We start from the raw sequence: 224,333 nt of genomic DNA, 5'->3' as shown, positions 1-224,333 counted from the left end.
TGAGCGAGAAGCCGGCCATGTCCAGGGCCGCGGTGAAGGTGCCGGGGACGACGAGGACCGGCCGCAGGCCGCGGGCGGTGAGTTCGTCGCTCAGCAGCACGGCGATGGCGTTGAGCTCCAGCTCGGTGGTGGCGCCGAGGCCGTTGACGAGGGCGAGCACCTCGTCGGGGCCGTCGGGCAGCGCGTCGAGGAGGTCGTCCGTCATGCGCCGGACGAGGTCGCCGATCGCGGGCCGGGCGATGGTGCGGGTGCCGCGCTCGCCGTGGATGCCCACTCCGTAGTCGAGGGTTCCCTGCTCCAGCGCGAACGCGGGGCTCACCGTGGTGGGCGACGTCTGGGCGCGGGCCGCGACGGCGATGCTGCGGGACCGGGCCACGATCCGGCGGCCCAGATCGGCGAGCTCCTCCAGCGTCGCGCCCCGGTCGGCCGCCGCGCCCAGGAGCTTCTCGACGACGACCGTGGCGGCGGTGCCCCGGCGGCCGGTCGCGCTGTCCGCGCTGTCGGTGGCCAGGTCGTCGTCGACCAGCACGGTGGCGACGGGGATCCCGTCGTGGCGCAGGCGCTCCGCCGCGATCTGGAAGTTGATGACGTCGCCGGTGTAGTTCTTGACGATGTGCAGGACGCCGTCGCTCTTGGCGGCCGCCGCGCTCGCCTCGTAGATCTGCCGGTTGTGCGGGGAGGCGAAGATCTCGCCGGGACAGACGGCGTCCAGGCCGCCCCGCCCCAGGAGCCCGGTGTGCAGCGGCTCGTGCCCGGAGCCTCCGCCGGAGACCAGAGCGACCGTGCGGGCCGGGTCGGCGTCGCGCGCCCGCAGATAGAGCGGGCTGCTGTTCACCTCGATCAACCCGGAATGCACGAGGGCCAGCCCGCGGGCGGCGGTCAGCACGGCGTCGTTCTCCGGCAGGAAGTGGCTCATCGGGCTCTCCGTAGGTGTGCGGTGGTGCGGGGCGTACGCGAGCGGCCGGGGTGCGTACGACGGGCGTGGGACGTACAACGTACGACTGCTGCTGCCACCCGGCACTGCAGAGTTCCGGCCACGCCGGGCGGCGTGGCGCTCACCATGGCTGTCAGCCCCGCCCCAAGGTCGGCACTCAGGGATACCGGCACTCTGGGGTTCCGGTCGCCGGGCCCTTGTGCGAGGCTGACACCGTGCACCGGCACGGGCGGCGATCCGTGGCGGGCGCGCGGACTCTTCGTACGACAGCCCCATCTTTGCGAGGTCTTTACAGTTGCTGGACGCGCGACGCGAGGATCTCGGACGGATGCTGCGCGCCTGGCGGATGGCGCGGGACCCCGTGCTGCTGCCCGGCCCCGTGCCCTTCCGCGGCCACCGGAGATACCTCACCCAGCTCGACATGGCCCTGCTCCTCGGGGTCTCCGAACGCTGGTACCGCGCCTTGGAGCGCGGCGAGGACCGCAAGTACGCGCCCGAGATGATCGCCGGTGTCGCGCGCATCCTGGACCTCTCGCCCCGGCAGGCGACGGCTCTGTATCGCGGCACCGGCCACCAGCCGCCGCGTCGGCGAGCCGAGGGCGCGCGGCCGGACGCCGCGCTCCTCGATCTGATGCACCAGCAGCGGCGGGTGAGCTGGATCTGTGACCAGGCCTGGGACGTGGTCGCCGCCAACGCCGTGGCGGCGCGCCACTGCCCCTGGCTGGCCCGCGCCGATGCCAACGCCATGACGTGGGCGTTCTCTCCGGAGGCGCGGTATCAGCTGCGCGACTGGGACACGAAGTGGGCCGCCCCGCTGCTCGGGCGGCTGCGCCTCGACTGGCAGCGTTGGCCGGACAACGAGTGCCTGGACGAGGTGGTGCGGACCGTACGGCGCGAGCCGGGCGTCGCCGAGCTGTGGGAGCGCACGGCCGACGTCCGGGGTCCTGCGGACGACGCGGCACTTCCCATGTACTTCCCGCTGGTGGCGCCCGACCCGGTCGACGTGCGCGTCGCGGCCTACGGCCGGTTCGGCGACACGTCGCTGCGCTGGCTGGTCCTCACCCCGGTGGACCCGGCCGTCACGTTTCCCTGAATTCCGTGTGCGGGCTACGCCGCGCCCGGCGGCGGGCCCGCGACACCAGCAGCACGATGCCGAGGACCGCCCCCGCCCCGGCGTAGCCGACGACCATGTCCTGCTGGGCGGGAGACTCGCTGATGTGGGCGACGCCCTGCGCCGACACCCAGACGCGGTCGCCGGTGATGCTGCTCGTCCCCTCCCCCTCCTCGTCCCACTCGCCGTCCTCCGGGACTCCTCGGACGGCGCCGCGCACCGTGTGGCCCTGGGGGTCCTGCCACGCGAAGTGGTCCAGCTCGTTCCCTTCGGTGACCGTCGCCCAGTACCCGGAGAGGTAGGTGTCGGTGGCGACGAGCGCGTGGCGCAGCGGTACGGCGAAGGCCACCAGGACGGCCGCCCACACCACCACCGCGAGCACCCTGCGGATTCCGCTCCGGCTCCCCCGCCGCGTACGCCGACCACCGCTCACACCGTGTCTCCCGCCCCGTGTCCACCCGCAGCCCCCGCCGGGGTGTCACGATACGGCCGTCAGCCGGGCAGGCCGGCGAGCCAGTCGACCAGCAGCCGGTTGACCTCCTCGGGGCGTTCCTGCTGGAGCCAGTGGCCGCAGCCGTCGAGGATGTGCGAGGAGCGCAGGCCGGGCAGCGTCTCGGGGAAGGCCGCGATCGCGTCGGCGAGCCAGGTGGTCGAGGCGTCCAGTGCGCCGCCGATGAACAGGGACGGCTGGGTGAGCGGGGCGCCCGCGTAGCCGGGGGTGAGGTCCTCCCAGTCGCGGTCCATGTTCCGGTAGCGGTTGAGCGCGCCGGTCAGGCCGGTCCGCTCGAACTCCCCGGCGTAGACGTCGAGGTCGGGCCCGGTGAGCCAGCCGGGCAGCGGCCCGCCGGGGAACCGGTCCCGCAGCCGGCCGCCACGGGCCGCGAAGTGCGGGTCCGGCGCGCCGGGACCCGGCATGGTGTCGCCGGAGAACGCGGCGTAGAAGCCCGCGAGCCAGCCCCGGACGTCGGGTTCGATCTCGGCCTCGGCGCGGCCGGGCTCCTGGAAGTACGCGACGTAGAACTCCTCGTCACCGCCCATCCCCGCGAACACGTCGCTGGGGCGCGGGCCGCCCGGCGGCGTGTAGGGGACGCTCAGCAGGCCGACCGCGCGGAAGACGTCCGGCCTGACGAGCGCGGCGTGCGCGGCGACGGTCGCGCCCCAGTCGTGCCCGACGACCACCGCGGTCTCCTCGCCGAGCGCGCGCACCACGGAGACGCTGTCCTCGACGAGGTCGAGCATCCGGTACGCGGAGATCTCCGCGGGCCTCGACGAGCGGCCGTAGCCGCGCACGTCGACGGCGACCGCGCGGTACCCGGCCGCGGCGAGGGCCGGCAGCTGGTGGCGCCAGGAGTACCAGGACTCGGGGAAGCCGTGCACCAGCAGGACGAGGGGACCCGTGCCCTGTTCCACCAGGTGGATCCGGCCTGCCGGCGAGGGGACCAGCCGGTGGGCGCGGTCGGTGGCGGTCGGTGGCTGGGTCAGGGTCATGAATCCTCCTGGCGGCGTGGGCCCTTTGGGGGCTCCGGCGGCGGCTCCGGCCACGATCATGCGGGGCGGGCCGACCGCGGGACGAGGTTCGTTGCCGTTCCGGCAAATTTCCGGCACGGCGGTACGAGCTGCGGTACGGGCCCGAGCCACCTCCCCAGCGACTACGGAACAATCGAGTCCACGTAGCCGCCGTCGACCCGCACCGCGCCGCCCGTCGTCGCCGACGCCAGCGGTGAGCTGAGGTAGACGACCATGTGCGCGATCTCCTCCGGCTCGATGAGCCGCTGGATCAGCGACTGGGGGCGGTGCTCTGTCATGAACTTCCGCTGCGCCTCGTCCCAGGGCAGGGCCCGGTCCACCAGTTCGTAGACGAAGTCCTCGACGCCGCCCGTGTGCGTCGGCCCCGCGATCACGGAGTTGACGGTGACGCCCGAACCCGCCGCCTCCTTCGCGAAGCCCCGGGAGACCGCGAGCAGCGCGGTCTTCGACGTGCCGTAGTGGATCATCTCCGCGGGCGTGACGAGCGCCGAGTCGCTGGCGATGTTCTGGATCCGCCCCCAGGAACGGTCCTTCATCCCCGGCAGGTAGTGGCGGATCATCCGCACCGCCGTCAGGACGTTGACCTCGAAGTAGCGGCGCCATTCGGCGTCGGTGATGTCGAGGGCGGGCTCGGCGCCGAAGATCCCGAGGTTGTTGACGAGGATGTCGGTGTGCGGCACCGCTTCGAAGACCTGCCGGGCGCCGTCGTCGGTGGAGATGTCACCCGGCGCGGGGATGAACTCGGCGCCGCCGCACTCCCCCTTCAGCCGGTCGACGGCGGCGTCGACCGAACCGCGGGAGCGGCCGTTGACCGCGACGCGGGCGCCGGCGCGGGCCAGGCCCACGGCGATCGCGGCGCCGATGCCCTGGGTGGAGCCGGTGACGAGCGCGGTCTTGCCGGAGAGATCGACGAGCACGGTGCGTACCTCCTGGAACGGTTGCCGGACGGGGCGCTGCACCCCGATGTCCACTCCCCCGCCCCAGTCATACGTCAAGTCCGTTCCCTGCGCCGGGGGTTGACACGCCCGGTGGCCGGAATACGTTACATGCAATATGGAACATGCCGTCGAACAACCGGGGGCTCTGTGCCACACACCAGTGATCAACGTCCGCGCCCGTGCGATCTCCTGCTGTCACACGGCCATGTGGTCACCGTCGACGACCGCCGGGCGGTGTACGAACCGGGGTCGGTCGCCGTCACGGGTGGCCGTATCGCGGCCGTGGGGCCCGCCGCCGAGGTCGACGCGGCCTGGCGGGCGGAACGGACCGTGGACTGCCGGGGCCGGGCCGTGCTGCCGGGCTTCACCGACGGGCACACCCATCTGTTCCAGTCCCTCGCCCGCGGCCTGGGCGAGGGACTGCCCATCTGGCCGTGGCTGTGCGAGTTCATGTGGCCGTACTCCATCGCCCTGGGCCCGGACGACGCGCGGGTCGCGGCGACGCTCGGCGCGGTGGAGGCGCTGCGCTCGGGCATCACGACGGTCGTCGACAATCATTACGCGCCCACGGACGCCGAGACGGTCCTCGCCGTGGCCGACGCGGTCGAGTCGGCGGGCCTGCGGGGTGCGGTCGCCCGCGGCATGCTGGGCGACCGAACGGCCGTGGCGGCGGCGCGGCGCCTGCCCGAGGAATTGTTCCGCCACTCCACCGCCGAGGAACTGGAGCTCACCCGCGAGTGCCTGACGAGGCGTCCGGCCGGGTCGAGGGTGAGCGTGTGGCCCGCTCCGCTGAACCTCAGCTATGTGGACCAGAAGCTGGTCACCGGCTCGGTGGCGCTGGCCGAGGAGTTCAACACGCGCTGGCACACGCACTGTTGCGAGGGCGCGAAGGATCCGGCGAGCTACCGGGAGGCGTACGGCCTGCGCCCCGTGGAGTGGCTCGAACGGGCGGGGCTGCTCGACGAGCGGGCGACGCTCGCCCACGCCGTGTGGCTGGACGACGACGAGATCTCCTGGCTGGGTGCGCGCGGGGCGGGGGTCGCCCACAATCCGGCGTCCAACGCGTACCTCGCCTCGGGGGTCATGCGGCTGCGGGCTCTGCGGGAGGCGGGGGCCGTGGTGTCGCTCGGCACGGACGGGCCCGCCGCGGGGCACCGGCAGGACATGTTCGAGGTGATGAAGCAGGCCCTGTTCGGCCGGCGCCAGCACACCTCGGACCCGGCGGCACTGCGGGCCGAGGAAGCCCTGGAGCTGGCGACGCGCGAGGGCGGCAGGTACGCGGCGGTCGGCGCGGGGCCGATGGGCGTCGGCTCGGGGCCGATGCAGGTCGGCTCGGGGCCGATGGGCGTCGGCTCGGGGCCCGCGCACCTCAGCGCCGGGTCCACGCACGCCGGCGCCGGGTCCACGCACGCCGGCGCGGGGTCGCTGTGCGTCGGTGCGCCTGCGGATCTCGTCGTGGTCGGTCTCGACCGGCCGCATCTGCGTCCGCTGCACCGCGTCGTGGCGACGCTCGTCTACGCGGCGCGCGGCGCGGACGTCGACATGACCATCGTCGACGGGCGGGTCGTCTTCGAGGACGGCCGCTGCCCGCTGGTCGACGAGGAAGCGCTGCTCGCCGAGGCCCAGGAGCGCGCCGACCACTTGGTGGAGCGGGCGTCCTTCGGCGGCCTGCGAACCCCTTGGCTGCACTGAACTGCACTGAGCTGAGCTGAGCTGCACTGAGCTGCACTGAGCTGCGCTGAAGAGCCACTCCGTACGTCAGTCGACGCGTCTCCGGCTGCCCGTCCGCGGCCTCGTACGTGCGCCACAAGTCACGCCCCGTCGGGACGTCGGCTCACGCCCCATGGGCGGAGGGAGAACGCACATGCCGCACCGGAATCGAGCCCGAAACCGGGACCGTAACCGCGAAGCGCACCGGAAAGAGGTCCAGGCCCCGGCCGAAGGGGCCAAAGAGGCTCCGGACCCCGTCGAGGCCGTACCGTCCGTCTGGCGGCTCGGCGTCTACGGCCTGCAGCACGTCCTCGCCTTCTACGCCGGGGCCGTGGTCATGCCCCTGCTCGTCGCCGAGGGCATCGGCCTGTCGGGCGACGACATCGGCCTGCTCGTCAACGCCTCGCTCCTGACCTGCGGCATCGCCACCCTCCTGCAGTCCGTGGGGCTGCCGGGGATCGGCATCCGGCTGCCGGTCGTCCAGGGCACGTCGACGACCGCCGTCCCGTCGCTCGTCTCCGTGGGCCTCGCGGCGGGCGGTGCGCAGGCGGGGCTGCCGACGGTGTTCGGCGCGGTGATCGCCGCCGGGCTGGCGCTGTTCCTGATCGCGCCCGTCTTCAGCAGGCTGGTGCGGTTCTTCCCGCCGCTGGTCACCGGCACCATCGTCACGATCGTGGGCATCACCCTGCTCGCGGTGGCCGCGCGGCAGGTCGGCGGCGGCGATCCGTCGGCCCGTTCCTTCGGTTCGCCCTCGCACCTGGGCCTTGCCGCGGTCACGTTGGCCGCGATCCTGCTCTTCAACAAGCTCTCGCGGGGGTTCCTCGCCACCGTCGCCGTCCTCGCGGGACTCGTCATCGGTACGGTGGTCGCCGCGCTCGCGGGCCGTACGGACTTCTCCGGGATCGGGGACTCCGCCTGGCTGGGGGTGGCGGCGCCCCTGCACTACGGCGCGCCACGGCTCGACGCGGTCGCCGTGCTCTCCGTCTTCCTCGTGATGGTCATCATCGCGGTGGAGTCCATCGGACAGTTCTTCGCCGTCGGGCGGATCGTGGGCCGGGAGGTGTCGGGCCGGCACGTCACGCGCGCCCTGCGGGCCGACGGCCTGGCCACGGCAGCGGCCGGCGCCCTCAACTCCTTTCCCAGCACGGTCTATTCGCAGAACATCGGGCTGATCCAGCTCACCCGGGTGAAGTCGCGCTGGATCGTCGCGGCGAGCGGCGTGATCATGATGCTGCTCGGTCTGGTGCCGAAGGTGGGGGCCGTGGTGGCGTCGATGCCGACGTCCGTGCTCGGCGGGGCGACGATCGTGCTGTTCTCGACGATCGCGGTGGTCGGCGTGCAGATACTCGGCCAGGCGGACCTGACGGACCAGCGCAACACCATCCTCGTCGCGGCCAGTGTCGGCGTCGGTTTCCTGCCGACCGCGTTCCCGCAGTTCGCCGAGCAGATGCCGGGGCGCCAGCTGCATGCGCTCTTCGAGAGCGGCATCATCCTCGGCACCCTCACGGCGGTGCTGCTCAACCTCTTCTTCCACCATCTGAGGCTGCCGGGCCAGAAGAAGCCGCCGGGGCGGGAGGAGAGAGACGCGCGCTCCATTGACCGGTCGGAACATTACATGCAACATGAAGAACAGGTGGCCGGGTCCGGTACACCGGCCAAGGAGACGCCGTGACAAGGGAGTTGGGGATGTCCACGCAGAGGGCGGTGAATCCGGTGGCGGCGGGGAGCCTGCTGGCGGAGCGGGCGTACGAGGAGCTGAAGAGCGCCGTGCTCGCGGGCCGGCTGCGCCCCGGCGACGCCCTGTCGGTGCCCGCGCTTGCCGTGCAGATGGGCATCAGCCGCAGCCCCGTCCGCGAGGCCGTGCAGCGCCTCATCCACGACGGTCTCGCCACGCACGCCGCCCACCGGGGCGCCGTCGTCTCCACGGTCGACATCGAGGACGTGCGTCAACTCTACGTCGTGCGTGAGGTGATGGAGGGCCTGGCGGCGCGGCTGGCGACGGAGCGTCTCGACGCCGCCACGGTCGACGAGCTGCGCCGGCTCCTGGAGCGCCACGAGGCCGTCGTCGCCTCGGAGTTCGACGAGCAGGCGCACATCGAGATGGACATGGCGTACCACCGGCTGATCCGCGAGGCGGCGGGCAACGACCATCTGACCACCGCCCTCGACACCATCCAGGGCAAGGCACATCTGGCCCTCCACTCGCTGTGGCGCAGCCCGCAGGCGCCGCGGCTCGCGGTCGACGAGCACCGGCGCATCTTCGAGGCGATGACGGCGGGCGACCCGGACGCCGCCGAGCAGGCCGCCCGGGACCACATCAGGCGCCTGCGGACCCGCCTGTCCCAGGCCGTGACGGCGGACCCGGCGCAGGACACGGACCGCAGGGCGGTACGCCCCATCGCGTAGCCGCGCGGCCCATCAGCCGTACCAGGGAAGGGATGTGACTGCCCGTGGACACCGCCACCGGTGTGCGTCGCGGAGTCGGCGAGAGCGTCCGGCGCCCCGACGGCAGGCTGAAGGTCCGTGGCGACTTCGCCTACGCGTCCGACCTGCGCTGGGACGGCATGGTGTGGGGCGCGACCCTGCGCAGCCCGCACCCCCACGCCCGCATCCTGCGTCTGGACGCCACCCGGGCGAGGCGGCTGCCGGGCGTGGTGGCGGTGCTCACCCACGAGGACGTGCCGGGGCGGCGGCTGTACGGGATGAAGGTCGCCGACCAGCCGGTGCTCGCCGTGGACCGCGTGCGCTATCACGGCGAGCCGGTCGCCCTGGTGGCCGCCGACCATCCGGAGACGGCCCGCAGGGCGCTGCGCCTCATCGAGGTGGAGTACGCGGAGCTGCCCGCGCTCACCGACCCCCGGCAGGCGCTCGACGGCACGGGTCCGCCGGTGCACCAGCGGCGGGTGGACGGCGGGCAGGGCAACGTCGTACGCCACGTCCGCATCCGGCACGGGGACCTGTCCGCCGCGCGGGCGTCGGCGGACGTGGTGGTCTCGGGAACGTACGAGGTCGGAATGCAGGACCAGGCGTTCCTCGGCCCGGAGGCGGGGCTCGCGATACCGGGCGAGGACGGCGGCGTGGACGTGTACGTGTCCACGCAGTGGCTCCATGACGACCGGCACCAGGTGTGCGCGGCGCTCGGTCTGCCGCCCGAGAAGGTGCGGCTCACGCTGTCCGGCGTGGGCGGCGCCTTCGGTGGGCGCGAGGACGTGTCGGTGCAGATCCACGCGGCGCTCCTCGCGCTGCACACGGGCCGCCCGGTGAAGATGAGCTACCACCGCGAGGAGTCCTTCTTCGGTCACGTGCACCGTCATCCGGCGCGGATGTGGTTCGAGCACGGTGCCACGCGCGAGGGCAGGCTCGTGTTCGTCAGGGCGCGGCTGCTCTTCGACGGCGGGGCGTACACCTCCACGTCGCAGGTCGTCATCGCGAACGGCTCGTACTTCGCGGCGGGCGCCTACGACGTGCCGCACGTCGAGATCGACGGCTACTCCGTCTTCACCAACAACCCTCCCTGCGGGGCGATGCGGGGCTTCGGGGCCGTCCAGTCGTGCTACGGCGTGGAGTCCAACCTCGACAAGCTGGCGCGTGAACTGGGCATGCATCCGGTCGAGTTACGCGTACGCAACGCCATGAGGACCGGGACCGCACTGCCGACCGGGCAGGCGGTGGACGGTCCCGCGCCCGCCGCGGAACTCCTCGAAAGGCTCCGCGCCCGCCCCCTCCCGGCCGCCGCCGATGGCCCCTTCGGGCTCCCCGGCGGCCTCAACAACACCTCGCACGGCGAGGGCGTCAGGCGTGGTGTCGGATACGCGTTCGGGGTCAAGGCGATCGGCTTCTCCGGTGGCGTCGACGACCGCTCGGTGGCCCGCGTGCGGCTCTCCCTCGTGAACGGCGAACCCGTCGCCGAGGTCCACACGGCGGCGGCCGAGTGCGGGCAGGGCATCGTCACCGTCCAGGCGCAGATCGTCCGCACCGAGCTCGGCGTGGACCGGGTGGTGGTCCTCCCCGCGGACACCCGGGTCGGCGACGCGGGCTCGGCGTCCGCGTCGCGGATGACCTGGATGAGCGGGGGCGCGGTCCAGGGCGCGTGCGGGGAGCTGCGGGAACGGCTCGCCGGTCTCGGCGACCGTCCACTCCCGGAGCTCCTCGCCGAGGCCGGTCCGCTGGAAGCGGAGTACGAGTTCGCGCACCGCCGCACGTACCCCGTCGACCCCGAGCGCGGGCAGGGTGACGCGCACATCGCCTTCGCGTTCGCGGCGCACCGGGCGGTCGTCGACGTGGACACCGACCTCGGCCTGGTGAAGGTGGTGGAGCTGGCCACCGCGCAGGATGTCGGCAAAGCGATGAATCCCCTGGCGGTGGAGGGGCAGATCGAGGGTGGCAGCGCGCAGGGCCTCGGCCTCGCCCTCATGGAGGAGCTGCGGGTCTCCGACGGGCGGGTGCGCAATCCGTCCTTCACCGACTATCTGATCCCCACCATCGCGGACATGCCGCCCGTCCCCATCGATCTGCTCGAACTCCCGCACCCGGACGCGCCGTACGGCCTGAACGGCGTGGGCGAGCCGCCGACCCTGTCGTCGACACCGGCGATCGTCAACGCGCTGCGCGACGCGACGGGCCTGGCTCTGCCCAGGGTGCCGGTGCGCCCCGAGGACATCATCGGGCCCGAGCACGCCCACGCTTCCGAGCGCTCCCCCGACACGGAAGGGAGGTGAGGCGGGCCCTCCCCTGGGTCCCCGAACGGTCCACCACAGACACACGGTCGGCACCAGCCGGGAAGGAACGAGCACCTTGATCATCGACACCCACATGCACCCCACGAACATCGTGGACCAGGCGTGGCGGCACGACGGTTCCCCGTTCACGGGCGAGCGCACCATCGAGATGATGGACGGCCCGTACATGATCAACGGCAAGCCCCGCCGGATCGACTACGGCTGCATCATGCCGCCGCCCGGCAACAGCGTCTGGCAGGACGGGATGCGTACCGGCCGCGAAGGCATCCGTGACTACATGGCGTACATCACGGAACTGGTCCAGCGGTACCCGGACCGGTTCATCGGGAACTTCATGTACAACCCGCGCTTCGGTCCGGAGAACGGCGCGAAGGAGCTGGAGTTCCACGTCAAGGAGTACGGCTACAAGATGGTGAAGCTGCATGCCAACATGCATGCGTACCGTCCCGACCGGGCCCTGGACTGGCTCCGCCCCGTCCTGCGGGTCTGCGACGAGCTGGGGCTCGTCGTCCTGATCCACACCGGGGACGGGCCCTACTCCATTCCGACCCAGTTCTACCCGATCATCCGGGAGTTCAAGGACGTCAACTTCATCCTGGCGCACTTCGGGGTGCAGACGGGCGGGGTGTACTGCTTCGAGGCGCTGTACATGATCCTCGACTCGCCCAACGTGTACGGGGAGTCGGGCTGGCTGCTCCAGTCGCGGATCGTGGAGTTCGCCCAGCAGATGGAGCGCCACCAGCTGGTGTTCGGCACGGACTCGCCCCCGAACGAACCGGGCATGTGGGCGCGGGAGTTGGAGGTGCTGTGCGGTCCGCCGCCGCAGGGCATGCACCTGTCCGAGGAGGACCTGGAGGGCTACCTCGGGAACAACATGGCCAAGCTGCTCGGCCTGAAGCCCACTCCCCCGCCGCGCGACCAGGCGGAGGCGCAGCTGCGGCTGAAGGACACGTACGCCTCGCCGGCCACGGTGTCGGGGCCGTAACCGCACCCCCAGGGCCGCCCTCGGAACACCGGGGGCGGCCCGCTCTGCCCTCTGCCCGTCTGCACGGCGACGAGAAACGGACTTCCCCATGCGGCGCATCGGCCACCTCCTCCCCTCCACCTCACTCGGCGCCGAGCGCTGGGCGGCGCAGATCTGCGCGCCCCTCTCGGTGGAAGCCGTGCACCCCACAGCGCGGGCCGCGCTGCCGGAGCAGCTGTGCGGTCCGGCGATCGCGGGCGCTCAGGCGGCCGAACTGGCGCGCGGCGCGGCGCAGTTGGCGCAGGCGGGCGCGGACGCCGTCGTGTGGAACGGCGGCTCGTGCGGGCTGCACGGCCTGGCGCACGCCCGGGCCGTCGCCCGCACGATCGAGGCCACGGCGGGCGTGCCGGCCTCCACGGTCACGCTCGGCCAGCTCGACCTCCTGGCCCGCCACGCCCTGCCCTCGCTGGCGCTGGTCACCGCGGGCTCGCGGGAGGGCGCCGGGCGCGTCGCCGACACGTACGTCGCCGCGGGACTGCGCGTCACCTCGGTCACCGCGCTCGGTCTGGGGACGCCTCGGGAGGCGGCGGAGCTGCCGGTGGCGCGGTTGCGGCGGCTGCTGCTCGACGCCGGCACCGGCGACGCGCGGTGTCTGGTGGTGGCGGGCACGGAGCTGCCGGTGGCGCCGGTGGCGGCGCTCGTGGAGCGGGAGCTCGGCAAGCCGGTGTTCGACGGGGCGCGGGTCGCGGTGCACACGGGCCTGGAGCTCCTCGGCCTGCATGTCAACTCCCCTGCCTGGGGCGGGCTGTTCGCCTCCGGCGCCCACGCGGGAGTGTGCTGTGACACGCACTGACGGGGCATCCGCCGAGGCGGCCACATACACGAGTGCCCAGGATCTGCGCGCGTTCCTGCGCGCCCACGGCCCCGGGCAGGCCGACGACGTACTGACCGTGGAGCGGGAGATCGAGGGCGAGGACGTGGCCGCGCTGGTCATGGAGCTCGCCGGGCGGGGCCGGGCCGACCTCCTTGTGTGCCCGCGGGTCAAGGGGCTCGGCACGACGCTGATCACCAATGTCTTCGCCTCGCGGGACCGCATCGCCCGGCTGCTCGGCACCGACCGCGCGGGGCTGCACCACGCCTACCAGGCGGCCGCCGCGCGCCGCCGGGAGCCGCGCGTGGTCGCCGACGGACCGGTCCTGGAGGTGGTGGAGGAGGGCGACGCGGTGGACCTCGGCACGCTGCCGCTCATCCGGCACTTCGCCTCCGACCGCGCCCCCTACATCACCAACGGCATCATCACGGCGGAGGCACCGCCCGCCACGCCCGGCCGCGCGGGCAACCTCAGCTACCACCGCTCCATGGTCCACTCCCACACCGAACTCGCCACGAGCCTGCACTCGCGCGGCCATCTGTGGCAGCTCCTGAGGCTCGCCGAGGCGCGGGGCGAGGTGCTGCCGGTGGCGATGGTGATCGGCGCGCACCCGCTGTTCCTGCTCGCCGCGTCGGCCCGGGTCGGTCCCGACGTCGATGAACGCACCATCGCGGGCGGCCTGTTCGGAGCGCCCCTCGATGTCGTGCGGACCCCGCGCCGGGGCATCCGGGTGCCGGCCGGGGCCGAGATCGTCCTGGAGGGGTTCATCGATCCGGGGCGGCGGGCGGCGGAAGGGCCGTTCGGGGAGTTCTCCGGCTACTCCTCCGACCGCTCCACCAACAACGTCCTCACCGTGGAGACGGTCCTGCGCCGCCGTGACGCCCTCCTCCTCGACGTCGTCGGCGGCAACACGGCCGAGCACCTCAACCTCGCCAGGCTGCCCCGCGAGGCGGAGATGGCCGACCAGCTCCGCCGCCGCTTTCCCGAGGTCACCGCCCTGCACTACCCCACCTCCGGGACGCACTTCCACGCGTACGTCGCCCTGCGCCAGGCCCGCCCCGGCCAGGCGCGGCAGATCATGCTGGCGCTGCTCGGCTGGGACCCGTATCTGAAGACCGTCGTCGCGGTCGACGAGGACGTGGACGTCACCCGTGACGCGGACGTGCTGTGGGCGATGGCGGCCCATCTGCAGCCGCACCGCGACGTGTTCGTCGTGGACGGCCTGCCCGGCAGCCCCCTCGATCCGTCGTCGACCACGGACGGCACGACATCCCGCATGGCCCTGGACGCGACGCGGGGCGCGGACTTCCACGGCGTACGCATCCGCGTGGAGCCGCGGCGCATGGAGACCGCGCGGCGCCTGCTCGACGGGGAGGCGCCACGCGGCTGACCTCTCCGCGCCGGCTCACGGTGACTTCAGTACGTCGACCAGGACCCGCACATGTCCGCGCGGCAGGTCCTTGGTCGCCGTGAGCAGGGTCAGCCGCCCCGCGCGTGCGACGGCGCGCAGCCGGTCCAGCTCCGCCGCCCGGTCGTCGTCCGCCAGTTCCTGCCGGTAGCGCTCGGCGAACGCGTCGAACCGCTCGGGGTCGTGGTCGTACCAGCGACGCAGTTCGGCGGAGGGCGCCAGCTCCTTGTCCCACGTGTCGAGAGCGGCCCGCTCCTTGGAGACGCCCCGCGGCCACAGCCGGTCGACGAGGACCCGGGCCCCGTCGTCCCGCTCCGCGGTCTCGTAGATCCGCTTGACCTGTACGTCGAGGGGGCGGCTCGTCATCATGTCGACATTGTCCGTCCGCCGGGCGGGGACCGCGCGCGTGACCCGTTCGGGCGAGCAGCGCGGGCCGCGGCCCTCGCGCCCTGTTCCAGTGAGGCCATGAGGCGACGGATCAGCAGCATCGACCGGCGGTGGTTCGCGCGGGTGGCGTCCGCGCGGCTGCCCGGCGCGGACCAGGTGCTGCCGCCGCTCAGCGCGGCGGCCGACCACGGGCGGCTCTGGCTCGGTTCGGCGGCGGCCCTCGCGGCCGTCGGCGGCCCCGCGGCCCGGCGCGCCGCGCGGCGCGGAGCGGGCTCCCTCGCGCTGGCCTCGCTGACGACGAACGTGGTGGCGAAGTACGCGGTGCGCCGGCGCAGGCCCGGCCTCGACGCGGTGCCCGTGGTGCGGCGTCTTTCGAAGGCGCCGTGGACGTCGTCGTTCCCGTCCGGGCACTCCGCGTCGGCGGCGGCGTTCGCCGTGGGGGTGGCCCTGGAGGCGCCCCGGTACGGCGCGCTGATCGCGCCGGTCGCGGCGGCCGTGGCCTTCTCCAGGGTGTACGTGGGGGTCCACTATCCCGGCGACGTGCTCGCGGGCTGTGCGCTGGGGGCGGCGGCCGCCGCGGTCACCTGCTACTGGTGGCCGCCGCGCCCCTCGCCCGCGCGGCTGCGGCGGACCCGGGTGCGGGTGCCCGCCCTGCCGGAGGGCGAGGGTCTCGTCGTGGTCCTCAACTCCGGTTCCGGAAAGGGCGTGCCGGGGCGGCTGCCCGCGCGCGAGCACCTGGAGCTGCTGCTGCCGAAGGCCGAGATCGTGGCGTGCGACCCGGGGGACGACCTCCGCGAGGTGCTGGACAAGGCGGTGGCGCGGGCGACCGGGTCGGCCGGTGTGCTCGGCGTCTGCGGCGGCGACGGCACGGTGAACGCGGTCGCCCGGCGGGCCGCGGATGCCGGGCTCCCGCTTGCGGTGTTCCCCGGCGGCACCCTCAACCACTTCGCCCTCGACGTGGGTGTGCCCACCTTCGAGGACACCGCGCACGCCGTGCTGCGGGGCGAGGCCGTCCGCGTCGACCTGGCACGGGCGCGCGACGGCGAGGGCACGGACGTGACCGGCTTCGTCAACACCTTCAGCATCGGGCTCTATCCGGAACTGGTGGGCAGGCGCGAGAAGTTGGAGGGCCGCATCGGCAAGTGGCCCGCGGCGGCGTGGTCGGTCGTGGAGGTGCTGCGGACGGCGACACCGCTGCGGATCCGGCTCGACGGCCACGACCGTGTGCTGTGGCTGCTCTTCGCGGGCAACGGTCAGTACGTGCCGGACGGCCTCGCGCCCACGCACCGGCCCCGCATGGACGACGGTCTGCTCGACATCCGCACCGTCGACGCCGAGGCGCCGCTCGCCCGCACCCGCGTCGCCCTCTCCGCCCTGGGCGGCGCGCTGCGGCGCTCCCGGGTCTTCCGCGCCGAGCGGGTCGAACAGCTCGGGCTCAGCGGCCTGGAGGACGTGGCCACCCTGGCGTACGACGGCGAGACCGCACCCGCACCGGACGCCCTGCTCCTCGACAAGCGGCACGCCGCGCTGACGGTCTACAGCCCGGCCGCCCGCCTGGACGAGATCGCACAGCGGGCCCGCACCATGACACGGGCGGCCAACCGCCGTCCCCCGCGCCGCGATCCGGCCTGATCCCTGTCGCTCTCGCCCCTCGGCCAGGTACCGTACGGTCTCAGATGATCGATCATAGTTGATTTATGCCACCGGAGACCTCAGATGAACGCCGATGTACCGACCCGGATCCCTTCCGTCCCCGCCCCCGTGGCTCGCGTCCCCCTCAGCGAGCAGGTGCGCGACTTCGTCCTCGAAGGCCTGCTGAACGGCCGCTGGCAGCCCGGCGACCGGATCGTGGAGCGCCGCATCGGCATGGAGCTCGGCGTGAGCCAGACGCCCATCCGCGAGGCGCTGCGCGATCTGCAGGCCATGCAGCTGGTCGAGTCGATCCCCAACAAGGGCATGCGCGTCAAGGAGCTGACACCCGGACAGCTCACCGAGGTGTATCCGGTGCGGGCCGCCCTGGAGAAGCTCGCCGCCGAGCTGGCGGTGCACCGGATGGGCGGCGACGTGGCCGTACTGGAGCACCATCTGCGGCGGCTGCGGGAGTTGGCGGACGCGGCCGACATCGACGGGCAGATCCACCACGGCGTGGAGTTCCACCGCGAGATCGTTCGCGCCTCCGGCAATCAGGTGCTGCTGCGCAACTGGGAATCCCTCGCCATCGAGCTGTGGACCCGGCTCTCCCTGAAGTGGCTGCGCACCGAGCCGCACGAGAACGCGTGCGACCACGAGGCCATCGTCGAGGCCTTCCGTCGGCAGGATCCGTATGTGGGCCGGCTGGTGCAGCTGCACGTACTGAACTACGCGTCGGCGTCAGCCTCCCGCGATGCGAAATGATCGATCATCGCTCATTACTGACGAGTAAGCGTTGACCCCACGTATCTACGACTCCTAGATTCGGATGTACGGAAACGATTTTCCACATCCTGGAATTCGTGGGTACGTGAAAGGGGATCACCCGTGTCCCAGCTCGACCAACTTCCCGACCAGGACCCGACCGAGGTCGCCGAATGGCGCGAATCTCTGGACGCGGCCGCCCGGTTCGGCGGTCCCGGCCGCGCCGCGCACCTGCTGCGCCGGCTCGCCGAGCACGCCCTGCAGACCGGGATCGACCTCCCGCCCCTGCTCGAGACACCGTACGTCAACACCATCCCGACCGCCGCCGAGCCCGCCTTCCCCGGCGACGAGGCGATGGAGGCCCGGATCACGGCCTGGAACCGCTGGAACGCCGCCGCGATGGTCACTCGCGGCAACCAGCGCGGCGGGCTCGGCGGGCACATGGCCACCTTCGCCTCCGCCGCCTGGCTCTACGAAGTGGGCTTCCAGCACTTCTTCCGCGGCAAGGAAGCCGACCACTCCGGCGACCAGCTGTACGTCCAAGGGCACGCGTCGCCCGGCATCTACGCCCGCGCGTTCCTCGAAGGCCGCCTGACCGAGGGCCAGTTGGACCGCTTCCGGCAGGAGGCGGGCGGCGACGGACTGCCCTCCTACCCACACCCGCGGCGGCTGCCCTGGCTGTGGGAGTTCCCCACCGTGTCGATGGGCCTCGGCCCGCTCTCCGCGATCTATCAGGCGCGCTTCAACCGCTATCTGGAACACCGCGGCATCAAGGACACCTCCGGCTCGCACGTCTGGGCCTTCCTCGGCGACGGCGAGATGGACGAGCCCGAGGCGACCGCAGCCCTTGCGCTCGCCGCTCGCGAGGAGCTCGACAACCTCACCTTCGTCATCAACTGCAACCTGCAGCGCCTCGACGGTCCCGTGCGCGGCAACTTCAAGATCGTGCAGGAGCTGGAGCGGCAGTTCCGCGCCGCCGGCTGGAACGTCGTCAAGTCACTGTGGGGCTCGGCCTGGGACCGGCTCCTCGCCCTGGACACCGACGGGGCGCTCGTGCGACATCTGGGGCGGATCCCCGACGGCCAGTTCCAGACCTTCGCCGCCCGCGACGGCGCCTACATCCGCGAGCGCCTCCTCGGCGCCGACCCGGCGCTGCGCCCCCTGGCCGACCGGCTCACCGACGCACAGCTCGAAGAGATCATCGGGACGTCGCGCGGCGGTCACGAGCCGCGCAAGGTGTACGCCGCGTACCGCGCCGCCGTCGAGCACCGAGGGGCACCGACCGTCGTCCTCGTCCAGACCGTCAAGGGCTGGACGCTCGGCCCCGGCTTCGAGTCGCGCAACGCCAACCACCAGATGAAGAAGCTCTCGGGCAAGGAGTTCCGCGCCATGCGCGACCTGCTCGAACTCCCCATCCCCGACAGCGCGTTGACCGACGAGCTGGTGCCGTACGCGCATCCGGGCGAGGACTCCCCCGAGCTCGCCTACCTCCGTGAGCGGCGTGCCGCGCTCGGCGGCCCCGCCCCCTCCCGCACGGTCGTCGCCAAGCCGCTGCGGGTCACCGGCTCCGCCGTGGCAGACAAGGCCTTCGCCGCGCTGAAGAAGGGCTCGGGCACGCAGGAGATCGCCACCACCATGGCGTTCGTACGGCTGGTCAAGGAGCTGATGCGGGACAAGGAGACGGGCAGGCGCTGGGTGCCGATCGTGCCGGACGAGGCCCGTACGTTCGGCATGGAGTCGCTGTTCCCGTCGGCCGGGATCTACTCGCCGCTCGGCCAGACCTACGACCCGGTCGACCGCGACCAGCTCCTCTACTACAAGGAGGCGCGCGACGGCCAGATCCTCAACGAGGGCATCACGGAGGCCGGTTCGCTCGCGTCGCTGACCGCGGCGGCCACCTCGTACGCCACCCACGCCGAGCCGATGATCCCGTTCTACATCTTCTACTCGATGTTCGGCTGGCAGCGGACGGCCGATCAGTTCTGGGCGCTCGGCGACCAGTTGGGCCGCGGCTTCGTCATCGGCGCGACGGCGGGGCGGACCACGATGACCGGCGAGGGCCTGCAGCACGCCGACGGGCACTCGCACCTGATCGCCTCGACCAATCCGGCCGCGATCAGTTACGACCCCGCGTTCGCGTACGAGGTCGCAGTGATCGTCGAGGACGGCCTGCGCCGCATGTTCGGCCCCGACGCCGAGGACGTCTTCTACTACCTCACCGTCTACAACGAGACGAAGGTCCAGCCGCCGATGCCGCCCGGCGACGGCGTGGAGGAGGGCATCCGGCGCGGCCTGTACCGCTACAAGGAGGCCGCGTCCCCGGCCCCCGACGCCCCGCGACTGCAGCTCCTGGCGTCCGGCACGGCCATCCACTGGGCCCTGGAGGCCCAGCGACTCCTCGATGAGGACTGGGGTGTCGCGGCCGATGTGTGGTCGGCGCCGTCCTGGACCGAGCTGCGCCGCGACGCACTGGCCTGCGACGCCGCGAACCTCGCGGCCGCGTCCCACGAGACGGGGGCGGGCGGCCGTGTCCCGTACGTCACGCGGTCCCTGGCGGGCGCCCCCGGCCCGGTGGTGGCGGTGAGCGACTGGATGCGGGCCGTGCCCGACCAGATCCGGCCGTGGGTCGAGCAGGACTGGACGTCCATCGGCACGGACGGGTACGGCCTCTCCGACAGCCGCGAGAACGCCCGCCGCCACTTCGGCGTGGACGCCCAGTCGATCGCGGTCGCCGCCCTGGCCGCCCTCGCGCGCCGCGGCGACGTCAAACCGGAGACGGTGCGGGAGGCCGCCGCGCGCTACGGCCGGTAGGCGCCGGTCGGGCACGCCCTTGCGCCGGGAGCGTGCCGTTCACTTCAATGCGGCGTATGGCAGCCCGTCGAACGACCTCGCAGCAGCAGGTGGCCGCTGACTCCAACGGAACCCCTGACGGCGGACTGCCGCCGACCGCGTGGGCCGTGCTCGGGCTGCTCTCCTTCCCCGGGGAGCGGACCGGGTACGAGCTCAAGAAGTGGGCCGACGCCTCGCTCCGCTTCTTCTACTGGTCGCCCGCCATCAGTCAGATCTACGCCGAGCTGCGCCGCCTCGAAGCGCTCGGGTACGCCACGTCACGGCGCTCGGGGCCGGAGGCGCCCCGCACCAAGCGCGCGTACGCCATCACGGATGCGGGCCGCGCCGCGCTGGCCGCCTGGGCGGGCGGCGGCGAGGACGTGGGCCCGCCCGTCCTCAAGCATCCGCTGCTGCTGCGGATCTGGCTCGGGCACCTCACCGCCCCGGAGCAGTTGCGGGCACTGGTCGCCGGGCACATCGCGCGCACCGAGGACGAGCTGCGGGAGGTCAGGGCCGCGCTCGCGCGGGCGGACGGCGCGCCGGCGTGGTCCCACCCCCTGGTCGCGCTGCGGTGGAGCGAGCGGCGCCTGGAGTCGGAGGTGGAGCTGGCGGAGGCAATGCTCGACGACCTCGACAACCTCGGCGAGCTGGACGCGGAGACGGCCGCGCCGAACTGACCGCACCGAATCGACCGTGCCGAACCGACCGCGCGCCGACCGCGAAAGCGCGTCCGGTCAACGCGTGGAGGACTCGCCCACGCCCGGGTGAAGCGACTCGCCCCGGCGGCGCTCCCGGCGGTAGGACGGACGGGCCAGCCGTCCCCCGTCGTACGGAGCCGCGTACCCGTGAGCACCCGCGCCGTCCTTGTCGCCGCCCTGATCACCGGGCTCCTGCTCGGCATCTCGGGAACCAGAGCGGACAGCTCCACTCACTCGCGTCCACCCGGTTCCCACGCCGAGGCGGGCCATTAGGCTGCGACATTGCCGCACGGCTTCATCCGTCCTCGCCGCGCGGTCGCCGAGCCTCCGTCGACGGAAGCGAGTGGATCTTGAACTTCCTCACCATCGGTCATCGCGGGGTCATGGGTGTCGAACCCGAGAACACCCTCCGTTCGTTCGTCGCCGCGCAGGCGGCGGGCCTCGATCTCATCGAGCTCGATCTGCATCTGAGCAAGGACGGCGCCCTCGTCGTCATGCACGACGCCGACGTGGCCCGCACGACCGACGGCAAAGGGCCGATCGCCGAGAAGACCCTCGCCGAACTGCGCGAGCTCGACGCAGGACGCGGCGAGCGCGTCCCCGTCTTCGAAGAGGTCCTCGACGCGGTGAAGGCGCCGCTGCAGGCCGAGATCAAGGACGTCGCCGCCGCGCGCGCCCTCGCCGAGGTCATGCACCGCCGCGACCTGGTCTCCCGGGTGGAGGTGATCTCCTTCCACGACGAGGCGATCGCCGAGATCGCGCGCCTGGTCCCCGGGGTGCGCACCGCGCTCGTCGCCAGCCGCTACGGAACCGACGTCGTGCAGCGCGCCACCGCCGTCGGCGCCACCACGCTCGTCCTGAACATCCGGCGCCTGACCCTGGAGATCGTCGAGCACGCCAGGAAGGCCGACCTGCGGATCATCGGCTGGGTCGTGAACACGCAGGACGACCTGCGTCTCGTCCGGGCGCTGCAGCTGGACGGGGCGACCACCGACTACCCCGAGATCAAGCGGACCGGCCGCTTCACGGCCTAGCCGCGGCTCGGCGCGGCTCCGCGCGGACTCGGCCCCGGCCTCAGCCGATGTCCTTGACCAGCAGTTCGAACTGCAGGTCGTCGCGCTGCGGGATGCCGAAGCGCTCGTCGCCGTACGGGAAGGGCGTCATCTTTCCCGTACGGCGGTAGCCGCGCCGCTCGTACCAGGCGATGAGGTCCTCGCGGGCGGATATCACCGTCATGTGCATCTCGCGGACGCCCCACGTCTCGCGCGCCGTCCGCTCGGCCTCGGCGATGATCTCCTTGCCGAGTCCCGCGCCCTGCAGCGCCGGGCTCACCGCGAACATGCCGAAGTAGGCGTGGTCACCGCGGTGGGCGAGCTGGCAGCAGGCGACGAGGACGCCGTCCCGCTCGACGGCGAGCAGCCGGCTCGTGGGCGACTCGATGACCTCGACGACGCCCTGCGGGTCGGTGCGCTGCCCCTCCAGGAGGTCCGCCTCGGTGGTCCACCCGGCCCTGCTGGCGTCCCCTCGGTACGCCGACTCGATGAGCGCGACGAGCGCGTCGACGTCGGCGGTGTCGGCGTCGCGGTAGGTGAGTTCGCCGGAAGCGGGGCGCGGGGCGGTGTCCATGGAGCTGACTCTCCGAAACTCTTGGCGCGATATGGGGCGCCGTCGAGCCTAACGCCCGGCGGGGGCGGCTAGGGTGCGGCCGCATGGTGCACGTACTGAGCGGCAGGACGCTGCTGCGCCCCACGGATCCGGAGCGCTCCCGCGCCTTCTACGGCGAGGCGCTGGGACTCGCCGTTCACCGGGAGTTCGGCACCGGCCCCGAGCGCGGCACCGTCTACTTCCTCGGCGGCGGCTTCCTGGAGCTCTCCGGCCGCTCCGCCACCCCGCCCGCCCCCGGGATGCAGCTGTGGCTCCAGGTGGCCGATGTCGGGGCGGCACACGCGGAACTCGTGGAGCGCGGCGTCGAGGTGCTGCGCCCGCCTGTCCAGGAGCCGTGGGGGCTGATCGAGATGTGGATCGCGGACCCGGACGGCGTCCGGATCGTCCTCGTCGAGATCCCCCGCGACCATCCCCTGCGCTACCGCCCCGGGATCTGAGGCGGACCGTGCGTCCCCGCGGGCAGAACGGCGCACGCGTGTGAAGCACGTCACACGCGCAATCCATCCGGGATGCAGGGGTACATGGCCACGGGTACGGTCCGCAGAAGATCTTCCACAGCCCTGACAGGCCCGACGGCCCAGAACCCGACAGGCCCGACAGCCCTGAAGTCGATCTCCAATCAGCCCAGGAGAGACATCACATGGCAGCTCCCCGGATCCTCATCGTCGGCGGCGGATTCGCCGGCATGGAGTGCGCTCACAAGCTGGAGAAGAAGCTCTCGCCACACGAGGCGGAGCTGCGGCTGATCAGCCCGATGGACCACCAGCTCTATCTGCCTCTGCTGCCGCACGTCGCCTCCGGAGTCCTCACTCCACAGTCGGTCGCGGTGCCGCTGCGCCGGATGCTGCGGCGCACCAGGATCGTGCCCGGCGGCGCCATCGGCGTCGACCCCAAGGCCAAGGCCGTGGTCGTACGGAAGATCAACGGCGAGGAGGTCGTGGAGCGCTACGACTACCTGGTCCTGACCCCCGGCAGCGTCACGCGGCAGTTCGACATCCCCGGCGTCGACAAGCACGCGGTGGGCGTCAAGACGCTCGCGGAGGCCGCCTGGATCCGCGACCACGTCATCTCCCAGCTGGACCTGGCGGCGGCGAGCACGAGCCGCGAGGAGCGCGAGCAGCGGCTGCAGTTCGTGGTGGTCGGCGGCGGGTACGCGGGCGTGGAGACGGCCGCGTACCTCCAGCGGCTGACGTGTGCCGCCGTCAAGCGCTATCCGGGCCTCGACGTGTCGCAGATCAAGTGGCACGTGGTGGATGTCGCTCCGAAGCTGATGCCCGAGCTGGGCGAGCGGCTCGGCGACAAGGCGATGGAGATCCTCCAGCGCCGGGGCGTGAACGTCTCGCTCGGCGTTTCCGTGGCGAAGGCGACCGAGGACACCGTCACGCTCACCGACGACCGCGTCCTGCCGTGCCGCACGCTGATCTGGACCGCGGGCGTCGCGCCCAGTCCGCTCATCGCGACGCTGGGCGCCGAGACGAACCGGGGGCGGCTCGTCGTCCGGCCCGACCTGACGGTTCCCGGGCTCGACGGCGTCTTCGCGCTCGGCGACGCGGCGGCCGTGCCGGACGTGGTCAAGGGCGGCGACGCGATCTGCCCGCCGACCGCCCAGCACGCCATGCGCCAGGGCTGGGCCGCGGCGAAGAACGTCCTCGCGGCGCTGCGCGGCTTCCCGCTCGCCGACTACCGGCACAAGGACATGGGCCTGGTCGTCGACCTCGGCGGCATCCAGGCGGTGTCCAAGCCCATGGGCGTACAGCTGACGGGGCTGCCGGCCCAGGTCGTGGCGCGCGGCTACCACCTGGGCGCCCTGCGCACCGTGACCGCACGCTTCCGCACGGCCGCCAACTGGGGGCTCAACGCGCTCGCGGGCGACGACTACGTCCGCACCGGCTTCCAGGCCCAGCGCCCCGCCACGCTCAAGGACTTCGAGATGACCGACGCGTATCTGACACCGGAGGAGATCAGCAAGCGCGTGGCGGCCTGAGCCCCAGTCCACCGACTCTTGGCGGCTCGGCGCCCGGCGCCCGCGTCGCTCTCAGCCCCGGCGCACCCCGAGGCGGCCCTCCAGCTGGGCGAGCAGCTCCCCGAGGAGCCCGCTCAGTTGGCCCTGCCCGGCTCCGTCGAGGACGGACAGCACGACGGTCTCGTACGCGAGCTGTTCGGGCAGGATCGCGTCGACGAGGTCGCGCCCGGCCTCGGTCAGGCCGACGTGGGCGACCCGGCGGTCCCGCGCGTCGGCGCGCCGGTCGACCAGCTCCCTCTCCTGGAGCAGTTTGAGGCGCTTGGTGACGGCGGCGCCGGAGGAGAAGGTCTCGCGGGCCAGCTCGCCGGGCGTCAGCTCGTGCCCGGTGCGGCGCAACGCCCCGAGCAGGTCGAACTCGGCGCGGGTCAGGCCCGCGCGGCGCAGCGGGGCGTCCTCGGCCTGCTGGAGGAGGGCCGCGCAGCGGTTGATGCGGCCGATGACCTCCATGGGTCCGGTGTCGATGTCGGGCCGCACCGCTCGCCACTGCCGCACCACCGCGGCCACGGTGTCGCCACCGGGGCCGGCCACCGGGCCGTTCTCCGTCGTCATGCTCGTGCGCCCTCCCAGGCGTCGGCGGCTTCCTCGCGGGGCCGCGTCCCCTGACCGTTCTCACCGCGCTGACCAGTGGGTCGGCGGACCATCGCCGCGAGCGTACGGTGTCCGGCGCGCTCGGCGTCGAGCACCCGCTGTTCGGGCAGGGCGCGCTGCCACCATTCGCCGGCCGCGGCGTCGGCGGAGGCGCGCAGTTCGACGAGGGCGGCGGTGAGGCGGCGCCGCGCGGGTTCGACCGGACCCGCCCCGGCGAGCCCGGCCTCGGCCTGCTCCCTGGCCCGGTCGGTGGCCTCGATGGCCCGCTCTATGTGGTCGGCGGCGCGCCGGTTGGTGACGAGGACCGCGGCCGCGACGCCGAGCACGGCGCCGACGAGGGTGTCCACGACGCGGTCGATGATCAGTTCGCCGGGCTGCTGGAGGCGTGCGAACTCGGTGACGAGCAGCGCCATCGGCGTCACGCACACGCTGCCGAGCCAGTAGTTGCGGGTGATCAGCGCCTCCGCCCCGAAGGCGAGGACCAGGCAGCTGACGATGAGCTCGGCGTGGCCCAGGTGGGCGAACGGCGCGATGGCGGCGAAGGCGCACACCCCGACGAGGTTGCCGACCACGCGCTGCACGCCGCGGTTCCAGGTGAGGGTGAGATTGGCCTGGTAGAGGGAGGCCGCGGTGACCAGGGCCCAGTAGGGGCGGCCGATGCCGAGCGCGAGCGAGGCGTAGCCGGCGAGGGCGCAGCCGACGGCGGTGCGCAGCGCGATGGGCAGCAGCGGGGAGCCGGGGGCGAGCCGCCGCCACAGCGGAACCTTCGGAGCGGCGAGTTCGGCGTCGAGGCCGAGGAGTTCGTCCTCCTCCCCGGGGTGGACGCCGCCGGGGCGCGGCACGGCGCCCGTGCCGCGCAGCCCTGCCGCCCAGGAGCGCAGCGCGGCGGGGTCCGCCCCGGCGGGCGCGGCGAGGGCTTCCTCGGCGCGGACGACGAGCCGGGACAGGGCGCGCCGGGCCGCCGTGGTGCGGGCGCCGGTGGCGAGCAGTGACTGCCAGGCGGCGTGCACGGCGCCGGCCGCGGCGGCGCGGGCCCGCTCGGTGCCGGGCGCGTCGGCGTCGGCGCACGCGGCCTCGGCGTACGCGGCGGTGGCGTTCAGGGCGCGTGCGGTGGCGCGGCGCTCGGGTCCGTGCGGGCGGAGCAGGGCCGGTGCCATGCCGACGAGCCAGGCCAGGGCACCGCCGGTGAGGGTCAGCGCGAGGTGGCCGGGGACCTGGCCCATGGTCTGCGGCGCGAAGAGGCTCGCGGAGCTGATGAAGGTGAAGATCAGGTGCCCGGGCGGCCCGACGCGGGTGGCGTCGCAGAGCGTCTTCTGCGCGGCGGCGAGCAGCGCGCCGACCGCGACGAGGACCGCGGCGGAGCTGGTCAGCGAGGCTGTGACCAGGGCGACGGCGACGCTCGCGGTCATCCCCGCGACGACGCCGGCCAGGACCCGGGCGCGGGCGGCGTAGGGGAGGTTGTGGGCGTACAGGGCGCAGAAGGACCCGGCCATCGTGTACATCACCAGGTCGAGCCGCCCGAGGGCGAGCAGCGTCAGGTTCGGTGCCGCGTTGGCCACGACCACGCTGGTCGCGGGCTTGAACCAGATGTCGGACGGCTTGCCGGGGCGCAGCACACCGGCGAGCGGGAGCCGGCGGACGCGGGCAGGGCGGGGAGAGGGGTGCGGGGACGGGTTCAGGGACGGCGGCGTACTGCTCATACCCAAAAGGTTAGCAAGTGTTTTACCCGCAAACGATCTGGGTCGGGAGCGCCCCCGGGCCGCTCCCCCGCGCTCCCCTTGCACCCCTGTGCGCTCGCGTACGGCCCCGCGGACCCGGGCATCGACCCGACGACACCGTCTACAGGGGGAGGGTGCGGTGCACGGACCTGCACAGGCCGCCTGGCTGCTCGTCGCGCTGTGCGCGGCGACCGGGGCCTACTGTCTGCTGCGCATGCGCAGCCGGATCGAGGAACAGCGCCGCACGGCCGGCGGCGAGGCGCTCATGGGGTTCGGGATGGCGGTGATGGCGGTGCCCGCGGCCGTGGTCGCGCCGCCGCGCTGGGCGTGGCTGGTCTACGCCGCGGTGTTCGGCGCGGCCGCGCTGCACACCGCGCGGGCCGCCCGCACGAACCGCCACCACCTCCACCACCTGGTCGGCGCGTCCGCCATGGTCTACATGTCGGTGGCGATGGCCGCGGCACCCGGCGCGCACGCGGGGCACGGCGCCACCGGCGTCCCGCTGCTCACCGGCGCGCTCCTGCTCTACTTCGCCGGGTACGTCCTGTGGTCGGGCGCGCGCCTCGCACCCCGGGCGGTCGCCGCGACGGCGGGCGGTGCCGCGGTGCCGGGGTGGGCGGACCGCCCCGAGGTGGCGTCGGCGTGCCGGGTGTCGATGGGGATAGGGATGGTGGCGATGCTGCTCACGCTGTAGGCGCCGCCCGCGCCCCGGCGCGGTTCAGTGGTCGATCAGCCCCGCCAGCGCGGTGAGACTTTCGATGCGCCAGTCCACCGCGTCGGCGACGGCCGGGTCGTTCGCCCAGAAGTGCCCCCACGGGCCGCGCCGGATGTGGGCCGCGAGCAGCCCCGCCCGCTTGGCGGGGAACACGTCGTGCGCGGGGTGGTCGCCGACGTACAGGGTCTCCTGCGGTCCGGCCTGGGCCACTTCGAGCACCCTGGTGAAGAAGGCGGGATCCGGCTTGGCCACGCCCCAGTCGCCCGACGTGACGACGAGGTCGGCGGGCAGGTCGAGGTCGCGCAGGAGCTCGGCCGCGCGCGGCGTCCCGTTTCCGGCGACGACGACGCGGACGCCCAGCTTCTGGAGACCGCCGAGGGCGGGCCGCACGTCGGCGTAGAGGTCGGCCTCGCCCAGGTGCTCGCCCCGGCCCGCGGTCTCGCGGGCGTGGTAGGCGGAGGCGATGTCCATGTCCGGGCTGACGAACCGCAGCGCGTCGGCGCCGTCGCCGCCCTGCGCGACGGCGGCGCCGACGAGCGCGGAGAGGGTGTGGCGCGGCACCTGCAGCCAGTCCGCCCAGGCCGCCCAGTAGCGGTCGTCTTTGGTGAGGGTCTCCCCCACGTCGAACACGATGGTCTCGATCACCGTCCGCACACTAACGCCGTCCCGGCCCGTGGGCCGCGGTCGTCACTCGTACGTGAGATACGCCCGTGTCGGCCGTGGCGTGCGTCACTTGGGACGGCAGCCCATACCCTCGGGTAGCCCGACCCTCATAGGCTGGGCCGCATGATGGTCCCCGTCGCGCTGTTGCTGCTGGGCGCCCTGACCGCTGTCGTCGCCCCCCGGATGCTCGCGCGGGCCGACTGGCCGGAGCGCGAACCCGTGGTCGCGCTGTGGGCATGGCAGTGCGTCGTGGCGGGTGTCCTGCTCTGCTGCGCGCTCTCGATGACGCTGAGCGCCGCCGCCGCGTGGCAGGCCGTGCGCGGACACGTCTTCGCCCCCGCTCCGCACGGCGTGGTCGAGGCGTACGCCCTGCAGGCGCCCGGCCCTTGGGCCGCGGCGACCGCTGTGGCGCTGGCCTGCGGAGGCGTGTGGACGGCGGTCATGCTGACCCGGGAGATCGCCCGGGCGCGGGCCCGGCGGTCCGGCCGCCGGTCCGAACTGCTCGTACGGTCGCCTTTGTTGCCCGGCGAGGAGCCGGGGAGCAACCGTCTCGTGGTCCTGGAGGGTGAGCGCCCCGACGCCTGGTGGCTGCCCGGCCAGGCGCCTCAACTGGTCATCACCACCGCCGCGTTGCGGCGCCTGAAGGGCCGTCAGCTCGATGCCGTCCTCGCGCACGAGCAGGGGCACGCACAGGCCAGGCACGACTGGCTGCTGCACTGCTCGGGCGCGCTGGCCGTCGGGTTCCCGCAGGTGCGGGTCTTCGCGGCGTTCCGTGCGGAGATGCACCGCCTGGTGGAGCTCGCCGCCGACGACGTGGCGTCGCGCCGCTTCGGCCGGCTGACGATCGCCCTCGCCCTGGTCGAACTCAACGAGGACCGCGGCGTGTTCGGCCCCTGCCCGGCCCATCAGGCGCACGTCCCGCAGCGCGTGCACCGGCTGCTCGCGGCCCGCCCGCGCCTCACCGCGGGACGCAGGCTGCGCCTGACGGCGACGGCGGCGCTCGTGCCGGTGATCCCCGTCCTGGTCACGTTCGTGCCGGGCCTGCGCGCACTGGGGTAGGAAGCTATCCCGAAGCCTTCCTGGGGCCGACACGCGCCCGGCCCCGCCCCCGGGATGGCCTCCGCCCCGCCCCGTCGGCGAGGATCAACGCATGTACCCCGCGCCCCCCGACTCCCCGACCCGACCGCCCGGCTCCCGCGCCGCCGTCACCGCGGCGGCCCTCGCCGTGCCGTCGCTCCTGCTGCTCCTCCTCGTCGCACTGGAGTGGCGGCCCCTGCTCTCACTCGACGGCGACATCGCGCGCACCACGCACCGCTGGGCGGTGGACGATCCCACCACCACGCGGGTCAGCCGGATCCTCACCGACTGGGTGTGGGACCCATGGACGATGCGCGCGCTGACCGCGGTGGTGGTGATCTGGCTCGTGGTGCGCGGGGCGCGGTTGCTCGCGCTCTGGGTCGCCGGCGCCTGCCTGACCGGGTCGGTCGTGCAGCAGGGGCTCAAGGCGGCGGTCGACCGGCCGCGCCCGGTGTGGCCGGACCCGGTGGACTCCGCGCACTACGCGGCGTTCCCCTCGGGGCACGCGATGACGGCGGCGCTCGTCTGCGGACTGCTCCTGTGGCTGCTGCGCGTGCACGGCGCGGGCCCCGCCCTGTGGCGGACCGGCCTGGGTCTCGCCGCGATCTCCGTCGCCGGGGTGGGCCTGACCCGGATCTGGCTCGGCGTGCACTGGCCCTCGGACGTCGTGGGCGGTTGGCTGCTCGGGGCCCTGACAGTGGCGCTGACGGTGGCGACGTACGCGTACGGCCCCGGCAGGCACACCACGGAGAACACACACGACACGCACGACACGGACGGCACGGGCTGACCGCTCTCCCCCTCGACGACGCATCGGAGGACTCCGCACATGACGATCAAAGGCGTGCTCTTCGACTTCTCCGGGACGCTGTTCCGGATCGAGTCGGCCGATTCCTGGCTGGGGGCCGTGCTCGGCGAGCTCGAAGTGGCGTTGCCCGACGAGGAGTCGGGGCCTGCCGCCGAGGCGCTGGAGAGGGCGGGCGCGCTGCCCGGCGGGGCCCACCCCGTCGCCGTGCCCGGGCACCTCGCCGGCCTGTGGGCCGTCCGTGACCGGAGCGCGGAGCTGCACCGCGCCGCGTACACCGGCCTCGCCCGCGAGGTGCCGCTGCCCGATCAGCGGCTGTACGACGCGCTGTACGACCGGCACATGACGCCTCCCGCGTGGCAGCCCTACGCCGACGCCGCGGAGGTCCTCAGGGGGCTGCGGGAGCGGGGCATCCGTGTCGCGGTGGTCAGCAACATCGGCTGGGACCTGCGGCCCGTCTTCCGCGCCCACGGGCTCGATCCGTACGTCGACGCGTACGTCCTGTCGTACGAACACGAGATCCAGAAGCCCGACACGCGCCTCTTCGCGCTGGCCTGTGACGCGCTCGGGGTCGACCCGCGGGACACCCTCATGGTCGGTGACGACCGGGGAGCCGACGGGGGCGCGGCCGGCCTCGGGTGCGCGGTGCACTTCGTCGACCACCTTCCGGTGGACCGGCGCCCGGACGCCCTGCGCCCCGTGCTCGGCCTCGTCGGATGACGGACGGCCTGACGGGCGCACGCCTGTGGGCAGGCAACACTCCCCCGCGGTGCTGCCTGCCCCAGGCTCCAGCGACCCGTGCGAGGTCTCTGTCGAGACGCCGCCTCGGGACGCACTGAGTATATTGGCTCGGAGCCAGTCAACGCAGGAGTTACAGGATGTCCCCGCGTAGCCCATCGGTCAATGAAGAATTGCGCAGACGTTCCCGGGAGCGGCTGCTGCAGGCGACGGTGGAGCTGGTGGGCGAGCGGGGCTACGAGGCCACGACGCTCGGCCACATCGCGGACCGGGCGGGCGCCGCCCGTGGACTGGTGTCGTACTACTTCCCCGGCAAGCGCCAGCTGCTGCAGTCCGCGGTGCACCGGCTGATGCACCGCACGCTGGAGGCGGCGCTGGAGCGGGAGCCGCGCACCGAGGACGGGCGCGAGCGGATGGCGCGGGCCATCGACGCGATCCTGGGGCTGGCCGTCGACGAGCCGCTGCTCATGCGGACGCACATGGCGGGCATCCTGCAGGCGGAGGGCTTCGTGCAGTGCCCGGAGCAGCAGCGGCTCGCGGAGCTGCTGCGCGACACCGTCGTGCGGTACGGCTCGCCCGACGTGGACCGGGACTACCCGCTGCTGCGGGCGCTCCTGATGGGCGCGGTCTTCGCGCTGCTCATCCCGGGGGCGCCGATGCCGCTGGTGACGCTGCGGGCCGAGCTGTTCCAGCGGTACGAGCTGGACTGGGGGCTCGGAGTCCCGCCGGGCGGCGCACCACCCGACGGGACCTCGGCGAACCGGCCGATGGGGCCTCTGCCCTCGGTCCGGCCCGGCTAGTCGAAGTAGTCCGGCTGCGTCTGGACGTTGAGCTCGTGCAGGCGGACCCGCTGTGCGGGGTCGGTCCGCTTGTCGTTGATCTTCAGGACGTCGAGGCCCTTGGCCATGTCGTTGGAGTAGACGCGGCCGTTGTAGTAGTACGCCGACCAGGAACCGCCGGTCGTGATCTTGTCGGTGGTGAGCGGTCCGCGCTCGAAGTAGCCGATCTCCTTGGGCTTCCTGGAGTCGGTGAAGTCCCAGACGGAGACGCCGCCCTGGTACCAGGCCTGCACCATGAGGTCCTTGCCCCTGACCGGGATCAGCGAGCCGTTGTGGGCCACGCAGTTCTCGGTGTCCGCCTGGTGGCGGGGGATCTTGAAGTAGCTCTTGAAGACCAGCTTGCGCTTGTCGCCCTTGCCCCGGATGTCGTAGATGCCGTTGGCGCCGCGCTCGGGGCCGGTGGCCGCGTTGCAGGTGGCGCCGGAGCCGCCGCCGAGCTCGTCGGTGAAGACGACCTTGTCCGCCTTCTGGTTGAAGGTCGCCGAGTGCCAGAACGCGAAGTTGGTGTTGTCCTGGACCTGGTCGATGATCTTCGGGTTCTCCGGGTCCTCGATGGAGAAGAGGATGCCGTCGCCCATGCAGGCGCCCGCCGCGAGGTCCTCGGAGGGCAGCACGGTGATGTCGTGGCAGCCGCTGGTCTTGCGGACGCCCGGGTTGGTGGGCCCGCCCGGGTTGCCGCCGCCGTCGGGGCCCTCACCGGGGAAGAGCACGGGGAAGTTCACGACCGCCGCCCGCTCCGGGGCCTTGCGCGGCACCTTGATGACGGAGATGCCGTCGTGCGGCGGCTGGCAGTCGGGGAACGCGGCGTCCGGGGAGTACGAGGAGACGTACACGTAGACGTTCCTGCGCTCCGGCACCAGCGTGTGCGTGTGCGAGCCGCAGGCGGTCTCGACGGCGGAGACGTACTTGGGGTTCGCCTTGTCGCTGATGTCGAAGATCTTCATGCCCTCCCAGGAGGACTTCTCCGTCGCGGGCTGCGTGGTGCTGTTGCAGGAGTTGTCGCTGCGCGAGGAGTCCGTGGAGAGGAAGAGGAGGTCACCGGAGACGGAGACGTCGTTCTGCGAACCCGGGCACAGGACCTGAGACACCGTCCTGGGCGCCTTCGGGTTGCTGATGTCGAAGATCCGGAAGCCGTCGTAGTTACCGGCGAAGGCGTACTTGCCCTGGAACGCGAGGTCCGTGTTGTTGCCGGGCAGTGCGTCCTTGGGGATGTTGGCCAGGTGCTCGATGTTGTCCGAGTGGGCGATCTCGTCGGGCGCGGGTATCTCCCCGCGTTCGACGGCCTGTCTGGTCCGGTCGGCGTCGCTCTTGGAGACGCTCTTGGGTGCGGCGGGAGTGTCACCGGGATCGGGGACGGCTCCCGCGGGCGCCGCGGTCAGCAGCGCGGCCAGCAGTCCGGCTGCCGCCGTGCCGACTGCCAGCCGTCTGCGCCGGGTTCGGGGGTTGCTCAACAGGGTCACTGCGTCCTCCCTTGTCGCCGTTCACAGGGGAACGGGTCACGGACACCCGAAGTATCGTGCTCATCATGCACATATCAATAGGGGGCGGCAGGCTCTTAAATAGGGGGCAGCAGACTCTTCACCGGAGTTGCGAACGGACTTGCAAACGGATGTGTGAACAGCCAGGAGGCCGCTGTGCTCAACCGTCGTACGCCCGCCGTCACCGCGCTCGTGGCCGCCGCGGCCCTCGTCCTCGCGGGGTGTGACTCCGGCACGGGCGGCGGAGGCGGGTCCGACGCCGGGCGCGAGGCGTCACCGGGGCCTTCGGTGATCGCGCCGGGCAAGCCGGGCGAGACCGCGGCGACGATGTCCGCGAAGGACGCCGCGCGGCAGAGATCCGAGGACGACTCCCCCAACACGGCCGACTTCACCTACACGCAGATGATGATCGTGCACCACGGCCAGGCCCTGCGGATGACCGAACTGGCCCCGAAGCGGGCCGGTTCGAGCCGGATCAAGCGGCTCGCGTCGCGCATCGGCGCGGCCCAGCGCCCGGAGATCGACGCGATGAAGGGCTGGCTCAAGAAGCACGGCGGCCCGCGCGGGCACGCGGGGCACGATCACGCGACGATGCCGGGCATGGCCGGCGAGGCACAGCTGAAGCAGTTGCGCGCCGCGAGGGGCAAGGCGTTCGACCAGCTCTTCCTGAAGCTGATGATCACGCATCACAGCGGGGCGGTCACGATGGCCTCGGACGTGCTCTCCGAGGGCAACAACATCCAGGTCGAGGAGATGGCGAACGACGTCGTGGCACAGCAGTCGAGCGAGATCGGCAGGATGCGGGAGATGGGGTGACGACATCCGCGCCCCCGGCACTCCCCCTGGCCGGCCGAGGCTTGTGACGGCGCGTGCACGGACAGGCGCACACCCCTGACATCGCGCGGCTCCCGGTGCGATCCTGAAACCGTCCCGAGCGCGTCTCGCGGAAGGAGCACCACAGTGCTGCAGGTCGCCGTCGTCGGTTCCGGCCCCAGCGGGGTGTACGCCGCACAGTCCCTCGTCCAGCAGGACCGCGTGCCGGACGTGCGGGTCGACGTGCTCGACCGGCTCCCCTGCCCGTACGGCCTGGTGCGCTACGGGGTCGCGCCGGACCACGAGAAGATCAAGTCGCTGCAGAACAATCTGCGCACGGTCCTCGAACACGAGCGCGTCCGCTTTCTCGGCTCCCTGGAGATCGGCTCCGGCGCCCTCACCCCGGCCCGGCTGCTCGACCTCTACCACGCGGTGGTCTACTGCGTCGGCGCGGCGGCGGACCGCAGGCTCGGGGTGCCCGGCGAGGATCTCCCGGGCAGCTATTCGGCGACCGAGTTCGTCTCCTGGTACAGCGCGCATCCGGACGCGCTGACGGACGGATACGCGCAGGACGGGTTCGTGCGGGACGTGGAGTCAGCCGTCGTGATCGGCGTCGGCAACGTCGCGGTGGACGTGGCCCGCATGCTGGTCCGCGGCGCCGCCGAACTGCTCCCCACCGACATGCCGGACGCGCCGCTCGGAGTGCTCGCGGGCAGCGGGGTGCGCGAGGTGTCCATGGTGGGGCGGCGCGGGCCCTCGCAGGCCCGGTTCACCACCAAGGAGCTGCGGGAGCTCGGCTCGCTGCCGGACACCGAGGTCGTGGTGGATCCGGCGGAGCTGGCGCTGGACCCCGCGTACACCGACCCTTCCGGGCTGCCCGCCGCGAGCCGCCGCAACGTGGAGGTGCTGCGCGGCTGGGCCGAGCGCCCGGTGCGGGGCCTGGCCCGGCGGATCAGGCTGCGCTTCTTCCTGCGGCCTGTCTCCCTGACGGCGGGGGCGGCGGGCCGCGTCGCCCTGACCCGGTTCGAGCGCACGCTGCCGGACGGCCGGGGCGGGGTGACGGGCTCCGGGCAGTACGAGGACATCCCCGCGCAGTTGGTGCTCCGCTCGGTCGGCTACCGCGGAGTGCCCCTGGCAGGGCTGCCGTTCGACGCGGAGCGGGGCACGGTGCCGCACGCGGCGGGACGGGTGCTGCGCGACGGCGTGCCGTCGCCCGGCGAGTACGTGGCGGGGTGGATCAAACGCGGCCCGACCGGCGTGATCGGCACGAACCGTCCGTGTTCCAAGGAGACGGCCCAGTCCCTGCTGGACGACGCGCCCGCCCTCGCCAGGAGGCAGCTCCCGGAGGACCCCCTGACGGCGCTGCGGGCCGCGGGACTGTGTCCGGTCGAGTGGCCGGGCTGGCTGGCCATCGAACGCGCGGAGGCCCGCCTGGGCCACTCCCTCGGCCGGAGTGTGGTGAAGATCCCGGACTGGGAGGGGCTGCGGGAGGCGGCGCGGGAGGTGTCGGGGCCGCAGAGCTAGGGACGGCCCGCCACGTGGCGGTGCCCGACGGCACACCGGCGGCCCCCGCGGCCCGGGCGGTGACTGGAACCGGGCCGGTTCAGCTCTCTTCGCAGAGGCGGTCGGCCTGGCGGGCCGCCGCGGCCAGGACGCTGTCGAGCAGGCCGGGGAAGAGGGCGTCGAGGTCGTCGCGGCGCAGCACGTTCAGCTTGGCGGTGCCGCGGTAGATCTGCCGGATGACGCCGCTCTCGCGCAGCACCCGGAAGTGGTGCGTGCACGTGGACTTGGTGACGGGCAGCTCGAAGTAGGAACAGGAGAGTCCGGCCGCGCCCTCCTCCCGGGCCAGCGCCCGGACCACCCGCATCCGCATCGGATCGGCGAGGGCGTGCAGCACGGCTTCGAGGCGGATCTCATCGGGCTCGGGGTGGGCGAGCGTCCTGCTGCTCGCGCTGCCGGTCGCGGCGGCGGTCGTCATGGCGGCTCCACTTCGTCCTGTGCGCCCCGAGCGCTTGGTCCCCGGGTCCCTGGGCGCCATTGTACGAGAGTCATCGTAGTTTGACATCCGCCGTACTACGAGGTCTATCGTACGAGGAGCACATCAGCCCCGACGAATGGGAGCCCGCCGTGAGCGCGCTGTTCGAGCCCTACACCCTGCGATCGCTGACCATCCCGAACCGGGTCTGGATGCCCCCGATGTGCCAGTACTCGGCGGCGCCCGAGGGACCCGGGGCGGGAGTCCCGCAGGACTGGCACTTCGCGCACTACGCGGCCCGCGCCACCGGTGGCACCGGCCTGATCATCGTCGAGGCCACCGCGGTCAGCGCCGAGGGCCGCATCAGCCCGTACGACCTGGGCATCTGGAACGACACCCAGGCCGAGGCGTTCCGCCGCGTCACGGACTTCCTGCGGGGCCAGGGCACCGTCCCGGCGATCCAGCTCGCCCACGCGGGCCGCAAGGCGTCCACCGACCGGCCGTGGAAGGGCGGCGCCCCGGTCGGCGCGGACCAGTACGGCTGGCAGCCGGTCGCGCCCAGCGCGGTCGCCTTCGACGAGCGGCACCCCGTGCCGACGGAGCTCACCGTCGAGGAGATCCACGAGGTCGTGGAGCAGTTCGCCGACGCCGCGCGGCGCTCGCTCGCCGCGGGCTTCGACATCGCCGAGATCCACGGCGCCCACGGCTATCTGATCGGCGAGTTCCTCTCCCCGCACAGCAACAAGCGCACCGACGCGTACGGCGGCTCGTACGAGAACCGCACGCGCTTCGCGCTCGAGGTCGTCGACGCCGTACGGGCCGTGTGGCCCGAGGACAAGCCGCTGTTCTTCCGCATCTCCGCCACCGACTGGCTGGACGAGGCGGGCTGGACGGCGGACGACACGGTCCGCTTCGCCACCGACCTCAAGGAACACGGCATCGACCTGCTCGACGTCTCCACGGGCGGCAACGCCGCGGGCGTCAGGATCCCCGTCGGGCCCGGCTACCAAGTCCCGTTCGCCGCGCGGGTGAAGGCCGAGACGGAGCTGCCCGTCGCCGCGGTCGGCCTGATCACCGAAGTCGCACAGGCCGAGAAGATCCTGGCCAACGGCGAGGCGGACGCCGTCCTGCTCGGCCGCGAACTGCTGCGCGACCCCTCGTGGGCGCGGCGCGCGGCACGTGAACTCGGCGCCGAGGTGCACGTGCCGGACCAGTACCACCGCTCCGTCTGAGCTGGGCGCACACGGGCGTCTCGTGCGGGGGCTAGTGGCCCCCGCACGACGTCTCGGCGAGCGCCTCGAACTCGTCGTCGGTGGGCTTGTACTGCTGCTCGAAGTCGGCCAGGCGCTCGGTGATGTCGGAGAAGTGGGCCCGGAAGGCGAGCGCCCACTGGGTGTCGAGGAAGCGCTTGAGGGCGCCGTTCAGTTTGCGGCAGTCCGCCTCGTGGCCCTCGCGCAGGCCGATTCCGTAGAACTGCAGCTTCTTGACGGTGATGTTGCGGACCACCTTCACGTCGTTCTTGTACCGCGGGTCCTGCGCGAAGCCCTCAAGGATGATCTTGTCGGTCCAGACGGCGTCGAAGTTGCCCCGCGTGAGATCCCGCACGCACGTCTTGTAGCTGTTGCGCAGCTCGGCCACCACGTTCGGGCCCAGCGCGTCGCGCACGGACTTCTTCGCCTTGTCGTCCTGCTCGCTCTCGGGGTCGCCGGTGGACCCGCGCACGCTGCACACCCGCTTGCCGTCGACGTCCGCCAGCCTGTTGATGCCCCGTTCCTTCTCACGGACGAGCACGCCCTGGTAAGTCTTGAGGTAGGGGGCGGTGAAGTCGATCTTCTTGTCCCGCGGCTCGGTGATCGAGTACGTGGCCACCACCAGGTCCATGCTGCGCTCGCGCAGCACCTTCTCGCGGTTGCGGGACTGGACGTCCCAGTCGGCTGCCTTGAAGTCCAGATCACTGCCGAGGAACTGCACCAACTGCGCCTCGAAACCGGCGAAGTCGTCCTCCTCCTCGCTGCGCGTGCTGAAGCCGGGCTGCCCCTTCTTGACGGCGATGTTGAGCGTCTCCTTCTCGAAGAGGGACGCGTGGCCGCTTCCGGCAGAGCCGCCGGCGCGGGACGGCGACGCGGTGCCGGGCCCGTCGTCGGTGCCCCCGCCGCCACCGCCGCACGCGGCGACCAGGGTGGACAGGGAGAGAGCCAGCAGGCATGCGGTGGGCAGTCGGGGGCGCGGCACTCGACGGGACGACGGCGTTCTGCCGGACGTGGACACTGTGGCACTCTCCTTCGGCTACCGGCGGTACTCCGCCTTCTCCAGCGTCAGCTCGACCCGGCAGTGCGCGCCACCGGCCAGCTGGATGTCGACCGACACCTCGGGGCCGGGGTCGTCGAGCGTGAGGGTCGTGCTGAACGTCTCCTCCAGCTCGACGGGCGCCTTGGCCCCGATGTCCTTTCCCTGGAACCTCAGCTTGCCCATCCGCAGGCACGGCGATGCGCCCGCCGCGCCGTCCCGTGCCGTGAACGAGAGCCTCAACTCGTCGTTGCCGCCCGGTCGTGCCTCGACGTCGAGCCGCGCCGTCGCGCCCGCGGCCAGGGTGCCGCCCGTCAGGTGCGCGTCGCCCGTGACGTCGTCGGGCCGCGCCGCGAGGACCCACCACAGGACGCCCCCGATGACGGCCGCCGCGGTGAACGCCGCGAGGAAAGCCAGCAGATGCTGCGTGACCTCCTTGCGCTCGTCCCGGCGCGCGTAGAGCGTCATGGCGGACACATACGCGATGAATCCGCCGCCCGCGACCGTCAGGGCGGTCGCCGAGTCACCGATCACCGCGATGGCGACGAGGATGAGCATCAGCACGAGGTGGACGGTGAACAGCACCGTGAAGTAGCGCCTGCCCTCGGGGTCCGGCGCCGGGCCGCCGGCTCCGCCCGGGCCTTCCGTGCCGCCCGGGCCTTCCGTGCCGCCCGTGCCCTCCTGGGCCGACCCGCCGCCCGGCGGAACGGGCTTCGACTGCGCGACCAACTGGAACCCCTCCCCCGTGCGAGCGGTACATGCGGACGGCAAGGATGCCACAGAGAGTGACGCGAGAGGCATCAATAGACGCCAAGTCACGCATACTCGGAGGGAGTTGTAAGGACTAAGAGGGGCGACGATGTCGACAGATCGGCTTCCGGAGCACGAGCAGCGCATCCTCGACGAGATGGAAGCGGCTCTGCGGAACGACCGCCGGCTCAAGACCCGCATGTGGCTCCTGCGCGCCGGGCGCCGCGTACGCGCCGCCCTCACGCATACGCCGCGCCCGCTCACCGTGGCCTTCTTCGCCACCGTGTCCTGCACGCTCCTCGTCATCGGCATCCGCACGTCGGCCACCGGTGCGATCTGGGCCTTCGCCTTCCTGTGGCCGCTCACGCTGATCGGGTTCCTGCGGCTGCTGTGCCGGTGGACGGAGCCGTGAGGCGGGCCCGGTGAGAGGTTCAGCGGCGCAGCTTCACCCGGTCGAGGGCCGCGACTCCGAGGGCCGCCAGGGCGATCTGGATGAGCCACTCGCCCCAGTCCACGCCGTCGGTGTCGGCGACGCCGAGGCCCGCAGCCACGGCCGTGCCGATGAGCGCCGCGACGATGCCGACGGCGATCGTCCACAGCAGGCCGATGCGCTGCCGCCCGGGTATGACGAGCCTGCCCAGAATGCCGATGAGGGCGCCGATCAGAATCGCGCTGATGAGTCCTGAAATCTCCATCACTGCCCCTTGGTCGGATCCGTTCGTTACTGTGTTCGGACCCACCGAGTGCCCGTGGACGGGCCCCGCAATCCGGTTCCGGCGCGGGCGGGGGGACTCACGCCCCGGTCGGTTCGGGGCGTTCGGCGTTCACTCGGAGATCGTTCACTCGGAGATCGTTCACTCGGGGATCGCGGCCAGCGTGAAGGAGTGCCCGGCCGGGTCGGAGTAGGTGCGGGTGTCGCGCGGCCCGTTGTTGTCCTTCGTGTCCACGGGCCGCGCGCCGAGACCGACCGCCTCGCGCTCGGCCTCGTCCATGTCGTGCCGGGCCACCATGATCCTCAGGTGGGCCTGCTGCGAGTCCTCCGGACGGGGCCAGCTCGGCGGAATGTAGTCGCGCTCCCTGTGCACGGCCAGGCAGACGCCGTTCTCGTTGGTGACCTCTACGTAATCGGGGTCCTTGCTCAACTGCACCTCGGCGCCCAGCAGTCCGGCATAGAACTCGGCGAGCCTCTCGGGCTCCGAACAGTCCAGTACGAGCACGGTGTTCTTGTGGACGGTCATGGTGACCGGGTCCCCCGGGCCCTCCCGCCCAAACGGCCCCCGGTTTCCGGGCCTTGGCCCTGGGAACCCGCGCCGACATGGAGTGGTTGAGCATGCTGAGCATGGAGTGGCTGGAGAAGGCCGCCTGTACCGAAGAGGATCCGGAGCTGTTCTTTCCCGTCGGCACGGCGGGACCCGCCGCGCGGGACACCGCCGCCGCCAAGGAGGTCTGCGCGCAATGCGAGGTGAGGGTGCAGTGCCTGGCCTGGGCGCTCAAGGCCGGGGAGAGCGGTGTGTGGGGCGGGACGTGCGCGGAGGAACGGGCGGACCTGCGGAGAAAGGCGCAGTGGTCGCACGCGGTCCGGTCGGCGCGGTCTGCACGGTCCGACGGGTCGTCGCCCTCGTCCCGGTCCGACGGGTCGTCGCCCTCGTCCCGGCCTGACCGGTCGTCGCGCTCGTCCCGGCCTGACCGGTCGTCGCGCTCCGCTCGGTCGGCGCGGTCCGCGGCGACGTGACGGCGCTGCCGCAGGCCGCGCCCTGACGGGGACGCGGCCGCGGGGCTCGCCGTGGCCTCAGCCGCGCGTGCCGGGGCCGCCGCTGCCGAAGGCGCCGCTGCTCCCCCGGTTCCAGCGCCGGCGCCGCTGGTCGTCGCTCCGCTTGGAGGCGACGTTGCCCGACCCCTTCAACTGATGAGGGGTCAGCCTGCCGCCGTCGCGGGGGACTTCGTCGGGTTCGCGGTGCTCCACGACCGCCCCGACGGGGCCTTCGGCGGGCAGCCGTGGCTGCTCCTGCGGCTTCGGCGGACGCTGCTCCCTGCCGCGGACCCGGATCCCGAACCACACGGCCCAGATCAGCAGGACGGCGATCCCCAGTCCGGTGAGGAACGGCGCGAGTCCGCCCCCGGGCACGGCTGCCAGTTGTTCCACGCTGAGATACGTCATGGGCGCCGAGTACCCCCGCCGCCCGTCACCACCCGTCGGAAAGGGCCCGTCCGGATCCGCTCACCCCATCCACTCCGCCTCGTACTTCGCATACGTCCCGTCGTGCGTCGCGAGGTGCACGAACTGGTCGACGTACGCCTTGAACTCGTCGTCGCCGCGCGGCATCGCGTACGCCTTCTCGGCGAAGGTGAAGGGCTTGTCGGGGTGGAGGGAGCACAGTTCGGGGTGGATCTTCGACTGGTAGAGCGTCTCGCTCGCGTCCGTCATCATCACGTCCGCCCGGCCGTCGATGATCTCCTCGAAGATCGTGGTGTTCTCCGGGTGCAGCTTGATCGTGGCCCGCTTGATGTTCGCCCGGGCGAACTGCTCGTTCGTGCCGCCGGGGTTGACGACGACGGTCGTGCCCGGCCTGTCGATGTCCGCGAGCGCGCCCGCCCCGAACCTCTCCTTGTCGGCACAGCGCACGATCGGGGCCTTGCCGTCCTCGCGCGTGGGCTCGCTGAAGTAGACCTGGCGGGCGCGCGGCAGGGTGATCGAGACGCCGCCGACGCCGATGTCGCAACGCCTCGCCGCGACGTCCTTGGTCAAGTTCGCCCAAGTCGTGGCGGTGAACTTCGGCTTGGCCTCCAGGCTCTTCGCGAGGTCCCGCGCCATCTTGATGTCGATGCCGCTGTACGTTCCTTCGGCGGGGTCCAGCTTCGTGAAGGGGGCGTAGTCGCCGGTCGTACAGACGTTCAGGACGCCCTTCTTCGGCACGGTGTCCAAGAGGCTGCGCGCATGGTGGCCGTCCGGCCGGCGGCCCGCGTCGGGAGAGGCGGGCGCGGCGGCCGTGACGGCCAGCAGACAGACCAGTGCGGACAAGGTGGCAGCACGCTTCACAGGGAACTCCTCTGCGCGAAGGACGTACGACGGCGGCTCGAAGGGATCACCTTCGCAGACCCGTTCGCGCGGGTGAACCCCCTTCTCAGGGAGCGAGCGGGGTGAGCAGTGCCGGGGTCAGGTCCGGCGCCCCGCCGTCGTAGGCGTCCTCGTCGAACGGGTACAGCGGCCGCTCCACCCGGTGGTGGCCGAGGCGCGGCAGGTCCTGGTCGACGCCGCCCGGCGTGAGGGCGAGGAGCCAGTCGGCCGCCATGGCGTGGAGTTCGGGCTCCAGGTAGCCGATCTTCACGACCACGAGGTCGTACGTACGGGGGTCGATGCCGAGGCCGCCCTCCGCCGGGCCCATGAAGTCGGCGAGCGTGTGGAACGGCTTGCGGCGCTCGACGAGGATGACGGTGAGGCCGCCGCTGCGCACGGCCGCCATGTCGACACCGCGGTCGTACGCGCCGCCCTCCGCGCGGTCCTTCTGATCGGTGGCCCGCTGCAGCGCGACGACAGTGCCGGTGAGTTCGTACGGCCCGCCGTGATGCGGGTCGACCTTGCCGCCGACGCTCAGCGTGACCTCCGCGCCCACGCCCGCGTCGAAGCAGTGGGCGACGGCGACCGGGTCGGTGATGCCGGGGTGGACCGCGGTGACCCGGCCGCCGCGGATCGCGTCGTTCTCGAGCAGTTTGCCGAGCATGTACGCGAGGTCGCCCGCGCCGCCCGCCGTCGGGTTGTCGCCCGAGTCGCTGATCAGGAAGGGGCGCCGGGGTGAGGCCACCGCCTTCTCGACGCACTCCTCGGCGGTGCCCGTCGGGCCGACGAAGACGAAGTCGCGGCGCGCGTCCCAGTAGCGGCGGGCCAGTTTCCCGGCCTCGGCGGCGGCGAGTCCGGCGTCTTCGCCGGTGACGACGACGGCGGCCTGGCAGCGCGGTTCGTCGGCCCAGGCGTAGCCGACCCACAGCGCGGCGTCGAGGATGCCGGGCAGTCGCTCGATCTCGGCGAGGGAGGCGTAGAGGGACCTGGCGGGCTCCAGGCGGGTGCTGGTCTTCTCACCGGGCAGGAGGACCGGGACCTGGACCCAGGCGCGGTGCGGCCGGGTGCCGTCGATGAGGCAGCGCACGAGGTTGCGGGCCGCGCGTTCGCGGGTCTCCCAGGCGTCCTCGTGCGGGGCGAGGCGGTGGGCGGTGAGCAGGTCGACGGGCTCGGCGAAGCGGCGCGAGACGTTGCCGTGCAGGTCCATGGCGGCGGAGATCATCGGCCGTCCCGTGCCGTCCGGGGTGCCGACGGAGTCCAGGGCCGCGCGGACCGCTTCGCTGAGGTCGGCCTCGGCGTCGGTGAGGCCGACGACGCTCATCGCGCCGTGGATGTCGTACACGAGGCCGTCGAGCGGGCCCGCCGCGCGTAGGCGCGTGACCAGTTCGTCCTTCAGCGTCAGGTACGACTCGGCTTCCACCGGTCCGCCGGGCAGTGAGGTGGCGTGCAGCAGGGGCACCCATTCGACGGTGTCCGCGAGGTCGGAGTCCGCCCGGGTCCAGGTGTAGCGGTCGAGGAGCTCCTGGCCGCGGGTTCGGCGGAAGTCGTCGGTGGTGGAGCGGTGCGGGCAGAACGTGGACGACTCGATGCCGATGCCGCCGATGCCGATGCGCAGGCGGCGACGGTGCGCGGAGGGGGTCATGCGGGTGCGCTCTCTTCCTGGGGGGCGGGGGTCGCCGGGGTGGTCGGGAGGTGGTGGCGCAGGGCGGTGAGGCCGGCGCCGAGGAGGCCCGCGTCGACGCCCGTGACGGTCGTGGTGATCTCCAGGTCGGCCGTGGCGAGGGGCAGGCAGCGTTCGTAGAGCACCCCGCGCACGGCGGCGACCAGGGGTTCTGCCGTGGCGAGGACGCCGCCGAGGGCCACGGCCTGCGGGTTGAAGAAGTTGACGACGACGGACAGGACCGTGCCGATGTGCCGTCCCGCGCTGCGGACGAGGGTGGTGGCCTGCGGGTCGCCGTCCGCGACGAGCCGCAGCAGGCCTGCGGTGTCGGTCACTTCGACGCCCTGCCGGGCCAGTTCGCGGATCAGCGCCGCGCCGCTCGCGACGGTCTCCAGGCAGCCGATGTTGCCGCAACTGCACGGGCGGTCGCCCGCGGCGTCGACGCGGACGTGGCTGATGTCGCCCGCGCTGCCGTTGGCACCGTCGTGCGGGCGGCCCGCGGAGATGACACCGCTGCCGATGCCGCGTCCGGCCTTGACGACGACGAGGTGGTCGAGGCCGGGACGCGCGACGCGGTGCTCGCCGACCGCCATCATCGTGGCGTCGTTGTCGACGGTGACGGGGATGCCGAGCCGCTCGGCGAGGACGTCGCGCAGCGGGTAGCGGTGCCAGCCGGGCATGCGGGAGGGGCTGAGGACGAGGCCGGTGGCGGGCTGCACGGGGCCGGGGAAGGCCACGCCGAACGCGCGCACCGTCCGGCCTTCCTCCCGCTGGCGGGTGATCAGCGCCTCGGCCTGGCCGCAGAGCCAGTCCACCGCGGACTCCGGGCCCGCGGTGATGTCGTGCGGCAGGTCGACGGCGTCGGTGACGGTGCCGCCGAGGTCGACCGCGCCGAGCCGCGCGTGGTGGCTGCCGAGGTCCGCGGCGAGGGCCACGCCTCCGTGTGCGGCCACGCGCAGCAGCCGGGGCCTGCGGCCGCCGCGCGAGGCGCCCTCGCCGGACTCGCTGAGCACTCCGGCGTCGACGAGTTCCTGCACGCGCAGGGAGACCGTCGAGGGGGCGAGGCCCAGCTCGCGTACGAGGTCGGCCCGGGACGTGGCCGCTCCCGAGGAGACCAGGTGCACGATGTGCTGCGCCGAGCCGGGCTCGTCGCGTGGTCGTTCGGTCATGCCTGCCGCCCCCAGTTGTTTCGGAATCTTCGTTCGAGACCGACACGAACTCTAGGTTCGATCAAAGCAAGTTGGCCAGCCCCGCCGGGTTTTCCACTTCTTGCCGAATGAAGCTATTGACTTGGTTTTCGCGCCCGGCCTAGCGTTCGGGCGCCGCCCCGTCGTTCTCCGGCACGGGCCGGCCCCGTACCCCTTGGAGGCCCATCGCCATGCGCTCATTCAGGTCCGCCAGGTCCGCGGCGGCCGCGCTGCTCGTCCTCGCGGCGGCCCTCACCGGATGCACCCGCGAGGGCGGCCGCATCGACATGGGCCCCACCGGTGGCACGCCCGTCGAGGGCGGCACGGCGACCATGGCGCTGCCACCCGCCGCGACGCCCAACTGGATCTTCCCGATCGGCGCGCCGGGCTATGGCGCCTCGTACAACTACGGGATCAATTCGCTGCTGTTCACGCCGGTGTACGACGCCGTGCAGGACGAGGCGAAGGGCGAGCTGACCACGCACGGCCCCGGCACGCTGGGCCTCGCGCCGAAGTACGGCGACGGCAACAGGACCGTGACGGTGCCGCTGCGCAAGGGCGTCGAGTGGTCCGACGGGAAGCCGGTCACCGCCCGCGACCTGGAGTTCTGGTTCCACCTGGTGAAGGCCAACAAGGCGGAGTGGGGCAGCTATTCGGTCGGCACGATGCCGGACAACGTCAAGCGGTTCGAGACGCTCGACGCCCACACCGTGCGGCTGCACCTGACCCGTGCGTACAACCCGGACTGGTTCACGGCCAACCAGCTCACCCTGCTGCGGGCGCTCCCCCAGCACGCCTGGGACGCGAAGACCGACGGCGGGCGCATCGGCGACTGGGACCGCACGCCCGCCGGCGCCAAGGCGGTCTTCGCGCGTCTGACGAAGCACGCCAAAAGCCTCGGCTCGTACGGCTCCGACCCGCTCTGGAAGACGGTCAACGGCCCCTGGAAGCTGGCTGATTGGCGCGACAGCGGACAGGTCACCATCGTCCCGAACGAGAAGTACACCGGTCCCGAGTCGGAGCGCCCGCACCTGGACAAGGTGGTCTTCAAACCGTTCACGACGGCCGACTCCGAGTACAACGTGCTGCGTTCGGGCGGCGTCGACTACGGCTACATCCCGCCGTCGGTGCTGGCACAGAAGGAGAAGTTCCAGGACAAGGGCTACCGCGTCGATCCGTGGGAGGGCTGGGCGACGACGTACATCGTCTACAACTTCAACTCCACGCACGGCGGCCCGATGATGGACCAGCTCTACATCCGGCAGGCCATGCAGCACCTCGTCGACCAGGAGGCGATGAGCGACGTCATCTGGCAGGGCAGCGCCACGCCGACGCTCGGTCCTGTGCCGGTGACGCCGAAGAGCCAGTACCTGTCCCCCGAGATGGAGAAGAACAAGTACCCGTTCTCCGTCGACAAGGCCCGGCGGCTCCTCGAATCCCACGGCTGGCGGACCAAGGACGGCACGGCACGCTGCGTACGCCCCGGCACGGGAGCCGACCGGTGCGGCAAGGGCATCGAGAAGGACACTCCGCTCGAACTGACCCTGCTCTCCCAGTCGGGGTCGACCGAGACGACGAACATGATGCAGGAACTGAAGTCGTCCCTGTCCAAGGCGGGCATCGAACTGACCGTGCGCCAGCAGCCGTTGAACTCGGTGCTCGGCAACTCCGTCCCCTGCACGGCGAAGGACCCCGGCTGCGACTGGGACATGTCGTTCTTCGGGACGGCAGGCAGCTGGTACTACCCGCTCAACCCCAGCGGTGAGCAGCTCTTCTCGACGGGCGCGTCCGCCAACTTCGGCAACTACAGCGACAAGAAGGCCGACCGCATCCTGCGGGGCATGCAGTACTCCCCCGACATGAAGCCCGTGCACGAGTACGGCGAGTACCTCGCCGAGCAGCTGCCCGTCATGTGGATGCCCAATCCGGCGTACCAGGTCTCGGTGATCCGCAACGACCTGCGCGGGGTCGAGCAGAACCCGACCGTCACCTTCGCTCCCCAGCACTGGTACTACGTCAAGAAGAAGGGAGCCGAGAAGTGACCAGCTCCGCCGGCCCCACCGGCTTCACCGGATTCCTGGTCAAGCGCTTCCTCCAGGCGCTCGTCGTCCTCTTCCTGGTGTCGGTGATCGTCTTCGTGCTCCTGCACCTGCTGCCGGGCGGCCCCGCCCGCGCCATCCTCGGCCCGAAGGGCACGCCGCAGCAGATCGAGCACTTCAACCACCAGCAGGGGTACGACCGTTCGCTGCCCATGCAGTACGCGATGTACCTGAAGCGGCTGCTCACGGGTGATCTCGGCGAGTCCTTCAAGCTCAACTCGCCCGTCTTCGACCTGCTGAAGCAGCGCCTGCCGAAGACGCTGCTCCTGACCGTCCTGTCCACCGTGCTCGCCGTCGTCATCGCGGTCCCGCTCGGGCTGCTGCAGGCCGTACGGCGTGGCAAGGCGTCGGACTACGCCCTGACGGGCCTCGCCTTCCTGCTGTACGCGACGCCGGTGTTCTTCCTCGGCCTCATCATGATCATCCTGTTCGCACAGGTCATGCCCATCCTCCCGGCGGAGGCACCCCAGGGCGAGACGGTCGGTGAACTCCTCGGCGACGTCACCGGGTTGGTGCTTCCGGTGGTCACCATGGCGTTCGGCATCGTCGCGATGTTCAGCCGCTACATGCGCTCGGCGGTGCTCGACAACCTCACCGAGGAATACGTCCGTACGGCGATGGCCAAGGGCCAGTCGAGCCGCCGGATCATGGTCAGGCATGTCCTGCGCAACGCCCTGATCCCCCTCGCGACGCTCCTCGGCCTCTATTTGCCGACGCTGTTCAGCGGCGCCCTCGTCGTCGAGTCGATGTTCAACTACCCCGGCATGGGGCTGCTGTTCTGGAACGCCGCGCAGGGCTCCGACTTCCCCGTCCTGCTCGGCGTGACGCTCGTCGTCGGTGTCGCCACCGTCGTCGGCTCACTGCTCACCGATGTCCTGTACGCCGTCCTCGACCCCCGGATACGGAGCGTGGCATGACCACCACCGCTGCCCCCGCGACCGCGCCGGGCCACGAGGACGCCGAGCGGGCCACGCCCTCGCTTGCCCGCCGCACGCTGCGGGTCTTCACCGGCAACAAGCTCGCCCTGACGGGCGTGGTGGTGCTGGTCCTGCTGCTCGCCTTCAGCTACCTCGGCCCGTTGGTGTACGACACCGAGCAGGTGCACACCGACCTGTCGCAGGCGAACCTCCCGCCCGGCAGCCCCGGCCACCTCCTCGGCACCACCGACCTCGGCTACGACATGATCGGCCGCCTGATGGTCGCGGGGCAGACCTCACTGGAGATCGGCCTGGCGGCAGGCCTCCTCGCCACGCTCTTCGGCACCGTCTACGGCGCGGTCTCCGGCTACTTCGGCGGCTGGGTCGACGCCACGATGATGCGGATCACGGACGCGGCGCTCGCCATCCCCGCGATGTTCCTGCTCGTCGTGGTCGCCGCGATCGTCACCCCCGGCAAGGGCGTCCTCGTCATGATCATCGCGGCGGTGGCGTGGCTGTCCCCCGCCCGCCTGGTGCGCGGCGAGGCGCTGGCGCTGCGCGACCGCGAGTACGTGCAGGCCATGCGGGTGATGGGCGGGGGCGGCACACGCGCCGTCTTCAAGCACATCGTGCCGAACGCGATCGGCACGGTCATCGTCAACTGCACGTTCCAGATCGCCGACGCGATCCTCTACGTCAGCTACCTCGCGTTCCTCGGCCTGAGCATCCCGCCGCCCTCGGCGGACTGGGGATCGATGCTGTCGGCCGGCATCACCTACACCCAGAACGGCTACTGGTGGCTGATCTTCCCGCCGGGCATCGCGATCGTGCTGGTCGTCGCCGCGTTCAACTTCATCGGTGACGGACTGCGGGACGCGTTCGAAGTACGGCTGCGGAAGTAGAGGGAGAAACGGACATGACCGAGCCGCTGCTCACCATCGACGACCTGAGCGTCGACATCACCTCACGCGAACGCACCGTCCACGCCCTCGACGGCGTCTGTCTGACCCTCGCCCCCGGCGAGGCCCTGGGCATCGTCGGCGAGTCCGGCTGCGGCAAGACGATGACCGCGCTCAGCGTCCTCGGCCTGCTGCCGCCGGGCGGCGCGATCACCGGAGGCCGCGTCCTGTTCGACGGGCAGGACCTGGCCGCCGCCCCCGCGCCCGTCCTCCAGGACGTCCGCGGTGACAGCATCGGGATGGTCTTCCAGGACCCGCTGACCTCCCTCAACCCGACGATGACCATCGGCGCGCAGGTGGCGGAGCCACTGCTCCTGCACCGCCCCGGCATCGGCAGGAAAGAGGCCTGGGCGCGCGCCCAGGAGATGCTGCGCCTCGTCGGCATGCCGCAGCCCGCCGAGCGCATGAAGGCCTACCCGCACCAGCTGTCGGGCGGCATGCGGCAGCGGGTGGCGATCGCCATGGCGCTGGTCTGCGAACCGAAACTGCTGATCGCCGACGAGCCGACGACGGCCCTCGACGTGACGACGCAGCACCAGATCCTGGAGCTCGTCGACGAGCTGCGCACCCGCCTCGGCATGGCGATGATCCTGGTCACCCACGACTTGGGCGTGATCGCCAACCGTGTGGACCGGGTGGCGGTGATGTACGCGGGCCGGATCGCCGAACAGGCGGACGTACGCGACCTGTTCGCGCACCCGCGCCACCGCTATACCGAGGCGCTGTTCGCGGCTCTGCCCGAGCGGGCCGCCGACCGCGGCACCGAGCTGCACACGATCCCCGGCCTGCCCCCGAACCTGGCGGTGCGCCCCACGGGCTGCCGCTTCGCACCGCGCTGCACCTTCGCCACGGACGAGTGCCGGGCCGGTGAACCGCCGCTCACGGACGACGGCGTGCGCGGCGCGGCGCACCGGTTCGCGTGCTTCCACCCGGTGCCGGAGGAGGCCGCCTCCGAGGACGACGTCGTGACTCCGGCGGCCGTGCCCGCCACGACCGCCCCGGGTGCCGTGCTCCTCGAACTCGACGCACTGGTCAAGGAGTTCCCGCTGAAGGGCGGCGCGTTCTCGCGCAGCCGAGGGACGGTCAGCGCGGTCGGCGGGGTGTCCCTTTCGATCCGCAAGGGCGAGACGTACGGCATGGTCGGCGAGTCGGGCTGCGGGAAGACGACGCTCGGGCGGATCGTCGCGGGCCTCGACGATCCGACGGGCGGCGCGGTGCGCTTCGAGGGCGCCGATCCGGCGCGGATGTCGCGGGCGGAGCAGCGTGCGCACCGGCGCCGCGTCCAGCTGATGTTCCAGGACTCCACCGCGGCGATGGACCCGCGCATGCGGGTCGGCGAGATCCTGCGCGAACCGCTCGTCATCCAGGGCGTCGGCAACCGCACCGAACAGGAGAAGCTGGTCGCCGACCTCCTCGACGCCGTCGGCCTGCCGCGCGGCGCCGTGCACCGCTATCCGCACGAGTTCTCCGGAGGGCAGCGCCAACGCCTCGGCCTGGCACGGGCGTTGACCCTCTCACCCGATCTGGTGGTCGCCGACGAACCGGTGTCCGCGCTCGACGTGTCCGTGCAGGCGCAGATCCTCAACCTGATGCGGGAGCTGCAGCGCGAGCGCGGCCTGACCTATCTGTTCATCTCGCACGACCTGGCCGTCGTCCGCCATCTGGCGGACACCGTCGGCGTGATGTACCTCGGCAAGCTCGTGGAGTCGGGCCCGGCCGAGCAGGTGTACGCGCATCCGCTGCACCCCTACACGCGCGGTCTCCTGGACACGGTCAACCTGCCCGACCCCGAGGCCGCGTCCGGCGCGCGCCGCACACCTCTGGAGGGCGAGACCCCCTCCGCGGCGCGGCCCCCGTCCGGCTGCCGCTTCCGCACCCGCTGCCCCGTCGCCCAGGAGGTGTGCGCCACCACCGAACCGCAGGTCAGTACGCCGAACGGGGCGGGACACGAGGTGGCCTGCCACTTCCCGCTGGCGGCGCCTCGGCTAGCGTCGGCGGTATGAGACTCGCCGACGCCCTCGCCCAGCGCCCGGTCGTGCTCGACGGCGGCCTCTCCAACCAGCTGGAGGCCGCGGGGCACGACCTGAGCGACGCCCTGTGGTCCGCGCGGCTGCTCGCCGACGAGCCGGACGCCGTCGAGGCCGCCCATCGCGCGTACTACGAGGCGGGCGCCGAGGTCGCGATCACCGCGAGCTACCAGGCGACGTTCGAGGGGTTCGCGCGGCGCGGCATCGGCGCGGGGCGCACGCGCGAACTCATGGGCCTGAGCGTGGAGCTGGCCCGGCGCGCCGGGGCCGGGCTCGGACGTGAGGTGTGGGTGGCCGCGTCGGTGGGGCCCTATGGGGCGATGCTCGCCGACGGCTCCGAGTACCGGGGGCGGTACGGCCTCTCCGTGGACGCGCTGGAACGCTTCCACCGGCCGCGCCTCGAAACCCTCGCCGCGGCGGGACCCGACGTCCTCGCCCTGGAGACGGTCCCGGACGCCGACGAGGCGCGCGCCCTGCTGCGGGCGGTCCGCGGCCTCGGGGTACCTGCCTGGCTGTCGTACAGCGTCGCGGGCACGCACACGCGTGCGGGGCAGCCCCTGGACGAGGCCTTCGCCCTCGCCGCCGACGTGGACGAGGTGGTCGCGGTCGGCGTGAACTGCTGCGATCCGCGGGACGCCGACGCCGCGGTGGCGCTGGCCGCGCGGGTCACCGGGAAGCCGGTGGTCGTCTATCCGAACAGCGGCGAGACGTGGGACGCGGCGGCGAGGGCCTGGCGGGGCCCCGCACGGTTCGCGGCCGGGCAGGTCGCGCGGTGGCGGTCGGCGGGGGCGCGGCTGGTCGGCGGGTGCTGCCGGGTGGGGCCGGCGGCGATCACGGAGGTGGCCGGGGCGCTCGCGAGGCCGGGGCCACAGGGCTGAGGACACGGCGTTGACCTGCGGGAACGTGACGCCGGAGGGTGACTGTCAGTGGTCGGGTGCAGACTGACGCATACCTGAGACAACGACGTCGCGGAGGTGGCCACGATGGCCGATGTACTTCTGACCGTAGGCACACGCAAGGGCCTCTTCATCGGCCGCAGGCGGAATGGGGCCTGGGAGTTCGACGACAGCCCGTACTTCAACGCGCAGGCGGTGTACTCCATCGCCATCGACACCCGCGGCCCCGCTCCCCGGCTCCTCGTCGGCGGTGACAGCGCGCACTGGGGCCCCTCCGTCTTCCACTCCGACGACCTCGGACGCACCTGGACCGAGCCGGCGAAGCCCGCCGTGAAGTTTCCCAAGGACACCGGGGCTTCGCTGGAGCGGGTCTGGCAGCTGCACCCGTCGGCCGCCGAGCCGGACGTGGTGTTCGCGGGCACGGAGCCCGCCGCGCTGTACCGCTCGGAGGACCGCGGCGAGTCCTTCTCCCTCGTCCGTCCCCTGTGGGAGCACCCCACCCGCTCCAAGTGGGTGCCGGGCGGCGGCGGGGAGGGCCTGCACACCGTGCTGACCGACGCCCGCGACGCCGGCGCGGTGACGGTCGCGGTGTCGACCGCGGGGGTGTTCCGCACCCTGGACGGCGGCGCGAGCTGGGCCCCGTCGAACAAGGGCGTGTCCGCGGTGTTCCTGCCCGAGCCGGACCCGGAGTTCGGCCAGTGCGTGCACAAGGTCGCGCGGGACGCGGCCGACCCGGACCGGCTGTATCTGCAGAACCACTGGGGGGTGTACCGCAGCGACGACGCGGGCGCGCACTGGACGGACATCGGCGAGGGCCTCCCGTCCACCTTCGGCTTCGCGGTCGTCGCACACCCGCACCGCGGCGGCACGGCGTACGTCTTCCCGATCACCGCGGACAGCGACCGCGTCCCCGCCGACCACCGATGTCGCGTCTACCGCACGGCGGACGCGGGCAAGAGCTGGGAGCCGCTGAGCGCGGGCCTCCCCCAGGAGGACCACTACGGCACGGTGCTGCGCGACGCCATGTCCAGCGACGACTGCGACCCGGCGGGCATCTACTTCGGCAATCGCAATGGCGAGGTGTTCGCGTCGGCGGACGACGGCGACAGCTGGCAGCAGCTCGCCTCGCACCTGCCGGACGTGCTCTGTGTACGGGCCGCGGCCATCGGTTGATCGCCCCCGCCATTACGGCAGTAGGGTGACGCCGTGGCACCACGACCCTTGCATGAAATCGTCGAGTCCGGCTGGGCCAAGGCCCTGGAGCCGGTGGCCGAACGGATCGCCTCGATGGGGGACTTCCTGCGCGCGGAGATCGCCGCGGGACGCACCTATCTCCCTTCGGGGGCGAACGTCCTGCGCGCCTTCCAGCAGCCCTTCGACGACGTCCGCGTCCTGATCGTCGGCCAGGACCCCTATCCCACGCCCGGTCACGCGGTGGGCCTGTCGTTCTCGGTCGCCCCCGACGTGCGGCCGCTGCCGGGCAGCCTCATCAACATCTACCGCGAGATGAACAGCGACCTGGGCCTGCCCCCGCCGTCGAACGGCGACCTCACGCCCTGGACCCAGCAGGGCGTCCTGCTGCTCAACAGGGCGCTCACCACCGCCCCGCGCAAGCCCGCGGCCCACCGCGGCAAGGGCTGGGAAGAGGTCACCGAGCAGGCGATACGAGCACTGGCCGCGCGCGGGAAGCCGCTCGTGTCGATCCTGTGGGGGCGGGACGCGCGCAATCTGCGGCCGCTGCTCGGGCAGTTGCCCTCGGTGGAGTCCGCGCATCCGTCCCCGATGTCGGCGGACCGCGGTTTCTTCGGCTCGCGCCCCTTCAGCCGGGCCAACGACCTGCTGGTCCAGCAGGGGGCGCAGCCGGTGGACTGGCGCCTGCCATGACGGACGAGCGCACCGCCGAGCACACCGACGACTGCGTCCTCGGGGTGGATTCGGGCGGCTCCGGCCTGCGGGCCGCCCTGAGCATGCCGCGGGGCGGCCCGCGCCTCTCCGGTCCGGTGCGCTCCGCGGAACCCGTGCGCACCGGCCCGCGCGGCATCGACGCCGGGCACCTCATGGAGCAACTCCTGCCCATGGCGCGGGGTCTGCTGGAGCGGGCGGGCGGCGGGCGGATCACGGCCGTCGCCATCGGCGCGGCAGGCATGGCGAGCCTCGGCGACGACCTCCGCGCCGAACTGCCGTCGGCGCTCGCACAGACCCTTGGGGTACGCCGCACGGCGCTCGCCGCGGACGCCGTCACCGCGTACGCGGGCGCGCTCGGCGACCGACCCGGCGCGGTGGTCGCGGCGGGCACCGGCCTGGTCGCGATCGGCACGGACCTGATTACCTGGCACCGCGCCGACGGCTGGGGGCACCTGCTCGGCGACTGCGGCGGTGGCGCCTGGATCGGCCGCGCCGGACTAGAAGCGGCGATGCGGGCGCACGACGGCAGACGCGGCGGTTCTAAGGCGCTCCTCGCACGCGCCGAAGCGATGTTCGGCCCGCCCGCAGAGCTGCCGGCCCGGCTCTATCCCCGTACGGACCGGCCCGCGCTGCTCGCCTCCTTCGCGCCCGAGGTGGCCGGCTGCGCGGCGGACGACCCGGTGGCGGGCGGCATCCTGCGGGCCGCCGCCCGCCACATCGCCGAGGCGGCGGCCGCCGTCTGCCCCCGTCCCGAGGTGAACCCCGGGGCTCCTTCCGGGTCTGTCCCCGGGGCGGCTCCTGGGCCTGCCCCCGGGTCTGCTCCCGGAGGGAGCGAAGTCGCCCTCACCGGCGGCCTGTTCAAGCTGGGCGAGCCCTTGCTCGCACCCCTGCGCGACGAACTCGCGGACCAACTGCCGCACGCGCGGCACGTTCCCGCGGCCGGCGACCCGCTGGACGGGGCGCTGCGCATAGCGGCCGATATCGCCGAGGACCGGCTGCGGCTGCCGCACGACGCGCGCATGCTCTCCGTCCACAGCGAAGACGACAGTTGACCTCTACGTAATTCATCAGACAAAAACGGACTTATACCGCCCACCTGCACCCTCCCCGAACAGGGATGGCCCGCAAGCCAGTAGCATGCGGGCGCATGAGCTCCCCCACTGGGCCCGCATCCGGCCTGCCTGTACGAATGCCGCGCCCCCGTCAGCCGGGCCGGCACCGCCGTCCGGAGCCCGTCGCGGCTCCTGAGGGCGCGCCCGCACTTGTTCTCGCCGTGCCGGGCGCCCCCAGCACGTCCACGCGCAGCCTCGCCGAGGAAGTCGTGAGCATCGCCCGCTCCGAGCTGCCCGGTCTCGACGCCAGAATCGGTTACGTCGACGGTGAGGAAGACGCCACCGTCACCTCCTTCCCCGAGTTCCCCTCGCTGCAGTCCGTGCTCGCGCGCGCGGCTGCCGAGCGCGCCGCCCGCCTCGAGCGCGCGCGCGAGGCCGGTGCCGAGACGACAGAGGCGGACGGGCCCGTCGCGGTCGTCGTCCCGCTGCTCGCGGGCCCCGACAGCGCGCTGATGCGCCGTATCCGGCAGGCCGTCATGGACAGCCGTGCCGCCGCCGAGCTGACGGATGTGCTCGGCCCCCACCCGCTGCTCGCCGAGGCGCTGCACGTGCGGCTGTCGGAGGCCGGCCTCGCCCGCGCCGACCGCGCCCGCCTGTTCACCGTGGCGACCGCCGCGGACGGCATCGTCCTCGCCACGGTCGGCGGCGAGGAGGCCGTGCAGGCCGCCGGGATCACCGGCATGCTGCTCGCCGCGCGGCTCGCGGTGCCGGTGATGGCCGCCGCGCTCGACGAGGAGGGCGCCATCGCGGCGACCGCCGAGCAGCTGCGCGGCTCGGGCTCCGCCCAGCTGGCGCTCGCGCCGTATCTGATCGGCCCCGAGCTCGACGGTGCGCTGCTCGACGCGGCCGCGAAGGAGGCGGGCTGTTCCGTCGCCGAGCCGGTCGGCGCGTACCCGGCGATCGGCAAGCTGGCGCTCGCCAAGTACACGACGACGCTCGGCATCACGCCGCAGCAGCCTTCGGGCGCGCCCGTGCACTGAGCCGTTCCACTTGTACGCCGATGGGCCCGCCCCGATGTGGGGGCGGGCCCATCGGCGTACATCGGCGCACGCCGGCCGTGTACCGACGCGCGTCTGCCGTGCAGGGACCCGCCCCGGCCGTGTGTGGGCCCGCCTCAGCCGAAGACCACGCAGGAGGCGGCCGGCACCTCGACGGAGCCCGCCCGGCTCGGGATGCCCGTCTCCTGGTCGATGGTGAACCAGGTGACGTCTCCGGAGCGCTCGTTCGCCGCGTACAGGTGCCGTCCCGACGGGTCGACGGCGAGGTCGCGCGGCCAGTTCCCGCCGCACGGCACGGTCGCCGTCAGCCGCGGCGCGTCGCCCTCCTCGTCCAGCGCGATGACCGAGATGACGTCCGTGCCGCGCGTGGCGGTCCACAGGAACCGCCCGTCGGGCGCGACGACGACCTCCGAGGGGTAGGCGTCCCCTTCCGGGGTCTCCGCGAGGACGGGCAGCTCGCCGAGCGGCCCGAGGGTGCCGTCGGCGGCGTCCCAAGTGCAGACGGTGAGGGTGGGGCTGAGCTCGTTCAGGACGTACGCGCGGTCGCCGCGCGGGTGGAAGACGAGGTGCCGCGGGCCGGAGCCCGGGCGCAGCGCGACCTCGCGGTGCAGGGTGAGGCCGTCGTCCCCGAACGCGCAGACGCGCACGGAGTCCGTGCCGAGGTCGACACTGACCGCCCAGCGGCCGCTCGGGTCCGCGAGGACCTGGTGGGCGTGCGGGCCCTGCTGGCGCTGCGGGTGAGGACCTGAGCCGGTGTGCCGGAGTTCGCTCGACGCCGTGGCGGCGAGGGTTCCGTCGGCGCCCAGTGGCACGGCGGTGACGCTGCCGGAGCGGTAGTTGGCGGCGAGCACGTGCCCGTCGTAGAGGGCCAGGTGCGTGGGGGCCGAGCCGACCGGCACGGGCGGCCCCGCGAGCTCGGCCGTCTCCTTCCCGGTCCGGAAGGCGGCGAGGGCGCCGTCCGGGGTCTCGCTGACCGCGTAGAGGGTGCCGCCGGAGGGCGAGAGGGCCAGATACGACGGGTCGGCGACCGCGTCCGTGGCGCCGAGGACGGTCAGCGCGCCGGTGTCAGGGGCGACGGCCGCGGTGACGACACCCGGCCCCCCGGCGCCGGTGAAGGATCCGATGTACGCCCGCTCCGCCTGCCTGCCGACGACCACTGCCAGTTCCCCTCTCGCCGGGGCGCCGCATGCGAGGCGCCGCTCGTGCGGGCGACGCTAGCAGCCGGTCTGGACCAAGCGGTGACCGGAGGCCCTGCCGGGCCTCTCCAGGAACCTCGTCGGGAGCCTCAGCGAGGGCAGTCGCTCCAGGGCGCGGACCGCTCCCGCACGGCCCGCGCCCGTTGCCCGCGGGATTACCCCGCGGGCGGGCTGATCCACCGTGTATGTGCCCGATGCACATGCTCGATCCGGACGCGGGGCGTCGCGGCCTCGGCGGCTGGCGGTCTCGGCGGGCTGGCCCCGGGTCATGCGGGAGGCGATGGTGGGCAGGTGGATCACATGACTGACCTCGGCTTTTACGTCCGCCGATACGGGCCTCCGCCGCGCGAGGACCGGGCGGCCACGGTGCTCGTGCACGGGCTCGGACTCTCGGGGCGGTACTTCGTGCCGCTCGCGCGGCGGCTGGCCGCGGGCGGGGCGACCGTGCTGGTGCCCGACCTGCCGGGCAACGCCCGTTCGCGGGCCGCCGCGCGCCGCGCACCCGATGTCGGACAGCAGGCCGACGCGCTGGCCCGCCGGTACCGGCAGTTGTCCTCGGTGCCGGGCCCCTTCGTGGCCAACTCGGTCGGCTGCCAGGTCGCCGCCGCCCTGGCTGCCCGCCACCCCCACCTGGTGAACCACCTGGTGCTGATCGGTCCGGCGCTCGAACCGGGGGTCTCCGGCGTGCGCGAGTTCGGACGGCTCGTCGCGGATGCCCCCAGAGAGCCGCTGGGCCTGCTGTCCCTGGCCGCCTTCGACTATCTGGTGACCGGCCCGCTGCGCTGCGCCGCCTCTTTCCGCCACGCGCTGCGGGACGCGGCGGGGTCCTTCGAGGTGAACCTCTCCCGGGTGCGCGCGCCCACGCTCGTCGTACGGGGAGCGGGTGACACGATCGCCTCCGGCACATGGACCCGGCGCGTGGCGGGGCTGGTCGCCGACGGGCGTGCCGCGGACCTTCCCGGCGCGGCGCACGCGGCCCACTACAGCGCGCCGGACGCCATGGCCGCACTGATCGAAAAGTTCACGGCGGGAGAGGCCCAAGAGGCCGAAAAGACCAGAGTGTCCAGTGAGGCCAATAAGGCCAGTGAGGTCAGAGAGGCGGGAGAGCCCGGATGAAGTCCTCGGAGGAGTCCGACCACGCACCATCCGGGCACTCCGGGCACCCCGGGCGCTCCGAGCACGCCGGCCACTCCGAGCACTCCGGTCACTCCGGACGCCCGGAACGTCCCTCCCCCTGGCTGCGGCTGCTGCCCGGCATCTCCCCGAAACGCCGTGGCTTCGTCCTGGCCTGGTGGGGCTTCGCCCTCACCTTCGGCGGAATGCGTCTGCTCACCTGGCTCATCCACATCGACGTGGCCGGCATCGGTGACATGCAGGCCGGCGGAGTGCACATCCACCACTACGTGTGGGGGATCCTGCTGCTCGCGGTGGTGGGCGCGGCGGGCCTGGCCGAACGCTCGGCGCGGGCACGCGCGTGGATGGGACTCGCCTACGGGGTGGGGCTGGCCCTCGTCGTCGACGAGGCGGCGCTCCTGATCAGCCTGGAAGACGTGTACTGGGACACGGAGGGCGGGGTCAGCATCGCCCTGGCCATCGCCGTCATCGCCGTCGCCGGCAGCGTCCTCGCGGTCACGCGGGGGCGGCGCGCCTCGAAGAACGACCGGGACGACGACGACCTCTAGGCGGGGTCCACGTCGGCGTACAACATGTGGTGGTCGGAGTACGGAGTGGGTCGAACGTCGTGGTCGATCGGGGCGACGCCGCGCAGGAAGACGTAGTCGAACTTGAGGAGCCAGTCGGTGGTCGGCTCGCAGGTGGCTGCGGTCGAGGGACGGCACCGGGAGCCCGTGCCGTCGGCCAGGGCCCACATGCGGGCGAGTTCGGGCGCGTCCGGCACGGCGTTGAAGTCCCCGAGCGCGATGGCGCGGTCGTGCCGGGCGACGGCCCCGGCGAGTACGCCGACCTGTTCCGCCCTGACCTCTTCCTGCCGCCGCTGGGCGAGGTGCGTGTTGAAGACCCGGACGGGCCGGCCGCCCACGATCGTGGTGACAGCCATGTATCCGCGGTCTTCGGACCCGCCGTCCGGGTACTCCACGCGGACGGCGTCCGCCATCGGCGCCGCCGAGAGAAGTGCCTGGCCGAAGGCGCCCGGCCTCCACGGCACTCCCCCGCAGCGGCCCCAGTCCCGGAGAACCGTCCCGTACTCGACGTGGTAGGCCAGCCCGTAGAAGCGCTTCAGGTAGTCCCGGATCTGTTCGACGTCACGCGTACACGCTTCTTGCAGACCGATGACCTGGGGCGCGTACGTGGCGATCTCCGCGGCCCGGTCGACGTTGCTCTCCTCGCAGGGATTGCAGATGTTCCACGTCATGACCCGGTTCGGCACGATGTCCTTGACGGCGTGAACGGGCAGTGGCCTGCCGAAGGGAACACCCTTCGGCGCGCTGGGCCCGACGAACACCAGGCAGGCCACGCTCATCGCGGCCACGAGCAACCACGTGCCCTTTCCGAGCACCATCGCCTCCTCATCGCACATACGTAGGACATGTGGTCCGCACCCTACTTCTGGAGCCGCTCCTGACGTTCCTGCTGAAGTCCCTGGAGGAGGAGGGCGATCAGGCGTCGGGGGTCGTAGCGGGGGTCGTTGTCGCGTCCGACGCAGAGGTTGCCGATGCCGCGCATCAACTCGTAGGGCTGCGTGCCGGGCCTGATGTCACCGGATTCGACCGCCGCGTCGAGCAGTTGGGCGCAGACGGGCAGCAGACGGTCGAGGAAGTAGGCGTGCAGCGCGGCGAACCGGTCGCTGTCGGACTGCAACGCGTCGGCGAGTCCGTGCTTGGTGACCAGGAAGTCGACGAAGAGGTCGATCCATTGGCGCAGCGCGTCGAGCGGTGAGTCGGCACTGGCGAGCAGGTCCGGGCCGGCCTCGGCGCATGCCTCGATCTGGTGGCGGTAGACGGCGGTGACGAGATCCGCGCGGGTCGGGAAGTGGCGGTAGATCGTCGCCATCCCGACGCCCGCCCGGGCGGCGATCTGGCGGATGGGCGCGTCGACGCCCGAGGTGGCGAAGACCTCGGCGGCGGCGGTGAGCAACGTCTGCCGGTTGCGCTGGGCGTCGGCCCGCTTGCCGCGGGAGCGCGGTTCCCCGGTGCTGCGGGAGGGCCGCTCCCCGGCGGGGTGGTCAGCGCCGTGGTCGGCGCTGTGCTCGGCAGGTTGCTCGGCGGGCATCACGTTCTCCTTCGACAGCGATCGTTCGACACCGATGGTTCGAAACCCATGGCTCGACACCGGTTGACAAAACGGATCAGCGATCCGGATAGTAAATGGAGCAGCGTTCCGTTTCAGGTTAGCCGAAACGGACCGCTCCTCACCATCTTGCTCGTCCGTCGATCACCCGAGACGACGGACGCCAGATGCCACCGAAGGGGAACCCACGCCGTGAGCACATCCACGTCCACATCCACGTCCATGCCCACGCCCACCCCGGTCCTGTCCTTCAGCCCCGTCACCCTGTCCGTGCCCGGGCGCCCCGTGGACCTCCAAGTGCGCGTCTCCGCCCCCGCCATCGGGACAGGCACCGGAACCGGCCTCCCCGTCGTCCTCCTCTCCCACGGCCACGGCCCCTCCCACCACCTCTCCTCCCTCAACGGCTACGCGCCGCTCGCCGACTTCTGGGCGGCCCACGGATTCGTCGTCATCCAGCCCACCCACCTCACGTCCAGGACGCTGAGCCACCTGGTCGCCGACGCTCCGGGCGCACCCGACTTCTGGCGCTCCCGCGCCGAGGACATGACCCACATCCTCGACCGGCTCGACGTGATCGAGAACGCCGTACCGCAGCTCGCCGGGCGGATCGACCACGCCAAAGCCGCCGTCGCAGGACACTCACTCGGCGGCTTCACCGCCGCGCTCCTGCTCGGCGCGGGACTCACCGACCCCGACACGGGCAAGGTGGTACACCTCGCCGAGCCCCGGTTCAAGGCGGGCGTCCTGCTCGCGGCGCCCGGCGGGGGCGGCGACGCCTTCAACGGACCCATGGCCGAGCAGTGGCCGGTCATCGGGGCCGTCGACTTCTCCACGATGACCACACCCGCGCTGGTCGTCGCTGGCGACAAGGACGACCCCTCGCACTTCACGGACACGGGGCCGGACTGGCACGCCGAGCCCTACACCCTCTCCCCCGGCCCCAAGACCCTGCTGACCCTGTTCGGCGCGGAGCACGGACTCGGCGGAGTGGCCGGCTACGACGCGGCGGAGACCACCGACGAGAACCCCGAGCGAGTGGCCGCCCTCGCCCGGCTCACCGCGGCCTACCTCCACACCCGCCTCCACCCCGGAAGCGACGCCTGGCAGCCCGCGGTCGAGGCACTGACGACCGGCCCCGACCCGGTGGGACGCGTCGAGTCGAAGTAGTCCAAGTAGTCCCTGCGGTCCGCTACGCCGGTTCCTGCCTCTGCAGCGGCACGGCCATCGCCGCGAGCGCCCGCTCCAGGCCGTGCAGGTGGGTGAGGGCCGGGTGGTGGCCCGCGGCCTGCGCGAGGGGCGGCTGGGGCTCGCCGGCCCGGCGGGAGCCGGTCGGGGACGTCAGCGCCTCCACCGCCACTTCCACGCGCCAGCAAGCCGCCGAGAGACGGTCGTCGTGGGAGGCGACGGGGTCCGACGCCGCGGCGGCGAGCGAACGCACCTCCTGCGCGCAGGTGTCGAGCAGTGCCAGCACCTCGCGAGCCCGCGCCTTCCTCTCCCGGCTGAAGTGCAGCGGATGCACCAGCGGGGACACCGCGAGACGCACGCGGGCGAGCAGCACCTCCAGCTCGGCCACGCGCGGCCCGGGGTCCGCGTCCGGGGTTCCGGCGAGGCGGGCGGCGGTCTCGGCCGCGCAGGCGTGCACACAGTGCAGAGCGCGGCGGATCCACTCGTCGGTGACCGCGTGGGTGGTGACGGGCAGCACGAGCAGGACGGCGAGGACGGCTCCGAGCGCGCCGACTGCGGTCTCCGCGACGCGCAGCACCAGCAGCGACGCGTCGAGGACGCCGAGCAGCCCGTACAGCATGGAGGCCATCGCGGTCACGAAGAACATCATCCAGCTGTAGGAGACGGCCGCCGTGTAGAAGATCCCGAAGATGCTCACGGCCACGACCAGGGCGGTCGGCACAGCCGCTCCCTGCACCGGGAGGGCGACGGCGAAGCCGACCACGATGCCCAGGACGGTGCCGAGGACCCGGCGGAAGCCCCGCACCAGGGTCTCGCCGCGCGACACGGTGTTCACGAACACCCACCACGTGGCGCCCACCGCCCAGTACCAGCGCTGGTCGGACAGCGCCTGTCCGACCCCGAGCGCGAACGCCACGCCCGCGACGGCCTGCACGGCCTGCCGCGTGGTCACCCGGGCGAGGCCCCGGCCCTGCGACAGCGCGGGCACAGCTGCCGGCGCGCGGCCCCGCTCGTAGCACCACAGGCCGAACCGCACCGTCGAAGAGGCGCACAGGGAGAGCAGCACCGCCGCGTACAGCTCGGGGAGCTGGGAGGGGACCGTGTGCAGGAACTGGGCCGCGAAGAAGGTCATGAAGGCGAAGACCCCGAGAGAGTGACCGCGGGGTCCCCAGCGCCGTGCGTAGACGCCCGCTCCGACCACGGCGAGGAAGGCGGCGTCCCTCGCCAGGGGGTAGCCGTGCAGCCCGGCGGCCACGGCGAGGACGGGGAGACCCACCACGGGCAGCAGGGCGGTCGTCACCGCCTGGCCGCGCACGGTCGGGTCGGTCACGGTGAAGAGCGCGAGCAGCGCCGCGAGCCCTCCGACGATGGCCGCGGAGAGGGAGTGTCCGGCCAGACCGCACACAGCCACGGCCAGGGAGATGCCGACGACCGCGCGTGTGGCGCTGCGCAAGCGCAGCCGCCCCGGATCCGGAGCCACGAACACCCTCTTCAGCACAGCTTCCCGCCCCTCTCGGCAAACAGACACAAAGAAGGCGCCACGGAGTCCGCAGCGCCATCGACATGACCATCAGACCATCTTGTCGCCCCCCGGCTCAACCGGAGGCGCCATGAGTGGGCCAATGGCCCAGTCCGTATGCTCTCCGTCGCGCCAGGGACGGGCCAACGGGTCATCCCGCGGTGGGTGCGCCCGGTGCCTCCGGCCCCGCGTCGATGCGGTAGCCGACACCCGGCACGGTGGCGATGACCCAGGGCTCGCCGAGCCGCTTGCGCAGGGCCGAGACGGTGATGCGTACGGCGTTGGTGAACGGGTCGGCGTTGTCGTCCCACGCCCGCTCAAGAAGTGCTTCGGCGCTGACGACACCTCCTTCGGCGGCGACGAGGACTTCGAGCACGGCGAACTGCTTCCGGGTGAGCGCGACGTAGCGGCCGTCCCGGTACACCTCGCGGCGGAACGGGTCCAGGCGCAGGCCCGCGATCTCTCGCACGGGCGGCCTGCTGTGCGCGCGCCTGCGGTCGAGTGCTCTGAGCCTGAGCACGAGCTCTCGCAGGTCGAAGGGTTTGGTGAGGTAGTCGTCGGCGCCGAGTCCGAACCCGGTGGCCTTGTCGTCGAGCCGGTCGGCGGCGGTGAGCATGAGGATCGGCATGCCGCTGCCGGAGGCGACGATGCGCGTGGCGACCTCGTCGCCGGAGGGGCCGGGGATGTCCCGGTCGAGGACGGCGATGTCGTAGGTGTTGACGCTCAGCAGCTCCAGGGCGGTGCCGCCGTCACCCGCGATGTCGGCCGCGATCGCTTCGAGGCGGAGGCCGTCGCGGATGGCCTCCGCCATATAGGGCTCGTCCTCCACGATCAGTACACGCATGCCCCGAGGCTACGAGCCCGCGCATATCGTCGGCGTATCGAAAACCGCATACACGCCGGCAACGCCGTGCCGCCTTGACTGGCGGCATGAATCGAACCCTGCCCTCCGTACGCCGACCCGACCCGGGACCCGAGGACGCAGCGGTGACCCGACAGGGGACCGCGGACGCCCCGGTCACCTCCCGGCCCGGGCCGTGGAGGCGCGGCCCGGTCCTCACGGCGCTCGCACTGCTGCTCGGCCTGCTCATGCTGCTGCACACGCGGGTTCCCAACCGGGTCGGGAACCTCGGCAGCCTGCTGGAGACCTTCCTGCCGTGGTGCGGCCTGTTCGTCCCGGTGCTGCTGGCCGGGGCACTGTGGCGCCGCTCGGCCTCCGCCGCGGTCGCACTGCTGCTGCCGGTCACGGTGTGGCTGAGTCTCTTCGGCGGACTGCTCGGCGGCGCGACCCGGCCGGCCGGTGATCTCACCGTGGTCAGCCACAACGTCGGCGCCGACAACCCCGACCCGGCCGGCACCGCGCGCGACCTGGCCGCCTCCGGTGCGGACATGCTGGCGCTGCTCGAGATCACCCCGCAGGCGCGGGGCACGTACGAGAAGGAGCTGGCGTCGGCGTACCCGCACCACGCGGTGCGGGGCACGGTCGGGCTGTGGAGCAAGCTGCCGCTGACCGGCACCCGGCCCGTCGACACCGCGAGGGACTACGGACCGCTGGCGGAGACCAAGCCGGTCCAGAGCCGGCTGGCCGACACGCGGGCGCTGCGCACCACGGTGGCCACGGACCACGGGCCCCTCGCCGTGTACGTCGCCCACCTGGGGTCCGTCCGGTTCAATCCCCGGGACGGCTTCGGGACGGCCGACCGGGACCGGGGCGCGCGGGCGCTTGGCGAGGCCGTCGCCGCCGAGCGGAACGAGCGGGTCGTGCTGCTCGGCGATCTGAACGGCAGCACGGACGACCGCGCACTCGACGGCCTCACCGCGCGGTTGCGGTCGGTCCACGACGCGGCCGGGAGCGGCTTCGGCTTCAGCTGGCCCGCGAGGTTCCCGGTGGTGCGGATCGACCAGATCCTGGTCCGCGGCGTGGAGCCGGCGAGTTCGTGGGTGCTGCCTGCCACCGGCAGCGACCACCTGCCGGTCGCGGCCGGCATCAACTGGTGACCACTCGACCGGGGCGCCTGCGCGCGGGCCGGGAGAGCAGGAGCAGGCTGTGGGGCCCCATGGTGACCTCCCCGCCCGCCTTGTGTTCCACCTCGTCCGCGATGCCCTCGGGCTCGGTGGTGTCGATGCGGGTCGTCCAGCGTTCGCCGTACGTGGCGTCCGGCAGCCGGAAGAGGATCGGCTCCCGGTGGCTGTTCAGCAGGAGGAGGAAGGAGTCATCGACGACGGGTCTGCCCTGGGCGTCGGGCTCCGCGATGGCGTCGCCGTTGAGGAAGACGCCGACGGCGTGCGCGTCGGGCCACTGCCAGTCCTTGTCCGTCATCTCGCGTGCGTCGGGCCGCAGCCACACCAGGTCCGGCAGCGGTTGGTCCTCGTGTATGGCGGTGTCGCCGCGGAAGAAGCGGCGTCTGCGCAGCACGGGGTGGGCGAGGCGAAGGTGGATGGCGCGGCTGGTGAAGCCGATCAGGTCGCGCTGCGCGTCGGTGAGGTCCCAGTCGATCCAGGAGATCTCGCTGTCCTGGCAGTAGGCGTTGTTGTTGCCCCGCTGGGTGCGGCCGAGTTCGTCGCCGTGGGCGAGCATCGGTATGCCCTGCGAGAGCATGAGCGTGGCGAGGAAGTTGCGCTGCTGGCGCGCGCGGAGTTCGAGGACCGCCTCGTCGGTGGTGGGCCCCTCGACCCCGCAGTTCCACGAGCGGTTCACGCTCTCACCGTCCTGGTTGCCCTCCTGATTGGCCTCGTTGTGCTTTTCGTCGTACGACACGAGGTCGCGCAGGGTGAAGCCGTCGTGCGCGGTGACGAAGTTGACGCTGGCGCGCGGGCGGCGACGGTCGTGCTGGTAGAGGTCGGACGAGCCGGTCAGCCGGGAGGCGAACTCGGCGAGCGAGTGGTCGGCGCCGCGCCAGAAGTCCCGTACGGAGTCCCGGTACTTGCCGTTCCACTCCGACCAGAGGGGCGGGAAGTTGCCGACCTGGTAGCCGCCGTCGCCGACGTCCCAGGGCTCGGCGATGAGTTTGACGCGGCTGACCACGGGGTCCTGCTGGACCAGGTCGAAGAAGGCCGAAAGACGGTCCACGTCGTGGAACTGCCGTGCGAGCGTGGCCGCCAGGTCGAAACGGAACCCGTCGACGTGCATCTCGGTGACCCAGTACCGCAGGGAGTCCATGATGAGCTGCAGGACGTTGGGGTGGCGCATCAGCAGGCTGTTGCCGGTGCCGGTGGTGTCGAAGTAGTGCGCGGGATCGTCCTCCGCCAGGCGGTAGTACGACGCGTTGTCGATGCCGCGGAAGGCGAGCGTGGGGCCGTTCTCGTTGCCCTCCGCGGTGTGGTTGTAGACCACGTCCAGGATCACTTCGAGCCCGGCCCGGTGGAGCGCCTTGACCATGGACTTGAACTCGGTGACCTGCTCGCCGCGCGAGCCGTGCGCCGCGTAGGCGTTGTGCGGGGCGAAGAAGCCGATGGAGGTGTAGCCCCAGTAATTGGACAGGCCCCGGTCGCGCAGGAAGCCGTCCTGGACGTACTGGTGGACCGGCATGAGCTCGACCGCGGTCACGCCCAGGGACGTGAGGTGGTCGATGACCGGGTCGGTGGCGAGGCCCGCGTAGGTGCCGCGCAGTTCGGCGGGGACCTCGGGGTGGGTGCGGGTGAGGCCGCGCACGTGCGTCTCGTACACGACCGTCTCGGCGTACGGGCGTCGTGGCGGCCTGTCGTCCTCCCAGGCGAAGGACGGGTCGGTGACCACGGAGAGCGGGGTGTGCCCGGCGCTGTCGGCGGGGTCCGGCCCCTCGGGCGCGCGCTCGAAGAGGGCCGGGTGGTTGTCCGTCTGGCCCTCGATGGCCCTGGCGTAGGGGTCGAGGAGCAGCTTGGCGGGGTTGCAGCGGTGGCCCGCGGCCGGGTCCCAGGGGCCGTGAACCCGGTAGCCGTAGCGCCGGCCGGGGCCGACCCCCGGCAGGTAGCAGTGCCAGACGAAGCCGTCGACTTCGGTGAGGGTGATGTTCTGGTGGGTGCCGTCGTCGTCGACGAGGACGAGGTCGACCCGGTCGGCTATCTCGCTGAAGAGGGCGAAGTTGGTGCCTTCGCCGTCGTAGGTGGCTCCGAGGGGAAAAGGGGCGCCGGTCCAGGTGCGCACGCAACTGCCTCCGTACGGAAGGGGGGTCGGACGGGAGCGCGTGGCCGCGGCCGCTCACTCGGGCGGCCGCGGCCGGCGCGTCGCGTCTCCACGGATACGGCGTTCACGCGTGTCCGGCGTTCACACCGCGGGTTCCTTCTCCGCCATCCTTGTCCGGAATGCGTCCGGCCGCAGTCCGTGGCGCGGTTCGTGACGCGGTCCGTGACCGGGTCCGTGGGCGCTCGCGGCGGCCGGCGTGGCCACGGCGGCCGGGACCGGGGCCTCCGCTTCGTCCGGGTTCGCGAGGACGGCGTGGCGCACCTCGCGCGGCAGTTCCAGCGCCTCGCGCAGGCTGGGGGCGGGTGCCGCGGGGGCCAGCGGGGCGCGTTCGGGCGCCCGGGCGCGGCGGGAGAACCAGATGATCTTGCCGTTGGTCGCCGGGAAGCTGCCCCAGCCGTCGCTCATGGCGGCGATCTGTGTCAGACAGCCCTGCGGTCCGTAGTGCCGCTCGGGCAGGTCGCGGTTGTTGTCCGACACGGCGGTGATGAGGTGCTGACCGCTCCACCACATCTCCACGACGGTCCTCTTGTCGGCTCCGTACTCATCGATCTCACGGAGCAGCACTCCGGTGCAGTGGCAGACGGATTCGACGAGAACTTCCAGCCCCCAGTGCCGGAGATGCGCGGTCAGAATGCGCCTGACCTGGTCGATCCTCTCCGGGCTGACCTCGACATCGAGGTGGTAGTAGCAGGGGATCGCGGATTTCATTGCTCTTGGCTCCTCTCGGCGAAGCTTTTTCGCCCCGCCCCGGTCTGTCCGACCGAGCCCCGAACACGAAGCGTGAGCACTGATCGCTTCTGAGTCAGTCTCAGCGTGAGAGCACTACTCCATCCGCGCAACACGAGACGGAACCCGAGACGGACGCCAACCCGATAGTTGAATAGCCAACAGGACGCTTCGTGCTCACACGTGCACCATGAGTCAGAAGATTTGAAAGAAGGTGACCAGCGTGATGCTGCTGCCTGCCAGAGCCGAGGTCGCACGGCACCTGCGTCAGTACCGGTCGTGGGAGCGGCGGCTGCTCGCCCATCCCTCCGACCTCGCCGTGCGCATGCGCTTCGAGGACACGGCGTACACGCTGTGTGTGCTGATGGGTGAGTCCAAGGCGCGGGTGGCCGCTGACGCCGCCGAGCTCTTCCTGCGCCCGCGAGCCACGCGCAGGCCGAAGCCGCCCCCGGTTCCCCGGGGCCTGTGACGACGCGCGGCACCTGCGGGACAGGGACAGACCGACTGCACGCAAGCCCGGCGGAGGAGGGACCGATGACGTCAGCTCCACGGACGACCCCTGTCTCCGACGCCGTGCCCCTGTCCCCGTCCGTGCCGGTCCTGGACGTCCACCCGGTCGTCGACTGCGGCCGGCGCCCTGCGAAGGCGGTTCCCGGCGAGACCTTCCAGGTCACGGCGACCGTCTTCGGCGAGGGGCACGGAGCGGTCGGCGCCAATGTGGTGCTGCTCGGACCCGGCGGTCGCCGCGGGCCCTGGACGCCGATGCGGGAACTCTCCCCTGGCAGCGACCGGTGGGGCGCGGACGTCACTCCGGACGCCGAGGGGCACTGGACGTACCACGTGGAGGCCTGGGCGGATCCCGTGCGGGACTGGCGGCGCGCCGCCGAGATCAAGGTCCCGGCCGGTATCGACGCCGGGCTGATGCTCGAAGAGGGCGCGCTGCTGTACGAGCGTGCGGCGGCCGGAGTTCCGGCGGGGCAGGAACGGCGGGTGCTGCTGGCCGCGGCCGACGCGCTGCAGGACGAAGCGCGTTCCCCGGCCGCCCGCCTGGCGGCCGCGCTCGCCCCGGAGGTGGACGCGGTCCTCGCACGTCACCCCCTGCGTGAGCGGGTCTCCCGCTCGCACGACCTTCCCCTGCTGGTGGAGCGGGAGCGGGCTCTCTTCGGGTCCTGGTACGAGTTCTTCCCGCGCTCGGAGGGTGCCGTCCTGGAGGAAGGTGCACCGCCCGTCTCCGGGACGTTCCGTACCGCGGCCGAACGGCTGCCCGCCATCGCCGGGATGGGCTTCGACGTCGTCTATCTGCCGCCGATCCACCCCATCGGCTCCACCTTCCGCAAAGGCCCCGACAACTCCCTGTCCTCCGGCCCCGACGACGTCGGTGTGCCGTGGGCGATCGGTTCACCGGAGGGCGGTCACGACGCGGTCCACCCGGACCTCGGCACGCTCGACGACTTCGACGCGTTCGTGCGCCGGGCCGGCGAGCTCGGCCTCGAAGTCGCCCTGGACTTCGCCTTGCAGTGCTCGCCGGACCATCCGTGGGTGGAGAAGCACCCCGAGTGGTTCGCGCACCGCCCGGACGGCTCCATCGCGTACGCCGAGAATCCGCCGAAGAAGTACCAGGACATCTATCCGATCGCCTTCGACAAGGACATGCCGGGGCTGATCGCCGAGACCGTGCGGCTGCTGCGGTTCTGGATGGCCCACGGCGTCCGCGTCTTCCGCGTCGACAACCCGCACACCAAGCCCGTCGCCTTCTGGGAGCGGGTGCTCGCCGAGGTCAACGGCACCGACCCGGACGTCATCTTCCTCGCCGAGGCCTTCACCCGGCCCGCGATGATGCGGACGCTCGCGGCCATCGGCTTCCAGCAGTCGTACACCTACTTCACCTGGCGCAACGACAAGGCCGAACTCACCGAGTACCTCACCGAGTTGTCGCGCGAGACGGCGCACTTCCTGCGCCCGAACTTCTTCGTGAACACCCCGGACATCCTGCCGGGGTACCTCCAGGAGGGCGGGCGGCCCGCCTTCGAGGTGCGGGCTGCGCTGGCCGCCACGCTCGCGCCGAGCTGGGGCATGTACGCCGGGTACGAGCTGTGCGAGAACACCCCGGCGCGGCCGGACTGCGAGGACTACCTGCACTCGGAGAAGTACGAACTGCGCCCGCGCGACTGGGCGGCGGCCGACCGCGAGGGCCGCTCCATCGCGCCCCTGATCACGCAGCTCAACCGGATCAGGCGCGCGCACCCCGCCCTGCGGCAGCTCAGAAACCTGCGTTTCCACCAGGCCGACAACGACGCGGTGCTCGTCTACAGCAAGCGTGCGGGTCCAGACACCGTTCTGGTGGTCGTGAACCTCGACCCGCACCACACCCAGGAGGCCACGGTCACGCTGGACATGCCGCAACTCGGCCTCGAAGGGGACGGGTCCGTGCCGGTGCGCGACGAGCTCACCGGCGAGACCTACCACTGGGGCAGGGCCAACTACGTGCGCCTCGAACCGGGCCGCGCCCCCGCGCACATCCTCACGGTCCTGCGACCGTCCTCACCGTTGATCGGAGGGTCACCCACACCATGATCGTCAACGAGCCCGTCCAGGACACCTTCGAGGACACACCGGCCAAGGACCGCGACCCCGAATGGTTCAAACGCGCGGTCTTCTACGAAGTCCTCGTCCGCTCCTTCCAGGACAGCAACGGCGACGGCATCGGCGACCTCAAAGGCATCACCGCCAAACTCGACTACCTCCAATGGCTCGGCGTCGACTGCCTCTGGCTGCCACCGTTCTTCAAATCCCCCCTCCGCGACGGCGGCTACGACGTCTCCGACTACACCGCCGTCCTCCCCGAATTCGGCGACCTCGCCGACTTCGTGGAATTCGTCGACTCCGCACACCAACGCGGCATGCGCGTCATCATCGACTTCGTCATGAACCACACCAGCGACCAGCACCCGTGGTTCCAGGCCTCCCGAAACGACCCCGAAGGCCCCTACGGCGACTACTACGTCTGGGCCGACGACGACAAGCAGTACCAGGACGCCCGCATCATCTTCGTCGACACCGAAGCCTCCAACTGGACCTTCGACCCCGTCCGCAAGCAGTACTACTGGCACCGCTTCTTCTCCCACCAGCCCGACCTCAACTACGAGAACCCGGCGGTCCAAGAGGAGATCATCGCCGCCCTGCGGTTCTGGCTCGACCTCGGCATCGACGGCTACCGTCTCGACGCCGTCCCCTATCTGTACGCCGAAGAAGGCACCAACTGCGAGAACCTGCCCCAGTCGCACGACTTCCTCAAGCATGTACGGGCCCTGGTCGACACCCACTATCCCGACACCGTTCTCCTCGCCGAGGCGAATCAGTGGCCGGAAGACGTCGTCGACTATTTCGGGGACTTCCAGAACGGCGGCGACGAATGCCACATGGCATTCCACTTCCCCGTCATGCCCCGCATCTTCATGGCCGTACGCCGCGAATCCCGCTACCCCGTCTCCGAAATCCTCGCGAAGACCCCCGCCATCCCCTCCGGCTGCCAATGGGGCATCTTCCTGCGCAACCACGACGAGCTCACCCTCGAAATGGTCACCGACGAAGAACGCGACTACATGTACGCGGAATACGCCAAAGACCCGCGCATGCGCGCCAACATCGGCATCCGCCGGCGCCTCGCCCCCCTCCTGGACAACGACCGCAACCAGATCGAACTCTTCACCGCCCTGCTGCTCTCCCTGCCCGGATCGCCGATCCTCTACTACGGCGACGAGATCGGCATGGGCGACAACATCTGGCTCGGCGACCGCGACGCCGTCCGCACCCCCATGCAGTGGACCCCCGACCGCAACGCCGGCTTCTCCTCCTGCGACCCAGGACGCCTCTACCTCCCCACGATCATGGACCCCGTCTACGGCTACCAGGTCACCAACGTCGAAGCCTCCATGAGCAGCCCCTCCTCCCTGCTCCACTGGACCCGCCGCATGATCGAGATCCGCAAGCAGAATCTCGCCCTGGGCATCGGCTCGTACACCGAACTGCCCTCGTCCAATCCGGCGGTCCTCGCCTATCTGCGCGAGTACCAGGACGACCTCGTGCTGTGCGTGCACAACTTCTCGCGCTTCGCGCAGCCCACCGAACTCGATCTGCAGGCCTTCGACGGACGTCATCCCGTGGAGCTGATCGGCGGGGTGCGCTTCCCGGCCATCGGTGAGCTGCCCTACCTGCTGACACTGGCGGGCCACGGCTTCTACTGGTTCCGGCTGTGCAACGACCTCCACCCGCGCCGCCCGGCGGACCTCGCCGTGCGCCTTTGAAGGGACGTGTCGCATGCTCAAGACCGCAACGCAGTCGCGTGGCAGCAGCCTCAGCCCTCCGCTGCTGCTCACGTCGTTGGCCGGAGTGCTCCAGGAGTGGCTGCCCGAGCAGCGGTGGTTCGCGGGCAAGGGGCTGCCCGTCACGGACCTGGCCGTGGTGTCGATGACCGAACTCCACCCCGGCTGCCTGCACCTGCTGATCAGCTCCGGGCACGCCGGGTCGCGCGACGACTGCTACCAACTGCTCCTCGGCGTGCGCGAGGAGCTGCCGCCCCGCCTCCACCACGCCTTCGTCGGCCGCCCCAGCGAGGGTCCCCTCGCGGGGCTCACGGTGTACGACGCCCTTCACGATCCCCGGTCGGCCGCACTGCTCCTGGAACGTCTGCGCACCCCGGGATCGGCGGGGCCGCTGCGCTTCGAACGTGACGCGCAGACCGTGGTGCCCTCGGGGCTCACGCCCCGCATCCTGGACGGCGAGCAGTCCAATACCTCTTTGGTGTACGGCGATTCCTTCATCCTGAAGCTGTTCCGCCGTGTGCAGTACGGCGTCAATCCCGACCTGGAAGTTCCCTGGGCGCTGGCCCGCGAGGGGTGTGCGCGGGTGCCCGCGCCCGTGGCCTGGTTCTGGACCGACGAGCCGCGCAGGACGACCCTCGGGGTGCTCCAGCCGTTCCTGCGCGAGGCGACGGACGGCTGGACCCTGGCGCTCCAATCCCTCGCCGCAGGGCGGGACTTCACCGACGAGTCGTACGAACTGGGGCGTGCCACCGCCGAGGTGCATCTGGCGCTGGCCCAGATCTTCGCGCCCGGCCCCGAGGACCCGCACGGGGGCCGTCGCCTGGCCGCCGCGATGACGGCCCGCCTGGACACCACCGCGCGGCAGGTGCCGGCGCTCGTCCCGTACGTGTCACGGCTGCGGGGCGCGTACGACGCCGTCGCGGCGCGCGGCCTCGGCCGGCCGCCGCAGCGCATCCACGGGGACCTGCACCTCGGGCAGGTCCTGCGGGCCGGACAGCGGTGGTTCGTCATCGACTTCGAGGGTGAGCCGGCCCGCCCGATCGCCGAGCGCAGACGCGTGCAGGCCCCGGTCCGCGACATCGCGGGCATGCTGCGCTCCTTCGACTACGCGGCCCATGCCAGGCGGCCCTGGCAGCCCCGGTGGGCCCAGCGGTGCCGGGACGCCTACTGCGCTGGCTACGCGGCCGAGGCGGCGTGGGACCCCCGGGGGCAGGCCGAGCTCCTGCGGGCCTACGAGACGGACCGCGCGGTGTACGAGGCGCTGTACGAGGCCAGGCACCGGCCGGACTGGCTGCCCGTGCCCATGGCGGCGATCGCCCGCCTGGCGGAGGGCCGTTGACTCCCCCGCCGACGGGTCCGCGCCCGCGTCCGCCCGGCCCGCCCGTTCCGCCACCCACGCTCCGCACCTGCTCAGAGGAGATCTGACTCCGTGGCCATCACCGACACCTCCACCCCCGCCCCCGCCGTCACCCTCCGCACCCCGCCGCTCGACTTGGGGACCGTCACCGACGACGGCCGGACGCAGGACTGGCGCGTGTCCGATGCGCCGCTCGACGAGGAGAGCCGGGGCCGCCTCCTCGCGGGCACCCACCACGACCCGCACGCGGTGCTCGGCGCGCATCCGGTGCCCGGGGGCGTGGCGTTCACGGTGCTGCGCCCGTACGCCCAGGCGGTGACGGTCGTCGTCGACGGCCGGCCCGCGCGCCTGAACGACGTGGGAGACGGTCTCTTCTCGGGCGTTCTGCCGCTCGCGTCGATCCCCGCGTACGAACTGCGGGTGACGTACGACGGCCAGGACACCGAAATCCAGGACCCCTACCGCTTCCTGCCCGCGCTCGGCGAACTCGATCTGCACCTGATCGGCGAGGGACGGCACGAGGAGCTGTGGCGGGCGCTGGGGGCGCATCCGATGACCCACCAGGGCGTCGTCGGCACCCGGTTCACCGTGTGGGCGCCCAACGCCCGGGGGGTGCGGGTGTGCGGGGACTTCTGCCACTGGGACGGCGCGGCCTACCCGATGCGTTCGCTGGGGTCGACCGGAGTGTGGGAGCTGTTCCTCCCCGGCATCGGTGAGGGGGACCGCTACAAGTTCGACATCACGCGGCCCGACGGCACGCACACCATGCGCGCGGATCCGATGGCCCGCCTGGCGGAGACGCCTCCGGCGACCGCCTCCGTGGTGACCCGGTCGACCCATGTGTGGGCGGACGGGGAGTGGATGGCGCACCGGGCGGACCGTCCGGTGCATCAGGCGCCCTTCTCGGTGTACGAGGTGCATCTCCCGTCCTGGCGAGCGGGGCTGACGTACCGTCAGCTGGCGGGGGAACTCACGACCTATGTGGCCGACGCGGGCTTCACGCATGTGGAGTTCATGCCGGTGGCCGAGCATCCGTTCGGCGGGTCATGGGGGTACCAGGTCACCGGCCTGTACGCGCCGACGTCCCGCATGGGCACACCGGACGACTTCCGGCACCTGGTCGACACGCTGCACCAGGCGGGCATCGGCGTGATCGTGGACTGGGTGCCCGCGCACTTCCCCAAGGACGACTGGGCACTCGCCGAGTTCGACGGCCGGCCGCTGTACGAGCCGGGGGACTCCCGGCGCGCCGAACACCCGGACTGGGGCACGCTCACCTTCGACTACGGCCGCAAGGAAGTGCGCAACTTCCTGGTCGCCAACGCGGTCTACTGGTGCGAGGAGTTCCACATCGACGGGCTGCGCGTCGACGCGGTGGCCTCCATGCTCTACCTCGACTACTCCCGCGAGGACGGCCGGTGGGCGCCGAACGAACACGGCGGCCGGGAGAACCTCGACGCGGTGTCGTTCCTGCAGGAGATGAACGCGACGGTCTACCGCCGCTGCCCCGGGGTGGTCACCATCGCCGAGGAGTCGACCGCGTGGAACGGTGTCACACGGCCCACCGATCACGTCGGCCAGGACGGCTTCGGCGGGCTCGGCTTCGGCCTGAAGTGGAACATGGGCTGGATGCACGACTCCCTGGAGTACATCCAGCACGAGCCCGTGCACCGGCAGTACCACCACAACGAGCTGACCTTCGCGATGGTCTACGCGTACAGCGAGAACTACCTCCTGCCCATCTCGCACGACGAAGTCGTCCACGGCAAGCGGGCGCTGGTGTCCAAGATGCCGGGCGACTGGTGGCAGCAGCGCGCCAACCACCGCGCCTATCTGGCCTTCATGTGGGCCCACCCGGGCAAGCAACTCCTCTTCATGGGGCAGGAGTTCGCGCAGGGCGCCGAGTGGTCGCCGGAGCACGGCATGGACTGGGGGCTGCTGGACCCGTCGTATCCGGCGGAACCGGACCACGGCGGTGTGCTGCGGCTGGTGCGCGACCTCAACCACCGGTACCGGGCGACGCCCGCGCTGTGGGAGCAGGACACCGTGCCCGCCGGCTTCGCCTGGGTCGACGCGGATGCGGCCCACGACAACGTCGTGGCGTTCCTGCGCTTCGCCGCCGACGGGACGCCGCTCCTGGCGGTGAGCAACTTCTCGCCGGTGATCCGCCACGACTACGTGCTCGGGGTGCCCGAGACGGCGGGCGCCTGGCGGGAGACGCTCAACACCGACGCGGCCGGGTTCGGCGGCGGCGACGTGCGCAACGCGGGTCCGCTGCGAGCGGAGCACGAGCCCACCGGAGCCTTCCCGGCCCGCCTGCGCGTGACGCTGCCCCCACTGGCGACCCTGTGGCTGCAGCCCGAGTGACGGGCCCCTGAGCCGCGGGGAGGCCGAGGAGCGGCCGGAATCACCCCTGCATCGATGAACGTCGACATAGAAGCGTGTCAACATAGGACGCATGTCGAATGCGAAGACGGTGCCGCTGCTCGAGCCGGACGTCGAGCCCTGCTGCCCGCCCCTCACGGAGCGGCCCCTCACCGCGGAGGAGGCGGTGCGGACGGCCGCGATGTTCAAGGCCCTCGGCGATCCGGTCCGGCTGCGCCTGTTCTCCCTGGTCGCCTCGCACGAGGGCGGCGAGGCGTGCGTGTGCGACATCTCCGACGTCGGCGTCTCCCAGCCCACGGTGTCCCACCACCTGAAGAAGCTGAAGGAGGCGGGCCTGCTCACCTCCGAGCGCCGCGGGACGTGGGTGTACTACCGCGTCGAGCCGTCCGTCCTCACGGCGATGGGCCACATGCTGAGCCGGCCAACGGCCCGCGCTACCCGCGCTTCTCGGACCGGGAGGTGAACTTCCCGCGCCAGGACAGCGCCACGTACACCAGGCCGATCAGGACCGGCACCTCGATGAGGGGGCCGACGACTCCGGACAGGGCCTGGCCGCTGGTGACTCCGAAGGTGGCGATCGCCACGGCGATGGCGAGCTCGAAGTTGTTGCCGGCCGCCGTGAAGGCGAGGGTCGCCGTCCGGTCGTACGCCAGGCCGATGGCCTTGCCCAGCAGGAACGTGCCGAAGAACATCACGGCGAAGTAGACCAGCAGCGGCAGCGCGATCCGGGCCACGTCCAGCGGCTGCGAAGTGATCGTCTTCCCCTGCAGGGCGAAGAGGATGACGATCGTGAAGAGCAGCCCGTACAGCGCCCACGGGCCGATCCTGGGCAGGAAACGGGACTCGTACCGCTCCCGTCCCAGCTTCCTCTCCCCCACCCGCCGCGTGAGGAATCCGGCGAGCAGCGGGACGCCGAGGAAGATGACGACGTTCAGGGCGATCTCGCCCATGGAGATGTCGAGCTTCTCGCCGTCGCCGAGGCCGAGCCGGCCCGGGAGCAGGTCGAGGTAGAGCCAGCCCAGCAGGCCGAACGCGACGACCTGGAAGACCGAGTTGAGCGCGACGAGCACGGCGGCCGCCTCACGGTCGCCGCAGGCCAGGTCGTTCCAGATGATGACCATGGCGATGCAGCGGGCCAGGCCGACGATGATCAGGCCGGTGCGGTACTCGGGCAGGTCCGGCAGGAAGATCCAGGCGAGCGCGAACATGACGGCCGGGCCGACGAGCCAGTTGATCACCAGTGACGAGACCATCAGCCTGCGGTCGCCGGTGACGGCGTCGAGCTTGTCGTAGCGGACCTTGGCCAGGACCGGATACATCATGACCAGCAGGCCGAGGGCGATCGGCAGCGAGATGCCGCCGATCTCGACCTCGGCGAGGGTGTCGTTCAGGCCGGGGACGAGGCGGCCGAGACCGATCCCCACGGCCATCGCGGCGAGGATCCACACCGCGAGGTACCGGTCGAGCGTGGAGAGCCTGGCGACGATCGAGGCGTCCGTGCCGTCCCGGGGCGGCGACGTGGTTCCGGGGTCCGCCGCGGCCATCAGCAGGCCCGCTTGCGGTCGGTCGCGATCGTCGTCCGCGCGGTCTCGGCGAGCTCGCCGAACATCTCGGCCAGCGAGTCCAGGATCTGCGGGCGGAGCTTGTAGTACGTGAAGCGGCCGCACGGCTCGGTCTCCACGACGCCCGCCTCGCGCAGGACGCGGAGGTGGTTGGAGAGGTTCGTCTGCCGGGCGCCCGTCTCCGCCACGAGGTGGGTGGTGCAGAGCGTCTCGTGGGCGAGCAGGGTCACGATCTGAAGCCGGAGCGGGTCGGCGACGACCCGGATCAGTTCAGTGTTGGCTGACGTCATCATGGGCTGATACTTTCACATCAGCAGCCGCTGATGCCAGTGACCGCTGATGCCAGTGACCGCTGATGCCAGTGACCGCTGACGCCGGCGGGTGCTGACGTCACCAGCGGGAGCTGACGCCGACCAGAGAGACCTCGCGATGTCCGACAAGCCCTCCGTCCTGTTCGTGTGCGTCCACAACGCGGGCCGCTCCCAGATGGCCGCCGCCTGGCTGACCCACTTGGCGGGCGACCGCGTCGAGGTCCGCTCGGCGGGCTCCGCCCCCGGCAGCGAGGTGAACCCGGCCGCGGTCGAGGCGATGCGCGAGGTCGGCATCGACATCTCCGCCGAGACCCCGAAGCTGCTGACCGTGGACGCCGTCCAGGAGTCGGACGTCTGCGTGACGATGGGCTGCGGGGACACCTGCCCGGTCTTCCCCGGCAAGCGCTACCTCGACTGGCCGCTGGAGGACCCCGCAGGCCAGGGCGTTGCGGCGGTCCGCCCGATCCGGGACGAGATCAAGACCCTGGTCGAGGGCCTGATCGCCGAGATCGCCCCGGAGCGGACGGCCTGAGCTAGCCGTTCGGCAGGATGACCGCCCGGCCGTTGACGCGGCCCGCGTGCAGGTTCTCGTACGCCGTGGGGGCGTCGTCCAGTCCGTACGTCTCCACGTGGACGTCGATCAGCCCGGCCCTGGCCAGGTCCAGGACCTCGATCAGCTCGGCCCTGCTGCCCCAGTACGGGGAGCGGACGGCCACGTCGAAGGGGGTCGTGCCGAAGCCGACCGACGCGGCTCCGCCGCCGATGCCGACGATCGAGACGTCCGCCTCCACCGCGGCGCACGCGGTCGCCGTCGCGGCGGTGGGCGGCGCACCGACGAAGTCGAACACCGCCTGGGCGCCCAGGCCGCCGGTCAGCTCGCGCACCCTGCCCGCCGCCGCCCCGTCCGACAGGACGGCCTCGTGGGCGCCGACCTCGCGGGCCAGGCGCAGCTTCTCCTCGGTGACGTCGAGGGCGATCACCCGCGCCGGGGTCAGCGCACGCAGCAGCTGGATCGCCACGTACCCGAGACCGCCGGTGCCGATGACCACGGCCGTGCTGCCGGGCAGCAGCTTGGGCAGTGAGGTCTTGACGGCGTGGTACGGCGTCAGGCCCGCGTCGGTGAGCGGCACGGCGGTCACCGGGTCGAGACCGTCCAGCGGGACCAAGTGGCGCGGGTCGTCCACGATCATGTACTCGGCGATGGCGCCGGGCGCCCCGAGTCCGGGCGGGCGGATGCCCAGCTCCGCGGCGCGCGTGCAGTAGTTCTCCTTGCCCTGCGCGCACATCAGGCAGGTGCCGCAGCCCCACGGCCCGTACACGGCCACGGAGTCCCCGAGCGAGAGCCCGGTGACGCCCTCGCCCAGCGCGGCGACGGTGCCTGCGCCCTCGTGGCCGAGGGTGAGCGGCAGCGGGAAGCCGAGGGCCTCCGCGGGCCGGCTCATCACGGCGATGTCGGAGTGGCAGACGCCTGCGGCGGTGACCTTCAACAGCACCTGGCCGGGGCCCGGTTCGGGCCGCGGGACGGTGACAACCTCGGGGGCGGCGCCGACGCTGCGGTACTGGACGGCTTTCATCTCGGCTGACATTCCGGGGTACCTCTTCTTCTGTCTCTGCTTACTCGTACGGCCGCTCTGCTTACTCGTACGGCCGGGTCAGCGGGCCGCGTAGCCGCCGTCGACGAGGTGGTAGCTGCCGTTGATGAACGAGGCGCGGTCCGAGAGCAGGAACAGCGTGAGGTCCGCGACCTCGTCGGCGGTGCCGAGGCGGCCCTGCGGGTGCAGCGCGATCAGCTGCCTGCGCTGGGCCCCGTCGCCCTTGAGCAGCGGGGTGTCGATGAAGCCGGGGGCGACGGCGTTCACGCGCACGCCCCGTGCCGCGTACTCCACGGCGGCGCTCTTGGTCAGTCCGACCACCGCGTGCTTGGCGGCGGAGTACGCGGAGGAGCCCGCGAAGCCGTTCGTGCCGAGGATCGAGGACATGTTGACGACGGCCCCGCCGCCCGCGGCGACGAGCTGGGGCAGCTCGTACCGGAGGGAGTAGAAGACGCCGTTGAGGTTGGTGTCGATCACGCGCCGCCAGTCCTCGACCGTGTACTCGCCGGTCGAGGCGGAGGCTCCGGCGATCCCGGCGTTGTTGACGGCCAGTTGGAGACCGCCGAAGGTCTCGACGGTGAACTCGACGGCTTGGCGCACCGATTCGGGGTCGGTGACGTCGACGCGTACGGCGGCGGCGCGGCCGCCGGCCTCGGTGAGCGACCGGGCGACGTCCCGCGCGCCCTGTTCGTTGTGGTCCGCGACGACGACGGCCGCTCCTGCCGCGGCGAGGCGGCGGGCGACCTCGAGGCCGATGCCGGAGGCGGCGCCGGTGACGAGGGCGGTCTTTCCGGCGAACTCCGCCGTAGCGGTGACGCCGACTGTGCTGATGGTGCTGGTGCTCATGGTGGTGCCTGGTTTCACGTGGTGGTGGTTCGGGGTGCGGGTTCGTCGGCCAGGGCCGCGAACGCCGCGTCGATGAGCTGCGGCAGGGGGGTGCTCGCGCCGGGCGCGATCCAGAACCGTACGGCCGTGCCGAACGCCCCGACCGCGAGAGAGACGGCGAGTGCCGGGCGCAGATCGCGCTCGGCGTCCAGGCCGAGCCGGCGCGCGACGATCGCCACCGACTCGGTCTCGGCCTCGTCCCGCACCCGCAGGTAGGCGGAGAGCAGCGACGGCTCCTCGTGGAGCAGCCGGAGCAGGTCGCCCGAGCGGGGCGGGCGGTGCCAGGCGGTCGGTTCGTCGTCGAGCCAGCCGCGGAGGGCCCGGTAGTAGGCCGTGAGCGGGGTCTCTTCCGTGGGGCGGGCGGCGAGCGCCGCGTTGATCCGCGCGTAGTCGGCGCGCAGGGCGTCGACCACGGCGTCCTCCTTCCCGGCGAAGTAGCGGGAGAAGGTGCGGCGGGAGACGTCGGCGCGGTCGCTGATCGTCTCGACGGTGACCTGGTCGAGACCGTGGGCGAGGACCAGGTCCACGGCGGCGTTCGCCATGGTGGCCCGGCTCTCCTGGACCTTGCGGGTCCTGCGGCCCTGTGTGCTGCTCATGCTTTCGACTGTACTCCTCGAACTGTCCCAATGGGACACTTGGCCCGTCGGGACAGTTTGCGTCGCTCTCGGCGGGCTCGGCGGGCTCGGCCGGTTCGGCTGGCTCGGCGGGCTCGGCGGGCTCGGCGGGAGCCTTCACGCCCTCTGCCCGACTGCGGTCGCGCGTGCCATCGTGGTTCCGGGCCGTTGGTCCGGACCAGCGGCCCGGAAGGTCAGCTGCCGAGGAGGAGCGTGCGCATGCGCGGCACCACCGTCTTACCGGGTCAGGGCAACAACGGAGAGCCGGGCGAGGAGGGCATGCCGACGCATCGGCTGCAGGTGCCGATGCCCAACACCCTGCCCTTCGCCATCGGTACGTTCGACACCATCGGGCCCATGTCCCGCGCGCCCTTCCCGCACCGGCACACCTTCCACGAGATCGTCCACGTGACAGGCGGCAGCGGCGGACACGTGGTCGACCTGAGCCGCTTCACGCTGCGGCCGCCGAACCTGTGCTTCATCGCCCCCGGACAGGTCCACCACTGGGACGGCGTGGCCGGGCTCGAGGGCCAAGTCATCCTGTTCACCGACGACTTCCTCCTCGACCATCCGGCCGACCGGCACATCCTGAGGGGGCTCGCCCGGCGCTCCTGCCTCGATCTGACCGAGGAGGCGGCGGATTGGGCCGCCCGCCTGGTCGCCGAGCTGGACGGCGAGTACCGGTCGGGGGCCGAGGGGTTCCAGGGCGTTCTGCGGGCGCTGCTGCACATCCTGGTGGTGCGGGCGGCGCGGCTGCCCGCCCTGCGGACATCTCCGGCGGCGTCCGGACCGCTGCACGAGGGAGTGCCCCACGAGGGAGCGCCGCACTCCCGGCCGGGCTCGGTGGCCACGGATTTCGTGACGCTCCTCGCCGGCCCCGAGGGTGCCCTGCAGTCGGTGCGGTCGTGCGCGGCGCGGCTGGGTGTCTCGGTGAGCTACCTCAGCGAGGCGGTGAAGGCCTCCACCGGCCGCACGCCCGGCGAACTGATCCGGCAGACCCGGGTGCACGAGGCCAAACGCCTGCTGCTGCGCACCGACTTGTCGGTCCGTCAGGTGGCGGGGCGGGTCGGGTTCGGTGACCCGGCGTACTTCTGCCGCTTCTTCCGCCGCGAGACCGGCGCGAGCCCCGGGGACTTCCGGCGCGGCGGTGGCGATATTCACCACGACCACCGGCTCCAGTCCATCGTCGGGTCCTCCTCCCCCGCATAGCTTCATAGCCGATCCGGAACGCACCCATCCCTTACGGCTCAGGAGGAGCGAGCGATGGACAACGAGATCGGCATCCCCGACGGTGACGGCACCCCCGAAGCCGGCGCATCCGGCGGCACCGGTGTGAACGGCAGCAAGGGCCCGAGCCGCAAGACCGTCCTGCGGGCCGCCGCCGCGATGGGCATGAGTGTGCCCTTGACCCTCTGGGGAGCGCCCGCGCTGGCGCGGACCGCCGGCGAGCGGGGTGAGGCGGTCGAGCCGACGCCCACCTGCGACGACGGTGACGACCCGACCATCCCGCAGATGGAGGGGCCGTACTTCAAGCGCAACTCGCCGCAGCGCACCTCTCTGGTCCAGCCCGGCACCCCCGGCGTGCGCCTCACCGTCACCGGCTACGTCTTCGGACTGGCCTGCAAACCGATCCCCCGGGCGCTGCTGGACTTCTGGCAGGCAGACACCTACGGAGCGTACGACAACGTGGGATACCGCTTCCGTGGGCACCAGTTCACCGACGCCAACGGCGCGTTCAAGCTCTCCACGATCGTGCCGGGCCTCTACCCGGGGCGCACCCGCCACCTGCACGTCAAGGTGCAGGCCCCCGGGCGCCCGATCCTCACGACGCAGCTGTACTTCCCGGGTGAGCCGCGCAACAACACGGACACGATATTCGACCCCCGGCTGCTCATGAACGTCCGTACCGTCGGCAACGCGAAGGAGGCGGACTTCGACTTCGTCCTCAGTGTGCCGCAGTAGCGGCGCCGTACAACCTTTGGTGCGCACGGCAGGTCCAACTGACCGGTCAAGAACACCTGAGGAACAGAGGAAGACGTATGTCGCTCACCAGCCGCAGAGCCCGTGTCACCATGCCGCTGATCGCCGCCTCCCTGCTGGTGGGCGGCGGCCTCTCGGCCTGGGCACTGGGGCAGGGCACCGCCGCCCACGCGGCCGCGCGGGACGCCGGCCGCGTGGGCGGGGCCGTGCGGCCGACGGACGACTTCAACGGCGACGGCTACGCCGACCTGGTCGTCGGTGCCCCGGGCGGCACGGTCTCCGGCCAGGCGAAGGCCGGGTACGTGGTGGTGACGTACGGCTCCAAGGACGGCCTCGACCCCGCCCGCAAGAAGATAATCAGCCGCTCCACCAGTGGCGTGCCGGGCGCGGCCACCGCCAAGCAGGCCTTCGGCGACTCGTTCACCAAGGGCGATCTGGACCACGACGGCTTCACCGATCTCGTCGTCGGCAGCGCCGGCCGGGGCTCCGCGGCGGGCTCGGTGATCCTGTGGGGTTCCGCCTCTGGCCTCACCGGCGGCACGAAGGTCGCCACGTACGGCTTCAGGCCGCAGGCCGGGGACTTCGACGGTGACGGGACCACCGACCTCGCGCTGTTCGCCGGGGTGGGCTACTACGGCGACGACGCGACCCCCCAGGGTGCCCGCCTGTGGCAGGGCCCCCTCAAGCGCACCGGGACCCCCGCCGCGACGCTCGACTTCATGGACAAGTCGCAGTGGTGGAGTTACGAGGACGAAGAGCGCCCCGGCCCGTCGTGCGGTGAGCGGCCCGAGACCTGCGTGGACGGGCCGCAGTCCGTGAAGGGCCCGGTGGTCCCCCAGGCCGTCGGCGACATCAACGGCGACGGCCGCGCCGACATCGCCATGAACGACTATTACGGCGACGGCGAGTGGGGCAACAGCGTCCTGTACGGCACCGCCACCGGCTTCAAGCGGGGTGACGCGCCGGGTTCCAGCGGCGCCCTCGGCGTCGGCGACATCAACGGCGACCACTACGACGACCTGGTCGTCGGCGACAGCGACTACGAGAGCAGGGCCATGGTCGCCTACGGCTCGGCGGACGGCCTGAAGGACGGTGTGCAGAAGTTCGACCAGGACCTGCCGGGCGTTCCCGGGGCCGAGGAGAGCGGTGACGGCTTCGGCCGCTCGGTCGCCGTCGGCGACGTGACCGGCGACGGCTACGCAGATGTCGCGCTCGGGGTGGTCGGTGAGAACGTCCGGGACGTCGCCGACGCCGGCGCGGTCGTCCTCGTGCGCGGCAGCGCCGACGGCGTGACGGGCACGGGGGCCCAGGCCTTCCACCAGAACACGGCGGACGTGCCCGGGGTCGCCGAGAGGGGCGACTTCTTCGGGTCGGCCGTGTCGCTGCTCGACGTCACGGGTGACGGACACGGCGACCTCGCGGCGTCCTCCGTCGCGGAGAACGCCCAGGCCGGCGCGGTGTGGTCGCTGCGCGGCACGTCCAGCGGCCTGACGGCGAGGAAGTCCGTGGCCTTCGGCCCCAAGGACGTCGCGGCCCCGAACACCGCGGCGCTCTTCGGCAGTGGGCTGCGCTAGCCCCGCTCCTCGCCGGGCCGTGCCGGGCACGTGCCCCGGTCTGAGGCCTCCCCCCGTCGGAGGTCTCAGACCGGGCGGATCAGCTCCCACGTGTCGACGGCGTGGTCCAGGGTCATGCCGTGCCGTTCGTACAGGGTGAGCGCTCCGCTGTTGTTGTCGGTGTCCACGCCGAGGCCGATCCGGTCGCGGCCCAGTGCCGCGTAGTGCCCGAAGGCGTGGCGCAGGAGGTGGCTGCCGATGCCGCGCCCGCGGGCCTCGGCCAGGACGCCGAGGTTGCCTATCCACCCCATCGACGCGCGGTCGTTGTGGGTGCGCAGCACGGCTGCGTCACCGTGCCCCTCGACGTGGGCGACCCAGATCAGCGACCAGTCCACCCGCTCGGCGTCGATGTCGTCCAACCACTGTTCGTACGTGCGCGGTTGGTGGTCGAAGTGCTCCGCGAAGCACTTCTGGAGCAGGTCGTGGGCGCGCCTGCGGTCCTCTTCGGCCAGGCACGGCCGCAATGTCACTCCGGGCGGGGGCGCAGGCAACGGGTCGGTCTGGGGGTCGATGTGACGTGCCATCACGTTGTAACGGCGCACGGTCCGCCAGCCTCGTGCGCGCAGGGCCGCCGGGTCCGTGGTGGGCGCGGTGTTGAGGTGGAGGTGCACGACGGCTCGCGCCGCGCCGTTGGCCGCCGCCCGCTCCGCGGCGCGGTCCTCCAACAGGTCGAAGAGGTGCAGGGAGCCTTCGGGGCGGCCGGGCAGGACGTAGTGGTCGACGTCGATCCGCTCGCCGCCTGATTCGTCCCACAGCAGCGCGTACCCGACGAGCAGGTCACCGTCGTACAGCAGCCAGGAGTCCCGCTCCAGGTCCACCTCGGGGTGCTTCAAGTCGGCCTGCACCTCGGCCGGCTCGGTGTCGGCCCGGCCGATCTCCAGCAGGTCGACTTCATTGAGCAGCGCACACACGGCCGCCGTGTCACCGAGGGTCGCCGGGCGCACGGTCAGGCCCGGGGGCGGCGTGAGGGACGTCGTCATGGGTCCACTGTCCGGGGGCGGGGGGCCGGACCACAACGGATTTTTTCCGGGGGGGGGACGTCCATCTCGTACGAGTACCTGGCGACGCGTGTGCACTGTCCCCGGGGCTTGCCACTCCGTTCACACCAGTGCCGCTCAGTCCTCCTTGCTCTTTCCCTCGGCGATCCGCTTCTTGAGCCGCGCATCCTTTGCCAGTTCTGATGGCAGCTTCGTTCGAGGGCCGAGCTTGGTGGAAGCCAACTGCTCCACTGTCACCCGCGTGGTTCTCCCCGTCTCACGTCCTACTTCCTTGCCGTTCACCTTGCGGCGCTGCGCGGGCCGTAGATCCGCGCCGCGTAGATCCGCACCTTTCAGATCCGCACCTTTCAGATCCACCCCACGGAGATCCGCTCCACGCAAATCAGCCCCCCGGAGAGACGCATTGACGAATGTGGCCTCTACGAAGCTCCCACGGGCCATTTGAGCTTCTTGGAGCGTCGCGTTGGTCAGGTCGGCATGGAACAGCGTGGCCGAGCGCAGGTCGGCATCGTCCAAGTCCGCCGACGGCAGCTTCGCTCCGCTGAGGAAAACCTCGCTCATGTCCGCACCGCTCAGATCCGAAGACGCAAGATTCGCGCCACTCAAGTTGGCCCTGCTCAGACGCGGGCGGTCCACGTCCCCCTCGTCCGAGTCCGGGCCGTACCACCTGCGCAGGGCTATCTGCGGCAGGTACGCCTCGCGCAGATCCACTGCCGCTGCGCCGTCATGGTCGGGGTTCCGGCGTGCAAGGATTTCGAACGCCGAATGCACATCCGCTTCGGGCCGGCCCTTGTACCCCGCACTCTCCCGTCCGGACGAGCGTGCGTGCGTGCGGACATAGGCAGAGAGAACGTCGACGATGGCCGGTTGGTCCCGCGGTGAGTCCTGCATGATGCGCTGCAGGGCATAGACGCCCCCCAGTCGCACATCCGCCGATTCATTGCCGAGGTTGTTCACTGCGGCGGTATAGCGATTCGCGATTTGTTCCTCATGCGTCGCGCGTATGTCGGCCCGCATCTGCTGTGTGGTGACGACGACGGCCAGGACTGCCGCGATACCTGTGATCAAGCCACCTGCCACGCCACCTATGGTGGACCATTTGTTGTCCCCGGCAGGCGCCCCGGCATTGCTCGGCACGGGGTCTGCCGTTGATGTTCCGTCCGGCGGCCTGCACGGTTCGCTTCCCGGCCTGGATACAGAGGTGGACGGACTCCCGCTGTCCGGGTCCTGTGCCGGCGGCTCCGCACGTCGGGTGAGATTCGTCAAGGAACGGACAATGGAAGTCCGGAACCGCCGTACCCTCCCCCCTGGTTGCATGGCTCCCCCTGTCATGAGTCCATTTGACCCGGGCCTGCTGGGGCCACGCCAGGCCTTCACTCACATCCGTGGCGCTGGAGGGTGTCGCGGAGTCGCTGACGGCTCTTCGGAGACCCCGTCGCGGTGGCTCCGGATGAGGGCACCAACACGATCCTGCCGAACACCTCACCCGCGTCCATCGCGTGGTGGGCCCGCGCCGCCCGGTCCAGTGGGAGCACTTCGTGCACGACCGTGCGCAGCTCTCCGTGTGCGGCTTCGGTGAACTGAGACGATCGCACGGCCTGCCGGTCGGGGACGGGCACGGTGTCGGAACTGAAGGTGGTGAACGACAACGACTTGCGGAAGCCGTCCATCAGCCGCATGCCGAAGTCCGTCGGCGGCTGACCACCGACCACGCCGACAGCCACGTAGCGTCCGTTGGGGTTCAACTTGTCGATGAAGAGGGGGAGTTGTGGGCCATTGATCATGTCGATCACTGCGTCGAAGCCCGTCGGCGTATCCGGGCCTCCCTCGCCGGAGCGGTCGAGGACATGGGTCGCGCCCAGGTCCCGCAGGCGGGCGCCGCGTTTCGCCGACGAGGTGGTGACCGCCACCGCGCTCGCGCCGCGCCTGGCCGCGAGCTGGACCGCCGTGATCCCGATGCTGCCCGCCGCACCGCGCACGAGCACCGACTCGCCGGGCGTGAAACGGGCCCGGTCCAGGGCGAAGTGGGCGACTACACCAGAACCGCCGAGCGTCACCGCGTCGGTGCCGGTGAGGCCGTCCGGCAGGACGAGGACGTCCTCGACCGCGGCGACGGCCTGCTCGGCGTATCCGCCGGACAGGCCGGTGAACGCCCACACCCGACGCCCGATCCACGAGGCGTCCACGCCGTCCCCCACCGCGGTGACCGTTCCCGCGACCTCGCTGCCGAGGAGATGGCCCTCCCGGAAGCCGTGCGCGGCAAGCGTTCCCCGGCGGATCACGGCGTCCACGCCGCCCACCCCGACCGCCTCCGTGGCAATCCGCACCTGTCCCGGGGCGGGGACGGGCGCGGGCACATCGACGACCTCCAGGCCGTCGGGGTCGCCGAACGTCCTGATCACGACGGCTTTCATGACTACTCCTCGCGGTTGGTGGGGGGTTGGGTGGCAGGTGCGCGCGGCCCGGCAGGCCCGGCAGCACCGCCATCGGAACGTAACGGACGCCCCCGTCCGCTTGGCTAAAGTGAGAAGCGATGAGCCACCATTTGCCTCAGTCCGTGCGCTCCGACGCCCGCGACAACCGGATCCGCATCCTGGACGCCGCCCGCACGGTGTTCGGTGAGGAGGGGCTGGGCGCGCCCATGCGCGAGGTCGCCCGGCAGGCCGGTGTCGGCCCCGCCACGCTGTACCGGCACTTTCCGACCAAGCAGGCGCTGATCGTGGAGACCTTCGCCGAGCAGCGGCGGGAGTGCCATGCCGCCGTCCGCGACGCCCTCGCGGAGTCGGACGCGTGGTCCGGCTTCCGGAGCCTGGTCGAGCGGATCTGCGAACTCCACGCGCAGAGCCGGGGGTTCGCCGACGCCTTCATGGCGGCGTTCCCCGAGGCCATGGACTTCACCGCCGACCGGGAGCAGACGCTGCGCGCGGTCGGTGAACTGGCACGCCGCGCCCAGGAGGCCGGCCACCTGCGCCCCGGCTTCGTCCTCGACGACCTGGTCCTCATGCTCGCGGCCCACCGGGGCCTTCAGGACACCCCGCGCACGGCCCGACTCACGGCCTCCCGCCGCTTCGCCGCCTACATGATCGAGGCATTCCACACCGCCGCCCCAGAGACGGACTCCCCCACACCCCTACCACCGCCACCCCAACTACAGCTCACGCTCCCGCCCTCGCCCGGCGCGCCATAGATCCGTCCGTGAGATCGTCGTGATCGTGACCGAGTCCTGGACGATCGATGATGACGAACCTGTTCGTGTGTCGCCCGAGATGGTGTCGGGAGTCCTCCGGGAGAGGATTGACACCGGGCGGCTCGAGACGTGGCTGACCAGTTCGTCCGGGCGGTCGCTGGCCTTCGTCACGAATTCTGAGCGCGCGATGGTGATGCTGCTCGAAGAAGCCGGAGATCCCGGCGAGCATGCCGTGAGCCCGCAAGCCGAGGGATCGAGCGATGGGTTCGTCCTCTCCGACGGGCAGCACGACGAGTACCCGGACGAGGACACTGTCCCCGTCCGGGAGGCGTTCAGGCTCATCGAGCACATCGTCGGCACGGGGTCCTGGCCTTTGGACGCACGCCGGGTGGTCGATCGCTGAAGCCCCCCCACGGACCGGTACCGCGGGGCGGGGCGGCAGTGCGGTGCTCAGGCCAGTACTGCTCGTATCGTCTTGCCGCCCCGGTGGGTGCCCACCACCTCCAGGCGGTGGGCCAGTTGGCGGACCATTGCCAGGCCGCGGCCGCTCTCGCTGTCCGTGCTCTGCCGTTGGACCCGGGGGCGTTCGGGGCTGGTGTCGGTCACCTCGACGGTCACTCGGTCGCCGGAGACCTCCACGCTCAGGCGGCAGCCGCCGTCCGCGTGCCGCAGTGCGTTGGACACGAGCTCCGAGACGATCAGCGTGGCGTCGTCCACGCGCTCGGCGGCCACCTCCGTCTTGCGGCGGCGGGATCCTGAAAGGAACCCGGAGGTCAGGTGCCGCGCCCGGCCCGCCGACGCGGGCTCCTGCGGCAGCGCGTACACCACCCGTTCCTTGGACCGATGGGCGCGCTGGTGCGCACGCATGGCAGCTCACTCCCCTCCCCGAGAAAAACCGGCGTCCACCCGCGATCAACGTCGCCACCGGGGCCGCGACCCGTGGCGCGCGACCGGTCCTGCCCCACGGTGATGCCCCCGCCCGCTGATCCTCAATCCGCCCGCGATCGCTTCCCTTGCCACACATTGACCCTGACATCAGCTTCAAACCAGACTGAGCGGTCATCCGTCGGCACCGGCGTCGAAGGCGCGGTGTCCGCTCCGCCACGCCGGGAAGGCCGCCCATGAACGCGATTCCTCGCCCTCACAAGGACCTCAAGGACTTCAAGCACTTCAAGGACTATCAGGACGAGATCTACTTCGATGGGCTGCGTGGGGTCGTCCCCAAGTACCCGATGACCTTTGACGAGTTGGAAGCGCGGGCGCATGCCGCCATGCCGCCTTCGATCGTCTCGTACGTCGCCGGCGGCGCGGGTGACGAGCGTACGCAGAACGCCAACGTCACCGCCTTCGAGCGCTGGGGCCTGATACCGCGGATGTTCGTCGGAGCCGCGCAACGCGATCTGTCCGTCGAGCTGTTCGGCATGACACTTCCGTCTCCCCTGTTCATGGCGCCCGTCGGGGTTCTCGGGATCTGCGCGCAGGACGGGCACGGGGATCTCGCGACGGCGCGGGCGGCCGCGCGGACCGGCGTTCCGATGATCGCCTCCACGCTGTCCGAGGATCCGATGGAGGCGGTCGCGGGCGAGCTCGGCGAGACGCCCGGCTTCTTCCAGCTGTACACGCCGACCGACCGCGCACTCGCCGAGAGCCTGGTGCGCCGGGCGGAGAAGTCCGGCTTCAAGGGCATCGTCGTGACCATGGACACCTGGATCTCCGGGTGGCGCCCGCGCGACCTGAGCACCTCCAACTTCCCCCAGCTGCGCGGCCACTGCCTGGCCAACTACACGAGCGACCCGGTCTTCCGCGCCCAGCTGCCCGCCGACCCGGAGCAGGACGTGCAGTCGGCGGTGCTCAAGTGGGTGCAGCTCTTCGGCAACCCTCTGACCTGGGACGACCTGCCGTGGCTGCGCTCCCTCACGCCTCTGCCGCTGATCGTGAAGGGCCTGTGCCACCCGGAGGACGTGCGCCGCGCGAAGGACGGCGGCGTGGACGGCATCTACTGCTCCAACCACGGCGGCCGCCAGGCCAACGGCGGACTGCCCGCGCTCGACGTGCTGCCCGCGGTCGTCGAGGCCGCGGACGGGCTGCCCGTCCTCTTCGACTCGGGAGTGCGCAGCGGCGCGGACATCGTCAAGGCCGTCGCGCTCGGCGCCACCGCCGTCGGCGTGGGCCGCCCCTACGCGTACGGCCTCGGGATCGGCGGCGCGGACGGCGTCACGCACGTGCTGCGCTCACTGCTCGCCGAGGCCGACCTCCTCATGGCGGTCGACGGCTACCCGACGCTCGCCGATCTCACCCCGGAGGCGCTCCAGCGCGTGGAGTGACCCCTGCGGCGTGGCAATGGTGCGCTTGTGAGCACGGTGGCTCGGCGGCTCGGTGGACACTCGTACGTTTCTTGTGAGACATTGATGTCTCATTCGGAACTGAGGTGTTACTCCCCATGACCCCGCAACGTGACTCACGGCGCTGGGCCGTCCTCGCGATCCTCTCCGGCAGCCTCCTGCTGATCGCCATGGACACCACGATCCTGAACGTCGCCTTCCCGTCCCTGGTCACCGAGCTGCGGCCCAGCTCCGTGCAGCAGCTGTGGATCATCGACATCTACGCCCTCGTGCTCTCCGGACTCCTCGTGACCGCGGGCGCGCTCGGCGACCGGTGGGGCCGCAAAAGGCTGCTCCTGATCGGCTTCGGCGTCTTCGCCCTCGCCTCGCTGCTCGCCGTCTTCGCGACCGCCGCCTGGCAGGTCATCGCCGCCCGCGCACTGCTCGGCGCGGGTGGCGCGGCGATCATGCCGGCCACTCTGTCGATCTTGCGGCACGTCTTCACCGACGCCCGCGAGCGCGCCCTCGCCTACGCGGTGTGGTCGGCCGTCTTCGGCGGCGGCATGGCGCTCGGGCCGGTCGTCGGCGGTCTGCTGGTCGAGCACGACGGCTGGCAGTCCGCGTTCCTGATCAACATCCCCGTCGCGCTGGTCGTCATCGCGCTCGGCCTGTGGATCCTGCCCGAGTCCCGTCAGCCCCGCGAGGGCCGCTGGGACTGGTGGGGCGTCGGCCAGTCCGTCGTCGGCATGCTCGCCCTGGCAGGCGGCATCAAGCAGCTCGGCAAGGGCGGCCCCGCCGACCCGGTGGCCTGGGCGCTCCTCGTCGTCGCCGCGGTGACGCTCACCCTCTTCGTCCGTCGCCAGCTGCGCCTGGCGCATCCGCTGCTGCGGGTACGCCTCTTCGCGTCCCGCCCCTTCGCCATCGCCGCGGCCTCGATCTTCCTCGGCATGATCGCGCTGGGTTCGGCGCTGTTCCTGATCACGCAGTGGTTCCAGTACGGGCAGGGCTACACGCCCCTGGAAGCGGGCATCCGGCTGCTGCCGGCCCCGCTGGGCCTGGTCCTCACCTCGCTGGTCACCCCGGCGCTGATGCACCGGCTGCCGATCCGGCACGTCATGGGCGGCGGCCTGATGGTGATGGCGGCCGGGCTCGCCCTGCCGTGGCTGCTCCAGCTGTCGGGGCCGCTCGGTTACGGCGGGATCGCCGTCGCGCTCGCGGTGCTCGGCTGCGGCGTCGGCATCGCGACGACCGCCGCGTCGGTGACGCTGATGGCCGCCACCCCTGCCGAGGACGTCAGTGGTGCCGCGGCGGTCGAGGAGACCTGCTACGAACTCGGCGCCGCGATGGGCGTGGCCGTCCTCGGCAGCGTCGCCACCGCGCTGTACCGCGTGAACCTGCCCGAGCTTGGCCTTCCGGCGGGGACCACGGCGGCCGTGAGCGACTCGATCGGCGAGGCGGCGCGGGTCGCCCACGACCTCACGGGCCCGGCCGGCGCCACCTTGCTCACCCGGGCCGCCGACGCGTTCACCTCCGGGATGACGCCGACGTTCCTGATGGCGGCCGCGCTGCCGCTGGCCGCCGCGGCGCTCACCTGGGCGAAGATCCCCAAGGGCCTGCGCCCGACGGAGGACGCGCACTGACGCCCCATGCGCACTGACACCCCGTGCCCACTGACGCCCAACTGGCCACGTTCGTACCTCAGTTCCCCCTATCATCTGTTCGGCTCAATGTGTTCAGTGAGAGGACGACGGGGACTTGAGTTCCATACGGAAGCGCGGCGCGCGCAGGCGCCGCATGGCGATGGCCGTCGCGGGTGCCGCGGCGGCCGTCGTGGCGGGGGTCCAGCTGTCGCCCGCCGCGTTCGGCACCGGCGGCGACGACAAGCCTGCGGACGCGCGGCCGGCCGCCGAGAGGGACGACTTCGGCGTCTCCCGCACGGACGGGACCTCCTTCGAGAACGGCGTCATGTCCCTGAAGCCGCCACCCCCGGCGTCCTCCTCACGGCAGGCGGCCGCCGGGGCCCCGCACGGCACGGGCTGGAAGTCGGGCGGCGCGTCCAAGTACCTCGCCACCGGCTACACCATCAAGTTCTACGACAAGCGGGCCGCCGACTGGCTCGGCCCCTACGTGAAGAAGTCCGCCGCGGACCTCCGGCGGGTCACGACGCTGCCCGTGTCCGTCGACACGAGGCCGGTCGGCTGGGACTACGTCCGGCCGAGGGGCGAGATCGTCGTCGGCCTCCTGCGCCGGCCCTGCGTTCCCCCGGCCGACGGCGGCTCGTCGGGCTGGAAGGTGGTCCGGGACGGCTCGGGCAGCAAGAACCTGAGCTGCGGCTTCTACGCCTCGTCCCTCGCCGACACGGTGACCAGCGGGCACGCGTACATCGACGACGAGTTCTTCACCGCGGACGGCAGGCCCGCCCCGTCCATGGGCGCGACCTACCTGCGCAACCACATCAGCCACGAGCTCGGGCACACGATGGGCCTCGCGCACGCCAACCGCAGCGCGGCCCGCGGCGACTGCGTCAAGGGCACCGACTCCGGCCAGTTCCCGGTGATGTGCACGCCCACCAACGCGTACCAGGACAAGCGCGCGGGCACCTACGTCCAGCAGTACGACATGCAGGGCCTGCGCCACCTGGCCCGCGGCGGCGGCGCGGCGCTGCCCCCGCAGGGCAAGGTGACCGGCATCGGCCGCAAGTGCCTCGACGTCAAGGGCGGCAAGGCGGCCAACGGCACGCAGATCCAGCTCTACACCTGCAACAACGGCGTCGCGCAGTCGTGGATCCTGCAGAAGGACGGCACGTTCCGGGCGCTGGGCAAGTGCCTGGACAACTACCGCAACCAGAGCACCAACGGCAACAGGATCAGCCTCTCCGACTGCCACGGCGGCGCGTCGCAGCGCTGGTCGGTGAATGCCAGGGGACAGATCGTGCACGTCGCGTCCGGCAAGGTCCTCGACGTGCGGGGCGGTTCCACCGCCAACGGCACCAAGGTCCAGCTGCACGCGGCGAACACGTACAAGCGCCAGGTCTGGGTCACGCCGAAGTAGCCCGACCCGAGTAACCCTTAAGATCACTGCGCACTCGGCACAGCCGGGTGGGCACGATCGAGAGGGAACGAGAACAGTGCAGGTCATGGGGCGGGGCCTCGTCATGGCGGCCGTGGGAGCGGCGCTGGCGACGGTATTGGCGGGCTGCGGCTCGGACAGCGACGACGGCGGCGACGGCGCCGCCCGTGACAAGAACACGGCGGCGTCCGACGAGCGGAAGGACGCGCGCGCCGTGCTGCTCGCCGCGGCGAAGAAGGTCGGGGCGCAGTCCTCGTACCGGACGGTCCAGACCGGGCAGGGCGGCTCGGACCGGTCCGAGATGCTGTACCAGAAGAAGCCGGCCGCCACGGTCATCAAGGCCGAGGTCGGAAAGTCCGCGGCCAATCCGGACGGCGTCAGCCACATGATCTCCGTGGGCGGCACGACGTACATGAAGACGGACAGGGTGCCCGGCAAGAAGTGGTACAGCATGGACCTCGGCGGCGACGGCGGGGGCGCGCCGCGCGCGGCGGGCTACGTCTCCGAGTTCGCGGGCGCGCTCGCCGCGACGGACTCCACCCGGTGGGTCGCCGAGGAGAAGGCCGGTGGCCGTACCGCGGACCACTACCGCGGCAAGGTCGTCCTCGACGACCTCGCGAAGTACACCGGCCCCGCCCTCTCCGAGGACCTGCGCGACAGCTACGTCTCCATGGCGAAGAAGCAGGGCCTGACCTCGGTCGTCATCGACATGTGGGTCGGCAAGGACGACCTCGTCCTCAAGTCACGCGAGACCGGCACGGGCAAGAAGGGGCCCGAGGTGGTCAACGAGGAGTACTCGGACTTCGGCGCCGTCCCGCCGATCTCCGCGCCACCGGCCGGGTCGGTCGCCACCTGGGACGAGTTCATCGCGGCCCAGGCACAGCCGTAGCCGCGGGCCCAGCGGCTACAGTCACCAGCGATCAGCCCCGCTCACCTGGGAGAACCTCGGACCATGGCCGTCGACGAACTCGACACCCGCATCCTGCGGCTGCTCCTCGAACAGCCCCGCACCAGCCTGCGCGAGTACGCGCGCGTCCTCGGGATCGCCCGCGGCACCCTGCAGGCCAGGCTGGACCGCATGGAGCGGGACGGCGTGATCACCGGCACGGGCCCGTTCCTCTCCCCCGCGGCGCTCGGCCACCCCGTGCTCGCCTTCGTCCACATCGAGGTCACGCAGGGGTATCTGGACGAGGTCGGTGACGCGCTCGCCGCCGTGCCCGAGATCATCGAGGCGCACTCGATCACGGGCGGCGGCGACCTGCTGACCCGCGTCGCGGCCCGGGACAACGGGCACCTGGAGGACGTCATCCAGCAGCTGATCAACCTGCCGGGCGTGGTGCGCACCCGGACGGAGATGGCGCTGCGGGAGCGGGTGCCGCACCGCCTGCTCCCGCTGGTCGAATCGGTCGGCAGGTCGACCGCCGGACCGGGGTGACCTGGCCGTTTGGCATGCTGGAGGCCATGAGCACCTTCGGCAGGACCTCGGTCGTCTTCGACCTCGACGGCACTCTCGTGGACAGCGAGCCCAACTACTACGAAGCGTCGCGGGCCCTGCTCGCCGACTTCACGGGCCGGGAGTACACCTGGGCCGACAACGAGCAGTACGTCGGCATCAGCTCCGTGGAGACGCTCGCGCGGTGGCGGACGGAGTACGGCATCGAGGCCTCGGCGGCCGAACTGCTCGCCGACCTCGACCGCCGCTATCTGGAACTGGCGCGCGCCAATACGCCCGTCTACCCGGAGATGCGGAAGCTCGTCGAGCACCTGCATGAGGCGGGCGTGCCGATGGCGGTGGCGTCCGGGTCGTCGCGCGCGGCCATCGAGGCGATCCTGGCCGGCACGGGCCTGGACGCCCGGCTGACCACGGTCGTCTCCGCCGAGGAGGTCCCGCGCGGCAAGCCGGCGCCGGACGTGTTCCTCGCGGCGGCCGGGCTGCTGGGCGCGGACCCGGCCGACTGCGTGGTCTTCGAGGACGCGGCGCCGGGCGCACTGGCGGCGCGAGCGGCCGGGATGCGGTGTGTGGCGATACCGTACGTCGCGGCGCACGCCTCCGACGAGGCGTTCACATCGGCGGACCTGGTGTTCCGCGGCGGCCACGGCGAGTTCACGGCCCAGGCCGCGCTGGAGGTTCTGGCGCCCCGATAGGAGGGGCTCCCCTGAGGGCCGCGGGGCTGTGACATATGCGGCTCCGCCGCGCGGACGCGACAAGCCCCCACCGGCCCGCGGAGAACAACAAACCCCGAACCGCTCAAGCAGCCCCGGCCACCCGCTCAGGGGTGAGCAGCTCAGCCAGCCGCTCCGGCGGCAACAGCCCCTTCTCCAGGACCAGTTCGGCGACGCCCCGGCCCGTGGCGAGCGCTTCGCGCGCGATCTCCGTGGCGGCGGTGTAGCCGATGTACGGGTTGAGCGCGGTGACCAGTCCGATGGACGTCTCCACCGAGGCGCGCAGCACCTCGGTGTTGGCGGTGATGCCCTCCACGCACCGCTCGGCGAGCGTGAGGCAGGCCTGGCGGAGCGAGGTGATGCTCTTGGCGAGCGAGTGCAGGATGACCGGCTCGAAGGCGTTGAGCTGGAGCTGTCCGGCCTCCGCGGCCATGGTGATGGTGACGTCGTTGCCGATCACCTCGAAGGCGACCTGGTTGACGACCTCGGGGATGACGGGGTTGACCTTGCCGGGCATGATGCTCGAACCGGCCTGCACCGGCGGCAGGTTGATCTCGTTGAGGCCCGCGCGCGGGCCGGACGACAGGAGCCGCAGGTCGTTGCAGCTCTTGGAGAGCTTGACCGCGATCCGCTTCAGGACGCCGGACAGGTGCACGAAGGCGCCGCAGTCCTGTGTCGCCTCGACCAGGTTGGCGGCGGTCACCAGCGGCATGCCGGTGATCTCGGCGAGGTGGCGGCGGGCCGTCTCGGCGTAACCGGCGGGGGCGTTGAGGCCGGTGCCGATGGCGGTGGCGCCGAGGTTGATCTCGTGGATCAGCTCGACGGCCTCGGCGAGCCGCATGCGGTCCTCGTCGATCATCACGGCGTACGCGGAGAACTCCTGGCCGAGCGTCATCGGCACGGCGTCCTGGAGCTGTGTGCGCCCCATCTTCAGGACGTCACGGAACTCCAGGGCCTTCGCCGCGAACGCGTCCTGCACCACCGACATCGCGCGCAGCAGCCCGTGGACCGCGCTTACCGTCGCGACCTTCACGGCGGTCGGGTAGACGTCGTTGGTGGACTGGCTGAGGTTGACGTCCTCGTTGGGGTGCAGGTGTTCGTACGCGCCCTTGGGGTGCCCGAGGAGTTCGAGGGCGCGGTTGGCGACGACCTCGTTGGCGTTCATGTTGGTGGAGGTGCCCGCGCCGCCCTGGATGACGTCGACGACGAACTGGTCGTGCAGGTGCCCCGCGCGGATCTCCCGGCAGGCGGCGGCGATGGCGTCGGCCTTGGCCTTCGGGAGCAGCCCCAGCTCCTCGTTGGCGCGGGCGGCGGCCTCCTTGACGGCGGCCAGCGCGTCGATCAGCTGCGGGTACACGGAGATCGGGATGCCCGTGATGGGGAAGTTCTCCGTGGCGCGCAGGGAGTGGATGCCCCAGTAGGCGTCGGCGGGCACGTCCCGGTCACCGAGCAGGTCGTGCTCGCGGCGGAGGGCGGGGGCGGCGGTCATGATGGTTCTCTTCCGGGGCGAGGCGGCCCCGTCAGGGGCGCGGGGAACTGCGCGGCCGGCCACATGCGGCCCGCAGAATTGTCATCGGTCTGCCGAGGCGGGACGCCTCAGGCAGCCTGGTCGGCGACGTCCGCCGGCTCCGCGACGATGCGGCGCAGCTGAGCCGTCCGCTCGGCCGGGCCGGAGGCGGAGAGCAGCGCGGCGAGGAGCGCCGTACGGGCCTGCCCGGCACGCAGCGTGCCGGTCAGCACCGCTCCGGCCGCCGCGAGGTCGACCGCCCCGCCGTGGGTGTAGATCTCGGTGACGGGGCCGGCGGGGACGCGGGTGGTGAGGGCGACCACGACACCGCGCTTGATGGCGGCCGTGACGGCGGCGACGAACTCGGGGGTCGCGTTGCCCGCGCCGGTGGCGACGAGCACGATGCCCTCCGCGCCCGCCTCGACCGCCGTCTCCAGGAACAGCGGGTCGGCGTCGACGTGGTGCATGACCATGTCGATGCGCGGCAGGGACCCGGTCGGCAGGTCGGCGGGGATCGGCAGCGGCTCGGGGCGCGCCGGGCGGTGCAGGATCGAGACCTTGCCGAAGCCCACCTTGCCGACGGGCGGCGCGGACGGGTCGGCGAAGGCGTCGGCGGCGAGGGTCTGGGTCTTCACGGTGCCGCGGGCGGCGTGCACCTTGCCGTCGAAGACGACAAGGACGCCGAGGTCACGGACGGTCGCGGCGGTGAGCAGCGCGTCGTAGAGGTTGCCGGGTCCGTCGCCGTCCTCGGCGCCGAGCGGCTTCTGCGCCCCGGTGAAGACGACCGGGCGCGGGTCGTCGTGGTGGAGGTCGAGCAGGAAGGCGGACTCTTCCAGGGTGTCCGTGCCGTGGGTGACGACGATGCCGTCGACGCCGGGGTCGGCGAACACCTCGCGCACGGTGCGCAGGAGGGTGAGCTGCTGGGCGGAGGTCAGGCGCGGGCTGTTCACGTTGAACAGGTCGATGACCTCGGAGCGTATGCCGTGGGGTATCGCGGCCGTGGCGAGCACTTCGCGGCCGGGGGCGTCGGCGGCGAAGCCGGTCCCCTGCCAGCGGCTCGCGATGGTCCCGCCGGTGCTGATGACGACGATCCGGCGCGCCTGTGCTTCCACGTCCGCGTACCTCCCAGGGTGCTGAGGTCCTTCAGCCCCCGGGTGGTGGGCAGCCTCGGCGCAAGGATAGATCGAACAGCGCGCAATGTGTTTGCCGAATTCCGGCGCTTTCGCAATATGCGCAGTGGATAATTGCGTCATGGATGAGATCGACCGCAGCATTTTGCGCGAGTTGCAGAGCGATGGCCGTCTGACCAATCAGGAGCTGGCCGCGCGGGTCGGGCTCAGCGCGTCGCCGTGCCTGCGGCGGGTGCGCCAGCTGGAGCTGGACGGCGTGATCCAGGGCTATCGCGCCGTGGTGGACCCGGAGGCGGTGGGACGGGGTTTCGAGGTGCTCGTCTCCATCGAGGTGCGGCGCGACCGCGAGACGGTCGAGGCGTTCGAGGCGGCGCTCCAGGACATCCCGGACGTCATCGAGGCGTACCGCCTGTTCGGGAGCCCCGGCTGCCTGCTGCGCATCGCCGTCGCCGACCTGGCCGCGTACGAACGTCTCTGGATCGAGCGGCTGACGGCGCTCGCGGGGGTCACCGAGGTCAACTCGCAGATCATCATGAAGCGGATCAAGGAGCCGCAGGGTCTGCCGGTGAACACCTGAGCCGCGACCGGCCGAGCCCGAAGCCTCCGCTTTGGTACAGACCTATTGACGACTGGTCTGGTCCAGCCTAGGTTGACGCACCGCACGAACACGTCTCCCCTTCCCCCACCGCACCCAGGGAGCACAGCGTGATCGGTCGGACGTTACGCCTGCTGGGGTCCGCCCTGGCACTGGTCTGTGTCGCACAGCTGCCGGCCGCCGCCGCGGCCCCGGACCCGGCCGGACCTCGGTCCGACACCCGTGCCGATACCTGCGCGCTGAAGCCGAAGCCCGCGGGCAAGGTGCTCCAGGGGTACTGGGAGAACTGGGACGGCGCGGCCAACGGCGTGCACCCGCCGTTCGGCTGGACCCCGATCACCGACCCCCGCATCCGCCAGCACGGCTACAACGTCATCAACGCCGCCTTCCCCGTGATCCGCTCCGACGGCACCGTCCTGTGGGAGGACGGCATGGACGCAACCGTGAAGGTCGCGACGCCGGCGGAGATGTGCCAGGCGAAGGCGGACGGTGCCACGATCCTGATGTCCATCGGGGGCGCCACGGCCGGCATCGACCTGAGCTCGAGCACCGTCGCCGACCGGTTCGTCGAGACGATCGTGCCGATCCTGAAGAAGTACAACTTCGACGGCATCGACATCGACATCGAGACCGGCCTCGTGGGCAGCGGCAACATCAACCAGCTCTCGCCCTCGCAGGCCAACCTCGTCCGCATCATCGACGGCGTGCTCGCCCGGATGCCCGCGGGCTTCGGCCTGACGATGGCCCCGGAGACGGCGTACGTCACCGGGGGCAGCGTCGTGTACGGCTCGATCTGGGGCGCGTACCTGCCGATCATCAAGAAGTACGCGGACAACGGCCGCCTCTGGTGGCTCAACATGCAGTACTACAACGGCAGCATGTACGGCTGCTCCGGCGACTCCTACTCCGCGGGCACCGTCCAGGGCTTCACCGCCCAGACCGACTGCCTGAACAAGGGCCTGACCATCCAGGGCACCACCGTCAAGGTCCCCTACGACAAGCAGGTCCCTGGCCTCCCCGCCCAGCCGGGCGCCGGTGGCGGCTACATGTCCCCGAGCCTCGTCGCCCAGGCCTGGAACCACTACAACGGCGCCCTGAAGGGCCTGATGACCTGGTCGATCAACTGGGACGGGTCCAAGGGCTGGACCTTCGGGGACAACTTCAGCCGGCTCACCCGCGCTTGAAGACCGCCACCGACCGCGCCGGGACGGTGAAGGTTCCCGAACTCCGCTCGTGCACCGACGACTTGACGGTCCGGTCGGCGCCGGAGGCCTGTATCGGGTGCAGGGCGTACCGGACGCCCTCGGTCGCCGTCACGCGCTGCCGCTGCGCCTCCAGGCTCGCGTTGAACACGATCACGAGGTCGCCGAGCTTCATGGTGATGACGCCCGGCATCTCGGCGGTGGTGCCGGAGAGCGGGAAGGAGAGGGCCGACTGGACCTGTCCGGATGTGGCGAGGGAGAAGACGGGTTCCGTGGTGCGGATCTTCAGGAGGTCGCGGTACGCGGCCGACGTGCCGTCGATCTCCGCGCAGCCCGGCGTCAGCGTCGCCGCGGCGGACAACAGGGGCTTGGCGTAGGGCCACTTGGCCTTGTTGTCGGCGGCCGGGGGCAGACCGCGGCCGAAGCCGTTGCCCGCGCGGCAGTCCCAGTGGATCGCGTTGAACCAGTCGCCGCTGTCGAAGGAGTTCCGGTCCAGGGACTTGGACCGCAGCAGGTCCGTGCCGGCCTGGGAGAGCGCCGGACCCTGGGAGAGCGAGGCGGTGGCCATCGCGAGGACCTGCATGCGGGCGCGGGCGGCCGGTGACGTGCCCTCGGGGAGCTTGAAGGCGAGCGCGTCGTACAGCGATTCGTTGTCGTGCGCGTCGGCGTAGGAGAGGGCGTCGCCGGGGGCCGCCGCGTAACCCGCCGGGGAGCCGTTGTAGTCGACGTCGGCTCCCTTCACCCTGCGTCCGGAGGAATCCGTGAAGGTGAAGTCGGCGAGGTTGCCGGAGAGGCCGACCTTGATGAGGTCCTGGTAGTGCAGGAGGCGGGCCTTCTGCTCGGCCGGAGTGCCGTTCGCCTTCGAGGCGTTGGGGTCGGTGTACAGGCCGCTGGCGAAGCCCTGCACGCCCGGGTCGTCGTCGAAGGGGCCGCCGCCGCGCAGCGCGTCGCGCGAGCGGTCGGAGAACGTCGCGACGCCGGTGCCCGCCATGTTGTTCTGGGTGGCCTGGACGAAGCGGGCGTCGTTCGCGACCTCGCCGAAGTTCCAGCCCTCGCCGTACAGGACGATGCTCTTCCCGTCGACGCCGTCCTTCGCCACGGTCAGCGCGTCGAGGGCCTTGCGGACGGCGAGGATGTTGGCCTTGGGGTGGTGCCCCATCAGGTCGAAGCGGAAGCCGTCGACCTTGTACTCCCTGGCCCAGGTGACCATCGAGTCGACGACGAGCTTGCCCATCATGGCGTTCTCGGGTGCCGTGTTGGCACAGCAGGTGGAGGTGGCGACCGTGCCGTCGGCCTCCAGGCGCTGGTAGTAGCCGGGCACGATCTTGTCGAGGACGGACTTGTCGGCCTGGCCGCTCGCGACGGTGTGGTTGTAGACGACGTCCATGACCGTGCGCAGGCCGGAGCCGTTCAGGCCCTGCACCATCCTGCGGAACTCGACCGTGCGGCGCGTGCCGTCGGGGTCGCTCGCGTAGGACCCTTCCGGGACGGTGTAGTGCAGCGGGTCGTAGCCCCAGTTGTACGCGTCCTCGGCGGCGCTCTCGGTGACGCACTTCTGCTGCTCTTCGGAGTCGGGGGCGTGGGCGGGCAGGTCGCAGTCGGGCGTGGTCTGCTCGGCGGCGCGCTCGGGGACGGTGCCGATGTCGAAGGCGGGCAGCAGGTGGACGTAGGACGTGCCGGAGCGGGCGAGGCGGCGCAGGTGCCGCATGCCGTCGGACTTCTCGTCGGTGAACGCGAGGTACTTGCCGGGGTGGTCCGCGGTGCGGTCCTCGATGGAGAAGTCCCGGATGTGCAGCTCCTGGATCTGCGCGTCGCGCAGCGGGGTGGCCTTCGGCTTGCGGAGCGTGGACCAGCCCTTGGGTGCGAGCTTCGGGTCGCCGAGGTCGACGGCGAGGCTCCGCTCGGAGTCGCTGGTGAGGGCGGTCGAGTAGGGGTCGGTGACCTTGTTGGTGACGACCTTCTGGACGCTCGGCGCCCACACCTTGACGACGTACCGGTAGGCCTTGCCCGACCAGCTCCTCGGCCCGGTCGCCGACCAGACGCCGGAGGCGCCGTCGCGGTGCATGCGGACGGTGCGGCCGCCGATGTCGAGGGAGACCTGCTGCGCGGTCGGGGCCCAGACGGCGAGGGTGACGCGGCCGTGCGCGAACCGGGGGCCGAGGGCGGCCTTGGTGGCGGCCGCGCTGTAGAGGTCGTCGAGGACGCCCTGGGTCTGGACGCCGGTGGCGGCGCGCAGGGTGCCGTCGGCGGCGCGTCCGGTGGCGACGAGCTGGCCGGTGAGGGCCGCGCGGATCCGGTCGCGGTCGCGGGGGTCGACGGTGAAGGCGGCGTAGCCCTTGAGGTGCGGGTACTTGGCTTTCTGGGCGTCGGTGAGGCCGCCGTCGGCCGGGGTCAGGCGCAGTCGGTGCGCCTTGCCGGCGATGTCGCCGTCCTTGACGGTGAGGCCGCCGTGGGGTGCGTACAGGAGTTCGTGAACGGCGCCCGTGCCGGTGTCCCAGGCGAGGGTGGACCGGTCGATCCACTGGGCCCGCGACTTCGACAGGTCGAGGCCGTCGGCCGGCGCGGCCTCGGCGCCCCGCGCCGAAGGGGCGAGCGGCACGGCCGTGGCCGTCGCGGTGAGGGGCACGGTGGCGGCGAGCAGGGCGACCGCCACGGTGACGGCGGTGCGGCGCGGGGAGCCGGTCACGAGAGTCTCTCCTTGAGGGGTGGGAAGAAGGTGCGGCCGCCCGGCAGCGGGGACAAGGATGGGCCGGGCGGCCGGTCATGGGGGCTGCTCAGCAGCTCTTGGAGCCGGTGTGCAGCGCGAGGGCGGTGTTCGGTGCCACGGACGCGGTGAACCGGCCGGAGCCGTTGACGGCGACCTTCCTGCCGCTCTGCACGTCGCAGTACGTGCCGGCCGCCAGGGAGGTCTGGAAGGTGCGGTTGACGGTGGCGCCCTCGTGGTTGATGACCACGTACGCCTTGTCGCCGCGGCCGAAGGCGATGGCGTCGTTGCCGTTGTCCCACCAGTCGGTGACGGCGGCGCCGCGCGCGGTGTTGCGGAACTTGACCATGCTGCGGATCTCCGGCCAGGCGTGCTGGCACTTCCAGCCGTCGCTGTAACAGGCCTTCACGTGGCCGCCGTCGGGCGACCCGGCGTCGTTGCTGCTGAACTCGTAGCCGGAGTGGACGTCCGGGGAGCCATAGGGCCAGGCCAGCATGAAGACGTGCGCGAGGGTGTAGTCGGCGCCGTCCTTGTAGCTGAGGGTCTGGCCGTGGCGCTCGGTGTCGTGGTTGGTGACGAGGACCGCCGACTTGCCGCTCGGCATGTACCCCCAGCCCTCGCCGTAGTTCTTGAGGTAGGCGAGCTTCTCGTTGGTGAAGACCCGCTTCAGGTCCTTGGCGTAGCGGAACTCCTGGGCGTCGCCGGTGGCGGTGTACTCCCCCGGGTCGACGGCCTCGCCCGCGCCGTGCAGCGTCTCCTGCTTGAAGTAGACGCCGGGGTTGCTCAGCCGGGATTTGATGTTCTTCAGGTCGTCCACGGGGATGTGCTTGGCCGCGTCGATGCGGAAGCCGTCGACGCCGAGGGAGAGCAGGTCGTTCAGGTACGTGGCGATGCGGCCGCGCACGTACTCCTCGCCGGTGTCCAGGTCGGCCAGGCCGCCCAGTTCGCAGTGCTGGACGTTCCAGCGGTCCTGGTAGTTGCTGATGTCGGCCTTGCAGTCGTCCATGTCGTAGGCCGAGTACGTGCCGGGATAGTCGTACTTGGTGAAGCGGGAGCCCGCCGAGCCGGTGCCGGAGGCGTTGGTCATGTGGTTGATCACCGCGTCGGCGACGACCTTCACCCCGGCGGAGTGGCAGGTGTCGACCATGTGCTTGAAGTCGGTGCGGTCACCGAGCCGGGTGCCGATCTTGTAGCTGACCGGCTGGTAGGCGGCCCACCACGCCTCGCCCTGGAGGCGCTCCTGCGGCGGCGAGACCTGCACGTAGCCGTAGCCGTCCGGGCCGAGCCGGTCCGTGCAGGCCTTGGCGACCGACGTGAAGTCCCACTCGAAGAGGACGGCGGTGACGTCCTTGCCGCCGGGCGGGGCCGCCTGGGCCGCGGGGGCTCCCGCGACGACGCTGCCCGCGAGGCCCGCCGCCAGGGCGAGCGCGGTGGCGACGGGTCTGCGGCTCTTGATGGTCCGGCCGGTCATGGGTACCTCCTGCGCGTTGGGGGACCTTCAGCAAGTGCTTGCAGCAAGTCAGCACAAGTTGTTGCGGGTTGGACCGTATGGCGCCCCCAAGGCGGGGTCAACCCTCTGGACACACTCCGGTTGAACCCCGCACGACCAGCTCCGGCTGGAACACGAACTCCGTGCGCTGCACGGGGTTTCCGTCGATCTCCTCCAGGAGGGCACCCACCGCTGCGCTCGCCATGGCCTGCACCGGCTGCCGCACCGTGGTCAGCGGCGGGTCGGTGAAGGCGATGAGCTGGGAGTCGTCGAACCCGACCACGGAGACGTCGTCGGGCACCGCGAGACCGCGCTCACGCACCGTCCTGATGGCGCCGAGCGCCATCAGATCGCTGCCGCAGACCATCGCCGTGCACCCGAGGTCGAGGAGGGCGCCGGCCGCGGCCTGCCCGCCCTCGACGGTGAACAGGGTGCGCTGCACGAGCCGTTCGGCCTCCCCCTGTGCCAGGCCGAGCATGCTGTGCAGCGCCGCCGTGAACCCCTCCGCCTTGCGGCGCGAGGGGACGTACCGCGTCGGGCCGATGGCCAGGCCGATCCGCTCGTGCCCGAGGTCGACGAGGTGGCGTACGGCCATGCGCACCGCCGAGCGGTCGTCGGGCGAGACGAAGGAGACCGGGATGTCCTCGTTGTAGCCGTTGACGAGGACGAACGGCACGTTGCGGTGGGCCAGTTCGCGGTAGCGCGCGGTGTCGGCCGTCAGGTCGGCGTGCAGGCCCGACAGGAAGATGATGCCGCTGACCCCGCGGTCCTCCAGCTGCTCGACCAGCTCGTCCTCGGTGGCGCCGCCCGGCATCTGCGTGCAGAGCATCGGGGTGTAGCCGTGCCCGGCGAGCACCTGCTCGATGACCTGCGCGAAGGCGGGGAAGATCGGGTTGGTGAGCTCGGGGATGACCAGGCCGACGAGGCCGGCGCTGCGCCGCTTGAGCCGGGTGGGCCGTTCGTAGCCGAGGACGTCGAGGGCGGCGAGCACCCGGCGTCTGGTGCCGGTCGCGACCCCCGCCTTGCCGTTCAGGACGCGGCTCGCGGTGGCCTCGCTGACGCCGGCCTGGGCCGCGATGTCCAGAAGCCGCGGGGCGCCCCGGTGGGCGTCCCGCGGCGCGGAGGAAAGCGTCACACCGCCCACCAGACGGTGGTGTCGGCGGGCAGCCGCACGGCTCCGTCCGTGACCTCCGCCTCCTCGCTGGCGAGCAGGATCCGGCCGGGCGCCGGTATCCGCACGGGCTCGGCGGTGGTGTTCACGGTGCACACGAAGCCCTCGCGGGCGAAGGCGAGCACGCCTTCGGGGGCGTCGAGCCACTGGATCGCCCCGCCCGCGCCGAGCCCCGGCTCCGCCCGGCGCACGGCGAGCGCGCTGCGGTACAGCTCCAGGGTCGAGCCGGGGTCGCCGGTCTGTGCCTGCACGCTCAGCTCGCCCCACCCGGCGGGCTGGGGCAGCCAGCTGCCGCCGGGACCGAAGCCGTACGAGGAGCCCTCGATGGTCCACGGGATGGGCACCCGGCAGCCGTCCCGGAAGCCGTCCTGTCCGCTGGCACGGATGAACGACGGGTCCTGGCGCACCTCGTCGGGCAGGTCGGTGACGTCGGGCAGGCCGAGCTCCTCGCCCTGGTAGAGGTAGGCGGAGCCGGGCAGGGCCAGCATCAGCAGGGTCGCGGCGCGGGCGCGGCGCAGGCCGAGCTCGCGGTCGCCCGCGGTCCGCAGCTGGGTGCCGAGTCCCGGCGGGTTGGCGAGGCGCGTCGCGTGCCGGGTCACGTCGTGGTTGGAGAGCACCCAGGTGGCGGGCGCGCCCACGGGCCGCATCGCGGCCAGCGACACGTCGATGACCTCGCGCAGCTCGGCGGCGTCCCACGAGGTGCCCAGGTACTGGAAGTTGAAGGCCTGGTGCATCTCGTCGGGGCGCACGTAGTGGGCGGAGCGCTCGACGGTCGGGGTCCACGCCTCGGCGACGAGGATGCGTTCGCCCGCGTACTCCTCGAGGACCCTGCGCCAGCTGCGGTAGATCTCGTGCACGCCGTCCTGGTCGAAGAACGGCATGGCGTCGTTGCCGAGCAGCTTGAGCTGGTCGTGGCTGCCGATGTCGGGCAGGCCCGCCGCCTTGACCAGGCCGTGGGCGACGTCGACGCGGAAGCCGTCGACGCCCATGTCGAGCCAGAAGCGCAGGATCGAGCGGAACTCGTCCTGGACGGCGGGGTGTTCCCAGTTGAAGTCGGGCTGTTCGGGTGCGAAGAGGTGCAGGTACCACTCGCCGTCGGGGACCCGTGTCCAGGCGGGGCCGCCGAAGATGGACTCCCAGTCGTTGGGCGGGAGTTCGCCGTCGGCGCCCTTGCCGGGGCGGAAGTGGTAGCGCTCCCGGAGCGGGGAGCCGGGGCCCTCGTTCAGCGCGCGCCGGAACCAGTCGTGCCGGTCGGACGAGTGGTTCGGCACCAGGTCCACGATGACGCGCAGGCCGAGCCCGTGGGCGTCGCGGATGACCGCGTCGGCGTCCAGGAGGGTGCCGAAGACCGGGTCGATGGCGCGGTAGTCCGCGACGTCGTAGCCGGCGTCGGCCTGCGGCGATGCGTAGAAGGGGCTGAGCCAGACGGCGTCGACGCCGAGGTCCCTGAGGTACGGCAGCCGGCTGCGGATGCCCTCCAGGTCGCCCATGCCGTCACCGTTGCTGTCGGCGAAGCTGCGCGGATACACCTGGTAGATCACCGCGCCGCGCCACCAGTCCGTGCGCGTCTCGGTGGCGGGGGCGGCAGGGGCAGCGAGATGCTGGGTCATGTCTTCCCTGGGGATCGAGTGGGGTGGGGGCGGGACGTCGTGGAGCGGGACGCCTCAGGACTTCGTCGCGCCCGCCGTCAGGCCGGAGACCAGGTGGCGCTGGGCGAAGCCGAAGATGACCGCGGCGGGCACCGCGACGATCACGGCGGACGCCGTCAGCGAACCCCAGTCGCTGGTGTACTGGTTGACGAAGGTCTGCAGGCCGCCGGCGAGCGTGAGGTTCTCCTCGCCGGTCATGAAGGCGGAGGCGTAGGCGACCTCGGCCCAGCCGGTGATGAAGCTGTAGAACCCGGTGACGGCGAGGCCCGGCTTGGCCAGCGGCACGATGAGCCGCCAGAACGTGCCGAACGGATTGAGCCCGTCGACCCGCCCGGCCTCGTCGATCTCGACCGGGATGGTGTCGAAGTAGCCCTTCATCATCCAGGCGCAGAACGGCACGGCGATCGTCAGATAGGTGACGACGAGCCCGACGGGCTGGTTGAGCAGGCCGAGGCTCGCGAGCAGGTTGTACAGCGGCACGATGAGCACCGCGACCGGGAACATCTGCGTGATCAGGAGCATCCACATCAGCGGCCGCATGCCGGGGAACTTGAAGCGGCTCACCGCGTAACCGGTCGTGGCCGCGATGAAGACGCCGATCACCGTGGTCAGGCCCACCACGACGAGGGAGTTGAGGATCCAGTTCGGGAACTCGGTGTCGTTCAGGACGTGGTCGTAGTTGCCGAGGGTGAAGTCCTTCACCAGGTCGGTGGAGAAGGCCTCGCTCTCCGGCTTGAACGACGTGACCAGGAGCCACAGCGGCGGCAGGACCGCGATGGCGCTGGCCAGCAGCAGGGTCGCGTGCAGGGCGACCGACGCCAGCGGGCCGCGCTCGTCGCGCCCCCTGGGCTTGCGCTGCTTCACCTTCGGTTCGGTCGGCACGGTGGTCACCACACCTCTCCCTGCTTGCGGAGCGCGCGGCGGTAGGCCACCGCGATGATCGACAGAAGGGCGAGGATGAGCACGCCCCAGGCCGCGGAGCCCGCGAAGTCGCGGGGGCTGACGACGAACGAGAGCCGATAGGCGTACGTCACCAGGATCTCGGTGGAGTCTCCCGGGCCGCCCCTGGTCAGCAGGAAGATCACCGGGAACATGTTGAAGGTCCAGATGCCGCTGATCAGGATCACCGTGCTGGCCACGGAGCGCAGCCCCGGCAGGGTGATGTGCCGGAAGCGCTGCCAGGGGCCCGCGCCGTCCATCTCGGCCGCCTCGTAGAGCTCGCCCGGGATGGACTGCAGGCCGCCGAGCATGGCCACCAGCATGAACGGCACGCCGAGCCAGACGTTGACGGTGATCACCGAGAGCTTGGCCCAGGTCGGGTCGTTGAGCCACGGGACCGCGTCGATGCCGCCGCCCGCGAGGAGCTTGTTCAGCAGGCCCTTCTTCTCGTTGAAGAGGAGCCGCCAGGTGAAGACGGAGACGAAGGCCGGCACCGCCCACGGCAGGATGAGCGCCATCCGGTAGAGGGAGCGTCCCGCCAGCCTGCGGTTGAGCATCGTGGCGAGCGCGAGACCGAGCACGAAGGACAGCGCGACGCAGGACACGGTCCACACGACGGTCCAGGTGAGCCGGTCCCAGAAGACGCCGTCGGACAGGATCGCCTGGTAGTTGTCGAGGCCGACGGACTCGTAGGTGGCGGGGATGTCGTTGACGCCGATGTGCCGCTCGACGTTCGCCTCGTTGGCGTTGGTCGTCGACAGGTACACGCCCCGCACCAGCGGATAGCCGACGATCACGCCGATCACGATGACCACGGGGGCGACCATGGCCCACGCGTACCAGTAGGTGGCGAACGCCCTGCGCAGCCGTCCTGAATTCTTGGCGGGGCGGTGGCCGCGGCCGCGGATGCGCTGCGCATCCGCGGCCTTCACCACCGACCGGCCCGTCTCGACAGCCATGGGTCGGTCAGCCCTCCCTCTTACTCGTCGTCCTTGAGGAGTTACTTGTAGTCCTTGAGGAGCTTGCGGTAGGCGTCACCGATGCCCTTGGCGCCGTTCTCGGGCGAGGTCTTGCCGCTGAGCACCTTGCCCAGCTGCAGCCGGATCGGCTCGAAGAGCGCGTTGGCCTCCGGGATCCACGGCCGCTGCACGGACTTCTCCACGGCGGGCTTGAAGAACTGCACCATCTGGTTGTCCTTGACGGACTTCACGTCGTAGACGGAGGTGCGGGTCGGCAGCAGGCTGAGCTCCTCGGTGGTCTGCTGCTGCACCTTGGCGGAGCTCATGTACTTGATGAACTCGTACGACGCGTCGAGGTTCTCGGACCCGGCGTACGCGGCGAGGTTCCAGCCGCCCTGCGGGGCGCCCTGGCGCGCGCTGCCCGCCGGGGCCGGGGCGACGCCGAGGTTGCCCTTGTCGCCCTTGAACTCCTTGCCCTGCAAGGCGCCTTCGATGGACCAGGGGCCGTCGAGCGCCATCGCGACGTCGCCGTCCTTGAAGGCGTTGAGCTGGTTGTTGTAGCCGTCGCTCGCGTCGGTGACCGCCGCCTTGGAGTCGACGAGGTCCTTCATCACCGAGAAGGCCTTGGCGCCCTCGGGGTCGTCGACGGTGACCTTCTTGTTCTTGGTGTCCAGGAGGTCGCCGCCCTCTCCGTAGAGGTACGGGAGGTAGTAGTACGGGTCGTCGCCGCGGAGGTAGAGGCCGGTCTTGCCGGACTTGGACTTGATCTTCTTCGCGGCGGTCTTCACGTCGTCGAAGGACTTGGGCACGTCGACGCCGGCGGCCTTGAGCATCTTCTTGTTGTAGAAGAGCGCGAGGGTGTCGATGGTCTGCGGCGCGGCGTACGTCTTGCCCTTGAACTTCGTGCTCGCGGCGGCCTGCGGGAGGTAGTCGTCGGCCTTGTCGAGGGCGACGGTGTCGTCGAGCGGGGCGAGGTAGCCGAGGGAGGCGAAGTCCTGGGTCCAGGCGACCTCGGTGCGCATGACGTCCGGGGCGCCGGAGTTGCCGCCGGCGGCGTTCTTGAACTTGGCGTTGGCCTCGCCGAACGGCACGTTCACATAGTCGACCTCGACGTCGGGGTGCAGCTTCTCGAACCCCTTGGCGATCTTCTCGTACGCGCCCTTCTCGGCGTCGTTCGAGGTGTCCCAGAAGGTCACGGTGCCGGAGAGCTCGCCGGAACCCTTCTTGCCGCCGCTGCCCTCGTCGTCGCCCCCGCAGGCTGCCGCTGTCATGGCCAGGGCAGCAATCAGCCCGGTGGCCGCTATGCCACGCCGCATGTGAACTCCTTCAACTGATCCCGGAATCACGGGGAGACGAAGAGGTGCCTCCTGCTGGCCGCTCTCGACGCGGCGCCGGGTTGCCAGGAACGTAACAGCGTTGGAATGCGCCCGAAAGAGCTTGCGGCAAATTTCTGCAAGGACCGGTGATCGTTACGTCTGTGTGTCCTTACCGTTGCCGGTGCTGCGCTTGACAGCGTGCCGGGCGCGCTGAATACGCCTGCAAGGTTCTTGCAGGACAGCTCTTTCCGCAAGCTTTCACGGGCGGTGTGCAATCCCGTCGGCGACAGGTACAGTCCAGTGCCATGACCGCACGGCTTGTCGACATCGCAGCCCACGCGGGGGTCAGCGAAGCCACCGTGAGCCGCGTCCTCAACGGCAAGCCCGGAGTGGCCGTGGCCACCCGCGAGGCGGTGCTCGCCGCCCTCGACGTCCTCGGGTACGAGCGTCCGGTGCGGCTGCGCCGGCGCAGCGCGGGCCTCATCGGCCTCATCACTCCCGAGCTGGACAACCCGATCTTCCCCGCGTTCGCCCAGGTCATCGCGCAGGCCCTGACCCGGCAGGGCTACACGCCGGTGCTCGCGACGCAGACGCCCGGCGGCTCCACGGAGGACGAGCTCACCGAGATGCTGGTGGACCGCGGCGTCAGCGGCATCATCTTCGTCTCGGGGCTGCACGCCGACACCACCGCCGACATGGGGCGTTACGAGACGTTGCGCGCCCAGGACGTCCCCTTCGTCCTCGTCAACGGCTTCTCGCCGGACGTGAAGGCCCCCTTCGTCTCCACGGACGACCGCGCCGCCGTCCGGCTGGCCGTCACGCATCTGACGTCGCTCGGCCACACGCGGATCGGTCTCGCGGTCGGCCCCAAGCGGTTCGTCCCGGTGGTGCGCAAGATCGAGGGGTTCCAGCTGGGCCTGCTCGAACGCCTCGGCCTGGACCCCGACGAGTCGGCCGAGCTGATCCAGCACTCCCTCTACACCCTGGAGGGCGGGCAGGCCGCGGCCACCACCCTCATCAACCGCGGCTGCACGGCCGTCGTGTGCGCCAGCGACATGATGGCGCTCGGCGCCGTCCGGGCCGCCCGCGACCTGGGCCTGAGCGTGCCCCGGGACATCTCGGTGGTCGGCTTCGACGACTCCCCGCTCATAGCGTTCACCGATCCGCCGCTGACCACGATCCGACAGCCGGTGCAGGCGATGGGCCAGGCGGCGGTCCGCGCCCTGCTGGAGGAGATCGGCGGCACGCCCGCGCCGCACGGGGAGTTCGTCTTCATGCCGGAGCTGGTGGTGCGGGGCTCCACGGGGTCGGGGCGGCTCACGCCGCGATGAGCGGCTGCCACCACGAGCGGTGGCGGTCGTACCAGCGGGCCGTCTCGGCGAGCGCCGCGTCGAAGTCGGTGACCGGCCGGTAGCCCAGCTCGGTGCTGATCTTCGTGTGGTCGACGGCGTACCTGCGGTCGTGCCCCTTGCGGTCGGCGACATGGGTGATGCGCGTGGCGTCGGCGCCGCAGAGCGCGAGCAGCTTCCCGGTCAGCTCCAGGTTGGTGAGGGAGGTGCCGCCGCCGATGTTGTAGATCTCTCCCGCCCGTCCTCGCGTGCGGACCAGTTCGAGGCCGCGGACGTGGTCCGTCAGGTGCAGCCAGTCCCGCACTTGCAGCCCGTCGCCGTACACCGGGACGCTGCCGCCGTTCAGCAGGGAGGTCAGGAAGCGCGGGATGACTTTCTCCGGGTGCTGGTGCGTGCCGAAGTTGTTAGAGCAGCGGGTGACGCGCACGTCCAGGCCGTGGGTGCGGTGCTGGGCCAGGGCGATGAGGTCGGCGGCGGCCTTCGACGCCGCGTACGGGGAGTTGGGCCGCAGCGGGTCCTCCTCGGTGGCCGCGCCGCGCGGGATCGAGCCGTACACCTCGTCGGTGGAGACGTGGACGAAGGTGGTGACGCCGTGGCGGAGGGCGGCGTCGAGCAGGGTCTGGGTGCCGAGGACGTTGGTGCGGGTGAAGGCCGAGCCGTCCACGATCGAGCGGTCCACGTGCGACTCCGCCGCGAAGTGCACCACCTGGCCGTGGTGTGCGGCCAGCTCGCCGACCAGGCGGGCGTCGCAGACGTCGCCGCGCACGAAGGTGAGGCCGGGGTGGGCGCGGACCTCGTCGAGGCGGTGGAGGCTGCCCGCGTAGGTGAGGCTGTCCAGGACGGTCACCTCGACGCCGGGCGGCCCGGTGGGGCCGAGGAGCGTCCGGACGTACGCGGAACCGATGAAACCGGCGCCGCCGGTGACGAGGATGCGCCGGCCGCGGCGGCCCGTGGGGGCGGAGTGGTTCATGAGGTCAAGTGCACCTTGCTGTGGTCGCCGATGACGAGTCGGTGGGCCTGGGGCAGCCGGGGGGCCGGGGCCACGACCGCGCCGCGGCCGATGAGCGAGGACTCGATGCGGGACGCGCCCTCCACGTCCGCGCCGCGCAGCAGCACGGAGTGGGCGATGGCGCTGTCCTCGATCCGGCAGTCCTCGCCGATGGCGGTGTACGGGCCGATGCTGGAGTTGCTGATGACGGTGCCCGCGCCGATGACGGCCGGGCCGACGACGCGTGAGCCGCGCACGACGGCGCCCTCGGCGAGCCGGACCCGGCCGAGGACGGTGCTCTCCGGGTCGACCTTGCCGTCGAGGCGGCCCTCGATGCCGTCGAGCACCTGGCGGTTGACCTCCAGGAGGTCGTCGACGCTGCCGGTGTCGCGCCAGGGCCGGGTGGTGGTCTCCGCCCGCACCCGCAGGCCCCGGTCGAGCAGCCACTGCACGGCGTCGGTGATCTCCAGCTCGCCGCGCACGGAGGGTCTTATCGCCCGGACCGCTTCGTGGATGTCCGGGCCGAAGGCGTAGACGCCGATGAGTGCGAGGTCGCTGCGCGGCCGGTCGGGCTTCTCCGCGAGGCTCACCACGTCGCCGGCCGCGTCGAGTTCGGCGACGCCGAAGGCCGACGGGTCGGGGACGCGGGTGAGGAGGAGGCGGGCGGCGCCGGGCTGGGCTGCCGCGCGCTGGGTGAAGCCGGTGAGGTCGTCCTGGAGGTAGTTGTCGCCGAGGTAGAGCAGGAAGTCGTCGTCGCCGAGGAACTCCCGTGCGATCAGCACCGCGTGGGCGAGGCCGAGCGGCCGCTCCTGGTGGAGGTAGCTGACGCGCAGGCCGAAGGCGCCGCCGTCGCCGACGGCGGCGCGGACGTCGCCGCCGTGCCGGCCCACGACGATCCCGGCCTCCCGGATGCCCGCCGCGGCGATGGCCTCCAGGCCGTAGAAGAGCACGGGCTTGTTGGCGATGGGCAGCAGCTGCTTGGCGCCGGTGTCGGTGAAGGGGCGCAGCCTGCTGCCCGTTCCGCCGGCCAGGATCAGGGCCTTCAAGGAAGCCGTCCGCGGGGTGGGGCGGCCTGGGGATGCGTTCTCACGGGTCCCTCCTCGCTTGCGAGGCCTCGACTCAAGCAGAGCGCGGCACACCACCGCAAGAGCCAGCTGAAAGTTTCAGCAATCTCTTGCCAAGGGCGTGACGGCTTTGTTTGACTCGGTGCGCATCGCCGGTCCCGCCGCTCAACTTCGGTGCCGAACCGGGCAGTTCAGCGGCACCACACACACCGACTGGGGGCAGCAGTGACAGGTCACCGGCAGCGCGCCCGGCTCGACCGGGAGGCCCGGCACCTCGCGCCCGGCGCGTCGGAGGAGACCGCCGCCGGGCAGCGCGTCTTCGCCGAGGGGGCGGGCGCGCTCCTGACCGACCTCGACGGCAACCAGTACCTGGACTTCGCGGCCGGCACCCTCACGCAGTCGCTCGGCCACTGCCACCCGGAGGTCGTCGAGGCCCTCACCGCACAGGCCGGGCGGCTGTGGAACGTGCACGACGCCGCCACACCCGAGCGGGCCGACCTCCTCGACCTGCTCGCGCGGCTCCTGCCCGACCACCTGTCGACGTTCGCGTTCTTCTCCACCGGCGCCGAGGCCGTCGAGGCGGCCCTGCGCGTGGTGCAGGCGACCGCCCCCGCCGGGCGCAACCGGATCGGCGCGCTGCGCCACGGCTTCCACGGCAAGACGATGGGCGCCCGGATGCTCGTCCACTGGGACATCGGCCACCAGGCCTTCGCCGGGAACAGCGTCCTCGGCTACGCGCCCGACTGCTACCGCTGCCCGCTGGAGCTGACGTATCCGAGCTGTGAGCTGCGGTGCGCCTCGCTGGTGCGCAAGCACATCGCCGAGAAGCCGAACGTCGCCGCGCTGGTCTTCGAACCGGTGCAGGGCGCGGCGGGCGTCGTCGTGCCGCCGCCCGGCTACTGGGAGCGGATCGCCGAGGCCTGCCGGGCGAACGGCGTGCTGCTCGTCGCCGACGAGGTGCTGACCGGCGGCGGTCGCACGGGCGCCTTCCTGGCCTGCGAACTCCTCGGCATCGAACCGGATCTGGTGGTGCTCTCCAAAGGCATGGCGAACGGCTTCCCCTTCGCGGTGCTCGCCGGGCGCCCGGAGCTGCTGCGCTCCCCCGAGGCCGCCACGGCAGGTTCGTACGCGTCCACCTACGCGAGCAACCCGCTCGGCATCGCCGCGGCCCACGCTACGCTCCGCGTCATCGAGCGCGACGGCCTGGCCGAACGCGCTGCCGCGCTGGGCGAGTTGCTCAGTGACCGGCTCGCGGCCCTGCGTGCCCGGTTCGACCAGCTCGGTGACGTGCGCGGTGTCGGGCTCCTGTACGGCCTTGAGTTCGTCACCGACCGGGAGAGCCGCACCCCCGCGCCGGATCTGGCCCGCGCCGTCCACAACGCCGCCCTCGACCTCGGCCTGCGCACGGCTCTCGGCGGCCACATCATCCGGCTCGCCCCGCCGTTCACGCTCGACGAAGCACAACTCGACGAAGGCGTGGCGCTGTTGGAGCTGGCCGTCGAGCGGGCCCGCGAGCAGGTGGTGACGTGATCGTCGCGGAGAACCTCACCAAGGAGTTCCGTGTCGCCGAGCGCAGGCCGGGCCTGCTCGGCAGCCTCGCCACCCTCCTGACCCGCGAGTACCGCACCGTGCATGCCGTGGACGGCGTCTCCTTCGAGATCCCCGCCGGGTCGAAGACCGCGTACATCGGCGCCAATGGAGCGGGAAAGTCCACCACCATCAAGATGCTCACCGGCATCATGACGCCGACCTCGGGGCGCTGCCTGGTCGCCGGCGTCGAGCCCTACCGCGAGCGGCGGCAGAACGCCCGCTCCATCGGCGTCGTCTTCGGCCAGCGCAGCCAGCTGTGGTGGGACCTGTCGGTGCCGGACTCCTTCCGCATCCTGCGCCGCGTCTACGACATCCCGGACCCGGTCTACCACCGCAACCTCGCGCTCTACCGCGACCTGCTCGACATCGACGCCCTCGGCACCACACCCGTACGGCAGCTGAGCCTCGGCCAGCGGATGCGCGCCGAGATCGCGGCGAGCCTGCTGCACGACCCGGCGGTCGTCTTCTGGGACGAGCCGACCATCGGCCTCGACATGGTCCTCAAGGAGGCCGTGCGGGACCTCGTCAACCGCGCGCACCGGGAGCTCGGCACCACCGTGGTGCTCACCAGCCACGACATCGCCGACATCGCCGCGATCTGCGACAGCGCCCTGGTCGTCGACCACGGCCGGGTCGTCCACCAGGGCACCATCCAGGACCTGCTGCGCACGGCCGACCGGCGCTCGGTCGCCTTCGACCACCGGGGCGGCCTCCCGCCGCGCGACGCCCTCGACCGGATCGAGCGGGGCCTGCCCGGCGTGCGGGCGGCCGTCGGCGACGGCGGCCGGATCCGGGTCGACTATCCGGCGGACCTCTTCACCTCCCGGCAGGTGCTCGCCTTCCTCCTGGACCACTTCGACCTCACCGACTGCTACGCGCCGGAGCCGGACCTGGAGGAGGTGCTGCGGCAGATCTACGGCCGGGCGCCGCGGCCCTCGCCGGTCGGCGCCGACGGTGGCCGCCCATGAACACCGGCCTGCGGCGCTACGTCCCCTTCGCCACCGGCGGCCTCCAGTCGCTGCTCCAGTACCGCTCGATGTTCGTCGTCACGGGCGTCACCGCCGCCGCGGGCGCCGCGGTGACCGTCTTCCTGTGGCGCGCGGTGTACGCGGGCTCCCCGGACGGCGTGGGCCCCGGCGGCTTCACGCCGGCGAGCATCACCACGTATCTGCTGGTGGCACAGGTCCTTCAGGTCCTGCACGCCAACCGGGTCGACGACGAGGTGGCCGCCGAGGTCTACCGCGGGGACGTCGCGGTGATGCTGGTGCGGCCGGTCAGCTATCCGCTGGTGCGGCTCTTCGCGTGTCTGCCGGTGGTCGCGGCCAACGCCGTCCTGGTCGGCGTGCCGGTGCTGGTGCTCTTCTCCTTCCTGGTGCCGCTGGCCGCGCCCCGGCCCGGCGACGCCCTGCTGTTCGCCGTGTCGACCGCCCTGTCGGTGCTCATCGCGTTCTGCGTGAACCTGCTGACCGGCATGACCGGCTTCCTCACCACGAACACGTGGGGGGTGCGGATGGTGAAGCAGAGCGTCGTCGCCTTCTTCGCCGGGCAGCTGGTGCCGATCGCGCTGATGCCGGGGCCGCTCGCCGCCGTCGCGCACGCGCTGCCGTTCAGGGGCATGGTCGACGGTCCGCTCACGCTCCTCCTCGGACGGTACGAGGGGGTGGGCGGGGCCGTCTCCGTGCTCGCCCAGCAGGCGGGCTGGGTCGTCGGCCTCACCGTCCTGTGCGCCGTGCTGTGGCGGGCCGCGCTCGGCCGTCTGGAGGTGCTCGGCGGATGACGCGCACACGCCTCGGCACGGCCCTGTGGTACGTCCGGCTCTCCTGGTTCCTCGGCGGGGTCGGCCTGCACCGGCTGGCCGCCTACCGCCTCGACTTCGCGCTCGGCGCCGGGGCGTTCCTGGTGCGGGTCGGCATCCAGACGGCGGTGGTGGGCCTGGTCTTCCGGCAGGTGCCGGCGGTGGGCGGCTGGTCGTACCACGAGGTGCTGTTCCTGCTCGGCTTCTCCCTGCTGCCGCGCGGCCTCGACCACCTCTTCACCGACCAGCTGTGGGAGCTGGGCCGCAAGCTGGTGCAGCGCGGCGAGTTCTACCGCTATCTGATCCGCCCGGTGAACCCGCTCTTCTCGCTGCTCTCGGAGCGTTTCTTCCACCCCGACGCGGTCGGTGAGCTGGTGGTGGGCGCGGTCCTCGTGACGTACGCGGGTGCCTCGCTCGACCTGGAGCTCACGGCGGTCCAGTGGGCGCTCGCGCCGCTGCTCGTGCTCTGCGGGGCGCTGATCCACACGGCGGTGAAGCTGTTCTTCGCGTCCCTGTCGTTCTGGACGGTGACGAGCCTGCCCGCGATGTACGCGGCGAGCCAGGTGTCGGAGTTCGCCGCGTACCCAATCGACATCTACCACTCGTCGCTGCGGGCGCTGCTGACGTGGGTGCTGCCGTTCGCCTTCACCTCGTACGTCCCGTGCGTCTATCTGCTGTCCGGCGGGACGGGGCTGCTCGGGTGGCAGCCCGTGGTGACGGCCCTGTCGCTGCTGCTCGCCCTGGCCGTGTGGCGGCGCGGCGTCAACGCGTACGAGATGACGGGGAGTTGAGGTCATTGATCCGGGACGAGGAGCTGGAGGCGCTGCTGCGCACGGCACCCTGGATGTCCGAGGGCGGGCGGAAGGCCGACCGGTACGAGCGGGTCGACCACGCCGTGCTCGGCTCCGCCGCGCTGCTGCTCGTCGTGGCGGCGGTCGGCGGGCCCGCGGCGGGCCGGCGGTTCTTCGTGCCGGTGGCCGTCCACGGCGGCCTCCAGGAGGCCCACGCGAGCGAGGAGTTCCACCGGACCGCGGTGCTCAGGACACTGTCCGGCGGTCTGCTGCACACGGCGCGCGGCGGCACGGTGGAGTTCCGGAGCGCGGCCGGCGGGCCCGGGGCCTCGCGCGAGGTGCGGCGGCTCTCCTTCGAGCAGGGCTGGTCGTCCAACGCCCTGTCGCTGATGGAGGTCGGCGGCGTCGCGCACATCCACAAGACGTACCGCTGCCTCGACGAGAGCGTGCGGGAGCCCGACCTGCTGCGGCTGATGAACGGCACCGGGCGCACACCGGAGTGGGCGGGCGACTACGCGTACACCGACCCCGCGTCCGGGACCCGCCATCCGCTGGGCGTCGTCTACCGCTACGCGCCGGGCGAGGGCATCGACGTACCGCTGCGGCAGAACATCAGGGCGCTGTGGCCCGCGCTGCCCCGGCTCCTGGAGAAGGGTACGCCGGACGAGGCGGCGCGCCACCATCTCCGGCCGCTGGAGCGGCCGTTGCGGGAGGCGGGGCGTTTTCTGCGCGGCTTCCACGCGGATCTGGCGGAACGGCTCGGCGACGGCACACCGCAACCCGCCTATCCGGTGGGCGAACAACTGGCGCGGGCCGAGGACCGGCTCGCCGAGCTGCACGGCCGCACCACCGCCGACCCGGCGCTGCCCGCCCGGGCCGTGCGGGACGCGTTCCGTGCCCTGGACGGCGAAGTCGCGGCACTGCGGCGGGCGACGACCCGGCCGGGCGCGGCCTGGACGGGCGGCCCCTGCCACGGCGACCTGCACCTGTCGCATCTGCTGTGGCGCCCGCTCGCCCTGATCGACCTGTCGACGCCGAGCACGGCCCCGACCGCGCCGGGCTGGGCCGCGCAGTCACCGCTGGAGGACGTGGTCGCCCTGCGGCGGGGCCTGGAGTACTTCGCGGCGGACGAGGCGGCGTTCGAAGTGGCTGGGCGCCTTGGCGTCGACTCGCTGGAGGCCATGTTCGGTGCGCTGGACGGCGCGGCGGACCTTCCCGAGGACCGGCAAGGCACCCTGCGCCAGGTGTTCGCGGTGGCGGACAGCTGGCGGGACCGCGTGCAGGAGCTGCTCCTCGGGCCCGCCGCCGACGATCCGCTGCGGCGGCTGCTCTACCTGCGCAGGCTGCTCCACGAACTCGCCTACAACCACGCGCATGCGCGCCCCTACCACGCCGCGATCGACCTGCGCCACGCGCTGCGCCTGGGCAGCCCCAACCACGAGGACGTGAGGCCGTGACGACCCCGCACACCCCCCGTATGCACATCATCGAGACCTACTTCGAGTGCTGCGGCTTCGACCACACCTTCTTGCAGGGCGGCACCTCGGTGTACCTGTGGAACCTCTCCCGGGCCTTCGCCGCGCGCGGCCACCGCGTCTCCATCGTCACGCCCGCGCACGGCAGGCTCGACGACCTGCGCTCGCGCTACGACGTGGAGGACCTGCCGTACGAGGACACGTACACGCTCCCGCTCGTCCTGGACCCGCGGGTGTGGCAGGGCTTTCCCGCCGAGACGGCGCTCGGGCTGCGCACGACCGCGCACCGCATCCGGCTCGAAGGCGTCGACCTGTACTTCCTCTCCAACGACTACCTCGACCGACTGCCCGTCACCTTCTATCCGCCGTACTCCGCCAAGGGCCGGGACCTGGTCTTCTTCAAGCCGCTCGTCTTCCAGGCCGACAGCGTGCGGTTCCTGCGCCGCTGGTTCGGCGAGGAGCGGGCCGTGGTGCACGCGCACGAGCCGTACTACCACTACCTGCTGCCCGCGGCGCTCCGCGACGACCCGACGAAACTGGTCGTCAGCACCGTGCAGAGCAACATGCCCATCACTAAGAAGGTGTACGGGCCCGAGGTGCGGCGGCTCCTCGAACTCCTCGACGCCAAGGCCGTCTTGCCGGCGCCGGCGGAGCGGGACGAGCACGCGGCCCCCGCGGCCATCGTGCAGTACCAGCAGCTCACCCACCTCCACTACACCTACCCGCCCGACCACGTCGCCCTCTACGAACTCACCGCCGAGCACGCCGATCTGATCGACTTCCTCTCCCCCGGGCAGCTGGACTTCTACGCCTCGTTCCGCGACACCCCGTTCGCCGAGCTCTTCGAGCGGCTCCCGATGGCCGACGTCGTGCGGCGCAACGCCCACAAGATGTTCGTGGGCGGCTGCGCGATCTCCGACGAGTGGCTCGCGATGGACCCGGCCGGCGTCGACCGCGCGGCCGTCCTCGGCGGCCTCGGCCTCGACCCGGCCCTGCCCACCTTCTTCCACAACGCGCGCTACGCGGTCCACCACAAGGGCCAGGTGGAGCTGGTGCGGGCGGTGGACCGGGTCCTGAGCGAGGGACTGGCCGCCAACTTCGTGCTGCGCTGCATCGCCGGTGAGGGCATCGACGACCCCTTCTTCCACGAGGTGGCACGGCGGCACGCGGGCCGGCTGCACCTGGAGTGGGAGCGGGTCGACGAGCGCCGGGTGTTCGCGTACGCGGCGAGCTCGGACTTCTGCCTCTTCCCCTCCAAGTTTGAGATGGACACCTTCCTGATCGCCCAGGGCGAGGCGATGGCGTGCGGGGCCGCACCCATCGCCACGGCCCAGGAGGGCATGGCCCACTTCCGGCACGCCGAGGGGCCCGAGACGGGCACCGGCTTCGCCGTGAACCGGTCGTTCGCCGAGGACGACCCGCTGCTCACGGACGCGCTCGCCGACCGCATCCGGGACGCGGTTGCGCTGTGGTCCGACGACCCCGCCCGCTACCGGGAGCTGTCGGCGCGGGCGTCCGCCGTCGCGCGCGGCTTCACCTGGGAGCGCTGCGCGGACCTGCACCTGGCCGCCTTCGGCCGGCTGTGGAGGGGCGAACCCGCCGAGGTGCCCGACGAACTCGCCCTGCGGCACGGCTGGTTCGACGCCGTGCGGGGAGCGCCGGCCGAGGCGGTGCGGGAGGCGGCCGTCGCGCACGGCGCCGTGGAGGTCTACGAGCGCCACGCGCCCCTGGACGCCGACGCCGCGCTCCGCATCTTCGACACCGCCTGGCGGCGCGCCGACTTCGCCGCCTGCGAGCGGGTCCTGGAGCGGGCGCCGAGCGGTGCCGTGCGACGGGAGGACGTGGACCGGCTGCGCGGTCGCCTCGCCGTCGTCGCCGACGGGCGGATCCGCTACCGGCTCCCGCACGCGGAACGCGTCGAGCTGGTCACTCCCTCCGTCCCCGCCGACCCGTCCGACACCGCCGACGCCTCCAGCACCGGTGGGCAGGGCCGCGCCCTCCCCCGCGTACAGCTTCTGGAGCGCATCGCACCGGGCGAGTTCACGGGACCGGCACCCGACCGGCCGGGCGCCCGGCTGCTCCTGACGCTGTCCTCCGGGCGCGTCACCTGGGACGAGGTGCGTCATGGCTGACCGGAGCGTCGCGGACACGGTCCGCACGGTGCTGCTCGCGGGCGGCGAGGGCAGGCGCATGGGTCCGCTCGGCGCGGGGCGGCTCAAGCCGCTGGTGCCGTACGGCGGGGCCTGCCGCCTCATCGACTTCAGCCTCGCCAACGCCCGTGCCTCCGGCCTCGGCGAGGTGCTGCTGCTCTCCCAGTACGAGGAGCGGCAGCTGATGGACGACCTGCACCGGGTGTGGAACCAGGGGCCGGAGTTCCGGGTGCACTTCGGTCCGTACGACCGTGCGTACACGGCGGCCGGGACGCACCCGCCGGACGAACTGCCTCCGCGCACCTGGCCTTTGGAGCGGGGTACGGCCGACGCGCTGATCCGTAAGGGCGGGTACGTCTTCGAGGGCGACAGGGGTGGCCGGCACGACGCCGAGCACGTCCTCATCCTGCACGCCGATCACGTCTACCGCTTCGACTACCGGCCGCTGATCGCCGCCCACCGGGCGTCGGGGGCGGCGCTGACCCTCGCGTACCAGCGCATCGAGCCGCGCTGGGTGCACCTCTTCGGGATGGTCGAGTTCGATCCGCGGGGCAGGCTCACCGCGTTCGTCGAGAAGCCCGAAGTGCCCACCAGCGACCTGGTGTTCGCGGCGTTCTGCGTCTTCGACGCGAAGATCCTGCGCCGGTACCTGGAGCAGCTGGACGGCACCGACTGGCAGCACGACATCAGCAGGGACGTGATTCCGGCGATGCTCGCGGCCGGTGAGCACATCCGCGGCCACGAGGTGGCGGGGCACTGGGAGGACATCGGCACCGTCGAGCGCTACCACCGCGCGCATCTGGCCCTCGCCGCCTCCCCCACGACCGGGCTGCCCGTGGACCGGATGCCGTGGACCCTCGCCCCCGGCGTGCGGCGCGCCTGGGTGGCGGACGACTTCGGGGTGCGCTCGTCGGTCGTGGCGTCGGACCTCGTCAATGACGGCCGGGTGGCGGAGAGCGTTCTCTTTCCCGGCGTGCGGATCGGCGCGGGCGCGCGGGTGCGGCGCAGTGTGGTGCTGCCCGGCGCCCGGATCCCCGCGGGCGCCGACATCGACGGGGCGGTGTTCATGGAGGACGGGCGGATCCAGCAGGTGACGCCGCCCGTGCCGCAGGACCGGGCTCTGACGGAGACAGAAGGAGTACGCGCATGAGCGAGCCGCAGTACGACGTCCTGGTGGTCGGCGGTGCCGGAGTGGACACCATCGTGCGCGTCGAGGAACTCCGGCTGCCGCCCGGGGACTCGGTGTTCGTGCCGCCCGTGTACGACTACGTGGCGCACACCGGCAACGGGGTCGCGCTCGGCTGGCACGCCCTCGGGCTCGCCACCAAGTTCATCGACTTCCTCGGGGACGACGCGCAGGGACGCTCCGTCCTCGACGCGTACGCCGCGCGCGGCCTGGACTTCAGCCATGTGGTCTCGCCGCACGGCACCCCGCGTGGCGTCAACCTGGTCGATCCGCAGGGCCGCCGGTTCTCCTTCTACGACGGCCGCCACCCCGCCGGCCTGCGGCTGCCCCGCGACTTCTACCTGCCGTACCTGGAGCGCGCCCGGCACGTCCACCTCTCCATCACCGGCATCAACCGCGACATGTACGACGACATCCGCAGACTCGGCCTGACGTGTTCGACGGACCTGCACGACTGGGACGGGCACAACCCGCACCACCGCGGGTACGCGCTCGCCTCCGACCAGGTCTTCCTCAGCGCCGCCGCGATCCACGGCCGCGTCGACGAGGTGCTGCACTCGATCCTCGACGAGGGCAGGGCGCGCCTCGTCGTCGCCACGGACGGCGCGGACGGCTGCCACGTCCTGGTGCGCGGCGACGCGGCGGTGCGGCACTTTCCCGCGGTGCGGCCGGAGCGGCCCGTGGTCGACAGCAACGGCGCGGGGGACGCCTTCGTCACCGCCTTCCTGTACGCCCTCTTCGAAGGAAAGCCGGTGGAGGAGTGCGTGCTCGCCGGGTCCGTGTCGGGGGCGTTCGCCTGCGGGAGCGCGGGCACCCACACCGAGTTCATCGACCTGCCGGGGCTGCGCGCCGCATGTGCGCGCGCGAGGACGGACGGCGGAGCGAGAGCGAACGCCTGGGCCGCCCCGGCCGCCGAGTGAAGGGCACCCCTCACGTGCACATCATCAACTTCTCGTTCGAGTGCGGCGGTTTCGACAACCGGCTGATGCGGGGCGGGCTCTCGCCCCTGGTCTGGAACCTGTCCCGGGAGTACGCCGCACGCGGCCACCGCGTCTCGGTGATCACCCCGGCCCACGGGCACCTCGACCGGCTCCGCAAGACGTTCCCGATCGAGGAGCTCGACTATCGCGCGGACCACGTGGTGCCGCTCGTCCTCGACCCCAAGGTGTGGCCGGACCACCCCGCCGAGACCGCCGTCGAGCTGACCACGCGCGCGTACCGGCTGCGCCTCGACGGCGTGGACGTCTACTTCCTGTCCGACGCGTACCTGGACCTGCTGCCCGACCGGCTGTATCCGCCGCCGGGCATGGAGGGCGGGGACCTGGCGTACTTCAAGCCGCTGGTGTTCCAGGTGGACGGGCTGCGCTTCCTGGAGTCGGACGTGCTCGGCGGCGGGCCCGCGGTCGTCCACGGCTTCGAGCCGTACTACCACTACCTCCTGCCACCGGTGCTCGCCGCCGACCCGCTGCGCCGGACCGTGAGCACGGTCGCGGCCAACGCACCGGTCGGACAGCAGGTCCACCGGCCGCAGGTGGAGCGGCTGCTGGCGCTCTTCGGCGCGGCGGACGTGGACCTCGACGCGCTCGACGGTCCGCCGCCCCCGGAGGACAGTGCCGTCGCGACGATGGCGCGGGCCCTCGCGGGCACGCGGATGCACCAGGAGAGCCGGCCCGATCACGTCGGCGTCTTTCCGCTGGTGGCCGCCCACGCGGACCTCGTCGACTTCGTCTCACCCGGACAGCGCGCCTACTGCAGCACCTTCGAGGGCACCCCCTTCGAGGCGCTCTTCGCCACGCTGCCGGTGGCCCGCGAGCTCCGCGCGCACCCGCACAAGCTCCTGATGGGCGGCTGCGGTGTCGCGGACAGCTGGCTGGAGCGGGATCCGGCGGCGGTGGACCGTGCCGCGGTCCTGAAGGGCCTCGGCCTCGACCCCGCCCGCCCCGTCTTCTTCCACGCCGCGCGCTACGCGGTGCACCACAAGGGCCAGCTGGAGCTGGTGCGCGCGATGGAGGAGGTCCTCGCCGACGACCCGGAGATCAGCTTCGTCGTCCGCTGCTCGACGGGCGGCGGCGGTGAGCCGGCGCCGACGGCCGCGAACGCGTACTTCCAGAGTGTCGCCGACCGGCACCCCGGTCAGGTGTACCTGGACTGGCGGCTCGCCGACGAGGACACCCTCTTCGAGCAGGCCGCCTGCGCCGACTTCTGCGTCTACCCGTCCAAGTACGAGCTGGACGGCTTCCTCATCGCCCAGGCCGAGGCGATGGCCTGCGGGGCGGTACCCATCGCCACCGCCCAGCGGGTCACCGGCCACTTCGGGCACGCCCGGCCGCTGACCGACCCGGAGGCGACCGGCTTCTCCGTGCGCGGCTCGTTCCGTGACGACGACCCGCTGCTCGCGCGTGAACTGGCCGGACGCATACGGGAGGCCGCGGCGCTCTTCCGGGACGCCCCGGCCACGTATGCCCGCCTCTCGGCCAACTCCCGCGGCCTGGCCCGCCGGTTCACCTGGTCGCGGAGCGCGGAGCTGCGACTCGCGGCGTTCGCCACGGTGCTGCGCGGCGAACGGCTCGCCTTCCCCGCCGAGGAGGCCATCTCGTACGGATGGTTCGACGCGCTGGACGACGCGGACTTCGCGCGGTTCCGCGAGGAGATCGCGCGCGCGGCGGCCGAACGGGGCGACGCGACGGCGTACGCCCGCTGCGCCCCGCTGGACGGCCCCGCCCATGAGCGCCTTTTCGAAGCGGCCTGGGTCCGGGCGGACTTCGCGCGCTGCGCGGAACTCGCGTCTCTCGCCGGCCGCGCCGACTGGACGGCACGGCTGACTTCCCGCTGCCGCCTCACTCCGGCCCCCGCCGGTGACGGTGCCGGGTGGCGGGTTGAGTACGTCCACGCCGGGGCGGAGCGCGTGGAGGTGGTGGTGGAGTCACCGGGCACGGCGCGGACCGTCGGCGCCCTGGAGTCCCCCGCAGAGGCCGCCACCTCCGACGAGGCGGTGCCGACCGGAAGCGGCGCCGGTTTCCTGGCCCTGGAGCGCGGGGAGCGCGGCACCTTCCACGGAACCCTGACCGCGCCGCCGGTCGGGCACGAACTGGTCGCCATGGTGACCTTGCGCTCGGGGCGCATCGCGTGGGACGCGATGCCGGTCGACGGGGTGGCGGCGGGGCCGGTGGATGAGGCCACGGCGGAAGCCACGGCACGTGTCGTCGAGGTCCCTGTTTCGGTGCCGTACCGGGTCGTCGCCACCGATCTCGACGGCACGCTGCTGCGCGGTGACCTGTCCGTGTCGGACCGCACGCGGCGGGCTCTCGCGCTGGTCGCCGGTGCGGGCGCGCACCATCTGGTGGTCACCGGGCGGCCCGCCGCCGCCTGCCGGCAGTTCCTCACGGAGCTCGGGTACCGGGGCCTCGCGGTGTGCGGGCAGGGCGCCCAGTTGTACGACGCGGGTGCGGACCGGCTCCTCGACTCCGCGCAGCTGGACCTGGAGCTGGCCCGGTCGGTGGTCGCACGGGTCGAGGACGTGCTCGGCACGGTGGAGCTCGGGGTCGTCACCGCGCCGCCCGAGAGCCGCTTCAAAGTGACTCCGCGGTTCGGGGAGCGGGTCCGGCACGGGTGGGACGTGACGGCCGACCGGGAGCGGCTGTGGGCCGGCCCCATCGACAAGCTCGTCCTGCACCACCCCGAGGTGCCGGAGGACCAACTGGCCGCCGTCGCCCGCGGGTTGTGCGGCGACGAGGTGACCGTCGTCCACTCCGTGAAGGGCATGGTGGAGGTCCTGCCGCCCGGCATCACCAAGGGCACGGGGGTCGCGCGGGCGGCGCGACTCCTGGGGTTCACCGGTGCGGACACGGTCGCGTTCGGCGACATGCCCAACGACGTTCCCCTCCTCGCCTGGGCCGGCCACGGGGTGGCCGTCGCCAACGCGCACGCGGAGCTGCGCGCGATGGCCGACGAGATCGCGCCGAGCAACGACGAGGACGGCGTCGCCGCAGTCCTGGAACGCCTCTTCGCCCCGTCCGCCGCCGCAGCCCGAGCGCAGGCCCTGTCATGACGGACGCCCTGTCCGACCTCGCCCGCGCGCACGGAGTGGCCACCGCCTACACCACCGACCGTGGCCACCGCGTCGACGTCACCCCGGACACGCTCGTCGCCGTGCTCGCGGCGTGCGGCGTGGACGCGGGCACGGAGCGGGCGGCGCGGGCAGCGCTGGAGGCCCACCGGAGCGAGCGGGCGGCGCGGCTGCTGCCGCCGTGTGTGCTGGTGCGGGTGCCGGTAGGAGACGGATCCGGCGGGCGGGGCGCCTCGGATAGGCGGGCCGGCCGTCGCGGCGGACCGCAGGGCCCGGGTGGGACTGACACCACTCCACCACTCCGCCTCCCCGAACACACCCACGCCACCGTCCAGTTGGAGCACGGCGGCACCGTCCCCCTCTCCCCCGGCCTCCCGCCCGGCCACCACACCCTCCACGTCCGCACGCCCGACGGCCGTCAGGCCTGCGCGCCCCTGCTCGCCGTGCCCGAGCGCCTGCCCGCTCCGGCGCGCCGCACGTGGGGGTTCCTCGTGCAGCTCTACTCCGTGCTGTCGCGCCGGTCCTGGGGCATGGGCGACCTCGGTGATCTGGCGGAGCTCGCCTCCTGGTCGGGGCGGGAGCTGGGCGCGGGCTTCGCCCAGCTCGGGCCGTTGCACGCCGTGGAGCCGGGGGCGCTGCCCGACCCCTCCCCGTACCGGCCGAGTTCGCGCCGGTTCGCCGACCCGATGCACGTCCGCGTGGAGGCGGTGCCCGAGTACGCGTATCTCGACGCCTCGGCGCGCCCCGCCGTCGAGCGGCTCGTCGAGCGGGCCCGGCAGCTCAACGACGGGGTGCTCAGCGGGAGTTCGCTCATCGACCGGGAGGCCGTGCGCGATCTCAAGCGCCGGGCGCTGCGTGCCGTGCGCGACGTCCCGTTGTCGCCGGGGCGCGCCGCCGCCTTCGCCGCGTACACCGAGCGCGAGGGGCAGGGGCTCACCGATCACGCCACGTGGTGCGCGCTCGCCGATGTGCATGGCGGCGCCTGGCGTTCCTGGCCCGCCGAGCTGCGCGACCCCCGCTCCCCGGCCGTGGCGCGGGCCAGGGAGGAGCTCGCCGAGGCCGTCGACCACCACCGGTGGCTCGCGTGGATCACCGACGAGCAGCTGGCGGCCGCCCAGGCGGCGGCGGTCGGCGCGGGCATGCCGGTGGGGCTCGTCCACGACCTGGCGGTCGGCGTCGCACCGGAGGGCGCCGACGCGTGGGCCCTGCAACACTGCCTCGCCGCCGGCATGAGCGTGGGCGCGCCGCCGGACGACTTCAACCCGCGCGGCCAGGACTGGGGCCAGCCGCCCTGGCGTCCTGACGCCCTGGCCGCCGAGGGCTACCGGCCCTTCGCCGAGCTGCTGCGCGCGGGCCTGCGGCACGCCGGCGCCCTGCGGGTCGACCACGTGATGGGGCTTTCCCGGCTGTGGTGGGTGCCCGAGGGGCGCCCGCCGACGGAGGGCACGTACGTCGGGTACGACCGGGACGCCATGCTCGGCGTACTCGCCCTGGAGGCGTACCGCGCGGGTGCGGGCGTGATCGGCGAGGATCTCGGCACCGTCGAGGACGGCATGCGCGAGGAGCTCGCCGCGCGCGGCATGCTCGGCACCTCCGTGCAGCGCTTCGAGTACCTGGGCGGCTCCACGGGCCGGCACGGACCGCTGCCGCCCGGCCAGTGGCGCGCGGACTGTCTGGCCACGCTCACCACCCACGACCTGCCCACGACGGCGGCCTGGCTCTCCGGCGAGCACGTGGAGCTCCGGGCTCGGCTCGGGCTGCTGACCAGGCCGGAGGCGGAAGAGAAGGCCGCGGCCGCCGCCGAGCGCGACGGCTGGCTCGCCGAGCTGACCCGGCTCGGGCTGCTGCCCGACCCGGACGGCGAGGTCGCCGCCCTGCACCGGTTCCTGCGGCTCACACCGGCCCGGATGCTCGGCGTGTGGCTGCCGGACGCGACGGGTGACCGCCGCCCGCAGAACCTGCCGGGCACCGCGAGGGTGCACCCCAACTGGCGGCTGCCGGTGGCGGACGCGCGGGGGCGCCCGGTCCCGCTGGAAGAGCTGCCCCGGACCGCGCTCCTGCGGACCCTGGCGGACGTCTTCGCGGACCTGGAGAGGGAAGGCCCGCACGACCCCCACGACACCGCCCGCGCACCGGACGACACCACAGAGAACGCGAACGCGAACGAACCCGAGGAGAGACATGGCAGGCCAGGTTCTTGCTGAGGCCGAGGGGGTCCGCGAGGACCCCGGGGGCTTCGACCTGCTCGCACCGGACGGCACCGGCTACCGCGTCGACGTCACAGGCGGGGTCTTCTCCCCGGACAATCCGCTGCTCGCGGAGTACGTCGCGGGCCGCCGCGTGGTGGCCTTCATCGGCCCCACGGTGGACCGGCTCCACGGCGAGCGGCTGCGCGGATACCTCGAAGCCCGTCTGGAGCCCGGCAGTTGGAGCGTGCACACCATCGCCACCGGAGAGCGGAACAAGTCGCTCACGTCGGTCGAGGAGGTCTGCGCGACGGCCAAGGCGGCGGGCCTCGACCGGCACGGCGTGATGCTCGCGGTGGGCGGCGGCATCGTCGCGGACATCGTCGGCTTCGCCGCGTCCATGTACGCCCGCGGCATCCGCTACATCAAGGTCAACACCAGCCTGGTGGGCCAGGTGGACGTCGGCGTCGGGGTCAAGACCGGCGTCAACGCCCTGCACACCAAGAACATGTTCGGCGCCTACCACCCCGCCCACGCCTCCCTGAACGACCCCGCGCTCCTCGACACGCTGCCCGCGCGCGAGATCCGCTGCGGCCTCGCCGAGATCGTGAAGATGGCGGTGATCCTCGACGGCGAGCTGTTCCGGACCCTGGAGCGCCATCCGGACGCCTTCCTGCGCACCCGGCCCGGCGCGCGGGTGGACGAGACGGGGCCGGGCGGCACCGGGGCGGATGGCGGCGATGTGGAGACGTACATCATCCGTACCTCCATGCGGCTCATGATGGAGGAGCTGTGCCCGAACCTGCGCGAGCACGAGCTCGCCCGTCTCGTCGACTTCGGCCACACCTTCAGCCCGGTGATCGAGACGGCGGGCGGCCACCGGCTTGCCCACGGCGAGGCGGTGGCCGTCGACATGGCGCTCTCCGCGCACCTCGCGCGGCTGCTCGGGCTCACCGACGCGGAGACCTGCGAGCGCATCGTGGCCCTGCTCGAACGGATCGGGCTACCGGTGTACGACCCGGAGACCTGCACGCCCGAACTGATGACACAGGCCCTGCGCGCGTCCTGGCAGCGCCGGGGCCGCAAGCTGCACCTGGTCGTGCCGACGGCCCTCGGCAAGGCGACCTTCGTCGACGAGCTTGAGGACGTCCCGGCGGGCACACTGCGGGCCGCCCTGGACGCCCTCGCGGCACGGGCGACGCGGGCGACGCGGGAGGTGCGGCGCGATGGCTGAGGCCCGCACCCGCAACGTACGCGATCTGCTGACCGCCAAGGAGCACGACCACGGCGGCATCGGCACCATCCTCGCGCACCGCGTCTTCGCCCGCGAAGCGGGCGGCCCCGGCGCCGAGTTCATCGATCTGGCGGTCCTGCCGCCCGGCACCTCCATCGGACGGCACCGGCACGGCGCGGACCGCGAGACGTACATCGTGCTCGCCGGGAGCGGGCTGATGTTCCTGGACGGCAAGGAGTTCCGGGTGGGCGCGGGAGACGTCGTCGTCAACCGGCCCCACGGTGAGCACGGCCTGCGCAACGACAGCGCCGACACCGATCTGCATCTGCTGGTCTTCGAGGAGGAACTCCGTGACCACGACGGCGGCTGACCGCCCCTTCACCGTGGCCGACCGCCCCTTCACCGTGCTCGACGTGGGCGGAACCACGCTGCGGGTGGGGAGTTACTCGCCCGCCACTGGCCGGCTCTCGGGGGTGCGCCGGGTCCCGGTCGAGGGCATGGCGCTCCACCCGGACGACGGCGTGCCCGTGCTGCAGGAGCGAGTGGTGGAGCAGATCGTGCGCGAGGTCGACCGGCACGGGGCCGGTGCGGTGCCGCGCGCGGTCGGCGTCGCCTTCGCCGGTCCGGTCACGGCGGAAGGGCTGGTCGTGGCCGCCCCGACCGTGTGGGGGCGGCGCGGTGCACCGCTGCCTCTCGGCGCGCTGTTGAGCGAGCGGCTCGGCGCGCCCGTGACCGTCGTCAACGACCTCACGGCTGCGGCCTGGCGGTACGCAGCCACGGAGACCGAGCCGTTCTGTCTCCTCACCGTCAGCTCCGGCATCGGCAACAAGGTCTTCCTCGGCGGGGACGTGCTCGTCGACCCGGCGGGTCACGGCGGTGAACTCGGCCACTGGGTCTGCGATCCCGCGCCCGACGCGCCGCTGTGCGACTGCGGTGGCCGCGGCCACCTCGGCGCCGTCGCCTCCGGGCGCGGTGTGCTCGCGGCGGCCCGGCGCGCCGCGGTCGCCGACCCGGCGGGCTTCGCCGCGTCGCGCCTCGCCGCGCTCTGCGGGGGCCATCCCGACACGATCGGGAATCCGGCCGTCGCCAAGGCGGTCGGGGAGGGCGACCCGTTCGCCACGGAAGTGCTCCGGGGCACGCTCGTGCCGCTCGCCCAGGCGGTTACGGCCGTCTTCACCTCGATCGGCGTCCGCCGCTTCATCGTGATGGGCGGCTTCGCGCTGGGGGTCGGCGAGCGCTACCGGGCGTTGCTGGTCGAGGAGTTGGCGCGCCAGGGCTGCTTCGGCCTCCCGGCGGACCGCGTCGACGATCTGGTGTCCCTCGGCGCCCCCGACGACGACCACGGGCTGCTCGGCGTCGGCCGCCTCCTGTCGAGCCGGACCGCGGCCGCGGGCGGTCCGTGCGGGCAGGATGCCCGATGACGGCGCCCCTGGTCCCCGGCGGCGCCCGCACCCTCGTCGTCGGCAGCGGCTTCGTCGGCACCGGCATCGCCCGGCGGCTCGCGCGGGCCGGTGACACGGTGACCCTCGTCTCGCGCGGGCGTCCCGCCCGGCCCCCCGAGGAGTACGGGGCGCGCTGGTCCGCGCTCGACGCCACGGACGGCGCGGCCTGCGGCCGTCTCGTGTCACGGCTGCGGCCGGAGCGGATCGTCCTGGTGCACGGCCCCTCCGACGTCACCTGGTGCGAGGCACACCCCGAGGAGGCGGCCGCCGCACACGCCGCGGTGGCCACCAACTTCGCTGCGTTGCCCGGCACTTCGCGCCTCGTCATGATCTCGACGGACAACGTCTTCGACGGTCACGCGTGGCACAACACGGAGCGCACCCCGGTCTCGCCCGCCAACGCCTACGGACGCGCCAAGCGCCGCGCCGAGCAGCTGCTGCTCGCCCGGGCCGAGCGGGCCGTCTGCCTGCGGGTCAGCCTCGTCTACGGCCACGAGCCCGTGGACGCGGGCAAGTGGCTCAACTTCTTCGCCGCCTGCGCCCACCGGCTGACCGCCGGCGCGCCGGTCGAGGCGCCCGACGACCACTGGACCACGCCGGTCCACGTGGACGACGTGGCCGACACCGTGGCCACGCTCCTGACCGGCACGGACCCGCTCCCCCCTGTCCTGCACCTGGGCGGCCCCGACCGGATCACCCGCGCCGAGTGGGCCGCGGTCATCGCGGAGTCCCTGAACGCCCCGGCCGGTCTCGTAGTGCCGGTCCCGAAGGCCCGCAGCCGCTACGCGTCACGCCCCGAGAACGCCTGCCTGGTCAGCGAGTTGCTGCCGACCCTGCCGGCCACGCGCGCCGTCTCCGTACGCGGGGTACGGGACGGCGCGCGCGACCTGGCGTCCGCGTTCCTGTCCTAGGACCTGGGGCGGACGCCCCGCCTGCCCAGCGAGGCGTCGGGGTCCTTCGGGAGTCCCGGCGCCACGCTCGTGGCCCCCAGCAGCGCGCCGTCCGTCGCGCGCTGGGTGGCCAGGAGCTGCCGGGCCCGCCGCGCCTCGGGGATGCGGTGCCGGTCGCGCGGATCGACGGTGAACTCCGCCGTGCCGTCCTCGGCCGTCCCGCTCTTCACGGGGTCGAGCCGCAGCCAGTGCCCCTCGTCCGAGAGCGCGCCGTCCTTCAGAGTGATGCCTCCCCCGGGTGCGTACACCAGCTGGCGGCTGGCGACCCCCGTGCCTCCCGACGGCCAGGCGACGGTGTCCTCGTCCACCCAGCGGGCCTTGGCCGCGGCCAGATCGAGGCCGAGCGACCCGCCCACCGCGGGCGTCAGGTACGCGGGCTCGCCCGCCACCCGCCACACCTCATGGCCGTACAGCTTGATGTCGAGCGCCTCGTCGCCCGCGACGTCCTTCTCCTCCTTCTTGTGCAGCACATAGCTCAGGCTCTCCGCGCCGGACCGCAGCTCCACCTCGAAGACGGCGCCGAAGGCGTCGGTCCGCACCGGCCGCACGGGCACGTCCCAGTCCGACTGCCTGGCCGCGCCGTCCCACACGTGCAGCCCCCAGCCCGTGTAGTCGCCGTCGGGGCGGTGGTAGTGGATGACCGCCTTGCCGCCGCCCTGCGGCGGCTCGGTGACCGCGTCCCCGGGCCGCTGCTCGCGCTGCCCCGGCTCACCCTCCCTGATCCAGACCTCGCCGGTGCGGCTCAGGTCGACGGTGCGCTCGGGGCCTTCGGTCCTGCCGTCCCTCTCCACGGTGTACGGGACCGAGTCCGCGCCCTCGGCCGTCCTCACCCACGCGAAGGCCCCGAAGGCGTCGCGCCCGGCGAAGGCGGCCTCCCGGCCGTCCCTGGTCCTCAGCCGCCAGCCGTCGTAGTCACCGTCCGGCCGCTGATAGTGGACGACGGCGTAGGGCCGTTCGACGGTGGGCGGGGACGGCGGCGGGGTGCGGCCCGCGCTGCTGTCGGCGAGGGCGCTCGCGGTGCGCCCCGCACTGTCCACGGCCACCGCCTTGTAGCGCAGCCGGGTACCCGCCGGCACGTCGGGCCCGAGCTGCTGCGTGACCTTGTGGGGCGCGTGGTCGGCGGAACCGAGCACCTTCCAGGGGCCGTTGCCGACCTGCGCGGCGAAGACGACGCGGTTCAGCCCGCCGCCGTCGACGTCGGCGGAGAGTTCCACGGTGCCGGTGGCGCCCTCTTCGGGTGCGCGCAGCACGACAGTGGGACGCGAAGTCGGCGTGGGCAGCGGCGTGTTGGCCGTCAGCACCAGTGAGGAGAGCGGAGGGACCGTCACCGTGACCGTCCGGTCGGCGCCGCTGCGCACCGCGGCGCCGGCCGTCGACCCTCCGTACAGCCGCGTGAACTTGGTCCGCGCCGCGCCTGTCGGGATCTCGACGGTCTCGGACCGGGACGCGTTGTTGTGGGCGACGACGTACTCGACGCGCCGACGCGGGTCCGTGCGCGAGTACGCGTACACGCCGGGCCCCTCGGCCGGGCCCGCGAGGCGCTCGGTGAAGACGCCGTCGCGCAGCGCCGGGTGCTTCCTGCCGAGTTCGGAGAGGCGGGCGATGGCGCGGTACAGGGGGTGGCGGGTGTCGTACGCGTCCCGGGCGTGGGTGCGGTCCGTGCCGAGCTGGTCGTCTTCCAGGTACGCCCGCGCCCCGGTGGCGAACATCGGCTGGCGGGCGTCGTTGTCGCCGCCCTCGCCGGTGAAGCCCTGCTCGTCGCCCGCGTACACGACGGGGTTGCCGCGGCCGAGGAACAGCAGCTCGTGGGCGAGCCGGTCACGTCGCAGGAGTTCCTCCTCGCCCGCGCCGGGGTTGTCCTTGCGGAGGAAGCCGCCGATGCGTCCCATGTCGTGGCTGCCGAGGAAGGTGACCTGCTCGTAGGCGTTGGCGGTGCCGGTGGTGTAGCGGTAGTCCTGGGCGAGCACCTTCGACAGGTCGCGGGGCGCGCCGTCGCGCGAGGCGTAGTTGCGGGTGACGGCCTGGAGGGGGAAGTCGAGGGTGGAGTCGAGGCCGCCCTTCGTGACGTACGGGGCGGTGATGGCCGCGTCGGCGGAGTACGCCTCGGCGAAGATGAGGAAGTCCTTCTTGCCGCGCCCGGCCGCGTAGGCGTCGAGGGCACCGGCCCACCGGGTCCAGAACTCCATGTCGACGTTCTTGGCCGTGTCGACGCGGAAGCCGTCGACGCCGTAGTCCCGCACCCAGCGTTCATAGATGCGCTTCATGCCCTCGACGACCTCGGGCCGCTCGGTCCACAGGTCGTCGTTGCCCATGAAGTCGCCGTTCAGGCCGCTCTCCCCGGCGAAGGTCGACTCGCCGCGGTTGTGGTACATCGTCGGGTCGTTGAGCCACGCCGGGGTCTTCGCGTCACGCTCGGCGGCGTCCGTGCGCGGGGTGTAGGGGAAGCTGTCGGCGGTCACGGGGCGCGGTCCCGCGGTGTCGTCGAAGGGGCGTCCGTCGGTGTCCAGGTAGGGGTGGGCGCCCTTGGACCGGTAGCCGTACTCGTTCTCCGCGTAGTGGATGGTGTCGGCGGTGTGGTTGGTGAGGACGTCGAAGAACACCTTCATACCTTTGCCGTGGGCGCGGTCGATGAAGGCGGCCAGTTCCCTGTCGGTGCCGAAGTGCGGGTCGACACGGGTGAAGTCGGTGATGGCGTAGCCGTGGTAGTTGGCGACGTCGCGGCCGCCGCGCTGCTGCACCGGCTTGTTCTTGAAGACCGGGGTCAGCCAGATCGCGGTGGTGCCGAGGCCCTTGATGTAGTCGAGCCGTTCGGTGAGCCCCTTGAGGTCTCCGCCCGAGTAGAAGGCCGGGTCGGAGGGGTCGAAGCCGGTGGTGGCGCGGCCTCCGGTCAGTCCGCCGCGGTCGTTGCGCCGGTCGCCGTTGGCGAACCGGTCGGGCATCACGAGGTAGAACTGCTCGCGGGTCAGGTCGTGCCGGGTGGGCTCGGCGGCGAGCGCGGCGTCGGAGGGCGGCGGTGGCGCGGCCCCGGCCGCCGCCCGGTGCTGGGCGGAGGGCAGGAGCCCCGCGAGCAGTGCGGCGGACAGGACGGCGGCCGCTCTCAGGCGGCCGAAACGTGCGAGGCGGGACACGGTGCCTCACTCCTCGTTCTCTGGACGATGCATGCTTCTCCGGACACGGACGCAGGGGCGGCCCGGCGTGTGCGGACACACGCCGGGCTGCCCTTACGGGTATGACGGGTAATCAGTTCCCGGCGCCCACGCAGCTCTTGGCGCCTACATGGACGGCGACCGCGCTCTTGGCGGCGACGGTGGCCGTCAGCCTGCCGCTGTCGTCGACACTCACGGGCCTGCCGGACTGCACGTCGCAGTACTCTCCCGCGGGCAGCGATGTCTTGAAGTCCTCCTTCAGTTCGCCGTCGCCCGCGTTGATGGCGACGAAGGCCTTGTCTCCGCGGCCGAAGGCGATGGCGCTGCCGCCGTTGTCCCACCAGTCGGTGACCCCGGCGTCGCCCGCCGTGTTGCGGAACGCGACCATGCCCGCGATCTGCCGCTGTGCGTGCTGGCACACCCACGCGTCGCCCGAGCAGTCGGCCTTGCTGTTGCCGGGCGGGCCGTCGTCCTTGCCGGCGAACGCGTACCCGGAGTGGACGTCCGGGGACCCGTAGGGGAAGGCCAGCATGAACACGTGCGCCAGGGTGTAGGGGGCGCCCTGCTTGTAGGTGAGGACGTTCCCCTGTCGCTCGGTGTCGTGGTTGGCGACGAAGACGCCCGTCGACTCGGAGGGGAGTTTGCCGTCGGCGATGTTCTTCAGTCCGGCGAGGCTGCCGCCGTCGAAGGCTCCCTTCAAGGCGTACGCGTAATTGAATTCCTGTACGTCACCGGTGCCGATGTACTCGCCGGGCTGGACCTCCTCGCCGGGCCCCGGCAGCGTCTCCTGCTTCCAGTACACGTCCGGGTCGCTCAGCTGTGCCTTGATGGCCTTGAGGTCGTCCACGGGCATGTGCTTGGCCGCGTCGACGCGGAAGCCGTCCACCCCGAGGGAGAGTAGGTCGTTCAGGTACCCGGCGATGGTCTTGCGGACGTGCTCCTCGCCGGTGTCCAGGTCGGCGAGGCCACCGAGTTCACAGCTCTGGCTCTCCTCCCGCTTGGTGTAGTCCTGGATCTCCTTTTTGCAGTTGTCCAGGTCGGCGTCGCCGTAGGTGCCGGGGTAGTCGTACTTGCTGAACCGTGTGCCGCCGGAGCCGGTGCCCTCTGCGTTGGTCATGTGGTTGATGACCGTGTCGGCGACGACCTTGACGCCCGCGGCGTGGCAGGTGTCGACCATGTTCTTGAACGACGCGCGGTCGCCGAGCCGGGAGGCGATCTTGTAGCTGACCGGCTGGTAGGCGGTCCACCAGGACGGGCCGTCGAGACGCTCCTGTGGGGGTGAGGTCTGGACGTATCCGTAGCCGGCCGGGCCGAGGGTGTCCGTGCAGGCCTTGGCGACGGAGTCGAAGCTCCACTCGAACATCACCGCTGTGACGTCCTTCGTGGCGCCCCTGCCGGATGCCGCTTCGCTCGGCTGCTGGGCTCCGGCGGAGAGACTGCCCGCGGCGCCCGCGGCGAGTGCGGCACCCATGACGGCGATCCTGCGGGGTCTCGAAATACGGCCGTGCATCGAAAGCCTCCTACGTGGGGGGATGTGGCGGCCATGAAAGAGTTTCCGCTCGCTTGCAGAAACTTGTTGCAGACCGGACCCTAGGAGTCGCCTGTTGAAGGGTCAACCCCTCGCGCAGGACCGCCTGTTGTGCCGCCGCGGCCAGCTCCCGCCGGTCGGTGCCCCACAGCGGGGCGTGTGCCGTGACGCGCACGCCCAGGCGACGGGCGCTCGCGACGCGGCGCAGCGACGCGGTGAACTCCTCCGCACCGAGGAAGGCCGCGGCGGTGGTCGGCACACCGCTCTGGCGGTACTCGACCGTCACGGGGCGCACCGGGGCCCCCGCGTCGACCGCCGCCTGGAAGGCGGCCCGGCGGAAGCGGCCACCCTCCGCCGAGCACCAGGTGGTCGCCTGCGGAAAGACGAGCACCGAAGTGCCCGTCCGCAGCGCTTCCGCCAACTCGGCCACGACATACGGCAGTTCGCGCACGCCGCCGTCCCGGTCGATGAACCGCGTGCCCACCCGCCGGGCCAGCGCGCCGATCACCGGCCACTGGCCCACTTCACGCTTGGCGAGCACGTTCACCGGCTCGACGGCGAGCAGGGCGACGACGTCGAGCCAGGAGACGTGGTTGGCGACGACCAGGGTGCCCACGCCGCTTTCGCGTGAGCGCGGTCGTGGGCGCGGTCGGGAGCTCAGCCGTTCGCCACCCGCCACCTCGAGGTTCACCCCGAGCGCGCCGAGCACCGCGCGCGCCTCGGCCCGCAGAGTCGCGGGTTCGGCCAGCCGGTCACCACGGGCCACGGACCGGGTCAGGGCGTACGTCAGACCGGCGTACCGGCGGGCGAGTTCACCCAACGGCACGCGCGGGTCCGGGTCGGCGGCGCAGCTCGCCGGGCAGCCCCGGTCGACCGTCCACGGCGTCATCGCGCGTCCTCGCCGAGGAAGTAGCGGCGGTGGCGCGCGCTGAGCCGCTCCGTGTCGAGGAGGACGAAGAAGTCCGCGACGTCGAACTCCGGGTCGTGCGCGGGGGCGCCGCACACCCACGCGCCGAGCCGGAGGTAGCCGCGCAGCAGAGGTGGCAGGTCGGCGAGGGCAGGGCGTCCCGCCACAGGGCCCCCGGGAATCCAGGGGCGCCTGGGGTGCACGCGCAGCTCCTGCGGCGCCGCATGCTTGGCCGTGCCCAGCAGCCAGGCGCTGGACGCCGCCCGGCCACCGTCCGCCAGCGGCACGGAGGCGCAGCCCGCGAGGTACCGGTGCCCGGAGAGCAGGACATAGCGGGCCAGAGCCGACCACATCAGGTTGATCACGGCACCGGAGCGGTGGTCGGGGTGGACGCAGGAGCGGCCCGCCTCGACGGTGGACGACCGGAGCCCGCTCAGCGCGCGCAGGTCGAACTCACCGTCGGAGTAGGACCGTTCGGCCCGCCCCGGAGGCAGCAGCCGGTAGGTCCCGACGACCTCGCCGGTCGAGGTGTCCGTGACGATCAGATGGTCGGCGAGATCGTCGAAGGCGTCGATGTCGTGGCCGGGCAGGGGCGTGTCGAGGGCCGCGCCCAGCTCCTCCGCGAAGACGCGGTGGCGCAGTCGCTGGGCGGCCCTGATCTGTGCGGTGGTGTCCGCGACGGAGGTGACGTACGCGGGGGCGGCCGCAGGGACGACCGGCACTTTCGAGGCTGTCGAGGTGGGGACAGTGGACGGCGTGAGCGGTGTCGAGGGCATGACAGTTCCGTTTCTCGGTTCGATGGGGTCGAGACGAGGGGGACGACGGAGTCAGGGCGGAGTGGGAAGCCAGGGGGAACGGGAGCCGGCAGGGAACGGGGAGAGTCGGGCGGCGAGCGGCGCACAGCACCCGCCCCCCCCCAAGCAGCACGGTGACGTCACCGGCTGAACTGCGCGCTTCAGCCGTGCATCGACCCGCCGTCCGGCACGCGTCAGACTCGGGCAGGCCGTCCTGCCCGATCACGCAGCGGAGGCCCGATAGACACGGCCCCACCGCCTGAACTGCGGCTACGACAGCCACCGAGCGGGCCCCCGAGATCCCGGCCACCCCGCACGCCCCGCGCCGGCGTGCCATTGACCCGCCTCACCTTTGCCCGTACAAACGCGGCATGCCACCTCCCCTCCCCCTCGCGGGCATCACCGTCGTCAGCCTGGAGCAGGCCGTCGCCGCGCCCTTCGCCACCCGTCAGCTCGCCGATCTCGGGGCGCGGGTCATCAAGGTCGAGCGCCCCGGCGGCGGCGACTTCGCCCGCCGTTACGACACCACCGTGCACGGACAGGCCAGCTACTTCGTGTGGCTGAACCGGTCCAAGGAGTCGCTCACGCTCGACCTCAAGTCCGAGCACGGCCGGGAGATCCTGGAGGAGCTGCTCGCGGGCGCGGACGTGTTCGTGCAGAACCTCGCCCCGGGCGCCGCCGCCCGCATGGGCCTCGGCGCGGAAGAGCTGCAGGACCGCCACCCGACCCTGATCCCGTGCACCGTCAGCGGTTACGGCACGGACGGGCCCTGGGCGGACCGCAAGGCGTACGACCTGCTCGTGCAGTGCCAGACCGGGCTGCTCCAGCTGACCGGCACCCCGGACGAGGCCGCCCGCGTCGGCATCTCGGTCGCCGACATCGCGGGCGGGATGTACGCGTACAGCGGCATCCTGTCGGCACTGTTCACGCGGGCGACGACGGGGCGTGCGCCGACCGTCGAGGTGTCGCTCTTCGACGCGCTCGCCGAGTGGATGGGGCAGCCCGCCTACTACACGCGCTACGGCGGCACCCAGCCGCCCCGCGTCGGCGCCCGCCACGCGACGGTCGCGCCCTACGGCCCGTTCACCGCCGCCGACGGCAAGGACGTGCTGCTCTCCGTGCAGAACGAACGTGAATGGGCCGCTCTGTGCACCGAGTTCCTCGGGCGGCCCGAGCTGGCCGGCGATCCGCGCTTCGCCACCGGGTCCGACCGTGTGGCGCACCGCGAGGCGCTCGACGCGATCATCTCCGTACGCTTCTCCGAACTCGGCAGCGACGAGGCCATGAAGCTGCTCGACCGCGCGAGCATCGCCAACGCCGGGGTCAACTCGGTGCAGGAGTTCCTGGCCCACCCGGTTCTCACCGAGCGCGGCCGCTGGCAGGACATCAGGGTGCCGGGCACCTCCGAGCCCGTACAGGCCCTGCTGCCGCCGGCCGACCTCTCCGGGGTCACCCCGCGCATGGACCCGGTGCCCGCGGCGGGCGAGCACACCGACGCGATCCTCGCCGAGCTGGGCCGCGGCCCGGACGACATCGCACGGCTGCGCGCGGCGGGAGTCTGCCGGTGACTTCCCTGGACGCCCTCTCCCCCGCCGAGCAACTGGTCGTCACGACCGTCCGCGACTTCGTCGACCGCGAGGTCAGGCCCGTCGTACGGGAGTTGGAACACACCGACACCTATCCGGCGGCTCTCATCGACGGCATGAAGGAGCTCGGCATCTTCGGCCTCGCGGTCCCCGAGGAGTACGGCGGGACCCCCGTCTCCACCCCCTGCTACGTCCTGGTCACCGAGGAACTGGCGCGCGGCTGGATGAGCCTGGCGGGCGCGATGGGCGGCCACACGGTCGTCGCCAAGCTACTGCTGCTCTTCGGCACCCCGGAGCAGCGGCGCCGCTGGCTGCCGCGCATGGCGACCGGCGAGGTGCGCGCCACGATGGCGCTGACCGAACCGGGCGGCGGATCGGACCTCCAGGCGCTGCGCACGGTCGCGCGGCGTGACGACGACGGAGGGTATGTCATCGACGGCGCGAAGACGTGGATCACCAACTCCCGCCGCTCGCAGCTGATCGCGCTGCTCTGCAAGACCGACCCGGACGCCGAGCCCCGGCACCGGGGCATCTCCGTGCTGCTCGTCGAGCACGGCCCCGGCCTGACCGTCTCCCGCGACCTGCCGAAGCTCGGCTACAAGGGCGTGGAGAGCTGCGAGCTGTCCTTCCACGGCTACCGCGCCCCCGCGGACGCACTGCTCGGCGGCGTCGAGGGCGAAGGGTTCGGGCAGATGACGAAGGGGCTGGAGACGGGGCGGCTGCAGGTGGCGGCCCGCGCGCTGGGAGTGGCCCGCGCCGCGTTCGAGGACGCGCTGCGCTACGCCCAGGAGCGCGAGTCGTTCGGCGTGCCGATCTGGCGGCACCAGTCCATCGGCAACTACCTGGCCGACATGGCCACTTCGCTCACGGCGGCCCGTCAGCTCACGCTGCACGCGGCCCGCGAGGCCGACGCGGGGCGGCGCGTGGACATGGAGGCGGGCATGGCCAAGCTCTTCGCATCGGAAACGGCCGTGCGGATCACCCTGGACGCGGTCCGCATCCACGGCGGCCACGGCTACTCGACGGAGTTCGACGTCGAACGCTACTTCCGCGACGCGCCGTTGATGATCGTCGGTGAGGGCACCAACGAGATCCAGCGCAACGTGATAGCCCGTCAACTGGTGGCGCGCGGCGGCCTGGAGCCGTGAGCCGCCGCGCGGCGCACCCCGTGACCGTCAGCCGTCGACCGCGACGCCGAGCCCTTCGAGCACGACCGCGTTCGGCAGTCCGGCGAACACCTTGCCCGGTACGATGAGTTTGCCGCGCCGGCTGCCACTGCCCACCAGGACGTACGGCAGGTCGGCGACGGCGGCGTCGACCAGCAGCGGCCAGGCGGCGGGCAGCCCGATCGGTGTGATGCCGCCGTACTCCATGCCGGTCTCACCCGTGGCCGTCTCCATCGGTGCGAACGATGCCTTGCGTGCGCCGAGTTGGCGGCGCACGACGCCGTTCACGTCGACGCGCGTCCCGGACAGGACGACGCACGCCGCGAGCGTGGTCTCGCCGCCGCGCTTGCCCGCCACGACGACACAGTTGGCCGACTGGGCGAGGAGTTCGGGGCCGTAGTGCTCCAGGAAGGTGGCGGTGTCGGCCCAGCGCGGGTCGGTGTCGACATGGATCAGCTCGTCGGCCGGGACGGGGCCGCGCCAGTCGCGCACGGCGTCCGCCACGGGCGGTACGAGCAGGTCGAGGGCTTCGGGGGCGGGGCTGACGACGTCGAATTCACCGAGAGGAGCACGCATGGCGGCACGCTAACAGCCCCCGGAAGCGGCGGGCCGACGGCCCTCAGTAGGAGCCCGCGTGGGCCGGCGGCACCGACACCGACATCGTCATCTCCATGGGCTCGGCGCTCCGGTTGTGGTAGCCGTGCGGCACGTTGGCCTCGAAGGTGGCGGCCGTCCCCGCCGGTACGGCGTGCTCGGCGCCGTCGACGACGAGGGTCAGCTCACCCCGTGAGACGTGCAGCAGCTCGATGGTGCCCGGCGGGTGTGCGTCGGAGTCGTTGCCCTCGCCCGGCATCAGGTGCCAGGACCACAGTTCGAAGGGGCCGCGCGCCTCGGCACCCACGAGGAGCGTGGTGCTGCTGCCGGCGTCCGTGGACCACATGCGCACCGCCTGCTCCGGCGGCACGAGGCGGACGTGCGGACCCTGCTCGTAGTCGAGGAGTGTGGTGATGCTGACGCCCAGCGCGTCCGCGAGCTTCACCGTGATGCCGATGCTGGGGTTGGTCCTGGCCTGCTCGATCTGGATGATCATGCCGCGGCTGACGCCCGCGCGGGCCGCGAGGGCGTCGAGGGTGAAGCCCCTCTCGTTGCGCCACCGCTTGAGGTTGCGCGCGAGCGACTGGGTCAGCTGATCGAGATCCGACACATTCCCGTCCATGTTCTGCGTTCTGCCGTGCGGTGCATCCGACGAGCCCGGATGGTCCAGCACACTGTACTGCGCGGCCCGCGAGCGACCGGCTCTCCTCGGCGCCGGGGCGATGGCTCGGGCTCTCAGGCCTCCCCCAACTCGCCGAGCGCGATCAGCTGTTCCGGCGTGACCCCGTCGGGGATCGGCACCGGCGCGGGCGTGCGCAGCGGCGGCTGCCACCCCTGCTCCGCGTCCCAGGTCCGCACGACCCGCGCGGGCGCCCCCGCCACCACGGCGTGGTCCGGGACCTCGCCCCGGACGACCGCGCCCGCGGCCACCACCACATTGCGGCCGATCCGGGCCCCCGGCAGGATCACCGCGCCCGTGCCGATCCAGCAGCCGGGGCCGATCTCGACCGGGTCCATGCGGGGCCACTGCTTGCCTATGGGGGTGTGCGGGTCGTCGTAGGAGTGGTTGGTGGACGTCACGTACACATAGGGGCCGAAGTAGCAGTCGTCGCCGATCGTCACCGTCGTGTCCGCGATGACGTGGCTGCCGCGGCCGAGCACGACACCGTTGCCGATGCGGAGGATCGGGTCGGGTCCGAGGTCGAGGTCCGGCATCATCCCCGCGGTGAGGGTGACGTGCTGGCCCACGATGCAGTGGTCGCCGATCCTGATCCACGGCTCCCCGAAGACCGTGCCCTGCGGGAAGGCGAGCTTCGTGCCCTCGCCGATCGCGCCGAAGCGCAGCCGCCCGGGGTGCGCGGCCGTGACCGCGCCGGTGCGCTGCACCCAGTCCCAGCCCGCGTGGACGGCGCGCTGCGCGAGACGGCGCGGCGCGGCGGCAAGGGATGAGAACGTGTTCCTGTTCTTCGGCACGCGCTCACGTTACTCAGTGGCTCCGGGGCCCGCAGGCCCATGGCCTGTGATCTTCACCCCACGCGGCGGCACGGGCCGCCCGGTCCCGTACGGTGCCGTCAGGCGTGACGACGTACGGAAGAGGGAGACATCCGATGGGCCACGAGGCACTCATCACCGGCATCGGCGGCAAGGACCCGAAGATCGACCAGGACGCCTTCACCGCGCCGACGTCCGTCGTGCTGGGCGACGCGACGCTGCACGCGGGGGCGAGCACCTGGTACGGCGCGGTGCTGCGGGCCGACTGCGGGCCGATCGTCGTGGGGACCGACAGCAACATCCAGGACAACTGCAGCCTCCACGTCGACCCGGGCTTCCCCATCACGATCGGCGAGCGCGTCTCGGTCGGCCACAACGCCGTGCTGCACGGCTGCACCGTCGAGGACGACTGCCTGATCGGCATGGGCGCCACCGTCCTCAACGGCGCGGTGATCGGCGCGGGCTCCCTGGTCGCCGCGCAGGCCCTGGTGCCGCAGGGCATGCGGGTGCCCCCGGGCTCACTCGTCGCGGGCGTGCCCGCCAAGGTGCGCAGGCCGCTCACCGACGAGGAGCGCGAGGGCATCTCGCTCAACGGCACGATGTACGTCGAGCTGGCCAGGGCCCACCGGGACGCGCACGCCGCGGAGTGAGTCAGTCCGCGACCGGGACCGGCTGCGGCTCGGCGGTGGTGGCGGGCGCTGCCGACTCCGCGGCCGCCGCCTCCGCTTCCGCCTCTGCCGCCGCCGTCTTCGCCCGGTGCTTGACGAACAGCATCGAGCCGACACCGATCAGCACGGCGATGCCGAGTCCCACGTACGAGAACCGCTTGAGCCAGTCCTCGGCGACCACGCCGATGTAGTAGATGACGGCGGTGGTGCCGCCCGCCCAGACGATGCCGCCGAGGACGTTGGCGATCAGGAACTTCCAGTACGGCATGCGCAGGACGCCCGCGAGCGGCCCGGCGAAGATCCGCAGCAGGGCGATGAAGCGGCCGAAGAAGACCGCCCACATGCCCCACTTCTGGAAGGACCGCTCGGCGGTCGCCACGTTCGCGGCACCGAAGTGCTTGGGGAATTTCCGTTCCAGCCAGGCGAGGAGCGGGCGGCCGCCCTTGCGCCCGATGGCGTATCCGATGGAGTCGCCGATGATGGCGCCCGCGGTGGCGCACGCCCCGAGGATCACCGGGTTGATGTCGCCGTGCTGGGAGGAGAGGAGCGCCGCGGAGACCAGGACGATCTCACCGGGCAGCGGGATGCCCAGGCTCTCCAGTCCGATGACAAGGCCCACCAGCGCGTAGATGCTGACGGCTGGGACGTGCTCCAGCCACTCCTGGACGTGCAACGCCGGTTCCTTCCGTGGTTCATGTGTGTGCCCGGCGTGCGCGCCTCTCGGCCACGCACGCCGGGCAGCCTACCCGGACACGATCACCGGTCCGGGATCACCCGGCGGGAACGGTGTCCCAGAGGTCGCACCGGTGTTCGTCGTACACCGTCGTGCTGATCGTGGTGCCGCCCGCCGGCGCGGTGCGCAGGGAGAGCACCTGCCCCGGCCGGGTGCGCTGGTCGGGAGCGGCGGGCCCGCCGTCGGCGCGCGGCACTCCGCCACGGATGAAGGAGCCCCAGTACTGGACCATCTGATCCGCGAGCGCCCGCTGTCCCGCATCGAGCGGCGACGTCAGTCCGAAGTGCTTGAAGAGGTACTGGACCTCGTTGACGTGGGTCGCGCCGAAGTCGAAGTCCGTGTCCAGGTCGCGGAGCGACGCGAAGGGCGGCGAGGTGCGGTCCGCGAACTCATAGGCGTAGACGGGCCCGCGGTGCGCGAGCGCCGTGTTCATGCGCAGCGCCGTGCAGGCGAACATGCGGTCGCCGACGGCCGCGGCGTACGCGTGCGTGGGCGAGGCGTATGCGTCCAGCGGATACGTCTTCAGGACCCGGCCGCCCAGCTCGGGCCCGTACGCGTCGGTGAGCGCGCCGGGGTACTGCGCGGCGGTGAGCGGCCTGCCCTGCCCGTCGAACTGGGCGAAGGCGAAGAGGGTGCCTTCGTCGCTGTTCGCGCCGTTCAGCACCGGAACGCGGGCCGCGGTCCCCTTCTCGTACGCCTCCTCGGGCTGGACCGGCAGGAACGCGCCGCCGACGACCGGGCCCCAGTCGAAGCCGGCCTGCGCGGCGAGGATGTCCTTCGCGGACTTGCCGCGCAGACAGGCGAGGGCGGTCCGCGGGTCGGGGCAGCCCGCCTTCTTCGCGAACGCCGCACCGTCGGTGACCGCCCGCTCGCGCTCGCGGCCGGCGCAGTCGCCGTACGCGCCGCTCTGCACGATGCCCGCGCGGAACAGGCCGCGCGCGGTGGGCGAGGCGAGCAGCGTGCAGACGGAGCGGCCGCCCGCGGACTCGCCCGCGATGGTGACGCGGTGCGGATCGCCGCCGAACCGGCCGATGTTGGCGCGCACCCAGCGCAGCGCGGCCTGCTGGTCGAGCAGTCCGTAGTTGCCGGACACGCCGTCGGACGCCTCGCCGTCGAGGCCTTCACCGGCGAGGAAACCCATGGCGCCGAGGCGGTAGTTGACGGTCACGACGACGGTGCCGGTCCTGCGGGCGAAGGTGTCGGGCACGATGTCCTCGCCCGCGCCCGCGGTCAGCCCGCCGCCGTGCAGCCACACCATCACGGGCCGCTGCTTCGCCGCCTGTCCCTTGGGCGCGTAGACGTTGACGTCGAGGCAGTCCTCGGTGTGGCTGGGGTTCTCGTAGCCCGGGTCCCAACTGGCGGTCTGCACGCACCGGTTGCCGAACTCGGTCGCGCGGCGCACTCCGTCCCAGGCCTTCGCGGGGCGCGGCTCCTTCCAGCGGAGGGCGCCGACGGGCTGCTGGGCATAGGGGATGCCGAGGAACTGCCGTCCCTCCGCGGTGGTTTCACCCCGCACCCAGCCGGCGGTGGTGCGTACCAGCGTGCTGTCCTTGGCGGCCGGGGCGTTCGTGGCCTGGGCGGCCGGGCCGGTCATCGCTTGGGCTCCCGGGCCGGTGGTCGCCTGGGCGGCCGGGAGCGGCACCAGCGAGACCGCGGTGCCGGCCGCCAGGGCGGCGACGAGCGACGCGGCGCGACGTATCCGGCCGCGTGCGCCCCGCCTGCTTCCTCTTGCCGTCGTACACCTCTTCATCTTCATCGTGAACCTTTTCCTCATGAACCGGCTCCCTTGATGACGGTGGTCGTGGAGAGGGTCAAGTCACGTGCTGATGTACCCACTTGGACGGTCCGCCGTCCGGTGCCGAGCACCCAGTCGTGGCGCTCGACGTCCCAGGCCGACAGAGTCCGCCGGTCGACGCGGACGGTGACGCGCCGCCGCTCCCCCGGGCGCAGCTCGACCCGCCGGTAGCCGCCGAGCACCCGCGCGGCCTGGCTCAGGTCCAGGTCGGGGGACGGACCGACGTACACCTGCGCGACGGTGACGCCGGCGCGCCTGCCGGTGTTGCGCACGGTGAAGCTCACGTCGACGCCCCGGCCCGCCCCGCGGACCGCCAGGTCCTCGTAGGCGAAGGTGGTGTAGGAGAGCCCGTGCCCGAAGGGGAAGAGCGGCCGCACCCCTTCGGCGTCGTACCAGCGGTATCCGATGTGGACGCCTTCCGAGTACTCCTCGACGCCGCCGGTCCCGGGATAGCGGCGCGGGTCTCCGGCCATCGGATGGCGGTCGTCGTCCACCGGGAAGGACTGGGTGAGCCGGCCGCCGGGGTCGCAGTCGCCGAACAGGACGGCGGCGGTGGCGTCCGCGCCCTCCTGGCCGGGGTAGTACATCTGCAGCACGGCGGCGGTCCGCCGCAGCCACGGCATGGAGGTGGCCGACGACGTGTTCAGGACGACGGTGGTGCGCGGGTTGGCGGCGGTCACGGCCCTGATCAGCGCCTCCTGGTGACCGGGCAGCGCGATGGTCGTGCGGTCCTGGCCCTCGGTGGCGTCCTCGTACGCGAAGAGGACGACGCTGTGCGCGCCGCGCGCCGCCCGCACCGCTTCGGCGACGTCGGCCGCGCGGGTGGCGCGCGTGATACGCCGCAGCCGGAAGGTCTGTCCTTGGTCGCCGCCCTTCGCGCTGATCCGCAGCCGGTGCCCGCCGCGGGCGAGCTTCAACGTCGCGCGGCGCACGTTCAGCCCGTCGGGCGCGGTGGAGACGAGGCCGCCGGAGAAGTACTCGGCGACGCCGGGCAGCTTCGGGTAGAGCTCCTTGCCGTCCAGCTCCACCTTGGGCCGCTCGCCCGAGTAGTGGATGACCAGCGTCCACTCGTCGGACTCGTCGAGCGTCAGCTTCCCGTCGTACGTCCACTTCTTCCCCGCGGCGACCCGCTGCCCCTCGGCGTCGATGCCGGGGCTGAGTGCGCGCCTCGGGATCGCCTTGCCGTAGAGGTCCTCCCCCAGCGCGTACGTGACGTCGGCGCCGCGCCCGGCCCTCGCGGTGATGGCGTCGAGGGGGCTCGCCGCCCGGTCGGGGATGACGTGCGCGCTGCCGCCGCCGCTGACGAACGGGTGGCGGCCGGTGGGTCCGATGACGGCGATGTCACGGGCGGCCCGGCCTTGCAGGGGCAGCGCCCCGCGTACGTTCCACAGCAGAGTGGCGCCGGCCTTGGCGACGTCGAGGGCGACCGCCTTGCCCGCCTCGGGGTCGCGTGGCGGCCGCGGCGGCACGCGCGCGTCGAGCAGCCCGAACCGCTCCATGACGCCGAGGATCCGGCGGACCGAGCGGTCGACCTGCCACTCGGGCACACTGCCGTTCCGCACGGCCTTCTTCAGGGCGGCCCCGAAGTAGGAGTCGTCGGGCATCTCCATGTCGAGCCCGGCGGCGAGGGCGGCGACGGTGCTGTGCTGCGCGAACCAGTCGGTCATCACCCACCCCTCGAAGCCCCACCTTTCGCGCAGGATGTCGCTGAGCAGCACCTTGTTCTCGCAGGCGAAGGTGCCGTTGACCTTGTTGTACGCGCCCATGAGAGCGCCGGTGCCCGCGGCGACCGCCGCCTCGAAGCCGCGCAGCTCCGTCTCGTGCATGGTCCGCTCGTCGGCACGCACGTCGACGGACTCGCGGTCCTTCTCCTGGTTGTTCAGGGCGAAGTGCTTGACGGTGGCGATGAGGCCCTCGCCCTGGATGCCCCTGATCTCCTCGGACACCATGTCGGCGGCGAGCAGCGGGTCCTCGCCGAAGGTCTCGAAGTTACGGCCCGCGTACGGGGTGCGGATGAGGTTGACCATCGGCGAGAGCAGCACGTCCTGCCCGAGCGCGCGTCCCTCGCGGCCGATGACCCGGCCGTAGCGGCGGGCGCGTGCCGGGTCGAAGGCGGCGGCGAGCATGACGGGGGCGGGCAGGGCGGTGGCGCGGGCCGCGACGCGGACGCCGGCGGGGCCGTCGGCGAGCCGCAGCGGCGGGATCCCGAGGCGCGGCACACCGGGCACGTAGCCCGCCTGGCCGAGACCCTTGGGGTCGGTCGCGCCGTGCAGCAGGGAGATCTTCTCGTCGAGCGTGAGCCTGGCGATGAGGGACTCGACGCGGGGGCCCGCGCCGGGGCCCCGTCCTGCGCGGGCTGCCGCGTGCGCCGCGCGTGGGGGCGCCGCCACACCTGCGGTGGCCGCGGCCGCCACGGTGATCGCACCGCCGACCAGTCCGAGGACTGACCGCCGGGACACGGAGTCGGACATGAGCCGTCACTTCCTTCTGTGCCTTTTGTGCGCGAACACGACTGTGCGAAGCGAAGGGTGTACACGTGCCAGTGGCGGGTCGTCGTTCGCCCTTTGAACGCACTATGCGACAGAGGGGACTTGACACACCGTTAGGCACCACGTGTGGCGGCGGGAAAACTATGACCGACGATGACTCGTGTCAATAAGTTGAACAGAAAAGCGCGGGCCCCCTGGCGGTTCGCGTCAGCGGTGCGGACCGAGAGCCAGGGGGCCGGGGGCAGGGGTGGGGGGGGCAGGGGTGGGGGGCGTCAGCTGTTGGGGCGCAGTGTCCACACCACCGTCATCTCGCCGGTTACTGCGCCGTCCTCGCGCCGGATCTCGACGGCGACCGGGAACTCGGGGCGCTCGCCCGCGTCGAGTTCGGCGATCACGTCGGCGGCCGGGCGGCCGAGGGTCGCCGTGGCGGTCACCGGACCCATGGCCAGCTTCTTGTACGCGATCTCGGCGCTGACGGCGAGCGGCACGGCACGCGAGAGCTCCGCGCCGAACGCGGCGAGGACGATGGCACCGCTCGCGGACTCGCCCAGCGTGAACATGGCACCGGCGTGCGGGCCGCCGACGTGGTTGTGGTACTCGCTCTGGTCGGGTAGGGCCACCACGGCCTTGTCCGGCGCGGTCTCCCGGAATTCGAGGTTCAGGGTCCGGGCCATCGGAACCGTGGCGGCGAGCATCTCGCCGATCGACATCTGTTCTGCGCTCATGGCACGCGATGTTACCCACGAGTAGCGATCCTTGACCAGGACCTGCCTCCGCGTGGATCACCGTCACCTATCGTTGACGCCCATGTGGCCAGGACAGCAGCCGCCCGGGGGCGAGCAGAACCAGCGGAACCAGGGGCAGGACCAGGGGGAGAACCCGTATCGCCAGCCGGGGTACCAGCAGCCCAACCCGTACGGGCAGCAGACCCCGCAGCAGGCTCCGTGGAACGCTCCGACCGTGCCCGGCACCGCCGGCGGGAGCAGCGGTGGCAACGGCGGCGGAAACCGGACCAAGGTGATCGCCCTCGTCGCAGCCGGCGCCGTCGTGGTCGCCGCGGGCGTGGCCGGCGCCCTGCTTCTCGGCGGTGACAAGGACGACACCGCGAAGCCCGATCCGGCGAAGTCCAGCGCCTCGCCCGGCCCGGCCGCCTCCGACGACTCGAACCCCCGCACCGGGGACGGCATGCCCGACCCGACAGTCCCCGGCTGGAAGGTCGTCGTCAATCCCAAGCTCGGCATCGCCTTCGACGTGCCCGCCGGGTGGTCCCTCGACTCGCGGGACTGGGCCGGCGGAGTCGTGGAGGACAAGGACGCCGAGGACGACTCGGCGCCGTTCCTCGCCGCGTACGCGGCCCCCGCCTACTTCAAGGAGAAGTGGTGCGCGAGCGACGAGGACAAGGACGGCACGAAGGACTACGCACCGCTGGGGGCCGCGGGCACGCGCGGCGGGCACGGCGTGAAGAGCGCCGAGCAGGCCGCACGGCACGACGCGACCAACTGGGTCTACGGCGTGTACACGCAGCCGGACAGGAAGAAGGTCACGACTGGGCCGACCGAGACGTACACCACCAAGTCCGGCCTCAAGGGCAGCCTGGTGAGCGCCAGTTCGTCCGGAGCCGAGAAGCAGGACAAGTGCGACTCGGACGGCAAGGCCACGGTGTTCGCCTTCAAGACTCCCGCGGGCAGGTTCGCGTCCTGGTCCTTCCACGGCGCGAAGGGCGTCAAGGACGAGCTGCCGGACGCGACCGTGAAGAAGATCCTCGCGACGGTGCGCCTGTACGAGACCGCCCAGGACTGATCGGCTTCGGGAAGCCGGGCCTGTCACGCGTCAGGGGTGGATGTGATCTTGCTCGGCGTCGCCCCGTATCGTGTCCGGCCATGTGGCCAGGACAGGACCAGGGGCAGAACCCGTACCAGCAGCCGGGATACCAGCAGCCCAACCCGTACCAGCAGCCGGGTTACCAGGCGCCGAACCCCTACCAGCAGCCCGCGCAGCCCCCGCAGCCCACGGGCGGGCGCGACAAGATCAAGATTGTCTCGATCGTGATGGCGGCCGCCGTGGTCGTGGCCGCCGGTGTGACCGGATTCCTGGTGCTCGGCGGCGGGGACGACAAGGACACCAAGGCCGACGCCCCCGCGCAGGCCGCATCGGAGAAGCCGAGCCCCGCCGTGGACGACGGCGACGACGGTGACGACGGTGACGACAGCGAGCGCGGTACGGACAACGGCCTGAAGCCGACCATCAAGGGCTGGCACGTCGTGGTGAACCCCCGGTGGGGCACCGCCTTCGACGTGCCGCCCGAGTGGGAGGTGCAGAACCCCGGCTCGGCGATCGCCTTCGAGGACGTCAAGACCGGCAAGCCGCTGATGACCATGTCGGCGCCCGCGTACCTCCGGTCCAAGTGGTGCGTCACCGACGACGACAAGGACGGCAGGACCGAGGACCACGAGCTCGCCGCCGTGGGCACCAAGGGCGCCAAGGGCGCGAAGAACACCGACGAGGTCGCGGTCAACCAGGTGGGCTGGTGGGTGTACGCCGGCTACACCCAGCCGGACAAGAAGAGCTTCACCTCCGACGAGAAGGCGCAGCCGTACACCACGAAGTCCGGCATCAAGGGCAGCATCGCCCGCGCCAAGTCGACCGATACGCCCCAGAAGGGCAAGTGCGCGACGGACGGCAAAGCGATCACCTTCGGCTTCAAGAACTCCGCCGGCGACTACGTCGCCTGGAGCCTCTACGGAGCCACGGGCGTGAAGGACGAGATACCGGAGGACACCGTCATGAAGATCCTCAGCACGGTGCGCACCCACGGAGAACCGACGGAATCCTGAGGCTTTCCTCCGCATTCTCCACGGCTTCTCCCCTCCCCCGGCGACCCCGCACCCGCACCGCAGGGGGCGCGCATGGCACCGCGCCCCCGGCACCTCTATGGTTACTGGCCATGTGGCCAGAAAAGCAGCCGCCCGGGGGCGAGCAGAACCCGCAGGACCAGAATCAGAACCCGTATCAGCAGCCGGGGTACCAGCAGCCGAACCCGTATCAGCAGCCGGGATACCAGCAGCAGCCTGCGGGCGGCTACCAGCAGCCGCTGGGCGGCGGCCAGCAACCGCACTCGGGCGGATACTCGCAGCCCGAGCAGTCACACTGGGCGGCCCCGACACCGCCGCCCGTACCGCCGCAGCACCTGGGCGGCGTCCAGGGCACCGGCGGGCAGGGCGGTGGCGGCGGCAACAAGACGAAGGTCACCGCCATCGTCGCGGCGCTCGCCGTGGTGGTGGCGGCCGGTGTCACCGGTTTCCTGGTCTTCGGCGGTGACGACGACAAGAGCGACGAGGCGGGCCCGGCGAAGCCCTCGAAGTCCGCGACGAAGAAGCCGAGCCCGACGGCCAGTGACGACGGGAACGCGCGCGGCGAGGGCAACGACGACAAGCCGATGATCGACGGCTGGCAGGTCGTCGTGAACCCCAAGTGGGGCACCGCGTTCGACGTCCCGCCCGACTGGGAGGTCAAGACGCCGGACACCTTCATCGCCTTCGACGACCGCAAGGACGACGGCGCGAAGACGATCATCGGCATGTCCGCGCCCGCGATCTTCAAGGACAAGTGGTGCACGTCCGACGACGACAAGGACGGCGAGCCCGACGACACCTCGCTCGCCGCGGTCGGCACGAAGGGCCAGAACGGCGCCAAGAACACCAAGGACATCGCACGCAACGACTCGGCCTGGTGGGTCTTCGGCGGCTACACCGAGCAGACGAAGGCCGACAAGAAGAAGATCAAGATCGGCAAAGTCGAGGACTACACCACCAAGTCCGGCATCAAGGGCAGCGTCGCCACGTCGACGACGTCCGGCGCCGCCACCTCGGCCAAGTGCGACTCGGAGGGCAAGGCCACCACGTTCGGCTTCAAGAACGAGGCCGGCGAGTACGTGGCCTGGACTCTCTACGGCGCCAAGGGCGTCAAGGACGAGGTGCCCGACGCCACGGTGAAGCAGATCCTCAGCACCGTCCGGTGGAGCAAGGCAGCGTCGGAAGAGTCCTGAGCCACGGGGTCCGAAGGACCGGGAACCAGAGGCCCCGGCGAACCGACAAAACGGTTTGCCAAGTCGGCGACTTGCCGGGGACAGTCCCGGGGTGACGAATCCCGCCCCCGCCAGACGCTCCCGCCCCTCCTGGGCGGGCCGCAACTACACACTGCTGACCGCCGCCGCGATCGTGACGAACCTCGGAAGCCACGGGGCGTTGATCGCGGCGGCGTTCGCGGTTCTCGACGCGGGCGGCGACGGCGGGGACGTCGGGCTCGTGGCCGCCGCGCGGACGCTGCCGCTCGTCCTGTTCCTGCTCATCGGCGGGGCGGTCGCCGACCGGCTGCCGCGGCACCACGTCATGGTCGCGGCCAACACCCTCAACTGCGTGTCCCAGGCGGCCTTCGCCGTCCTCGTCCTCGCGGGCGAACCACAGCTGTGGCAGATGATGCTGCTCACCGGCCTCGGCGGCGTCGGCCAGGCCTTCTTCGGACCCGCGGCCGAAGGCATGCTGATGTCGTCGGTCAGCGGCGAGCAGGCCGGCAAGGCCTTCGCGATGTACCGCATGGCGATGCAGGGCGCGGGGCTCGGCGGGGCCGCGCTCGGCGGCCTGATGGTGGCGGCGATCGGCCCGGGCTGGGTGCTGGCCGTGGACGCCGCGGCGTTCGCGGTCGCGGGGGCGCTGCGGTCGTTCCTCGACGTCAGTCACATCCCGGCACGCGCGCCCGGCGAGGGGCTCGTCGCCGATCTGCGGGACGGCTGGCGGGAGTTCACTGGCCGCCCCTGGCTGTGGTCGATCGTGGCGCAGTTCTCGGTGGTGGTGGCGGTGGTCGGGGCCGCCGAGTCGGTGTTCGGGCCGCTGGTGGCGCGGGACGAGCTGGGCGGCGCGGGGCCGTGGGGTCTGGCGCTCGGCGCGTTCGGGGCGGGCACGGTCGGCGGGGCGTTCCTGATGACGCGGTGGAAGCCTCGGCGGCTGCTGTTCGCGGGCACCCTCTGCGTCTTCCCGCTGGCCGCCCCTTCGGCGGCCCTCGCGGTGCCGCTGCCGGTGGCGGGCCTCGCCGCGGTGATGTTCGTCAGCGGTGTGGCGATCGAGGTGTTCGGCGTCTCCTGGATGACCGCGATGCACCAGGAGATCCCGGAGGAGAAGCTGTCGCGCGTCGCCGCCTACGACTGGTTCGGCTCGATCGCGATGGTGCCGCTGGCCACGGCGCTCGCCGGTCCCGCGGAGTCCGTTTTCGGCCGGTCCGCGTCGCTGTGGGGCTGCGCGGCGCTGGTGGTCGTGGTGACGGCGGCGGCGCTGTTCGTCCCCGACGTACGGAACCTGACACGGCGTACGACGGAAGTGGTCGCCTCCGCGAAGCCCGTGTCGCGCGGGGCCGCCGATCCGTCAGCCGATGGAGAAGGCGCCGTCGGGCGGCTCGGGTGACGGGACCGCGTCCTCGTCGCGCACCGGCCGCGCGTCCCCGATGAAGCGGCGCAGCGCGTCGCCGTGCTCGACTCTGGCGGGAAAGACGTCGGACGCGGTGCGGCGGGCCAGTGCGGCGACGTCGATGGGCCGGTGGGCGGCGATCAGGACCGCGTTCCCGAAGCGGCGCCCGCGCAGCACGGACGGCTCCGCGATCAGCGCGAGCTCGGCGAACACCTCGGCGAAGGTGGCCAGTTGGGAGCGGAGGAACGCGAAGGGCGCCCCGTCGGCGAGGTTCGCGGTGTAGTACCCGTCCGGGCGGAGCACCCTGGCGGCGGTCCGCGCGTACGCGACCGTGGTGAGGTGGGCGGGGACGCGTGAGCCGCCGAAGACGTCGGCGACGACGATGTCGGCGCTGTCGTCCGGCGCCGCGTCGAGCCACTCCCTGGCGTCCGCGCCGTGCACACGGACCCCTGCCGCCGCCCCCAACGGCAGCCGCTCCTCGACGAGCCGGAGCAGTCCCCGGTCCGCCTCGACCACGTGCTGCCGGGAGCCGGGGCGGGTGGCGGCGAGATAGCGGGGCAGGGTGAGGGCGCCGCCGCCGAGGTGGGTGACGTCGAGGGGGATGCCAGGCTCGGCCGCGGTGTCGAGGACGTGGGCGAGCCGGCGCGCGTACTCGAACTCCAGGTGGGTGGGCTCGTCCAGGTCGACGTACGACTGCGGCGCCCCGTCGACCGTGAGCAGCCAGGCCCGCGGGCGGTCGATGTCGGGCATGAGCTTGGCGGTCCCGTGATCAACCTCCCGAATCACCGGAACAGCTTCATTCTCGCCCTCCCCGGAGATTTCCTCCCCGGCGCCGGAGATCTCCTCCGCGGCACCGGAGATCCCCTCCCCGGCCCCACCCTCGAACTCATCCGCATCCGCATCCACTCACCCATTGTGCCTGGCGGCGTCGGGGGCCGTGCCCCTCGGAAGCGTCACACGGCATACGGTGGACTACCGCGTGAGTCCGCGTGAGTCCGCGTGAGCAGGTAACGCAGGAGGCGTGACTCGGCGTCCGAACGCGACACTCCAAGCGCCCGCCCGAGCTCCTCGCCGGTGTGCGCGTCGGCCTCCGCGTTCACGGCAGCGCTGCCGGCGCCCCTCCCGACCATGCACTCCAGCACGGCCACGCCCTTGAGCGCAGCGAGCGGTGCGTCTTCGGCGAGATTCGTGAGCTGCGAGTCGAGCTGGTCCAGGAGCGCGACCAGCCCGGTAGGCAGCGGGACGGTGCGGTCCTCGACGTCATCAATGTGCTGGCACCAGCCATCAAACGGCCCGCTTGCGGGGAACGTCCCGGTGAACACGTCGACGGCGTGCCAGTCAATGCCGTACTCACTCTCCCCTCGCCACCCGCAGGAGCATGCGGCACGCGCTCACGCGGCCCGCGGTCGGTTCAGGACGTTTCGTGGAAGTCGGCGCCGCTGCCGGGGTCCAGGTATGCGGGTTCGGGCTCGGTGCCGTCGTCGAGCACGGCACCGACGTAGCCCGCGTGCGCGGTGCCGAAGTGCTCCGTCGTCCACATGGGTGCCCCTTCTCGTGGCGGTGCGGAGCTTCACCATCTCGAACTCTGGCCCCCCTGGCGGAGCGGATGCCAAAAATCCCCCCTTCCGCTTCCAGACGCCCCGGCCGCCACCACCGCGCACAACCTCAGATCACAGGTGGCCGGCCGAGCCGCGTCATCCGGGCCACGGTCCGCCAGCGCATCGGCCGGCGCCGCCCGCACGGAGTGCGCACGCCTTCGGCGAACCCGCCGGCCCATGCCTTCAGGCCGCTCGCCGAGCGGGTCCGGGCGAGCGTGAGCAGGACCCAAGTCCCCAGGTACACCGGCACGAGGAGGGCAGGCAGATGGCGCTTGGCGAGCCAGACCCGGTTGCGGGCGGTCATCCGGTAGTAGACCGCGTGCCGGGCCGGAGAGGTCTTGGGGTGCTGGAGCAGCAGCTCCGGTTCGTAGAGGATCTTCCACCCGTCATCGAGGGCCCGCCAGGCGAGGTCGGTCTCCTCATGGGTGAAGAAGAACTCGGCCGGCCAGTCTCCGACCCGGTCCAGCATCGGCATCGCGAAGGCGTGGGCGCCGCCGAGAAAGGCGGTCACCAGGCCACGCCGCATCGGATCCTTCGCGCGCAGCCGCGGAATGTGCCGACGAGCGGTCCCGCCGTGCTCGTCAACGATCCGGAACCCGACGATGCCCAGACGGGACTCGGCGGCGAAAAGGTCCCGGATCCGACGGAAGACGTCATCTCGAACGAGCCGGCCGTCGTCATCCAACTCGATCACGACGTCGATGTCACCGAACTCCCGGAGCCTGGCGATGCCGGTGTTGCGGCCGCCGGGACAGCCCAGATTCTCCTCGTTCTCAACGACGGTCACCTCACCGGGCAGCCCCGGAAAGTCCGGCAGCGGCGAACCGTTGCCCACGATGACGATGCGAGCGGGCGCCACATCCTGCTTGGCCACGGACAGCAGCAACTCGTCGACCTCGCGCGGCCGATTCCCCATGGTCACGATCACGACCCCAAGGCGCGGCAGCTCCACAGCAAGGACTCTCTCTCGACGACGACGAAGACAGCGAGCCTATCCGCCGAGGCCCCGCCGCTGTCCCGCCAGCACGCCCATGAGCCGCTCGCACTCAGCGGCCGCACAGAGGGGTTCGGGTTCGTCAGCCCGGCGAACAAGCACGAGACCACCTGCCCGCCCCGACAGAGAAGGAGCGCTACGGCATGAACCGATCGACGCTCCCCTCAGCGCTGCCGACGACGGCGCCGGACCAGGCCGCCGACGATGAAGACAGCAAGGACCAACCAGACCGCCACGACAACGATCTGTCCCCAGACCGGCCAGTCAGGGCCTCCGCCGACGGCAGCCAGAAACTGAAAGTTCATCGCAGTCCTCTCGGGTCGACGGCTCAGTACACCTCTCCATGCCCACTGAGAGGCGCCGCATGACCACGCTCATCACTGCGTCAGCGCTCCTGCCCCACATTGGGCCGCAGATCTGGCATGCCCGAAAACAATCAAGATCCCGCCGCCACGTGAGACTCACGCGGCATGACGGCATGATGGCCCCCTTCAGCTCAACATCCCTGGGGGGACCATGAACCACCGCACCACCACCGTCACACTGCTCCTCTCGGCAGCCCTCGCCCTCACCGCCTGCTCGTCGGGCGACGACAAGGCCGACAACGAGCCGAAGGCCGAACCGAGCGCCAGCACCGAGCTGACCCAGAAGCAGAAGAAGGCGCTCACAGACGCCGCCGGCATCCCGCCAAAGCCCACGGGCGCCGAACGCGAGAAGCTTCTCCGGGCCCTCGGGGCAGCCGCACCGGACGTCGTGCGCTACGAGGACGAGGCCATCGACGGGGCCCGCAACCAGTGCGCCGCCATCAACAGCAAGGCACAGCGTCTCACCTGGTCAGCGGCGCTGCGCTTCACATACAGGGACGTGAAGACGACGGAAGCACAGGGCGCGAAGATCAACGAAGCGCTCAAGAAGTCCGGCTTCTGCAAAGTCTGACCACCCCGCCGACAACCGACAATCAGCTGGGGCCCTACCTGCTGAGGGAGTTGGGGCTTTGCCTTTCATCCAAAGGAGAGCACGAGATGTGGTCCACTCTGATCGCCGTGCTCGGCACGCTCGCCGGTGCCGCCCTGGCCAGCCTCACCGCGCACTGGACGGACCGCCGCGCCCGGGCCGCCGAACATCGGCAACAGGTCCTCGACGCCACCGCACAACTGCTCGCCGCCGCCCTGGCCTACCGGGAGCGGTTCTGGCTCCAGGTCGCCGACCAGCGTGATGGCGAAGCCCCGAGCAGGGAGGGACGGGCTGACCTGTATCGAGCCCGCTCGGCCGTGACCGCAGCCTTCGACCGCCTGGCTCTCACCACCACGGACCCCGAGCTGACCACCGTCGCGGTCGAGGCTGCCTGGTCGGCCATCGACCTGGGCGACATCTCTCTCGGAGACGTACGCGACGGACAGTTCAGCGACGAGGTCGAACACGCTCTTGCCGCAGGGCGGGAGCGGAGCCGGGACGCTCACACCGCACTGCGCGACGCAGTCCGCGTCCGGTAGAAACAGGCGGCGTGTCGGCACACCACCGAGTACCGCAACTCGTAGGGCCATGGGGGAACGACACGGAAGGCAGTCCCGTCCCGGCACGCCGAAGAACGATCAGTAGCCCTGCATCCAAGGTGCGGTGGCTTGATCACTCCAGCACGCCGAGCGGCGTGTCCGGCCGACAGTGCTGGCACGCATCCACCCGGTCGACAGCGAGGACACGCCACGTCTGCTCGCGCGTGGCGCTGCGACTCCTCGGCGGGCCGGGCGCCATGCCGCAGTCACCCGTGTGCACGTACACCGGGCGCTTCTGGACGCCGGTGCCCTGCTCGATGAGCCAGTCCGGGGCCGGCGGCCGGGCCTGCTCGCCGCGGATCCGTTCGGCCTCACGGCGCTCAGCGTCCTCGATCCACCAGCGGGTGCGCGCGAGGACCCGTTCCAGGAAGCGCAGCGCGGCGAGCTCGTTAAGCGGAAGCGGATTCTATGACGCTGGCCTGTGGCAATCCCCTCGGATCATCCGGCCGGAGCCCCGCCAGTACCAGCCGTGCGGGGCGCGGTCGGGGCACGGCCCCGACTCCACCGTTCAGAGCCGGGGCCACAGAGCACTCACACAGCTGCCGCTATCGAACGGTCAGCAGGCGTCGACGTACCAGATCGGAGCCCAGTTTCCCGACGCATCCTTGGAGGGGGCGCCCGGGGTCGCGTAGACCAACTCCTTGTGCTTGCCGAGCAGCCAGGCCGAGGTGCCCGGGGTCTGGTTGTTGTACCAGGAGCCGCCGCTGTTCAGGCCGTCAGGGATTTCCTGGGTGTAGCAGTCCTTGAACCGGAACGCCAGGTCCTTGAAATTCGCCTTCTTGTACCCGCAGAAGTAGCCCTTGGGACAGTCGGCCGGAGCGGCCGCCACCGTTGCCGACGGCGCGCTTGCCCCGGCAGTGGGCGCCGCGAGCGCCGAACCGGCCAGTGCGACCGCGGCTATTCCGATTGCGAAACTCTTCCTCATGAAGCCCCTCCGTAGTTGTCGCATCCATATCCGCTGGTCAAGCGGACAAAGGAGACCCTAGGCGTGCCGCTGACGCTGGGACGTCCAACTACGGGAGTGCTTCTGTGTCAACTTCTGCGGTAAGGCGGTAAGGGGGTAAACCAGAGCAGTACATGACGCTGAGTCGCCGTAGGGGCCGCCGATGCCATCCGCGGAGGCAGGTGGCTACCCACGCGCACTTCCCCGCCGTTCGCCAGGACCTCTGCCACGTACTCTCGTGTCCCTGGGTGGCCGAGCGCGCTGGCGGCGTCCAGCGACCGCACCTGTACGCCGCGAGTCGATACGGTGCGGGCCCGCTCGGCGCCGAGGCGTTGCACCGAGGGGTCGCGGTCCGGTCTCTGCTTCACCCAAGGCCTGTCCGATATGCCCGTTCATGAGGCTCGTCGAGGGCAGGAATTCGGACCCCGGCCCCCCGTACATGCGGTTCGGGTCGAAGTGGGTGGCGAGGGACTCCAGTGCCTGAATCCGTGCCATCCGGCCGATGGCACGGGACATTACTGTGCGCTCCGCGGCGAGCAATCGCTGTGCGGCTGTGCGCGGGTCGAGAGCGATATGCCCGCCACCCTCGCACGGATTGCGGTCGAACAGGCCCAGTGCTGTAAGGCGCGTCAATCTCGTTTCGTCGGCTGGTTCTCCTGCCGCGACGGCTCTGTACGCCTCGATATCCAGGTCAGAGAGCGGAAGCTCTGCCTCTTCTCCTGCAGCACCAATTTGCACCCCTTTCTGGAACTCCCAGCGCATCCAAGGGCACCCCCGTCACTCACGTGCGGGCGTACAACAACCCACAAGCGGAAGCGAAGGCGCCGGAAGGGGAGGCGGGGCGAGGCCCGCCTCCCCTTCCGTGGAGCAACCGCTCGGGTCGTGCGACGTGATGAGCCTCGGGCCTATGCCGAGGCGTCGGGCAGCACGTCGGGGAGCCGCCAGAGCTTGCCCTCCCGAGTGGTGGCGTAGATCAGGGCGTTGTCCCGGTCGAGGGCGATGCCGCAGACCGAGCCGATGCCCTCGGCGGCCACGCGCTGGCGGCCCTTGGCCTCGCCGTCGGCGATGACGACCTCGCGCAGCTTGCCGCCGCCCGGGTTGGAGACGTACGCGTTGGCCGTGCCGTCCGGGGCCACGCGGACACTGCTCCCGAGGCTGGAGGCCACGGAGCGCGGGGTGGCGTCCTTCGCCGCCAGGTCGATCTCGTAAAGCCCGCCCAGCTCGTACTGGCCGACGTACGCCTTGCCCGCGTGCAGCGCCACTCCGGCGGCCCTCGGCACGGCCCAGGTGCGCTGCTGCTCCGCCGGCTGGCTGTGCAGGCCGTACTCGATCAGCTTGCCGCTCTCGACGTCGGTGACGTAGGCCTTGTTGTTCGGCAGGTCCAGCGCGACGCCGTACGCGTACATGCCTTCGGCGACCTTGACGGGTGGGGCGGAGGGGTCGGCGAGGCTCACCGTGATCAGGCGCTTGCCGCTGTAGTCGGTGACATAGGCCTTATTGCCCGGCAGGTCGAGCGCCACGTCGTTGACCTGGCCCAGACCGCCCGCGACCAACTCCGGTGTGCCGCCCGCGAGATCCACCTTGTGCAGCTTGCCGCCGTTGTACCGCTCGGTGACGTACGCCTTCTGGTTCGGGAGGTCCAGGGCGAGGCCGTCGGCCGTCCCCATGCCGGTGGCCAGCTCGACGGGAGGCTTCTTGGGGATCTCCCGCACTTCGCCCTTCTTGTGGAGAGGGTGGCGCTCCATGTCGAATTCGAGCTTTTCCAGCTCGAAGATCTCGTGCACCCCGGCGAGCGTGGAGACGACCTCGGCCTCCCCCTTCTGGGAGAACGGCTTTCCTTCGTCGGTCAGGTCGAAGGAATCCGACCCGCCGGTCTCACCGAGTTTCCAGGCGATCACCTTGGAGTATTGCGGTTCGGCGGCCTGCGGACCTTTCGGCCGGGTCTCCCTCACCTCCACCGGCTCGGGGTAGCAGAGGGCGACCCATCCGCCGAAGGAGATAGGGAATTCGTAGTCAAACCTCCGCACCTGGCGCCGCTGCGTGGCCAAGACGTCGACCCGGCTGCTGATTTTGCCACCCAGTGTGGACGAGGTCTTGAACCCGGTGGTCACCGAACCACTGACGGAGGCGGTGATCCCGAGCATCAATTGTTCGGACAGTTCGCCGGTCCCGGTGGCGGTACTCGTGCCCGTCGTCGTGCTCGTCGACTGGGACTGAGACTCCGTGTCGACGCCCTGATTGTCCTTGCTGTTCTTCAGGGTGGTCTTCTGGGATTGGTTCAGAGCCATGCTCTTCTGTAGCTGTTGCTGCAAAGAAGCGGTGGTCTTCGCCCCGAAGGTGAGCTGTACCTGCCCCTGAAGAGACCAGCTGATCGTGTTCGAGACCGAGAATTCGACCGTGTGCGACCAGTTGGTCTCGACGGGGTCGGTCCGGTTGACGAACGTCTGCTTGGAGATCACGTCGGGAGGGGGTTGCGTGATGTCGCCCCGCTCATCGATGAGGGGAACACCCACCGTCATATAGGCCTGCCAGCCGCGCTGGTGCGCGGTGGCCTCCGTAGCGGGGAAATCACCGAATCGCCCCTTGTTCAGGGAGAACCCGGTGGGGAAGATCTCCCGGTCGGTCCCGTCCGGCGCCTTCCGCTCGGCCTTCCTCTTCAGCTTGGCCTTGTCCCGCTCCAGGATGGCGGGGGCCTTCTCGGCGATTTCCAGTTCCTTCAGATTCCGCCCGGTCAGCGGGTGGCGAATGGACCGCTCACCGAGGTAGGTGGTGCTTACGTTGTTCTTGGCGGGGCCGCCCATATTCCTCAGCCTTCCCTCGGGATGTCGCTGGCCGAGGCGCGGTTGTCTTTCCTCGACTGGTCCAGCTGTTTGTCGCTGATCTGCGGGCGGTCCTTTTCGCTGATCTTCGGCTGGTCCTCTTCCTTGATCACCACCCCCGCCTTCTTGAATGCCTCGTCCTTGGTCGCAGAGGCCATGGTGGTCGTCGATTCGGCGCTTTCGCTGGCCGCCTGCTGCTTGGTTGCCGCCGTCTGGGTGTTCTTGAAGAGCGGGGCGATGAAATTGCCCATGATGTCGAGCGCTTCGGGCGAGGTCTCGCGCACGAGCTTCGGGTCGCGCCGGACCTCGGGAATACCGTCGTAGAGCTCCGGGTCGACCCCTTCCCTTTCGGGCCAGGCGCCAGGAATGTTCTCCCGGGCCTTTCGGGCGGCTTCCTCGGCGGATTTGGCTTCGCTTCCGCCGCTGTCAAAGATGTTCTTGAAGGTCATGGGCGGCTGCCTACCCTTCCCCTGAGAGGTCCATACGACTGATCTGCCATGGGCCGCGGAGAGGGGTCAATTCAGGACATCGAACTGTTGATTGAATGGGGCACGAATGCGCGCAGTCTTTTCCGCGCATGGGCCCCGCGGAATTGTCGTATCAGGCCATCTTCGCGGCGCGCCGGCGAGCGTGCCGATGTGGTGATCACGCGGCGTTCAGGACTCGTCCGAACCGTCGGTGGTGAGCTTGCTGCCCTCAAGGGTCTTGAAGGAACCCATGGACAGCTGGCTCGGTGCGATCTTCTCGCCGACCACGTGATACGTGAGGATGTTGGTGAGCTGGTCCTTGTCGGCGAAGACCTTGTCCAGGTCAGCCTTCGGGTTCTTCTTGAAGGCGTCATTGGACGGGGCGAAGACGGTGACGTCCTTGGCGTTGTTGAGCGTGTCGACCAGACCTGCCTTCTTGGCAGCGGTCATCAGCGTGGAGAGTTCCTGAGTGTTGGACGCAGCCGTGACCACCGGGGCCTGGGCCATGCCGTCGAGGCTGCCTGCCCCTTCTTCGGGCATCGACGAACAGGCGCTTCCGTAGGTCTCGTGGTCGTCCGCGTGGGCGGCCGGCGCGAGGAGCCCAAGGGACACGGGCAGTGCTATCGCCGCGGCTGTGACCGCGGCAGTGCGGATCATGCTCCGAGTGGTCATGGTCAGTTCCTCCTCTGGATGAGGCGGATTCTCGAAAGAATTGCTGACGACGGCAGGTTCTATGATCAGCCCATGATTGATACCCGGGAGCATTGGACCGTGCGCCATTTCTCGCAGGCCAATCCCGCTGGCTCGGGCTGCGATAGCGTTCCGGCCCTCTTGCGACGGCTGGCCGACTCCATCGACGCGTTGGGTCCTGTGGGGATTCAAGACGTGGTGATCTCGTCAGAGGCGACCGAGCACGGCCCTTGGTGGTCGGGGACCGTCTACTACCACCTGCCGGGAGACGAATGAGGGCCGCTCCTGGCACTCACGAGCGGGGCCAGATCAGGTCCGGTCACCGGGTGTTGGCCAAAGATACGGCGATGGCTGTGATGTTCCCGAGTACTCCGGATGCTGCTGCGATGATCGTCCAGACGTCTTCCATGTTGCCCCCCGGCTTGGCGTTTTGGAGGGCTTACCAGCACGCGAGTTAGGGGATTCCTCTCGCTGAGCGGCTGCCCCTGCAGCCGGTGGTGAGCCGTTGGCTGACGCCAGCTAGCCCCTTCCCCCCGTCACCACCGCCCGTTCTGACCGGGGGCGTCGCGCTGTCTAACTGTCGTCTGCACGGAAGGGCCCGCACGGCTGTGCGGGCCCTTTCGCGTCATCCCCTACTTTGCGGACGCACACGTCCTAGTGGGGCTCATCCCGGCTCCCCAGTGGGAGACGAGTGGGAGATGATCATGGCGTGGTGCTGCAATCAGGCGCTAGGAAATGCCAGTTAGCGCTCCCTGTGCGGCCCGGTTTCACCCCGCCGATTCCCCCGCGTGCGGACTCAGCACACCCATGCTGACCAGCACGACCAGCACGATGCCGAGCACGATCCGGTAGTACACGAACGGCATGAAGCTCTTTGTGGTGATGAACTTCATGAACCAGGCGATCACCGCGTAGCCGACCACGAAGGCGATGATCGTGGCGAAGATCGTCGGGCCCCAGGAGACGTGACCCTCCCCCGCGTCCTTCAGTTCGAAGGCGCCGGAGGCGAGGACGGCGGGGATGGCGAGGAGGAAGGAGTAGCGGGCCGCCGCCTCGCGGGTGTAGCCCATGAGGAGGCCGCCACTGATGGTGGCGCCCGAGCGCGAGACACCGGGAATCAGGGCCATCGCCTGGCAGACGCCGAAGATGAGGCCGTCCTTGACGCCGAGTTCCTTGAGGCTCTTGCGCTCGCGTACGGCACGGTGCTTGCCGCCCGTCTCGTCGCGGGCCGCCAGGCGGTCGGCGATGCCGAGGACGATGCCCATCACGATCAGCGTGGTGGCGATCAGCCGCAGATCGCGGAACGGGCCCTCGATCTGGTCCTTGAACGTCACGCCGAGGACACCGATCGGGATCGAGCCGACGATGACCAGCCAGCCCATCTGGGCGTCGTGGTCCGAGCGCGGCACCTTGCCGAAGAGCGAGCCGAACCACGCCGACACGATCCGCGCGATGTCCTTGCGGAAGTAGATCAGCACGGCGGTCTCGGTGCCGATCTGCGTGATCGCCGTGAACGCGGCGCCGGGGTCGTGCCAGCCGGCGAACGCCGCGGTCAGCCGCAGATGCGCGCTGGAGGAGATCGGGAGGAACTCGGTCAGTCCCTGGACGAGCCCGAGGATGAAGGATTCAAGCCAAGACATGAAAACTGCGCCGTCCAAGTACTGATCATCAGGCCGCGGATGCGGTCGAAGCGGTCATAGCGGGGCGTAGCTGAAAGTGTGAGGGGTGATCACGTCCCTCGTTGGGGGGCAGCGTAGCGGTCCTGGGTTACGGGACGGTGGGAGGGCCGACCGGGGCCTGTGTGTTTGGGCCGACCGCCGGGCCAACCGTCGGGTCGGCCGTCGGGCCCGCCGTCGGACCTGCCGTCGTCCACCCCGGAGCCTGCGGATGCGCCGTGAGGTCCTCGTGGCGGGCCGGCTCGCCGCAGGCCGAGCACGTCACCACCGGGACCAGTTCGTGGCCGCAGGAGTGTTCGAGGACCATCGGGCGATCGCGGTCCCCGCGCAGGTGGCGGTCGCCCCAGGCCATCAGGGTCATCAGGACGGGCTCCAGTTCGAGGCCGGCGGCCGTCGGCCGGTAGAGGAAGCGCTGCGGGCGTTCGCTGTACGTCACCTTCTCCAGGACGCCCGCTTCGACGAGGCGGCGCAGGCGTGTCGCGAGGACGTCGCGGGGCGCGCCGATGTTGCGTACCAGCTGGTCGAAGCGCTCGTTGCCGAGGCACACCTCGCGGAGCACCAGCAGGGAGTACTTCTCGCCGACGAGGGCGAGGGCGTCGGCGATGGAGCAGGGGCGCGGATCCTTCATGCGGGCAGTCTAGGGGGCGGGAAGGAGAGGGTTTGTTTTTCCAACTGACCGGACTATGGTGAGTTTGAATTTCCTACTCACCGGTATCCGCCGGTGGTTCACCGGCAGTCGAAAGAGGCCCGGACATGCGTGACGCCGTCATCGTCGAAGCCGTACGCACTCCCGTCGGCAAGGGCAAGCCCCAGGGCGCCCTCGCCGCCGTCCACCCCGTCGAGCTCCTCGCCCACACCCTGCGCACCCTCGTCGAACGCACCGGAATCGACCCGGCCCTCGTCGACGACGTGATCGGCGGCACCGTCGACCAGGTCGCCGAGCAGGCCATGAACACGACCCGCTACGCCGTTCTGTCGGCAGGCTTCCCCGAGTCCGTGCCCGCGACCACCGTCGACCGGCAGTGCGGCTCCTCCCAGCAGGCCGTGCACTTCGCGGCGCAGGGCGTCATCTCGGGCGCGTACGACATGGCCGTCGCCTGCGGTGTGGAGTCGATGAGCCGCGTGCCCATGTGGTCGAACGTGCCCGAGGGAGCCGATCCGTTCGGGCCCGGCGTCGCCGAGCGCTACCCGGAAGGTCTCGTCCCGCAGGGCATCAGCGCCGAACTCATCGCCGCGAAGTGGTCCATCGGGCGCGCGCGGATGGACGAGTTCGCGACGACCTCGCACCAGCGGGCCGCGCGCGCCTGGGACAGCGGTCTGTTCGACGCCGAGACCGCGCCGATCGCGGGCCTCACGCGCGACGAGTCCGTACGCCCCACCACCACCCCCGAGGTCCTCGCCGGCCTCAAGCCCGCCTACTACGACCCGCACTTCGGCGAGCGCTTCCCGCAGATCGACTGGTCCGTCACGGCGGGCAACGCAAGCCCCGTCAACGACGGGGCCTCCGCCGTCCTCATCACCACCAGCGAGAACGCCGCCCGGCTCGGCCTGCGCCCGCTCGCCAGGCTGCACAGCTTCGCCGTCACCGGCTCCGACCCGCTCCTGATGCTCACCGGCATCCTGCCCGCCACCGAGAAGGTGCTGCGCAGGGCCTCGCTGACCCTCGACGACATCGACCTCTTCGAGGTCAACGAGGCCTTCGCGAGTGTCGTCCTCGCCTGGCTGCAGGAGACCGGCGCCGACCCCGAGAAGGTCAACGTGCACGGCGGCGCCATCGCCCTCGGCCACCCGCTCGGGGCCAGCGGCACCCGGCTGATGACCACGCTCGTCCACGCGATGCGCGCACGCGGCGCGCGGTACGCCCTGCAGACGATGTGCGAGGCGGGCGGACTCGCCAACGCGACCGTCCTGGAAGCGCTGTAAGGAGCCCCGCCCGGCTCGCTCCGGATCTCCGGGGCTCTCAGCGGTCGCGGGACGGGGCTCTCACCGGTCGAGGAACCGGGGGCTCTCAGCGGTCGCGGAAGTGGTGGCGCTTGAACCACGCCACCGCCGCGCCGCCCAGACCCGTCACCGCGATGAACCCCATCGCGATCAGGAAGACGGGAGACGTCGGCGTCGAGGCGCGGGCGCCCGCGATGACGTAGGCCGCCGTGTTGGGGATCGACCCCAGGCCCGTGGCGATCAGGAACGGCAGCCAGCCCATGCGGGACACCGCGGCGCAGTAGTTGGCCGCGGCGAACGGCACGCCGGGGAACAGTCGCACGGCCAGCATCGACCGGAACCCGTGCCGGCTGAGCTGGCCGTCGACCGCCTGCAGCCAGCGGCCGCGCAGCAGCGGCCGCAGCGCGTCCTGGCCCAGCATCCGGCCGAGCCCGAAGGCGATCCCGGCGCCGAAGACCGTGCCGGCGATCGCCGCGCCGAGCCCCGCCTGTGAGCCGAAGAGCGCGCCCGCCGCCAGATTGAGCAGCGGCCGCGGCACGAACGCGGCGGTGCACGCCCCGTACGCCACGGCGAACAGGGCCACCGCCGTGGCGCCGCCCAATTGCGCGGGCCACCCGTCGGAGAGGAGCCGCTGCGGCTCGAAGACGAGCACGCACGTGGCCGCCGCGGCCAGCAGCGCCACCAGCAGGGACAGCCGCGACCACGGCGAGAGCAGCACTCTGGCACAGCGCACGGCGAGGCCCTGCGGGCGGGCGGTGATGGTCTCGGACATCCCGGAAGAGTAACCGGCACATGTGTCTGATCGCCGTATGGTGCGTCTCATGAGCGTCACAGTTCCGGGAACGGCTCCGCGAAGCGAGCTGGCCGACACGGTCCTCGAACGGCTCGTCACGACCTACCGGGCAGCGGCCGATCCGGAGCGGGCCGCGCAGATGAGGGCGTACATGAAGGACATCGCCCCCTTCCTCGGGCTTGCCTCACCGGTGCGCCGCGACCTGTCCCGCGCCGTCCTCGCCGGCACCCCGCGCCCCGACGAGACCGACTGCACGGCGATCGCGCTGCGCTGCTGGGAGCTGCCAGAGCGCGAGTACGCCTACTTCGCCGTCGACTATCTCCGCCGCCACGTGCGGCGCTGCTCCTCCGACTTCCTGCCCGTCGCCCGGCACCTCGTCACGACGCGCTCCTGGTGGGACACGGTCGACCTGCTCGCCGCGCACGTCGTCGGCGGGCTCGTCGCGGCCGACCCGGGGCTGCGGACCGCCATGGACGAGTGGATCGAGGACGAGAACCTGTGGGTGGCCCGCACCGCCCTTCTCCACCAGCTCCGGTACAAGTCGGCCACCGACACGGAGCGCCTCTTCGCCTACTGCGTACGCCAGTCCGGGCATCCCGACTTCTTCGTCCGCAAGGCCATCGGCTGGTGCCTCCGGGAGTACGCCAAGACCGACCCGGAGGCCGTACGCGCCTTCGTCGAGCGGGAACGGTGGAGGCTGGCGCCGCTGTCGGTGCGGGAGGCCCTGAAAAACCTCTGACTGCCGCAACTCGTCTCCCCGGGCGTGCCGTTCACGTTCCCGCGAAAACCATTCGACGTGCGCGTCTCCTTCGGTGAGGATCAGTCACATGTTCCGGTACGCCTTCCTCGCAGCCACGCCCGCAGTCGCGGGCGCTGCGAAGGCTGCCGTCCTCACACACGCCGTCTTCGAGGCATTCGCCGCCTTCGACGCACCCGCCGCCTTCGACGGCGCCCGAAGCTGACCCTCCCCGGACATTCCGGCGGACCCCACAGGGGGAGGGTCGGTCCGGCCCCCGGGGGTCCCCGTCCCGACCGCGCGCACGCCGCGGTACCGGGACAACAGCTTCGAGTTCCCGAGAAGGAACCACCATGTCCAAGACCGCCTACGTCCGCACGAAGCCGCACCTGAACATCGGCACCATGGGCCACGTCGACCACGGCAAGACCACGCTGACCGCCGCCATCACCAAGGTCCTCAGCGAGCGCGGCACCGGCACGTTCGTCCCCTTCGACCGCATCGACCGCGCGCCCGAGGAGGCGCAGCGCGGCATCACCATCAACATCGCGCACGTCGAGTACGAGACCGACACCAGGCACTACGCGCACGTGGACATGCCGGGCCACGCGGACTACATCAAGAACATGGTCACCGGCGCGGCGCAGCTGGACGGGGCGATCCTCGTCGTGTCGGCGCTCGACGGGATCATGCCGCAGACCGCCGAGCACGTGCTGCTCGCCCGGCAGGTCGGCGTCGACCACATCGTCGTCGCCCTCAACAAGGCCGACGCCGGGGACGAGGAGCTCACCGACCTCGTGGAGCTCGAGGTCCGCGACCTGCTCTCCGCGCACGGATACGGAGGGGACTCGGTCCCCGTCGTACGGGTCTCGGGGCTCAGGGCGCTGGAGGGCGACCCGCGGTGGACGTCCTCGATCGAGGCGCTGCTGGACGCCGTGGACACGTATGTGCCGATGCCCGAGCGCTATCTCGACGCGCCGTTCCTGCTGTCCGTCGAGAACGTGCTGACCATCACCGGGCGCGGCACCGTCGTCACCGGCGCCGTGGAGCGCGGCACCGTCCGCCTCGGGGACCGCGTGGAGGTCCTCGGCGCGGACACGGAGACGGTCGTCACCGGCCTGGAGACCTTCGGCAAGCCGATGGAGGAGGCGCAGGCCGGTGACAACGTGGCGCTGCTCCTGCGCGGTCTGCCACGTGACGCCGTACGACGCGGCCATGTGGTCGCGGCGCCCGGCAGCGTCACGCCCCGGCGCCGTTTCACCGCGCAGGTGTACGTCCTGTCGGCGCGCGAGGGCGGGCGTACGACGCCGATCGCCACCGGGTACCGGCCGCAGTTCTACATCCGCACCGCGGACGTGGTCGGCGACGTCGACCTCGGCGAGGCCGCCGTGGCCCGCCCCGGCGACACGGTCACGATGACGGTCGAGCTCGGCCGCGACGTACCGCTGGAGACCGGCCTCGGCTTCGCGATCCGCGAGGGCGGCCGCACGGTCGGCGCGGGGACGGTCACCGGAGTCGCGTGAGCGGAGCCGCCCTGCGCGGCTCAGAGCTACTCAGAGCCGCACAGGGCGGCTCAGTGCGGCTCATCGGCTGAATCAGCGTGTCCGGGCGTGTCCATGAGTGGGATGCGGCGTTGATCTCGCGGGTGCCACACAGAGTGCTGCTCCGGCCGCGCGACACGGCCAGGCGCCCGCAAGCTGAACGAATCATCAAGGAGAACCACCATGAAGAAGACGATGAGTGTGGTGCTGGGCACCGGCGCCCTCGTGATGGGCGCCGCCGGTATGGCGACCGCCGACGCCGGCGCCCAGGGCGCTGCCACCAGCTCCCCCGGCGTCATCTCCGGCAATGCCATCCAGGTCCCCGTGCACATCCCGGTCAACGCGTGCGGAAACACCGTCGACATCATCGGGCTGCTCAACCCGACCTTCGGCAACAAGTGCGTCAACGACTGACCCGACGCACCTGACCGCGGTGCCCCTGGCGGCACCGCGGCTCCGCCCGAGCGCGTCACCGCCCTTCCCTATCGGTGACGCGCTCGCTCGCGTCGAGCGGCGCCGGGAGTTCGTTGCTGAGGGGCTGCTACTTCACGTCTCCCGTAAAAATCGCCGTCTCCGTCTCCATGTCCGGCGACACCTCGATCTGGATCGTGTCCTCCGTCTTCGGCAGCTCGCAGGCCCACGTCACCGTGATGGACCGGCCCGCAAGAAGCCGCGTGTCGGGCCCACCGTTCAGGCCGCGCTCCGAATCGAAGACCGATTCACTGGACTCGCCGACCTCGCCGTAAGAGCAGCTGGTGGTGAACCCCGACGTATCGATCGTCGACTTCCCCTCGTTCTTCACCGTCACGGCGAACTTCACGTACGGCGTGTTCTCCGGTGAGCCGTACTCGCTGGACGTGCCCCGGGCGAACTTCGACAGGCTGACCTCGACATCGTTGACGTAGGTCACGGTGTCGCCGAGGCCGGACACTTCCGGTTCGGTGCTCTCCGGCTCGGGCTCCGGCTCCTCGGGCGGCTCCTCCTCACCCGCGACCACGTCGTCGGTCTTCGCGGTGTCCGCGGCACTGGTGCTCACCGGCTTCTTGTCGTCGTCACGGCTGTTGACGACGACGATGCCGGTGGCGACAACGGCCACGATGACGGCCGCTGCCGAGCCGATGATGACGGCGTTGGTGTTGCGCCTCTTGGCCGGTGGGCTCGGCGGGAACGCGGGCGGCTGTGGCGGTGGCGGCGGTGTGGTGTTGCTCATGGGTCCCCCCTGCGGTTGTGCTGTGTCTGCGCATCATCCGGCTTCGTGAGGGAGCCGTGCAGGTGAAGTGTCTGGTTCGTGACATCCGGACGCAAAGAGCTGCGCGACGACCAGGCGCGGGTCACGTCGCGAGGCGGTCGGGCTCACCGCTCCAGGCCGCCTGGCGGGGCCGGATCAAGTGCGGCGGCGATCACGTGGTGCAGGTGTGTGGTAGCTGACAGTTCCGAATGTCGTAGCCATCCCTTAGGCTGACGCCATGCCCTTAACCCCTCCACCCCATGGTTCCGCGCGCTCTTCCGCCGAGTTGAACGAGCGGATCCGTGGCCTGTGGCTGCGCGCCGGAGGCCGGCTCTCCGCCGAACAGCGCCGGGAGTACGAGCAGTTGGTGACGGAGTGGGCCGCCGCGGTCCGGGAGGAGATGGTGAAGGCCGCGTAGGTGCAGCCGTCCGCCCCGCGCGGTCGCGGCGGCGGGCAGGTGTTCGCCCGGACCGGCGTTCCGCCCACATCGATCAGTACGCCCCCTTGGCTCGGCCCCTCCTGTGCCCAACACTGAGCCGATGACGCAGCGCGTGGAACTCGCCGCCGTGATCGACCGGTTGGCCGTCGATGCCCTCATCACCGAGTACGCGGTGACCGTTGACGACGGTGACTGGGACGCCTATCGACAGCTGTTCGCCCCGGGCGGGCGCGCCGACTACCGCTCCGCGGGCGGCATCGAGGGAGGAGCCGACGAGATCGCCACCTGGCTGGCGGAGACGATGCGGATGTTCCCCATGCGCCAGCATTTGATCACCAACCGCAAGCTGGAGTTCGGCACGCTGGACCAGGACGTCGGCGACACCGCCCACGTACAGGCCGACTATGTGAATCCCATGCGGTTCGCCGAGCGCGCCGACTCGGCGCCGCGCCGGGAGCCGTCGACCGCCCCGGACTTCGTCTGCGGCGGCCGTTACGGCTTCGCCCTCCTGCGTACGCCCAGCGGGTGGCGGTTGCGCCAGGTGGTCGTCACGGAGAAGTGGCGCCAGGTGGGGGGCTCGCGTGAGCAGTCGGAGCGACGGGCAGCGGCGTCCGACATGTGACCTGCGCTCAAGATCCGTCCCGGCTTCCTTTCCACCCCCTGGCCCACTGTCCTAGATCGTCTTTGACGCGCACACTGATGGGTACGTGAGTACGACCGGCGTCGGGGGCGGGCGAGGGAGGCACTGCATGGATCAGTTCGGCGACGGCCGGTGGGAGCGGCACAGGCCGCGCGTCGTGCGGATGCTCGCGTCGCGCTGGTGGCGCGGCGGCCTCGCCGTCACGGCCGGGGCGCTGCCCGCACTGGCGTTCCCCGCGCCGTCGCTGTGGTGGTTCGCGTACGTCGCGCTCGTGCCCTGGATGCTGCTGGTCAGGTCGGCCCCGACCGCCCGCCGGGCCGCGCTCGACGGCTGGCTCGGCGGCCTCGGCTTCATGGTCGCCGTGCACCACTGGCTGCTGCCGAGCCTGCACGTCTTCACGGTGGTCATCGCCGCGCTGCTCGGCCTGCTGTGGGCGCCCTGGGGCTGGCTGGTGCGCCGGTTCCTCGGCGGAGTACCGACGTCCGGACGTGCCGCGGCCGCCCTCGTCGTGCTGCCCTCGGGTTGGCTGATGGTCGAACTGGTCCGGTCCTGGGAGGGCTTGGGCGGACCGTGGGGCCTGCTCGGCTCCAGTCAGTGGCAGGTGACGCCCGCGCTGCGGCTCGCCTCGGTGGGCGGGGTGTGGCTGATCAGCGCGTTCGTCGTGGCGCTTAACACGGGGGTCGCGCTCTTGGTCGTTGCCGCGGCGGCCCGTAGGTCGGCTTCAGGTGCATCGGCTCCCGGAGCACCGGTTTCGTATGCGTCGGCTTCGTATGCGTCGGCTTCGTACGCACCGGCTCCCGGTTCGTCCTCGTCGGTGTCCCCCGGCGTCCCCGTCGTCCCCGCCCTCGCCGGCCTCCTCGCCGTCGTCACCGCCACCTGCGCCGCCTGGGCCTGGGCGCCACGGCCCGAGTCCGCCGGGCACGTCCGCGTCGCGGTCGTGCAGCCGGGGATCATAGAAGACGGCATCGCCAGCGCCGACAAGCGGCTGGCCCGCGAGGAGGCGCTGACCCGGACGCTGGTGGGCCGGGACCCGGACCTCGTCGTCTGGGGCGAGAGCAGCGTCGGCTACGACCTGGCCGACCGGCCGGACGTTGCCCGCCGGATCACCGCGCTCTCCCGCGAGGTCGGCGCGGACATCCTGGTGAACGTCGACGCGCGCCGCTCCGACCGCCCCGGCATATTCAAGAGTTCCGTCCTGGTGGGCCCGGACGGGCCGACCGGCGACCGCTACGACAAGATGCGGCTCGTGCCCTTCGGCGAGTACATCCCGGCGCGGTCCCTGCTCGGCTGGGCGACGTCCGTCGGCAAGGCAGCGGGCGAGGACCGCAGGCGCGGGGACCGGCAGGTGGTGATGAACACGGGAGGCGACACCGGCTCCGGCACAGGCACCGGCTCCGGCTCCGGCTCCGGAGGACACAACCTGCGCTTCGGGCCCCTCGTCTGCTTCGAGTCCGCGTTCCCCGACATGAGCCGTCGCCTCACCCGTGACGGCGCACAACTACTGCTCGCCCAGTCCGCCACGTCCTCGTTCCAGTCCAGTTGGGCGCCCGGCCAGCACGCGTCGCTCGCGGCGCTGCGGGCCGCCGAGACCGGCCGCCCCATGGTGCACGCCACGCTCACCGGCGTCTCCGCGGTCCACGCCCCGGACGGATCGCGCGTCGGCAGCCCGCTCGGCACGTCGGCGAGCGCCACGGCGGTGTACGACGTACCGCTGGGCAAGGGCGAGACGGCCTACGTCAAGTGGGGCGACTGGCCCGTGCACGCCGCGCTCCTCGTGCTCGCGGCGCTGGCCGCGGCAGAGGGACTGCGCGCTGTCAGGCGGCGGCCTGCTCCAGAGCGGCACGGACCACGCGCTCGCACAGTTCATGAGTCGCCAGTGCGTCCCGGGCGCTGAGCACCTTGCCCGCGCGCACGGCGTCGAGGAAGGCGAGCACCACCTGTTCGATGCCGCGCTGGCGGGCCACCGGCACCCAGTCGCCGCGCCGCCGCACACTGGGCTGCCCCTTGTGGTCCACGATCTCGGCGAGGTTGATCACCTGCCGCTTGGCGTCCTGCCCGGACACCTCGAGGATCTCCTCCGAGGAGCCGCTGAGCCGGTTCATCATGCCGATCGCGACGAACCCGTCGCCGGCCAGCTGCACCACCACGTGGTGCATGAGCCCGTCCTCGACGCGGGAGCGCACCGTGACGTCGTCGACCGGTCCCGGCGCCAGGAAGCGCAGGGTGTCCACGACGTGGATGAAGTCGTCGAGCACGAGCGTGCGCGGGTCCTCGGGCAGGCCCACGCGGTTCTTCTGCAGCAGGATCACCTCGCGCGGGTGCTCGACGCACTGCGCGTAACCCGGCGCGTAACGGCGGTTGAAGCCGACGGCGAGGCTCACGCCGCGCTCCTCGGCGAGGCGCACGAGGCGTTCGGAGTCGGCGAGTTCGTACGCGATGGGCTTGTCGACGTAGGTCGGCACGCCCGCTTCGACGAGGCGGGTGACGATCTCCGGGTGGACGGCGGTCGGCGCGTGCACGAAGGCGGCGTCGAGATCCTGGGCGAGCAAGGAGTCCAGATCGGTGTGGCGGCGGGATTCCGGGATGTGGTGGACGTCGGCGACCCGGGCGAGGGTCGCGGGCGTACGCGTCTGCAGGTGCAGTTCGACCCCGGGCTGGGTGGTGAGGACCGGCAGATACGCCTTCTGGGCGATGTCGCCGAGTCCGATGCAACCGATCTTCACCACTGTCTCCCTACCGACCACTGTCACTACCGCTGACCTGCTCCACCGCTGACCGGGTCCAACGCTGTGCTGGTCTACCGGTGTGCTGGTCTACCGCTGTGCTGGCTCGCGAACCGTGGCCTCCGTGCTCCGCCCGGGGGCCGCGGTCGTCGTTCCCGCAGCATACGGGGCCTGCGGCGGACACCAGTCGGCGATCGAGGAGGAGCCGCGCAGAATGAAGTTCGGGCCGAGCCGCGTCGCCGCCGAGATGAGGATGTCGCGCACGGCAATGAGTGGGGCGCTGCGGAGGTGCGTGACGCGGGAGGCCCGTGCGGCACGCCGGACGATGTCCGTGGTGCGGGGGACCCGGGCGGCGCTGTAGCCGGCGAGGCCCGCTGCGAGGTCGCCGCCCGGCGCCATGTGGTGGGCGAGGACGACGGCGTCCTCGATGGCCTGGTTGCCGCCCTGGCCGAGGCTCGGTGTCATCGCGTGCGCGGCGTCACCGACGAGGGCGACGCGACCGCGGTGGTACGCGGCGAGCGGCGTCGTCAGCTGTCGTACGTCGTTGCGCAGGATGTCCTCGTTCGCGGCGGCGGCGATCAGGCCGGGGATCGGGTCGTGCCAGTCGGCGAAACGGCGCTCCAGCTCGGCCTTCTCGCTGTCGGGCGCCCTGCCGCCCTCGGGCAGCCGTGCGGTGGCGTACGCGTACACCCGGCCGTCCCGCAGCGGGTGCGTGCCCCATACGCCGCCGCGGCCCCAGGTCTCGTGCGGCGTGAAGGGCTCGTCGGGTGCGGGTATGACGAACCGCCAGGCGGTGAACCCCGCGTACACGGGCCGGGGGTGGGCGGGGAAGAGGGCCGTGCGCACGGCGGAGTCGATGCCGTCGGCCCCGACGACGAGGTCCGCCTCGATGTCCCCGTCGTCGGTGGTGACGACGGCGCGGCGGTCGGCGGCGCCGGGGTCCGCGAGGCGGGCCCGCGTGCCGGTGCGCAGCGCCTCGGCGGGCAGCGCGGACACCAGGAGGTCGATGAGGGTGGCGCGGTGCAGCATGACCAGACTGCCGCCGTACGCCGCCTCGGCCTCGGCCGCGCTCGTGCGCACCAGCCAGCGGCCGCTCCGGGCGCGCATGCCGCCGTCGCCCTGCCAGGCGGCGAGGGCGCGGACCCGGTCGCCGAGGCCCAGGACGTCCAGGGCGCGCTGGCCGTTGGGGGCGAGGCCGATGCCGGAGCCGACGGGTTCCAGGGAGGGGGCGCGTTCGAGGACGGTGACGCTCCACCCGCATGCGTGCAGGCCGATGGCCGCGCCGAGTCCGCCGATGCCGCCACCGATGACGAGCGCGCGGGGCTGCTGCTTCATGGCTCCTCCAACTACATCTGTAGTGCACGATGAAATGACCGTACTACACCTGTAGTGCGCGGGGTAGGGTTCCGCGTAGGGTTCCGCCATGTCCGTACGCAGCGCGGGGGCCTCCCGCACCGAACTCATCGCCGACACCGCCCTCGCCCTGCTCGCCGAACGCGGCATGCGCGGTCTCACCCACCGGGCCGTCGACGAGGCGGCGGGACTGCCCCAGGGCTCCACGTCCAACCACGCGCGCACCCGGCTCGCCCTCCTGGAGGCGGCGGTACGGCGGCAGGCCGAACGTGAGGCGGAGGTGCTGCACCCCACCGAGCTCCCGGACCCGGCGGCCGGCCGCGAACAACTGGCCGCGGGCCTGGCCCTGGCCCTGCACCGGTACCTGACCGGCGACCAACGCCAACTCCTCGTATCGCGCTACGAATTGGCCCTCGAAGCCACCCGCAGGCCGGAGCTGCGCGCCTATTACGACGCCACGGGCGCCCAGTTCAGGGAGCCCCTGGAGGCCCTGCTCCGCGCCGCGGGCTCCACCGCCCCCGAACGCCACACCCTCTCTCTGGTGGCGTGGTGCGACGGCCTGATGTTCTCGTGCGTGGCGGGTTCGCACCACGCCGCGACGCCGACGCTGGAGGAGCTGCGGAGCAGCGTGGGGGAACTGTTGCGGGGGATGCTGGACGGGTGAGGGGGGGCGCTGGATGGGTGAGGGGGGTGCCGGATGGGTGAGGGGGGTGCTGGGCGGGTGACGTGAGGTGAGTGGACTCACCCTGCCCCGTCACCCGTGCGGGGCAACCTCATGTATTTCACTCCCAACGTGCGCCTGGCGCACCATGGTTGTGCGGGTGCCTCGACCGACGACCACCACCGCCGCCACGGCTGCCGCGATCCTTGCCTCCGTCGCCGTCTCGGCCGCCGTCTCCGGCTGCATGAGCGTCGAGCAGCCCCCGGAGGCCGCCCCCTCCGCGGTCACCGGCCCGCCGCCCGCGCCCCGCACCGACGGGAAGAACCGGCCTCGCCTCGTGCAGGCCCCGGCCAGGGAGGCACTGGAGCGCATGGGCCCGCCCCGGCGCCCCTCCCCCCGGCAGGCCTCCTCCTGGCAGACCGAAACCGGGACCAAGCCTCCCGGCCCGCCGCACAGCCACGACCGCCCGGCACCCGCACCCCCGCCCCCGCCCGCAGCGCCAGTACGCAGGCCTGCCCCGGCGCGGCCCGACGCCGGAGCCCCCCGTCCCGCCCCACCCACTGTCCCCGCCCCACCGGTCGCGGACGTCTGCGCACTCGGCGAGGCGTACGGCAACTGGGACCCGCACAGCCCTCAAGCCGTCATCTGCCGCAACACATACGGCCGTTGAGTCAGCGCCCCCTACTCCTCCTCGCTCCCCTCCCCCACCTCCCCCTCCAGACGGGCGATGGCCTCCTTGATGCCTCTGCCGTAGCCGTCGTCCTCCAGCGCGCCCACCGCGCCGCGCGCCCGGCGCAGATGGCTGCGGGCCGCTTCCGGGCGGCCCAGCTTCACGTAGTCCGCGGCGAGGTTCAGGTGCAGGGAGGGGTAGAAACCGCGCACCGCCAGCGACTGGTGGTGTTCGCTCAGCCGCTCGTCGGTGAGCTCGTGCGCCGCCGACAACGCCCGGAGGTCCCACGCCAGTTCGTCCGAAGGGTCCGCCTGTGTGTCCGCCATGTAGTGCGCGAGCGTGCAGCGGTGCAGCGGGTCGCCGGTGTCGCCGATCTCCCCCCAGAGGCCGAGGAAGCGGTCCTGCGCCTCCTCACGGTCGCCGCCGTGATGCAGCATGACCGCCTGCCCGATCCGCGTCATCATCGCGTCTTCCGCCGTGTGCTCCTGCTGCTCCGTCACCGGATCCTCCGTGGTCGTGCCGGCCATCGCCTCCATCTCCCACGACGCTAGCGGCCACCACTGACAATCGCGGTCAGGCACGTTCGGACGGGGGGTGCTCACGCGTACCGCTGGGCCAGCGCGGTGACGCTCCTTGCCACCTCGGCGCGGAGCTCGGGCGGGCCGAGCACCTCCGCGTCCAGGCCGAGCCGGAGGATGTCGCCGACCGCCACCGGCAGTTCTTCCACGTCGAGGTCGACCTCGGCCCAGCCGTCGGCGTCCGCCGCGCCCGCACCCGCCACGGCCCGCGCCCCCGCGGTCCCGAACATGGCGGGCAGCAGCCGTCGCCCCGCCGGGGAGACCCTCAGCCGCGCCGTGCCCCGCAGCACCCGCGCTTCGAGGCCGCGCGACGACGCCTCCCAGTACGCCGCGAGGTCGAAGCCGTCCGGGCGCTCGCAGGCCTCCCGAGTCACCGTCGCCGCCAGGAACCGCGACACCCGGTATGTGCGCGCATCGCCGTCGACCGCCGCGACCAGATACCAGTTGCCCGCCTTGAGGACCAGCCCCAAAGGATGCAGCTCGCGCCGGACTTCGCCGCCCCAGCGCTGGTAGTGGGCTCCCAGCACTCGCTGCCGCCACACCGCGTCGGCGACCGTGGCGAGCAGCGGCGCCGGTTCCGCCGTACGGAACCAGGCGGCCGCGTCGAGGTGGAAGCGCTCCTGGATGCGCCGCGACCGCTCCCCAAGGCCGGCGGGCAGCGCTGCCGCCAACTTCAGCTGCGCGGTGGCCAGTTCCGCGCCCAGGCCGAGCTCGGCGGCGGCCCCCGGCATACCGGCGAGGGCCAGCGAATCGGCTTCGTCGTCGGTGAGCCCCGTCAGCCGGGTGCGGTAGCCGTCCAGGAGCCGGAAGCCGCCGGCGGGGCCGCGCTCCGCGTAGACGGGCACTCCGGAGGCGGCGAGTGCCTCGGCGTCCCGGTAGACGGTCCTGACCGAGACCTCCAGCTCTTCCGCCAGCTCCGGCGCGGTCATGCGTCCACGGTTCTGGAGCAGCAGGAGAAGGGCCAGGAGCCGGTCGGCGCGCACGTGATCGATTCTGCCTCAGCACTTGATGCCTCAGTACTAAATGCCTCAGCACTTGATCCCTCAACACTTAATGCCTCGGTACCTGACAGAAGGTGTCAGGTACGGCTGGCAGTGTCCTTCGCACGGCGCCCACCACGGCAGGTGGGGCCGCTACCCCAGAGGAGAACCATGACCACGCAGCACACCACCGGCACGGCCACCGGGACCTTCACCTTCGCCGGCTGGGACGAGCGCCCCGTCGCCGGCGCTGACGGCGGCGCACGCATCGCCCACGCCGCCGTCAGCAACGACTACACCGGCGCCGTCGAGGCGACGGGCACCTCCTGCGAGTACACCATCGCGTACACGAGCGAGACGGTCGGCACCTTCGTGGGGTACGAGTTCGTCGACGGGACGCTCGACGGCCGCTCGGGCTCCTTCGTGATCGAGCAGCGCGGTTCCTTCGGTGCCGACGGAACCATCGAGTGTTCCTTCACCGTGCTGCCCGGCTCGAGCACCGGTGACCTCGCCGGGCTCACCGGAGCCGGTTCGTTCACCGCGCGGAGCGGGCAGGCCACCACCCCGTACTCCCTCGCCTATGCCGTCGCGGGCTGACGTCAGCCTATGTCCGGGATCCGCCAGTCGATCGGCTCGTGGCCCTGCGCGGCCACCGCTTCGTTGATCTGTGTGAAGGGGCGCGAGCCGAAGAACCTCTTCGCGGAGAGCGGCGAGGGGTGCGCGCCCTTCACGACGGCGTGCCGCTCTTCGTCGATGAGCGGGAGCTTCTTCTGGGCGTAGTTCCCCCACAGGACGAAGACGGCGGGGTCGGGGCGGTCGGCCACCGCCCGGATCACCGCGTCCGTGAACTTCTCCCAGCCCTTGCCCTTGTGGGAATTGGCCTCACCGGCGCGGACCGTCAGGACCGCGTTCAGCAGGAGGACACCCTGCTTGGCCCATGGCATCAGATAGCCGTTGTCGGGCACGGGGTGGCCGAGCTCCTCCTTCATCTCCTTGTAGATGTTCCGCAGGGAGGGCGGGGTCTTCACGCCGGGGCGCACGGAGAAGCACAGGCCGTGTCCCTGCCCCTCGCCGTGATACGGATCCTGGCCGAGGACCAGGACCTTGACCTGGTCGTACGGCGTCGCGTCCAGGGCGGCGAAGACCTCCTCGCGCGGAGGGTAGACGGGGCCCTTCGCCCGCTCCTGCTCGACGAACTCGGTGAGCTCTTTGAAGTAGGGCTTCTGGAGCTCCTCGCCGAGGACTCCGCGCCAGGACGCGGGCAGCATGGCGATGTCGGTCACGTCAACAACCTCCGGTGTGCGGTCACTTCTCACCACAGAACCTACCGGCGACCACTGACAATCGACCGCCCGGCCGCCCCGACCGGCCGACGACCCTCCGCCCCGCCCCCGCTACCAGCTGGTCTTGCGCTGCAGCTCCCACATCATCATGATCGCCGAGGGGTCCAGGGCGCGCTCGCCGCCCGCGATCTCCTCGCTCGACATGATGTACTGCTTGCCCTGCCACAGGGGCAGCAGCCTGACGTCGTCGACGAGGATCTCCTGGGCCCGCTCGAACTCGTCGATCACGGCGCCGCGGTCGGCCTCCCTGCGCTGGCGCGGCAGCACTTCGTCGGTGATCTCCTTGGACGGGTAGGGCGTGTTGAGCACGTTCTTGGGGCCGACGAACGGCGCGATGAAGTTGTCCGCGTCGGGGAAGTCGGGGAACCAGCCGCGTCCGAAGACCGGATATTCGCCCTTGCTGTACCCCTCCTGGAACTCGGTCCAGGGACGGCTCTTCAATGTGATCTTGAACAGGCCCGAGGCCTCCAGCTGCCGCTTGAGCTCGGCGAACTCCGGCTCGGTCGCCGAGCCGTAGCGGTCGGTGGTGTACCAGAGGGTGAGCGGCACCGGCTGGTGGATGCCGGCGTCGGTGAGGATCTTCCTGGCCTTGGCCGCGCTGGGGTTTCCGTAGTCGTCGAAGAACCCGGTGGCGTGACCCGTGAGGCCCCTGGGGACCATGGAGTACAGCGGTTCGACGGTGTCCTTGTAGATCTTGTGGGCGATGGCCCCGCGGTCGACGAGCTGCGCGAAAGCCTGGCGGACCGGGAGCTTCCGCGCCCACGGGTCCTTGGTGTTGAACACCAGGTAGCGGATCTCGGTGCCCGAGCCCTCGACGAGCTCGATGTCCTGTTCGCGCCTGCCCCTGCCCTGCATGGCGACGATGTCCTCGGAGGCCAGGCCTCGGAACGTGACGTCGATCTGCTTGTTCTTGAGGGCGTCGACCATGGCCGACGACTTCTTGAAGTAGCGGATGGTCACGGCGTCGTTCTTGACGTCGGCCGCACCCTTGTAGTGGTCGTTCTTGACCAGCTCGGCCTTGTCGTTCGGCGTGTACGCCTCCAGGGTGTACGGCCCGGAGCCGGTGACCTCGTTGCCCTCGCGGAGCTTGTCCGCCGGGTACTCGGCGGGGTCGACGATCGACATGGCCGGTGTCGCGAGCACGAACGGGAAGGTGGCGTCCGCCTTTTTGAGGCGGAAGACGACGGTCCGGTCGCCCTTCGTCTCGACCTTGTCGAGTGAGCCGAGGAGACCGGCGGGGCCGCCCTTCACCACCTTCTTGGCGTCGAGGGTCAGCATGCGGTCGAAGGAGTACTTCACGGCCGCCGCGTCCAGCTCGTCGCCGTCGGAGAACCGCAGGCCCTCGCGCAGCTCGCAGGTGAAGACCGTGTTGGAGGCGTCGCTGAACCCGCAGGACTCCGCGGCGTCCGGCTCGGGCTCGGTGGCCCCCGAGGGGAAGCTGAGCAGCGTCTGGAAGACGTTCCTGTAGAGCTCCCACGAGCTGTCCCAGGCCTTCGCCGGGTCCAAGGTGGTCGGCGCGCTCATCGTGCCGACGGTGATCTGCTCCTCTTCGTCCGACCCCTCGGACGAGAACACCCCACAGCCGGCGAGCAGGGATATGGACGCGATCGCCGCCGCCGGGCGCAGACCCCGGGTCCGCTTGGCAGGGGGGACTTCACTGAACACGCGCACGCTCCTCGATCGGCCATGCCATGGAATCGGGAGACAATATCGCAGTGCCCCGCCGGGCCAAGTCTCGGCGCCGACAGGGCACTTGATGCGCGCGTATGTCACTGAAAGCGGTGTAGACGGCGCACTCGACGGGTGTGCGGCCTTCGTCAGCCGACGCCCGCATTGAGGAAGATGCCGCCATCGACCACGAGTGTCTGGCCCGTGATCCAGTCGGACTGGGCGGACGTGAGGAACGCGGCCGCGCCCCCGATGTCCTCCGGCACGCCGAGCCGGCCGAGCGGGTAGGAGGCGGCTGCCTCCGCCTCGCGGCCCTCGTACAGCGCCTGGGCGAACTTGGTCTTGACGACCGCGGGCGCGATGGAGTTCACGCGCACCTTCGGCGCGAACTCGTGCGCCAGCTGCAGGGTGAGGTTGACCATGGCGGCCTTGCTCATCCCGTACGCGCCGATGAACGGCGAGGCGGAGACTCCGGCGACGGAGGCGATGTTCACGATCGCGCCGCCGTTCTCGCTCTGCCAGGCCTTCCAGGTGTGCTGGGCGAAGCCGAGCGCCGAGATGACGTTGGTCTCGAACACCTTGCGCGCGACGTTCAGATCGAGGTCGGCCATCGGTCCGAAGACCGGGTTCGTACCCGCGTTGTTGATCAGGAAGTCGACGCGGCCGAACGCCTCCATCGTGCGCTCGACGGCGACCGCCTGGTGCGCCTCGTCGTGGGCCTTGCCGGCGACGCCGATGACCCGGTCGGAGCCGAGCTTCTCGACGGCTTCCTTGAGGGCGTCCTCATTGCGTCCGGTGATGCAGACCCGGTCACCGCGGGCGACCAGCGCCTCGGCGATGCCGTATCCGATGCCGCGGCTCGCGCCCGTGACGAGCGCGGCCTTCCCGCTGTCCTGCACAGCCATGATCCCTGCCTTCCAGCTTCCGGGTCAGTTGAGCGGGCCGCCGGCGACGTACATGACCTGCCCGGAGACGAAGCCCGCGGCGTCGCCCGTGAAGAAGGCGATGGCGTTGGCGATGTCCTCGGGGCGGCCGACGCGCTGGACCGGGATCTGGGTGGCGGCCGCGGCCTGGAACTCCTCGAAGCCCATGCCGACGCGGTCCGCGGTGGCCTTCGTCATCTCGGTGACGATGAAGCCGGGGGCGACGGAGTTGGCGGTGACGCCGAACTTGCCGAGCTCCTTGGCGAGGGTCTTGGTGAACCCCTGGAGACCGGCCTTGGCGGCGGCGTAGTTGACCTGGCCGCGGTTGCCGAGCGCGGAGGACGAGGAGAGGTTGACGATGCGGCCGAAGCCCGCGTCCACCATGTGCTTCTGGCAGGCCTTGGACATCAGGAAGGCGCCGCGCAGGTGCACGTTCATGACCGTGTCCCAGTCGCTCGCGCTCATCTTGAAGAGGAGGTTGTCGCGGAGCACGCCGGCGTTGTTGACGAGGATCGTCGGGCCGCCGAGCTCCTCGGCGATGCGGGCGACGGCGGCCTCGACCTGGGCCTCGTCGGACACGTCGCAGCCGACGGCGATCGCCCTGCCACCGGCCGCGGTGATCTGCGCGACGGTGTCCTTGCAGGCGGCCTCGTCGAGGTCGATGACGGCCACGGCGCGGCCCTCGGCGGCAAGCCGTACGGCGGTCGCGGCGCCGATGCCTCGCGCTGCACCGGTCACGACAGCGACGCGCTGCTCAGTGGTGGACATGCTGGTTCTCCTCGCCCTTGGGATGCGGCTCTACGGATGTGGCTGTACGGATGTGGCTGTACGGATGTGGCTCTACAGGTGTGGCTCTACGGGGTGCGGCTCCACGGTACGCCCCGACGGTGAGCGACCGCTTAGTACCTTCAGCTGGACGAGACGCTAGAAGCCCTGGCACCGGGTGTCAACGGCAACCAGGAGAGCCGTGCCGCTTTACCTCACCAACAGGTCGAGGAGACGGTTCACCTCGGCCTCGGGATCCGCCGTCAGGCCGGTGTGCACGGGGCCCGGCTGGACCACCGTGGAGCGGGGCGCGATGAGCCAGCGGAAACGCCGCCCCGCGTCGTCGCTCTCGGCCTGCCCCGCGGCCGCGCCGCCCCGGCAGATCCGCTCGACGGCGCCGAGCGAGGCCCGGATGCCGGCCACGTCCGCCGCCGGGTCCAGGGCGAGGAGCTTGGCCTCGTCCAGGTGGGTGCGGGCGGCCACGAAGGACTTGGCGCGGCAGTAGACCAGGACTCCCGCGTTGAACTGCTCGCCGCGCTCCACGCGCGGCACGACGCGCACCAGCGCGTACTCGAAGACGTCCCGCGCGGGCGCGGTCTGCCCGTCGGGGGCGGGCGCGTTCTGCTCGGTCACTTGATGGCGCCCTTCGGCTTCGGCTCGGTCACCGGCAGGGTGATCCGCTCGTGGATGGTCCCGGCACGCGGCAGCAGAGCGGCCACATACGCCCGCCGGACGTCGTCCGCGCTGTCGAAGCCCGGCTCGTCCGCCAGCCACTCCTCGGGCACCTGGGCCACGACGTCGGTGAGCAGCTCCTCGGTGACGAGGGGGGCGAGTTCGGCGGCGGCCGCCGCGACGTCGGGTCCGTAGGGGGCGAGGACGTGGTCCGAGGCGTCGTACGGTTTGGCGGCGGCGGTCTCCGCGGTGCGCCAGTTGTGGTGCCAGATCATGCTGGCCCCGTGGTCGATGAGCCACAGATCGCCCTGCCACAGAAGCAGGTTCGGATTGCGCCAGGAGCGGTCCACGTTGTTGATCAGGGCGTCGAACCAGACGACGCGGCCGGCTTCCGCCGGGTCCACGTCGTGGGCGAGCGGGTCGAAGCCGAGGGCGCCCGACAGGAATTCCATGCCGAGGTTGAGCCCGCCGCTCGCCTTGAGCAGTGCCTGCACCCGCTCGTCGGGTTCGCCGAGGCCGAGGACAGGGTCGAGCCGGACGCCGACGAGCCGCGGCATTCGCAGCCCGAGCCTGCGGGCGAGCTCACCGCAGATCACTTCGGCGACGAGCGTCTTGCGCCCCTGCCCCGCGCCGGTGAACTTGATGACGTACGTTCCGTAGGTGCCGTGGTCGTCGGCCTCGACGACCCCGGGCAGCGAGCCACCCTCCCGTAGGGGCGTGACATAGCGGACCGCGGTGACTTCGCTGAGCATTGCCCCAGGTTACTGCCGGTCCGACGCTGTTCGATCACATGGCCCGCTGTCTACAGTGCCCGCCATGGACTCCCTTGACCTTCCTCGGCAGTTCGCGCGCACGCGCCGCTTCTCGCTGGGTGTGCCACACGGCTTCACGGTCTCGCCGGACGGTGAACGGGTGCTGTTCGTGCGGTCCACCGCCGGCGACGACCCGGTGGGCAGGCTGTGGGTGTACGAGGACGGGGCCGAGCGCATGCTGGTCGATCCGTTGGCGTTGGGCAAGGCGGGACCGGTGCCGGAGGCGGAGCGGATCCGCAGGGAGCGGGCGCGGGAAGCATCACAAGGAGTGGTGGCTTTCGCGACCGACCACCACGCGCGCGTGGCCGCTGTCGCGCTGGGCGGCGCGCTCTGGGTGGTGGAGACGGACGGCGGCGCACCGCGCCGGATCCGCACGGCGGGACCGGTGGTCGACCCGCGCCCGTCGCCCGACGGGAACGTCGTCGCGTACGTCTCCGGAGGTGCCCTGCGCGTCGTCGGCGTCGACGGCACGGGCGACCGGGCGCTCGCGGAGCCCGAGGGCGACGACGTCACGTACGGTCTCGCCGATCACGTCACCGCCGAGTCGATGGGCAGGCAGCGCGGTTTCTGGTGGTCTCCGGAGAGCGACGCGCTGATCGTCGCGCGCGTGGACGCCTCGCGGGTGCGACGCTGGTGGCTGTCCGACCCGGCAAGGCCCGACCTGCCGCCCCGCGCGGTCCGCTATCCGGCGGCAGGAACCGACAACGCCGAAACGTCCCTGCACATCCTGCGTGTGGACGGGACACGCGTCGCGGTGCGCACCCCGGAACGCGTCTCGGAGCACCACTCCTACGGAGAGTGGACGGACGGCGCCTTCGAGTACGTCCCCACGGTGTGCTGGGACGCCGAGGGCCCGCTGATCACGCTGCAGACCCGCGACCAGCGCTCCCTGTACGTGCTGGAGGTGGACCCCGCGACCGGCGACACGGAGATGGTCGGGCACCGACGCGACCCCGCCTGGCTGGAGTTGATGCCGGGCGTACCGCTGCGGCTGGCGAGCGGGCGGGTCGTGGCGCACTGGAACGTGCGCGGCGGCACGCGGGGCCTGCGGGTCGGCAACACCAGGACGCCGCGCGGCCTCCAGGTGCGCGAGGTACTGGGCGGCGTCGACGACCGGGTGTGGTTCACCGCCTCGTACGAGCCCACGGAGGTGCACGTCTGGTCGTTCGACCACCAGGACGACGAGCCCGACCCCGAGCGCCGTACCGGCACCCTGCGGCGGATCAGCGAGGGGCCAGGCGTGCACACCGCGGCCGTCGGCGGTGACACCGTGGTCCTCGACAGCAGGACGCCCGAGGGACAGACGGTGACGGTGCTGCGCGGCGGCGTACCGGTCGGGCGGATCGCGGTGTTCGCCGAGGAGCCGGTGGTGGTGCCCCGGCCCCGCCATCTCACCCTCGGGAAGCGGGAGCTGCGCAGCGCGCTGTACCTGCCGTCCTGGCACGAGCCGGGTGCCGCGAAGCTGCCTGTCCTGCTCTGCCCTTACGCGGGTCCAGGAATCCAACTCGTGGTCCACGCGCGCGCGTGGTGGACGATGGTGGCGCAGTGGTTCGCCGAGCAGGGGTACGCGGTGCTGATCACGGACGGGCGCGGCACGCCCGGCCGTGGCGACGCGTGGGAGAAGGCTGTGCACGGCGACCAGCTGACGCCGGTGCTGGACGACCAGGTGGACGCGCTGCACGCCGCCGCCGAGCGCTTCCCCGACCTCGACCTGGAGCGTGTGGGCATCCGCGGCTGGTCCTTCGGCGGCTATCTCGCGGCGGGCGCGGTGCTGCACCGGCCCGACGTCTTCCACGCGGCGGTGGCGGGTGCCGCGCCGACGGACCTGCGGCTGTACGACACGCACTGGAAGGAGCGCTATCTCGGCCATCCCGACGTCCTGCCCGACCAGTACGAGCACTGTTCGCTGGTGGCGCACGCGCACCGTCTGGAGCGGCCGCTGATGCTGGTGCACGGGCTCGCGGACGACAATGTCCTCCCTGTGCACATGCTGCGCTTCTCCGCGGCGCTGCTGGCCGCCGGCCGTCCGCACACCGTGCTGCCACTGCCCGGCGCGGGGCACCTGGTCTCCCAGGACGAGGTGGCGGCGAACCTGCTGCGGCTCGAACTCGATTTCCTGGGGAAATCCTTGAGCGTTTGAACACGGAGGGCCATGGCTCCGTACCACCGGACATGACGACTTCACTTCCGGGCACGACGGCTTCCGAAGAGACCGTCTCCGCTCCCTGCCGCCGCACGGTCATGGCCACCATCGGCGCCGCGGGCATCGCCGCCGCCCTCACCGCCTGCGGGTCCGGTGACGACAAGAGCTCCTCCGAACCGGCGGGCGCGCAGGAGCCGGAAGGCGGTGAGGACGGTGGCGCGGGCGCGGGCGGCGCCGTGCTGGCCAAGACGTCGGACATCCCCGTGGGCGGCGGCAAGATCTTCAAGGACGAGCAGATCGTGGTCACCCAGCCCACCAAGGGCGAGTTCAAGGCGTTCTCCAACCGCTGCACCCACAAGCAGTGTCCGGTGACGAGCGTCGAGGGCGGCACCGTCAACTGCCCCTGCCACGGCAGCAAGTTCGACATCGCGGACGGCAGCGTGCGGGGCGGTCCCGCGCCCAAGCCCCTGCCGACGGCCGAGATCACCGTGGCGGGCGGCTCGATCAAGCTGGTCTAGCCGGCGCGGCCCGGCCGCTTCCAGGCGCCGAGCACGTCCTGCGTGGTGGTGACGGTGGCGACGAGCGCGAGGGTGTGGCGGACCATGGCGGGTGTGTAGTCGGCGGGGACTCCGGCGATGGCGTCGGCGGGCACGACGGCGGTGTAGCCGAGATTCACGGCGTCGAACACAGCGTTCGGTATCGCGACGTTGGCCGAGACGCCGGTGACCAGCAGGGTGCGGCAGCCGATGTTGCGCAGCAGTGGGTCCACGTCGGTGCCCGCGACGGGTGACAGGCCGTGCAGGCGTCGTACGACGAAGTCCTCGTCGGCCACTTCGATCGGCGGCGCGATCCGTACGGCGGCGGTGCCCGAGAGCTGCTGTACGGGCAGCCGCTCGGCGGCCCGGAACAGCCGGGCGTTGTGGCTGGCCCCGCGCCCGTCGGGCCGCCGTTCGGCGACCGCGTGCAGGACCTGCACCCCGCTCTGGTGTGCCGCGGACACCAGCCTGGCGACGTTGGCGAGGGCGCCCGACTTCCGTGCCTCCGCGGCCAGTTCGGGCAGGGCGCTCTCGGTGCCGACGACGCCCTGCTGGCACTCGACGGTCAGCAGGGCCGTGGTGGCGGGGTCGAGGAGTTCCCTCAGCTGTTCGTACGACGGCATGGCTTCCCCTTGTCGCGGACGTCCGGAACGCCGGCGCCGGCCGGGTGTCGGCCCCCTGGGCCCGGAATCCGCGCGAGGCTAACGGCCATTGCGTCACGAAGGAAGAGCCCTCATTCTTTCCTGACGCGCAGTCAGGCTTCCGTCCCACCTACGAACATCCTGAGCTGGAGGACACATGGCCGTCACGCAGCGCCGGGGCCGCAGGATCATGATGACGCCGGACGAACTCGACACGTTCCTCGCCACGGAGCGCACGTGCCGGGTGGCGACCGTGTCCCAGGACGGTGCCCCGCACGCCAGCACGCTCTGGTTCGCCTGGGACGGCACGTCGCTGTGGCTGTACTCGATCACCCGCAGCAAGCGCTGGGCCGACCTCCGCAAGGATCCGCGGATCGCCGTGGTGGTCGACGCCGGAGAGGAGTACGGCGAGTTGCGCGGCGTGGAGCTGTCGGGGACGGTGGACTTCGTCGGCGAGTGCCCGCGCAGGGGCGATCCTTGCCCCGAACTCGTCGAGCCCGAGCGGCTGTTCGCCCAGAAGAACTTCGGCATGTCCGAGATGCCGCACGACGGCCGTCACGCCTGGGCGCGCCTGACACCGGACGCCGTGGCCTCCTGGGACTTCCGCAAACTGGCCGCGCCCGGCCGGGCGGGAACCCACTGAACCAGCCCGCCCCTTGCCCCTTCCCGAAGCTCCCTCTGCCCCCCTTCCGAAGCTCCCCTGCTGCCCCTTTCCGAAGCTTCCCTGCCCCCTTCCGAAGCTCCCCTGTCCCTTTCCGAAGCTTTCCTGCCCCTTTCCGAAGCCCCCCTGTCCCTTTCCGAAGCTTCCCCGACCGAAGGACGCCACCCGAGCCACCTACCGGAGCCCCGCCCCCGCCGCCCTCAGCGCCTCCGCCGCCGCCCTGATCGACGGGCGGCGGTCCGCGTCCGCCCGCCACACCACGTACACATGCCGCCGCACCCGCTGCCGCACCGGGACCGCGCGCACCCCCGTCGGCATCGGGTCCCGGCCCAACTGCGGTGCCACGCACACCCCGAGGCCGGCCGCGACCAGCGCGAGCTGCGTATGGTGCTCCTCGGCGCGGTGCGCGATGCGCGGCTCGACGCCCTTGCCGCGCAGCGTGAACATCAGCCACTCGTGACAGAACTCGCCCTCCGCCCAGGTGATCCACTCGTCGTTCGCGAACTCCTCCAGGTCCACCTCCGTGCGGTCCGCGAGGGGGTGTGCCGCGGGCATGGCGATGTCGGCGGGGTCGTCGAGGAGGGGCACCTTGACCAGGCCGTCCGGGACGGGCAGCGGTTTGTTGTACCAGTCGAGGACGACCGCCATGTCGATGTCGCCCCGCACCACGGCCGCGACGGCCGGCGTCGGCTCCATCTCCTGGCAGGCCACCCTCAGCCCGGGGTGGTCGGCGCGGAGCGCGGACAGGGTGGCGGGCAGCAGGCCGCGCATGGCTGTGGGGAACGCGGAGATCCGCAGCTCGCCGACGGCCTTGCCGCGCTGTTCCTCCAGGTCGGCCTGGGCGAGCTCGACCTGCGAGAGGATCCGCGCGGCGTGCTCGGCGAGCAGCCGCCCGGCGTCGGTCAGGCGCACCCCCCTGCCGTTCTTGGCGAGGAGCTGCTGGCCCACCTCGCGCTCCAGCTTCGTCATCTGCTGCGAGACCGCCGACGTCGTGACATGCAGCCCCGCGGCCGCCCCGCTGACGGAGCCGTGCCGGGCGAGGGCATCGAGCGTGCGCAGCCGCTCCAGGTTCAACATGTAAGCGATGCTACGCGATACACCGCACGAAATCTCGCTTGTGCTACGAGATCGTCGGGTCCATCGTGAGACGCATGAGCACCGCGCCCCCGCCGCCCCGGTCGGCCACCGTCCCCTACGCCCCCTCCGCCCCCGCCACCTCCGCAGTCAGACCGGCAGTCACCCCTCCCGGCACGCCGACGCGCGCCGCCCTCGACTGGCGCATCCGTTTCGGTGTCCTCTCGCTCATCTGGGGCTTCAGCTTTCTGCTGATCAAGGTGGGCACGGACGGGTACGCCCCGTTCCAAGTGACCCTGGGGAGGCTGGCGTTCGGCACGGCCGTGGTCGCCGCCGTGCTCGTGGTGAAGCGGGAGCGGCTGCCGCGCGGGGCGCGGACCTGGCTGCACCTGACGGTGGCGGCCTTGCTGCTCAACGCCCTGCCGTTCTCCCTCTTCGCGTACGCGGAGCTGACGATCCCGTCGACGCTCGCGGGGATCTGCAACGCGACGTCACCGCTGTGGGGCATGGCCCTCTCGCTGGTCGCGCTCTCCGAGGACCGGCCGACCCGGCGCCGCGTCGCGGGCCTCGGCCTCGGCTTCTTCGGTGTGCTCACCGTGCTCGGCGCGTGGCAGGGCTTCAGCGGACTCGACCTCGGCGGCACCCTGATGGCGCTGCTCGCCTCGCTCAGCTACCCGATCGGCTGGATCTACGTACGCCGCACACTGGCCGGGTCCGGGCACTCGAACCTCTCCCTCTCCGGCGCCCAGTTGCTCGTCGCGACGGGCGAACTGGCCATAGTGACCCCGTTGTTCACGTCACTGCCGACCCACTTCCCCGTCGTACCGCTGCTCGCCGTCGTGGCACTCGGTGCCCTCGGCACCGGGCTCGCGTTCCTGCTTCAGTACGCACTGGTCGCCGAGGTCGGCCCGACGACCGCCCAGATGGTCACGTACTTCATCCCGGTCATCGCGACCGCCGCCGGCGTCGCGGTGCTCGGTGAGTCCCTGAGCTGGTCGACGCCCGTCGGCGCGGTGATCGTCCTGGCGGGCGCCGCGCTCACCCAGTCCAGGCCGCGCCCGCGCTCCCGGCCGTTGCACGAAGGCGCCCAGCCGTGCACGAAGGCGCCCGGAAGTGCGTCCGCCCCGTCAGTCGTAGCGACCCCAGAAGTATGCCCGCCCCGTCAGTCGTAACGCCGGACAGGAGCGGGCCCGGTGGCCGCGGCGACGGCGTCCGCCACCGCCACGATGTCTTCGTCGTCGAGCGCCGCCACGGTGATCCGCACCGCCGGCGGCGTGTTCAGCCGGAACCTCGCCCCCGGAGCCACGGCCCACCCCGCGTGCAGCAGCCGCGCGACCGCCCCGGTCTCGTCGGGCACCGGCACCCACGCGTTCATGCCGCTGCGTCCATACGCGGCCACGCCCCGCTCGGCGAGCGCCGCGATGAGGGCCTCCCGGCGCCGGTCGTAGGAGGCCGCCACCGTGCGGGGGTCGACCGCGCCCTCGGCCCAGAGCCGGGCGACAGCGCGCTGCAGCAGTCGGCTCACCCAGCCGGGACCGAGCCGCTGGCGCCCCTGCACCCGGTCCACCGTCACGGGGTCACCGGTGAGCACGGCGAGCCGCAGGTCGGGGCCGTACGCCTTGGCGGTGGAGCGGGTCAGGGCCCAGCTGCGGGTCGCCCCGGCCAGCGGGTGCAGCGGCAGGTCGACGATGCCGTGGCCGTGGTCGTCCTCGATGAGCAGCACGTCCTCGTGCGCGGCGAACACCTTCCGCAGGGCACGCGCGCGTGGAGCGGTGACGGCGGCACCCGTCGGATTCTGCGCCCGGTCCGTCACGATGGCCGCCCGCGCGCCGGACGCCAGCGCCCGTTCCACGTCGGCGAGCAGCGGACCCTCGTCGTCCACACCCACCGGGACCGCGCGCAGCCCCAGGGCGGAGACGAGATCCAGCAGGCTGCCCCACCCCGGGTCCTCCACGGCGACCCCGTCGCCGGGCTTGAGGTGGGCGGCGAGCACGCGCTCGATGGCGTCGAGCGATCCGGAGGTGACGGCGAGGGGGCCACGGGGCACGCCGTCGGCGTCGAAGGCCACGCGCGCGTGCCGTTCGAGCTCCGGGTCCACCGCGCCCTCTCCGTAGAGGACGGGTCGCTCGTCGCTCTGTGCGGCGGCCGCCGTGAGCGCCTCGGACAGGGCGGGCAGCAGCCTCGGGTCGGGGTTGCCCTTGGAGACGTTGCGCACCCCTGGCGGCGCGTCCACCCGGATCAGTTCGCGTGCGGTGGTGGCGGGCTTCGGACGGATACGGCTGCCGCGCCGCCCCGCCGTCTCGATGACGCCCCGCTCGCGCAGCGTGCGATAGGCGGCCGCGACGGTATTGGGATTCACCCCGAGATGGGTCGCCAACTCCCGCATGGGTGGCAGCAGTTGGCCCGGTTCGAGGCCGCCGTCGCCCACCGCACGCTCCACGCTGGCCGCGATCTCAGCTGCACGCCGACCTTCGATCCGATACTCTCCTAGCACAAAGCAGATTATGCACTAGTGCAATAGTTGTGGCAAGTCGAGAACGCAGCAGCACCGCACAGCGCGACAGAGCAGGGAGAACCATGCAGACGCAGCCGAGCACCACCGACACCCCTTCGCCGGGCGCCGCCTACACACCGACCGACCGCACGATCCCCACCCGCTCACGGGAGCGCGCTTCGTACGACCGCGAGTCGGTGCACGCGATACTCGACGAGGCCTACGTCTGCCATCTCGGCTTCGTCCGCGACGGCGCCCCCGTCGTGCTCCCGACGCTCTACGGAAGGGTGGGCGACCGCCTGTACGTGCACGGTTCGACCGGGTCCCGGCCGCTGCGCATGGCGGGCGCGTCCGCCACGGAGCAGGACCCGGGCCTGCCGGTGTGCCTGACCGTCACCCACGTCGACGGCCTGGTGCTGGCCCGCTCGGCCTTCCACCACTCGATCAACTACCGCTCCGTCGTGGTCCACGGCACGGCCCACCAGGTCACGGACCCGGAGGAGAAGCGGCTCGCGCTGGACGCGCTCGTCGACCACGTCGTGCCGGGCCGGGCGGCCGACTCCCGCCCCGCCGACGCCAAGGAGCTCGCGGCGACCGCCGTGCTCCGCCTCGACCTGAACGAGGTGTCGGCGAAGGCGCGCACCGGCGGCCCGAACGACGAGCCGGAGGACATGGACCTCCCCCACTGGGCCGGCGTGGTCCCGCTCCGCAAGGGCCACGACGCCCTGATCCCCGCCGACGACCTCGCACCGGGCATCGAGGTCCCCGCCTACCTGGCGGGGCCGTGATGCTGATCCACCCCTGGGACGCCCCCCGCACCGACACCGAGTGGCAACAGTGGCTCGCCACCCATGACTTCGGGCAACTCGCCGTGAACGGCCTGCCGGGCGAGCCTCCCCACGTCCAGCCGCTCCACTTCACGTACGAAGCCACACACGGCACTCACGGGCGGGTTCTTGGTCACCTGGCGCGCCCGAATCCCGTGTGGCACGCCCTGGAGGCCGACCCCACCGTGCTGCTGAGCGTGGTCGACGACTACGTGTACGTGCCGGGGCCCTGGCAGGCCGCCCCCGACATTCCGGCCGAGCACGGCGTGCCGACCAGCTTCTACGCCGCCGTCCAGCTCCGCTGCACCGCCCGCGTCGTCGACGACCCCGAGGAGAAGGCCGACATCCTGAACCGCCAGGTCGGCCACTTCCAGCCGGAGGGCGGTTCCGCGCGGGCGGCGGTGGGGGAGGCTCCGTACGGCCGCATGCTCTCCGGCATCCGCGCGCTCACCCTCGAAGTGACGGACGTACGGGCGAAGTTCAAGTACGCGAGTCACAAGCCGGACGAAGTGCAGGACCGCATCGCCGCCGGTCTCGCCGAGCGGCAGGGGCCTCGCGACGCGGCCGCCCGCGCGCACCAGGCGCGCCGCCGCGAGACCTGACCCGGCGCGGGACGTGATCCGGTGCGAGACCTGACCCGGCGCGGGACCGGACCCGGCGCAGGACCGGATCAGGCCCCACGGACGGCGGCGAGGGCAGATGGCGGGGGCGCCTCACGGCAAGCAGATGTCACCGCAAGGCACCCACCCCGCTCCCCTACACCGGCGCCACCGGCACCACTTCGCGCCGCTCGGCCACCACGCCCCGCGCCTCCGTGACCGCGAGGCCCGTCACCGCGGCCAGCATCAGCGCCGTGCCCAGCACGGTCGCCACCGTCAGCGCCTCACCCAGGAACGCGACCGCGATGATCGCGGCGCCCACCGGTTCGAGCAGCATGATCACGGAGACGGTGGCGGACCGTACGACGGCCGCCCCGGCGAAGTACAGGGCGTAGGCGACGGCCGTCGGCACGGCGGCGATGTACAGAAGGCACAGGCCCACGCGCACGGGGTCGGCGGTGTGCGGCACCAGGCCCTCGACCGCGGCGAGCGGCAGCAGACAGAGCGAGACGACGGCGAACGCCCAGACCGTGGTCTCGGCCGAGTCGGCGCCGCCGTCCCGGCCCCACCAGCGCGTGAGCAGCGTCATGACGGCGTACGCGGCCGCGGAGACGAGCCCCCAGGCGACCCCCGAAGGCCGCACGGTCGCGCCACCGCCGCCGTCGCCGCCGAGGACCAGCACGGCGAGGCCCCCGAGGGCGCCGACGACGGCCACGACACCGCCGCGTCCGAGCCGCTCGTTCAGGGTCAGCCGCGCGCCGAGCGCGATGAGGACGGGCCCCGACCCCATGGTGACGACGGTGCCGACCGCGAGGCCGGTCGCCTCGACGCAGGCGAAGTAGGCGGTCTGGAACACCGCGAGGGCCACACCCGTCACGACGATCCTGCGCACCCGGCGCAGTCGGCGTACCCGGTGCACCTGGTGCGCCCGGTGCACTTGGTGCGCCCGACTGCTCAGTGGCTCGGCGGCCGTCCCGTACGCCCCGGCACGGCGCGGCCGCACGAGACGCGCCGCGAACAGCAGCACGAAGCCACCCACGCACCGCCAGAAGGAAAGGCTGACCGGGCCCATGTCGCCGGCATCGAAGACCAGCGCGGCGGCGGCACCCGCGGTGCCCCACGCGGTTCCGGCGATGATCAGATAGAAGAGGCCTCGTCCGACGGGCAGGCGCCGGACGGCAGGAAGGACAGCGGCGCCCGGGAGTACGGGCGCGCTGGACGTGCTCGACATGTTCGACACGTGAGATCTCCGCAGCAGAGAGGGATGACTGGCTCCGTCTGCGGGCAGCACCGTTCCGCCCGGCCACCGGCTCGGGCGTGTTCCGTCAGTGCCCCGCGCTAAGCGGCGGGGGGCGGAAGAACGAGTGCGTGCGAATACATGATCAGCACCTTAGGACCGGCTCCCGCTGTGCGACAACTCCGTTTCGGATGCCGGGATCTCCCCCGGTACGACGGCGGTGTCGGCCGGTGCGGAGGACTGGGCGATGAACGCGCCCACGAGCACGATCGCGCCACCGACGACCTGCGGCGCCGAGAGGTGCTCGCCCAGGACGACCCAGGCCAGGGCGGTCGCGATGACCGCTTCGAGGCAGGCCACGACGCCCGCCACCTGGGGCGAGAGCCTGCGCACGGACAGGACGCCGGTGACGTAGGCGACGACCGTCGCGATGAGCACGATCCAGGCGAGCAGCGCCCAGGCCGGCACGGCCGAGCCGTCCAGGTCCGCGTCGCCCGCGAGCACCGACCAGTCCATGCCCCACGGCCGCGCGACGACGGTCAGCACCGCGGTGCCGACGAGCAGGCCGTACGCGATGACGCCGAGCGGGTCCGGGGCGTCGTCGCCCGCGTCGCTGCCCTGGTCGGACAGGACGAAGTAGCCGACCTGGCAGCAGGCGGCGCCGAGCGCGAGCAGGAGGCCGACGGCGTCGAAGCTCAGCCCCGCCCACACCTCGACGACGCAGGCGAGCCCGCCGACGGCGAGCACCACACCGAGCGCGGCGGCCCGCGTCACCGGCCGCCGCTGCACGAAGCGGACCCAGCCGAGCACGAGTGCGGGCGCGAGGTACTCGATCAGCAGCGCGACCCCCACGGGAATGCGGGAGAGCGCGGCGAAATAGCAGGCCTGGACGCCCGCGACGGCGAGGAGACCGAACCCGGCGAGCAGCGCGGGCCTGCTCCGCAGCAGTCCGCGGTGGCGCCAGGCGACGGGCAGCATCACGAGGGCGGCCCCCGCCACCCGCAGCCACACCACGTGCAGCGGGTCGAGGCCCGCTTCGATCAGCGGTTTCGCCGCGACGCCGGAACCGCCGAAGGCGACCGCGGAGATCAGGGCGAGACCCAGCCCGAGCCCCCTGCCACCACTCTTTCCATGACTTCCTCGGGAGCCATGGCTTTCCTCTTGAATACCGTCAGACGCTCGCACCGGCACATCATGGCAGCCGACGTCAGGAGCGTCACCCCTTTAGACCCCTGTCTCAATCGGCGGACGCCACGCCGCCCCGCGGTCAGCAGTCGGAGCCCTGGCCTGCGGAGTACCCATGGCCCGCGACATGCCCCTGCCCGCCGGACGCGTACTGCCTGCATCCCGCCTCGATACGCCGCAGCAGCACCGGGACGTCGACCTTCGCCCGTCCGAGGACCTCGACGGCCCGGCACTCCGGGTCGGCGACGAGCCCCGCGAGCAGGTCGATGCCGAGGGCCCGCGCCTCCCCGCGCAGCGCGGCACGTTCCAGCGCCGTGTCCATCGCGCTGGTGGCGGCCGGCGACCAGCCGGTCTCCTTCACCGGCGTCACCACGGGCACGGCACCGGAGTCCTCGACGGTGCCCTGCCATTGCAGGCCGTAACCGATGCTGCGCTGCACGAGATAGCCGAGCACCCGCACGGCCTGCGCGCCGTTCTCGAAAACGGATCGCACCTCGGGGTCGGTCTCCAGGAGGGAGTGCAGCAGGTGCGCGGTGTCTATCTGCCGATCCCCGTCACGGACGGCGCGACGGCGCGCACCGGCCACCACCGACGCCAGTTCCGCGCTGAGTCCGGAGTCGAGTTCTGCTCGGGTCGGGCCGGGCTCGGCGCCCGGCGGGGTACGGCTTTGCACATCTCCCACCACATCAACCTCCAGGGGCATATGCATCGGCGGCGGGAAGCATCTTGGCGTCCGACACAGGTTGGGCACGCATGCGGTGGTTGTCCTCCTTACGGATGAGATCGGTCCGGCCCGCGCGGCGGCGCGCGCGCCGCCTTGCTCCGTGCCGAGCGCGCAACCATGGCGAGGCTTCGCACGTCCAACAATCATGGAGAGCAGGAGCTGGATGGTCGCCCTGCCTGCTGTCGACGGCAGGCAGTACGTCTATCGGGTGTACGCACCCGACAACGCACTGCCCGCCGACCTGTTCTGGGAGGCCTGGCACTGCCACGACGAGGGCCCGTTCCCGAGGGCGTCGGATCTTTTCGACGCGGCGGAGATACGACTGGTGGGCTGACCGGCGGAGATACGGGAGACGGGCCGACCGGCCGCCCACGCGCCCCCGGAAGGTGGCTCAGGGGAATGTGGGCCGGGTCCCCGTCGTGCCGTCCGGCCGTTACGCCGCCTGCCGGCCTCCGCGGCCCGCCGCGCGGGTCCCGATGACGACCGTGGCGTACAGGGTCTCGTCGCTGACCACCCGAGCCACGAGACCGGCCCGCTCGACGGCGTCGACGGCGGCGGCCACCTGTCCCTCACTCGTCTCGAAGAGCAGGTGCCCGCCGGGCGCCAGCCACGCGGGCGCCGCCTCGGTCACCCGGCGCAGCACGTCGAGTCCGTCCGCGCCGCCGTCGAGCGCCACCCGCGCCTCGTGGACGCGGGCCTCGGCGGGCAGCAGACCGACCTCTTCGGTGGGCACGTAAGGGACGTTGGCGAGGAGGATGCCGACGCGGCCGCGGAGCGTGCCGGGCAGCGGGTCGTAGAGGTCGCCTTCGTAGACCTCGCCCCCGGCTGCCGCGACATTGCGGCGGGCGCAGTGGACCGCGGCCGGGTCGATGTCGGCGGCGTGCAGTTCCACCCGGTCGAGGCCCGCGGCGAGCGCGGCGCCGAGCGCCCCCGAGCCACAGCACAGATCGACGACGACGGCTTCACGCCCGGCGAGCGCGGCGGCCTGCCCGACGAGGAACTCGGTGCGGCGGCGCGGCACGAAGACGCCCGGGTCCACGGCGACGCGCAGACCGCGGAACTCGGCCCAGCCCACCACGTGTTCGAGAGGCAGACCGCCCGCACGGCGCTCCACCATGTCGGCCACTTCGGCCGGGGTGCGCGCGGTGGAGAGAATCAACTCCGCCTCGTCCTCGGCGAAGACGCAGCCCGCGGCGCGCAGGGCGTCGACGACGGAGGAACGGTGCGATGCGGAGAAAGCTGTGATCGACATGCTGATGTAAACCTTTCGGGATCCCGATGGGGCTCCCTCGGGTCACCTATGCCGGGTGAACCGCGCGGTCGCGAAGGGGGAGCACCCGACCTGCCACTGCGGTAATGGGTCTCACCTCCAAAGCGCGCTGCCTGCGTCTGTCACAGGGCAGGGGAACAGTACCCCACTCCCCCGCACGGCCACATCTGACAGTTCATCAGTATTGAATGTTCCAGACCCTGCGGCTACGTTCCGCGACACCGTAGCTGCGGCCGTCGCAGCGCCCGACGGGAAGAGGGGGCCGCATGGCCGAAGTCAGCGCGGAAGCACGGATGGAGGCGCCCGCCGAGAAGGTCTGGGCCCGGCTCACCGACTTCTCCTCGTACGACGAGTGGAACGCCACGCACACGAGCTTCCCGCAGGGCGGACCGACCACCCTGGAGGTGGGCGGCACTTTCGTGGAGAACATGAAGCTGATGGGCTTCCCCGCCGAGGTCGACTGGACGATCGAAGAGCTGGAGACCGCCCGCACCCTGGCCATCGCGGGCAAGGGCCCGATGGGCGTCAACGTACGCACCCGCTATGCCCTCTCGCCGGACGGACCCGCGACGGTCGTCCGCATCGAAGGGGAGTTCACCGGTGCCGCCGTGTCCCTGATGGCGGGGAAGCTGAAGGACTCGGCGACTGCCGCGCTCAACGAGTCCCTGCGCAAGCTGGACGGACTCGTGACCTGAGGCCGTCACGCGTACGCCGGTCCGCGACCTGAGGCCGGCAGCGCGCGTGCCCGCGCAACGAACGAGGCGCCCCACACCATGCGTGCGGGGCGCCTCATCTGTGGTGGGAGCCATCGGCTCCGACCACCTCAGTCCTCATCGGCGAGGATCAGATACATCTTCTTGCGGGCGTCGTTGACGACCGCGAGAGCCTTTTCGCGCTGCTCCTTGCTGCCGGTCTTCCAGACCTGGCCGAACGCCTCCATCAGACCGAAACCGGCCTGCCGGACCTCGTTCAGCGTCTCCCAGTCGACCCCGCGCCCGGCCTCTTCCCACGGCGCCTCGGGGCCCTCCGCGGCGGCGGCGCGGCCGTCGTCGGTGAGCGAGAAGAGCTTCTTCCCGCCCTCGCTCGCACTGCTGATCAGTCCCTCGTCCTCCAGCAGCTGCAGGGTCGGGTAGACGGAACCGGGGCTGGGCTTCCACGCCCCGCCACTGCGCTCGGCGATCTCCTGGATCATCTCGTAGCCGTGCATGGGGCGGTCCTTCAGAAGGGCCAGGATCGACGCGCGCACGTCGCCGCGCCGTGCCCGGCCGCGCGGACCGCCACGACCGCCCCGGCCACCACCCCAGGGGCCGCCGGGCCCACCGGGCCCGCCGAAACCGGGACCGAACGGACCGAACGCGCCGCGCCGCCCCTCGAAGTCCCCGAGACCCCCGAAGCCGCCGAATCCTCCGCGGCCGAAACCCTCACGACCCTCGGGGCCGCCATGGCGGCCGCGTCCATGACCGCGGCCGTGCTCGTGTTCAAAACCATGGGAACGCATGGCGATCACTCCTTGATTGCTTCGATTGCTTGTTGATCAGTCGCGAACCTGTCGCGATGCCTCAACGATATATCGGCAGCAGTCGGTCGGCAACCCCCCGTGTCCCTCACCGTGTCGCGCGCAGCGTCAGGAGGTACCTGGCGGTGAGCGCGACGGCGCGGTCCTCGTCATGCGAAAGCTCTTCGAGAGCACGCGACGTCGTGGCGCCCGGGATGTCCGCGAGCGCCTGCGTCAGCCGACGGCGTGCGGCTGGTTCCGTGGCGCCATGGGTCACGCGGTCGACGAGCCCGGTGGCGATCCGGTCCGCCAGCGCGGGATCGCTCGCCAGCACGCTCAGCGCGTCGGCCGCGTCGACGTCGCTCACCCCGCTGACGTCACCCACCCCACCGACATCGCTCGCCCCTCCGCCGTCGCTCCCCGCCCCGACGAGGTGCGCCTCACCCTCGACGTACACCTCGCCGCCGATCAGATCGATGAGCGTCGGAATTGCGTCGGCCTCCCCGCGCGCCCCGAGCGCCAGAGCCGCGCACCCGCGGACCACCAGGTCGGGGTGGGCGAGGGCATCCCGCAGCAGCGCGATCGCCGCCTCACCGTCCCCCAGCGCGGCGACGGCCTGGACGGCGCGCTTGCGCACCGCGGCGACCGGCGAGTCCAGCCCTTCCGCCAACAGCGCCAACGCGCTACCGCCCCCCGCTTCACCATTGCCCTCTCCCTCACCACCGCCCGCACCACTGCCCTCGCCCCCTCCCCCGCCCGACTGCGCCAAAGCCCACCGAAGCGCCCCGGCGACATTCGGATCCGCCTCGTTCAGCACCGCCTCGACCAGCGCTTCCACCGGCACCGGGGCCTCCTCGACCGACGACAGGGCCGCGCGCTGACGCGCCCCCGCGCTCTTCGACCCCAGCCCCTGGAGCAGAGCGACGACCTGGAGGACGTCCTCCCAGCCCGCGGGCTCCGCGGCACCGATCCGCCGGAGGCGCGTGAGCAGCTCCATCTCACGAGCGATGCGTTCCCGCGTCTGGCGGACGAGGTCGTCGACGAGCTCCGCGGGCGTGAAGCCGGGATCGTCGAGCGCGCGCCCGACCTCACGCAGGGACAGCCCCAGCGACCGGAGGCTCTCGATATGGAAGATCCGCCGGATGTCGTCCTCGGAGTACTCCCGGTAGCCGCCGCCGGTGCGCCCCGTCGGCCGCACCAGACCGAGCGAGTCGTAGTGCCTGAGCATGCGGGCGCTCACCCCGGACCGTCGTGCCACATCACCGATCAACACGGACTAAGACTCCTCCTGACCACCTGCGCCGAGGACCACGACGCGCTTGGCCTCCTCGATCGCGAACTCGAATCCGGCCTCCGGGTCGCGCAGCAACCGCTCCGTGGCGATCGCGTGCTGACGTACGCGCGGGTCGGCATCCGTCGCCGCGGCGCGCAGGACCGGCACGATCACCTCGCCGAGCGCGATCAGCGCCCGGCTGAGGCTCAACTGCGTCTCACGCCCGCCGCGCCCGAGCTGCGTCGCCAATACGCCGGCCAGCTCCGCCTCTTCCCCCTCGGGTACGAGCACGACCGCCGCCCGCCAGGCGCTCCGCGCCACCTCGTCGTCGGCGTCGGCCAGCAGGGCCCGGGTGATCGCCGGCCACGCCTGCCGGTCCGCGATCTTGGACAGCGTGTGCAGCGCCTGACTTCGCGCCTGCGCGCCCTCCGTACGGAGTTCGGCGACGAGCCGAGGGACCGTTACTCCTGCCGGCTGGCGGGTGAGCGCCCACGTGAGCATTTCCCGCACGTAGAACTCGGGCTCGATCGCGCACCGCTCGACGAGCCGGTCGACGAACCGGGGGTCCGGAGCCGTGCCGACCGCCAGCGCCGCCTGCAGCCGCACCGACGGGTTGCCGTTCTCCAGTCCCCGGACAGCTCGTGCCGTGTCCGTGTCACCCTTCGGCTTCGTGCCCTCTTCCGACATGGTCATGGGGACCACCTCCTCGGCAGAAGTGAAGGCCTTGTCACCGTGTCAAGGTCAAACGAACCCAGCTGGGGTGGGCTGCAAGGGCTGGCCCACACCCCACCCCCCTCAGGCCAATCACTCCTCAAAACCAGGCCAGGCACCCCGAATTGGCCTTACCGACGACACTCCGCAGCCCTCTACCGTGATGCCCATGCCTACTTCCGACACCGCATCCCGCGCCCACTCCCACGCCCCCCACCGCATCCGCGTGGTCGACGCCTTCACCGACCGCCCCTTCGCCGGCAACCCGGCCGGCGTTTTGCTCCTCGACGCCTTCCCCGACGACACCTGGCTGCAGCACGTGGCCAGGGAGGTCAACCACGCCGAGACCGCCTTCGCCCACCCGCTGCCCGCGGGCGGCGACGCCGACTGGGCGCTCCGCTGGTTCACACCCGCCACCGAAGTCGACCTCTGCGGCCATGCCACTTTGGCCACGGCCCACGTCCTGCACACCACGGGTGTGGCCTCCGGCACCGTCCGCTTCGCCACCCGCAGCGGCGTCCTCACCTCGACCGCGCACGAGGACGGCTCGCTCACCCTCGACTTCCCGACCGCCCCGCTCACCGCGACCGAGCTCCCCGACGGCATCGCCGAGGCGCTGGGCGCCGAGCCGCTCGCCGCGTACGACACGGGCCGGAACGTCGGCGACCTGCTGGTCGAGCTCGCCGACGAGAAGACGGTCAGGTCGCTCACCCCCGACCACAAGGCCCTCGTCCGCCACTCCGAGCGCGGCATCATCGCCACCGCCCGGGCCGAGGACCCCTCCGGCGGCTACGACTTCGTCTCCCGCGGCTTCTTCCCGCGCGTCGGCATCGACGAGGACCCGGTGACGGGCAGCGCCCACACCGCCCTCGCCCCCTTCTGGTCCGAGCGGCTCGGCCGCACCGAACTGACCGGGCTTCAGGCCTCGGCCCGCAGCGGCCTGGTCCGTACCCGGCTCCGCGGCGAGCGCACCCTCCTGACCGGCCACGCGGTCACGGTCATCGAGGGCGACCTCTTCGCCTGACGCCGCCCCCACGCCGACACCAGGTGCTGCCTACGAAGGCGTGGGCAGCCACCCCACCTTCCCCGCCAGCAGCGCGTAGCCGACGAACGCGCCGATGTCGAGCAGCGAGTGGGCCACGACCAGCGGCCCGACTCGGCCCCACCTGCGGTAGAGCAGCACGAAGACCACCCCCATCGCGAGGTTCCCGAGGAAGCCGCCGATGCCCTGGTACAGGTGGTACGAGCCCCGCAGCACCGAACTGCCCATCAGCGCGGCCATCGGCGTCCACCCCAATTGGCCGAGCCTGCGCAGCAGGTAGCCGACGACGATGACTTCCTCGAGGACCGCGTTCTGCACCGCGGACAGGACGAGGACGGGGTACTTCCACCACACGTCCGGCAATGCCTCGGGGACGACGGTGAGGTTGAAGCCGAGCCCGCGGGCCGCGAGGTAGAAGGCGATCCCCGTGCTGCCGATCACCGCGGCGATCGCGGCGCCGCGCCCCAGGTCCGGCCAGGGCCTCGTCCGGTCGAAACCGATCGTCCGCAGCGCCGCCTTCTCCCGCAGCAGGAAGTGCGCGACCAGCGCGACCGGCACCAACGCGGTCGTGATGCCGAACAGTTGCCACGCGAGATCGAGCCACGGCCGGCCAGGCGCCGCCGACGCGTTCATCGTGGCCGCCTGGTCCTTCAGGCCGCCCGGTCTGGTGACCGAGCCCACGAAGCTGATCAGCGCGGACACACCGCTGGCCCCGAGCGAGACGGCCAGGACGAGCAGCGTCTCGTCCCGCAGGATCCGCCGCGAAGGTCCGTCCGCCGGAATAGAACCGGCCATCGGCCCCGGCTCCGCTTGCACTTCCGCCTCCAGTTGAGTAATCCCGCCTCATCCCCATCTTCGTCCCGCTAGGGTCTCGAAAGAAGTTACGAAGACCGTGCGCGACAGGCCGAGGGGGACGGACGCCGGTTGTGGGCGTACAGCCCCCTCTTTCCTTGCCACATCGTTCAAGGAGGGGCACCACCGCCATGGGACGTCACAGCTTGCCCGATGAGCGCGGGACGGCAGCGGCCGACCCCCGGCCGCGTGCGCGCGGCCGCGCGGTCGCCATCGCCACGGCGCTCGTCCTCGTGGTCGCGGGCGGCGCGGCGGCGGCGGTCCGCGGCGGACTGCTCTCCTTCGGCGGCGCCTGCGGCGACGACGCGGTACGCCTCGATGTCGTCGCCGCACCCGATGTGACCCCCGCCCTGCGCGAGGCCGCCGACCTCGCCCGCGAGAAGGAGATCACCTCGGACGGGCACTGCATCGACGTGCGGGTCACCGCACGCGACTCGTACCAGGTCGCGGCCGAACTCCGCGCGGGCAAGGGCGATCCGGAGTACGACGTGTGGGTGCCCGATTCCGACGTGTGGGTGCAGCGCGTCGGTCTGGGCGCCAAACAGACCAAGATCGCGCCCGCGGGCAACATAGCCTCCTCGCCCGTCGGCATCGGCATGATCCCGTCCGCCGCCGCATCGCTGGGCTGGCCCGAGAAGACGTACGACTGGCCGCGGTTGACGGCGGCCGCCATGAAGGGCGACAAGCTGCGCCTCGGCGCCGCCGACCCCGCACGCAGCGCGACCGGCCTGCTCGCCCTCGCCAAGCTGGGCGCCTCCGCGAAGAAGCACGGCGGCGAGGAAGGCGACACCAGGGCCGCCGCCATGGCGAAAGCCCTGGCGACCCGCACGACCGACAGCGACGGCCAACTGCTGGACACTCTGGCCCGCGACGGCTCGGGAGCCGAGCAGGGAAACCCGCGCCGCAACCAGGCGCTGATCCTCTCCGAGCAGGCCGCGTACGCGCACAACGCCTCGGCGGGCGAGGAGAACAGCCTCGACCTGTTCTACCCCGAGGACGGTTCGCCCCGGCTCGACTACCCGTACACGCTTGTCGAGGACGACCGCATGTCCACCGACACGAGCCGTGCCGCCCTGCGCTTCATGACGATGTTCAGTGACGACGACGGCCGCCGCATCCTGGCCGAGCACGGTTTCCGGACCGACCCCGGCCGGCCGTCGGACAAGCTGGTCGCCGCCGCCGGCGGCCGCACCCCGCAGCCCTACGCGGACGAGGCCACGGATCCGCCCTCGGACAAGCAGCTCCAGGAGACCCTGGGCATGTGGACGATCACGGTGCAGAGCGCCCGCCTGAGCACGGTCGTCGACGCCTCGGAGTCCATGCGGCAGCTCGTCCCCGGCCGCGGCCAGTCCCGCATGGAGGTCACCAAGGCCGCACTCCTGCGGGCCCTGGCGGGCTTCACCGACGAGGACGAGATCGGCCTGTGGGAGTTCGCCACCCGCCTCGACGGCAGCCGTGACTACCGCGCACTGCAGCCGACCCGGCGCCTGGGCGAGCGCGAGGGCAGCGTCACCCACCGCGACAAGCTGTCCGCGGCCTTTTCCGCCCTGCAGCCCGTGCCGGGCGGTGCCACCGGTCTGTACGACACGACGCTCGCCGCCTACAAGGAAGCCCGGTCGACGTACGCGCGCGACAAGTTCAACGCCCTCGTGATCCTGACGGACGGCGCCAACCAGGACCCGGGCAGCATCTCGCGCGGCTCCCTCATCGCCCGCCTCGAGGAACTCGCCGATCCCGGGCGGCCGGTGCCGATCATCGCCATCGCCGTCGGCCCGGACGCGGACAAGGACGAGGTCCAGCAGATCGCCGCGGCGACCGGCGGCTCCGGCCACCAGGTGGACGACCCGACGCAGATCCACGCGGTCATCCTCAAGGCGATCATGGAGGCGGGCAGCAACCGGGGCTGACACCCCGTGCCCCTGCCGGTCCGGCGGCCCGGTCAGCTCAGCGGTACCGCCGGTTCCCTGAGCCCCACCGGCCACGTGTGCACCGGCTCACCCTCATGCATCAGTCGGCAGTACCGCTTGGTGGTCGCGGCCAGCGCTTCCTCCCTGGCCAGCCCGCTCTCCAAAGCCTTGTGATACGTCGTCGCCTGCCACGACGCGCCGTTGACCCGTCGCCGGCACCGCTCCTCGATCACCCCGAGGTACAGATCCCGGTCGGCGGCCTCCACGCCCCACGCGTCGAGCCCCGCGGCCGCGAGCGGCAGCAACTCCTCGCGTACGAGCCGGACGGCCGCCACCTCGACGAGTCCGCCGAGCCTGCCGCGCCGCGGCCACTGCAACGTGGCGTCGATGCCGTGGCGGCACGCGACGTCGAAGTTGTGGGCCGCGGCCTCGAAGGGCAGCCGGGACCACACGGGCCGCGCCTCCTCGGCGAGCGCCCGCACGAGCCCGTAGTAGAAGGCGGCGTTGGCGATGACGTCGGTGATGGTGGGGCCCGCGGGCAGCACCCGGTTCTCCACCCGCAGGTGCGGGACGCCGTCGGCGATGCCGTACACCGGGCGGTTCCAGCGGTACACGGTGCCGTTGTGCAGGACGAGTTCGCCGAGGCGCGGCACACCACCCGCGTCGAGGACGCCCAGCGGGTCCTCCTCCTCCATCAGGGGCAGCAGCGCGGGGAAGTACCGCAGGTTCTCCTCGAAGAGCTCCAGCGGCCCGGTGATCCACCGCTCCCCGAACCAGGTGCGCGGCCGCACGCCCTGGACCTGCAGCTCGGGCGACCGTGTGTCGGTGGACTGCAGGAACAGCGGCGGCCGGGACTCGCGCCACAGTTCACGGCCGAACAGGAACGGCGCGTTGGCGCCGACGGCGACCTGGGCCGCGGCGATCGCCTGCGCCGCGTTCCACACATCGGCGAACCGGCCGGGCGTGACCTGTAGGTGCAACTGCACGGAGGTGCACGCCGCTTCGGGCGCGATCGACGCGGAGGTGCAGGTCAGCCGCTCCACACCCTGGATGTCGAGGGTGAAGTGCTCACCGCGCGCCGCCACGATCTGATCGTTCAGGAGGGCGTAGCGGTCGACGTCCGAGAGGTTCCCCGATACCAGGTCGGCGCGGTCCAGCGTCGGCAGAATACCGATCATGACAATGCCGGCGTCGAGCTCGTTCGCTTTCCTGTGGGCGTAGTTGAGGCCGGTGCGCAGCTCTTCGGCGAGCCGGTCGAGAACGCGTCCGCCGAGCCGGTGCGGGGCAATGTTCACTTCCAGATTGAACATTCCGAGTTCCGTCTGGAAATCCCGGCTCGCGATGCGCTCAAGAACCTGCGCATTCAACATCCTCGGCAGCCCGTCGGGCCCGGCGAGATTCAGCTCGATCTCCATGCCCATCAGATTCTTGGGCCGATCGAATCGCTGTTCCTCCAACAAACGCTCCAGCCCCGCCAGGCACTCTCGGAGCTTGCCTCGGAAGTCGTTCCGGTCGGCCAGGTCGAACGTGCCCGCCACGACCTTCTCCCCCATCGAAGCGTCCCTCCTCGATCGGGCAGCCATGGGTCCGGCCGCTGTGTACGAGGGATGATGCCCAGGCAATGTGATCGATAACGCCCCGGGCGGGGCCACCGGCCGGTACGCTCGGCACAGCAGGGGTCCGGCACATTCACCAGGCATGCGGCACGGTGAAGATTCCCTTCCGATGCGCCTGGTCAAAAGCACCGGCAGAAATCGGCCGACCGCGTTTTCGGAGAAATCCGAGGTCATGCGGGTCGATCCCCCTGCGAAATCGGGAGAAAGGCCTCACAAGGACGGCTCATTAAGGCCTTGCCCGCAATATACGGAGCGCCTAGATGAAACACTGCTCGAACACGTCTCGTATAAACTGCGCAATCTAGGCAGAGAGTTGGCGCTCGCGGCACCGGCCCCCGCCCCTCTGGCCCAGAGCTGACAGCGCCGTCACGCACCTGCCCCCGCTCCACTGTGCCTGTCGAATGAGAGAGGCGACCCACCATGCCGCTGCATGTCCCCCCGGCTCCAGCGCCCGCCCTGCGCAGCGTCCTCGCGGCACTCGGTTCCCCCACCGCCGTACGCGAGGCCCGCACGCCGTCCCTGCGTACCGCACAGGGACCGGCGAGCCCCGAACTCCCTCTGCCCGTCCACGTGTTGGACCGCATCACGCCCGAGAGCACCTCGCCCACCCGGCTCGCCGGCTGGCGCTTCCTCATCCGCTGCGGCGAGCGCGCCGTCGCCGCGGCCGACACGATGCTGACTCCGGACGGCTGGGCGTTCTCGCACTTCTTCGAAGGGCCGTACATCGCCTCCACCGAACGGGCCCTGCGGCACGCCGAGGCCATGCCGATGCCCTGCCAGCCGCGGCTGCTCTCCGTGCCCGAGCTCTACATGCTCACGCTCTGGCTGCACCGGGACTGCACGGACGACGGCGCCGAGGGCCCCCTCGCCGCCACCGACCTGCTGGTGCCGCTGGCGCCCGCCCCGCCCGGCATCGCGGCCCACCGCCCGCACCGCGTCGCCGAGCTGCTGCCGATGCTCAACCACCGTCTGACACCGGCACCGCTGCTGAGCTCACCCGCCTGACAGCACCTCTTCCGCTTCCTGTGCCCCGCCGCCCCCGCCGCGGGGCACAGCGCTGCCCACCCAGGTGGACTAGCCCGGTCAGGCCACCCCGAACCACCCGAAGAGACGGGGAAGTTGGACTGAACCGTCCGGCCGGGTGATACGTCATTAAGCAGTAGGAGCCGCTGCGGCAAAATCCCTGCGGATTGACGCCCGGAGGGCAACACTGGGATCGGACCGACTACAAACGGGGGGCGGTTATGAACACCGCATCGAGCCACAGGACCGACGTCACAGCCATCTCATCGCAGCGAAAGAACCCTTCCATGTGCCAGCACCAACCCGCGTGCCCGACAGCCGACTCAGCCGACCGGGAAGCCGCGCTCCTCATGGCGAGCCACCCGGAGCAGGGCTGGAGCCTGCTGTGCAACGGCGTCCTGCTCTTCGAGGACACCGGTGAGCTGCTGCCGGACGGCCAGATCATCGCCCCGCACCGACCGCTGGGCACCGACCAGGTCATGACAGCCGCCTGAGCACCGACGGCACATCCGCGCGACCGCACCACACCGCACGTCCGCAGCAGCGCACCACCGCACCACCGAACAGAAGCGGGGCCGGCCCGGAGAGAACTCTCCGAACCGGCCCCACCGCATGCCCGCCCCACTTGGGCGCGGATATCAGTCCTCGTACGCATCCAGCGGCGGGCAGGAGCAGACCAGGTTCCGGTCGCCGTACGCCTGGTCGATACGGCGCACCGGCGGCCAGTACTTGTCCGCGGCGACGACCCCGGCCGGGAAGACGGCCTCCTCACGGCTGTAGCCGTGCTCCCACTCGCCGCTGAGCGCGGCGGCGGTGTGCGGGGCGTTCCGCAGCGGGTTGTCGTCGGCGGCCCACTCGCCGGAGCCGACCTTCTCGATCTCCCGGCGAATGGCGATCATCGCCTCGCAGAACCGGTCGATCTCGGCCAGGTCCTCGCTCTCCGTCGGCTCGATCATCAGGGTTCCGGCGACCGGGAACGACATGGTGGGCGCGTGGAAGCCGTAGTCGATGAGCCGCTTCGCGATGTCGTCGACGCTGACCCCGGTCGCCTTGCTGAGCGGCCGCAGGTCCACGATGCACTCGTGCGCGACCAGGCCGGCCGGACCGGTGTAGAGCACCGGGTAGTGCGGCTCGAGGCGCTTGGCGATGTAGTTGGCGGAGAGCACGGCGACCTGGGTGGCTCGCTTGAGGCCCTCGCCGCCCATGAGGCGCACGTACGACCAGGAGATCGGCAGGATTCCGGCGGAGCCCCAGGGCGCCGCGGAGATCGGACCGACGCCGGTCTCGGGACCGGCCGCGGGCTGCAGCGGGTGGTTGGGCAGGTACGGCGCGAGGTGCTCGCGCACACCGACCGGACCCACGCCGGGACCGCCGCCGCCGTGCGGGATGCAGAAGGTCTTGTGCAGGTTCAGGTGCGAGACGTCGCCGCCGAAGTGGCCCGGCTTGGCGAGCCCCACCAGGGCGTTGAGGTTGGCCCCGTCGACGTACACCTGACCGCCGGCCTCGTGCACCTCCGCGCAGATGTCGGTCACGTGCTCCTCGAAGACACCGTGCGTCGAGGGGTACGTGATCATCAGTACGGCCAGCTCGTCGCGGTGCTTCTCGATCTTGGCGCGCAGGTCCGCTATGTCGACCTCGCCGTCGTCGGCGGTCTTCACGACGACGACCTTCATGCCGGCCATGACGGCGCTCGCGGCGTTCGTGCCGTGGGCGGAGGACGGGATGAGGCAGACGGTGCGCTGCTCGTCGCCGTTGGCCCGGTGGTAGCCGCGGACCGCGAGCAGCCCGGCGAGCTCGCCCTGCGAACCGGCGTTGGGCTGCAGGGAGACCTTGTCGTACCCGGTCACCTCGGCGAGCCGCTCCTCCAGCTCACGGATGAGCGTGAGGTAGCCCTGGGCCTGCTGGGCGGGCGCGAAGGGGTGCAGCTGGCCGAACTCGGGCCAGGTGACGGGCTCCATCTCCGTGGTCGCGTTGAGCTTCATGGTGCAGGAGCCCAGCGGGATCATGCCGCGGTCGAGCGCGTAGTCACGGTCGGCGAGCTTGCGCAGGTAGCGCAGCATTGACGTCTCGGAGCGGTACTGGTGAAAGACCGGGTGCGTCAGGTAGTCGTCGCCGCGCAGCAGGCCCTCGGGCAGCGTGTCAGCGACGGCGGCGTCGAGCGCCTCGACATCGGCGTCGACGCCGAAGGCGCCCCACACCGCGCTGAGCTGCCGGCGCGTGGTCGTCTCGTCGCAGGACAGGGAGACGTGGTCGGCGTCGACGAGGTGGATGTTGACGCCGGCCTCGCGGGCGGCGGCCACCAGCTGCTCGGCCTTGCCGGGCGCCCGCACCGTGAGCGTGTCGAAGTAGGCGCCGTGGACGACTTCGTAGCCGCCCCCGGTGAGGCCGGCGGCGAGCAGCGTCGCGTAGCGGTGGGTGCGCCGCGCGATCGACTTCAGGCCGTCGGGCCCGTGGTAGACGGCGTACATTCCGGCCATGACGGCGAGCAGCACCTGAGCGGTACAGATGTTGCTGGTGGCCTTCTCGCGGCGGATGTGCTGCTCACGGGTCTGCAGCGCGAGGCGGTAGGCCTTGTTGCCGTCGGCGTCGACGGAGACGCCGACGAGCCGCCCGGGCAGGCTGCGCGCGAACTTCTCGCGGACCGCCATGTAACCGGCGTGCGGCCCGCCGAAGCCCATCGGCACACCGAAGCGCTGCGTCGTGCCCACGGCGATGTCGGCGCCGAGCTCGCCGGGCGAGGTGAGCAGCGTCAGGGCGAGCAGGTCGGCGGCGATGGTGACGACTGCGCCGAGCTCGTGCGCCTGGTCGATGAGCGGCTTGATGTCGCGGACGGCACCCGAGGCGCCCGGGTACTGGACGAGTACGCCGACGACGCCGCGCTCGGCGACCTCGGCGGGCAGGCCGTCGCTCAGGTCGGTGACGACGACCTCGACACCGGTGGGCTCGGCGCGGGTCTGGATGACGGCGATGGTCTGCGGCAGGGCGTCGGCGTCGACGACGAACACGCCGTCCTTGACCTTGCCCATGCGACGCGAGAGGGCCATGGCCTCGGCGGCGGCGGTGCCCTCGTCGAGCAGCGAGGCTCCGGAGGTGGGCAGGCCGGTCAGCTCGGCGACCATGGTCTGGAAGTTGAGCAGCGCCTCGAGGCGGCCCTGCGAGATCTCGGGCTGGTACGGCGTGTAGGCCGTGTACCAGGCCGGGTTCTCCATCACGTTCCGCAGGATGACCGGCGGCGTGAAGGTGCCGTAGTACCCGAGTCCGATCATGGAGTCGAGGACCTGGTTCCGGTCGGCGAGGGAGCGCAGCTCGGCCAGCACCTCGGCCTCGGAGCGCGCGCCGGGCAGATTCAGCGCTTCGGCGTTCTTGATCACATCCGGCACCGCGGCGGCCGTCAGCTCGTCGAGCGAGCCGTACCCGACCTGGGCGAGCATCTTCGCCCGCGCTTCCGCATCGGGCCCTATGTGCCGCTGCTCGAAGGGGATGCCCTGCTCAAGCTCCGAGAGCGGGGTGCGATGGGTGGCAGTCATTGCGGAGGCCTCCTGGTCTGCACGACCTGCGAGGGGTACCACGGCGCGGGTACCCGGACGGCCTCCCCCTCTGTCATCTCAACCTGAGAGCTTCACAGACCGGTCCGTTTCGACAGATCTGCTTTCACCGTCGGTGAGGAAGGGTTCCGAACGTGCCCGCCCGACGCCCGCCCTGCTTTCCAGAGTGACCTCGTCCGTGCGGTACGGGTGCCTGAGAGATTCCGGGGAGGATTTGCTCCTTCGGCGCCTCCGGGATCACGTCCCGGAGAGCTCTCCCGCACGGGGTCAGCAGCCAAGCGCCAGCCTACCAGCGAGGACCCCGGCCGTTCCCTCGAGTGGCCACCTGCCCCGAAGTGCTCTTTCGTAGTGACTACGAATGATTAAAGATGAGTTACGCCCGTTTTCGACGAGCCGCGACCAGCTGGAGGGCCCGTGCAGACCGATATCGATCCGCGCAACCTGATCGGCCGCAAGGCGTTCGACCGGAACGGGACCAAGATCGGCACGATCGACGAGGTCTACCTCGACGACGCCACGGGCGCCCCGGAGTGGGCCGCCATACGCACCGGCCTGTTCAGCCGCGACGCCTTCGTCCCGCTGGAGCCGAGCGAGCTGGCCGAGGACGGCACCCTGCACATTCCCTTCGACCGCGCCCTGATCAAGGACGCCCCGGACTTCGGGGTGGGCCGCCACCTCTCCCCCGAGCAGGAGCTCCAGCTCTACCACCACTACGGCCTCGACACGACGCCACCGGGCGCCCCGCCGCCCCCGCCACCGCCCGACCAGGACTTCGGCCGCATCGCCGGCACAGAGGCCCCCTGACCCACTGGCCCGCGGCCCGACCCGGCACCCGGCCTCACCCCGGGCCCTCCACCGCCACCCGAGCCGCCCCCGACACTCCTTCGAGCCCCGCTTCAGCCACCCTCTCGCCCCGCTGCACCGTCCTGACCAACGGCAGCGGCTCCGCGGGCTCCAGGTCCGGGTCGTCCGTCCGGAACGTCCGCACCCGCCCCGGTGGCGAGTCCGGCGTCTCGAAGCGCACCGTCACCCGGCCGAGACCGCTCCCCTGCACCCAGCCGTGCCCGTACTCGGCATGCCGCACGTCGTGTCCGGCCGCCCACCGCCGCTCGGCAGGCACCACCGGCTCCTCGGCCCGCTCCCGCTCCGGATCACCCGCGGCCGCCTCCGCGGCCGCCGTCCCGCCGGCTTCCTCCGTCGCAGCCCCTTCGGCACCGGCCAGAGCCGCCTCGGCCGCCTGGGCCTGCGCGAAGAGATCCTCCTGCGTGTAGTCCGCGAGCCCCGTGACGCCCACGCCGAGCAGCCGCACCCCTCCCGTGGTGTCCACGGACTCAAGCAGCCGCGCGGCGGCCTCCCGCACCACTCCCGGGTCGTCCGTGGGCCCGCGCAGCGTCTCGGACCGCGTCAGCGTCGAGAAGTCGAACCGCCGCACCTTGAGCACGATGGTCCGCCCCGAGTGCCCGGCCGCCCGCAGCCGCTGCACACACCGCTCCGCGAGCCGCCCGACCTCCGTCCTGACCCGCACCCGGTCGTGGATGTCCACGTCGTACGTGTCCTCGACGCTGACCGATTTCGTGTCCCGCTCGGCCACCACGGGCCGCTCGTCGTGCGCGAGCGCCATCGCATACAGCGAGCCGCCGTGGGCCTTCCCCAGCAGTCGTACGAGCTCGTCCTCACCGGCCTCCGCGAGCTCCTCGACCGTCGTGATCCCGGCCCGCCGCAAATGGTCGCCCGTAGCAGGCCCCACCCCGGGCAACGTCCGCACGGACATCGGCCCCAGCAGGGCGCGCTCCGTCCCCGGGGTGATCAGCACGAGACCGTTCGGCTTGGCCTCTTCCGAGGCGATCTTCGCCAGCATCTTGGAGACGGCGAGCCCCACCGACCCGGCGAGCCCCGTCACCGCCCTGATGTCCGCCCGCAGCCGCTCCCCCACGGCCCTGGCCGACTCCGCGTCGTCGGCGACGCCGCCGGCCTCCAGGTCCACGAAGGCCTCGTCCAGGCTGAGCGGCTCCACCAGCGGCGACAGCTCCCGCAGGAGGCCCATCACCTGCTCGCTGATCTCGCGGTACAGCCCGAAGCGGGGCACGAGATACGCGGCGTTCGGCGCCAGTCTGCGCGCCTGCCCCATGGGCATCGCCGAGTGCACTCCGAACCGCCGCGCTTCGTAGGAAGCGGTCGCCACGACACCCCGCGGCCCGAGCCCGCCCACGATCACGGCTTTGCCCCGCAGGCTGGGCTTCGCGGCCTGTTCCGCGGACGCGTAGAAGGCATCCATGTCCAGATGCAGGATCGTCGGGGCGCTTCTCACATCTCCGATGCTGCCTTACGCCACTGACAACGCGGCCTCAGACCGCCTTGTTGCGCCGTCTGGCCAGCTCATCGGCCGGATTGTGCCCGATGAGCGTCTCCCCGGTGTCGATGCGCTCGCCGTGCAGCTGGGACAGCGCGGCCTCGACGTCCCGCCAGACGACCCCCACGGCGATCCCGAAGACCCCCTGCCCGCCCTGGAGCAGCTCGTGGACCTCGCTGGAGGACGTGCACTCATAGACCGTGGCGCCGTCGCTCATCAGCGTCATCCGCTCCAGGTCGCGGAATCCGCGCTCCCGCAGATGCTGCACCGTCGTGCGGATGTTCTGCAGCGAGACCCCGGTGTCGAGGAACCGCTTCACGATCTTCAGGACGACGACATCGCGGAAGCTGTAGAGCCGCTGCGTGCCCGAGCCGCCCGCGGCCCGCACGCTGGGCTCGACCAGCCCCGTACGGGCCCAGTAGTCGAGTTGCCGGTAGGTGATGCCCGCGGCCGCGCACGCGGTGGGACCGCGGTAGCCGACCTGTTCGGAATGCTCGGACGTCGTGTCCCCGCTCCCCTGGACCGCCATCGGTCGATTCGGAGAGTGACCGGCCGCGCCGCCGTGGAGCGGGTACGGACCGCCCATCGCCGTACCGTCGCCGCTGCTTCTCACGCCGACCTCCCTCCTTGACCTGCCTTCTCGACGGTAGGCAGTCGCCAGGGGCTCGTCAACGATCGCCACACTCGGCACGCCGAGTGATAATCACCCTGAGAGTGGTTTCCCGTGCCTCGTCGCGGGGAAAGGCTAGCCGAATGGTCCGACGCGGGCCGTCGGAAGCGGCTCACTGGCTGTTGGTGCCGAAGTCCTCGGGCGAGATCTGGTCGAGGAACTCGCGGAACTTCTCCACCTCGTCCTCCTGCTCGTCCGGGATGGCGATGCCGGCGTCGTCCAGGACGCCGTCGCTTCCGAAGATGGGCGTCCCGGTGCGCAGGGCAAGCGCTATGGCGTCGGACGGACGCGCGCTCACCTCGACACCACTGGCGAAGACCAGCTCCGCGTAGAAGACCCCTTCCCGCAGGTCCGTGATGCGCACTTCGGAGAGCTCCTGGCCCACCGCTTCCAGCACGTCCTTGAACAGGTCGTGGGTCAGCGGCCGTGCGGGTGCCATGCCCTGCTGCGCGAAGGCGATGGCGGTCGCCTCACCTGGTCCGATCCAGATGGGGAGGTACCGGTCGCCTCCCACTTCACGCAGGAGCACGATCGGCTGGTTGGAGGGCATTTCGACCCGGACACCTACGACGTCGAGCTCGTTCACACAGCAACCCTAGGACGTGGCTGGCAGGTTTGGGTAGTCGGGCACCCGCCGAGTACCGGACGGGACCGGGCGAGTCAGGGCAATCTGATGCCGAGCGCCGTCTGCACGAGCGCCGAATGCAGCCGCCCCGTCAGGCTCGCCAGCTCTTTGGCACGGGCCTCGGCATGGGCCCTGGTCTGCGGATTACGATGCCGCCGCAGCGGAGCGACCACCTGGTCGACGAGCCCGGCCTCACGGTCCGCGGCGGCCTTCATGGCCCGCAGGTGCCGCGGCTCGATTCCGAACCGGCCGAGTTCGACCACGAGTGAGGCGACCGTGACGGCCTCCGCGTCGTACCCGCCGTCCGGCAACGGTGCGACGAGGCCGTACGCCTCCCACTCGGCAAGCTGTACCTCGTCGATCTCGGCGGCGGCCAGCAGCTCGGCACGGCCCACACGGGCCGCCGTCGGCCCCTCGGCCTCGCCGAGGCCCTGGGCGTCGCCGGCGTCCCCCTGACGCCCCAGGGACGGCATCGGGGGCCTCTCACCGCGCTCCAGCGCGTCGAGGTGCTCACGGATGACCCTGAGCGGCAGATAGTGGTCCCGCTGCATCCGCAGGACGTGACCGAGCCGCTCGACGTCCTCCGGGCTGAACTTCCGGTATCCGGAAGGGGTGCGCTGGGGCTCGATGAGCCCCTCGGACTCCAGAAACCGGATCTTGGAGATCGTGACCTCGGGAAATTCGGCACGCAGTTCGTTCAGCACGGTGCCGATGCTCATCAGCCGGCGGTCCGCGGCGGCGGTGCCGTTCCCGGCACCGCCCCTCGGTGTTTGAAGCATGGACCTTCCCTGGGGATCCCCCCGGACGGCGTCTGGGGGAGGGTCAGATGCCGACGGCCCGCTGGCTCGCGTAGAAGACCAGTCGGTACTTGCCGATCTGCACCTCGTCGCCGTTCGACAGCGAGACCGAGTCGATCCGCTCCCGATTGACGTACGTGCCGTTGAGGCTGCCCACGTCGGCGACGGTGAAGGAACCGTCCCCGAGGCGACGGAACTCCACGTGGCGACGCGACACCGTCACGTCGTCCAGGAAGATGTCGCTCTGCGGGTGACGCCCCGCCGTGGTCAGCTCGCCGTCGAGCAGGAAACGACTGCCCGAGTTCGGACCGCGGCGCACCACGAGGAGCGCCGAGCCGAGCGGGAGGGCGTCCACGGCCGCCTGCGCCTCCGGAGAGAGCGCGGGAGACGGGTTCGTGCCCGTCGCCTCGGCGTCGTAGGCCTCAAGGCCCGAGATGGAGATCGTCGAGGTCGTCTCGGACGCGCGCTCCGGTGCGGCACCGGCCCGCAGCGGCGCACCGCAGTTGGAGCAGAACCGGCTCGCCTCGGCGTTTCGGTTACCGCACCTCGTACACACCAGCGCCATGGACGGGTCCTCCTGCCGTGGCTGCCCCGCAGGGGCATTCGATGCGTACGGGTCGGAGGTGTACCCTCCACCCGCACTTGAGGTTGAAGGTTCTCCGAAACCTATGCGTCCGGGACCGGCAGGGTCAACAGACGACGCGCCCTGTCCGCCCGAAATGTCACCGCCTGGACCAGCGACCTGATCGCGGAACATCGGGCGCCCCGCGCCCTGCTCCTCGGCATCTCCATGGCGCGGAGCACGGTGCCGGGCAGTGGCCGGATTGCCACTGTCCTGACGTGCGCTCTTGCCGAACAACTTCGCAAACAACTTCACGGGCGATTCCCCTTGACCGAAACAGACCCGCCCGTGGGGCAGGACGAACCCTGATTGCACACACCGGCATTCATCGGTGAGCCAGACATCCTCACAACGTCCGTGGCCACCAAACAGTTTCCACCACGCACCACGCTTCCGGTGCGCCGACCCCCCGCAACCTCATGCCCCCGCCCGACGACCCTCATGCGTCCGCCCCTCACTGGGAGGACGACCGAGCGTAGTCAGGCTGCTTCGCAGGTCGCAAGGCGTCCACGACGATCTTCTCCGAGCGTTCCACGGTGACCGTGGCCTGCTCCTTCTCCAGAGTCTGCACCACGCCTCCCGGGATGTTCAGCGCAGGTTCGAGATCCTGCGGCTTGCCGATCACCTTGAAGAGGTACGGTTCGCCGACCTTGCGGCCGTCCACCCGTACTCCCCCGCCGCCGGCGTCCGACAGATAGGTGTTCGCCACGACGCGTACGTCATTGATCTGGATCGCCTCGGCGCCCGCGGCGCGCAGCTCCTGAATGGCGTCGAGCAGCATGTCCGCCTCGATCGCCCCTTTCCTGTCCTCGATGGTCAGCGTGATGCCGGGCCCCTGGGCCGCCACCGTGCCTGCCAGGATGCCGAGTTGCCGCTCCCGCTCGACCGTCTGCTTGCGCGCCTCCTCGGCCTGGTCCGAACTGTTCTCCAGCCCGGTCCGCTGTTCCTCGAGGCGGCGCTTCTCTTCTTCCAGACGCTCGGTACGGTCATCCAGTTCATCGAGGATGCGTACGAGATCTTCTTGCCTCGCGCCGCGCAGCGCGCTGCTGTCGTTGTTGGACCGCACCTGGATGGCCAGGCCGAGGCCGAGCACGAACAGCAGCAGGGCGACGATGAGTTGGGGCCGGGTCACCCGCGGCGGCCACAGGCCCTTCACCAGCCGCTGACGGCCGGTGAGCTGCGGCTTCGCCCCGGTCTCGGCGGGCGCGGGCGTCTCGGGCGTGCTGGGGACCTCGGCGGGGAGTTCCTTGCGCCGGTTGTACTCGGGCCTCTCGTCGGCACTCATCGGCGTCACGCCCTGAAGACGTGCCGGCGGATCGCCGCGGCGTTGGAGAAGATCCGGATGCCGAGGACCACGACGACGCCGGTGGACAACTGGGCGCCGACGCCGAGCTTGTCGCCCAGGAACACGATGAGCGCGGCCACCACCACGTTCGACAGGAACGACACCACGAACACCTTGTCGTCGAAGATGCCGTCGAGCATCGCCCGCAGCCCTCCGAACACGGCGTCGAGAGCCGCGACCACGGCGATCGGAAGGTACGGCTCGACCACCGCCGGAACTTCGGGCCGAACCAACAATCCGGCCACGACTCCCACGACGAGGCCCAGTACGGCGATCACGATGTGCCCTTTCCTGCCTTCGGCTCTGCTGTACGTACGGTCACGCTCGGCGCAGCCGGCAGCCGAAGCTCGTCCGACACGGAGATGCTGGTCCGGATGCCGAAGTTCTCCTGCAGAGCATGCAGGTACTGACCGTCACGGCTGTTCTGGAAACGGGTGCTCAAGCGTTTCCCATCACCTACCGCGAGCACCGTATACGGCGGCACCAGCGGTCTGTTGTCGACCAGTATCGCGTCACCCGCGGCTCTGATCGCCGACAGTGCGGTGAGCCGCTGGTCGTTGATCGAGATCGCCTCGGCGCCCGACTGCCACAGGCCGTTGACGACACGCTGCATGTCGCGGTCGCGCACCCGTCCGGTGTCGGAGAATCCGGAGCTCTCGCGCGGCCCGCCGCCGCCCTGGTCGGCCTGCTTCTTGTCGTCCACGACGAGCTTGACGCCGGGCCCCTGGGCTTCCGTGGCGCCGGAGAGGAGTCCCAGCAACTCGCCCTGGCTGCCGCCGTGCTGCTTCAGCGCGGCCCGCTGCCGCTCGCCGACGTCGTCGCGGAGCTCGTCCACGTCGTCCTCGAGCCGGTCGGCTCCCGCCGTCGCCTCTTCGACGCGGTCGATGAGCTCTTCGCGCTCCTTGGCCAGCACGGGCGCCTCTATCCGCGCCTGGGCGGCCCCCACGGTGACGACCAGCGCGGCGAGCACGAGCCCGGCCGCGAGCCCGAGTTTGGCCCGCAGCGGGCGAGGGACACCGCTGTTCCCTCTGGCTTGCTTGCGGGCGGCCGCCTCGGCGTACCCCTCGTCCAGGCTGTGGTCCATGACGGTGGTGAGCAGCGACATGGACGCGTCCGGGCGCCGGGGGCGTGAGGGGGTGCTCCGAACGGGGGGCTGCTGCGGCATGCAGCACATCGTCGCACGTCGGGGGCGCTACCTCCGAATGGCCCCACCGACGCGCCGGGCAGCACCCGTTGTGGGTGCTGCCCGGCGCTCGGAAAGGTCAGCGACCCGCGCTGTCCACCACCGCGGACCACTCGTCGAGCAGCGCCTGGGCGGACGCGTCGTCGGGCCCTTCGGCCCACAGATGAGTGACGGCCTCGGCCGGGTCGGGCAGCACGAGCACCCACCGTCCGTCAGTCTCCACGACCCGCACACCGTCAGTGGTGTCCACGGACCGCTCGCCGGCCTCCTCCACCACGCGCCGCATCACGAGTCCCTTGACCGCCCACGGCGTCGCGAGATCCCGCCGCAGCACATGGGCGCGCGGGATACGCGCGTCGATCTGACTCAGGGTGAGCTGCGTACGCGCCACGAGCCCGATGAGCCGCACGAACGCCGCGGTGCCGTCGAAGACGCCGCTGAACTCGGGGACGATGAACCCGCCCCGCCCGTCACCGCCGAAGATGGTCGAGTCGGCCCGGCCCACCCGCGTCAGGTCGTCGGGCGACGTGGTCGTCCAGTCCACCTGCGTCCCGTGGTACGCGGCGACCTGCTCGGCGATGCGCGTCGTCGTCACCGGCAGCGCCACCCGCCCGCTGCGCCGCTCGGCGGCCACCAGGTCGAGCATCACCAGCAGGGCCCGGTCGTCCTCGACGATCCGGCCCTTCTCGTCGACGAGCGAAAGCCGCTCGCCGACCGGGTCGAACCGCACCCCGAAGGCGGCCCTGGCGGACGCCACGATCTCCCCGAGCCGGACGAGCCCGGCCCTGCGGGACTCGGCGGTCTCCGTTGGCCGCGACTCGTCGAGGCCCGGGTTGATGGTCAGCGCGTCCACCCCGAGCTTGCCGAGGAGGCTCGGCAGCACCAGCCCGGCACTGCCGTTGGACGCGTCGACGACGACCTTGAGTCCGGACTCGGCGACGCCGGTGGTGTCCACGTTCCGCAGCAGCGACCCCGTGTAGGAGTCGAAGACGCTGGACGGGAAGTGCAGGTCGCCGATCTCCCCGGGGAAGGCCCGGCGGTACTCCTGGCGTGCGTAGACCCGGTCCAGCTTCCGCTGGCTGCCCTGCGAGAGGTCTCCGCCCTGCTCGTCGAAGAACATGATGTCGACGGAGTCCGGCACCCCGGGCGTGGTGCGGATCATGATCCCGCCGGCGCTTCCTCTGGCCGTCTGCTGCCGCGCGACGGGCAGTGGCACGTTCTCCAGATCTCGTACGTCGATGGCGCTGGCCTGCAACGCCGAGATCACCGCCCGCTTGAGCGCCCGCGCACCTCGTGAGTGGTCACGCGCGGTGGTTACCGTGGACCCCTTCTTCAGGGTCGTCGCGTAGGCACCGGCCAGGCGCACGGCGAGCTCGGGCGTGATCTCGACGTTCAGGATTCCGGAGACGCCACGCGCCCCGAAGAGGTGCGCTTGTCCGCGGGACTCCCAGATGACCGAGGTGTTGACGAAGGCGCCGGCCTCGATGGTCTTGAAGGGATAGACCCTGACGTTGCCCTGGATGATCGATTCTTCACCGACGAGGCACTCGTCGCCGATGACAGCGCCGTCCTCGATGCGGGCGGCGCGCATGATGTCGGTGTTCTTTCCGACGACGCAGCCCCGCAAGTTGCTGTGCTGCCCGATGTAGACGTTGTCGTGCACGACGGCCTTGTGCAGGAAGGCGCCGCTCTTCACCACGACGTTGGAGCCCACGACGGTGTGCTCGCGGATCTCGACGTCCGCTTCGATCTTGGCGTAGTCCCCGACGTACAACGGTCCGCGCAGGACGGCGTCGGGATGCACCTCCGCACCTTCCGCCACCCAGACCCCGGGAGAGATCTCGAAGCCGTCCAGCTCGACGTCCACCTTGCCTTCGAGGACGTCGGCCTGCGCCTTGACGTAGCTCTCGTGCGTACCGACGTCCTCCCAGTAGCCCTCGGCGATGTAGCCGTAGACGGGCTTGCCTTCCTTCATGAGCTGCGGGAAGACATCACCGGACCAGTCGACCGGCACATCGGCCTCGACGTAGTCGAAGACCTCGGGCTCCATGACGTAGATGCCCGTGTTCACCGTGTCGGAGAAGACCTGCCCCCAGGTCGGCTTCTCGAGGAAGCGCTCGACCTTTCCTTCTTCGTCGACGATGGTGATGCCGAATTCCAGCGGATTGGGTACGCGTGTCAGGCAGACGGTGACGAGCGCGCCCTTTTCCTTGTGGAAGGCGATCAGGTCGGTGAGGTCAAAATCGGTCAGAGCGTCACCGGAGATCACGAGGAAGGCATCGTCCTTCAGCGCTTCCTCGGCGTTCTTCACGCTGCCTGCTGTACCGAGCGGTTTCTCTTCGTTGGCATAGGTGAGCTCCATCCCAAGCTCTTCGCCGTCGCCGAAGTAGTTCTTGACGAGAGACGCCAGGAACTGCACTGTCACTACGGTCTCGGTGAGCCCATGCCTCTTCAGCAGCCGAAGCACATGCTCCATGATCGGCCGGTTGGCCACGGGAAGGAGCGGCTTGGGCATGCTCGAGGTCATGGGGCGAAGGCGTGTGCCCTCACCGCCGGCCATCACGACGGCCTTCATGTCGGAAGCGTCCTCCTCAATAGACGACGATTTAGCCGACCAGCTCACCTGAATGGACCCGCACATGTCGGATGCGGGCCCATGGAGCGTCTACAGCCACCGAATCAGTGAGCTCAATCGGCTGGGTTGTCCGCCTTGACAAGTCGGCGGACCTGAACCACATATAGGATCCCTGCCCACCAATACAGCGTTGTACCCCATCCGGCGAACGCCCATCCGAAAATAGCAGCGGGTGTGGCGATCCAGCCACTTGCGTCGCTCAGGAGCAGTAGGGGAAAGGCGTACATCAGGTTGAAGGTGGCGGCCTTGCCCAGGAAGTTCACCTGGGGCGGCGGATAGCCGTGGCGCCTGAGGATCCCGACCATGACCAGCAGGACCAGCTCGCGGAGCAGCAGCGCCGCGGTCAGCCAGAGCGGAAGAATCTCCCGCCAGGTCAGGCCGAGCAGCGTCGAGAGGATGTAGAGCCGATCGGCTGCGGGGTCGAGCAGTCGGCCGAGCTTGCTGATCTGGTTCCAACGGCGTGCGAGCTTGCCGTCGAGGTAGTCGCTGACGCCGCTGAGCGCCAGGACCAGCAGCGCCCAGTGGTCGCTGTTGGGCCCGCCGAACTCGGGCCGGAGGATCAGCCACAGGAAGAGAGGTACGCCGGCGAGGCGCGCCATGCTGAGGATGTTCGGGATGGTGAGGACCCGGTCCGTCTGGACGCGAGTCTCCTGGACCTCCACCCGGGGGCCTCCTGTGGGAAAGAGCCAATGATGCCCCCTGACCTTACCCTCAGTCGCGGCGGGTCGGTGCGGAGGGGTGGCCGGACGCTCAAGGCATCCGGAAAACAAAAAAAGCCGTGGCCCCTGGAATTTAATCCAGGGGCCACGGCTATAAAAGGAGTTCGGCGGCGTCCTACTCTCCCACAGGGTCCCCCCTGCAGTACCATCGGCGCTATGAGGCTTAGCTTCCGGGTTCGGAATGTAACCGGGCGT

Annotated in this window: 203 protein-coding genes, 1 rRNA gene, 7 pseudogenes and 1 riboswitch (1 of these 212 running past the window's edge); of the genes and pseudogenes, 107 read left to right on the top strand and 104 right to left on the bottom strand. The window is 71.6% G+C overall.

The annotated features are described in order from the left end of the window. A pseudogene (locus ACZ7LU_RS18145) lies at positions 1-916 on the bottom strand (dihydroxyacetone kinase subunit DhaK); its annotated part reaches 59 nt to the left of the window's first position; the annotation flags it as partial. 313 nt (positions 917-1,229) lie between these two features. Between ACZ7LU_RS18145 and ACZ7LU_RS18140 the strand changes: the two are divergent. Next, complete coding sequence (locus ACZ7LU_RS18140; RefSeq protein WP_471917208.1) at positions 1,230-2,027, top strand: helix-turn-helix domain-containing protein; 798 nt, start codon at positions 1,230-1,232, stop codon at positions 2,025-2,027. Here ACZ7LU_RS18140 and ACZ7LU_RS18135 read toward each other — a convergent pair. From ACZ7LU_RS18135 to ACZ7LU_RS18125, 3 genes are all read right to left on the bottom strand, one after another. Continuing rightward, positions 2,014-2,478 (bottom strand): hypothetical protein, encoded by a 465-nt coding sequence (locus tag ACZ7LU_RS18135; protein WP_471917207.1) that lies wholly within the window; start codon positions 2,476-2,478, stop codon positions 2,014-2,016. The genes ACZ7LU_RS18140 and ACZ7LU_RS18135 overlap by 14 nt on opposite strands. A 59-nt stretch (positions 2,479-2,537) precedes the next feature. Further along, complete coding sequence (locus tag ACZ7LU_RS18130) at positions 2,538-3,533, bottom strand: alpha/beta fold hydrolase (protein WP_471917206.1); 996 nt, start codon at positions 3,531-3,533, stop codon at positions 2,538-2,540. Between the two features lie 161 nt (positions 3,534-3,694). Then, positions 3,695-4,489, bottom strand: a complete 795-nt coding sequence (locus ACZ7LU_RS18125; protein WP_398308478.1) for an SDR family NAD(P)-dependent oxidoreductase — start codon at positions 4,487-4,489, stop codon at positions 3,695-3,697. Between the two features lie 228 nt (positions 4,490-4,717). Between ACZ7LU_RS18125 and ACZ7LU_RS18120 the strand changes: the two genes are divergently transcribed. The 7 genes from ACZ7LU_RS18120 (at position 4,718) to ACZ7LU_RS18090 (ending at position 14,184) form a co-directional block, all read left to right on the top strand. Beyond that, the gene (locus tag ACZ7LU_RS18120; RefSeq protein WP_471917205.1) at positions 4,718-6,202 is read left to right on the top strand and encodes an amidohydrolase family protein; all 1,485 of its coding nucleotides are present in this window, start codon (positions 4,718-4,720) and stop codon (positions 6,200-6,202) included. Between the two features lie 172 nt (positions 6,203-6,374). After that, positions 6,375-7,892: a nucleobase:cation symporter-2 family protein gene (locus ACZ7LU_RS18115; protein ID WP_471917204.1), complete on the top strand. Its 1,518-nt coding sequence runs from the start codon at positions 6,375-6,377 to the stop codon at positions 7,890-7,892. Positions 7,893-7,906: 14 nt separating this feature from the next. Then, positions 7,907-8,626, top strand: a complete 720-nt coding sequence (locus ACZ7LU_RS18110; protein ID WP_471917203.1) for a GntR family transcriptional regulator — start codon at positions 7,907-7,909, stop codon at positions 8,624-8,626. A 44-nt stretch (positions 8,627-8,670) separates the two neighbouring features. Beyond that, a complete protein-coding gene (locus ACZ7LU_RS18105) occupies positions 8,671-10,938 on the top strand; it encodes a molybdopterin cofactor-binding domain-containing protein (protein ID WP_471917202.1) in 2,268 nt (755 codons plus the stop codon). 76 nt (positions 10,939-11,014) lie between these two features. After that, entirely contained in the window at positions 11,015-11,944 is a 930-nt protein-coding gene (locus tag ACZ7LU_RS18100) for an amidohydrolase family protein (RefSeq protein ID WP_468309469.1), read from the top strand. A gap of 88 nt (positions 11,945-12,032) precedes the next feature. Beyond that, positions 12,033-12,776, top strand: coding sequence for an aspartate racemase/maleate isomerase family protein (locus ACZ7LU_RS18095; RefSeq protein WP_471917201.1), 744 nt, complete (start codon positions 12,033-12,035; stop codon positions 12,774-12,776). Continuing rightward, positions 12,763-14,184, top strand: coding sequence for a UbiD family decarboxylase (locus ACZ7LU_RS18090; RefSeq protein ID WP_471917200.1), 1,422 nt, complete (start codon positions 12,763-12,765; stop codon positions 14,182-14,184). Before ACZ7LU_RS18095 ends, ACZ7LU_RS18090 begins: the two co-directional genes overlap by 14 nt. 15 nt (positions 14,185-14,199) lie before the next feature. Here ACZ7LU_RS18090 and ACZ7LU_RS18085 read toward each other — a convergent pair whose 3' ends face one another. Beyond that, entirely contained in the window at positions 14,200-14,571 is a 372-nt protein-coding gene (locus ACZ7LU_RS18085) for a DUF488 domain-containing protein (RefSeq protein WP_471917199.1), read from the bottom strand. Between the two features lie 96 nt (positions 14,572-14,667). Between ACZ7LU_RS18085 and ACZ7LU_RS18080 the strand changes: the two genes are divergently transcribed. The 5 genes from ACZ7LU_RS18080 to ACZ7LU_RS18060 all read left to right on the top strand — a co-directional run bounded on the left by ACZ7LU_RS18080 (position 14,668) and on the right by ACZ7LU_RS18060 (position 21,544). Beyond that, positions 14,668-16,221 (top strand): phosphatase PAP2 family protein, encoded by a 1,554-nt coding sequence (locus ACZ7LU_RS18080; protein ID WP_471917198.1) that lies wholly within the window; start codon positions 14,668-14,670, stop codon positions 16,219-16,221. 84 nt (positions 16,222-16,305) lie between these two features. Beyond that, positions 16,306-16,983, top strand: coding sequence for a GntR family transcriptional regulator (locus ACZ7LU_RS18075; protein ID WP_471917197.1), 678 nt, complete (start codon positions 16,306-16,308; stop codon positions 16,981-16,983). Between the two features lie 123 nt (positions 16,984-17,106). Further along, positions 17,107-19,794, top strand: coding sequence for a pyruvate dehydrogenase (acetyl-transferring), homodimeric type (aceE, locus tag ACZ7LU_RS18070; RefSeq protein ID WP_471917196.1), 2,688 nt, complete (start codon positions 17,107-17,109; stop codon positions 19,792-19,794). A 56-nt stretch (positions 19,795-19,850) separates the two neighbouring features. Beyond that, complete coding sequence (locus tag ACZ7LU_RS18065) at positions 19,851-20,489, top strand: PadR family transcriptional regulator (protein WP_471917195.1); 639 nt, start codon at positions 19,851-19,853, stop codon at positions 20,487-20,489. 371 nt (positions 20,490-20,860) lie between these two features. Continuing rightward, entirely contained in the window at positions 20,861-21,544 is a 684-nt protein-coding gene (locus ACZ7LU_RS18060) for a glycerophosphodiester phosphodiesterase (protein WP_468331319.1), read from the top strand. Between the two features lie 40 nt (positions 21,545-21,584). Here ACZ7LU_RS18060 and ACZ7LU_RS18055 read toward each other — a convergent pair whose 3' ends face one another. Next, a complete protein-coding gene (locus ACZ7LU_RS18055) occupies positions 21,585-22,136 on the bottom strand; it encodes a GNAT family N-acetyltransferase (protein ID WP_398308365.1) in 552 nt (183 codons plus the stop codon). Between the two features lie 83 nt (positions 22,137-22,219). Here ACZ7LU_RS18055 and ACZ7LU_RS18050 point away from each other — a divergent pair, with 83 nt between their 5' ends. After that, entirely contained in the window at positions 22,220-22,612 is a 393-nt protein-coding gene (locus ACZ7LU_RS18050; RefSeq protein ID WP_471917194.1) for a VOC family protein, read from the top strand. Between the two features lie 203 nt (positions 22,613-22,815). Further along, positions 22,816-24,159 carry an NAD(P)/FAD-dependent oxidoreductase gene (locus ACZ7LU_RS18045; RefSeq protein WP_398308369.1) on the top strand — a complete coding sequence of 448 codons (1,344 nt, stop codon included), beginning with the start codon at positions 22,816-22,818 and terminating at the stop codon, positions 24,157-24,159. 51 nt (positions 24,160-24,210) lie between these two features. Here the strand turns inward: ACZ7LU_RS18045 and ACZ7LU_RS18040 are convergent, their stop codons facing one another. Both ACZ7LU_RS18040 and ACZ7LU_RS18035 read right to left on the bottom strand, forming a co-directional pair. Then, positions 24,211-24,747, bottom strand: coding sequence for a MarR family winged helix-turn-helix transcriptional regulator (locus ACZ7LU_RS18040; protein ID WP_362999416.1), 537 nt, complete (start codon positions 24,745-24,747; stop codon positions 24,211-24,213). Then, positions 24,744-26,486 (bottom strand): FUSC family protein, encoded by a 1,743-nt coding sequence (locus ACZ7LU_RS18035; RefSeq protein WP_471917193.1) that lies wholly within the window; start codon positions 26,484-26,486, stop codon positions 24,744-24,746. Before ACZ7LU_RS18035 ends, ACZ7LU_RS18040 begins: the two co-directional genes overlap by 4 nt. A 157-nt stretch (positions 26,487-26,643) precedes the next feature. Here ACZ7LU_RS18035 and ACZ7LU_RS18030 point away from each other — a divergent pair, with 157 nt between their 5' ends. Continuing rightward, positions 26,644-27,198, top strand: a complete 555-nt coding sequence (locus ACZ7LU_RS18030) for a DUF5134 domain-containing protein (RefSeq protein ID WP_398308373.1) — start codon at positions 26,644-26,646, stop codon at positions 27,196-27,198. A gap of 24 nt (positions 27,199-27,222) precedes the next feature. On the opposite strand, the gene ACZ7LU_RS18025 is transcribed toward ACZ7LU_RS18030, so the two are convergent. Continuing rightward, complete coding sequence (locus tag ACZ7LU_RS18025) at positions 27,223-27,861, bottom strand: HAD family hydrolase (protein ID WP_471917754.1); 639 nt, start codon at positions 27,859-27,861, stop codon at positions 27,223-27,225. A gap of 144 nt (positions 27,862-28,005) precedes the next feature. On the opposite strand from ACZ7LU_RS18025, the gene ACZ7LU_RS18020 reads away from it, so the two are divergent. The 4 genes from ACZ7LU_RS18020 (at position 28,006) to ACZ7LU_RS18005 (ending at position 31,302) form a co-directional block, all read left to right on the top strand. Next, positions 28,006-28,941, top strand: a complete 936-nt coding sequence (locus tag ACZ7LU_RS18020) for a M56 family metallopeptidase (RefSeq protein ID WP_468090327.1) — start codon at positions 28,006-28,008, stop codon at positions 28,939-28,941. A 91-nt stretch (positions 28,942-29,032) separates the two neighbouring features. After that, positions 29,033-29,749: a phosphatase PAP2 family protein gene (locus ACZ7LU_RS18015; protein WP_471917192.1), complete on the top strand. Its 717-nt coding sequence runs from the start codon at positions 29,033-29,035 to the stop codon at positions 29,747-29,749. Between the two features lie 39 nt (positions 29,750-29,788). Then, the gene (locus ACZ7LU_RS18010; RefSeq protein WP_471917191.1) at positions 29,789-30,484 is read left to right on the top strand and encodes an HAD family hydrolase; all 696 of its coding nucleotides are present in this window, start codon (positions 29,789-29,791) and stop codon (positions 30,482-30,484) included. 158 nt (positions 30,485-30,642) lie between these two features. Then, entirely contained in the window at positions 30,643-31,302 is a 660-nt protein-coding gene (locus ACZ7LU_RS18005) for a TetR/AcrR family transcriptional regulator (RefSeq protein ID WP_398308381.1), read from the top strand. Here ACZ7LU_RS18005 and ACZ7LU_RS18000 read toward each other — a convergent pair. After that, on the bottom strand, positions 31,299-32,801 hold the full coding sequence (locus ACZ7LU_RS18000; protein WP_398308383.1) for an LVIVD repeat-containing protein: 1,503 nt from the start codon (positions 32,799-32,801) through the stop codon (positions 31,299-31,301). The genes ACZ7LU_RS18005 and ACZ7LU_RS18000 overlap by 4 nt on opposite strands. 174 nt (positions 32,802-32,975) lie before the next feature. On the opposite strand from ACZ7LU_RS18000, the gene ACZ7LU_RS17995 reads away from it, so the two are divergent. Together ACZ7LU_RS17995 and ACZ7LU_RS17990 are read left to right on the top strand one after the other, a co-directional pair. Then, entirely contained in the window at positions 32,976-33,635 is a 660-nt protein-coding gene (locus ACZ7LU_RS17995; protein WP_471917753.1) for a DUF305 domain-containing protein, read from the top strand. Positions 33,636-33,779: 144 nt separating this feature from the next. After that, positions 33,780-35,156: an FAD-dependent oxidoreductase gene (locus ACZ7LU_RS17990; protein WP_471917190.1), complete on the top strand. Its 1,377-nt coding sequence runs from the start codon at positions 33,780-33,782 to the stop codon at positions 35,154-35,156. Between the two features lie 79 nt (positions 35,157-35,235). On the opposite strand, the gene ACZ7LU_RS17985 is transcribed toward ACZ7LU_RS17990, so the two are convergent. Continuing rightward, positions 35,236-35,610 (bottom strand): ArsR/SmtB family transcription factor, encoded by a 375-nt coding sequence (locus ACZ7LU_RS17985; RefSeq protein ID WP_471917189.1) that lies wholly within the window; start codon positions 35,608-35,610, stop codon positions 35,236-35,238. A 149-nt stretch (positions 35,611-35,759) separates the two neighbouring features. Here ACZ7LU_RS17985 and ACZ7LU_RS17980 point away from each other — a divergent pair, with 149 nt between their 5' ends. Then, a complete protein-coding gene (locus ACZ7LU_RS17980; protein ID WP_471917188.1) occupies positions 35,760-36,839 on the top strand; it encodes an NADH:flavin oxidoreductase/NADH oxidase in 1,080 nt (359 codons plus the stop codon). A gap of 31 nt (positions 36,840-36,870) precedes the next feature. On the opposite strand, the gene ACZ7LU_RS17975 is transcribed toward ACZ7LU_RS17980, so the two are convergent. Both ACZ7LU_RS17975 and ACZ7LU_RS17970 read right to left on the bottom strand, forming a co-directional pair. Next, entirely contained in the window at positions 36,871-37,875 is a 1,005-nt protein-coding gene (locus ACZ7LU_RS17975; protein WP_471917187.1) for a transporter substrate-binding domain-containing protein, read from the bottom strand. A gap of 18 nt (positions 37,876-37,893) precedes the next feature. Continuing rightward, entirely contained in the window at positions 37,894-38,622 is a 729-nt protein-coding gene (locus tag ACZ7LU_RS17970; protein ID WP_471917186.1) for a hypothetical protein, read from the bottom strand. 130 nt (positions 38,623-38,752) lie between these two features. Between ACZ7LU_RS17970 and ACZ7LU_RS17965 the strand changes: the two genes are divergently transcribed. Beyond that, positions 38,753-39,055, top strand: coding sequence for a DUF3040 domain-containing protein (locus ACZ7LU_RS17965; protein WP_398308395.1), 303 nt, complete (start codon positions 38,753-38,755; stop codon positions 39,053-39,055). Positions 39,056-39,074: 19 nt separating this feature from the next. On the opposite strand, the gene ACZ7LU_RS17960 is transcribed toward ACZ7LU_RS17965, so the two are convergent. Continuing rightward, on the bottom strand, positions 39,075-39,338 hold the full coding sequence (locus ACZ7LU_RS17960) for a GlsB/YeaQ/YmgE family stress response membrane protein (protein ID WP_398308397.1): 264 nt from the start codon (positions 39,336-39,338) through the stop codon (positions 39,075-39,077). A gap of 159 nt (positions 39,339-39,497) precedes the next feature. Continuing rightward, positions 39,498-39,881, bottom strand: coding sequence for a VOC family protein (locus ACZ7LU_RS17955; protein ID WP_398308399.1), 384 nt, complete (start codon positions 39,879-39,881; stop codon positions 39,498-39,500). Positions 39,882-39,973: 92 nt separating this feature from the next. Between ACZ7LU_RS17955 and ACZ7LU_RS17950 the strand changes: the two genes are divergently transcribed. After that, the gene (locus ACZ7LU_RS17950; protein ID WP_471917185.1) at positions 39,974-40,375 is read left to right on the top strand and encodes a WhiB family transcriptional regulator; all 402 of its coding nucleotides are present in this window, start codon (positions 39,974-39,976) and stop codon (positions 40,373-40,375) included. A 57-nt stretch (positions 40,376-40,432) separates the two neighbouring features. Here ACZ7LU_RS17950 and ACZ7LU_RS17945 read toward each other — a convergent pair whose 3' ends face one another. From ACZ7LU_RS17945 to ACZ7LU_RS17930, 4 genes are all read right to left on the bottom strand, one after another. Continuing rightward, positions 40,433-40,801, bottom strand: a complete 369-nt coding sequence (locus ACZ7LU_RS17945; RefSeq protein ID WP_398308403.1) for a DUF6479 family protein — start codon at positions 40,799-40,801, stop codon at positions 40,433-40,435. A 60-nt stretch (positions 40,802-40,861) separates the two neighbouring features. After that, positions 40,862-41,680, bottom strand: a complete 819-nt coding sequence (locus tag ACZ7LU_RS17940; protein ID WP_471917184.1) for a transporter substrate-binding domain-containing protein — start codon at positions 41,678-41,680, stop codon at positions 40,862-40,864. An 85-nt stretch (positions 41,681-41,765) separates the two neighbouring features. Continuing rightward, positions 41,766-43,340, bottom strand: coding sequence for a M81 family metallopeptidase (locus ACZ7LU_RS17935; protein ID WP_471917183.1), 1,575 nt, complete (start codon positions 43,338-43,340; stop codon positions 41,766-41,768). Continuing rightward, on the bottom strand, positions 43,337-44,527 hold the full coding sequence (locus tag ACZ7LU_RS17930; protein ID WP_471917182.1) for an ROK family protein: 1,191 nt from the start codon (positions 44,525-44,527) through the stop codon (positions 43,337-43,339). The genes ACZ7LU_RS17935 and ACZ7LU_RS17930 overlap by 4 nt, the downstream gene beginning before the upstream one ends. A 209-nt stretch (positions 44,528-44,736) precedes the next feature. Here ACZ7LU_RS17930 and ACZ7LU_RS17925 point away from each other — a divergent pair, with 209 nt between their 5' ends. The 9 genes from ACZ7LU_RS17925 (at position 44,737) to ACZ7LU_RS17885 (ending at position 55,440) form a co-directional block, all read left to right on the top strand. Next, positions 44,737-46,587: a peptide ABC transporter substrate-binding protein gene (locus tag ACZ7LU_RS17925; protein WP_471917181.1), complete on the top strand. Its 1,851-nt coding sequence runs from the start codon at positions 44,737-44,739 to the stop codon at positions 46,585-46,587. Continuing rightward, positions 46,584-47,561, top strand: a complete 978-nt coding sequence (locus tag ACZ7LU_RS17920) for an ABC transporter permease (protein WP_468309393.1) — start codon at positions 46,584-46,586, stop codon at positions 47,559-47,561. Before ACZ7LU_RS17925 ends, ACZ7LU_RS17920 begins: the two co-directional genes overlap by 4 nt. Next, complete coding sequence (locus ACZ7LU_RS17915; RefSeq protein WP_471917180.1) at positions 47,558-48,463, top strand: ABC transporter permease; 906 nt, start codon at positions 47,558-47,560, stop codon at positions 48,461-48,463. Before ACZ7LU_RS17920 ends, ACZ7LU_RS17915 begins: the two co-directional genes overlap by 4 nt. A 14-nt stretch (positions 48,464-48,477) precedes the next feature. Then, entirely contained in the window at positions 48,478-50,523 is a 2,046-nt protein-coding gene (locus tag ACZ7LU_RS17910) for an ABC transporter ATP-binding protein (RefSeq protein ID WP_471917179.1), read from the top strand. Then, on the top strand, positions 50,520-51,425 hold the full coding sequence (gene mmuM, locus ACZ7LU_RS17905) for a homocysteine S-methyltransferase (RefSeq protein ID WP_471917178.1): 906 nt from the start codon (positions 50,520-50,522) through the stop codon (positions 51,423-51,425). The genes ACZ7LU_RS17910 and mmuM overlap by 4 nt, the downstream gene beginning before the upstream one ends. A 105-nt stretch (positions 51,426-51,530) precedes the next feature. Continuing rightward, positions 51,531-52,616 carry a WD40/YVTN/BNR-like repeat-containing protein gene (locus ACZ7LU_RS17900; protein ID WP_468090367.1) on the top strand — a complete coding sequence of 362 codons (1,086 nt, stop codon included), beginning with the start codon at positions 51,531-51,533 and terminating at the stop codon, positions 52,614-52,616. A 33-nt stretch (positions 52,617-52,649) separates the two neighbouring features. Further along, complete coding sequence (locus ACZ7LU_RS17895; protein WP_468309381.1) at positions 52,650-53,327, top strand: uracil-DNA glycosylase; 678 nt, start codon at positions 52,650-52,652, stop codon at positions 53,325-53,327. Continuing rightward, complete coding sequence (locus ACZ7LU_RS17890) at positions 53,324-54,400, top strand: N-acetylglucosamine kinase (RefSeq protein WP_471917177.1); 1,077 nt, start codon at positions 53,324-53,326, stop codon at positions 54,398-54,400. Before ACZ7LU_RS17895 ends, ACZ7LU_RS17890 begins: the two co-directional genes overlap by 4 nt. Before the next feature lie 95 nt (positions 54,401-54,495). Beyond that, positions 54,496-55,440 (top strand): sirohydrochlorin chelatase, encoded by a 945-nt coding sequence (locus tag ACZ7LU_RS17885; RefSeq protein WP_470981665.1) that lies wholly within the window; start codon positions 54,496-54,498, stop codon positions 55,438-55,440. A 134-nt stretch (positions 55,441-55,574) separates the two neighbouring features. Here ACZ7LU_RS17885 and ACZ7LU_RS17880 read toward each other — a convergent pair whose 3' ends face one another. Then, the gene (locus ACZ7LU_RS17880; RefSeq protein WP_471917176.1) at positions 55,575-56,615 is read right to left on the bottom strand and encodes a lactonase family protein; all 1,041 of its coding nucleotides are present in this window, start codon (positions 56,613-56,615) and stop codon (positions 55,575-55,577) included. A 339-nt stretch (positions 56,616-56,954) separates the two neighbouring features. On the opposite strand from ACZ7LU_RS17880, the gene ACZ7LU_RS17875 reads away from it, so the two are divergent. Both ACZ7LU_RS17875 and ACZ7LU_RS17870 read left to right on the top strand, forming a co-directional pair. Then, entirely contained in the window at positions 56,955-57,770 is an 816-nt protein-coding gene (locus tag ACZ7LU_RS17875; protein WP_471917175.1) for an alpha/beta fold hydrolase, read from the top strand. Continuing rightward, positions 57,767-58,336: a hypothetical protein gene (locus ACZ7LU_RS17870; protein ID WP_471917174.1), complete on the top strand. Its 570-nt coding sequence runs from the start codon at positions 57,767-57,769 to the stop codon at positions 58,334-58,336. Before ACZ7LU_RS17875 ends, ACZ7LU_RS17870 begins: the two co-directional genes overlap by 4 nt. On the opposite strand, the gene ACZ7LU_RS17865 is transcribed toward ACZ7LU_RS17870, so the two are convergent. Further along, the gene (locus tag ACZ7LU_RS17865) at positions 58,333-59,172 is read right to left on the bottom strand and encodes an endonuclease/exonuclease/phosphatase family protein (protein ID WP_471917173.1); all 840 of its coding nucleotides are present in this window, start codon (positions 59,170-59,172) and stop codon (positions 58,333-58,335) included. The genes ACZ7LU_RS17870 and ACZ7LU_RS17865 overlap by 4 nt on opposite strands. A gap of 41 nt (positions 59,173-59,213) precedes the next feature. Continuing rightward, a complete protein-coding gene (locus ACZ7LU_RS17860) occupies positions 59,214-59,882 on the bottom strand; it encodes a TetR/AcrR family transcriptional regulator (RefSeq protein WP_471917172.1) in 669 nt (222 codons plus the stop codon). 240 nt (positions 59,883-60,122) lie between these two features. Between ACZ7LU_RS17860 and ACZ7LU_RS17855 the strand changes: the two genes are divergently transcribed. Then, on the top strand, positions 60,123-61,067 hold the full coding sequence (locus ACZ7LU_RS17855) for an alpha/beta hydrolase family protein (protein WP_471917752.1): 945 nt from the start codon (positions 60,123-60,125) through the stop codon (positions 61,065-61,067). 22 nt (positions 61,068-61,089) lie between these two features. Here ACZ7LU_RS17855 and ACZ7LU_RS17850 read toward each other — a convergent pair whose 3' ends face one another. Together ACZ7LU_RS17850 and ACZ7LU_RS17845 are read right to left on the bottom strand one after the other, a co-directional pair. Then, positions 61,090-62,583, bottom strand: coding sequence for an FUSC family protein (locus tag ACZ7LU_RS17850; protein ID WP_471917171.1), 1,494 nt, complete (start codon positions 62,581-62,583; stop codon positions 61,090-61,092). Between the two features lie 172 nt (positions 62,584-62,755). Further along, positions 62,756-63,448: a response regulator transcription factor gene (locus ACZ7LU_RS17845; RefSeq protein WP_471917170.1), complete on the bottom strand. Its 693-nt coding sequence runs from the start codon at positions 63,446-63,448 to the stop codon at positions 62,756-62,758. Positions 63,449-63,534: 86 nt separating this feature from the next. On the opposite strand from ACZ7LU_RS17845, the gene ACZ7LU_RS17840 reads away from it, so the two are divergent. Continuing rightward, positions 63,535-64,602 (top strand): endonuclease/exonuclease/phosphatase family protein, encoded by a 1,068-nt coding sequence (locus tag ACZ7LU_RS17840; protein ID WP_471917169.1) that lies wholly within the window; start codon positions 63,535-63,537, stop codon positions 64,600-64,602. Here ACZ7LU_RS17840 and glgX read toward each other — a convergent pair. Continuing rightward, positions 64,592-66,727 carry a glycogen debranching protein GlgX gene (gene glgX, locus ACZ7LU_RS17835; RefSeq protein WP_471917168.1) on the bottom strand — a complete coding sequence of 712 codons (2,136 nt, stop codon included), beginning with the start codon at positions 66,725-66,727 and terminating at the stop codon, positions 64,592-64,594. The two genes, ACZ7LU_RS17840 and glgX, sit on opposite strands and share 11 nt — an antisense overlap. A gap of 120 nt (positions 66,728-66,847) precedes the next feature. Continuing rightward, complete coding sequence (locus ACZ7LU_RS17830; RefSeq protein WP_398308445.1) at positions 66,848-67,474, bottom strand: pep a2; 627 nt, start codon at positions 67,472-67,474, stop codon at positions 66,848-66,850. 244 nt (positions 67,475-67,718) lie between these two features. Here ACZ7LU_RS17830 and ACZ7LU_RS17825 point away from each other — a divergent pair, with 244 nt between their 5' ends. The 6 genes from ACZ7LU_RS17825 to ACZ7LU_RS17800 all read left to right on the top strand — a co-directional run bounded on the left by ACZ7LU_RS17825 (position 67,719) and on the right by ACZ7LU_RS17800 (position 76,019). Beyond that, the gene (locus ACZ7LU_RS17825) at positions 67,719-67,961 is read left to right on the top strand and encodes a DUF5133 domain-containing protein (RefSeq protein WP_398308488.1); all 243 of its coding nucleotides are present in this window, start codon (positions 67,719-67,721) and stop codon (positions 67,959-67,961) included. A gap of 65 nt (positions 67,962-68,026) precedes the next feature. Beyond that, on the top strand, positions 68,027-70,066 hold the full coding sequence (locus ACZ7LU_RS17820; RefSeq protein ID WP_471917167.1) for an alpha-1,4-glucan--maltose-1-phosphate maltosyltransferase: 2,040 nt from the start codon (positions 68,027-68,029) through the stop codon (positions 70,064-70,066). Further along, positions 70,063-71,796, top strand: a complete 1,734-nt coding sequence (treS, locus tag ACZ7LU_RS17815; protein ID WP_471146568.1) for a maltose alpha-D-glucosyltransferase — start codon at positions 70,063-70,065, stop codon at positions 71,794-71,796. The genes ACZ7LU_RS17820 and treS overlap by 4 nt, the downstream gene beginning before the upstream one ends. A gap of 13 nt (positions 71,797-71,809) precedes the next feature. Continuing rightward, entirely contained in the window at positions 71,810-73,153 is a 1,344-nt protein-coding gene (locus tag ACZ7LU_RS17810) for a maltokinase N-terminal cap-like domain-containing protein (RefSeq protein ID WP_471917166.1), read from the top strand. A 195-nt stretch (positions 73,154-73,348) separates the two neighbouring features. Continuing rightward, positions 73,349-75,538 carry a 1,4-alpha-glucan branching enzyme gene (gene glgB / locus ACZ7LU_RS17805; RefSeq protein WP_471917751.1) on the top strand — a complete coding sequence of 730 codons (2,190 nt, stop codon included), beginning with the start codon at positions 73,349-73,351 and terminating at the stop codon, positions 75,536-75,538. Positions 75,539-75,629: 91 nt separating this feature from the next. After that, on the top strand, positions 75,630-76,019 hold the full coding sequence (locus tag ACZ7LU_RS17800; RefSeq protein ID WP_398311734.1) for an ArsR/SmtB family transcription factor: 390 nt from the start codon (positions 75,630-75,632) through the stop codon (positions 76,017-76,019). Here the strand turns inward: ACZ7LU_RS17800 and arsB are convergent. Further along, complete coding sequence (arsB, locus tag ACZ7LU_RS17795) at positions 75,991-77,100, bottom strand: ACR3 family arsenite efflux transporter (RefSeq protein WP_471917165.1); 1,110 nt, start codon at positions 77,098-77,100, stop codon at positions 75,991-75,993. The genes ACZ7LU_RS17800 and arsB overlap by 29 nt on opposite strands. Next, a complete protein-coding gene (locus ACZ7LU_RS17790; protein WP_398311740.1) occupies positions 77,100-77,411 on the bottom strand; it encodes an ArsR/SmtB family transcription factor in 312 nt (103 codons plus the stop codon). Before ACZ7LU_RS17790 ends, arsB begins: the two co-directional genes overlap by 1 nt. Positions 77,412-77,547: 136 nt before the next feature. Between ACZ7LU_RS17790 and ACZ7LU_RS17785 the strand changes: the two genes are divergently transcribed. After that, positions 77,548-77,961 carry an arsenate reductase ArsC gene (locus ACZ7LU_RS17785; RefSeq protein WP_468718691.1) on the top strand — a complete coding sequence of 138 codons (414 nt, stop codon included), beginning with the start codon at positions 77,548-77,550 and terminating at the stop codon, positions 77,959-77,961. Position 77,962: 1 nt separating this feature from the next. Here the strand turns inward: ACZ7LU_RS17785 and ACZ7LU_RS17780 are convergent, their stop codons facing one another. The 3 genes from ACZ7LU_RS17780 to ACZ7LU_RS17770 form a co-directional block, all read right to left on the bottom strand. Further along, the gene (locus tag ACZ7LU_RS17780) at positions 77,963-79,003 is read right to left on the bottom strand and encodes an NAD(P)-dependent alcohol dehydrogenase (RefSeq protein WP_471917750.1); all 1,041 of its coding nucleotides are present in this window, start codon (positions 79,001-79,003) and stop codon (positions 77,963-77,965) included. A 78-nt stretch (positions 79,004-79,081) separates the two neighbouring features. Beyond that, positions 79,082-79,867 (bottom strand): SDR family NAD(P)-dependent oxidoreductase, encoded by a 786-nt coding sequence (locus tag ACZ7LU_RS17775; RefSeq protein ID WP_471917164.1) that lies wholly within the window; start codon positions 79,865-79,867, stop codon positions 79,082-79,084. Positions 79,868-79,881: 14 nt separating this feature from the next. Then, positions 79,882-80,502, bottom strand: coding sequence for an acyl-CoA-like ligand-binding transcription factor (locus ACZ7LU_RS17770; RefSeq protein WP_471917163.1), 621 nt, complete (start codon positions 80,500-80,502; stop codon positions 79,882-79,884). 237 nt (positions 80,503-80,739) lie between these two features. On the opposite strand from ACZ7LU_RS17770, the gene ACZ7LU_RS17765 reads away from it, so the two are divergent. The 3 genes and pseudogenes from ACZ7LU_RS17765 to ACZ7LU_RS17755 all read left to right on the top strand — a co-directional run bounded on the left by ACZ7LU_RS17765 (position 80,740) and on the right by ACZ7LU_RS17755 (position 84,074). Further along, a complete protein-coding gene (locus ACZ7LU_RS17765; protein ID WP_471917162.1) occupies positions 80,740-81,729 on the top strand; it encodes a helix-turn-helix transcriptional regulator in 990 nt (329 codons plus the stop codon). Between the two features lie 54 nt (positions 81,730-81,783). Then, positions 81,784-82,479, top strand: a pseudogene (locus ACZ7LU_RS17760) (dioxygenase family protein); the annotation flags it as partial. A gap of 80 nt (positions 82,480-82,559) precedes the next feature. After that, positions 82,560-84,074: a hypothetical protein gene (locus tag ACZ7LU_RS17755; RefSeq protein WP_471917161.1), complete on the top strand. Its 1,515-nt coding sequence runs from the start codon at positions 82,560-82,562 to the stop codon at positions 84,072-84,074. 65 nt (positions 84,075-84,139) lie between these two features. Here ACZ7LU_RS17755 and ACZ7LU_RS17750 read toward each other — a convergent pair whose 3' ends face one another. The 3 genes from ACZ7LU_RS17750 to ACZ7LU_RS17740 all read right to left on the bottom strand — a co-directional run bounded on the left by ACZ7LU_RS17750 (position 84,140) and on the right by ACZ7LU_RS17740 (position 87,525). Beyond that, positions 84,140-85,093, bottom strand: a complete 954-nt coding sequence (locus ACZ7LU_RS17750) for a GNAT family N-acetyltransferase (protein WP_471917160.1) — start codon at positions 85,091-85,093, stop codon at positions 84,140-84,142. Positions 85,094-85,228: 135 nt separating this feature from the next. After that, positions 85,229-86,191, bottom strand: coding sequence for a pentapeptide repeat-containing protein (locus ACZ7LU_RS17745; protein ID WP_471917159.1), 963 nt, complete (start codon positions 86,189-86,191; stop codon positions 85,229-85,231). Between the two features lie 293 nt (positions 86,192-86,484). Then, positions 86,485-87,525: a zinc-dependent alcohol dehydrogenase family protein gene (locus ACZ7LU_RS17740; protein ID WP_471917158.1), complete on the bottom strand. Its 1,041-nt coding sequence runs from the start codon at positions 87,523-87,525 to the stop codon at positions 86,485-86,487. 119 nt (positions 87,526-87,644) lie between these two features. Between ACZ7LU_RS17740 and ACZ7LU_RS17735 the strand changes: the two genes are divergently transcribed. Together ACZ7LU_RS17735 and ACZ7LU_RS17730 are read left to right on the top strand one after the other, a co-directional pair. Continuing rightward, complete coding sequence (locus ACZ7LU_RS17735) at positions 87,645-88,298, top strand: TetR/AcrR family transcriptional regulator (RefSeq protein ID WP_471917157.1); 654 nt, start codon at positions 87,645-87,647, stop codon at positions 88,296-88,298. A 25-nt stretch (positions 88,299-88,323) separates the two neighbouring features. After that, a complete protein-coding gene (locus tag ACZ7LU_RS17730; RefSeq protein WP_471917156.1) occupies positions 88,324-88,701 on the top strand; it encodes a hypothetical protein in 378 nt (125 codons plus the stop codon). Between the two features lie 47 nt (positions 88,702-88,748). Here ACZ7LU_RS17730 and ACZ7LU_RS17725 read toward each other — a convergent pair whose 3' ends face one another. Further along, positions 88,749-89,165, bottom strand: coding sequence for an ATP-binding protein (locus ACZ7LU_RS17725; RefSeq protein WP_471917155.1), 417 nt, complete (start codon positions 89,163-89,165; stop codon positions 88,749-88,751). A gap of 254 nt (positions 89,166-89,419) precedes the next feature. On the opposite strand from ACZ7LU_RS17725, the gene ACZ7LU_RS17720 reads away from it, so the two are divergent. The 6 genes from ACZ7LU_RS17720 (at position 89,420) to ACZ7LU_RS17695 (ending at position 95,833) form a co-directional block, all read left to right on the top strand. Continuing rightward, on the top strand, positions 89,420-90,622 hold the full coding sequence (locus tag ACZ7LU_RS17720; protein ID WP_471917154.1) for an alpha-hydroxy-acid oxidizing protein: 1,203 nt from the start codon (positions 89,420-89,422) through the stop codon (positions 90,620-90,622). A gap of 116 nt (positions 90,623-90,738) precedes the next feature. Then, positions 90,739-92,259: an MFS transporter gene (locus tag ACZ7LU_RS17715; protein WP_471917153.1), complete on the top strand. Its 1,521-nt coding sequence runs from the start codon at positions 90,739-90,741 to the stop codon at positions 92,257-92,259. A 115-nt stretch (positions 92,260-92,374) separates the two neighbouring features. Then, positions 92,375-93,670 (top strand): ricin-type beta-trefoil lectin domain protein, encoded by a 1,296-nt coding sequence (locus ACZ7LU_RS17710; protein WP_471917152.1) that lies wholly within the window; start codon positions 92,375-92,377, stop codon positions 93,668-93,670. An 85-nt stretch (positions 93,671-93,755) separates the two neighbouring features. Continuing rightward, positions 93,756-94,577 (top strand): SCO4651 family lipoprotein, encoded by an 822-nt coding sequence (locus tag ACZ7LU_RS17705; protein ID WP_471917151.1) that lies wholly within the window; start codon positions 93,756-93,758, stop codon positions 94,575-94,577. Positions 94,578-94,640: 63 nt separating this feature from the next. Next, positions 94,641-95,123, top strand: a complete 483-nt coding sequence (locus ACZ7LU_RS17700; RefSeq protein WP_398311787.1) for an Lrp/AsnC family transcriptional regulator — start codon at positions 94,641-94,643, stop codon at positions 95,121-95,123. Positions 95,124-95,149: 26 nt separating this feature from the next. Next, on the top strand, positions 95,150-95,833 hold the full coding sequence (locus ACZ7LU_RS17695; RefSeq protein WP_471917150.1) for an HAD family hydrolase: 684 nt from the start codon (positions 95,150-95,152) through the stop codon (positions 95,831-95,833). Positions 95,834-95,936: 103 nt separating this feature from the next. Here the strand turns inward: ACZ7LU_RS17695 and aspA are convergent, their stop codons facing one another. Together aspA and ACZ7LU_RS17685 are read right to left on the bottom strand one after the other, a co-directional pair. Then, positions 95,937-97,340 carry an aspartate ammonia-lyase gene (gene aspA / locus ACZ7LU_RS17690; RefSeq protein WP_398311793.1) on the bottom strand — a complete coding sequence of 468 codons (1,404 nt, stop codon included), beginning with the start codon at positions 97,338-97,340 and terminating at the stop codon, positions 95,937-95,939. Positions 97,341-97,447: 107 nt separating this feature from the next. Next, the gene (locus ACZ7LU_RS17685; RefSeq protein WP_471917149.1) at positions 97,448-98,470 is read right to left on the bottom strand and encodes an asparaginase; all 1,023 of its coding nucleotides are present in this window, start codon (positions 98,468-98,470) and stop codon (positions 97,448-97,450) included. Positions 98,471-98,609: 139 nt separating this feature from the next. On the opposite strand from ACZ7LU_RS17685, the gene ACZ7LU_RS17680 reads away from it, so the two are divergent. Then, a complete protein-coding gene (locus tag ACZ7LU_RS17680) occupies positions 98,610-99,065 on the top strand; it encodes an Lrp/AsnC family transcriptional regulator (RefSeq protein WP_398311799.1) in 456 nt (151 codons plus the stop codon). A gap of 128 nt (positions 99,066-99,193) precedes the next feature. Further along, positions 99,194-100,267, top strand: coding sequence for a chitinase (locus tag ACZ7LU_RS17675; protein WP_468564443.1), 1,074 nt, complete (start codon positions 99,194-99,196; stop codon positions 100,265-100,267). Here ACZ7LU_RS17675 and pulA read toward each other — a convergent pair. From pulA to ACZ7LU_RS17640, 7 genes and pseudogenes are all read right to left on the bottom strand, one after another. After that, complete coding sequence (gene pulA / locus ACZ7LU_RS17670) at positions 100,254-102,971, bottom strand: pullulanase-type alpha-1,6-glucosidase (protein WP_471917148.1); 2,718 nt, start codon at positions 102,969-102,971, stop codon at positions 100,254-100,256. The genes ACZ7LU_RS17675 and pulA overlap by 14 nt on opposite strands. A gap of 91 nt (positions 102,972-103,062) precedes the next feature. Next, positions 103,063-104,460, bottom strand: a pseudogene (locus ACZ7LU_RS17665) (alpha-amylase); the annotation flags it as partial. Positions 104,461-104,557: 97 nt separating this feature from the next. After that, on the bottom strand, positions 104,558-105,622 hold the full coding sequence (locus tag ACZ7LU_RS17660; protein ID WP_398311808.1) for a LacI family DNA-binding transcriptional regulator: 1,065 nt from the start codon (positions 105,620-105,622) through the stop codon (positions 104,558-104,560). Further along, positions 105,610-107,259 (bottom strand): glycoside hydrolase family 13 protein, encoded by a 1,650-nt coding sequence (locus ACZ7LU_RS17655; RefSeq protein ID WP_468718708.1) that lies wholly within the window; start codon positions 107,257-107,259, stop codon positions 105,610-105,612. Before ACZ7LU_RS17655 ends, ACZ7LU_RS17660 begins: the two co-directional genes overlap by 13 nt. 54 nt (positions 107,260-107,313) lie before the next feature. Further along, positions 107,314-108,189 (bottom strand): sugar ABC transporter permease, encoded by an 876-nt coding sequence (locus tag ACZ7LU_RS17650; RefSeq protein WP_398311814.1) that lies wholly within the window; start codon positions 108,187-108,189, stop codon positions 107,314-107,316. Further along, positions 108,186-109,196: a carbohydrate ABC transporter permease gene (locus ACZ7LU_RS17645; RefSeq protein ID WP_468316630.1), complete on the bottom strand. Its 1,011-nt coding sequence runs from the start codon at positions 109,194-109,196 to the stop codon at positions 108,186-108,188. Before ACZ7LU_RS17645 ends, ACZ7LU_RS17650 begins: the two co-directional genes overlap by 4 nt. 41 nt (positions 109,197-109,237) lie before the next feature. Next, the gene (locus ACZ7LU_RS17640) at positions 109,238-110,512 is read right to left on the bottom strand and encodes an extracellular solute-binding protein (RefSeq protein ID WP_468316628.1); all 1,275 of its coding nucleotides are present in this window, start codon (positions 110,510-110,512) and stop codon (positions 109,238-109,240) included. Between the two features lie 305 nt (positions 110,513-110,817). Between ACZ7LU_RS17640 and ACZ7LU_RS17635 the strand changes: the two genes are divergently transcribed. Further along, positions 110,818-111,843: a LacI family DNA-binding transcriptional regulator gene (locus ACZ7LU_RS17635; RefSeq protein ID WP_398311823.1), complete on the top strand. Its 1,026-nt coding sequence runs from the start codon at positions 110,818-110,820 to the stop codon at positions 111,841-111,843. Here the strand turns inward: ACZ7LU_RS17635 and rfbB are convergent. After that, a complete protein-coding gene (rfbB, locus tag ACZ7LU_RS17630; RefSeq protein ID WP_471917147.1) occupies positions 111,830-112,831 on the bottom strand; it encodes a dTDP-glucose 4,6-dehydratase in 1,002 nt (333 codons plus the stop codon). The genes ACZ7LU_RS17635 and rfbB overlap by 14 nt on opposite strands. Then, positions 112,828-113,895 (bottom strand): glucose-1-phosphate thymidylyltransferase, encoded by a 1,068-nt coding sequence (locus ACZ7LU_RS17625; RefSeq protein ID WP_471917146.1) that lies wholly within the window; start codon positions 113,893-113,895, stop codon positions 112,828-112,830. The genes rfbB and ACZ7LU_RS17625 overlap by 4 nt, the downstream gene beginning before the upstream one ends. Positions 113,896-114,138: 243 nt before the next feature. Between ACZ7LU_RS17625 and ACZ7LU_RS17620 the strand changes: the two genes are divergently transcribed. Genes ACZ7LU_RS17620 through ACZ7LU_RS17555 form a run of 14 tightly spaced genes read left to right on the top strand, consistent with a single transcriptional unit; the run spans position 114,139 to position 132,739 of the window. Next, complete coding sequence (locus tag ACZ7LU_RS17620; protein ID WP_471917145.1) at positions 114,139-115,443, top strand: aspartate aminotransferase family protein; 1,305 nt, start codon at positions 114,139-114,141, stop codon at positions 115,441-115,443. Next, complete coding sequence (locus tag ACZ7LU_RS17615; RefSeq protein ID WP_471917144.1) at positions 115,440-116,471, top strand: ABC transporter ATP-binding protein; 1,032 nt, start codon at positions 115,440-115,442, stop codon at positions 116,469-116,471. The genes ACZ7LU_RS17620 and ACZ7LU_RS17615 overlap by 4 nt, the downstream gene beginning before the upstream one ends. Next, positions 116,468-117,280 (top strand): ABC transporter permease, encoded by an 813-nt coding sequence (locus tag ACZ7LU_RS17610; protein WP_471917143.1) that lies wholly within the window; start codon positions 116,468-116,470, stop codon positions 117,278-117,280. The genes ACZ7LU_RS17615 and ACZ7LU_RS17610 overlap by 4 nt, the downstream gene beginning before the upstream one ends. Next, a complete protein-coding gene (locus ACZ7LU_RS17605; RefSeq protein ID WP_471917142.1) occupies positions 117,277-118,089 on the top strand; it encodes an ABC transporter permease in 813 nt (270 codons plus the stop codon). The genes ACZ7LU_RS17610 and ACZ7LU_RS17605 overlap by 4 nt, the downstream gene beginning before the upstream one ends. Positions 118,090-118,094: 5 nt before the next feature. Further along, positions 118,095-119,546 (top strand): hypothetical protein, encoded by a 1,452-nt coding sequence (locus tag ACZ7LU_RS17600; protein WP_471917141.1) that lies wholly within the window; start codon positions 118,095-118,097, stop codon positions 119,544-119,546. Continuing rightward, entirely contained in the window at positions 119,543-121,696 is a 2,154-nt protein-coding gene (locus ACZ7LU_RS17595) for a glycosyltransferase (RefSeq protein WP_471917140.1), read from the top strand. The genes ACZ7LU_RS17600 and ACZ7LU_RS17595 overlap by 4 nt, the downstream gene beginning before the upstream one ends. After that, positions 121,689-122,864, top strand: a complete 1,176-nt coding sequence (locus tag ACZ7LU_RS17590) for a sugar phosphate nucleotidyltransferase (protein ID WP_471917139.1) — start codon at positions 121,689-121,691, stop codon at positions 122,862-122,864. Before ACZ7LU_RS17595 ends, ACZ7LU_RS17590 begins: the two co-directional genes overlap by 8 nt. Then, entirely contained in the window at positions 122,861-123,820 is a 960-nt protein-coding gene (locus tag ACZ7LU_RS17585; protein WP_471917138.1) for a carbohydrate kinase family protein, read from the top strand. Before ACZ7LU_RS17590 ends, ACZ7LU_RS17585 begins: the two co-directional genes overlap by 4 nt. 14 nt (positions 123,821-123,834) lie before the next feature. Next, positions 123,835-126,948 carry an HAD hydrolase family protein gene (locus ACZ7LU_RS17580; protein WP_471917137.1) on the top strand — a complete coding sequence of 1,038 codons (3,114 nt, stop codon included), beginning with the start codon at positions 123,835-123,837 and terminating at the stop codon, positions 126,946-126,948. After that, positions 126,945-129,170: a 4-alpha-glucanotransferase gene (malQ, locus tag ACZ7LU_RS17575; RefSeq protein ID WP_471917136.1), complete on the top strand. Its 2,226-nt coding sequence runs from the start codon at positions 126,945-126,947 to the stop codon at positions 129,168-129,170. The genes ACZ7LU_RS17580 and malQ overlap by 4 nt, the downstream gene beginning before the upstream one ends. Then, entirely contained in the window at positions 129,148-130,386 is a 1,239-nt protein-coding gene (locus tag ACZ7LU_RS17570; RefSeq protein ID WP_471917135.1) for a sedoheptulose 7-phosphate cyclase, read from the top strand. Before malQ ends, ACZ7LU_RS17570 begins: the two co-directional genes overlap by 23 nt. Next, a complete protein-coding gene (locus tag ACZ7LU_RS17565) occupies positions 130,379-130,756 on the top strand; it encodes a cupin domain-containing protein (RefSeq protein WP_471917134.1) in 378 nt (125 codons plus the stop codon). The genes ACZ7LU_RS17570 and ACZ7LU_RS17565 overlap by 8 nt, the downstream gene beginning before the upstream one ends. Beyond that, positions 130,737-131,807: an ROK family protein gene (locus ACZ7LU_RS17560; RefSeq protein WP_471917133.1), complete on the top strand. Its 1,071-nt coding sequence runs from the start codon at positions 130,737-130,739 to the stop codon at positions 131,805-131,807. Before ACZ7LU_RS17565 ends, ACZ7LU_RS17560 begins: the two co-directional genes overlap by 20 nt. Next, the gene (locus tag ACZ7LU_RS17555; RefSeq protein WP_471917132.1) at positions 131,804-132,739 is read left to right on the top strand and encodes a sugar nucleotide-binding protein; all 936 of its coding nucleotides are present in this window, start codon (positions 131,804-131,806) and stop codon (positions 132,737-132,739) included. Before ACZ7LU_RS17560 ends, ACZ7LU_RS17555 begins: the two co-directional genes overlap by 4 nt. 62 nt (positions 132,740-132,801) lie before the next feature. Here ACZ7LU_RS17555 and ACZ7LU_RS17550 read toward each other — a convergent pair. From ACZ7LU_RS17550 to ACZ7LU_RS17535, 4 genes and pseudogenes are all read right to left on the bottom strand, one after another. Continuing rightward, positions 132,802-135,906, bottom strand: a pseudogene (locus ACZ7LU_RS17550) (alpha-amylase family glycosyl hydrolase); the annotation flags it as partial. Positions 135,907-136,030: 124 nt separating this feature from the next. After that, positions 136,031-137,434, bottom strand: a pseudogene (locus tag ACZ7LU_RS17545) (alpha-amylase); the annotation flags it as partial. Between the two features lie 10 nt (positions 137,435-137,444). Further along, a complete protein-coding gene (locus tag ACZ7LU_RS17540) occupies positions 137,445-138,341 on the bottom strand; it encodes a lysophospholipid acyltransferase family protein (protein ID WP_471917131.1) in 897 nt (298 codons plus the stop codon). Further along, positions 138,338-139,135 (bottom strand): GNAT family N-acetyltransferase, encoded by a 798-nt coding sequence (locus ACZ7LU_RS17535; RefSeq protein WP_471917130.1) that lies wholly within the window; start codon positions 139,133-139,135, stop codon positions 138,338-138,340. Before ACZ7LU_RS17535 ends, ACZ7LU_RS17540 begins: the two co-directional genes overlap by 4 nt. A gap of 389 nt (positions 139,136-139,524) precedes the next feature. On the opposite strand from ACZ7LU_RS17535, the gene ACZ7LU_RS17530 reads away from it, so the two are divergent. Both ACZ7LU_RS17530 and ACZ7LU_RS17525 read left to right on the top strand, forming a co-directional pair. Continuing rightward, entirely contained in the window at positions 139,525-140,721 is a 1,197-nt protein-coding gene (locus tag ACZ7LU_RS17530) for a CaiB/BaiF CoA transferase family protein (protein WP_471917129.1), read from the top strand. Further along, positions 140,718-141,887, top strand: a complete 1,170-nt coding sequence (locus ACZ7LU_RS17525; RefSeq protein ID WP_471917128.1) for an acyl-CoA dehydrogenase family protein — start codon at positions 140,718-140,720, stop codon at positions 141,885-141,887. The genes ACZ7LU_RS17530 and ACZ7LU_RS17525 overlap by 4 nt, the downstream gene beginning before the upstream one ends. Positions 141,888-141,914: 27 nt before the next feature. Here the strand turns inward: ACZ7LU_RS17525 and ACZ7LU_RS17520 are convergent, their stop codons facing one another. From ACZ7LU_RS17520 to ACZ7LU_RS17510, 3 genes are all read right to left on the bottom strand, one after another. After that, positions 141,915-142,481, bottom strand: a complete 567-nt coding sequence (locus tag ACZ7LU_RS17520; RefSeq protein WP_468718729.1) for a YbaK/EbsC family protein — start codon at positions 142,479-142,481, stop codon at positions 141,915-141,917. Positions 142,482-142,524: 43 nt separating this feature from the next. Next, positions 142,525-143,109 carry a helix-turn-helix domain-containing protein gene (locus ACZ7LU_RS17515; protein WP_471917127.1) on the bottom strand — a complete coding sequence of 195 codons (585 nt, stop codon included), beginning with the start codon at positions 143,107-143,109 and terminating at the stop codon, positions 142,525-142,527. 125 nt (positions 143,110-143,234) lie between these two features. Continuing rightward, positions 143,235-143,972, bottom strand: a complete 738-nt coding sequence (locus ACZ7LU_RS17510; protein WP_398311885.1) for an acyltransferase — start codon at positions 143,970-143,972, stop codon at positions 143,235-143,237. 134 nt (positions 143,973-144,106) lie between these two features. Here ACZ7LU_RS17510 and ACZ7LU_RS17505 point away from each other — a divergent pair, with 134 nt between their 5' ends. Then, positions 144,107-144,640 carry a gamma carbonic anhydrase family protein gene (locus tag ACZ7LU_RS17505; RefSeq protein WP_471917126.1) on the top strand — a complete coding sequence of 178 codons (534 nt, stop codon included), beginning with the start codon at positions 144,107-144,109 and terminating at the stop codon, positions 144,638-144,640. A 1-nt stretch (position 144,641) separates the two neighbouring features. On the opposite strand, the gene ACZ7LU_RS17500 is transcribed toward ACZ7LU_RS17505, so the two are convergent. From ACZ7LU_RS17500 to ACZ7LU_RS17485, 4 genes are all read right to left on the bottom strand, one after another. Then, a complete protein-coding gene (locus ACZ7LU_RS17500) occupies positions 144,642-145,331 on the bottom strand; it encodes a DedA family protein (protein WP_471917125.1) in 690 nt (229 codons plus the stop codon). A gap of 97 nt (positions 145,332-145,428) precedes the next feature. Then, positions 145,429-147,147: a carboxylesterase/lipase family protein gene (locus ACZ7LU_RS17495; RefSeq protein ID WP_471917124.1), complete on the bottom strand. Its 1,719-nt coding sequence runs from the start codon at positions 147,145-147,147 to the stop codon at positions 145,429-145,431. Positions 147,148-147,161: 14 nt separating this feature from the next. Next, complete coding sequence (locus tag ACZ7LU_RS17490) at positions 147,162-149,657, bottom strand: beta-glucosidase (RefSeq protein ID WP_471917123.1); 2,496 nt, start codon at positions 149,655-149,657, stop codon at positions 147,162-147,164. A gap of 290 nt (positions 149,658-149,947) precedes the next feature. Beyond that, positions 149,948-150,400 carry a DUF4442 domain-containing protein gene (locus tag ACZ7LU_RS17485; protein WP_398311898.1) on the bottom strand — a complete coding sequence of 151 codons (453 nt, stop codon included), beginning with the start codon at positions 150,398-150,400 and terminating at the stop codon, positions 149,948-149,950. Positions 150,401-150,482: 82 nt separating this feature from the next. On the opposite strand from ACZ7LU_RS17485, the gene ACZ7LU_RS17480 reads away from it, so the two are divergent. The 4 genes from ACZ7LU_RS17480 to ACZ7LU_RS17465 all read left to right on the top strand — a co-directional run bounded on the left by ACZ7LU_RS17480 (position 150,483) and on the right by ACZ7LU_RS17465 (position 155,128). Further along, a complete protein-coding gene (locus ACZ7LU_RS17480) occupies positions 150,483-151,475 on the top strand; it encodes a DUF8017 domain-containing protein (protein WP_471917122.1) in 993 nt (330 codons plus the stop codon). 80 nt (positions 151,476-151,555) lie between these two features. Continuing rightward, positions 151,556-152,509, top strand: a complete 954-nt coding sequence (locus ACZ7LU_RS17475) for a DUF8017 domain-containing protein (protein ID WP_468564500.1) — start codon at positions 151,556-151,558, stop codon at positions 152,507-152,509. A gap of 110 nt (positions 152,510-152,619) precedes the next feature. Then, positions 152,620-153,720: a DUF8017 domain-containing protein gene (locus tag ACZ7LU_RS17470; protein WP_468090491.1), complete on the top strand. Its 1,101-nt coding sequence runs from the start codon at positions 152,620-152,622 to the stop codon at positions 153,718-153,720. Positions 153,721-153,811: 91 nt separating this feature from the next. Continuing rightward, positions 153,812-155,128: an MFS transporter gene (locus tag ACZ7LU_RS17465; RefSeq protein ID WP_468564502.1), complete on the top strand. Its 1,317-nt coding sequence runs from the start codon at positions 153,812-153,814 to the stop codon at positions 155,126-155,128. On the opposite strand, the gene ACZ7LU_RS17460 is transcribed toward ACZ7LU_RS17465, so the two are convergent. The 4 genes from ACZ7LU_RS17460 to ACZ7LU_RS17445 all read right to left on the bottom strand — a co-directional run bounded on the left by ACZ7LU_RS17460 (position 155,090) and on the right by ACZ7LU_RS17445 (position 157,681). Beyond that, positions 155,090-155,881 carry a spermidine synthase gene (locus ACZ7LU_RS17460; protein ID WP_468564600.1) on the bottom strand — a complete coding sequence of 264 codons (792 nt, stop codon included), beginning with the start codon at positions 155,879-155,881 and terminating at the stop codon, positions 155,090-155,092. The genes ACZ7LU_RS17465 and ACZ7LU_RS17460 overlap by 39 nt on opposite strands. A 203-nt stretch (positions 155,882-156,084) precedes the next feature. Further along, on the bottom strand, positions 156,085-156,453 hold the full coding sequence (locus tag ACZ7LU_RS17455) for a hypothetical protein (RefSeq protein ID WP_471917121.1): 369 nt from the start codon (positions 156,451-156,453) through the stop codon (positions 156,085-156,087). Between the two features lie 89 nt (positions 156,454-156,542). Further along, on the bottom strand, positions 156,543-156,671 hold the full coding sequence (locus ACZ7LU_RS17450) for a hypothetical protein (protein ID WP_471917120.1): 129 nt from the start codon (positions 156,669-156,671) through the stop codon (positions 156,543-156,545). A gap of 125 nt (positions 156,672-156,796) precedes the next feature. Continuing rightward, positions 156,797-157,681, bottom strand: a complete 885-nt coding sequence (locus tag ACZ7LU_RS17445) for a glycosyltransferase family 2 protein (protein WP_471917119.1) — start codon at positions 157,679-157,681, stop codon at positions 156,797-156,799. A 558-nt stretch (positions 157,682-158,239) separates the two neighbouring features. On the opposite strand from ACZ7LU_RS17445, the gene ACZ7LU_RS17440 reads away from it, so the two are divergent. Both ACZ7LU_RS17440 and ACZ7LU_RS17435 read left to right on the top strand, forming a co-directional pair. Further along, positions 158,240-158,659 (top strand): hypothetical protein, encoded by a 420-nt coding sequence (locus ACZ7LU_RS17440; RefSeq protein WP_471917118.1) that lies wholly within the window; start codon positions 158,240-158,242, stop codon positions 158,657-158,659. An 86-nt stretch (positions 158,660-158,745) separates the two neighbouring features. Beyond that, complete coding sequence (locus tag ACZ7LU_RS17435) at positions 158,746-159,216, top strand: hypothetical protein (RefSeq protein ID WP_398311928.1); 471 nt, start codon at positions 158,746-158,748, stop codon at positions 159,214-159,216. Between the two features lie 133 nt (positions 159,217-159,349). On the opposite strand, the gene ACZ7LU_RS17430 is transcribed toward ACZ7LU_RS17435, so the two are convergent. The 5 genes and pseudogenes from ACZ7LU_RS17430 to ACZ7LU_RS17410 all read right to left on the bottom strand — a co-directional run. Beyond that, positions 159,350-159,535 (bottom strand): DUF6233 domain-containing protein, encoded by a 186-nt coding sequence (locus tag ACZ7LU_RS17430; protein ID WP_471917749.1) that lies wholly within the window; start codon positions 159,533-159,535, stop codon positions 159,350-159,352. A 297-nt stretch (positions 159,536-159,832) separates the two neighbouring features. Beyond that, positions 159,833-160,201, bottom strand: a complete 369-nt coding sequence (locus ACZ7LU_RS17425) for a hypothetical protein (RefSeq protein WP_468090503.1) — start codon at positions 160,199-160,201, stop codon at positions 159,833-159,835. 923 nt (positions 160,202-161,124) lie between these two features. Beyond that, entirely contained in the window at positions 161,125-163,020 is a 1,896-nt protein-coding gene (locus ACZ7LU_RS17420; RefSeq protein ID WP_471917117.1) for a YncE family protein, read from the bottom strand. A 5-nt stretch (positions 163,021-163,025) separates the two neighbouring features. Continuing rightward, positions 163,026-163,487 (bottom strand): hypothetical protein, encoded by a 462-nt coding sequence (locus ACZ7LU_RS17415; protein ID WP_471146647.1) that lies wholly within the window; start codon positions 163,485-163,487, stop codon positions 163,026-163,028. Between the two features lie 219 nt (positions 163,488-163,706). Beyond that, positions 163,707-164,177: pseudogene (locus tag ACZ7LU_RS17410) on the bottom strand (fasciclin domain-containing protein); the annotation flags it as partial. A 72-nt stretch (positions 164,178-164,249) separates the two neighbouring features. On the opposite strand from ACZ7LU_RS17410, the gene ACZ7LU_RS17405 reads away from it, so the two are divergent. After that, a complete protein-coding gene (locus ACZ7LU_RS17405) occupies positions 164,250-164,471 on the top strand; it encodes a hypothetical protein (RefSeq protein WP_471917116.1) in 222 nt (73 codons plus the stop codon). Positions 164,472-164,962: 491 nt separating this feature from the next. Here the strand turns inward: ACZ7LU_RS17405 and ACZ7LU_RS17400 are convergent, their stop codons facing one another. Together ACZ7LU_RS17400 and ACZ7LU_RS17395 are read right to left on the bottom strand one after the other, a co-directional pair. After that, positions 164,963-165,835: an undecaprenyl-diphosphate phosphatase gene (locus tag ACZ7LU_RS17400; protein ID WP_468090514.1), complete on the bottom strand. Its 873-nt coding sequence runs from the start codon at positions 165,833-165,835 to the stop codon at positions 164,963-164,965. A gap of 208 nt (positions 165,836-166,043) precedes the next feature. Beyond that, positions 166,044-166,499 (bottom strand): annotated as a pseudogene (locus ACZ7LU_RS17395) (winged helix-turn-helix transcriptional regulator); the annotation flags it as partial. A 125-nt stretch (positions 166,500-166,624) separates the two neighbouring features. Between ACZ7LU_RS17395 and ACZ7LU_RS17390 the strand changes: the two are divergent. Then, a complete protein-coding gene (locus tag ACZ7LU_RS17390) occupies positions 166,625-167,794 on the top strand; it encodes a thiolase family protein (RefSeq protein WP_468090516.1) in 1,170 nt (389 codons plus the stop codon). Positions 167,795-167,879: 85 nt separating this feature from the next. Here the strand turns inward: ACZ7LU_RS17390 and ACZ7LU_RS17385 are convergent, their stop codons facing one another. Beyond that, on the bottom strand, positions 167,880-168,584 hold the full coding sequence (locus ACZ7LU_RS17385) for a TVP38/TMEM64 family protein (protein WP_471917115.1): 705 nt from the start codon (positions 168,582-168,584) through the stop codon (positions 167,880-167,882). 49 nt (positions 168,585-168,633) lie between these two features. On the opposite strand from ACZ7LU_RS17385, the gene ACZ7LU_RS17380 reads away from it, so the two are divergent. The 4 genes from ACZ7LU_RS17380 (at position 168,634) to ACZ7LU_RS17365 (ending at position 171,296) form a co-directional block, all read left to right on the top strand. Next, positions 168,634-169,344, top strand: a complete 711-nt coding sequence (locus tag ACZ7LU_RS17380; RefSeq protein ID WP_471917114.1) for a DNA alkylation repair protein — start codon at positions 168,634-168,636, stop codon at positions 169,342-169,344. A gap of 88 nt (positions 169,345-169,432) precedes the next feature. Beyond that, positions 169,433-169,567, top strand: a complete 135-nt coding sequence (locus ACZ7LU_RS17375) for a hypothetical protein (protein ID WP_398311982.1) — start codon at positions 169,433-169,435, stop codon at positions 169,565-169,567. A gap of 127 nt (positions 169,568-169,694) precedes the next feature. Then, positions 169,695-170,864, top strand: coding sequence for an elongation factor Tu (tuf, locus tag ACZ7LU_RS17370; RefSeq protein WP_398311985.1), 1,170 nt, complete (start codon positions 169,695-169,697; stop codon positions 170,862-170,864). A gap of 201 nt (positions 170,865-171,065) precedes the next feature. Continuing rightward, entirely contained in the window at positions 171,066-171,296 is a 231-nt protein-coding gene (locus ACZ7LU_RS17365) for a chaplin (RefSeq protein WP_468090524.1), read from the top strand. Between the two features lie 127 nt (positions 171,297-171,423). On the opposite strand, the gene ACZ7LU_RS17360 is transcribed toward ACZ7LU_RS17365, so the two are convergent. After that, on the bottom strand, positions 171,424-172,092 hold the full coding sequence (locus ACZ7LU_RS17360; protein ID WP_471917113.1) for a DUF4352 domain-containing protein: 669 nt from the start codon (positions 172,090-172,092) through the stop codon (positions 171,424-171,426). 256 nt (positions 172,093-172,348) lie between these two features. Here ACZ7LU_RS17360 and ACZ7LU_RS17355 point away from each other — a divergent pair, with 256 nt between their 5' ends. From ACZ7LU_RS17355 to lnt, 3 genes are all read left to right on the top strand, one after another. Next, positions 172,349-172,528: a hypothetical protein gene (locus tag ACZ7LU_RS17355; RefSeq protein ID WP_362995277.1), complete on the top strand. Its 180-nt coding sequence runs from the start codon at positions 172,349-172,351 to the stop codon at positions 172,526-172,528. 121 nt (positions 172,529-172,649) lie between these two features. Beyond that, positions 172,650-173,171 carry a nuclear transport factor 2 family protein gene (locus ACZ7LU_RS17350; protein WP_398311997.1) on the top strand — a complete coding sequence of 174 codons (522 nt, stop codon included), beginning with the start codon at positions 172,650-172,652 and terminating at the stop codon, positions 173,169-173,171. A 127-nt stretch (positions 173,172-173,298) separates the two neighbouring features. Further along, positions 173,299-175,083, top strand: a complete 1,785-nt coding sequence (lnt, locus tag ACZ7LU_RS17345; RefSeq protein ID WP_471917112.1) for an apolipoprotein N-acyltransferase — start codon at positions 173,299-173,301, stop codon at positions 175,081-175,083. On the opposite strand, the gene ACZ7LU_RS17340 is transcribed toward lnt, so the two are convergent. Together ACZ7LU_RS17340 and ACZ7LU_RS17335 are read right to left on the bottom strand one after the other, a co-directional pair. Beyond that, positions 175,004-175,912 carry a Gfo/Idh/MocA family protein gene (locus ACZ7LU_RS17340; protein ID WP_471917111.1) on the bottom strand — a complete coding sequence of 303 codons (909 nt, stop codon included), beginning with the start codon at positions 175,910-175,912 and terminating at the stop codon, positions 175,004-175,006. The genes lnt and ACZ7LU_RS17340 overlap by 80 nt on opposite strands. Positions 175,913-176,002: 90 nt before the next feature. After that, positions 176,003-177,247 carry an FAD-dependent monooxygenase gene (locus tag ACZ7LU_RS17335; RefSeq protein ID WP_471917110.1) on the bottom strand — a complete coding sequence of 415 codons (1,245 nt, stop codon included), beginning with the start codon at positions 177,245-177,247 and terminating at the stop codon, positions 176,003-176,005. An 88-nt stretch (positions 177,248-177,335) separates the two neighbouring features. Between ACZ7LU_RS17335 and ACZ7LU_RS17330 the strand changes: the two genes are divergently transcribed. Next, complete coding sequence (locus ACZ7LU_RS17330) at positions 177,336-177,929, top strand: TetR/AcrR family transcriptional regulator (RefSeq protein ID WP_471917109.1); 594 nt, start codon at positions 177,336-177,338, stop codon at positions 177,927-177,929. 157 nt (positions 177,930-178,086) lie between these two features. Further along, complete coding sequence (locus ACZ7LU_RS17325) at positions 178,087-178,596, top strand: hypothetical protein (RefSeq protein WP_471917108.1); 510 nt, start codon at positions 178,087-178,089, stop codon at positions 178,594-178,596. 11 nt (positions 178,597-178,607) lie between these two features. Here the strand turns inward: ACZ7LU_RS17325 and ACZ7LU_RS17320 are convergent, their stop codons facing one another. Further along, entirely contained in the window at positions 178,608-179,123 is a 516-nt protein-coding gene (locus ACZ7LU_RS17320; protein WP_398312015.1) for a hypothetical protein, read from the bottom strand. A 71-nt stretch (positions 179,124-179,194) separates the two neighbouring features. After that, positions 179,195-180,157 (bottom strand): helix-turn-helix transcriptional regulator, encoded by a 963-nt coding sequence (locus ACZ7LU_RS17315; protein ID WP_471917107.1) that lies wholly within the window; start codon positions 180,155-180,157, stop codon positions 179,195-179,197. A 168-nt stretch (positions 180,158-180,325) separates the two neighbouring features. On the opposite strand from ACZ7LU_RS17315, the gene ACZ7LU_RS17310 reads away from it, so the two are divergent. Then, positions 180,326-180,751: a DUF3224 domain-containing protein gene (locus ACZ7LU_RS17310; RefSeq protein WP_471917106.1), complete on the top strand. Its 426-nt coding sequence runs from the start codon at positions 180,326-180,328 to the stop codon at positions 180,749-180,751. 2 nt (positions 180,752-180,753) lie between these two features. Here the strand turns inward: ACZ7LU_RS17310 and ung are convergent, their stop codons facing one another. From ung to ACZ7LU_RS17280, 6 genes are all read right to left on the bottom strand, one after another. Then, entirely contained in the window at positions 180,754-181,437 is a 684-nt protein-coding gene (gene ung / locus ACZ7LU_RS17305) for a uracil-DNA glycosylase (RefSeq protein ID WP_468090543.1), read from the bottom strand. Positions 181,438-181,548: 111 nt separating this feature from the next. Next, positions 181,549-183,168 carry an ABC transporter substrate-binding protein gene (locus ACZ7LU_RS17300; RefSeq protein WP_398312027.1) on the bottom strand — a complete coding sequence of 540 codons (1,620 nt, stop codon included), beginning with the start codon at positions 183,166-183,168 and terminating at the stop codon, positions 181,549-181,551. Between the two features lie 146 nt (positions 183,169-183,314). After that, positions 183,315-184,070 carry an SDR family oxidoreductase gene (locus ACZ7LU_RS17295; protein ID WP_398312030.1) on the bottom strand — a complete coding sequence of 252 codons (756 nt, stop codon included), beginning with the start codon at positions 184,068-184,070 and terminating at the stop codon, positions 183,315-183,317. A 24-nt stretch (positions 184,071-184,094) separates the two neighbouring features. Next, complete coding sequence (gene fabG, locus ACZ7LU_RS17290) at positions 184,095-184,856, bottom strand: 3-oxoacyl-ACP reductase FabG (RefSeq protein WP_398312033.1); 762 nt, start codon at positions 184,854-184,856, stop codon at positions 184,095-184,097. 207 nt (positions 184,857-185,063) lie between these two features. Further along, positions 185,064-185,486: a DUF3037 domain-containing protein gene (locus ACZ7LU_RS17285; protein WP_468564550.1), complete on the bottom strand. Its 423-nt coding sequence runs from the start codon at positions 185,484-185,486 to the stop codon at positions 185,064-185,066. Further along, on the bottom strand, positions 185,483-186,277 hold the full coding sequence (locus tag ACZ7LU_RS17280; protein ID WP_471917105.1) for a HipA family kinase: 795 nt from the start codon (positions 186,275-186,277) through the stop codon (positions 185,483-185,485). The genes ACZ7LU_RS17285 and ACZ7LU_RS17280 overlap by 4 nt, the downstream gene beginning before the upstream one ends. Before the next feature lie 64 nt (positions 186,278-186,341). On the opposite strand from ACZ7LU_RS17280, the gene ACZ7LU_RS17275 reads away from it, so the two are divergent. Together ACZ7LU_RS17275 and ACZ7LU_RS17270 are read left to right on the top strand one after the other, a co-directional pair. After that, positions 186,342-188,477 (top strand): S9 family peptidase, encoded by a 2,136-nt coding sequence (locus ACZ7LU_RS17275; RefSeq protein ID WP_471917104.1) that lies wholly within the window; start codon positions 186,342-186,344, stop codon positions 188,475-188,477. A gap of 32 nt (positions 188,478-188,509) precedes the next feature. Continuing rightward, positions 188,510-188,998, top strand: coding sequence for a Rieske (2Fe-2S) protein (locus ACZ7LU_RS17270; protein ID WP_471917103.1), 489 nt, complete (start codon positions 188,510-188,512; stop codon positions 188,996-188,998). Here ACZ7LU_RS17270 and ACZ7LU_RS17265 read toward each other — a convergent pair. Then, the gene (locus ACZ7LU_RS17265) at positions 188,995-189,639 is read right to left on the bottom strand and encodes a cysteine hydrolase family protein (RefSeq protein ID WP_471917102.1); all 645 of its coding nucleotides are present in this window, start codon (positions 189,637-189,639) and stop codon (positions 188,995-188,997) included. The two genes, ACZ7LU_RS17270 and ACZ7LU_RS17265, sit on opposite strands and share 4 nt — an antisense overlap. Positions 189,640-189,814: 175 nt before the next feature. Here ACZ7LU_RS17265 and ACZ7LU_RS17260 point away from each other — a divergent pair, with 175 nt between their 5' ends. Further along, the gene (locus ACZ7LU_RS17260; RefSeq protein WP_471917101.1) at positions 189,815-190,300 is read left to right on the top strand and encodes a pyridoxamine 5'-phosphate oxidase family protein; all 486 of its coding nucleotides are present in this window, start codon (positions 189,815-189,817) and stop codon (positions 190,298-190,300) included. 192 nt (positions 190,301-190,492) lie between these two features. Here ACZ7LU_RS17260 and ACZ7LU_RS17255 read toward each other — a convergent pair whose 3' ends face one another. Beyond that, the gene (locus tag ACZ7LU_RS17255; protein ID WP_398312051.1) at positions 190,493-191,395 is read right to left on the bottom strand and encodes a LysR family transcriptional regulator; all 903 of its coding nucleotides are present in this window, start codon (positions 191,393-191,395) and stop codon (positions 190,493-190,495) included. A gap of 74 nt (positions 191,396-191,469) precedes the next feature. On the opposite strand from ACZ7LU_RS17255, the gene ACZ7LU_RS17250 reads away from it, so the two are divergent. Further along, positions 191,470-192,564, top strand: coding sequence for a DMT family transporter (locus ACZ7LU_RS17250; protein WP_468718762.1), 1,095 nt, complete (start codon positions 191,470-191,472; stop codon positions 192,562-192,564). Here ACZ7LU_RS17250 and ACZ7LU_RS17245 read toward each other — a convergent pair. Continuing rightward, entirely contained in the window at positions 192,555-193,886 is a 1,332-nt protein-coding gene (locus ACZ7LU_RS17245) for an aminotransferase class I/II-fold pyridoxal phosphate-dependent enzyme (RefSeq protein WP_471917100.1), read from the bottom strand. The two genes, ACZ7LU_RS17250 and ACZ7LU_RS17245, sit on opposite strands and share 10 nt — an antisense overlap. An 83-nt stretch (positions 193,887-193,969) precedes the next feature. On the opposite strand from ACZ7LU_RS17245, the gene ACZ7LU_RS17240 reads away from it, so the two are divergent. Together ACZ7LU_RS17240 and ACZ7LU_RS17235 are read left to right on the top strand one after the other, a co-directional pair. Next, entirely contained in the window at positions 193,970-194,674 is a 705-nt protein-coding gene (locus ACZ7LU_RS17240; protein ID WP_471917099.1) for a pyridoxamine 5'-phosphate oxidase family protein, read from the top strand. Further along, on the top strand, positions 194,674-195,315 hold the full coding sequence (locus tag ACZ7LU_RS17235) for an FMN-binding negative transcriptional regulator (protein ID WP_468090568.1): 642 nt from the start codon (positions 194,674-194,676) through the stop codon (positions 195,313-195,315). The genes ACZ7LU_RS17240 and ACZ7LU_RS17235 overlap by 1 nt, the downstream gene beginning before the upstream one ends. Before the next feature lie 154 nt (positions 195,316-195,469). On the opposite strand, the gene ACZ7LU_RS17230 is transcribed toward ACZ7LU_RS17235, so the two are convergent. From ACZ7LU_RS17230 to ACZ7LU_RS17220, 3 genes are all read right to left on the bottom strand, one after another. Beyond that, positions 195,470-196,543, bottom strand: coding sequence for a DMT family transporter (locus tag ACZ7LU_RS17230; protein WP_471917098.1), 1,074 nt, complete (start codon positions 196,541-196,543; stop codon positions 195,470-195,472). Between the two features lie 159 nt (positions 196,544-196,702). Then, the gene (locus ACZ7LU_RS17225) at positions 196,703-197,740 is read right to left on the bottom strand and encodes an EamA family transporter (RefSeq protein ID WP_468718767.1); all 1,038 of its coding nucleotides are present in this window, start codon (positions 197,738-197,740) and stop codon (positions 196,703-196,705) included. 76 nt (positions 197,741-197,816) lie between these two features. Next, positions 197,817-198,407 (bottom strand): peptidase, encoded by a 591-nt coding sequence (locus ACZ7LU_RS17220; RefSeq protein WP_471917097.1) that lies wholly within the window; start codon positions 198,405-198,407, stop codon positions 197,817-197,819. Positions 198,408-198,603: 196 nt separating this feature from the next. Here ACZ7LU_RS17220 and ACZ7LU_RS17215 point away from each other — a divergent pair, with 196 nt between their 5' ends. Then, on the top strand, positions 198,604-198,792 hold the full coding sequence (locus ACZ7LU_RS17215) for a hypothetical protein (RefSeq protein WP_398312074.1): 189 nt from the start codon (positions 198,604-198,606) through the stop codon (positions 198,790-198,792). A gap of 99 nt (positions 198,793-198,891) precedes the next feature. Here ACZ7LU_RS17215 and ACZ7LU_RS17210 read toward each other — a convergent pair whose 3' ends face one another. Further along, positions 198,892-199,710: a putative protein N(5)-glutamine methyltransferase gene (locus tag ACZ7LU_RS17210; RefSeq protein ID WP_471917096.1), complete on the bottom strand. Its 819-nt coding sequence runs from the start codon at positions 199,708-199,710 to the stop codon at positions 198,892-198,894. Positions 199,711-199,994: 284 nt separating this feature from the next. Here ACZ7LU_RS17210 and ACZ7LU_RS17205 point away from each other — a divergent pair, with 284 nt between their 5' ends. After that, positions 199,995-200,423 (top strand): type II toxin-antitoxin system Rv0910 family toxin, encoded by a 429-nt coding sequence (locus ACZ7LU_RS17205; protein WP_398312080.1) that lies wholly within the window; start codon positions 199,995-199,997, stop codon positions 200,421-200,423. A 128-nt stretch (positions 200,424-200,551) separates the two neighbouring features. Here the strand turns inward: ACZ7LU_RS17205 and ACZ7LU_RS17200 are convergent, their stop codons facing one another. The 3 genes from ACZ7LU_RS17200 to ACZ7LU_RS17190 form a co-directional block, all read right to left on the bottom strand. Continuing rightward, positions 200,552-201,226, bottom strand: a complete 675-nt coding sequence (locus ACZ7LU_RS17200) for a PadR family transcriptional regulator (protein WP_468090580.1) — start codon at positions 201,224-201,226, stop codon at positions 200,552-200,554. A gap of 106 nt (positions 201,227-201,332) precedes the next feature. Then, positions 201,333-202,496, bottom strand: coding sequence for a MerR family transcriptional regulator (locus ACZ7LU_RS17195; protein WP_471917095.1), 1,164 nt, complete (start codon positions 202,494-202,496; stop codon positions 201,333-201,335). Between the two features lie 3 nt (positions 202,497-202,499). After that, complete coding sequence (locus ACZ7LU_RS17190) at positions 202,500-203,189, bottom strand: HEAT repeat domain-containing protein (protein ID WP_471917094.1); 690 nt, start codon at positions 203,187-203,189, stop codon at positions 202,500-202,502. 187 nt (positions 203,190-203,376) lie between these two features. Between ACZ7LU_RS17190 and ACZ7LU_RS17185 the strand changes: the two genes are divergently transcribed. Next, entirely contained in the window at positions 203,377-204,231 is an 855-nt protein-coding gene (locus ACZ7LU_RS17185) for a PhzF family phenazine biosynthesis protein (protein ID WP_471917093.1), read from the top strand. Positions 204,232-204,261: 30 nt separating this feature from the next. Here ACZ7LU_RS17185 and ACZ7LU_RS17180 read toward each other — a convergent pair whose 3' ends face one another. Continuing rightward, positions 204,262-205,065 carry a CPBP family intramembrane glutamic endopeptidase gene (locus tag ACZ7LU_RS17180; protein ID WP_468718773.1) on the bottom strand — a complete coding sequence of 268 codons (804 nt, stop codon included), beginning with the start codon at positions 205,063-205,065 and terminating at the stop codon, positions 204,262-204,264. Between the two features lie 167 nt (positions 205,066-205,232). Between ACZ7LU_RS17180 and ACZ7LU_RS17175 the strand changes: the two genes are divergently transcribed. Beyond that, positions 205,233-207,008 (top strand): substrate-binding and VWA domain-containing protein, encoded by a 1,776-nt coding sequence (locus ACZ7LU_RS17175; RefSeq protein WP_471917092.1) that lies wholly within the window; start codon positions 205,233-205,235, stop codon positions 207,006-207,008. A gap of 32 nt (positions 207,009-207,040) precedes the next feature. Here the strand turns inward: ACZ7LU_RS17175 and ACZ7LU_RS17170 are convergent, their stop codons facing one another. Beyond that, positions 207,041-208,561: a glutamate-cysteine ligase family protein gene (locus tag ACZ7LU_RS17170; protein WP_468316485.1), complete on the bottom strand. Its 1,521-nt coding sequence runs from the start codon at positions 208,559-208,561 to the stop codon at positions 207,041-207,043. A gap of 483 nt (positions 208,562-209,044) precedes the next feature. On the opposite strand from ACZ7LU_RS17170, the gene ACZ7LU_RS17165 reads away from it, so the two are divergent. Both ACZ7LU_RS17165 and ACZ7LU_RS17160 read left to right on the top strand, forming a co-directional pair. Further along, complete coding sequence (locus ACZ7LU_RS17165; protein ID WP_468090592.1) at positions 209,045-209,629, top strand: hypothetical protein; 585 nt, start codon at positions 209,045-209,047, stop codon at positions 209,627-209,629. 305 nt (positions 209,630-209,934) lie between these two features. Beyond that, positions 209,935-210,141, top strand: a complete 207-nt coding sequence (locus ACZ7LU_RS17160; protein ID WP_362995214.1) for a DUF5999 family protein — start codon at positions 209,935-209,937, stop codon at positions 210,139-210,141. Between the two features lie 144 nt (positions 210,142-210,285). On the opposite strand, the gene gcvP is transcribed toward ACZ7LU_RS17160, so the two are convergent. Further along, positions 210,286-213,174, bottom strand: coding sequence for an aminomethyl-transferring glycine dehydrogenase (gene gcvP / locus ACZ7LU_RS17155; protein ID WP_471917091.1), 2,889 nt, complete (start codon positions 213,172-213,174; stop codon positions 210,286-210,288). 189 nt (positions 213,175-213,363) lie between these two features. Continuing rightward, positions 213,364-213,462: riboswitch (glycine riboswitch) on the bottom strand. Between the two features lie 144 nt (positions 213,463-213,606). On the opposite strand from gcvP, the gene ACZ7LU_RS17150 reads away from it, so the two are divergent. After that, the gene (locus ACZ7LU_RS17150) at positions 213,607-213,996 is read left to right on the top strand and encodes a PRC-barrel domain-containing protein (RefSeq protein WP_468090596.1); all 390 of its coding nucleotides are present in this window, start codon (positions 213,607-213,609) and stop codon (positions 213,994-213,996) included. Positions 213,997-214,030: 34 nt separating this feature from the next. On the opposite strand, the gene ACZ7LU_RS17145 is transcribed toward ACZ7LU_RS17150, so the two are convergent. The 11 genes from ACZ7LU_RS17145 to rrf form a co-directional block, all read right to left on the bottom strand. Further along, positions 214,031-215,500, bottom strand: coding sequence for a DNA polymerase IV (locus ACZ7LU_RS17145; protein ID WP_471917090.1), 1,470 nt, complete (start codon positions 215,498-215,500; stop codon positions 214,031-214,033). Positions 215,501-215,537: 37 nt separating this feature from the next. Continuing rightward, positions 215,538-216,155: a MerR family transcriptional regulator gene (locus ACZ7LU_RS17140; RefSeq protein ID WP_398312115.1), complete on the bottom strand. Its 618-nt coding sequence runs from the start codon at positions 216,153-216,155 to the stop codon at positions 215,538-215,540. A 169-nt stretch (positions 216,156-216,324) separates the two neighbouring features. Further along, positions 216,325-216,798, bottom strand: a complete 474-nt coding sequence (locus tag ACZ7LU_RS17135) for a bifunctional nuclease family protein (RefSeq protein ID WP_063795355.1) — start codon at positions 216,796-216,798, stop codon at positions 216,325-216,327. Positions 216,799-216,872: 74 nt separating this feature from the next. Continuing rightward, positions 216,873-217,616, bottom strand: coding sequence for a transcriptional regulator FtsR (gene ftsR, locus ACZ7LU_RS17130; protein ID WP_471917089.1), 744 nt, complete (start codon positions 217,614-217,616; stop codon positions 216,873-216,875). Between the two features lie 43 nt (positions 217,617-217,659). Next, a complete protein-coding gene (locus ACZ7LU_RS17125; RefSeq protein ID WP_398312136.1) occupies positions 217,660-218,628 on the bottom strand; it encodes an FHA domain-containing protein in 969 nt (322 codons plus the stop codon). Between the two features lie 82 nt (positions 218,629-218,710). Continuing rightward, positions 218,711-219,541: a DUF881 domain-containing protein gene (locus tag ACZ7LU_RS17120; protein ID WP_471917088.1), complete on the bottom strand. Its 831-nt coding sequence runs from the start codon at positions 219,539-219,541 to the stop codon at positions 218,711-218,713. Between the two features lie 5 nt (positions 219,542-219,546). After that, positions 219,547-219,879 (bottom strand): small basic family protein, encoded by a 333-nt coding sequence (locus ACZ7LU_RS17115; protein WP_003988855.1) that lies wholly within the window; start codon positions 219,877-219,879, stop codon positions 219,547-219,549. Further along, on the bottom strand, positions 219,876-220,775 hold the full coding sequence (locus ACZ7LU_RS17110; protein WP_398312124.1) for a DUF881 domain-containing protein: 900 nt from the start codon (positions 220,773-220,775) through the stop codon (positions 219,876-219,878). Before ACZ7LU_RS17110 ends, ACZ7LU_RS17115 begins: the two co-directional genes overlap by 4 nt. An 88-nt stretch (positions 220,776-220,863) precedes the next feature. Continuing rightward, complete coding sequence (locus ACZ7LU_RS17105; protein ID WP_362995197.1) at positions 220,864-223,359, bottom strand: mannose-1-phosphate guanyltransferase; 2,496 nt, start codon at positions 223,357-223,359, stop codon at positions 220,864-220,866. Between the two features lie 113 nt (positions 223,360-223,472). Next, complete coding sequence (locus ACZ7LU_RS17100) at positions 223,473-224,081, bottom strand: CDP-alcohol phosphatidyltransferase family protein (protein WP_398312127.1); 609 nt, start codon at positions 224,079-224,081, stop codon at positions 223,473-223,475. Between the two features lie 159 nt (positions 224,082-224,240). Continuing rightward, positions 224,241-224,333 (bottom strand): 5S ribosomal RNA (gene rrf, locus ACZ7LU_RS17095); the annotation flags it as partial.

It is taken from the genome of Streptomyces sp. NPDC039462 (assembly GCF_055639375.1).
Note: the sequence above shows the minus strand (reverse complement) of the source record. Positions and strands in the feature narration are given on the sequence as shown.

Coding starts and splice junctions, on each gene's coding strand:
- ACZ7LU_RS17260 (WP_471917101.1), top strand. CDS start 189,815: ATGGCCGTCACGCAGCGCCGGGGCCGCAGGATCATGATGACGCCGGAC.
- ACZ7LU_RS17165 (WP_468090592.1), top strand. CDS start 209,045: ATGCCGCTGCATGTCCCCCCGGCTCCAGCGCCCGCCCTGCGCAGCGTC.
- ACZ7LU_RS17275 (WP_471917104.1), top strand. CDS start 186,342: ATGGACTCCCTTGACCTTCCTCGGCAGTTCGCGCGCACGCGCCGCTTC.
- ACZ7LU_RS17915 (WP_471917180.1), top strand. CDS start 47,558: ATGACCACCACCGCTGCCCCCGCGACCGCGCCGGGCCACGAGGACGCC.
- ACZ7LU_RS18015 (WP_471917192.1), top strand. CDS start 29,033: ATGTACCCCGCGCCCCCCGACTCCCCGACCCGACCGCCCGGCTCCCGC.
- ACZ7LU_RS17820 (WP_471917167.1), top strand. CDS start 68,027: ATGACGTCAGCTCCACGGACGACCCCTGTCTCCGACGCCGTGCCCCTG.
- ACZ7LU_RS17910 (WP_471917179.1), top strand. CDS start 48,478: ATGACCGAGCCGCTGCTCACCATCGACGACCTGAGCGTCGACATCACC.
- ACZ7LU_RS17700 (WP_398311787.1), top strand. CDS start 94,641: ATGGCCGTCGACGAACTCGACACCCGCATCCTGCGGCTGCTCCTCGAA.
- ACZ7LU_RS17725 (WP_471917155.1), bottom strand. CDS start 89,165: ATGCGTGCGCACCAGCGCGCCCATCGGTCCAAGGAACGGGTGGTGTAC.
- ACZ7LU_RS17870 (WP_471917174.1), top strand. CDS start 57,767: ATGAAGTCCTCGGAGGAGTCCGACCACGCACCATCCGGGCACTCCGGG.
- ACZ7LU_RS17885 (WP_470981665.1), top strand. CDS start 54,496: ATGAGCTCCCCCACTGGGCCCGCATCCGGCCTGCCTGTACGAATGCCG.
- ACZ7LU_RS18065 (WP_471917195.1), top strand. CDS start 19,851: ATGGCAGCCCGTCGAACGACCTCGCAGCAGCAGGTGGCCGCTGACTCC.
- ACZ7LU_RS17775 (WP_471917164.1), bottom strand. CDS start 79,867: ATGAGCACCAGCACCATCAGCACAGTCGGCGTCACCGCTACGGCGGAG.
- ACZ7LU_RS17655 (WP_468718708.1), bottom strand. CDS start 107,259: ATGACCCAGCATCTCGCTGCCCCTGCCGCCCCCGCCACCGAGACGCGC.
- ACZ7LU_RS17240 (WP_471917099.1), top strand. CDS start 193,970: ATGCAGACGCAGCCGAGCACCACCGACACCCCTTCGCCGGGCGCCGCC.
- ACZ7LU_RS17770 (WP_471917163.1), bottom strand. CDS start 80,502: ATGAGCAGCACACAGGGCCGCAGGACCCGCAAGGTCCAGGAGAGCCGG.
- ACZ7LU_RS17865 (WP_471917173.1), bottom strand. CDS start 59,172: ATGGTGCTCGGAAAGGGCACGTGGTTGCTCGTGGCCGCGATGAGCGTG.
- ACZ7LU_RS18005 (WP_398308381.1), top strand. CDS start 30,643: ATGTCCCCGCGTAGCCCATCGGTCAATGAAGAATTGCGCAGACGTTCC.
- ACZ7LU_RS17470 (WP_468090491.1), top strand. CDS start 152,620: ATGTGGCCAGAAAAGCAGCCGCCCGGGGGCGAGCAGAACCCGCAGGAC.
- ACZ7LU_RS17860 (WP_471917172.1), bottom strand. CDS start 59,882: ATGCCCGCCGAGCAACCTGCCGAGCACAGCGCCGACCACGGCGCTGAC.
- ACZ7LU_RS17900 (WP_468090367.1), top strand. CDS start 51,531: ATGGCCGATGTACTTCTGACCGTAGGCACACGCAAGGGCCTCTTCATC.
- ACZ7LU_RS17495 (WP_471917124.1), bottom strand. CDS start 147,147: ATGAAGATGAAGAGGTGTACGACGGCAAGAGGAAGCAGGCGGGGCGCA.
- ACZ7LU_RS17570 (WP_471917135.1), top strand. CDS start 129,148: ATGGCAGGCCAGGTTCTTGCTGAGGCCGAGGGGGTCCGCGAGGACCCC.
- ACZ7LU_RS17280 (WP_471917105.1), bottom strand. CDS start 186,277: ATGCTCAGCGAAGTCACCGCGGTCCGCTATGTCACGCCCCTACGGGAG.
- ACZ7LU_RS17270 (WP_471917103.1), top strand. CDS start 188,510: ATGACGACTTCACTTCCGGGCACGACGGCTTCCGAAGAGACCGTCTCC.
- ACZ7LU_RS17780 (WP_471917750.1), bottom strand. CDS start 79,003: ATGAAAGCCGTCCAGTACCGCAGCGTCGGCGCCGCCCCCGAGGTTGTC.
- ACZ7LU_RS18055 (WP_398308365.1), bottom strand. CDS start 22,136: ATGGACACCGCCCCGCGCCCCGCTTCCGGCGAACTCACCTACCGCGAC.
- ACZ7LU_RS17830 (WP_398308445.1), bottom strand. CDS start 67,474: ATGAAATCCGCGATCCCCTGCTACTACCACCTCGATGTCGAGGTCAGC.
- ACZ7LU_RS17265 (WP_471917102.1), bottom strand. CDS start 189,639: ATGCCGTCGTACGAACAGCTGAGGGAACTCCTCGACCCCGCCACCACG.
- ACZ7LU_RS17845 (WP_471917170.1), bottom strand. CDS start 63,448: ATGCGTGTACTGATCGTGGAGGACGAGCCCTATATGGCGGAGGCCATC.
- ACZ7LU_RS17645 (WP_468316630.1), bottom strand. CDS start 109,196: ATGGCTGTCGAGACGGGCCGGTCGGTGGTGAAGGCCGCGGATGCGCAG.
- lnt (WP_471917112.1), top strand. CDS start 173,299: ATGGATCAGTTCGGCGACGGCCGGTGGGAGCGGCACAGGCCGCGCGTC.
- ACZ7LU_RS17890 (WP_471917177.1), top strand. CDS start 53,324: ATGACGGACGAGCGCACCGCCGAGCACACCGACGACTGCGTCCTCGGG.
- ACZ7LU_RS17935 (WP_471917183.1), bottom strand. CDS start 43,340: ATGACCCCCTCCGCGCACCGTCGCCGCCTGCGCATCGGCATCGGCGGC.
- ACZ7LU_RS17585 (WP_471917138.1), top strand. CDS start 122,861: ATGAGCGAGCCGCAGTACGACGTCCTGGTGGTCGGCGGTGCCGGAGTG.
- ACZ7LU_RS17355 (WP_362995277.1), top strand. CDS start 172,349: ATGCCCTTAACCCCTCCACCCCATGGTTCCGCGCGCTCTTCCGCCGAG.
- ACZ7LU_RS17960 (WP_398308397.1), bottom strand. CDS start 39,338: ATGGAGATTTCAGGACTCATCAGCGCGATTCTGATCGGCGCCCTCATC.
- ACZ7LU_RS18035 (WP_471917193.1), bottom strand. CDS start 26,486: ATGAGCAGTACGCCGCCGTCCCTGAACCCGTCCCCGCACCCCTCTCCC.
- ACZ7LU_RS17450 (WP_471917120.1), bottom strand. CDS start 156,671: ATGTGGACGACGGAGCACTTCGGCACCGCGCACGCGGGCTACGTCGGT.
- ACZ7LU_RS17385 (WP_471917115.1), bottom strand. CDS start 168,584: ATGTCCGAGACCATCACCGCCCGCCCGCAGGGCCTCGCCGTGCGCTGT.
- ACZ7LU_RS18115 (WP_471917204.1), top strand. CDS start 6,375: ATGCCGCACCGGAATCGAGCCCGAAACCGGGACCGTAACCGCGAAGCG.
- ACZ7LU_RS17310 (WP_471917106.1), top strand. CDS start 180,326: ATGACCACGCAGCACACCACCGGCACGGCCACCGGGACCTTCACCTTC.
- ACZ7LU_RS17405 (WP_471917116.1), top strand. CDS start 164,250: ATGATTGATACCCGGGAGCATTGGACCGTGCGCCATTTCTCGCAGGCC.
- ACZ7LU_RS17765 (WP_471917162.1), top strand. CDS start 80,740: ATGCGCGGCACCACCGTCTTACCGGGTCAGGGCAACAACGGAGAGCCG.
- ACZ7LU_RS17295 (WP_398312030.1), bottom strand. CDS start 184,070: ATGGCTGTGCAGGACAGCGGGAAGGCCGCGCTCGTCACGGGCGCGAGC.
- malQ (WP_471917136.1), top strand. CDS start 126,945: ATGACGGACGCCCTGTCCGACCTCGCCCGCGCGCACGGAGTGGCCACC.
- ACZ7LU_RS17695 (WP_471917150.1), top strand. CDS start 95,150: ATGAGCACCTTCGGCAGGACCTCGGTCGTCTTCGACCTCGACGGCACT.
- rfbB (WP_471917147.1), bottom strand. CDS start 112,831: ATGAACCACTCCGCCCCCACGGGCCGCCGCGGCCGGCGCATCCTCGTC.
- ACZ7LU_RS18085 (WP_471917199.1), bottom strand. CDS start 14,571: ATGATGACGAGCCGCCCCCTCGACGTACAGGTCAAGCGGATCTACGAG.
- ACZ7LU_RS17800 (WP_398311734.1), top strand. CDS start 75,630: ATGTCGAATGCGAAGACGGTGCCGCTGCTCGAGCCGGACGTCGAGCCC.
- ACZ7LU_RS17955 (WP_398308399.1), bottom strand. CDS start 39,881: ATGACCGTCCACAAGAACACCGTGCTCGTACTGGACTGTTCGGAGCCC.
- fabG (WP_398312033.1), bottom strand. CDS start 184,856: ATGTCCACCACTGAGCAGCGCGTCGCTGTCGTGACCGGTGCAGCGCGA.
- ACZ7LU_RS17945 (WP_398308403.1), bottom strand. CDS start 40,801: ATGACGTATCTCAGCGTGGAACAACTGGCAGCCGTGCCCGGGGGCGGA.
- ACZ7LU_RS18040 (WP_362999416.1), bottom strand. CDS start 24,747: ATGACGACGGAGAACGGCCCGGTGGCCGGCCCCGGTGGCGACACCGTG.
- ACZ7LU_RS17790 (WP_398311740.1), bottom strand. CDS start 77,411: ATGATGACGTCAGCCAACACTGAACTGATCCGGGTCGTCGCCGACCCG.
- ACZ7LU_RS17415 (WP_471146647.1), bottom strand. CDS start 163,487: ATGACCTTCAAGAACATCTTTGACAGCGGCGGAAGCGAAGCCAAATCC.
- ACZ7LU_RS17190 (WP_471917094.1), bottom strand. CDS start 203,189: ATGACCATGTCGGAAGAGGGCACGAAGCCGAAGGGTGACACGGACACG.
- ACZ7LU_RS17635 (WP_398311823.1), top strand. CDS start 110,818: ATGACCGCACGGCTTGTCGACATCGCAGCCCACGCGGGGGTCAGCGAA.
- ACZ7LU_RS17555 (WP_471917132.1), top strand. CDS start 131,804: ATGACGGCGCCCCTGGTCCCCGGCGGCGCCCGCACCCTCGTCGTCGGC.
- ACZ7LU_RS17590 (WP_471917139.1), top strand. CDS start 121,689: ATGGCTGACCGGAGCGTCGCGGACACGGTCCGCACGGTGCTGCTCGCG.
- ACZ7LU_RS17535 (WP_471917130.1), bottom strand. CDS start 139,135: ATGCCCTCGACACCGCTCACGCCGTCCACTGTCCCCACCTCGACAGCC.
- ACZ7LU_RS17380 (WP_471917114.1), top strand. CDS start 168,634: ATGAGCGTCACAGTTCCGGGAACGGCTCCGCGAAGCGAGCTGGCCGAC.
- ACZ7LU_RS17215 (WP_398312074.1), top strand. CDS start 198,604: ATGGAGAGCAGGAGCTGGATGGTCGCCCTGCCTGCTGTCGACGGCAGG.
- ACZ7LU_RS17250 (WP_468718762.1), top strand. CDS start 191,470: ATGAGCACCGCGCCCCCGCCGCCCCGGTCGGCCACCGTCCCCTACGCC.
- ACZ7LU_RS17490 (WP_471917123.1), bottom strand. CDS start 149,657: ATGTCCGACTCCGTGTCCCGGCGGTCAGTCCTCGGACTGGTCGGCGGT.
- ACZ7LU_RS17480 (WP_471917122.1), top strand. CDS start 150,483: ATGTGGCCAGGACAGCAGCCGCCCGGGGGCGAGCAGAACCAGCGGAAC.
- ACZ7LU_RS17160 (WP_362995214.1), top strand. CDS start 209,935: ATGTGCCAGCACCAACCCGCGTGCCCGACAGCCGACTCAGCCGACCGG.
- ACZ7LU_RS17230 (WP_471917098.1), bottom strand. CDS start 196,543: ATGTCGAGCACGTCCAGCGCGCCCGTACTCCCGGGCGCCGCTGTCCTT.
- treS (WP_471146568.1), top strand. CDS start 70,063: ATGATCGTCAACGAGCCCGTCCAGGACACCTTCGAGGACACACCGGCC.
- ACZ7LU_RS17475 (WP_468564500.1), top strand. CDS start 151,556: ATGTGGCCAGGACAGGACCAGGGGCAGAACCCGTACCAGCAGCCGGGA.
- ACZ7LU_RS17120 (WP_471917088.1), bottom strand. CDS start 219,541: ATGAGTGCCGACGAGAGGCCCGAGTACAACCGGCGCAAGGAACTCCCC.
- ACZ7LU_RS17680 (WP_398311799.1), top strand. CDS start 98,610: ATGGATGAGATCGACCGCAGCATTTTGCGCGAGTTGCAGAGCGATGGC.
- ACZ7LU_RS17360 (WP_471917113.1), bottom strand. CDS start 172,092: ATGAGCAACACCACACCGCCGCCACCGCCACAGCCGCCCGCGTTCCCG.
- ACZ7LU_RS17420 (WP_471917117.1), bottom strand. CDS start 163,020: ATGGGCGGCCCCGCCAAGAACAACGTAAGCACCACCTACCTCGGTGAG.
- ACZ7LU_RS17330 (WP_471917109.1), top strand. CDS start 177,336: ATGTCCGTACGCAGCGCGGGGGCCTCCCGCACCGAACTCATCGCCGAC.
- ACZ7LU_RS18050 (WP_471917194.1), top strand. CDS start 22,220: ATGGTGCACGTACTGAGCGGCAGGACGCTGCTGCGCCCCACGGATCCG.
- ACZ7LU_RS17965 (WP_398308395.1), top strand. CDS start 38,753: ATGTCGACAGATCGGCTTCCGGAGCACGAGCAGCGCATCCTCGACGAG.
- ACZ7LU_RS18010 (WP_471917191.1), top strand. CDS start 29,789: ATGACGATCAAAGGCGTGCTCTTCGACTTCTCCGGGACGCTGTTCCGG.
- ACZ7LU_RS17335 (WP_471917110.1), bottom strand. CDS start 177,247: ATGAAGCAGCAGCCCCGCGCGCTCGTCATCGGTGGCGGCATCGGCGGA.
- ACZ7LU_RS18130 (WP_471917206.1), bottom strand. CDS start 3,533: ATGACCCTGACCCAGCCACCGACCGCCACCGACCGCGCCCACCGGCTG.
- ACZ7LU_RS17200 (WP_468090580.1), bottom strand. CDS start 201,226: ATGCGTTCCCATGGTTTTGAACACGAGCACGGCCGCGGTCATGGACGC.
- ACZ7LU_RS18075 (WP_471917197.1), top strand. CDS start 16,306: ATGAACGCCGATGTACCGACCCGGATCCCTTCCGTCCCCGCCCCCGTG.
- ACZ7LU_RS17425 (WP_468090503.1), bottom strand. CDS start 160,201: ATGAGGAAGAGTTTCGCAATCGGAATAGCCGCGGTCGCACTGGCCGGT.
- ACZ7LU_RS17235 (WP_468090568.1), top strand. CDS start 194,674: ATGCTGATCCACCCCTGGGACGCCCCCCGCACCGACACCGAGTGGCAA.
- ACZ7LU_RS17720 (WP_471917154.1), top strand. CDS start 89,420: ATGAACGCGATTCCTCGCCCTCACAAGGACCTCAAGGACTTCAAGCAC.
- ACZ7LU_RS17925 (WP_471917181.1), top strand. CDS start 44,737: ATGCGCTCATTCAGGTCCGCCAGGTCCGCGGCGGCCGCGCTGCTCGTC.
- ACZ7LU_RS17460 (WP_468564600.1), bottom strand. CDS start 155,881: ATGCCCGACATCGACCGCCCGCGGGCCTGGCTGCTCACGGTCGACGGG.
- ACZ7LU_RS17530 (WP_471917129.1), top strand. CDS start 139,525: ATGCCACCTCCCCTCCCCCTCGCGGGCATCACCGTCGTCAGCCTGGAG.
- ACZ7LU_RS18020 (WP_468090327.1), top strand. CDS start 28,006: ATGATGGTCCCCGTCGCGCTGTTGCTGCTGGGCGCCCTGACCGCTGTC.
- ACZ7LU_RS17855 (WP_471917752.1), top strand. CDS start 60,123: ATGCCCACGCCCACCCCGGTCCTGTCCTTCAGCCCCGTCACCCTGTCC.
- ACZ7LU_RS17540 (WP_471917131.1), bottom strand. CDS start 138,341: ATGACGCCGTGGACGGTCGACCGGGGCTGCCCGGCGAGCTGCGCCGCC.
- ACZ7LU_RS17930 (WP_471917182.1), bottom strand. CDS start 44,527: ATGACCGAACGACCACGCGACGAGCCCGGCTCGGCGCAGCACATCGTG.
- ACZ7LU_RS17610 (WP_471917143.1), top strand. CDS start 116,468: ATGAACACCGGCCTGCGGCGCTACGTCCCCTTCGCCACCGGCGGCCTC.
- ACZ7LU_RS17565 (WP_471917134.1), top strand. CDS start 130,379: ATGGCTGAGGCCCGCACCCGCAACGTACGCGATCTGCTGACCGCCAAG.
- ACZ7LU_RS17110 (WP_398312124.1), bottom strand. CDS start 220,775: ATGTGCTGCATGCCGCAGCAGCCCCCCGTTCGGAGCACCCCCTCACGC.
- ACZ7LU_RS17640 (WP_468316628.1), bottom strand. CDS start 110,512: ATGCGGCGTGGCATAGCGGCCACCGGGCTGATTGCTGCCCTGGCCATG.
- ACZ7LU_RS17605 (WP_471917142.1), top strand. CDS start 117,277: ATGACGCGCACACGCCTCGGCACGGCCCTGTGGTACGTCCGGCTCTCC.
- ACZ7LU_RS17350 (WP_398311997.1), top strand. CDS start 172,650: ATGACGCAGCGCGTGGAACTCGCCGCCGTGATCGACCGGTTGGCCGTC.
- ftsR (WP_471917089.1), bottom strand. CDS start 217,616: ATGCTTCAAACACCGAGGGGCGGTGCCGGGAACGGCACCGCCGCCGCG.
- ACZ7LU_RS17375 (WP_398311982.1), top strand. CDS start 169,433: ATGTTCCGGTACGCCTTCCTCGCAGCCACGCCCGCAGTCGCGGGCGCT.
- ACZ7LU_RS17735 (WP_471917157.1), top strand. CDS start 87,645: ATGAGCCACCATTTGCCTCAGTCCGTGCGCTCCGACGCCCGCGACAAC.
- ACZ7LU_RS18110 (WP_471917203.1), top strand. CDS start 7,907: ATGTCCACGCAGAGGGCGGTGAATCCGGTGGCGGCGGGGAGCCTGCTG.
- ACZ7LU_RS17705 (WP_471917151.1), top strand. CDS start 93,756: ATGGGGCGGGGCCTCGTCATGGCGGCCGTGGGAGCGGCGCTGGCGACG.
- ACZ7LU_RS17435 (WP_398311928.1), top strand. CDS start 158,746: ATGTGGTCCACTCTGATCGCCGTGCTCGGCACGCTCGCCGGTGCCGCC.
- ACZ7LU_RS17185 (WP_471917093.1), top strand. CDS start 203,377: ATGCCTACTTCCGACACCGCATCCCGCGCCCACTCCCACGCCCCCCAC.
- arsB (WP_471917165.1), bottom strand. CDS start 77,100: ATGGCCGCGGCGGACCCCGGAACCACGTCGCCGCCCCGGGACGGCACG.
- ACZ7LU_RS17505 (WP_471917126.1), top strand. CDS start 144,107: ATGGGCCACGAGGCACTCATCACCGGCATCGGCGGCAAGGACCCGAAG.
- ACZ7LU_RS17520 (WP_468718729.1), bottom strand. CDS start 142,481: ATGCGTGCTCCTCTCGGTGAATTCGACGTCGTCAGCCCCGCCCCCGAA.
- ACZ7LU_RS17985 (WP_471917189.1), bottom strand. CDS start 35,610: ATGACGACCGCCGCCGCGACCGGCAGCGCGAGCAGCAGGACGCTCGCC.
- ACZ7LU_RS17825 (WP_398308488.1), top strand. CDS start 67,719: ATGCTGCTGCCTGCCAGAGCCGAGGTCGCACGGCACCTGCGTCAGTAC.
- ACZ7LU_RS17255 (WP_398312051.1), bottom strand. CDS start 191,395: ATGTTGAACCTGGAGCGGCTGCGCACGCTCGATGCCCTCGCCCGGCAC.
- ACZ7LU_RS17210 (WP_471917096.1), bottom strand. CDS start 199,710: ATGTCGATCACAGCTTTCTCCGCATCGCACCGTTCCTCCGTCGTCGAC.
- ACZ7LU_RS17785 (WP_468718691.1), top strand. CDS start 77,548: ATGTCCGACAAGCCCTCCGTCCTGTTCGTGTGCGTCCACAACGCGGGC.
- ACZ7LU_RS17320 (WP_398312015.1), bottom strand. CDS start 179,123: ATGGCCGGCACGACCACGGAGGATCCGGTGACGGAGCAGCAGGAGCAC.
- ACZ7LU_RS17170 (WP_468316485.1), bottom strand. CDS start 208,561: ATGGGGGAGAAGGTCGTGGCGGGCACGTTCGACCTGGCCGACCGGAAC.
- ACZ7LU_RS17440 (WP_471917118.1), top strand. CDS start 158,240: ATGAACCACCGCACCACCACCGTCACACTGCTCCTCTCGGCAGCCCTC.
- mmuM (WP_471917178.1), top strand. CDS start 50,520: ATGAGACTCGCCGACGCCCTCGCCCAGCGCCCGGTCGTGCTCGACGGC.
- ACZ7LU_RS18080 (WP_471917198.1), top strand. CDS start 14,668: ATGAGGCGACGGATCAGCAGCATCGACCGGCGGTGGTTCGCGCGGGTG.
- gcvP (WP_471917091.1), bottom strand. CDS start 213,174: ATGACTGCCACCCATCGCACCCCGCTCTCGGAGCTTGAGCAGGGCATC.
- ACZ7LU_RS18095 (WP_471917201.1), top strand. CDS start 12,033: ATGCGGCGCATCGGCCACCTCCTCCCCTCCACCTCACTCGGCGCCGAG.
- ACZ7LU_RS18045 (WP_398308369.1), top strand. CDS start 22,816: ATGGCAGCTCCCCGGATCCTCATCGTCGGCGGCGGATTCGCCGGCATG.
- aspA (WP_398311793.1), bottom strand. CDS start 97,340: ATGACCGCCGCCCCCGCCCTCCGCCGCGAGCACGACCTGCTCGGTGAC.
- ACZ7LU_RS17755 (WP_471917161.1), top strand. CDS start 82,560: ATGTCGCTCACCAGCCGCAGAGCCCGTGTCACCATGCCGCTGATCGCC.
- ACZ7LU_RS17810 (WP_471917166.1), top strand. CDS start 71,810: ATGCTCAAGACCGCAACGCAGTCGCGTGGCAGCAGCCTCAGCCCTCCG.
- ACZ7LU_RS17175 (WP_471917092.1), top strand. CDS start 205,233: ATGGGACGTCACAGCTTGCCCGATGAGCGCGGGACGGCAGCGGCCGAC.
- tuf (WP_398311985.1), top strand. CDS start 169,695: ATGTCCAAGACCGCCTACGTCCGCACGAAGCCGCACCTGAACATCGGC.
- ACZ7LU_RS17390 (WP_468090516.1), top strand. CDS start 166,625: ATGCGTGACGCCGTCATCGTCGAAGCCGTACGCACTCCCGTCGGCAAG.
- ACZ7LU_RS17875 (WP_471917175.1), top strand. CDS start 56,955: ATGACTGACCTCGGCTTTTACGTCCGCCGATACGGGCCTCCGCCGCGC.
- ACZ7LU_RS17365 (WP_468090524.1), top strand. CDS start 171,066: ATGAAGAAGACGATGAGTGTGGTGCTGGGCACCGGCGCCCTCGTGATG.
- ACZ7LU_RS17485 (WP_398311898.1), bottom strand. CDS start 150,400: ATGAGCGCAGAACAGATGTCGATCGGCGAGATGCTCGCCGCCACGGTT.
- ACZ7LU_RS17740 (WP_471917158.1), bottom strand. CDS start 87,525: ATGAAAGCCGTCGTGATCAGGACGTTCGGCGACCCCGACGGCCTGGAG.
- ACZ7LU_RS17840 (WP_471917169.1), top strand. CDS start 63,535: ATGAATCGAACCCTGCCCTCCGTACGCCGACCCGACCCGGGACCCGAG.
- ACZ7LU_RS17105 (WP_362995197.1), bottom strand. CDS start 223,359: ATGAAGGCCGTCGTGATGGCCGGCGGTGAGGGCACACGCCTTCGCCCC.
- ACZ7LU_RS17950 (WP_471917185.1), top strand. CDS start 39,974: ATGCTGAGCATGGAGTGGCTGGAGAAGGCCGCCTGTACCGAAGAGGAT.
- ACZ7LU_RS17400 (WP_468090514.1), bottom strand. CDS start 165,835: ATGTCTTGGCTTGAATCCTTCATCCTCGGGCTCGTCCAGGGACTGACC.
- ACZ7LU_RS17750 (WP_471917160.1), bottom strand. CDS start 85,093: ATGACGACGTCCCTCACGCCGCCCCCGGGCCTGACCGTGCGCCCGGCG.
- ACZ7LU_RS17715 (WP_471917153.1), top strand. CDS start 90,739: ATGACCCCGCAACGTGACTCACGGCGCTGGGCCGTCCTCGCGATCCTC.
- ACZ7LU_RS17205 (WP_398312080.1), top strand. CDS start 199,995: ATGGCCGAAGTCAGCGCGGAAGCACGGATGGAGGCGCCCGCCGAGAAG.